Raw genomic sequence first — 220,892 nt, 5'->3', positions numbered from 1 at the left:
ACCGTGAAACGACTCTACGCCGATGATAGTGCGGATTCCCGTGTGAAAGTAGGTAATCGTCAGGCTCCCTAAGCCAGAAACCCCCGCCCGAAAGGCGGGGGTTTTTGCATTTCAGCGGCGGAAATGCACGGGGGCGCGGAGTGGTAGCCTGGCTGGAGTTTCCCCATCGCCTGTCCAAGTAGAAGCGCTCGCCGCTCCCGGCACGCCAATCAGCCAGTATCATCCGCGATCCCTTGGCCTATTGCTGCTATCTCCGATCAAGGCTGCAATTTCTCTCTCCCGCACCTCGGGCAGCACACTCGTAGGTGATTAGCTTGCCAAAGTCGACAACGAGCGTCGGGTCGCCATGCAAATACGCCGGGACGACGCACCGAACCACCGAAACTGAACCGATTCCCCCATCGCGTTTCGGCCAAATACCTCAGACACCGTACGAAATGAACGCTTTATTCGGCGTGTCCACGTAAAATTTGCGAATCCCCATCTCTGCACACAAAACGATGAACGCCGCCATTCAGGTAGCTAGGGCCGTTTGCCCGCATGATTGTCCGGACACGTGCGCAATGCGTGTGACTGTCGAAAACGGCAAGGCGATCAAGGTCACGGGCGATCCCGACCATCCGCCGACACAAGGCGTGTTGTGTACGAAAGTCAGCCGATACGCCGATCGCGTTCATCACCCCGACCGCCTCACCGTCCCGCTCAAGCGCGTCGGCGCCAAAGGGGAAGGGCATTTCGTACCCATCAGCTGGGACGAGGCGTTCGATGAGATCGGCCGTCGTCTCGGTGAAATCGCGGCGCGCGCGCCGGAAGCGATCATGCCGTACAGCTACGCAGGGACGATGGGGCTCGTGCAGGGGGAGGGCATCGCCCAGCGATTCTTCCACAAGCTCGGCGCCTCGCGGCTCGAACGCACGATCTGCGCGGCGGCCGGTGCAGCGGGGTTACGTTACACCTATGGCGGCAGTCTCGGCATGCACCTCGAGCATTTCGAGGAAAGCGAGCTGATTCTGATTTGGGGAGCAAACCCGATCGCGTCGAGCCTGCACTTCTGGACGCGCGCGCAGGAAGCGAAGCGCCGAGGCGCACGTCTTGTCGCCATCGATCCGTATCGTTCGCTGACAGCCGAGAAGTGTCATCAGCACATCGCGTTGAAGCCTGGTACCGACGGCGCGTTCGCACTCGGCATGATGCACGTGCTGATGACCGAAGACCTGCTCGATCACGATTACATCGCAAGCCATACGCTCGGCTTCGACGCGCTCAAGGAGCGGGCGATGTCCTATCCGCCGGAACGCGTTGCGCAGATCTGCGGGATCGACGCGTCGGAGCTGATCGACCTTGCACGTCGTTACGGTGCCACCCGCAAGGCATCGATCCGCCTCAACTACGGCATGCAGCGCGTTCGCGGCGGTGGCAACGCCGTACGCGCGATCGCAAGCCTGCCAGCGCTGACGGGCGCCTGGCGGGACCGCGCCGGCGGGCTGTTGCTCTCGTCGTCGGAATCCGCGCCGGTCAACCAGGCTGCGCTGCTTCGCCCGGATTTGATGCCGGGCTGGCCGCACAAACTGCCGCGCATCATTAACATGAACGCAATCGGCGACGCGCTACTGCATCCGGGCGATGCCACCTTCGGGCCGAAGGTCGAAGCGGTGATCGTATACAACTCGAATCCGGTGGCGGTCGCGCCGGATTCATCGAAGGTCGCGGCAGGGTTTGCGCGTGACGATCTGTTCACAGTTGTTCTCGAGCATTTCAAGACAGATACCGTCGATTTCGCCGATATTGTGTTGCCGGCTACCACCCAGCTCGAGCATCTGGACATCCACAAATCGTACGGTCACACCTACGTGATGGCGAACCTGCCGTCGATTCCTCCGGTGGGAGAGACACGGCCGAATACGGAGATCTTTCGTGGCATCGCGCGCAGCATGGGGCTCGACGAGCCGGCGCTTTATCACAGCGACGAAGAGGTCGCGCGCGCGGCGCTCCGCTGGGACGATCCGGTGCTCGATAGCGATTGGGACACGCTCAAGCGCGATGGCTGGTTGAAGCTCAAGCTGCCGGAGGCGCCGTTCGCGAACGGTGGTTTCCGCACGCCGTCCGGCAAGTGTGAGTTCTACAGCCCCCGACTCGAGCAGATGGGCGCGGATCCCGTGCCCGACTACCTGCCGCCATTCGAGTCGGCCGAGGCCGCGCCCGAGCTCGCCGCGCGCTATCCGCTCGCGATGATCTCGCCGCCGGCTCGCCACTTCCTGAACAGTACGTTCGTGAACGTCGACAGCCTGCGTCATACCGAAGGCGAGCCACATCTCGACATCCACCCGTCTGACGCCGACGCGCGCGGGATCGCGGAAGGTGACGTCGTTCGCATCTTCAACGACCGCGGATCGATGCAGGCGCTCGCGACAGTTACCGATCGCGCCCGCGCGGGGCTCGTCGTCGGGCTGTCGATCTGGTGGAAGAAGCTGTCGCCGGACGGCAGGAACGCGAACGAAGTGACGAGCCAGGCACTCACCGATCTCGGCAATTCGGCGACGTTCTACGACTGCCTTGTGGAAGTTGAGCGCATTTGATCGGATATCCCCGTATGATCAGACGAATTTCCATGGAAGTTCGAAGTGGACATCTAACCCTGTTGTCTCGGAACGAGCGAGCCGTTACGATGCGTTTTAGCACGACCATTCGAAAATCAGTGAGGAGACGCGCGGTATGGACAAAATTTGGCTGAAATCGTACCCACCCGGCGTTCCAGCCGAAATTGACGCGTCTCCTTATCCCTCTGTTCCCGACCTGCTCGACGAAAGCTTCCGGCAGTATCGCGACCGCACGGCATTCGTCTGCATGGGCAAGGGCATCACGTACGGCGAACTCGACAAGCTGTCGCGCCAGTTCGGCGCATGGCTGCAATCGCGCGGGCTTGCGCGCGGGGCGCGCGTCGCGATCATGATGCCGAACGTGCTGCAATACCCCGTGGCGATCGCCGCGGTACTGCGCGCGGGCTACACCGTCGTCAACGTCAACCCGCTCTATACGCCGCGCGAGCTCGAGCATCAACTGAAAGACAGCGGTGCGGAGGCGATCGTCATCCTCGAGAATTTTGCATCGACGCTGCAGGCCGTCATCGCGAATACGAGCGTCAAGCACGTCGTCGTCGCTTCGATGGGCGATCTGCTGGGCATCAAGGGATGGCTCGTCAACTACGTCGTGCGCAACGTGAAAAAGATGGTGCCTGCCTGGCAGCTGCCGTCGTTCACGCGCTTCAAGGCCGCGCTGTCGGAAGGTGCGCGCCAGGCATTCAAGGCGCAGAAGATCGGCCCCGATGACGTCGCGTTCCTGCAATACACGGGCGGTACGACCGGCGTGGCGAAGGGGGCGACGCTGCTGCACCGGAACATCGTGTCGAACGTGCTGCAGGCGGGCGCCTGGCATCATCCGGCTCACGAGAAGTTCCCGGACGTGAAACAGTTCGTGACCGTTGTCGCGCTGCCGCTGTATCACGTGTTCGCGCTGACCGTCTGCGGCTTCCTGACGATGCGTACCGGTGGCATGGGCATCCTGATCCCGAATCCGCGCGACATCGCCGGCATGATCAAGGAGCTGAAGGGCTACCAGATCTCGACGATCCCGGCGGTCAACACGCTGTACAACGCACTGCTGAACCACCCGGAATTCAATCAGCTCGACCTGTCGAAGCTCGTGATCGCCAACGGCGGCGGCATGGCGATCCAGGAAGGTGTCGCGAAACGCTGGTATGAAAAGACCCATACCGCGATTATCGAAGGTTACGGGCTGTCTGAAACGTCGCCGGTGGCGACCTGCAACCCCGTGACGGCGACCGAGTACAGCGGGACGATCGGCTTGCCGCTGCCGTCGACCGAGGTGGCGATTCGCGACGACGCGGGCAACGACGTCGCGCTCGGCGAACCGGGCGAGATCTGCATCCGCGGCCCGCAGGTGATGGCCGGTTACTGGAACCGGCCGGACGAGACCGCGAAGGTCATGTTCGCGGACGGCTTCTTCAAGACGGGCGACGTCGGCGTGATGGACGCGCGAGGTTACGTGAAGATCGTCGACCGGAAGAAGGACATGATCCTCGTGTCGGGCTTCAACGTGTACCCGAACGAAGTCGAGGACGTGGTGGCGTCGCATCCGGGCGTGTTCGAGGTGGCGGCGGTCGGGGTACCCGACGAGCATTCCGGCGAAGCCGTGAAGCTGTTCGTCGTGAAGAAGGATCCGGCGCTCACCGACAAGGACATCCTCGCTTACTGCAAGGAGCGGCTCACCGGCTACAAGCGGCCGAAGCTGGTCGAGTTCCGTACGGAGCTGCCGAAAACGAACGTCGGCAAGATCCTGCGGCGCGAACTGCGTGACGGACGCGCGTAACGGCGGCCGATCGGAACGAAAAAACCCGGCCTGTGCCGGGTTTTTTGTTTGCGACCGGAAGAGGCTGTTTCCGCGCGAGGCGGCTTCTGGGGGAGGTGTTCGATACGGCGGTAATGCGCTACGACGCGGCAAGGACGGCACGGTGCCTCCTCGACGAGCGCATCGTAGTCGATACGATTCGCTGCGCTCCGGCTTCGCGGCTGCACCGACCGGAAAAGAAAAAGGCGCCCGAAGGCGCCTTCAATATGCTGCGGCTTGTCAGGCAAGCTGATTAGAACTTGTGACGGATACCGACGCGTGCTGCGACCTGGTTGCTGGTGCTCGAACCTGCGAGACCGTTGATCGCTGCGGTTGCCTGGATCACGTTGCCGTTCGCGTCGAGCACGTTGCCCGATGCGTGCTGGTACACGCCGATCGCGTAGACGTCGGTGCGCTTCGACAGGAAGTAGTCGACACCCAGCGAGCCCTGGTGGTACTTGGCTGCCGAGCTGCCGTTGATCTTGCTGCCTTGCGTGTAGTCGTACGCTGCGCCGAGAATCAACGCCGGGGTCAGCTGATACTTGAAGTTGAGTTCGCCGTTGTTGAACGTCGCGGACTGGTTCACGAACGGGCCTGCCGAGAAGCCCTTGAACTTCGTGTTCGAGTACGTTGCACCGATCGTCGCTGCGCCGAACGTGTAGGCGCCGCCGGCACCGATGACCTGGTACGCGTTCGCGTTGTTCGCGTACGCGCCGTAGATCGGCGACGAGACCGACGAAGACGCCGAGCCGTTGTTGAACATGCCGCCGAACTGGTTCGGCGTGCGTGCGTTCAAGTAGCCGACGCCCAAGACCAGCGGGCCGTTGTTGTAGCCTGCGCCGAGCGACCAGACCTGGTTCTTCGAGAACTGGCCTGCCTGACCGCCGAAGCTGTACAAGCCGCCGAACGAGAAGCCGCCGTAGGTCTGGCTCGTGAACTTGACTGCGTTGTTCACGCGATACGCGTTGTTGAAGTTGTCGAGGTCACCCGGGTGAGCAGCGATGTAGCCACCCCATTGGTCGCCTGCCTCGAGCGGGCCGACGAAGTCGACGACGGAGTCGTATTGACGACCCAGCGTGACCGTACCGTACTGGCTCGACAGGCCGACGTAAGCCTGACGACCGAACATCAGGCCGCCCTGACCGAGCTTGCCGCTGTTCACGTCGAAACCGTTTTCGAGGGTGAAGATCGCCTTCAGGCCGCCACCGAGGTCTTCGGTGCCGCGCAGGCCGAAGCGGCTGCCTTGCATCACGCCGCTGGCCATGCTGTACAGGTGCTTGCCGCCCGCGTTGTTGTTGAAGAGCAGGCCTTCATCGATGATGCCGTAAAGCGTCACGCTGCTTTGCGCATGGGCAGCGCCAGCAAACGCGCCCAGCGCGACGAGCGCGAGAAGCGACTTTTTCATTAACGGATCTCCAAAATTCACTGAATTTTTTCTGGCGGGGCGGATAGTTATGTTCTGTTGACGGGCCCCATCAACTTCGCAAGAAGTCGCACGTAATGTAGCAAAACCGTTTTTTGCCACAAAGCGAAATGCCGCAGCTCAAGGTCGCCATGTTTCCTTTATGCAACAATGGTTAAAATCACGGGTTAACCGCAATTTCCGCTGAATAATCAAGTCGGTTACGCAGCGGACTCGTGCCCTTGCCGCTCGCGGCAGCACCTGCAGCCAGGAGAACAGGATGGTGTTGGATGAACTGATCAGCGAATTCGATCGCGGCCTGCGATCGCTGACCGGCATTAGCCGGATGAGCCGGCCGGTGCCCGCGCCGGCGGAGGCGCCGACCGTCGAGCTGACGCCTGCGGAGCGTACGCATGCCGCCGGGCTGATGCGCGTGAACCACGTCGGCGAGGTCTGCGCGCAGGCGCTGTACCAGGCGCAGAAACTCACCGCGCGCACGGCGTCGGCGAAGGCGATGTTCGAGGAGGCCGCACGCGAGGAGGAGGATCACCTCGCGTGGACCGCGCATCGCCTGAAAGAACTCGACTCGCGCCCGAGCCTGCTGAACCCGCTCTGGTATGCGGGTTCGCTCGCAATCGGCGTGGCGGCCGGCGCGCTCGGCGACAAGGTCAGCCTCGGCTTCATGGCCGAGACCGAACGGCAGGTCGAGAGCCATCTCGAAGGCCACATGTCCGAGTTGCCGGCGGCCGATACCGCGTCGCGCGCGATCGTCGACCAGATGCGTATCGACGAGGTGAAGCACGGCAAGGCCGCGGCCGACGCAGGCGGGATCGAGCTGCCGCTGCCCGCGCGGATGCTGATGCGCGCCGCGTCGAAAGTCATGACGAGCACTGCGTACTATCTGTGAGATTCCCACCGGGGCGATGCGTGACGTCGCCCCGGTTCCCCGCCGCTGATACCGCCCGTTTATTCCTCGTTTTCCCGCCCCCGAAAGCCCCGTCCGCACACCCGTCTGGCCTGTCTTTCTCACGTATCACCTTCACAAGTTGCACTAGCTCATTCATTTATAACGGTTTTTGGAATGAGGGGGCGCATGAGCATGTGCGCGTAAGTCCTTGTTCTAACTAACAAAATTCGTCAAAAAAGCGGGCCGCTCCCTTGACCGTGCCACACCCTTCCTCTAAAGTGGGAGACAGTGTGAGAAAGTGTATTTTTGTGTGATTTGGCGGGCTATTCCGGCTAAATTCTCAGCATGTAGCGGGTGCTTCGGTGCCCTGAACGGGAGAGCGGAAAGTGTTCCAAGGGGCGTCGGCGCTGACGCTCGATGCGAAAGGGCGGATGTCGGTGCCGGCTCGCTATCGCGAAGCGCTGCAAGGACAGGCAGAAGGACGGGTGACTGTGACCAAGCACCCGGACGGCTGCCTGTTGCTGTTTCCGCGCCCCGAATGGGAGGTATTCCGCGCCAAGATCGCCGCGCTGCCGATGGACGCGCACTGGTGGCGGCGCATTTTTCTCGGCAATGCGATGGATGTCGATCTCGACAGCGCGGGCCGGATTCTCGTATCGCCCGAGCTGCGCATGGCAGCCGGACTGGAAAAGGAAGTCATGTTGTTGGGAATGGGTAGTCACTTCGAGCTGTGGGATTCGCAAACCTACAACGCGAAGGAGCAGGCAGCGATGGCGCAGGGCATGCCCGACGCGCTGAAGAATTTCACGTTCTGATTGCGGTGACGGAGACGCCCGCGATGGGAAACGAATTGCAGCATCGGACCGTGTTGTTGGACGAAGCGGTCGAATCGCTCGTGACGCGACCGGATGGCGTTTATGTCGACGGTACGTTCGGGCGCGGCGGCCATAGCCGCGCGGTGCTCGCGCGGCTGGCGCCGGGCGGGCGGCTGATCGCGTTCGACAAGGATCCGAGGGCGATCGAGACGGCGCAGGGTATCGAGGATGCGCGCTTCTCGATCGTGCATGACAGCTTTGCATCGATGCGTGACGCGCTTGCGGCGCGCGGCGTCGAGAAGGTGTCGGGGGTGTTGCTCGACCTGGGCGTGTCCTCGCCGCAGGTGGACGATCCGGCGCGCGGCTTCAGCTTCCGCGCCGATGGTCCGCTGGACATGCGGATGGATCCGACGCGCGGCGAGTCGGCGGCGGAATGGCTCGCACGGGCTTCGGTGCAGGAATTGACGGAGGTGATACGGGATTATGGGGAAGAACGGTTTGCTTTTCAGATTGCAAAGGCGCTTGTTGCTCGCCGGGCAGAGTCCGACCGTCTTGGGCCTCTCGACACCACGGGCGAGCTTGCCCAAATCGTGGGTCACGTCGTCAAAACCCGTGAGAAGGGCAAGGATCCGGCAACCCGCACCTTTCAGGCTATACGGATTCACGTCAATCAAGAGCTTGCGGACCTGCAAGTCGTACTAGACGCGGCATTGTCGTTGCTGGAGCAAGGGGGGCGGCTGGTGGTCATCAGCTTTCATTCACTCGAGGACCGGATCGTCAAGCGATTCATGCAGGCGCACGCGAGTGCGCCTGCGGTCGATCGTCGCCTGCCGATCCGCGCCGTCGACCTCCCGAGCCCGCCGCTCAAGATCATCAGCCGCCAGTTTCCGAATGAAGCGGAAGTCGCTGCGAATCCGCGCGCCCGCTCCGCCGTGATGCGCATTGCGGAGCGCGTCACGCCATGAGCCGCTTCAACATCTTCCTGCTGATCATCGTGATGGGTTGCGCGCTATCGGTCGTCAATTCGACGAACCAGCAGCGCCAGATCTTCATCCAGCTGCAGCGTGCGCAGTCGCAGGAGCGTCAGCTCCAGCAGGACTACGCGCAGCTTCAATATCAGCAGAGCGCGCTGTCGAAGACGTCGCGCATCGAGCAGCTCGCGAACGATTCGCTGAAGATGCAGCCGATCACGACCGGCCGCACGCAATACCTGACGCTGCCGCCCGGCGCCGCGAAGGCGATCGATGCGCCGATCCCGGCTTCGGCGGACACGGTCGGCAAGGGCAAGGGAGGCGCGCGATGAAGCCGTCCCAGAAGCGCCAGAACGTGAAGTTCTCGTCGAGCCCCGTGCTGGGCGTGCATCTGCCGATGTGGCGCTCGAAGCTCGTCGTGTTCCTGCTGTTCATGGCGTTCGTCGCGCTGGCCGCGCGCGCGTTCTGGATCCAGGGGCCCGGCAACGCGTTCTATCGGAAGCAGGGCGAAAGCCGCTACCAGCGCACGATCGATCTGCCGGCGACGCGCGGCAAGATTCTCGACCGTAACGGGCTCGTGCTCGCGACGAGCCTGCCCGTGCGCGCGATCTGGGCGATTCCCGACGCGGTGCCGGACGATCTCGATGCCGACAAGGTCAACCAGCTCGGCAAGCTCCTCGGCATGACGTCGAAGGAACTGCGCGTGAAGCTGTCGGAAGACAAGGGTTTCGTCTACGTCAAGCGCCAGGTGCCGATCGACGTCGCGGACAAGGTCGCCGCGCTCGACATTCCCGGCATCTATCAGCGCAACGAATACAAGCGCTTCTATCCTGAAGGCGAGATCACCGCTCACCTGATCGGCTTCACGAACGTCGAGGACGAAGGGCAGGAGGGCGTCGAGCTGGGTGACCAGAAGATGCTGTCCGGTACGTCTGGCATGCGTCGCGTGATCAAGGACCGGATGGGGCACATCGTCGAGGACGTCGCCGAGCAGATCCCGCCGCACAACGGCACCGACGTCGACCTGTCGATCGACAGCAAGATCCAGTACATCGCGTACGCGAACCTGAAGGCCGCCGTCGAGAAGTTCAAGGCGAAGGCCGGCGCGGCGATGGTCGTCGACGTGCGCACCGGCGAGGTGCTCGCGCTCGTCAACTACCCGACGTACAACCCGAACGACCGCTCGCGTATGACGGGCGAGCAGTTGCGCAACCGGATCATGACCGACGTGTTCGAGCCCGGCTCGATCATGAAGCCGTTTACGGTGTCGCTCGCGCTCGACCTGCACCGCGTGACGCCGAACACGCTCGTCGAGACGGGCAACGGGCATTTCGTGCTCGATGGCGCGCCGATCACCGACGACGCGGGTTTCGGCACGTTGACGGTCGGCGGCGTGATCCAGAAGTCGAGCAACATCGGCGCGACGAAGATCGCGATGACGATGCGGCCCGAGGAAATGTGGAATATGTATACGAGCATCGGCCTCGGCCAGGCGCCGAAGGTCGGGTTCCCGGGTGCAGTGGCCGGCCGCCTGCGTCCGTGGAAGAGCTGGCGCCGCATCGAGCAGGCGACGATGTCGTACGGCTACGGCCTGTCGGTGTCGCTGTTCCAGCTCGCGCGCGCCTACACGGCGATCGCGCATGACGGCGAACTGATGCCCGTGACCATTTTCAAGACCGACCCCAACCAGCCGGTCGTCGGCACGCAGGTGTTCAACCCGACCACCGCGCGCGAAGTGCGCGCGATGCTCGAGACGGTGGTGGCGCCGGGCGGCACGTCGCCGGATGCGGCCGTGCCGGGCTATCGCGTCGGCGGCAAGAGCGGTACCGCGTACAAGCATGAAGGGCACGGCTACACGCGCAAGTACCGCGCGTCGTTCGTCGGGATGGCGCCGATGCCGAATCCGCGCATCGTCGTCGCGGTATCGGTCGACGAGCCGACCGCCGGCAGCCACTTCGGCGGCCAGGTGTCCGGCCCCGTATTCTCGGCGATCGCCGGCGACACGATGCGTGCGCTGAACGTGCCGCCGAACATGCCGATCAAGCAGCTCGTCGTGTCTGACGATTCGCCGGCAGCACCTTCTGCGACGGGGCCGCAAAAGCTGCCCGCGGGTGGCGGTGCGAAGCATATGATCGTGTCCAGCACGACGCGTAATTCACCAGGAGTTGTTCGATGAGCGCCGCTCGCAGTTCCCATCCGGCGCATCAGCAGATCGCAGCCGCGCTTGCGTGGCTGCGTCAGCATGTGGCCCCCGCAGCGCAACTGCATGCCGACACGCGCAGCCTCGAGGCGGGCGACGTGTTTTTTGCGTATGCAGTCGACGGGGCCGACAACCGCGCATTCATTGCCGAAGCCGTCGCGCGCGGTGCGGCCGCCGTGCTGTATCAGCCGGAAGGGCTGGCCGCTGCGCCGGCGGTGCCTGTCGCACTGGCCGTGCCGGCGCTCGACCAGCTCGCCGGCGAGATCGCCAGCGGCTGGTACGGCGATCCGAGCGACAACCTGCTCGCGGTGGGGGTGACCGGCACGAACGGCAAGACCTCGTGCACGCAGTGGATTGCCACCGCGCTGACGGCGCTGCACCAGCCGTGCGCGGTGATCGGCACGCTTGGCACCGGGATGCCCGGCCAGCTGGTGCCGACCGGTTTCACGACCCCCGACGCACCGCAACTGCAGCGCAGCCTGGCGCAATTGTGCGACGCGGGCGCGAAGGCCGTGGCGATGGAGGTGTCGTCGCACGCGCTGCACCAGGGGCGCGTGAACGGTACGGCTTTCGACATCGCGGTGTTTACGAACCTCACGCAGGATCACCTCGACTATCACGGCACGTTCGACGCGTACGAAGCCGCGAAGGCGAAGCTGTTCGCATGGCGGGGCTTGCGCGCGGCGGTCGTCAACCGCGACGACGCAGCAGGTCGGCGCCTGCTCGAGAAACTGGCCGGTCGCGTGCGTACGATCGCGTACGGGATCGGCGATGCACCGGTGCCGGACGCCGATCGCGAACTGGTCGCGCTCGACGTGCGCGCCACCGCGACCGGCACGGCGTTCCGCCTGCGTTCGTCGTGGGGCGACGCGGACGTCGAGGTCGGCACGCTCGGCACGTTCAACGTCAGCAACCTGCTCGCGGTGCTCGGTTCGCTGCTCGCGGCCGATGTGCCGTTCGACGCGGTGCTCGCCGAGATCGCACGGCTCGAGTCCGTCAACGGCCGGATGCAGCGGCTCGGCGGCCGGCTGCAGAACGACGAACCGCTGGTCGTGATCGACTACGCACACACGCCCGACGCGCTCGAAAAGACGCTCGACGCGCTGCGCCCGATCGCTACGGCACGCGGCGGGCGGCTCGTCTGCATGTTCGGCTGCGGCGGCGATCGCGATGCGACGAAGCGCCCGCTGATGGGCGCGATCGCGGAGCGGCTCGCCGATGAAACCGTCGTCACGAGCGACAACCCGCGCAGCGAGGATCCGCAGCGCATCATCGACCAGATCGTCGCAGGCATGACCGCGCCCGATCACGCACGCCGTATCGAGGATCGCGCGAGCGCGATCCTGCAGGCCGTGCGCGGCGCAGCACGCGAGGATGTCGTCGTGCTGGCCGGCAAGGGCCACGAGGCCACGCAGGAAATCATGGGCAAGAAGCGCACGTTCTCCGACCAGGATCACGCGCGGCTCGCGCTGGCAGCACGCGCGACGCACGGCAAGGGAGGCGCCGAATGACGATGCTCAGTCTCGGCGAAGCCGCTCGCCTGATCCCCGGCGCAACTGTTCACGGCGACGCGGGCGTCACGTTCGACCGCGTGTCGACGGACAGCCGCACGGCCGGCCCCGGCGACCTGTTCGTTGCATTGAAAGGCGAGCGCTTCGATGCGCACGACTTCCTCGGCGATGTCGCCGCGCGCGGGGCTGCCGCGGCGCTGGTCGCGCACGTGCCGGCGGGCGTCACGATGCCAGTGATCGAAGGTGGTGAAACGCGTGCTGCGCTCGGCGCGCTTGCGCATGGCTGGCGCCAACGATTCGCACTGCCGCTCGTCGCGGTGACGGGCAGCAACGGCAAGACGACCGTCAAGGAAATGATCGCGTCGATCTTCGCGGCGGCGGTCGGCGCCGATGCGCGGCTCGCGACGGCCGGCAACCTGAACAACGATGTCGGCCTGCCGCTGACGCTGCTGCGCCTGTCGGCCGCGCATCGTCTCGCGGTGATCGAGATCGGGATGAATCACCCGGGCGAGACGGAGGTCCTTGCGCGCCTTACCGCCCCGACGGTCGCGCTCGTCAACAACGCGCAGCGCGAGCACCAGGAGTTCATGGCGACGGTCGAAGCCGTCGCACTCGAGCACGCGGCCGTGATTCACGCGCTGCCGCCGGACGGCATCGCGGTGTTCCCGGCCGATGACGCATACGCGGGCATCTGGCGCGTTGCGGCAACCGGCAACCGGATCCTCGATTTCGCGCTGCACGATGCCGAACGGCAAAGCGACGCGCAGGTCACGGGCCGCCTGCACGGCGGCGAACTCGCGATCGACACGCCCGCGGGCGCCGTCACGGTGCGGCTGCGTGCGCTCGGCGAGCACAACGCGCGCAACGCGCTGGCCGCTACGGCCGCGGCGCTGGGCGCCGGCGTCGCGCTGTCGGCGATCAAGCAGGGCCTCGAATCGTTCGAACCGGTCAAGGGCCGGCTGCAGGTGAAACAGGCGATCGCAGGCAGCCTCGCGGGCGCAACGGTCGTCGACGATACGTACAACGCGAATCCCGATTCGATGCGTGCCGCGATCGACGTGCTCGCCGCGCAACCGGCGCCGCGCGTGCTGGTGATCGGCGACATGGGCGAGGTCGGCGACGAAGGCCCGGCCTTCCATCGCGAGGTCGGTGCCTACGCGCGCGAGCGCGGAATCGACGCGCTGTTCGCGCTCGGCGACGCGTCGCGCGATGCCTGCACCGCGTACGGCGACACGGCCCGCCATTTCGGCGACGTCGGCGCGCTGGTCGGCGCATTGCTCGGGGCGGGTTACGGCGCGCAGGCGACGCTGCTCGTGAAGGGCTCGCGGTACATGAAGATGGAGCGCGTGGTCGACGCGCTGACGAACCAACCCGCGGCGGGCACGACGCCCGCTGCACACTGAGTAGAAGGAAGGAAGCATGCTGCTGGCGCTGGCGCAATGGCTGCAAGGAGACGCAAGCTTTTTGCGCTTGTTCACGTACCTCACGTTCCGTGCGGTGATGGCCACCATCACCGCGCTCGGGATCGGGCTCGTGTGCGGACCGTGGGTGATCCGCAAGCTGACGCAAATGAAGGTCGGTCAGGCCGTGCGCAAGGACGGCCCGCAGACGCACCTGGTCAAGTCCGGCACGCCGACGATGGGCGGCGTGCTGATCCTGATCGGCATCGCGGTCGCGACGCTGCTGTGGGGCGACCTGACGAACCGTTTCATCTGGATCGTGATGCTCGTGACGTTCGGTTTCGGCGTGATCGGCTGGGTCGACGATTACCGCAAGGTCGTCCACAAGGACCCGCGCGGGATGTCGTCGCGCGAGAAGTATTTCTGGCAATCGGTGATCGGGCTGTTCGCGGCCGTCTACCTCGCCTTCAGCGTGTCCGAGGCGAACAACGTGCGCGTGTTCGACCTGTTCATGGCATGGGTGAGGAGCGGCCTGTCGATGGGGCTGCCGGCACGTGCCGACCTGATGCTGCCGTTCCTGAAGTCGATCAGCTACCCGCTCGGCGTGTGGGGCTTCATCGTGCTGACGTACTTCGTGATCGTCGGCGCGAGCAACGCGGTGAACCTGACCGACGGCCTCGACGGCCTCGTGATCATGCCGGTCGTGCTGGTCGGTGCGTCGCTGGGTGTGTTCGCGTACGTGATGGGCAGCGCGGTCTATTCAAAATACCTGCTGTTCCCGCACATTCCGGGCGCGGGCGAATTGCTGATCTTCTGTTCGGCGATGGGAGGGGCAGGGCTCGCGTTCCTCTGGTACAACACGCACCCCGCGCAGGTGTTCATGGGTGACGTCGGCGCGCTGGCGCTCGGCGGCGCGCTCGGCACGGTCGCGGTGATCGTACGCCAGGAAATCGTGCTGTTCATCATGGGCGGCATCTTCGTCGCGGAAACGCTGTCGGTGATGCTGCAGGTTTCGTGGTTCAAGTACACGAAGAAGCGCTACGGCGAAGGGCGGCGCCTGCTGAAGATGGCGCCGCTGCATCACCATTTCGAATTGTCCGGCTGGAAGGAGACGCAGGTGGTCGTGCGTTTCTGGATCATCACACTGATGCTGTGCCTGTTCGGTCTGACCACCCTCAAGCTGCGGTAAAGGAAAGGTAACAAGGATGTCTGGCGAGATGTTTGGAGATCGGCAACGGCCGATGGTGCTCGTACTGGGGCTCGGGGAATCGGGTCTCGCGATCGCGCGATGGTGCGCGAGGCACGGGTGCCGGCTGCGTATTGCCGATACCCGCGAGGCGCCGCCGAACCTTGCCGCGCTGCAGGCCGAAGGCATCGATGCGGAATTCGTCGGCGGGGCATTCACGCCTGCGCTGCTCGACGGCGGCGTCGAGCTCGTCGGGCTGAGCCCCGGGCTGTCGCCGCTCGAACCGGCACTCGCGTCGCTGGTCGCGGCCGCGAACGAACAGGGCGTCGCGGTGTGGGGCGAGCTGGAATTCTTCGCGCAGGCACTGCGTGCGCTCGGCACGAGCGGCTACCAGCCGAAGGTGCTCGCGATCACGGGCACCAACGGCAAGACCACGACGACGAGCCTCACCGGCCTGCTGTGCCAGCGCTCGGGCAAGAAGGTCGCCGTCGCAGGCAATATCAGTCCTGCGATGCTCGACCGGCTCGCCAGTGCGATCGACGAGACCGCGCTGCCCGACGTGTGGGTGCTCGAACTTTCGAGCTTCCAGCTCGAGACCGCGCGCACGTTCGCGCCCGATGCGGCCGCGATCCTCAACATCACGCAGGACCACCTCGACTGGCACGGCAGCTTCGACGCGTACGCGCAGGCAAAGGGCCGGATCTTCGGCGCGACGACCACGCGCGTGCTGAACCGCGACGATGCGACGGTGATGAGGTTCGCCCCGGCAGCCGGCGCGGCCGACGCGCCGCGCACGGTCACGTTCGGCCTGAGCGAACCGGTGCAGGACGGCGACTACGGGCTGTCGCGCGATAACGGTATCGCGTGGCTGGTCGAAGCGGTCGATCGCGACGCCCCGGATGAAACCGCGACGACGACCCGTCGGCGCAAGCGCGATGCTGCGCATACGCCCGACATCGCGCAGAAGCGCCTGATGCCGGCCGACGCGCTGCGCATCCGCGGGCTGCACAACGCGGCGAACGCACTGGCCGCATTCGCGCTCGCACGCGCGATCGACCTGCCGGCCGCGCCGCTGCTGCACGCGCTGCGCGAGTACCGCGGCGAAGCGCATCGCGTCGAAGTGATCGCGACGATCGACGACGTGGACTACGTCGACGACAGCAAGGGCACGAACGTCGGCGCGACGGTTGCCGCACTCGACGGGCTGGCGCAGAAGATCGTGCTGATCGCGGGCGGCGACGGCAAGGGGCAGGATTTCGCACCGCTGGTTGCGCCGGTCGCGCGCTGGTGCCGTGCGGTGATGCTGATCGGCCGCGACGCACCGGCGATCCGCGACACGCTCGCCGAAACAGGCGTGCCGCTCGCCGACCACACGACGCTCGAAGGTGCGGTGCACGCGGCAGCCGACCTCGCGGAGCCCGGCGATGCGGTGCTGCTGTCGCCTGCCTGCGCGAGCCTCGACATGTTCAGGAACTACGCCCATCGCGCGGATGTGTTCCGCGCGGCGGTCGACGAAATCGCCATCGACAAAGGAGCGACGCCATGAGCTGGTCCGATCGCCTCGTCTCCCGTTTCAACGATCGTCGCGACACCGGCGGCAATGCCGCGGGCGGCCGCGTCGCGTCGGCCACGCGCGCCGCGACGGGCGGCCTCGCGAGCGTCGTCAACGGCGTGCGCCCGAGCCGTTCGCGGATGCTCGACTTCGACTACTCGCTGCTGTGGGTCGCGATCGCGCTGCTCGGGCTCGGCGTCGTGATGGTGTATTCGGCGTCGATCGCGATGCCCGATTCGCCGAAATACGCGTCGTATCACGACTACGCGTTCCTGATGCGCCACTGCATCTCGCTCGCCGTCGCGTTCGTCGCGGCGGTGGTCGCGTTCCGCGTGCCGGTGTCGACGTGGGACAAATACGCGCCGCAACTCTTCCTGATCGCGCTCGTCGGCCTCGTGATCGTGCTGATCCCGCACGTCGGCAAGGGTGTGAACGGTGCGCGCCGCTGGATTCCGCTCGGCATCACGAACATGCAGCCGTCGGAAATCATGAAGCTCGCGGTGACGATCTACGCGGCGAACTACACGGTGCGCAAGCAGGAATACATGCAGAGCTTCGCCAAGGGCTTCCTGCCGATGGCGTTCGCGGTCGGCTTGGTCGGTGCGCTGCTGCTCCTCGAGCCGGACATGGGCGCGTTCATGGTGGTCGCGGCGATCGCGATGGGTGTGCTGTTCCTCGGCGGTGTGAACGGCAAGTTGTTCGGCGGCCTCGTCGCGACCGCGATCGGCACCTTCACGATGCTGGTGTGGCTGTCGCCGTGGCGTCGCGAGCGGATCTTCGCGTACCTCGATCCGTGGGACGAGCGCTACGCGCAGGGCAAGGCGTACCAGCTCACGCATTCGCTGATCGCGTTCGGCCGCGGCGAGTGGTTCGGCGTCGGCCTCGGCGGCAGCGTCGAGAAGCTGAACTACCTGCCGGAAGCGCATACCGACTTCATCCTCGCGGTGATCGGCGAGGAGCTCGGTTTCGTCGGCGTGCTGGTCGTGATCCTGCTGTTTTACTGGATCGTGCGCCGCGCGTTCGAGATCGGCCGCCAGGCGCTCGCGCTCGATCGCACGTTCGCGGGCCTGATGGCGAAGGGTATCGGCATCTGGTTCGGCGCGCAGACCTTCATCAACATGGGCGTGAACCTCGGGCTGCTGCCGACCAAGGGCCTGACGCTGCCGCTCGTGAGCTACGGCGGCTCGGGCATTTTGCTGAACTGCGTCGCGCTCGCGGTGCTGCTGCGGGTGGACTATGAAAATCGCGTACTGATGCGGGGAGGGAAGGTATGACCTCCCCGCGTCAGTACGCGATTTCGGTGAAGGCTAACTTCGTGCGCGGAGCGCGCGAAGTTAAGCGAAGCGGCCGTAGCCAAAACATTCGTTCATTCTTGCTGATGCGGGGAGGGAAGGTATGACCGCGTCGCAACGCACGCTGATGGTGATGGCAGGCGGCACCGGCGGCCACGTGTTCCCGGGGCTCGCGGTCGCGCACCGGATGGAAGCGGCGGGCTGGCGCGTCGTGTGGCTCGGCAATCCGGCCGGAATGGAAGCGACGCTCGTGCCGAAGCACGGCATTCCGATGGAATACGTGCGGTTCGGCGGGCTGCGCGGCAAGGGCCTGAAGACCAAGCTGACGCTGCCGTTCAACCTGCTGCGCGCATGCGGGCAGAGCCTCGCCGCGCTGCGGCGCGTGCGGCCCGACGTCGTGCTCGGGATGGGCGGCTACATCACGTTCCCGGCGGGCGTGATGACCGCGCTGTCGGGCCGTCCGCTCGTGCTGCATGAACAGAATTCGATCGCGGGCCTGACGAACAAGGTGCTCGCGAAATTCGCGAAACGCGTGCTCGTCGCGTTCCCCGGCGCGCTGCCGCACGCGGAATGGACGGGTAACCCGATTCGCGCGGAACTTGCCGGCACGCAAGCGCCCAAAGCACGCTATGCATCGCGCAGCGGCCCGCTGAACGTGCTGGTCGTCGGCGGCAGCCTCGGGGCGGCCGCGCTGAATGAAGTCGTGCCGCGCGCGCTGGCGATGCTGGCGCCGGGCGAACGCCCGCGCATCGTGCACCAGGCCGGCGCGAAGCACATCGAAGCATTGAAGGCGAATTACGAAGCGGCCGGTTTCGCGGCCGGCGAGGACGTGCGGCTCGTGCCCTTCATCGACGACATGGCGGCCGCGTATGCGGCGGCGGATCTCGTGATCTGCCGGTCAGGGGCGATGACGGTGTCGGAGATCGCGGCGGTGGGCGTGGCGGCGCTGTTCGTGCCGTTCCCGTACGCGGTCGACGATCACCAGACGAGCAACGCCGCGTTCCTTGCCGATGCGGGCGCGGCCGTGCTGGTGCAACAACGCGACCTGTCGGCGGAATTGCTTGCCGACTGGCTGCGCGGCCAGTCGCGGGCATCGCTCGCGGACATGGCGGAACGTTCGCGCTCGCTGGCGAAGCCCGAGGCCACCGACGAAGTCGCGCGCGTGTGCGCGAAGGCGGCCGGCGCGAACCTGGAACAACTTAAATGAAACAACCCCCACGCTCACTTCGTTCGCTTGGGGGGGCGCAGCCCCCCCATAAAGCCTGTCCATCGGGATTTGGGGCGGCCCGGCGGAGGCTGACATGAAACACATCGTCAAACACATTCATTTCGTCGGGATCGGCGGCGCGGGCATGAGCGGCATCGCCGAAGTGCTCGTCAACCTCGGTTACGAGGTCAGCGGCTCGGACCTGTCGCGCAACGCGGTGACCGATCGTCTCCAGGCGCTCGGCGCGCGGATCGCGATCGGCCACGACGCGGCGAACATCGAGGGTGCGAACGCGGTCGTCGTGTCGACGGCCGTGCGTTCGGACAACCCGGAAGTGCTGGCCGCGCGCGCGAAGCGCGTGCCGATCGTGCAGCGTGCGGTGATGCTGGCGGAGCTGATGCGCCTGAAGCAGGGCATCGCGATTGCCGGCACCCACGGCAAGACCACGACGACGAGCCTCGTCGCGAGCGTGCTCGCGGCGGGCGGGCTCGATCCAACCTTCGTGATCGGCGGGCGCCTGATCAGCGCCGGCGCGAACGCGCGGCTCGGCACGGGCGACTTCATCGTCGCCGAGGCCGACGAGTCGGACGCATCGTTCCTGAACCTGTATCCGGTGATCGAAGTCATCACGAACATCGACGCCGACCACATGGACACCTACGGCCACGATTTCGCGCGGCTCAAGCAGGCGTTCATCGAATTCACGCAGCGCCTGCCGTTCTACGGCAGCGCGGTCGTGTGCGTCGACGATCCGAACGTGCGGCAGATCATCCCGTTCATTTCGAAGCCGGTCGTGCGCTACGGGCTGTCGCCGGACGCACAAGTGCGCGCCGAAGACATCGATGCACGCGACGGCCGCATGCATTTCACGGCGATCCGCGAAGGGCGCGCGCCGCTCGCGGTCGTGCTGAACATGCCGGGCCTGCACAACGTGCAGAACGCGCTCGCGGCGATCGCGATCGCGACCGATCTCGGCGTGTCGGACGACGCGATCCAGCTGGCGCTGGCGGAATTCAACGGCGTCGGCCGGCGCTTCCAGCGTTACGGCGAGGTGCCGACCGCGGACGGCGGCCAGTACACGCTGATCGACGACTACGGCCATCACCCGGTCGAGATGGCCGCGACGATCGCGGCCGCGCGCGGCGCGTTCCCGGGGCGCCGCCTCGTGCTGGCGTTCCAGCCGCACCGTTACACGCGCACCCGCGACTGCTTCGACGATTTCGTCAACGTGCTGTCGACGGTCGACGCGCTGGTGCTGACCGAAGTCTACGCGGCGGGCGAGGCGGCGATCTCGACCGCCAATGGCGACGCGCTGTCGCGTGCGCTGCGCGCGGTGGGGAAGGTTGACCCGGTGTTCGTCGCGACGGTCGACGACGTGCCGGACGCATTGGCGAAGGTCGCGCAGAACGGCGACGTGGTGATCACGATGGGCGCGGGTTCGATCGGCGGCGTGCCGGCGAAGGTTGCGCAGCACACTCAACAGAAGGCATGACATGAGCGGGATTGATCCGAAACGTTTCGGCAAGGTGGCGGTGTTGTTCGGCGGCGAGTCCTCGGAGCGCGAGGTGTCGCTCACGTCGGGCAAGCTCGTGCTGCAGGGCCTGCGCGACGCGGGCATCGACGCGCACCCGTTCGACCCGGCCGAGCGCCCGCTGGCGGCGCTGAAGGATGAAGGGTTCGTGCGCGCGTTCAACGCACTCCACGGCGGCTACGGCGAGAACGGCCAGATCCAGGGCGCGCTCGATTTCTACGGCATTCGCTACACGGGCAGCGGCGTGCTCGGGTCGGCGCTCGGCCTCGACAAGTTCCGCACGAAGCTCGTGTGGCAGCAGACGGGCGTGCCGACGCCGCCGTTCGAGACGGTGCTGCGCGGCGACGACCTCGCGGCGCGCGCGACGGACATCGTCGCGAAACTCGGCCTGCCGCTGTTCGTGAAGCCGGCGAGCGAGGGCTCGAGCGTGGCGGTGCTGAAGGTGAAGACGGCCGACGCGCTGCCGGCCGCACTCGCGGAAGCCGCCAAGCATGACCCGATCGTGATCGTTGAGAAGAGCATCGAGGGCGGCGGCGAGTACACCGCCTGCATCGCCGGCGATCTCGACCTGCCGGTGATCAAGATCGTGCCGGCCGGCGAGTTCTACGACTATCACGCGAAGTACGTCGCCGACGACACGCAATACCTGATTCCGTGCGGGCTGCCCGCCGACAAGGAAGCGGAGCTCAAGCGCGTCGCGCGCCGGGCGTTCGACGTGCTCGGCTGCACCGACTGGGGTCGCGCGGATTTCATGCTCGACGCCGACGGCAACGCGTACTTCCTGGAAGTGAACACCGCGCCGGGCATGACCGACCACTCGCTGCCGCCGAAGGCCGCGCGCGCGGTCGGCATCAGCTATTCGGAGCTGGTCGTGAAGGTGCTGTCGCTCACGCTCAACGACTGACGCAGGAACGGAACGACGTATGTGGAACAACGTTCGCCAACTCAACCTTGCCGCCAGCGCGCTGTATGCGCTGCTGCTGCTCGTGTTGGCGGCGGCCGGTTGCTACTGGCTGATCCAGCGCCCGACGTTCGCGCTGCGGGAAATCCGGATCGACGGCGACACCGAGCACATCAATTCACCGACGGTGCGCGCGGGCGTGGTCGGCCGGCTGAAGGGCAATTTCTTCACGGTCGATCTCGACGCCGCACGCGCCGCGTTCGAGCAGATGCCCTGGGTGCGCCATGCGAGCGTGCGCCGGGTGTGGCCGAATGCACTGGCTGTCACGCTCGAGGAGTACAAACCGCTCGGGACCTGGGGCAGCGACCAGCTCGTGAGCGTCGATGGCGAGCTGTTCACCGCGAACCAGGGCGAGCTGGAGCAGGAACTGCCGGCGTTTGACGGTCCGGAGGGCAGTGCGAAGGAAGTCGTCACGCGGTATCGCGACTTCGGGAAATGGTTTGCGCCGCTGAAGGCGGCGCCGGAAGAAGTGACGCTGTCGGCGCGGTACGCGTGGACGGTGAAGCTGTCGAACGGCATGCAGGTCGAGCTGGGCAAGGAACGCAACAGCGAGTCGCTGCATGACCGGAGCCAGCGCCTGGTCGCCGCATGGCCGGCCGTCACGGAACGCTGGGGCAACGACATCGAGTACGCGGACCTGCGCTATCCGAACGGATTCGCGATTCGCGCGGCAGGCATGCGGTTCCTGACCGATACCGACAAGCGCAAGAAGTAACGAGAGATCACACGCAAGAGCACTTTATGAGCAAAGACTACAAGGATCTGCTGGTTTCCCTCGACATCGGCACGTCGAAGGTGGTGGCCATCGTCGCCGAGCTGAAGGGCGAAGGCCACTACGAGGTGATCGGCCTCGGCCAGAGCGAGTCGAAGGGTCTGAAGAAAGGTGTGGTGGTCAACATCGAGGCCACCGTGCAGTCGATCCAGCGCGCGCTCGAGGAAGCCGAGCTGATGGCCGACTGCAAGATCACCAACGTGTTCACGGGGATCGCGGGCAGCCACATCCGCAGCTTCAACTCGAGCGGGATGGTCGCGATCAAGGACAAGGAAGTCACGCAGACCGACGTCGCGCGCGTGATCGAGACCGCGAAGGCGATCAACATCCCGACCGACCAGCAGGTGCTGCACATCCTCACGCAGGAATTCATCATCGACGGCCAGGAAGACGTGCGCGAGCCGATCGGCATGAGCGGCATCCGGCTGGAAGTGAAGGTGCACATCGTGACGGGCGCGGTGAGTGCCGCGCAGAACATCGTCAAGTGCGTGCGCCGCTGCGGGCTCGAAGTGAACGACCTGATCCTGCAGCCGCTCGCGTCGTCGCTGGCCGTGCTGACGGAAGACGAGAAGGATCTCGGCGTGGTGCTGGTCGACATCGGCGGCGGCACGACGGACATCGCGATCTTCGCCGAAGGCGCGATCCGCCACACCGCGGTGATTCCGATCGCCGGCGACCAGATCACGAGCGACATCGCGATGGCGCTGCGCACGCCGACGCCGGATGCGGAAGACATCAAGGTCGGCTACGGGATCGCGAAGCAGGCGCTGGCCGATCCGGACGAAATGGTCGAAGTGCCGGGCCTCGGCGAACGCGGCCCGCGCACGCTGTCGCGCCAGGCGCTGGCAGCCGTGATCGAGCCGCGCGTCGAGGAGCTGTTCTCGCTCGTGCAGCAGGTCGTGCGCGAATCCGGTTACGAAGAACTCCTGAGCTCCGGCGTGGTCATTACCGGCGGTGCGTCGATGATGCCCGGCATGGTCGAGCTCGGCGAAGACATTTTCCTGAAACCGGTGCGCATCGGCGCGCCGGAGTATGCAGGCGGCCTTTCCGACGTCGTGCGCAATCCGCGCTACTCGACGGCGATGGGGCTGCTCGTCGAAGGCAGTGCCCAGCGCATGCGCGGCCGCAAGGTCGCCGTGCAGTCCGGCAACGCGGGACAGGTGTTCTCGCGGATGAAGGAATGGTTCCTGAGCAACTTCTGACATACCGAATCGAAATTCGCGCTGGTGCCGGCGGCTGGCGCGCGACAGGGGGTTGCCCGATCTCCTGCCGAATAACGGCCGAGTAGCAGTCATTCTCTTGACGGAGGCAACAATGGAATTCGAAATGCTGGAAACCGAGACCAACGGCACCATCATCAAGGTGGTCGGCGTTGGCGGCGCTGGCGGCAATGCCGTCCAGCACATGATCAACCGCGGCGTGCAGGGCGTCGACTTCATCGTGATGAACACGGATGCGCAGGCGCTGTCGCGTTCGCGCGCGTCGTCGGTGATCCAGCTCGGCAACACGGGCCTGGGCGCCGGTGCGAAGCCGGAAATGGGTCGTGCGGCAGCGGAAGAAGCGCGTGAGCGCATCGCCGACGCACTGCGCGGCGCGCACATGGTGTTCATCACGGCCGGCATGGGTGGCGGCACGGGCACGGGCGCGGCACCGGTGGTCGCGCAGATCGCGAAGGAGATGGGCATCCTGACGGTGGGTGTCGTCAGCAAGCCGTTCGAATTCGAAGGCGGCAAGCGCATGCGCGTCGCTGAAGCCGGTTCGCAGCAACTGGAGGATCACGTCGACTCGCTGATCGTCGTGCTGAACGACAAGCTGTTCGACGTGATGGGCGACGACGCCGAGATGGACAAGTGCTTCCAGTGCGCGGACGACGTGTTGAACAACGCGGTCGCAGGCATCGCTGAAATCATCAATGTCGATGGCCTCGTGAACGTCGACTTCGAAGACGTGAAGACGGTGATGGGTGAGCAGGGCAAGGCGATGATGGGCACGGCGACGGTCGCCGGCGTCGATCGCGCACGCCTCGCGGCGGAACAGGCCGTGGCGAGCCCGCTGCTCGAAGGCGTCGATCTGTCGGGCGCGCGCGGCGTGCTGGTCAACATCACGTCGAGCCGTTCGCTGCGTCTGTCGGAAACGCGCGAAGTGATGAACACGATCAAGAGCTACGCGGCGGAAGATGCGACGGTGATCTTCGGTGCGGTGTACGACGACGCGATGGGCGATGCACTGCGCGTGACGGTCGTGGCGACGGGTCTGGGCCGTGCGGCGAAGAAGCAGCAGTCGGCACCGATGACGCTGCTGCGCACGGGTACGGACAACCAGCCGGTCAGCGCGGTGTCGCATGGCTATGCACCGACGCATCACGTCAGCACGGCAGACTACGGCGCGCTCGACACGCCGGCGGTGTGGCGCAATTCGCGCGAAACCGCGGCATCGCACGTGCAGGCGCTGCAGGAGAAGGGTGTCGACACGTACGACATCCCGGCTTTCCTGCGCAAGCAGGCTGACTGACGCACACACAGGCGAAGCCGCGGCGAATCTGCCGCGGTAACGCCGGCGTGACGGATGCTACGGACCACGACAGGCCGCGTCGGCTGCGACGCCGGGCCGGGAAACGTGCCCTCTCCGCTCAAGCGGGGCGGGATGGACCGTGCTGTCCGCGACACGCTGAAAAACCGTATCGCTATGAGGGACCAGCCATGATTCAAGTGGGCGACGCGCTGCCCGACGCGCAATTGTTCGAGTACATCGACGACGCGCGCGAAGGGTGCACGCTGGGGCCGAATGCCTACAGCGTGCGCGACCAGGTTGCGGGAAAGCGGGTGGTGATCTTCGGATTGCCGGGCGCTTTCACGCCGACCTGCTCGGCGCAGCATGTGCCGGGCTATGTCGAACACGCCGAGCAATTGCGCGCGGCGGGCATCGACGAGATCTGGTGCGTGTCCGTCAACGACGCATTCGTGATGGGCGCATGGGGACGTGATCTGCACACCGCGGGCAAGGTGCGCATGATGGCGGACGGTAGCGCGGCTTTCACTCATGCGCTGGGGCTGACGCAGGATCTGTCCGCGCGTGGCATGGGAATTCGTTCCCTGCGCTACGCGATGGTGATTGACGGCGGTGTGGTCAAGACGCTGGCCGTCGAGGCGCCGGGCAAATTCGAAGTGAGCGATGCGGCGAGTGTTCTCGCGACGTTGACGTCCTGATCGTGCGGTGCGCCGTTGCCTTCCGGCAACGCTGCTCACCGGCCTCAGGGCAGTTGTAACACGGGCTGATGACCGGAAACGCCTCCGTTCCGGGCATCGGCCCGTCCCGTATCGGCGCGGGTAAACAGTCGAAACAGATTGATACGCAGTTTCAAACGACGCTGAATAGGGAATTACGCTATAATCCCCCCTATCGAATATAACTCCTGATTGATATCTTCAATCACGACGAAGAACATCATGCTGAAGCAGCGCACCATCAAATCCATCGTGAAGACCGTGGGTATCGGTGTCCACTCGGGCCGCAAGATCGAGCTGACGCTCCGTCCTGCCGCACCCGGCACGGGCATCGTCTTCTCGCGCGTCGACCTTCCCACGCCCGTCGACATTCCCGCCGCGGCGACGTCGATCGGCGATACGCGGCTTGCGTCGGTGTTGCAGAAGGATGGCGTGCGCGTGTCGACCGTCGAGCACCTGATGTCGGCATGTGCCGGCCTCGGTATCGACAACCTCTATGTCGACGTGACAGCCGAGGAAATCCCGATCATGGACGGCAGCGCGGCGACCTTCGTGTTCCTGATCCAGTCCGCCGGGATCGAGGAGCAGAACGCGCCGAAGCGCTTCGTCAAGGTGAAGAAGACGGTCGAAATCCGTGATGGCGACAAGTTCGCGCGTCTCGATCCGTACTTCGGTTTCAAGCTGAAATTCTCGATCGACTTCCGTCACCCGGCCGTCGACAAGACCGGCCAGGAGCTCGAGGTCGATTTCGCGAATACGTCGTACGTGCGCGAGATTGCGCGTGCACGCACGTTCGGCTTCGCACATGAAGCCGAGATGCTGCGCGAGATGGGTCTCGCCCGTGGCGGCAGCATGGAAAACGCGATCGTGCTCGACGAGTACCGCATCCTGAACAACGACGGGTTGCGCTACGACGACGAGTTCGTGAAGCACAAGATGCTCGACGCGATCGGCGACCTGTACGTGATCGGCCATCCGCTGCTGGCGTCGTATACGGCGTACAAGTCGGGCCACGGGCTGAACAACGCGCTGCTCCGCGAACTGCTCGCGAACGAAGATGCGTACGAGATCGTCACGTTCGACGATCCGCAAGCCGCACCGAAAGGCTTCGCGTTCGACATGCAGACGGCCTTCGCCTGATCTGCGTTCGACGCAAGCAATAAAAAAGCAGCCTTCGGGCTGCTTTTTTATTGGCCGGCTGCGGGGCGTGCCGTCAGCGTGGTTTAGCGCCATGCCGGGCCGCCATCCGCGCGAGCGCGTCCTGCAGCGGTGACGGTTCGAGATGATCTGCCAGGTCGCGCAACGCGGCCGCGCCGACCGACGTCATCCGCGCCTGCTTCACGTGGGGCGGCTCCGGCGCATCCTTCGGGCGTACGCGTACGCGTAGCGTCGAGACCGGCCAGCCGCGTTTTTGCAGATCGCCGAGCAACCGCGGTTCGACCTGTCGCAGACGAGCGGCCAACGCGTTGTGCGCAGCAAAGAGGGTCAGGGTGCCATCCTTCACGAAGCCGGGCTCGATATGGTTCGCCAGATAGTCGGGCAGGAGCGCGGCAAGATCGCGCTGCAGCGATGCGATCTGTTCGACGCCGGCGCGCAGCGCCGCGAACGCGTCGGTGCGGCCGAGCACTTCGGACACGGGTTGCGGGCGATACGGGGCGAGCGGGCCGAAACGCTTGGAAAATCGGTTCATCGAGACATTCTTCGGGCGCGCACGCGCGCGGACGTTGACGCCGATTGTACCCGTGCGGGCCCGTGCACGGGCGGCTTTCGCCCCGACGGCCCGGCGGTCTGCGCGCAGTGTCCGTCCGGCCGAGACACGGGCGCACGCTTCCCCGCGTGCTAAAATTCATCGTTTGAGTCCACTAATTCGCTAAGCCGCCGAGGCTCGGGCGCCGGGGCGCGCAACACGCGCCGGGCGCCGGTGCTGCGACGCAGGATCCGATCCGATGACAACCGGTTTTCTCCAGAAAATTTTTGGCAGCCGCAACCAGCGGCTCGTCAAGCAATACCAAAAGACCGTCACGACGATCAATGCGCTCGAAACGCAGATCGAGAAGCTGACGGACGACCAGTTGCGCGGCAAGACGGACGAATTCCGCCAGCGGGTCGCGGCCGGCGAGTCGCTCGACAAGCTGCTGCCCGAGGCCTTCGCGGTCTGCCGCGAGGCCAGCCGTCGCGTGCTGAAGATGCGGCACTTCGACGTGCAGATGATCGGCGGCATGGTGCTCCACTACGGCAAGATCGCGGAAATGCGCACCGGCGAGGGCAAGACGCTCGTCGCGACGCTGCCCGTGTACCTGAACGCGCTGGCAGGCCGCGGCGTGCACGTGGTGACCGTCAACGATTACCTCGCACAGCGCGACGCCGAATGGATGGCGCGCCTCTACAACTTCCTCGGTCTGTCGGTCGGCATCAACCTGTCCGGCATGGAGCACGACCAGAAGCAGCAGGCCTACGCGGCGGACATCACGTACGGCACGAACAACGAATTCGGCTTCGACTACCTGCGCGACAACATGGTCTACGAGACCGACGCGCGCGTGCAGCGGGCCCTGAATTTCGCGGTCGTCGACGAAGTGGACTCGATCCTGATCGACGAGGCGCGTACGCCGCTGATCATTTCGGGCCAGGCCGAGGATCACACCGAGCTGTACGTGCGGATGAACGCACTGCCGCCGCTGCTCGAGCGCCAGATCGGCGAAGAGAAGGCCGACGGCACGGGCGTCGAGAAGCCGGGCGACTACACGCTCGACGAGAAGGCGCGCCAGGTGTTCCTGACGGAATCGGGCCACGAGAAGGCCGAGCGCCTGCTCGCAGAATGGGGCCTGATCGGCGAGGGCGAGAGCCTGTACGCACCGCAGAACATCACGCTGATGCACCACGTGTACGCGGCGCTGCGCGCGCACACGCTGTTCCACAAGGATCAGCACTACGTCGTGCAGAACGGCGAAGTGGTCATCGTCGACGAATTCACGGGCCGCCTGATGGCCGGCCGCCGCTGGTCCGACGGCCTGCACCAGGCGGTCGAGGCGAAGGAGCACGTGAAGATCCAGAGCGAGAACCAGACGCTCGCGTCGATCACGTTCCAGAACTACTTCCGGATGTACGCGAAGCTGGCCGGCATGACCGGTACCGCCGACACCGAAGCGTACGAATTCAACGAGATCTACGGCCTCGAGACGGTCGTGATCCCGACCAACCGTCCGCCGAAGCGGATCGACAAGCAGGACCAGATCTACAAGACGGCCAAGGAGCGCTATGACGCGGTGATCCGCGACATCCGCGAATGCTACGAACGCGGTCAGCCGGTGCTGGTCGGCACGACGTCGATCGAGAACTCGGAGCTGCTGTCGCACCTGCTGAAGCAGGCGGGGTTGCCGCACGAGGTGCTGAACGCGAAGCAGCACGAGCGCGAAGCGGCGATCGTCGCGGAAGCCGGCCGCCCGAAGCGCGTCACGATCGCAACCAACATGGCCGGCCGCGGTACCGACATCGTGCTCGGCGGCAATGCCGAGAAGCAGGCCGCATTCATCGAGGCCGACGAAGCGATCCCGGCCGACGAGAAGGCGCGCCGCATCCAGCAGCTGCACGACGAATGGGAAACGCTGCACGAGCAGGTGAAGGCCGCGGGCGGCCTGCACATCATCGGCACCGAGCGCCACGAATCGCGCCGGATCGACAACCAGTTGCGCGGCCGTGCGGGCCGCCAGGGCGATCCGGGCTCGTCGCGCTTCTACCTGTCGCTCGACGATCCGCTGCTGCGCATCTTCGCGGGCGACCGCGTGCGTTCGATCATGGACCGCCTGAAGATGCCGGAAGGCGAGGCGATCGAGGCGGGCATCGTCACGCGCTCGATCGAGTCCGCGCAGCGCAAGGTCGAAGCGCGCAACTTCGACATCCGCAAGCAGCTGCTCGAATACGACGACGTGTCGAACGACCAGCGCAAGGTGATCTACCAGCAGCGTAACGAGTTGCTCGAAGCGCACGACATCACCGAGACGATCACCGCGATGCGTCACGGCGTCGTTACCGAAGTCGTCCGCCAGTTCGTGCCGGAAGGCAGCATCGAAGAGCAGTGGGACGTGCCCGAGCTCGAGGAAGCGCTGCGCAACGACTGGCAGCTCGACCTCGCGATCCAGGAAATGGTGAACGAGTCCTCGTCGATCACGGCCGAGGAGATCCTCGACGCGGTGATGACGGCCGCCGACGAGCAGTACGAGGCGAAGGTCGCGATGGTCGGCCGCGAATCGTTCAGTGCGTTCGAGCGCTCGGTGATGCTGCAGACGGTCGACCGCCTGTGGCGCGAGCATCTCGCGGCGCTCGACCACCTGCGCCAGGGCATCCATCTGCGCGGCTATGCGCAGAAGAATCCGAAGCAGGAATACAAGCGCGAAGCGTTCGAACTGTTCGCCGCGATGCTCGAAGCGATCAAGCAGGAAGTCACGCGCGTCGTGATGAACGTGCAGATCCAGTCGCCGGAACAGCTCGAGCAGGCCGCCGAGCAGATCGAAGAGCGTGGCGGTCATCTCGAGAACGTCGAGTACCAGCACGCCGATTACGCGGAAGCCGGTGCGCCGGTGGCCAACGTCGCGGCTGCCGTGGCGGCCACGGCGACAGCCGACATGGTCGGTAGCGCGATGACGCACAGCGGCCCCGGCGGCGAAATGCCGAGGGTCGGCCGCAACGACCCGTGCCCGTGCGGCAGCGGCAAGAAGTACAAGCAATGTCACGGGAAGCTGTCATGATCGACGGCGGCGCGCATCGCGCGTGCCGCGTCATTCGCAGCTTCGCGTGAGTGATGTGAGTTGCGGCGGCCCGCGCGTGCGGCCGCTGGTTCTTCCAATCGATGCCGGCGCATGCCGGCATTTTCCATCCGGCAGGTGTGCCCCATGGCTGTCAATTTTCCGTCGATCGATCCCGCCCAACTGCATCCCGTCGCCGGCGTCACGCTCGGCTGGGCGGAAGCGAACATCCGCAAGCCGAATCGCAAGGACGTGCTGGTCATCTCCGTCGACGAAGGCGCGACGGTCGCGGGCGTGTTCACCGAAAACCGTTTCTGCGCAGCGCCGGTCACCGTCTGCCGCGAGCATCTGGCGAAGGTGCGCGCGGGCGGCGCGGGCATTCGCGCGCTCGTGGTGAATACGGGCAATGCGAATGCGGGCACCGGCGAGCCGGGCCTCGTGAACGCACGCGAAACCTGCACGGAACTCGCGCGCCTCGCGGGCATCGAGCCGGCGCAGGTGTTGCCGTTCTCGACCGGCGTGATCCTCGAGCCGCTGCCGATCGATCGCCTGAAGGCCGGCCTGCCGGCCGCGCTTGCGAACCGCAAGGCCGCGAACTGGTTCGACGCCGCGCAGGCGATCATGACGACGGACACGCTGCCGAAGGCCACGTCGCGCCAGGTGACGATCGACGGCCATACGGTCACGTTGACGGGCATCAGCAAGGGCGCGGGCATGATCAAGCCGAACATGGCGACGATGCTCGGCTTCCTCGCGTTCGACGCGAACGTCGCGCAGCCGGTGCTCGACACGCTCGTAAAGGAAGTCGCGGATCGCTCGTTCAACTGCATCACGATCGACGGCGACACGTCGACGAACGACTCGTTCATCCTGATCGCGTCGGGCAAGAGCACGCTGCCGGCGATCACGTCGACCGATTCGCCGGCCTACGCGGCGCTGCGCGATGCGGTGACGGAAGTTGCGCAGGTGCTGTCGCAATTGATCGTGCGCGATGGCGAAGGCGCGACGAAATTCATGACGGTGCACGTCGAAGGCGGCAAGAACGTCGCGGAATGCCGCCAGATCGCTTATGCGATCGGCCATTCGCCGCTCGTGAAGACGGCGTTCTATGCATCCGACCCCAACCTCGGCCGGATTCTCGCGGCGATCGGCTACGCAGGTGTCGCGGATCTGGACGTCGACAAGATCGACCTCTATCTCGACGACGTGCTCGTCGCGAAGGCGGGCGGCCGCAACCCGGCTTACCAGGAAGAAGACGGCCAGCGCGTGATGAAGCAGAGCGAAATCACGATTCGCGTGCTGCTCGGCCGCGGCGACGCGCAGGCCACCATCTGGACGTGCGACCTGTCGCATGACTACGTGAGCATCAACGCGGATTACCGCTCCTGATCGGGAGCGTTCGAACGACATGGACAAGCTTGAACAGTTTCTGACGCGCGCCGAAGCGCTGCTCGGCCGTCTCGAGGGGATGCTGCCGCCCGCGCCGGCCGCGGTCGACTGGAATGCCGCGCATGCGTTCCGCTGGCGCAAGCGCCAGGGGCGCGGCTATCTGCAGCCGGTGCCGGCCGTGTCGTCGATCACGCTCGGTGACCTGCACAACATCGATCGCCAGAAAGGGCTGATCGAACAGAACACGCGGCAGTTCGTGCAGCAGAAGCCGGCCAACAACGTGCTGCTGACCGGCGCGCGCGGTACCGGCAAATCGTCGCTGATCAAGGCGTGCCTGAACGCGTATGCGAACGACGGCCTGCGCCTGATCGAAGTCGACAAGGACGACCTGCACGATCTCGGCGACATCGTCGACCTGATCTCGCAGCGTCCCGAGCGCTTCATCGTGTTTTGCGACGACCTGTCGTTCGAGGAGGGCGAGTCGGGCTACAAGGCGCTGAAGGTCGCGCTCGACGGCTCGATCGCCGCGCAGTCGGACAACGTGCTGATCTACGCGACGTCGAACCGCCGCCATCTGCTGCCCGAGTACATGAGCGACAACGAGTCGTACAAGCATCTTCCGGATGGCGAGATTCACCCCGGCGAAGTCGTCGAGGAAAAGATCTCGCTGTCGGAGCGTTTCGGCCTGTGGGTCAGCTTCTATCCGTTCAAGCAGGACGACTACCTCGACATCGTCGGGCACTGGCTGCGTCATTTCGGCTGCCCGGATGCGGAAATCGAATCCGCACGCGGCGATGCGCTCGTGTGGGCGCTCGAGCGCGGTTCGCGGTCGGGACGCGTCGCGTGGCAGTTTGCGCGTGACTGGTCGGGCCGCAAGGAGCAGGCATGAGCGCGGATCTCGCACAAGGCGCGGTGCGCGCGCCCGATGGCCGCAAGGTGACGGAAGTCGCGGTCGGCGTGATGGTGCAGCCGGACGGAAGCTACCTGCTCGCGCAGCGGCTGCAAGGTAAGCCGTATGAAGGCTACTGGGAGTTTCCGGGCGGCAAGCTGGAGGCCGGTGAAAGCGTCGAGGACGCGCTTGCGCGCGAACTGCACGAGGAGCTCGGCATCGAAGTCACGGCCAGCCACCGCTGGCACACGCTCGAGCACGATTATCCGCATGCGTACGTGCGGCTGTATTTCTGCAAGGTGACGAGCTGGACGGGCGAGCCGCACAGCAAGGAAGGGCAGGCGTTCGTGTGGCAGCAACTGCCGGTCGCCGTCGCGCCGCTGTTGCCGGCCGCGCTGCCGGTGCTCGAACTGCTCGAGAAGGAAGCCGCGTCGAACTGACGCCATGATGGCCTGCCGGAAAGGCGGGCCATATCATTGGCAGGCGGTGCTGTGCGCCGCTCAGCTGTCGCGGCGGCCGTCCGTGCCGTCTTCTTCCGACGAGGGGCCCTCGTCGGAGGATCCACCGATCCGGTACTTTTCCGCGGCCCATGCGCCGAGGTCGAGCTGCTTGCAGCGGGCCGAGCAGAACGGGCGGAACTGATTTTCGGGCGTCCAGCGCACTTCGGCGCCGCACGACGGGCATTTCACAACGGTAGTCATACGAAAGCGATCCGGCCCGCGGCCGTTACAGATTGCACAATGTCAGATGGAACGGCACGTCGATATCCACCGCGCGCGGACGCACATCGCCGTCCTGCATGGTGAACCGTACCCACAGCATGTATTTGTTCGCGCTCGCTTCGGGAATGACGCGCAACTCCGGCGGCACGCGCACCTGCATCAGCTGGTAGGTGCGGCCGGACAGCATCTGCTGGTAGCTGCCCTGCATCGCCATGACCTTCGACGCCTGGCCCGATTCGCGCGCGAGCCGCAGCACGATCGTCACCGCGTCGCGCAGCGGCAGCATCGGCAGGATCCACTTCGCGATGTCCTGGCGCCGCTGCTCGGCGGGCCACTGCTGCCATGCGTAGTACGACGGCAGGTCGAACTTGCACGTGCCGCCGGGAATCACCGCACGGCTGCGGATGCTGGCGAGCCACTCGTTGTCGACGAGGTGCTGCCCGGTCTTGCCCTGCATCTGCGCGAGGTTCGCGAGCGTCTGCTCGATTTCGCCGAGCACGGCTTCGAGCGCGTTCTGCTCGATGCCCGGATTGCCGCGAAAGGGGGCGAGCGTCTGGCGCTGACGTTCGAGCTCCTTCATCAGATCCGATTTCAGGTCCGCGCGGCCCGTTACCTCGGCGATTTCGAACAGCGTCGTCAGCGCGACGTGGTGTTCACGCGGGTCCTCCTGAGCCAAAAAGAACGCGAAGCGCTCGAAGAGATCTTCGAGGCGCAACAGCGTGCGAATTCGCTCGTTGAACGGATACTCGTAAAGAATCAAGCGCGCTCGCCTCTTGGGTAGGGATTGAAACAATGCAGGACATTCTAATGCTCACTCTCTACCCTAGCAACGCGCCAATTTCGTACACCATCACGATTGGGCACGAGGTTCAGCGCGCGGCGGCCGCAAACCCGAGATAGCGTTGGTGCAGTGCATCGACCTGTGCGGCGAGCGTATCGGGTGTCGTCGCGTCGTTGACGATCACGTCGTCGGCCGCCGCGAGACGGGCTTCGCGCGTGGCCTGTTTCGCGATGATCGCTTCGACCTGCTCGCGCGTGAAGCCGTTGCGCCGCATCACGCGTGCGATCTGCGTGTCGACCGGGCAATCGACGACGAGCACGCGGTCGCTGCGCGCCTTCCAGTTGCCTGACTCGACGAGCAGCGGCACCACGAACATCACGTACGGGCCCTGCGCTTCGCGGGCTTCGCGATCGGTTTCCGCGCGGATCAGCGGATGCGTGATCGCTTCAAGGCGCCGGAGCGCGGCGTCGTCGCTGAAGATCAGTGCGCGCATCTTCGCACGGTCGAGCGAGCCGTCGGCGGCAACGAAGGCCCGGCCGAATGCCTGTTCGATCGCCGGCATCGCGAGACCGCCCGGTGCGGTGATGCGATGGGCAATCAGATCGGTATCGACCAGTGACGCGCCGCGGGCGCCGAACAGGTCGGCGACGGTCGTCTTGCCGCTGCCGATGCCGCCGGTGAGTCCAATGGCGAACATGTCAGCCTCCGAGCGCCGAATAGAACGGGGTGCCGAAAAACAGCGTCGCGGCGCCGCCTGCCGCGAGGAACGGGCCGAACGGAATCGGCTCCTCGAAGCGCATGCGGCCGCGCCAGGTCGCGATGAGCCCGACGATCGCGCCCGTCACCGCGGCGAACAGCACGACCTGCGGCAATGCGGCCCAGCCCATCCATGCGCCGAGCGCGGCGAGCAGCTTCAGGTCGCCAAAACCGATGCCCTCGATGCCGCGCAGCCATTTGAACAGCCAGTAGATTGCCCACAGGAACAGGTAGCCGGCCATGGCCCCGATCACCGCCGAGCGCAGCGACGTGAACGTGCCGCCGAGGTTCAGCACGAGCCCGGCCCAGAGGAGCGGTAGCGTCATCGAGTCGGGGAGGTAGCCCGTCCGGATATCGATCGCGCTCATCGCGAGCAGTGCGGCGCACAGCGCGAACGCGGCAAGCGCGGCGACGGTCGGGCCGAATACCGCGAGTGAGCCGGCGGCGAGCAGCGCGCACGCGAGCTCGACGAGCGGATATACGATGCCGATCCCGTGGCCGCAGCGCCGGCAGCGCCCGCGCAGCATCAGAAAGCTGACGAGCGGGATGTTTTCCCATGCGCGCAGCACGTGGCCGCAATGCGGGCAGGCGCTGCGCGGGCGCCACAAATCGTAGCGCGGCGGGTAGCCGTCGTCGGGCGGGGCGCTCGCGTTGCCGGTCGCTTCATCGATCTCGGCCTGCCACGCACGCTGCATCATCACGGGCAGCCGGTGGACGACCACGTTCAGGAAGCTGCCGACGCACAGGCCGACGACGATCGCGAACGCATACTGCAGCGCGGGCGGCAGCATCGCCAGCGCGAGCAGCGTGCTCTCGGGCGAATCGGTAACGGAGTACAGGGGCGCTGGCGTCATGAGGCTCAAGGTTCGGACTAAAAGGCGACAGAATCGGTTGCGATGCTACACCACGTTGCCGAGCTGAAGGATGGGCAGGTACATCGCGATCACGAGGCCGCCGACGAGTGCGCCCAGTACGATCACGATCAGCGGTTCGCCGAGCGCGGCGAGTGCATCGAGACGCGCGTCGAGCTGGCGTTCGCACAGCGCCGCGATGTCGGCGAGCATCGCGTCGAGCGCACCCGTCTCCTCGGCGACGGCGATCGGCTGCACGACGTCGTCCGGAAAGCATCCGGCCGACTGCATGGCGTCCGCCAGGCGTGCGCCGCGCAGCACGCGGGCTGCGATGTGCGCAGTGGCGTGCTCGAACACCGGATGGCCGGCAGTGCGCTCGAGCGTGGCGAAGGCGTCGGCGAGCGGCACACCGGCGCCGAGCAGCGTCGCCAGCGAGCGGCACCAGCGTGCGGCCGCGTACCGGCTGAGCGCGCTACCCGCGAGCGGCGCGTGCAATAGTTGCCGCGCGACAGCGTGGCGCAGCGGTGCCGAGCGCCGCAGCGCGTGATGTGCGGCCAGCCCGGCTGCCGCGGCAATGGCGAGCAGCCCACCGCCCCATGCCGACAGCGCGGAGGACAGCGCGAGCAGCGCGCGGGTTGGCGCCGGCAGTGCGGCGCCGAAACCGTCGAAGATCTGGCGGAACGTCGGTACCACCCACACCATCAGCGCGGCCGAGATCGCGAGCCCGAACAGGATGACGGCCGCCGGGTACGCGAGCGCGGCCCGCAGCTTGCGCCACTGAGCGTCGGTGCGCTCGCGGTGTGCCGCGACCCGCGTCAGCACGATGCCGAGCGAGCCGGACGCTTCGCCGACCTCGATCAGCTGGCGATACAGCGTGCCGAACCGGGATGGATAGCGTGCGAGTGCATCGGCGAAGCGCCGGCCGCCGACGATCTCGCGGGCGAGCCCGGCTGCGATGCGTGGCAGACCGTCGTGTGGCCGCGTACGCGCGAGCATCTCGAGCGACGGCGCGAGCGGCAACCCGGCCTGCAGCAGGCTCGCGAGCTGGCGCGTGAAGCGCGTGACGTCCCGCGCGCTGGCCGTGGGCGGCCGGGCCGCCCCGCGGACATCGAGCGACAGTACGGCGATGCCGTCGCGTGCGAGCGCGGCACGTGCGCCCGCGGCGTCGAATGCAATGACGGTCCCGCGGCGCGATGTGCCGTCGCGACGGCGGCCGCGCCACGCGAAGCGGGTTTCGCGCGGCGGCGTGTGCATGCTCATGCGGCAGGTGTCGCGGCGAGGGCTTCCGCGATGCTCGTCGTGCCGTCACGGACGCGCGCAAGCGCCGCGTCGCGCAGACTGCGCACGCCTTCGGCCGCCACGCATTGCGCGAGCTCGCCAACACTCGCCCGTGCGACGATGCGTTCCGCCAGCCCGGACGACACCGGCATCGTCTGATGCAGGCCGACGCGGCCGCGATAGCCGATGCCGTGACAGGCCGGACAGCCTCGCGCAACGAACGGCCGCCATCCGGTTGCGAGGGCGGCCGGGTCGCAGCCGGCTTCGCGCAGGACGGGCGCCGGTGCGTCCGAGTGCACGCGGCAGGCGGTGCACAGCCTCCGGACGAGGCGTTGCGCGGTGACGAGGTGCAGCGCGGCCGCGAGGTTGTACGGTGCGACGCCGATGTCGAGCAGCCGCGCGACGGCGGCCGGTGCGTCGTTCGTATGCAGCGTCGACAGCACGAGATGGCCGGTCTGCGCGGCCTTGATCGCGACGTCGGCCGTCTCCGCATCGCGAATCTCGCCGACCATGATGATGTCCGGATCCTGCCGCAAGAGCGCGCGCAGTGCCGTCGCGAACGTGAGCCCGGCCTTTTCGGCGACACCGACCTGGCTGATGCCGTCGAGCTGGATCTCGGCGGGATCCTCGACCGTGCAGACGTTGTGCGCGTCGCGATCGAGCATCTGCAGCGCGCAGTAGAGCGACAGCGTCTTGCCGCTGCCGGTCGGACCCGTGACGAGTACGAGGCCATGCGGGGCGCGTATCGCGGCCTCCATCGCGGCCGCCTGCTGCGCGTCGAAGCCGAGGCGGGCGAGTGTGAGGTCGGTCGGCATGGTTTCGAGCCGCCGCAGCACCAGCTTTTCACCGAACAACGTGGGCAGCGAGCTGACCCGGTAGTCGCCGCGTGTACCGCCGTCGATCACGATGCGCAGCCTGCCGTCCTGCGGGAGCCGCCGCTCGGCGATGTCCATGCGCGCGAGCACCTTGATCCGTGTGACGAGCGCGTCGCGCAGATGAAGGGGCGGCCGTGCATGTTCGTGCAGCACGCCGTCGATGCGCAGGCGGATGCGCCAGCTGGCTTCGAATGGTTCGACGTGGATGTCGGATGCATCGCGTACGCGCGCCGCGTGAAGCGTGTCCGTCAGCAGCCGCACGGCCGGCGCATCGTCGAGCTGGGCCGCGTCGAGCGCGCGCGGTGCGGTGGCGGGCGACGTATCGGAGTGGGCGGGCGGCTGCGTGCGCAGCGGCGCCCCGGGAGGAGGGAAATGCATGTGAGCCGGCTCGCTGGCCGCCTGTTGACCGTGACCAGCAGATGGTCGCGCGTCGCGGGCGGCGCCGGCAGTCAGCCGTTCGGCTAGCGCGACGTGGCGCGTGCGGTGCGCGAGCTGCGCGGCTTGAAGAGCTTGACGGTGCGCACGGCCTGATCGTCGCTGCGCATCACCTCGAGCATCACGTCGCCGATTTTCAGGCACACGTCGTCTTCCGGAATTTCCTCGAGGATTTCGAGCACCAGGCCGTTCAGCGTCTTCGGCCCGTCGGTCGGCAGCTTCAGATGCAACCAGCGATTCAGTTCGCGCAGCGGCATGCTCGCCGAGACGATGCATTCGCCGTTCTCGTCCCAGCCGCCCTTGCGCTCGCTGCGCGGCATCGACGTCGTGAATTCGCCGATCAGCTCCTCGATGATGTCTTCGGGCGTGACGAGCCCTTCGAGTTCGCCGTACTCGTTGACGACGAGCGCGGTCCGCTGGCGGGTTTCCTGGAAAAACTGGAGCTGCTGGACCACCGGTGTGCCGGACGGCACGTAGTACGGCTCGGCGAGCAGCGCGCGCAGCGTCTCGCGGTCGAATTCCTGGTTGTGCAGCGCGGTCAGCGTCTTGCGGACGTGCAACACGCCGAGCACCTTGTCGATGTCGCCTTCGTAGACGACGAGCCGGTTGTGATAGCAGGTTTCGAGCTGGTGCAGGACGTCGTCGAGCGGCGCGTAGAAATTGAGCGACTCGATCTGGCGGCGCGGCACCATCACGTCGTCGACCGTGATGTTCTCGAGATCGAACAGGTTGAGCAGGATGCTGCGGTGCTTGGTCGGCATGAAACTGCTCGACTCGAGCACGATGGCCCGCAGCTCGTCGGCCGACATTCGCTGGTCGCGACCCTTCTTCGTGTTGATGCGCAGCACCCACAGCACGCCGTTCGCGAGGGCGTTGACGAACCAGACGACGGGCTTGAACACGCGCATCAGCGGCGCGATCACGAGGCTCGCGGGCAGCGCGATGCGTTCGGGGAACGTCGCGCCGACGATCTTCGGCGCGATTTCGGCGAACACGATGATCAGGAACGCGACGATGCCGGTCGCGATCGACAGCGCGAGGTTGTTGCGGCCGAACGTATGCAGCGCGAGCGACGTCGTCAGGACCGGGATGATCGTGTTGAACAGGTTGTTGCCGATCAGGATCACGCTGAGCAGCAGGTCAGTGCGCGTGAGCAGGCCTTGCGTGGTTTTCGCGCCGAGTGCGCCCTGGCTGGCGAGATGCTTCAGCCGATGACGGTTGAGCGCCATCATCGCGGTTTCGGAAATCGAAAAGAAGCTGGAACAGAGGAGAAGCAGGAAGACGGCGCCGATTTGCGCCCATAAGGGAATTTGGTCCACGCGTTGGAAGGGCAGTGAAGGACTGGGATGGGAGAAATATAGCAGAGGCCGGCGACCGCGATGTGTCGTGCGCGACACGAGGAGCTAGCGGCGGCCGGGTAAAAAAAAACCGTGCACGAAGTGCACGGTTTTTTAAAATCTGGTCGGGGTGAGAGGATTCGAACCTCCGGCCTCTACGTCCCGAACGTAGCGCTCTACCAGGCTAAGCTACACCCCGATTTTTGCTCTTTGGACTTCGCCGTCTTCGTTAAGAATCGCTGCGTCGTCACAAGCAAGAACGTAACTATAACGATGTTTTTTCTAAAAGGGAATACTTTGATGAAGAAAATTTTCGAGACAAGGCATCGCGTCGCGTTCGCGGCGTGTTTACGATTGCCGCGACGTCGAGTATGAGCACAGCCCGAGCAGGCTTTCCTTATAGATCGAGTCCGGGAACGCGGCAATCGCCGCGGCTGCCGCCTGCGCTTCCTGGCGTGCGCATTCGAGCGTGTGATCCAGTGCGCCCGAGCGCGTGATTGCTTCGAAGATCGTGTCGAAGCGATCGGTGCCGCCCTGTTCGATCGCTTCGCGTGCCAGCGCCGACTGTTCGGGCGTGCCGCGTTCGATCAGATAGATGAGCGGCAGCGTCGGCTTGCCTTCGCGAAGGTCGTCGCCGGCATTCTTGCCCATTGCCTCGGCGGTGCCCGCGTAGTCGAGCCAGTCGTCCATGATCTGGAATGCAGTGCCGATCCGGCGGCCGTATTCGGCGGCGGCCGCCTCGGTCGGCGCATCGGCGCCCGCGAGTACCGCGCCCAGACGTGCCGAGGCCTCGAACAGCTTGGCCGTCTTGTAACGGATCACCTGCATGTAGCGCGTTTCGTCGACGTCCGCGTCGTGCATGTTGAGGAGCTGCAGCACCTCGCCTTCGGAAATGATCGTCGTCGCTTCCGACAGGATCTCCATCACGCGCATCTTGCCGACGCCGACCATCATCTCGAACGAGCGCGAATAGAGGTAGTCGCCTACCAGCACGCTCGCCGCGTTGCCGAACAGCGCATTGGCGGTCTGGCGGCCGCGGCGCAGCTCGGATTCGTCGACGACGTCGTCATGCAGCAGCGTGGCCGTGTGGATGAACTCGACGACGGCGGCCAGCACGTGCCGCTGGTGCGACGTCTCGCCGAGCGCGCCGGCGACGAGCAGCAGCAATGCCGGCCGCAGCCGCTTGCCGCCCGCGCCGATGATGTACTCGGCGATCTGGTTGATCAGCAGCACATCGGACGCGAGGCTTTGCCGGATAACGCGATTCACCTGCTCCATGTCAGTGGTGATCGGAGCGAGCAGATGGGCGGCGCTGAGGGTGGGGGAGGCGGTGGACGACGACATGATGATGGAATTGGGTGATGCCGCGGATTATAAGTCGAATCCGCGATATGCCGGTCTGTCAGACGTACCAGCGGCGCGATTTTGGCCGTCCGGTAGAGGCCCGCGCGCGGCAATCGGCGATCGGCTTTGACTTAGGCGCTAAGCCCATGTATAATCACGTGTTTTCCGCGCGTGGTGTGCGGAAAAATTGGATCCAGAGTGAGGTTCTCAATGTACGCGGTCATAAAAACCGGCGGCAAGCAGTACAAGGTTGCCGTTGGCGAAAAACTCAAAGTAGAACAGATACCGGCTGACATTGACGCTGAAATCACGCTCGACCAGGTTCTCGCAGTGGGCGAAGGCGAATCGATTAAGTTCGGTACGCCGCTGGTCAGTGGGGCTTCCGTCAAGGCCACCGTTGTGTCGCACGGTCGTCATGCCAAGGTCACCATCTTCAAGATGCGTCGCCGGAAGCACTACCAAAAGCACGGCGGCCACCGCCAGAACTACACTGAGCTGCGCATCGACGCGATCAACGCGTAAGCGCCTCGGTAAAGGAGCAATCAGATGGCACACAAAAAGGCAGGCGGCTCTTCCCGGAACGGCCGCGACTCCGAGTCGAAACGTCTCGGCGTGAAAGTGTACGGCGGCCAGGCAATCAATGCCGGCGGCATCATCGTGCGTCAGCGCGGTACGCGCATGCACGCAGGCGAGAACGTCGGCATGGGCAAGGATCACACCCTGTTCGCGCTGGTCGACGGTCACGTCAAGTTCGCGACGAAGGGCGCGGACAAGAAGCATCTGGTCATCGTTGTCCCGGCGGCTGCCTAAGTTCAGGCACCCACGGGCTTCGTAGCCGAAAGGCCCCGCAGTCTTCGCGGGGCCTTTTTTTATTTGGCCGCCGGGCGCGTGTGCGTTCGGGCGGCCATCGCGCAACCGGCGTACGATCGGCCGAACGGCAGATTGTTCAAGCGCGCCGGCGCGCGGCACAATAGCGGAAATACTGGGCGGAGTGACGAATGAAGTTCATTGACGAAGCACGAATCGAAGTCATCGCCGGAGACGGAGGCGATGGCAGTGCGTCGATGCGCCGCGAGAAATTCGTCCCGTTCGGCGGGCCGGACGGCGGCGACGGCGGCCGGGGCGGTAGCGTATACGCGATCGCCGACCGCAACATCAACACGCTGATCGACTACCGTTACGCGAAGAAGCACCTGGCGCGCAACGGCGAAAACGGGCGCGGATCGGATTGCTACGGCAAGGGCGGCGACGATGTCACGCTGCGCATGCCGGTCGGCACGATGATCAGCGACATGGATACCGGCGAGCTGATCGCCGACCTGACCGAGCACGACCAGCAGGTCATGCTTGCACAGGGCGGCGCCGGCGGGCTCGGCAACCTGCATTTCAAGTCGAGCACGAACCGCGCGCCGCGCCAGAAGACGGACGGCAAGCCCGGCGAGCGTCGCATGCTGAAGCTCGAGCTGAAGGTGCTCGCCGATGTCGGCCTGCTCGGCATGCCGAACGCAGGCAAGTCGACGTTCATCTCGTCGGTGTCGAACGCGCGGCCGAAGATTGCCGACTATCCGTTCACGACGCTTGCGCCGAATCTCGGCGTGGTGCGCGTCGGTCCGAGCAAGAGCTTCGTGATCGCCGACATCCCGGGGCTGATCGAGGGCGCCGCCGAAGGCGCGGGCCTCGGCCATCAGTTCCTGCGCCACCTGCAGCGCACCGGCGTGCTGCTGCATCTGGTCGATCTCGCGCCGTTCGACGAAAGCGTCGATCCGGTGGCGGAAGCGACGGCGATCGTCGGCGAGCTGCGCAAGTACGACGAGGCGCTCTACGAGAAGCCGCGCTGGCTCGTGCTCAACAAGCTCGACATGGTGCCGGAAGACGAGCGCAAGGCGCGGGTCGCGGATTTCCTCGAGCGCTTCGAGTGGGACGGTCCCGTGTTCGAGATCTCGGCACTGACGGGCCAGGGGTGTGAAGCGCTGTGCTACGCGATTTACGACTACCTCTCCGAACATTCGGACGCGCATCGCGCCGCGGAGGCGGAAGATCTCGCGGCAGACGTGCGTTTCCGCGATGCGCCGCCTGCCAAGGGCGATGCAGCGCCGGGCGACGACGCCTGAGCGATTCCGGAACGCGCCGGGCGTGCCGCCCGGCGCCGGCGTTCAATCGCGCCCGGTCGGAAAGGCAGCAGATACAGGAGACAGTGCAGGATGCGTTCGATCATCGCGGATTCGAAGCGATTGGTGGTGAAGGTGGGCTCCAGCCTCGTGACCAACGACGGCAAGGGGCTCGATCATGCGGCAATCGGCCGTTGGGCGGCCCAGATCGCCGCACTGCGCGCGCAGGGCAAGGAAGTCGTGCTCGTCAGTTCGGGCGCGATTGCCGAAGGGATGCAGCGGCTCGGCTGGAGCAAGCGACCACGGGAAATCGACGAGTTGCAGGCCGCCGCCGCAGTCGGCCAGATGGGGCTCGCGCAGGTCTATGAAAGCCGCTTCACCGAGCACGACATCCGCACCGCGCAGATCCTGCTGACGCATGCCGACCTGGCGGACCGCGAGCGTTACCTGAATGCGCGTTCGACGATGCTGACGCTGTTGCGGCTTGGCGTCGTGCCGATCATCAACGAGAACGACACGGTCGTCACCGACGAAATCAAGTTCGGCGACAACGATACGCTCGGCGCGCTCGTTGCAAACCTGATCGAAGGCGATGCTCTGATCATCCTGACCGACCAGTCGGGGCTGTTCACGGCCGATCCGCGCAAGGATCCGAACGCGACGCTCGTTGCGGAAGCCAATGCAGGCGCGCCGGAACTCGAGGCGATGGCCGGCGGCGCCGGCTCCAGCCTGGGTCGTGGCGGGATGCTGACGAAGATCCTCGCGGCGAAGCGCGCGGCGCACAGCGGCGCGAACACCGTGATCGCGAGCGGCCGGGAGGCCGACGTGCTCGTGCGTCTGGCGGCCGGTGAGGCGATCGGCACGCAACTGATCGCACGTACCGCGCGGATGGCGGCGCGCAAGCAGTGGATGGCCGACCATCTTCAGGTGCGCGGCCATGTCGTGATCGACGCAGGCGCGGTCGAGAAGCTGACGGCCGGCGGCAAGAGCCTGCTGCCGATCGGCGTGATCGACGTGCAGGGCGCGTTCGCGCGCGGCGAAGTCATCGCGTGTGTCGGCCCCGACGGGCGCGAAGTGGCGCGTGGGCTCACGAACTACAGCAGCGCGGAGACGAAACTGATTCACCGCAAGCCGAGCGGCGAGATCGAATCCGTGCTCGGCTACATGCTGGAGCCCGAATTGATCCATCGCGACAACCTGGTGCTCGTGTGACCATTCGTGCCGGTTCCGGCCGTCAAACGAAAAAGCCCGCGTGATGCGGGCTTTTTTCATGCGACGAACAGGGGCGCGGTGGGCGCCGCGCGCCGTCAGCGCAACTGGCTCATCGCGGTGCGGTGAAACCGGATGTTCTCCAGGATCTGCTGGGTCGAGCCCTGCGGCATCTTGTTCGCGCAGAAGTAGTCCTGATAGAGCGCCGAGTGGTAGGCATTCAGTTCGCCGTTCTCGATGCGCCGCCAGTCGTTCTCGACGGTGCGGTCCCAGCCGTCGTGTTCCGAATTCAGGCCGGCGTACTGACGCCATTCGTAGGTGTCGCAACGGATGCCTTCGTAGTTCACGTTGCGCGCACCGGCCGGGCTCGTGATGACGACCGCGTAGCGCACGACGCCATCGGTGCCGACCGCCAGCGACTTCGCATCGACGAAGAACTTGAGCGGCGTGTTCTGCGATACGTTGAACGGCAGCAGGTCGCCCGTCTGCGGCAGCGGCGGCAGCGAGTCGACCGTGTTTTCCTTCCACGTGCCCTGGCGGTCCAGCAGATACACGAACTCGCTGTCATCCTTGTTGGTGGGCGTCTTCGAATTCGCGCAACCTGCCAGCGTGGCCACCGCGGTAATCGATGCGAGCGCGAGAGCAATCGCTTTCAATATGCATTCCTCGTAAAAAAGGGCGCGACACCAAGGTCGCGCCCGGTCATGCAGTTCGATTCGTCATTTGCCGACGATCACGTGGGGCGGCATTTCGTCGAGCGTGCCCGCTTCCACTTCGATCTCCGAACAGACTACCGATGTGTCGACAATCGTCAGCGTCTGCTGGGCCTCTACGCCAATGACGCGCGGATAGCGCGACAGACGCGGCCCACGCGGCTTCTCGGCTCGCTGCGCCGGGCGGCGCAGGAAGCGCGACAGTTCCGTCAGCGCCAACTGATAGACATCCCGCTTGAACTCGATCACCGCATCGAGCGGCACCCAGTACTCGTTCCAGCGCCACGCATCGAACTCCGGGTGGTCGGTCGCGCGCAAGCAAATGTCGCAATCGCGTCCAACCATCCGCAGCAGGAACCAGATCTGCTTCTGGCCGCGGTAATGACCGCGTACTTCGCGTTTAATGAACTTGTCAGGCACCTCATAACGCAACCAGTCGCGTGTGCGGCCGATTATCTTGACGTGTTCCGGGTGCAGGCCCGTTTCCTCGTGCAGTTCCCGGTACATCGCCTGCATGGGGGTCTCGCCGTACTTGATCCCACCTTGAGGAAACTGCCAGGAATGCTCGCGGAGCCGCTTGCCCCAAAACACCTCGTTGCGCGCGTTCAAGAGGATGATGCCGACGTTCGGGCGAAAGCCTTCACGATCCAGCATACAACCACCTTCGAATCCTTTAAAATTGCTTTGATTATAAACAGATAACGGGCGCTGCGCACCGTGACGGAGCGAATCCGCGCGGGGCACACCGGCTGAATTGTCCCTGATTAGTCTGCTACGTCATCTGCGCCATCGCTGTTCGTCGCGCGCAGCTTTTTCACCTTGAAACTTTTTCGGGCGCCCCGCCTGGGGGCGCCGTTTTTGGAACCGTCCGCATGAAAGCTTCCCGTTTCTTTATCGGCACCCTGAAAGAAGCACCCGCCGACGCAGAGATCGTCAGCCACAAGCTGATGGTGCGCGCCGGCATGATCCGTCGCGTCGCCGGCGGCATCTATAACTACCTGCCGGTCGGCCTGCGTTCGATTCGCAAGGTCGAGGCGATCGTGCGCGAGGAAATGAACCGGGCGGGCGCCATCGAGTTGCTGATGCCGGCCGTGCAACCGGCCGAACTGTGGCAGGAATCGGGCCGCTGGGAGCAGTACGGCCCCGAGCTGCTGCGCTTCAAGGACCGCAAGGACAACGACTTCGTGATCGGGCCGACGCACGAGGAAGTCATCACCGACATCGCGCGCAACCAGATCAAGAGCTACCGGCAGATGCCGGTGAACTTCTACCAGATCCAGACGAAGTTCCGCGACGAGATCCGTCCGCGCTTCGGCGTGATGCGCGGCCGCGAATTCATCATGAAGGACGCGTACTCGTTCGACAAGGACGCGGCCGGCCTGAACGAGTCGTATCGCAAGATGTACGACGCGTATGTGCGCATCTTCACGCGCCTCGGCCTCGAGTTCCGCGCGGTCGCGGCCGACAGCGGCTCGATCGGCGGCAACTTCTCGCACGAATTCCACGTGATCGCCGACACCGGTGAAGACGCGATCGCGTACTGCCCGACGTCCGAATTCGCGGCGAACATCGAGGCGGCCGAAGCGCTGCCGCTGATCGTCGAACGCGCGGCGCCGGCCGAAGCGATGGAGAAGGTCGCGACGCCCGGCAAGGCGAAGTGCGAAGCCGTCGCCGAGCTGCTGGCCATCCCGCTCGAGCGCACGATCAAGTCGATCGTGCTCGCGACCGACAACGAAGGCGCCGAGCCGACCATCTGGCTCGTGATGCTGCGCGGCGATCACGACCTGAACGAGATCAAGGTGTCGAAGCTGCCGGGCCTGAAGAACCACCGCTTCGCGACCGAGCAGGAAATCGTCGAGTGGTTCGGCACGCCGCCGGGCTATCTCGGCCCGGTCGGCACGAAGAAACCCGTGAAGGTGATCGCGGACCGCACGGTCGCGAACATGAGCGACTTCGTCGTCGGCGCGAACGAGGTCGACTACCACATCGCTGGCGTGAACTGGGGCCGCGACCTGCCCGAGCCGGACGTCGCCGACGTGCGCAACGTGAAGAAGGGCGACCCGTCGCCGGACGGCAAGGGTGTGATCGACATCTGCCGCGGCATCGAAGTCGGCCACGTGTTCCAGCTCGGCACCAAGTATTCGGAAGCGATGGGTGCGACGTTCCTCGACGAGTCGGGCAAGCCGCAGCCGATGCTGATGGGCTGCTACGGCGTCGGCGTCACGCGCATTCTCGGCGCGGCGATCGAACAGAACTTCGACGACCGCGGCATCATCTGGCCCGAGTCGATCGCGCCGTTCGAAGTCGTGCTGTGCCCGATGGGCTATGACCGCAGCGACATGGTGCGCGAGACCGCCGACAAGCTGTACGCGGAACTCGTCGCAGCCGGCATCGACGTGATCCTCGACGATCGCGGCGAGCGCCCGGGCGTGATGTTCGCCGACTGGGAACTGGTCGGCGTGCCGCATCGCCTCGTGATCGGCGAGCGCGGCCTGAAGGAAGGCAAGATCGAGTATCAGGGCCGCCGCGACGCCGAAGCGACGCTGCTGCCGGCCGACGCGGCTGCGGCGACGGTCGCGGAGAAGATCCGCGCCGCGCTCGCGCGCTAAGCGCACCGACCGGGGAACGCGGTGGAATACACCTTCCTGTCGGCCACCGTGCTCCTGGTGCTGATCACCGATCCGCTCGGCAATATCCCGCTGTTCATTTCGGCGATGCGGGATGTGCCGCGCGAGCGGCGCGTGAAGCTGATCCTGCGTGAAGTGGGGATCGCGTTCGTGATCCTGCTGTTCTTCATGCTGGTCGGCGACCGTTTCCTGCGGATGATGAGCCTCACCGACCTGTCGCTGCGGCTCGGCGGCGGGATCGTGCTGTTCCTGATCGCGCTGCGGATGATCTTCCCGCATCCGGACGGCGCGCTCGGCAACGATCCGCGTGCGGGCGGCGAGCCGTTCATCGTGCCGCTCGCGATTCCGGCGCTCGCCGGGCCGTCCGCGCTCGCGACGGTGATGCTGCTGACGTCGCAGGGGCCCGGCAAGATGCTCGAGTGGGTCGGCGCGCTGACGGTCACGATGATCGTCTGCGCGGTGACGCTGGTGCTGGCCGAGCGGATCCAGCAATGGATCGGCGAGCGGACCGTCGCGGCGTTCGAGCGGCTGATGGGCCTCGTGCTCGTCGCGATTTCGGTCGAGATGATGCTGGGCGGAGTCCGCGCGTTCGTGCACCAGCTGTAGGGCGGGGCGGCGCACACCCAAGACGCCGAAAAAAAGCGGCGCTCCGGGAAACCGGAGCGCCGCTTTCTATTTATATAGTGCGGAGCGGGGTGCTCAGACGTTCGTGGTCAGCGCACGGATCGTCGGCAGGTTGCGCCAGTAGCCCTTCGCATCCATCCCGCAGCCGAACACGTAGCGGTCCGGCACCGCGAAGCCGCAGAAGTCGGGGTGCAGCGGCTTGGCCTTCGCGAGCGTCTTCTCGCACAGCACGGCCGACATGAAGCGCTTGGCGCCCATGTCGAGAATGCGGTCGCGGATCGCGGCCATCGTCTCGCCTTCGTCGAGGATGTCGTCGAGCACGAGCACGATCCGGTCCTTTACCGATTCGCGCGGCGCGACGCGCCAGTGCATCTCCGGGCTGCCCTGCGTCGTGTTGCGGTAGCGGGTCAGGTGGATGTAGTCGAATTCCAGCGGGAAATCGAGATGCGGCAGCAGCATCCCGGTAAACACCGCGGCGCCGCCCATCACCGAGAGAACGAGCGGGAACGCGTCGCCGATCTCGGCGCGGATCGCGTCGGCCATCTTGGAGATCGACGCGTTGACGGCGTCCGCCGAGACGATCTCTTCGGAGTGGTTGAAAATGTGGAGGGCTTCTTCGCGGTTCATGTGTTCTGGCGGGCAGTCGGTATACAAATAAGAATGAAGCAGAACGGCCGCCGCGCGCTACAGCAAAAACCCGCGCGCCGGCCGATGGGCGGAATCAGCGCATGCCGGGCATCATGCCCTTCAGGCCGCGCATCATCTTCTGCATGTTGCCGCCCTTCAGCTTCTTCATCATCGTACGCATCTGGTCGTACTGGTTCAGCATCCGGTTGACTTCCTGCACCGGCACGCCCGCGCCGGCTGCAATGCGGCGCTTGCGCGTCGCCTTGATGATCTCGGGTTTCGCGCGCTCGGCCGGCGTCATCGAGCTGATGATGCCTTCCATCCGGCGGATCGACTTCTCGGCCTGGCCCATGTCGGCGCCGGCCGCCGCCTGCTGGAACTGCGCAGGGAGCTTATCCATCAGCGACGACAGGCCGCCCATGTTCTTCATCTGCGAGATCTGCGCGCGGAAATCGTTCAGGTCGAAGTCGCCGCCTTTCTTGACCTTGTCGGCGAGCTTCTGCGCGGCCTGCACGTCGACGCCGCGCTGCGCCTCCTCGACGAGCGCGAGGATGTCGCCCATGCCGAGGATCCGGTTCGCCATCCGGTCGGGGTGGAACACCTCGAGGCCGTCGAGCTTCTCGGCGACACCGACGAACTTGATCGGCTTGCCCGTGACGTGACGCACCGACAGCGCGGCGCCGCCGCGCGAGTCGCCGTCGAGCTTGGTCAGCACGACGCCGGTGAGCGGCAGCGTGTCGTTGAACGCCTTCGCGGTGTTGACCGCGTCCTGGCCGAGCATCGCGTCGACGACGAACAGCGTTTCGGCCGGCTTCAGCGTGCCGTGCAGCGCGGCGATTTCCTGCATCATCGCCTCGTCGATGCCGAGGCGGCCGGCCGTATCGACGATCAGCACGTCGTGGTAGTGGCGCTTCGCCCAGTCGACGGCCGCGATCGCGATGTCGACGGGCTTCTGGTCCGGCGTGGACGGGAAGAAGTCGGCGCCGACCTGTTCGCTCACCGTTTTCAGCTGCATGATCGCGGCCGGGCGATACACGTCGCACGACACGGTCAGCACCTTCTTCTTGTACTTCTCGCGCAGCAGCTTCGCGAGCTTGCCGGCGGTCGTGGTCTTGCCCGCGCCCTGCAGGCCGGCCATCAGGATCACGGCGGGCGGCGTGACCGCGAGGTTCAGCTCGGCGGCCTTGCCTTCGTAGTCGCCGCCGATCACGGCGGTCAGTTCCTTCTGGACCACGCCGACCAGCGCCTGACCCGGCGACAGGCTGCTGATCACTTCTTCGCCGAGCGCCTTTTCCTTGACCTTGGCGATGAATTCGCGGACGACCGGCAGCGAAACGTCGGCCTCCAGCAGGGCGAGACGCACCTCGCGGAGCATCTCCTGGGTGTTCGCCTCGGTAAGCCGGGCCTCGCCGCGCAGCGTCTTGACGACGCGCGCCATCCGTTGAGTGAGATTGTCGAGCATGGGGAGCGATGGACAGTGGGGCCCGAAGGCGCGGCGGAACCGAACAAAGGGAGCCGTCGCGGGAAGGGGGCCTAGTGTAAACTTCGAACATGGATATTGTACTGTATGCCCTCACCGCATTCCTGTACGGCGGCCTCGCCGTCGCAGGCTGGCGCACGCACCGCCAGGGCGCGACGCCGCTCGTCGCGAGCGTGCCGGCCGTGCCGGTTCCCGCGTCCGCCGCGTCCGGGATGAGCGGGGCCGGCCGCGCGCTGCTGTTCGCCGCGCTGGTCGCGCACGGCGTGCTGCTCCACATGACGATCTTTCCGAACGACGCGATGGTGTTCGGCTTCGCATTCGCGCTGTCCGCGATGTTCTGGCTCGGCGCCGGCATCTACTGGATCGAGAGCTTCTTCTTCCCGCTCGACAGCCTGCGCCTGCTGGTACTGCCGCTCGCGTGCGGCGCGTCGCTGCTGCCGCTCGTGTTCGGCGGCGTGCGGGTGCTTCCTTATGCCGCAGCGCCGCTGTTCAAGCTGCATTTCCTGATCGCGAACATCGCATACGGCCTGTTCGCGATCGCGGCGCTGCACGCGGTCCTGATGCTGATGGTCGAGCGGCGCCTGCAGTCGCTGAGGAGCGGCGGGCGCGACGGCTCGACGGGCTGGATCGCGAGCTGGCTCGAGACGCTGCCGCCGCTGCTCACGCTCGAGAAGCTGCTGTTCCGCCTGATCGGCGCCGGCTTCGTGCTGCTCACGCTGACGCTCGCGTCGGGCATCCTGTTCAGCGAGCAGGTCGACGCGCGCGCGCTGCGCCTCGACCACAAGACGGTATTCGCGATCCTGTCGTGGCTGATGTTCGGCGGCCTGCTGATCGCCCGCAAGACGTCGGGCTGGCGTGGCCGCGGTGCCGCGCGCTGGGTGCTCGTGTCGTTCGCCGCGCTGCTGCTCGCGTATGTCGGCAGCCGGTTCGTTTTCGAGGTGCTGCTGCACCGTTCCGTGGTTTGAACGCAGGTTTCCGATGCGACAGATTCTTCTCCTGATTCTTCTCTTCTTCGCGGGCTCGTGGATCGCGCGCAAGCTGCGCCAGGCCCAGGAGCACGCGCAGGCGCGCACCGGCCGCGGCGCCGGTTACGACGGCATGCCCGGCGCCGGCGGCGCGGGTTCGGGGCGCCCGAACGGCGACGCGCGGGCGCTGCCCGAGCCGATGGTGCGCTGCGCCGAATGCGGCGTGCATGCGCCGAAGGGCGACGCCGTCGCCGCGGGCGGTGAATACTTCTGCAGTGCCGAGCACGCGCAGCGCCACGCCGCGCGGTCGAGCGGTCGCGACGCACGATGAGCGACGCGCAGGTGCTGTCGGTCGACACGCACGGCTGGGTGCGCGAAGCGCGCCATGCGCCGTCGCCGAACTTCGAGGTGCGGCCCGCGGGCGCGGTGCCGACCCTCGTGGTCGTCCACAACATCAGCCTGCCGCCCGGCGAATTCGGCGGTGACGCGATCGAGGCGCTGTTCCTGAATCGTCTCGACTGCGATGCGCACCCCTATTACCAGAGCCACCTGCGCGACGTGCGCGTGTCCGCGCACTTCCTGATCCGCCGCAACGGCGAACTCGTGCAGTTCGTGTCGTGCGACGAGCGTGCGTGGCATGCGGGCTCGTCCGAGTTCTTCGGCCGGGCGCGCTGCAATGATTTCTCGATCGGCATCGAACTCGAGGGCGCGGACGACGTGCCGTTCGACGACGCGCAGTACGCCATGCTCGCCGCGCTCTCCCGCGCGCTCGCGGCACGCTACCCGGTCGACGCATTCGCGGGGCACTCGGACGTCGCGCCGGGCCGCAAGACCGACCCTGGCCCGCATTTCGATTGGCAACGCTTTGCGAGCGATGCCGGTTTTTCCGCCGAATACTTTCCTTTCCGTCAGCACTGATCGCAGGGTTTTTGAGGGCGCGAAATTTTTTTTCCCGACCAATGCCTTGTCGCGTCTGAGCCTGCGCGGGGTGGGGGTGATGTCAATACCTCCATCGCAAATTATCCATTTTGATGTGCTCCGAATGTCCACTATACTTGGTGCCAGTTGAGCATTTCTGCACTAGATATAGTGTGTGTCGCAGGGGAAACCCGAGCGGCACCGGCCGGCGGGCAACGCCGGCGGACAGGGTTCTCAGGGCGGCGCGTCAGGCCGGGCGGTCCGGGCGTCGCGATCAGCGCAGCGAACATCGACGGGGCAGGGTACACATGACGAAGCACACGACCGGATCGGTTGTCGCGCATCGACCGAACCGGCTTCCCCGGCGCATCGCTCGCCTCTTACCGCTCGCGCACCGCGTTGCGCAGCGTTCGTTTTAATCCGCGGTTCTCTCCGCACCATCCAACACCAGGAGCTTTGCACATGCAAACCACCGACAACGCGACGTCCCAGTACGAGAGCGCCTCGAGCCGTCCGCTCGGCGGGACCGAACAGGGCGCGAAGGCGCTCGCGCCGCAGGCCACGTTCGCCGACTACAAGGTGATCCGCCGCAACGGCAGCGTCGTCTCGTTCGAACCTTCGAAGATCGCGATTGCGGTGACCAAGGCTTTCCTGGCCGTCAATGGCGGGCAGGGTGCGGCATCGGCGCGCGTGCGCGAGCAGGTCGAGCAACTGACGCACAACGTCGTGCGCGCGCTCGTGCGCAGCCGCCCGAACGGCGGTACGTTCCATATCGAAGACATCCAGGACCAGGTCGAACTCGCGCTGATGCGCGGCGGCGAGCACAACGTCGCGCGTGCGTACGTGTTGTATCGCGAGAAGCGTCACCTCGAGCGCCAGCACGCGGGCGAGGACGTAGCGGCAGCCGGCGGCGAGGCGAGCACCGGCATCAACGTCGTCGACAACGGCGTCACGCGCCCGCTCGACCTGAACGCGCTGCGCGCGCTGATCGTGTCGGCATGCGACGGCCTCGGCGCTGCGGTTAACCCTGACCCGATCGTCGCCGAAACGGTGAAGAACCTGTACGACGGCGTGCCGATGAGCCAGGTCTACGACTCGGCGATCCTGGCTGCGCGCACGATGATCGAGAAGGATCCGGCATACAGCCAGGTCACGTCGCGCATCCTGCTGCACACGATCCGTCGCGAGATCCTCGGTGAGGAAGTGGTCCAGGCCGAGATGTCGACCCGTTACGCGGAATACTTCCCGCAGTTCCTGAAGCGCGGCGTCGACGCCGGCCTGCTCGACGACAAGCTGCTGCAGTTCGACCTGAAGCGCCTCGGCGAAGCGCTCGACGCGAACCGCGACCTGCAGTTCGGCTACCTCGGCCTGCAGACGCTGTACGACCGCTACTTCCTGCACGTCGAAGGCACCCGCATCGAAATGCCGCAGGCCTTCTTCATGCGCGTCGCGATGGGCCTGTCGCTGAACGAGATCGACCGCGAAACGCGCGCGATCGAGTTCTACAACGTGCTGTCCAGCTTCGACTTCATGAGCTCGACGCCGACGCTGTTCAACTCGGGCACGCACCGCTCGCAGTTGTCGTCGTGCTACCTGACGACCGTCGCGGACGATCTCGACGGCATCTATGAAGCGCTGAAGGAAAACGCGCTGCTGTCGAAGTTCGCCGGCGGCCTGGGCAACGACTGGACGCGCGTGCGTGCACTCGGCTCGCATATCAAGGGCACGAACGGCAAGTCGCAAGGCGTGGTTCCGTTCCTGAAGGTCGTCAACGACACGGCCGTCGCGGTCAACCAGGGCGGCAAGCGCAAGGGCGCGGTCTGCGCGTACCTCGAATCGTGGCACCTCGACATCGAGGAGTTCCTGGAGCTGCGCAAGAACACGGGCGACGATCGCCGCCGGACGCACGACATGAACACGGCGAACTGGATTCCCGACCTGTTCATGAAGCGCGTGATGGAAGGTGCGGACTGGACGCTGTTCTCGCCGTCGACCTGCCCGGACCTGCACGACAAGTTCGGCGCGGAATTCGAGAAGGCTTACACGGCTTACGAAGACAAGGTCGCGCGCGGCGAGATCAAGCTGTTCAAGAAGATCCCGGCGCAGCAACTCTGGCGCAAGATGCTCGGCATGCTGTTCGAGACGGGCCACCCGTGGATCACGTTCAAGGATCCGTGCAACGTGCGCTCGCCGCAGCAGCACGTCGGCGTCGTCCACTCGTCGAACCTGTGCACGGAAATCACGCTGAACACGAGCGACACCGAAATCGCGGTGTGCAACCTCGGCTCGGTGAACCTCGTCGCCCACCTGGTGAAGCAGGCCGACGGCAGCTACGCGCTCGACCACGACAAGCTGAAGCGCACGATCAGCGTCGCGATGCGCATGCTCGACAACGTGATCGACATCAACTACTACGCGGTGCCGAAGGCACGTAACTCGAACCTGAAGCACCGCCCGGTCGGCATGGGCATCATGGGCTTCCAGGACTGCCTGCACCTGCTGCGCACGCCGTACGCGTCGGAAGCGGCGGTCGAGTTCGCCGATCGTTCGATGGAAGCGGTCTGCTACTACGCGTACTACGCGTCGACCGAGCTGGCCGAAGAGCGCGGCCGCTACTCGAGCTACCGCGGCTCGCTGTGGGATCGCGGCATCCTCCCGCAGGACACGCTGAAGCTGCTGACGGAAGCACGCGGCGGCTACGTCGAGGTCGACACCTCCGAATCGCTCGACTGGACGTCGCTGCGTTCACGGATCGCCGCGCACGGCATGCGCAACTCGAACTGCGTCGCGATCGCGCCGACGGCGACGATCTCGAACATCATCGGCGTGTCGGCCTGTATCGAGCCGACCTTCCAGAACCTGTACGTGAAGTCGAACCTGTCGGGCGAATTCACGGTGGTGAACGAGTACCTGGTGCGCGACCTGAAGGAACGCGGCCTGTGGGACGAAGTGATGGTCGCCGACCTGAAGTACTTCGACGGCATGCTGTCGCGCATCGACCGCATCCCGGCCGACCTGCGCGCGATCTACGCGACCGCGTTCGAAGTCGACCCGACGTGGCTGGTCGAAGCGGCATCGCGTCGCCAGAAGTGGATCGACCAGGCGCAGTCGCTGAACATCTACATGGGCGGCGCGTCGGGCAAGAAGCTCGACGAGGTCTACAAGCTCGCATGGCTGCGTGGCCTGAAGACGACCTACTACCTCCGCACGATGGCGGCGACGCACGTCGAGAAGTCGACGGTCGCACACGGCGCGCTGAACGCCGTGCCGACGGGCGGCGGCTCGAGCAGCGGCGGCGCGCAAGGCGCAGCCGGCGGCTTCGGTGCGGCAGGTGGCGACGCGTCGTCGGGCGCGGTCAACGCGGCACCGGCACTCGCACCGGTCGAGGCAGATGGTCCGGTGTGCACGATGCGTCCGGGCGATCCTGGCTTCGACGAATGCGAAGCGTGCCAGTAACGCAGTGCGCCTGACCTGGGAAGCAGGTCAGCGCGGCGCACACGACGACCGATCGAGGTTGAAGTGTGCGCCGCTCTCAACTAAAAAAATGATAAGGAATCTGTAACGCGACACCTGCGTTGCAGGCAGTGACAAGCGATCGAAACATCCCCGACGACGTCGCGTTTCGATCAGCGTTCGATGCGTCGAGCGCACCTCGCGATACACGCGCGACGCACATCGCGCGCTGCATGAACGACGATGCGTTGCTCAAAGTGTTGTATCGAGGTCGCAACGCGAATCGAAAAAAGGATTTTTCGTGAGCGAACCCTTTTATCGCTCAGGAAAAGATGGTACAAACCGTTCTAAATTGATGGTGAGAATTTATGCTCAACTGGGATGAAGAGAAGACTGCCGTAACTCCCGCGAGCGGAGCGCAGCAAAACGCGATGCGCACCTCCGCAGGAACGGCTGTCGGACTGCAGGCTGCAACGCCTGCCGCCCATCAGGTCCGCGACATTTTCGAAGGCGATCTTGCGGTGCCCCCGCAAGCATCGGCTGTTCCCGCCGGCGGTTCGGAAGCGCGGGTCAATGTCGCCGACAAGCGCATCATCAACGGCCAGACTGACGTCAATCAGCTGGTGCCGTTCAAGTACAAGTGGGCGTGGGAAAAGTATCTGGCCGGTTGCGCGAACCACTGGATGCCGCAGGAAATCAACATGTCCCGCGACATCGCTCTGTGGAAGGACCCGAACGGTCTGACCGAGGACGAGCGCCGCATCGTGAAGCGCAACCTCGGCTTCTTCGTGACGGCCGATTCGCTCGCGGCGAACAACATCGTGCTCGGCACGTACCGCCACATCACGGCGCCCGAGTGCCGGCAGTTCCTGCTGCGTCAGGCGTTCGAAGAGGCGATCCACACGCACGCGTACCAATACATTGTCGAATCGCTCGGCCTCGACGAAGGCGAGATCTTCAACGCGTACCACGAGGTCACGTCGATCCGCGCGAAGGACGAATTCCTGATCCCGTTCATCCACACGCTGACGGATCCGGCCTTCAAGACCGGCACGCTCGAAGCGGATCAGAAGCTGCTGAAGTCGCTGATCGTGTTCGCCTGCATCATGGAAGGCCTGTTCTTCTATGTCGGGTTTACGCAGATCCTCGCGCTCGGCCGCCAGAACAAGATGACGGGTGCTGCAGAGCAATATCAGTACATCCTGCGCGACGAGTCGATGCACTGCAACTTCGGCATCGACCTGATCAACCAGATCAAGCTCGAGAATCCGCATCTCTGGACCGCCGAATTCCGCGCCGAGATCCGCGAGCTGTTCAAGCAGGCTGTCGAACTCGAATACCGCTACGCCGAGGACACGATGCCGCGCGGCGTGCTGGGTCTGAATGCGTCGATGTTCAAGAGCTATCTGCGCTTCATCAGCAACCGTCGTTGCCAGCAGATCGGCCTCGATCCGCTGTACCCGAACGAGGAAAACCCGTTCCCGTGGATGAGCGAGATGATCGACCTGAAGAAGGAACGCAACTTCTTCGAGACGCGTGTGATCGAGTATCAGACGGGCGGCGCGCTGTCCTGGGAATAACCCGCAGCAGCGAACCCGTCACATGATGGAACAGCCGGCGGCCTCTCGGCCCCGGCTCAAGGTTTAGGAGCAAGAACGCCTGATGCAAAGCATGCCCGGTGCCTTAACGGCACGACGACACGACAGGCACTTTGCGAACCCTTCAGTGGGATGGGCAAACTTCCCTCCGGAAAAAGCGGACGGCCGTGTGGCGGTCCGCTTGATCAAGCGATTAGGGGTAGCGGCGCGAGGTGCGCCGGCTACCGACTTGATTTGGCGCGCGAGGCCGAGTGGCCACGCGCGCCATACCGTATTCATTAGCGTAAGCGCGTGGTATCCGCGTACGCCGATGAATAGCCCGCTTCGAAGCGCACGTCCTGAACAGCGTCCGCGGGAAGCGGGTTTTGACGAAGGGTGTAGTTTGAACTGACTCTCATCTGAACCTGAAGGAGAACAACATGGCACTTGCCAAGAAGAAACCGGCTGCAAAGAAGGCCGCAGTGAAGAAGGTCGCTGCGAAGAAGGCTGCTGCTCCGGCGAAGAAGGCCGCTGCAGTGAAGAAGGTTGCTGCGAAGAAGGTCGCGGTGAAGAAGGTTGCCGCGAAGAAGGCAGCACCGGCGAAGAAGGCAGCAGTGAAGAAGGTTGCTGCGAAGAAGGTCGCAACGAAGAAGGTTGCAGCCAAGAAGGTCGCAGTGAAGAAGGTTGCCGCGAAGAAGGCAGCACCGGCGAAGAAGGCCGCAGCGAAGAAGGTTGCCGCCAAGAAAGTCGCAGTGAAGAAGGTTGCTGCGAAGAAGGCCGCACCGGCTAAGAAGGCTGCTGCGAAGAAGGCCGCGCCGGCGAAGAAGGCTGCTGCGAAGAAGGCTGCGCCTGCGAAGAAGGCTGCCGCGAAGAAGGCTGCGCCTGCTGCGAAGAAGGCTGCCCCTGCGAAGAAGGCCGCTGCTCCGGCGAAGAAGGCTGCCGCTGCTGCTCCGGCTGCCGCTCCGGCTCCGGCGAAGAAGGCCGCGGCTCCGAAGAAGGCTGCTGCTCCGAAGAAGGCCGTCGTGAAGAAGGCTGCGCCGGCAACGACCGCGTCGACCGCATCGGTTGCGCCGGCATCGGGCGTGAAGACCGCGCTCAACCCGGCAGCGGCATGGCCGTTCCCGACCGGCAGCCGTCCGTAATCGAGGCTGACCTGCACCACCCGGACACTCACGTGGTGTCCGTGGGTTGAGTAGCGCTACTCAATCAGTCCCGCCATCTGGCTCAGGTGGCGGGATTTTTTTTGTCCGTCGTTGCCGATGTGCCCGCATCCCGGACACCCACAAGCCGGCTGCGGCGAGCACGGACGAAAAAAAACGCATGTGCAGCTTCGCACATGCGTTCGACCGCGGCTTGCGCCGCGTGCTGAGGTACCTGTTAGTGCGTGACGCGCGTGACGCCGCCGCTCGACAACAGTCGCACGCGTTCGCCGGCGCGGAACGCTTCGCCGCTTGCAGCCTGCGTGATCGAGCGCAGATCGCCGTTGTCGAGGCGCACGGTGATTTCGACACCGTTCGCCGTGCTGAGGTTTTCGCCAACCGCGTTGCCCGCGACCGCGCCGACGAGGCCGCCGGCGATCGCGGTCAGGATCGACCCCTTGCCGCCGCCGATCGCGCTGCCTGCCACTGCGCCGAGCGCGCCGCCGCCGAGTGTGCCGATCGCGCTGCCGCCGCCGTCGGACTGGATGCGCACCGCGCGGACGCTTTCGACGGTGCCCATGCGGACCGTCTGTTCGCGCTGCGCCTGGCCGACGCTATAGACATCCGCCGAACCGGGTGCGGTGAAGCAACCGGTGAGCGTCAGCGAGGCCGTCAGCATGGCCGCGAGCGTGAGGGTCTTTTTCGTCAACATCTTTGCTCTCCCACAAAATTCATTTGAGACTGTAACCGAATGCAGTCTCGAAGCGTGCGTCGATTTCGGCGCGCGTCAGTACGTAAGTCTGGGGCCCCTGGTGGGCGATTTTGATCGAGCCCATCAGGCTCGCGAGGCGGCCCGTGGTTGCCCAGTCGAGGCCATGCTCGATGCCGTACAGCAAGCCACCCCGGAAGGCGTCGCCGCAGCCGGTCGGATCGGAGATCTGCTCGGCCGGCACGACAGGAATCTGCTCCGTGCCCTGTTTGTGGCGGATGGTCGCGCCGTGCTCGCCGCGCGTAATGACGAGGGCATCGACCCGGCTGGCGATTTCATCTTCGGACCATCCCGTCTTGTCGCTCACCAGCTTGGCCTCGTAGTCGTTGACCGCTACAAAGGTCGCAAGTTCAATGCTGCGGCGCAGCGTCGCACCGTCGAACAGCGGCAGGCCTTGGCCCGGATCGAACACGAACGGCACGCCGGCCTTGGCGAGTTCTTCCACGTGCTGCACCATCCCGTCGAAGCCGTCGGGGCCGACGATCGCGAGCTTGATGTCCGGCGCGTCGCCCGCGTGGTTCAGGTGCGACTGCATCATCGCGCCCGGGTGGAACGCCGTGATCTGGTTGTTGTCGAGATCGGTCGTGATCATCGCCTGCGCGGTATACGTGTCGGGCAGCACGCGAACGTGGTCGCGGCGCAGGCCGAGCTGGTCGAGCCGGTCGAGATACGGCTGCGCGTCGAGCGCGCCGATCGTCCCCATGATGCGCGCATCGCCGCCGAGCAGGTGCAGCGCGTACGCGATGTTGCCCGCGCAGCCGCCGAATTCGCGGCGCATCGTCGGCACCAGGAAGCTCAGGTTGATGAGGTGCACCTGGTCGGGCAGGATGTGCTCGCGGAACCGCCCCTCGAAGGTCATGATGGAATCGTAGGCGATCGAGCCGCAAATCAACGTAGCCAAGGTGTGCGTTCCTGTAGAAATGAGGGACCCTGCGCGACAACGCCGCGCGAAAGGCGCGGCGCGGCAGGGGAAAGCGGAAGAAAGCTTACTTCAGTGCGGCGAGCGCGGCATCGTAGTTCGGCTCGTCCTTGATTTCGCCGACGAGTTCCGCGTGGATCACCTTGTCCTGCGCGTCGAGCACGACGACCGCACGTGCGGTCAGGCCGTTCAGCGGGCCGCTCGTCACGTCGACGCCGTACGCGTTCGCGAACGCGCGGCCGGTGCGGAACGTCGAAGCCGTCACGACATTCTCGAGGCCTTCGGTCGTGCAGAAGCGCGTCGCAGCGAACGGCAGGTCGGCGGACACGACGACGACGACCGTGTTGTCGAGCGACGATGCGGCTTCGTTGAACTTGCGGGTCGACGTCGCGCAGGTCGGCGTGTCGAGGCTCGGGACGATGTTCAGCACCTTGCGCTTGCCCGCGAAGCTGGCGAGCGACAGGTCGGCGAGGTCCTTGCCGACCAGCTTGAAGTCGGCGGCTTGTGCGCCGACGGCCGGGAACGTGCCGGCGAGATCGATCGGGTTGCCACCCAGCGTAACTTTGCTCATGTTCGTGCTCCGAAATAGCGCGCCGCTCGGGCGCGCGGGTTGAGACGGGCGCGCAGGCGCGCGCCGCGGCGCGTCACGGATAGAAAATCTGGACGCGGAAATTCGAGGCGGGCGCACCGTTCGTGTCGACGCGGACGACCATCGTCTGCGTCGTGCCGGGCGGCAGCCCGGCGTCGATCGGCGTGCCCGGGCGCACGTAGTCGCGCGGCGCGAGTACGCGGCGCACGGTCACGTGGTTGGTGTCGTCGAGCAGCGTCAGCTCGAGCGACGGGTAGGCGAGTGCGACGCGGTAGCGGTTCGTCAGCGGCACCTTCAGCTCGAGCTCGCGCGGGCCGTCGAGCTGGCGCAGGTCGGTCGCGTCGAGCCGCAGGCCGTCGATCGCGCGCGGCGGCGCAACCGTGCAGCCGAGCGGCGCGCAGGCCTGCCGGAACCAGCCCTGCGTGACGGGCCAGTAGATCATCAGCGTTTCGCGCTGCCACCATGCGAGTTGCCCGACGAGCAGCACGGCGAGCACGGCAGCGACGAGGCCACCGAAAAAGCCGCCGAGCATGCCGCGCCGCTGCGGCGCGCGGGTTTCCCGCGTGACGGCGAAATGCGGACGATCGTCGTCGGTCAGCGCAGCGGGGAAGGGGGCGGCCGGCGCGTGGGTCGTGGCGGCGGGCGTCTCGTCGTGCCGCGTGGTGCCGGAGTCGGGCTCGGGCGCGGCTTCGGTGACGGCTGGCGCAGGCGCGAACGCAAAGCGCGGTTCGCGCGGCGCGCGCTCGTCGTCCTGCACGGCGAAGTGCGTGGTTCCGACGGGTTCGGCGGCGTCGCGAGCGGTCTCTGCGTCCGACGGAAGGTGCGCGACGAAGCGGGGCTCACGCGGGTCGCGTTCGACAGGCGCGGCCGATGGTTCGGCATCCGGCGGCGATTGCGTTTGCGTTTGCGTCTGCAGCGATTCGGCCGGTTGTTCGACGGCAGCGGAGGCGGGTAGCTCGGCCGGGGAGGGCGCGAACGGTGCGGGCGTACCCGACAGATGCACGACGCCGGCTTCGATGGACGGAAGGGCAAGCGGGATCAGCGGCTCGGTGCGCACGGTCCGCACGTTGTGCTGCAGCGACGGGTCGACGCCGGCATCGAGCCACGGCGCCCACATGTCCCAGCCTTCGGGCTTGTAATCGGTGTCGGAAGGTGACCCGGCCGGCGCTTCGGCGGCGAACAGCCGAGGCGGGGCCGGATGACGCGCATCACCGTCATCCTGCGCGGCAGCCGGTTCGGTCAGGACCGGCTCGGGCTGCTGCGCGTGCTCGGGAACGAGCGACTCGGACGCGTTGAAGACTTCGTGGCAATGCCCGCAGCGCACGAGCCCTTGATGCAGCGAGAGCTGTTCCTGCTGCAGCCGGAAGACGGTTTCGCAATGAGGGCAGCGCGTCGCAAGAAGCATGTCGAGCCGGGCGGCCTGCTGGCCAGAGTGAAGGACAGCGCTATTCTAATGGCTTTCGCGTCGGGTTCCGGCGAGGCATACCCAACCTTCGTGCTCACGCCAGACCGAGATGTCGACATAGCGTGCGTAGACGGCCGCCACTTCGTCCGCCTGGCGCGCGAGCACGCCCGACAGCGCGATGCGCCCGCCCGGCTTGACCTTCGATGCGAGCATCGACGCCATCAGCTTCAGCGGATTCGACAGGATGTTTGCGACGACGATGTCGAATTCACCGTCCGGGCACGCATCGGGCAGCCCGTACGTGACTTCCGCATGGTTGCGTTCGCTGTTCTGCCGCGCCGATTCGACCGCTTGCGGATCGATGTCGATGCCGATCACGGGGTTCGCCCCGCATTTCTTCGCGAGGATCGCGAGAATGCCCGAGCCGCAGCCGTAGTCGAGCACCGACTGGCCGGGCTGCACCGACTGCTCGAGCCATTCCATGCACAGGCGCGTGGTCGGGTGGCTGCCGGTGCCGAAGGCGAGGCCCGGATCGAGTTCGAGGATGAGCGCGTCGGGATCGGGCGCATCGTGCCACGACGGCACGACCCAGATCCGCTCGCCGATCGGGATCGGCTCGAACTGCGATTGCGTGAGACGCACCCAGTCCTGCTCTTCGACTTCGCGGACGGTGAATGCCGGTGTCTCGGCGACGCCGATCTCGTTCGCGGCCGCCGCGAGCAGCACGGCCGGCTCATGGTCGGCCGCGAGCAGCGCGACCACGCGCGAGTGCTGCCACGCGGTGCGGTCGGGCACGAGGCCCGGCTCGCCGAAGAGCGGCTGTTCGTCGGGCGTGTCGGCGTCGGCATCTTCGACCGACACCGACAGCGCGCCGAGTTCGAGCAGCGCGTCGGACAGCGCCTCCGCATGCTCACGGGCCAGTTCGACGACGAGTTCGCGATAGCTCATGCTTACGCTTCTTCCGGTGCGACCTGCTGCTTCTGGGCGAGCCGGTTTTCGAGGTAATGGATGCTGGTGCCGCCTTCGACGAACTTCGAATCGATCATCAGCTCGCGGTGCAGCGGGATGTTGGTCTGGATGCCTTCGACGACCATTTCCGACAGCGCGATGCGCATCCGGCTGATCGCCTGCTCGCGCGTTGCGCCGTAGGTGATCAGCTTGCCGATCATCGAATCATAGTTCGGCGGCACGAAATAGCCATTGTAGGCGTGCGAATCGACGCGCACGCCGGGGCCGCCCGGCGTATGCCACGACGTGATCCGGCCCGGCGACGGCGTGAACTTGAACGGATCTTCCGCGTTGATCCGGCATTCGATCGCGTGCCCGCGGAACTGGATGTCGCGCTGGCGCAGCGTGAGCTTCTCGCCGGCCGCGATGCGGATCTGTTCCTGCACGATGTCGACGCCCGTGATCAGCTCCGATACCGGGTGCTCGACCTGCACGCGCGTGTTCATCTCGATGAAGTAGAACTCGCCGTTTTCGTACAGGAATTCGAACGTGCCCGCACCGAGATAGCCCATCTTCTTGCAGGCGTCCGCGCAGCGGTCGCCGATGCGGTCGATCAGGCGGCGCGGAATGCCGGGTGCCGGCGCTTCCTCGATCACCTTCTGGTGGCGGCGCTGCATCGAGCAATCGCGCTCGCCGAGCCAGATCGCGTTCTTGTACGCGTCGGACAGCACCTGGATTTCGATGTGGCGCGGGTTCTCGAGGAACTTCTCCATGTACACCTGCGGGTTGCCGAACGCACGGCCGGCTTCCTCGCGGGTCATGTTGACCGCGTTGACGAGCGCGGCCTCGGTGTGCACGACGCGCATCCCGCGCCCGCCACCGCCGCCTGCCGCCTTGATGATGACCGGATAGCCGATCGCGCGCGCAATCTTGACGATCTCCTTCGGATCGTCCGGCAATGCGCCTTCCGAGCCCGGCACGCACGGCACGCCGGTCTTGATCATCGTCTGCTTCGCGGTGACCTTGTCACCCATCATGCGGATCGTTTCGGGGCGCGGGCCGATGAACGTGAAGCCCGACTGCTCGACACGTTCCGCGAAATCGGCGTTCTCCGACAGGAAGCCGTAGCCGGGGTGGATCGCCTCGGCATCGGTGACTTCCGCGGCGCTGATCAGCGCCGGCATGTTCAGGTAGCTCAGGTTCGACGGGGCCGGGCCGATACAGACGGCTTCGTCCGCGAGGCGCACGTACTTGGCTTCCTTGTCGGCTTCCGAGTAGACGACCACCGTCTTGACGCCGAGCTCACGGCACGCACGCTGGATGCGCAGCGCGATTTCACCGCGGTTGGCAATGAGGATTTTTTCAAACATAGCGAGTATTCGTCTCTTCGAGGGGCGCGCGAACGGCGCCTGGCGGGCATCGGCGGCGCGCGGCCCGCAGGCCGCGCGGCGGACTTAGCCGATCACGAAAAGCGGCTGGCCGTATTCGACGGCCTGGCCGTTCTCGACGAGGATTTCCTTGATCACGCCGGCTTTGTCCGACTCGATCTCGTTGAGCAGCTTCATCGCTTCGATGATGCAGATCGTCTGGCCTTCCTTGACCGTATCGCCCACCTGGACGAACGGGTCCGCGCCCGGCGACGGTGCGCGATAGAACGTGCCGACCATCGGCGACGTCACGACGTGGCCCTGCGGGACAGCCGGAGCGGCAGCGCCGCCCGCGGCCGGCGCGGCAGCGCCTTCGGTCGGCAGCGCGGCCGACGGAGCGGGCGCGCTGACTTGCGGGGCATACCCAGCCGTCGGCTGCACGTAGACCGGGGGCGCGTTCTTGACGATGCGCACCTTGCCTTCGCCTTCCGTCACTTCCAGCTCGGAGATGCCGGATTCGGAAACGAGGTCGATCAGAGTTTTCAGCTTACGAAGATCCATCGGGAATTCCCCTTTCAATACGTGAAAGCGCCGGTTAGGGGCCGGCGCTGAATCTAGATCGCGAAATCAGCCGCGCGACGTGCCTTGCAGCTTGTCCAGCGCGTACTCGAGCGCGTACAGATAACCTTTCCAGCCGAGCCCGCAGATCACGCCTTCGGCCTGGTCGGAAAAGTAGGAGTGGTGCCTGAACGCTTCGCGGCGATGCACGTTCGACAAGTGAACCTCGACGAACGGGATGCCAACGCCGGCGATCGCGTCCCGGATCGCGACACTCGTGTGTGTGTACGCGGCCGGATTGATCAGGATGAAATCGGTCTGTTCCTCCCGCGCGGCCTGGATGCGGTCGACCAGCGCGCCTTCATGGTTGCTCTGGAACGACGACAGTTCGGCGCCGGCTTCCCGGGCACGCGCGGCAAGCGCCTGATCGATCTGTGCGAGCGTGACGCGGCCGTACACCTCCGGTTCCCGGGTGCCGAGAAGGTTCAGGTTAGGGCCGTGCAGCACCAGCAATCGTGTCATGGTCGCTTCTATTTCTGCGGAATTGCGCGAACTTTAGCGCTATTTAGAGAAATTTGTCTAGTTTTGCCGAACGGCCGAGCGCGCGCGACCTGCAAGAATTACCGGCGCGCATCCAAAGTGTCGGCGAATTCACGCGAAATTGCGGCGATCGACGGGCAAATTGCCGCCAACGTGCGGGCCGCTGTTCGGGCAGGTTACAGCGCGTCGAGCGTCTTTTTGAGCTCCGCCGGCTGGATTTGTCCCAATTTTGTCTCGCGGATCTTGCCGGTTTCGTCGATGACGACCGTAAACGGCAGTGCGCCGGCCGTATTTCCGAAATTACGGGCCAGATCGGCGCCCGCATATCCGCTGACGAATACCGGGTAATCGACCTTCACCTTCTGCAGAAAGTTCTTCACGTTCTGTTCGGAATCGACGCCGATTCCGATGAAACGGATGCCCTTCTGCTTGTATTGGTGCGACAGCGCGACGAGCTCGGGCATCTCCTCGACGCACGGGCCGCACCATGACGCCCAGAAATTGACGACGACCTTCTGGCCCTTGAACGCGGACAACGTGGCCGGCTTGCCGTCGGTGCCCGTCAGCGACGCCGCCCACAACTGTTCGACGGGGCTGCCGTGCGCGGCGGGCGCGGCGACGGCGACACCGTCGTCGGCCGTGCCGCGGAACCAATGGCCGGCGGCGAGCCCGCCGGCAACGGCGGCGGCCGCGACCACCGCGAGCGCCAACATGCGTTTCATCATCATCGTTGAATCATTCCGGTTCGGAAGGGGTCTTGCCTGCTTCGACGAGCGCGCGCAGCGCGGCGGCATCGGCACGGGCGACCCGGCCGCGCGCGTCGGCCTTGACCGCGCCGCGCAGGTCGTCGCTCGCATAGAGCGCGAGGTGGATGCCGATTGCATCGACGTCGCGCCGCGGGCGCCACAGGAAACTGAGCGTCTCGACGTCGGCGCGGCCCGCGAAGTGCCGCGTCTCGGAGACGTCGTACTGGACATTCTGGTTCAGCAGGTAGATCGCGACGTCCTTCGGGTTGTCGGTGAATGCCTGCAAATGGATATCCGAATGCGCGTTCGCGGTGCCGTTCAGCACGGCGCCCGTTACATAAGGATGGAATTCGGCGAGCCGGCGCATCCAGTCGAGCGCGATTTCGCGCAGGCGGCGCAGTTCGTCCGGCTGCGTGTCGCTCTGGAACAGGGCCAGGTACTCGCGCAGTTCTTCCTCGATCTGGTCGTTATCCGGCAGCCATTCGCCGGCAACGCGCGTATCGCCCAGCAACTGGCGCGCGGCCTTGCGCTTTGCGCCGGCATAGTCCAGGCCGTCCTCCGCGATCAGGCGCGCGGCGGACTGGGCGATTTCCTCGCGGACGCGCCGCGGGTCGAGAAGGGTTTTACGAGACATGATCCGGCAATCATACTCGATCGCCGCAGGGCCCGAGCGCGGGTGCGGCGGCCTGCCGCCCGGCGTGCCGGCACCGTCCGCGCGCAGCGTTCGGGCCGCCGGGCACGGCAGGCCGTCAGTTACAATACTGTTCTTTGTGTCGCGGCAAAAGCCGTTGGCCGGTCGCCGGCCGCACGGCCTGTCCGCCGCGCCGCACACGCATCCTTTCCGAATCGACGGCGCCCGGCGGCGCGAAAGCATTCATCTATGCACATCCACATTCTTGGCATCTGTGGCACCTTCATGGGCGGTCTCGCCGTACTCGCGCGCGAGGCGGGCCACACGGTGACGGGTTGCGACGCGGGCGTCTATCCGCCGATGAGCACGCAGCTCGAGGCGCAGGGCATCACGCTGATCGAGGGCTACGGCGCCGAGCAGATCGACCTGAAGCCGGACCTGTTCGTGATCGGCAACGTCGTCACGCGCGGCAATCCGCTGATGGAGGCGATCCTGGATCGCGGCCTGCCGTACGTGTCGGGCCCGCAGTGGCTCGGCGAGCACGTGCTGGCCGGCAAATGGGTGCTCGCGGTGGCGGGCACGCACGGCAAGACGACCACGTCGTCGATGCTCGCATGGCTGCTGGAAGACGCGGGCCTGAATCCGGGCTTCCTGATCGGCGGCGTGCCGCTGAACTTCGGCGTGTCGGCGCGGCTCACCGATTCGAGCTTCTTCGTGATCGAGGCCGACGAATACGACACGGCGTTCTTCGACAAGCGCTCGAAGTTCGTCCACTACCGGCCGCGCACTGCGGTGCTGAACAACCTCGAATTCGATCACGCTGACATCTTCCCGGATCTCGCTGCGATCGAGACGCAATTCCACCATCTCGTGCGTACCGTACCCGGTGTCGGCCGGATCGTCACGAACGGCCGCTCGGACGCGCTCGAGCGCGTGCTGGCGCGCGGCTGCTGGAGCGAGGTCGAGCGCTTCGGCGTCGACGGCGGCTGGCAGGCGCTGCCGGCCGAGGACGGCGTGCCGGTCGACGAGCGCTTCGCGGTGTATTCGCACGCGGAACGCGTCGGCGAAGTCGCGTGGCAGGTGCAGGGCGATCACAACCGGATGAACGCGCTCGCTGCGATCGCGGCCGCGCGCCACGTCGGCGTGCCGCCCGCGCAGGCGGCCGAATCCCTCGCGTCGTTCCGCAACGTGAAGCGCCGGATGGAAGTGCGCGGCAGCGTGGACGGCGTGACCGTCTACGACGACTTCGCGCACCATCCGACCGCGATCGGCACCACGATCGCCGGCCTTCGTGCCCGCATCGGCCGTCAGAATGCCCGCATCCTCGCGGTGCTCGAGCCGCGCTCGAACACGATGAAGCTGGGCGTGATGAAGTCGCAATTGCCGGCGAGCCTGGCCGACGCCGATCTCATATTCGGCTACGGCGCGCCGACCGGGCGCGACGCGCTCGGCTGGAACCTGGCCGAAGCGCTGGCGCCGCTCGGCGAGAAGGCGCACGCATTCGACGATCTGCACCTGCTGGTGAAGTCCGTCGTCGCAGCCGCCCGCCCGGGCGACCACGTGCTCGTGATGAGCAACGGCGGCTTCGGCGGCGTGCACCAGAAGTTGCTCGATGCGCTCGGGAGCCGCACGTGATCCTGTACCTGCACGGCTTCCGGTCGTCGCCGGAATCGCAGAAGTCGCGCCAGCTCGCCGCGCGCATGGCCGAACTCGGCCGGATTGACGAGTGGCGGTGCCCGTCACTGTCGGTGTCACCGCTCGAAGCAATTGCAGTCGCGGAAGCCGAGGTGGCCGGTGCGCGCGACGTGACCGTCATCGGCAGCTCGCTCGGCGGCTATTACGCGACGTGGCTAGCCGAAAAGCATGGCTGGAAGGCCGTGCTGCTGAATCCGGCCATCGTGCCGCAGCGCGATCTCGAGCAGCATCTGGGCGAACAGCCGCTGTATCACGGCGGCGGCACGATCGTCGTCGAGCGCCGTCACCTGCATGAGCTCGATGCGCTGCGCGTGCCGGCGATCACGCGTGCCGAACGCTACTATCTGTTCGCGGCGACCGGCGACGAAGTGCTCGATTACCGCGAGATGCTTGCGCATTACCCGGGCGCGAAGACGCGCGTGATCGAAGGCAGCGATCACGGGATCAGCGAATTTGCCGACTATGTCGACGACGTTCTCGCCTTTTGCGACGGAAAGACGTCTTAAACCGGCCATGTGCCGATCGAATTCCCATCATCATGCGGCGCCGCCGATGCGGCGCCCGGCAGTCTGAACGAGAGTACTGAGTGAACGTTTTCTTCGAGGAATCGGGCAGTTTCAAGGCGGGCAGCGTGCTGTCGCGCCAGGGCGACGCGTTTCAGGTCGAGTTGCCCGGCGGGCGGCGGGCGAAGGTGCGCGCGAAAGACGTGCTGATCGAATTCGACAAGCCGGCCGCAAGCGAACTGATGCAGGAGGCCGACACGGCCGCGCAGCAGATCGATCTGGATTTCCTGTGGGAATGCGCGCCGGCCGACGAGTTTGCCTATACGGCGCTGGCCGCGGAATATTTCGGCGCGTCGTACGGCCCGGTCGAGCGCGCGGCGCTCGTGTTGCGCCTGCACGGTTCGCCCGTCTACTTCCGCCGCAAGGGGCGCGGCCAGTACCAGCGCGCGCCGGAAGAGCAGCTCAAGATGGCGCTCGCATCGCTCGAGCGCAAGCGCCAGCAGGCGCTCGTCCAGGTGCAGTACGAAGAGGAACTGAAGGCCGGCAAGCTGCCGGAGGCGTTCGCGGGCAAGGTGCTCGGGCTGCTGACGCGGCCGGACAAGAACTCGATCGAATACAAGGCGATGGAAGCGGCGGCCGGTGCGCGCGGCGTGTCGCCGGCGCGGTTGATGCTCGACTGCGGCGGTATCGCGTCGCCGCGTGCGCTGCACGAGGCGCGCTTCCTCGCGGAATTCTTCCCGCACGGCACGGGCTTCCCGGCCGTCACGGTCGGACCGCTGCCGGACGACCTGCCGCGTGCGGACGTCCAGGCGTTCTCGATCGACGACATCACGACGACCGAAATCGACGACGCGTTCTCGGTCGAGCACCTCGCCGACGGCCGCGTGCGGATCGGCGTGCACATCGCGGCGCCGGCGCTCGGCATCGTGCGCGGCGACCCGGTCGACGCGATCGCGCGCACGCGCCTGTCGACCGTCTACATGCCGGGCGACAAGATCACGATGCTGCCGGACGACGTCGTCGACGTGTTCACGCTGAAGGAAGGCGATTACCGTCCGGCGCTGTCGCTGTACATCATCGTCAATCGCGAAACCCAGGAGATCGTCGCGAATGAAACGCGCGCCGAGCTCGTGTTCGTGAAGAGCAACCTGCGGCACAACCACCTCGACGAGCTCGTCAACGAAGAGACGCTCGCCGCCGGCACCGGCGAGTATCCGCACAAGGACGACATCGCCGTGCTGTGGCCGCTCGCGCAGGCGCTGTTCGAGAAGCGTCAGGTCGCGCGCGCGGGCTACGGCCTGAAGCGCGAGGTGCAGCGCAACACCGATTACAACTTCTATGTCGACGGCGAGCACGTGTCGATCACGCCGCGCCGCCGCGGGTCGCCGCTCGACCTGATCGTGTCGGAGCTTGCGATCCTCGCGAACTCGACCTGGGGCGCCTTCCTGCACGACCACACGGTGCCGGGCATCTACCGCTCGCAGCGCGGCTTCGGCGCGCCGGGCCCGAAGCGCACGCGGATGCAGACGACGGCCGCGCCGCACGAAGGCCTCGGCGTGGCGCAGTACGCGTGGAGCACGTCGCCGCTGCGGCGCTACGTCGACCTCGTGAACCAGTGGCAGCTGCTCGCGTGCGTGCAGCATGGCGTCACCGCGAAGCTCGCCGCGCCGTTCAAGCCGAAGGACGCCGACCTGTACGCGGTCGTGCAGGGCTTCGACGATACCTACACGGCCTACGCCGACTACCAGCGCCGGATGGAGTATTTCTGGTGCCTGCGCTGGCTCGCGCAGGAACAGAAGAAGCAGGTCGTCGCGAGCGTCGTGAAGGGCGACCTCGTGCGCCTCGAGGAAATTCCGCTGCTGCTGCACGTGCCGGGGCTCGGCGTGCATGCGCGCGGTACGCGCGTGCTGCTCGACGTGATGGCGCTCGATGAGCTGACGATCGAGGCGTCGGTGCGGTTGCTGAACGTGCTCGACGCGCCGACCGTGACGAGCGGCGACGCGGCCGAGGAAGAGGATGACGCCGAAGGCGGCGACGACACGCTGATCGACACCGAAGACGCAACCGCCGAAACCGAAGCCGAAGCACTGGCGGAAGCGGATGGCGCGGCGGCCGGTGAAGGCGGCGAAGCCGCGAACGGCAACGTCGGCGAAGAGGGGCGCGCATCATGACCGCGACTGCGTCGACGAGCGGCGCCGACCGCTATGTGGTGTTCGGCAACCCGGTGGCGCACAGCAAGTCGCCGTTCATCCACGCGCAATTCGCCGCGCAAACGGGCGAGCCGGTCGAATACACGCACCGGCTCGCGCCGCTCGACGGTTTCGACGCGGCCGTGCGCGCCTTCGTCGCCGAAGGCGGTCGCGGCGCGAACGTGACGGTGCCGTTCAAGCTCGAAGCGCATGCGCTCGCCGACACGCTGTCGCCGCGCGCGGCGGCGGCGGGTGCCGTGAATACGCTGCGCATCGACGCCGACGGCCGCATCCACGGCGACAACACCGACGGTGTCGGCCTCGTGCGCGACATCGAAGCGAATCTCGGCGTGTCGCTGGCGGGCGCACGCATCCTGCTGCTCGGCGCGGGTGGCGCGGCGCGCGGTGTCGTGCTGCCGCTGCTCGACCGAGCACCGCTGTCGATCGGAATCGTGAACCGCACCGCGAGCAAGGCCGAAGCGCTCGTCGGCCAGTTCATGCAGGCCGCGCACGATGCGGGCTGCACGCTCGCGGGCGGCGGCCCCGACGTCGTGCGCGCGGAGCCGTACGACGTGGTGATCAACGCGACGGCCGGCAGCCTCGATGCCGCGCTGCCGGAGTGCGATGCGGCCGCGTTCGGCGCGGGCACGCTCGCGTACGACATGATGTACGGCGCGCAGCCGACGGTGTTCATGCAGCATGCGGCGTCGCTCGGCGCGCGCACGGCCGACGGCCTCGGCATGCTCGTCGAGCAGGCGGCCGAATCGTTCTTCATCTGGCGCGGTGTGCGGCCGGACGGCGCGCCGGTGCTGGCCGCGCTGCGCCAGGCGCTCGCGGCGAGCTGAACGGAGCGCGGCACGTGGTGGCGGTGAGCGGCACGCAGCCCACGCGCACGGTGAGCCCGACGCGCTGGTTCGTCTATGCGGGATCGGTGTTCGCGGGGGCGTGGCTCGCGACGCAACTGTTCTATCTCGCGCAGATCGCGCTGTGGTCGTTCGTGAACCCGGGCTCGACCGCGTTCATGCGCACCGACGCGTGGTGGCTGTCGCGCGACAAGCCGCCTGCGCAGATCCAGCATCAATGGGTGCCGTACGACCAGATCTCGCGCAACCTGAAGCGCGCGCTGATCGCATCGGAAGACTCGACCTTCGCGACCAACAACGGCTACGACGTCGACGCGATCCTGCAGGCGTGGGAGAAGAACAAGGCGCGCGGCCGGATCGTCGCGGGCGGCTCGACGATCACGCAGCAGCTCGCACGCAACCTGTTCCTGTCGCGCGAGAAGAGCTACATCCGCAAGGGGCAGGAGCTCATCATCACGTGGATGCTCGAAACGGTGCTCGACAAGGAGCGGATCTTCGAGATCTACCTGAATTCCGTCGAGTGGGGGCGCGGCGTGTACGGCGCCGAAGCGGCCGCCCGCTATTACTACAAGATTCCCGCAAGCCGGCTCGGCGCGTGGCAATCGGCGCGTCTCGCGGTGATGCTGCCGAAGCCGCGCTGGTTCGACGCGCATCGCGGCTCGGCGTACCAGGCGCAGCGCGCGGCGATCATCGCTCGCCGGATGGGGGCGGCCGCGCTGCCGCAATCGGAGTGAACGGCGCGCTCGCGCCGTCGCATTGACCGTTTCGTCGCCCGTGCGCCCGCAACGGGCCGGTTGTGCGCTGCAGCGCATTCATGTCGCGATCATTTCGGGTCACATCCTTTAGACGAATCCGTCTATTTCGTTTTGCTGAGCAATACCGGGCGTCGTGTGATTTTGTTGCCCGATATGGCGCGAAATTCGGAGATTTTTAGTCTCCCCGGATAAACACGAAAGTCCGTGAAAGGCGGGTGAAATGTAATGTTTCGCAAACCGAAGCATTCCTGAAAGGTGTGCGCCGCACCGGCTGCTCGCCAAATATTTCAAAATTTTTCAAAGCTGACGGCCTCGCGTATATTGGCCAGCGCCTCGGCCTATCGGCCCCAATCGAGGCGGGGGGTGGCTTACCCGGCTGCTCGACACAAAAAACATCCGAGAGAAGGAAAGCAACGATGCCAGCAAGCAAAGCGAAGCTGTTGTTGGGAGTGGTGTTTTCTTCGCTGATCCTGACGGCCTGCAACGACGACGTGACATCGTCTTCTGCTGCGAGCGCCGACAATTCAGCCGATCCCGCCAGTCAGGTGGACAGGGCGTACAACGATCCGAACAGTTATTCGTCGAGCCCGAACGCGTCGCTCGACGCCTCCGCCGCGGTCGAAAAGGCCGCCGTCACGCATCACCAGATCACCCTCAACGGCAAGACGATCCGCTACACGGCCACGGCCGGCCACCTCGTCGCGCGCAATCCGCAGACCGGCGCGCCCGAAGCATCGTTCTTCTATGTCGCCTATACGGCCGACAACCAGCCCGCGGCGAAGCGGCCCGTCACGTTCTTGTATAACGGCGGCCCCGGCTCGGCATCGGTGTGGCTGCACCTCGGCTCGTTCGGCCCGCGCCGGATCCAGACGGGCGACCCGAACGCGAATACGTCGACGTTCCCGTTCGTCGACAACCAGGAAAGCCTGCTCGACACGACCGACCTCGTGTTCGTCGATGCGATCGGCACCGGCTTCTCGGAAGCGATCGCGCCGAACACGAACCAGACGTTCTGGGGCGTCGACCAGGACGGCGGCGCGTTCCGCGATTTCGTGACGCGCTACCTCACCGTGAACCAGCGCAACGATTCGCCGAAATACCTGTTCGGCGAGTCGTACGGCACGCCGCGCACCGACGTGCTCGCGAACCTGCTCGAGACGGCCGGCGTGAAGCTCGACGGCATCGTGCTGCAGTCGTCGATCCTGAACTACAACGTGAACTGCGACATGGCGAGCGACTACATCGGCAACTCGAACAACGGGTCGAGCCCGGTGAGTTGCGCGGGTTTCGTACCGTCGTACGGCACGGTCGGCGCGTACTACCAGCTCGACAACCCGAACCCGTCGAGCCTGCCGCAGTATGCGGACCAGATGCGCCTGCTGACGGCCGGCAGCTACGCGCCGGCCGTGAACGCGTACCTGGCGAGCCATACGCCGCCGCCGCCGACCCTCGTCACGACGATGGTGAATTCGACCGGCGTGAAGCAGTCGCTGTGGAATGCGGACTTCAACGTGATCCCGACTTTCTTCGACAACAGCTTCCAGCTGTCGCTGATCCCGGGCACGCTGATCGGCCGCTACGACGCGCGCGTGAACGTGCCGGTGTCGAGCCCGCTGGCATCCGGCGGCGACCCGTCGAGCACGTTCATCACGAAGCCGTTCACCGACACGATCGGCAGCTACCTGCCGAACGAGCTGAAGTACACCGCGCAGTCGGCCTACTCGGTGAGCAGCAATGCGATCAACACGTGGGACTGGACGCACGACGGCCTCGCGATGCCGGACACGATCCCCGATCTCGCCGCGGCGCTGTCGCTGAATCCGCAGCTGAAGGTGTTGTCGCTGAACGGGTATCACGACATCGCGACGCCGTTCTACCAGACCGAGCTCGACCTCGCGCGGCTCGGGACGCAACCGAACCTGACGATCAAGGACTATCAGGGCGGGCACATGGTCTATCTCGACGACACGTCGCGTCCGCAGGAGAAAGCCGACCTCGTGACCTTCTACAACGCGGCCGCGCACTGATGCTGCGCCTGGCAGGCGACGCGCGCCAGCGGTGGCGCCGCGCCTGCCGTCGACGACCTCATTCCAGACTGGAGCCTGATATGAAGAATCGTTTCATCGTCGTTGCCGCGGCGCTCGCCTGTGTCGGCGCCGCAGCATCCGTATCCGCGTTCGCGCAGGCGAGCGATGCCACCGCGCCGGTGCGTGCGCGCCAGGCGCAGCTCGGCGATCCGTACGTACCGCCGGCCGCGCGCAAGCCGACCGCCGGCACGCAGACGACGGGCGCCGCGCTGCATGCGCAGGTGGTGCGCAAGCTCGCGCGGCAGTTCAGCGCGGCCGACGCGCAGAACACGGGTTCGATCACCGAGTCGCAGGCACGCGCGGCCGGCCTCGGCTATGTCGCGAACCACTTCCGGCAGATCGACTCGGGCGGCAACGGCCGCGTGTCGTTCGCGGACGTCCAGCGCTACATGCAGGCACGCAGCACGAGCAGCCAGCAGTAAGCGCGGCGCGCGGTGAACAAATGGGGGCGGAACCTGCTGCGCGGCGGGTTCCGCCCCCGTGCACATGAAGCCGCCATGACGTCGAAGACGGGCGGATTCGCGCCGAATTCTCATTATCTGGGCAACGCACTCAAATATTGGAGACGAGTGCGTGCGCTCCTACAATCCGAAGCACATCACAGCTTCGGACCCACGCATCGCGCGGCGCCCGACGCACACGGAGACACCTTCCATGAAGTTCGCCGGGCGCTTTATTCGGTGCATCGACCGCCGCCTCGTCGCGACGCCGGACGCCATGCCGGCATCGTGCGAACGGCTTCACCGGTTCCGTTGAAGAAGCCCGCCCCATGACCAAGATGCCCGACACCCTAGCCCTCGACGCCCGGCGTGCGACGCCGGACGATGCGTCGCTGACCGACAGCATCGGTGCGACCAGCACGCCGCTCGATCTCGCCGCGCAGCAGGCCGGTACGCAGACGCTACTGCGCGGCCTTGCGATCCTCGAGGCGATCGCGAACGGCGCGCGCGACATGCGCGCGATCGGCGCGGCGCTCGGCACGACGCGCAGCACCACGCACCGCCTCGTCAGCAGCCTCGTGCAGGCGCGCTACCTGCGCCAGGTGCAAGGCGGTTACCTGCTCGGCCCGAAGCTGATCGAACTCGGCACGATCGCGCTCGAGCAGATGCCGCTCACCGCGGTGGCGCGCCCGCACCTCGAAGCGCTCGCGGAAGCGACGCTCGACACGATCCATCTCGGCGTGCGCGATGGCGACGACGTGCTGTACATCGACAAGATTCCCGGCACGCGCGGCCTCGAGATGCGCTCGCGCGTCGGCCACCGCATGCCGCTCGCGTCGACCGGCATCGGCAAGGCGATGATGCTCGACACGGATCCCGACACGTGGCGCGCGCTGTTCGAGGCCGCCCGGCGGGCGCTTGCCGGCGTCAATTTCAAGCCGGACAACCGGCCCGAGACGAGCGCGTTCCTGCAGCGCATGGCGCATTACGCGGCCGGCGGCTATACGTTCGATCTCGAGGAGAACGAGGCGTCGATCCGCTGCGTGGCCGCGCCGATCCGCGATGCCTCGGGCGCGATCGTCGCGGCCGTGTCGGTCGCGAGCACGATTCCGTACATGCCGCACGACCGGATGGACGAACTGATTCCGCTCGTGCAGCGCGAAGCGCGAGCCATTTCCGCGGAACTGGGCTGGAGCCCGCCGCAGGGTACCCGCAGGATCAAACGATGACGACTTCGACCCGGCCCGTTCCGGATGCCAGTTTCGCCACCCCGTCGCTGATCGCGCTCGACTGGGGCACGACGTCGCTGCGCGCTTACCTGTACGACGCGCGCGGCGCGCTCATCGACACGCGCAGCCGTGCGGCGGGCGTGATGCATGTGCCGGGCGGCGGCGCGCGCGCGTTCGACGCGGTGTTCGAGGAAGCGTGCGGCGACTGGCTCGACCGCACGCCGGGCCTGCCGGTGCTCGCCGCCGGAATGGTCGGCAGCGCGCAGGGCTGGCGCGAGGCGCCGTACGTCGCGGTGCCGGCCGGCGCCGACGCGCTCGTCGCGGGCCTCATCACGGTGACGACGGCGCGCGGCACGACGATCTCGATCGTGCCGGGCGTCATCTCCACGGGCGAGCTGCCCGACGTGATGCGCGGTGAAGAGACGCAGATATTCGGTGCGCTCGCGAGCGATCCCACGCTTGGCACCGATCGTTCAGGGGTACTGATCGGCTTGCCGGGCACCCATGCGAAATGGGCGTGGGTGAGGGACGGGCTGATCGAGCGCTTCCAGACCTTCATGACGGGTGAGCTGTTCGCGGTGCTGCGCGACCACACGATCCTCGGCCGCACGATGCGCGCCGGCGCGTCGCCCGATCGCGCGGCGTTCGTGCGCGGCGTCTCGGTCGCGCGCGGCGCGCAGCGCACCGGGCTGCTCGCGACGATCTTCAGCACGCGCACGCTCGGCCTGACCGACCGGCTCGCGCCCGATGCGCAGGGCGACTACCTGTCCGGGCTGCTGATCGGCCATGAGCTCAACGCGCTCGACGCGATGCTCGCGGAGCGCGGCATCGCGCTCGCGGACCAGCCGCTGCTGCTGATCGGTGATGACGGCCTATGCGCGCGCTACGCCGACGCGCTCCAGGAATTCGGCCACCCGCCCGCCCGCGTCGTCGCACACGCGACCGACCGCGGCCTGTGGCGGATCGCGTCGCGCGCCGGGCTCGTGCGCGCGGATGGCGAGCCCGTTTGCGCCGACCAATGAACTGATTGCCGAGGAACCTTCGATGCCGTCCGACCTGACCTTGCCCGCACCCTACGCGCCCCACGCCGCGTTGATGCGCGCGTTCGACGCGTGCCCGCTGATCGCGATCATGCGCGGGATCACGCCCGCCGAAGCGGCCGACCACGGCCGTGCGCTCCATGAAGCCGGCTTCCGGATCATCGAGGTGCCGCTCAACTCGCCCGATCCGTTCGACAGCATCGCGGCGCTGCGGCGTGCGCTGCCGGACGACGCGATCGTCGGCGCGGGGACCGTGCTGCGCGCCGAGTATGTCGACCGCGTGCAGGACGCGGGCGGCGCGCTGATCGTGATGCCGCACAGCGACGCGGCCGTGATCCGCCGCGCCCGCGAGCGCGGCCTCGCGAGCGCGCCGGGCGTGGCGACGCCGACCGAAGCGTTTGCGGCACTCGCGAACGGCGCCGACGTGCTGAAGATGTTCCCGGCCGAGCAGCTCGGCGTGCCGGTCGTGAAGGCGTGGCGCGCGGTGATCGACCGCGCGGTGCCGCTGATCCCGGTCGGCGGCATCTCGCCCGACAACATGGCGCCGTTCCTCAATGCCGGCGCGAACGGTTTCGGGCTCGGCTCGGCGCTGTACCGCCCCGGCCAGTCGGCCGACGCGACCGCGGCGAACGCGCGCGCGTTCCAGGCCGGCTTGCGCGTCGCGCGCGGCGGAGCCGCATGATGGGCCGCCTCGCGGACAAGGTCGCGATGGTCACGGGCGCGGGCCGGGGCATCGGCGCCGCGATCGCCCGCGCGTTCGTTCGCGAGGGGGCGGCCGTCGCGCTCGTCGATCTCGACTTCCCGCAGGCGCAGCGCACGGCCGCCGGGATTGCGCACGAGGTCGCCGGTGCGCGCGTGCTGCCGCTGCAGGCGGACGTCGCGCGGCAGGACGCGGTGCGCGACGCACTGGCACGGACCGAGGCGGCGTTCGGCCCGCTCGACGTGCTGGTGAATAACGCGGGCATCAACGTGTTCGCCGATCCGTTGACGATGACCGACGACGACTGGCGGCGCTGCTTCGCGGTCGACCTCGACGGCGTGTGGCACGGCTGCCGCGCGGCGCTGGAGGGGATGGTCGAACGCGGCCGCGGCAGCATCGTGAACATCGCGTCGACGCACGCGTTCAGGATCATCCCGGGCTGCTTTCCGTACCCGGTCGCGAAGCATGGCGTGCTGGGCCTCACGCGCGCGCTCGGCATCGAATACGCGGCGCGCAACGTGCGCGTGAACGCGATCGCGCCGGGCTACATCGAGACGCAGCTCACGCGCGACTGGTGGGACGCACAACCCGACCCGGCTGCCGCGCGCGCCGACACGCTCGCGCTGCAGCCGATGAAGCGGATCGGCCAGCCGGAGGAGGTCGCGATGACGGCCGTGTTCCTGGCGTCCGACGAGGCGCCGTTCATCAATGCCGCGTGCATCACCGTCGATGGCGGGCGCGCGGCGCTGTATCACGACTGACGCGATTGACGTAACGATTCGAAAGACCGCACGTGCGACGGCCGCGCGCACGCAGTGTCGAAACCAACAAGCGGCTGCATCCTGTTCGATGAAAACAAGGAGACACTGGAGATGAAACGCAGAACGTTCGTAACGCTGGCGGCCGCGGCCGCGGTGGTGATGGGCAGCCCGGTCGCGCACGCGGCCGATCCGGTCAAGATCGGCTTCCTCGTGAAGCAGCCGGAAGAGCCGTGGTTCCAGGACGAGTGGAAGTTCGCCGAAATCGCGGCGAAGCAGAAGGGCTTCACGCTCGTGAAGATCGGCGCGCCGTCCGGCGAAAAGGTGATGAGCGCGATCGACAACCTGTCCGCGCAGAAGGCGCAGGGCTTCATCATCTGCACGCCCGACGTGAAGCTCGGGCCGGGCATCGTCGCGAAGGCGAAGTCGCACAACCTGAAGATGATGACGGTGGACGACCGCCTCGTCGACGGCGCGGGCAAGCCGATCGAGGCGGTCCCGCACATGGGGATCTCCGCGTACAACATCGGCAAGCAGGTCGGCGACGGCATCGCGGCCGAGATCAAGAAGCGCGGCTGGGACATGAAGGACGTCGGCGCGATCGACATCACCTACGAGCAGCTGCCGACCGCGCATGACCGCACCAGCGGCGCGACCGACGCGCTGGTGGCCGCCGGCTTCCCGAAGGCGAACGTGATCGCGGCGCCGCAGGCGAAGACCGACACCGAGAACGCCTTCAATGCGGCGAACATCGCGCTCACGAAAAACCCGCAGTTCAAGCACTGGGTGGCGTACGGCCTGAACGACGAAGCCGTGCTCGGCGCGGTGCGCGCGGCCGAAGGGCGCGGCTTCAAGGCGGACAACATGATCGGCATCGGCATCGGCGGCTCCGATTCTGCGCTGAACGAGTTCAAGAAGCCGCAGCCGACGGGCTTCTACGGCACCGTGATCATCAGCCCGAAGCGTCACGGCGAGGAGACCTCGGACCTGATGTACACGTGGATCACGCAGGGCAAGGCGCCGCCGGCACTGACGCTGACGACCGGCATGCTCGCGACGCGCGACAACGTGTCGAAGGTGCGCGACGAGATGGGGCTCGCGTCGAAGTAAGCGGCTTGCCGGCTGCGGCGGCCACGCGGCAGCCGGCGATCGATGGATCTGCAAGAGTAGGGAGACGACGTGTCAGCGGCACTGCGTTTTGACAATATCGGCAAGGTCTTTCCCGGCGTGCGCGCACTCGACGGCATCTCGTTCGACGTGCATGCGGGCGAGGTGCATGGCCTGATGGGCGAGAACGGCGCGGGCAAGTCGACGCTGCTGAAGATTCTCGGCGGCGAATACCAGCCCGATGCGGGCAGCGTGCTGGTCGACGGCCGGCCCGTGCAGTTCGCGAGTGCGGCCGCGTCGATCGCGGCCGGCATCGCGGTGATTCACCAGGAGCTGCAGTACGTGCCCGACCTGACGGTCGCGGAAAACCTGCTGCTCGGCCGCCTGCCGAATGCGTTCGGCTGGGTGAGGAAGCGCGAGGCGAAGCGTTTCGTGCGCGAACGGCTCGCCGCGATGGGCGTCGACCTCGATCCCGATGCGCGGCTCGGGCGGCTGTCGATCGCGCAGCGGCAGATGGTCGAGATCTGCAAGGCGCTGATGCGCAATGCGCGCGTGATCGCGCTCGACGAACCGACCAGCTCGCTGTCGCATCGCGAGACCGAAGTGCTGTTCAAGCTCGTCGACGACCTGCGTGCGCAGGGCCGCGCGCTGATCTACATCTCGCACCGGATGGACGAGATCTACCGGCTGTGCGACGCCTGCACGATCTTCCGCGACGGGCGCAAGATCGCGTCGCACGAATCGCTCGCCGACGTGCCGCGCGAACGGCTCGTCGCCGAGATGGTCGGGCGCGAGATTTCGGATATCTATCATTACGCGCCGCGTGCGCTCGGCGACGTGCGCTTCGCGGCCGAAGGCATCGACGGCCCGGCATTGCGCGAACCCGCGAGCTTCTCGGTGCGCGCGGGCGAGATCGTCGGTTTCTTCGGGCTCGTCGGCGCGGGCCGCAGCGAGCTGATGCGGCTCGTGTACGGCGCGGATCACCGGCGTGCGGGCGTGCTGACGCTCGACGGCGCGCGCATCGACGTGAAGCGCACCGGCGACGCGATCCGCCACGGCATCGTGCTGTGTCCCGAGGACCGCAAGGAAGAGGGGATCATCGCGATCGCGTCGGTCGCGGAGAACATCAACATCAGCTGCCGCCGCCATTCGCTGCGCGCGGGGCTCTTCATCAACCGCAAGGCCGAAAGCGAAACGGCCGACCGTTTCATCCAGCGGCTCAAGATCAAGACGCCGAACCGGCGCCAGAAGATCCGTTTCCTGTCGGGCGGCAACCAGCAGAAGGCGATCCTGTCGCGCTGGCTCGCGGAGCCCGACCTGAAGGTCGTGATCCTCGACGAGCCGACGCGCGGGATCGACGTCGGCGCGAAGCACGAGATCTACGACGTGATCTACCGGCTCGCGGAACGCGGCTGCGCGATCGTGATGGTGTCGTCGGAGCTGCCGGAAGTGCTCGGCGTGTCCGACCGCATCGTCGTGATGCGCGAAGGCCGGATCGCGGGCGAACTGCCGCGCGAGCAGGCGAATGAACACGCGGTGCTGAACCTGGCGCTGCCGCAGACGAGCGCCGTCGAGGCGGCCTGACGCAGCACACGACAATCGAATCGGACAGGCACGGCGCGGGCCGTGCGATGCAGGAGCAGGAGACTCAATCATGCAAGTCAACGAAAACCTTGGCAGCGCCGCCGTGAAGCCGTCGGCCGACGCGCTGGTGCCGCAGCAGAGCGACCGCCAGAAGTGGTGGCAGCATCTGACCGAATACAGCCTGATCGCGATCTTCGCGGTGATGTTCATCACGATGTCGCTGACCGTCGATCACTTCTTCTCGATCGACAACATGCTCGGCCTCGCGTTGTCGATCTCGCAGATCGGCATGGTCGCGTGCACGATGATGTTCTGTCTCGCGTCGCGCGACTTCGACCTGTCGATCGGCTCGACCGTCGCGTTCTCGGGCGTGCTGTGCGCGATGGTGCTGAACGCGACCGACAACACGTTCGTCGCGATCGTCGCGGCGGTCGCGGCCGGCGCCGCGATCGGCTTCGTGAACGGCGCGGTGATCGCGTACCTGCGCATCAACGCGCTGATCACGACGCTCGCGACGATGGAGATCGTGCGCGGGCTCGGCTTCATCGTGTCGAAGGGGCAGGCGGTCGGCGTGTCGTCGGATACGTTCATCGCGCTCGGCGGGCTCACGCTCTTCGGCGTGTCGCTGCCGATCTGGGTCACGCTGCTGTGCTTCATCGCGTTCGGCGTGCTGCTGAACCAGACGGTCTATGGCCGCAACACGCTCGCGATCGGCGGCAACCCGGAAGCCTCGCGGCTCGCGGGGATCAACGTCGAACGCACGCGCGTGTACATCTTCCTGATCCAGGGCGCGGTGACGGCGCTCGCGGGCGTGATCCTCGCCTCGCGCATCACGTCGGGCCAGCCGAACGCCGCGCAGGGCTTCGAGCTGAACGTGATCTCCGCGTGCGTGCTTGGCGGCGTGTCGCTGATGGGCGGCCGCGCGACGATCTCGGGCGTCGTGATCGGCGTGCTGATCATGGGCACCGTCGAGAACGTGATGAACCTGCTGAACATCGACGCGTTCTACCAGTACCTCGTGCGCGGCGCGATCCTGCTCGCGGCCGTGCTGCTCGACCAGCTGAAGAACCGCGGCGTCCGCGACTGACCCGATCCGCTCTCACGGAGACGAACCGCATGACCATCGACACTTCCGCGCATGACCCGCACACCGCGAGCCACGCGCGCTTTGCACGCTACCCGAGCCTCGAGGATCGCGCGGTGCTGATCACGGGCGGCGCGACCGGCATCGGCGCGGCGTTCGTCGAGCACTTTGCCGAACAGGGGGCGCGCGTCGCGTTCGTCGACCTCGACGCGGCGGCCGGCGCCGCGCTCGCGGAACGCCTCGCGCACGTACGCCATGCGCCGCTGTTCCTCCCGTGCGACCTGACCGACATCGACGCGCTGCGCCATGCGATCGACGCGATCCGCGCGCGCATCGGCGCGATCGCGGTGCTCGTGAACAACGCGGCGAACGACACGCGCCATGCGATCGGCGACGTGACGCCCGCATCGTTCGACGCGGGCATCGCGGTGAACCTGCGCCACCAGTTCTTCGCCGCGCAGGCGGTGATCGACGACATGAAGCGGCAGGGCGGCGGCGCGATCGTCAATCTCGGCTCGATCAGCTGGATGCTGAAGAACGGCGGCTATCCCGTCTACGTGATGGCGAAGGCGGCCGTGCAGGGGCTGACGCGCGGCCTCGCGCGCGACCTCGGCCCGTTCGGCATCCGCGTGAATTCGCTGGTGCCCGGCTGGGTGATGACCGACAAGCAGCGCCGGCTGTGGCTCGACGACGCGGGCCGCGCGGCGATCAAGGCCGGCCAGTGCCTCGATGCCGAACTGCTGCCCGCCGATCTCGCGCGGATGGCGCTGTTCCTCGCGGCCGACGACAGCCGGATGATCACCGCGCAGGACGTGATCGTCGACGGCGGCTGGGCCTGACCGTCCGCACGACCCGCATCGATTCTTCGACGAAGGAAAGGAGTTCACCATGACCGCCACGTCCTCGAGCGCATCGTCGTCCACCAGCCAGTCGCGCCGTGCGCGCCTGGCCGCCGCCGCGCAGCCGGTCAGCGCCGGCCCGCAGACAGCAGCCTTCGCGCAGGGCGTCGGCGCCGCGCATGCGGCGGCCGTCACGCTGTCGAACGCGTTGCTGCGGCTCGACGTGCTGCCGCATCTCGGCGGCGGCATCGCGCGCTTCGACTGGCGTGGCGACAACGGCGCGCTGATGCCGGTGTTCCGCCGCTGCGAGCACCCGGAGACGGCGACGGACCCGAACGAGCTCGCGTGCTATCCGCTGCTGCCGTACTCGAACCGGATCGGCGACGGGCGGTTCGAGTGCGACGGGCGCAAGGTCGCGGTGCCGCGCAATCGCCGCGACGAGCCGCTGCCGATCCACGGCGACGGCTGGCTCGCGCGGTGGCAGGTGGACGATGCGACCGGCACGTCGCTGCAACTGTCGCTCGATCGCACCGCCGGCGCGCCGTATGCGTTCCGCGCGATCCAGTCGTTCGAGCTCGACGACGCGACGCTGTCGATCGCGCTGACGATCGAGAACGCGGGGCGTGCGCGGCTGCCGTTCGGGCTCGGCGTGCATCCGTTCCTCGTGCGCGATACCGCGACCGAACTGGCCGCGGCTGCCGGCGGGCTGTGGCTGTCGGGCGCGGATTTCCTGCCGGTGCGGCACGTGAGCGTGCCGCCGGCCTGGCAGTTCGGCGTCGCGTATCCGCTGCCGGCCGCGCTCGTCAATCATGCGTTCACCGGCTGGGGCGGCCACGCGACGGTGAGCTGGCCGCGCCGCGGGCTGTCGCTGACGGTGGCGGCCGATGCCGACGCGTACGTGCTCTATACGCCGCCCGGCGAGGATTTCTTCTGCTTCGAGCCGGTCGATCATCCGATCAACGCGGTGAACCTGCCGGGCGGCGCGACCGCGCACGGGATGACGCTGCTCGCGCCCGGCGAGCGGCTCACGCGGCGTTTCGCGTTCACCGTCGAGCGCGCCGATGCGCGCGGCAATGCGGCTTCGCGCGAGGCGCGCCGGCGACGCGGGTAAAATACGCGGTCTACCAACGGTTTGCCGCGAGTACCCGCCATGTCTTCCCCGCTTACTTTCATCGAATCGCTGCGCGCCGCGTGGCAGCGCACCAATTCGCTGCTGTGCGTCGGCCTCGATCCCGAGCCGTCGCGCTTTCCCGTGCAGTTCGACGGCCAGCCCGATGCGATCTTCGAATTCTGCCGGCAGATCGTCGACGCGACCGCGCAATACGCGAGCGCGTTCAAGCCGCAGATCGCCTACTTCGCCGCGCATCGCGCGGAAGACCAGCTCGAGCGGCTGATCGCGCACATCCACCTCCAGCATCCGGGCCTGCCGGTGATCCTCGACGCGAAGCGCGGCGATATCGGCAGCACGGCCGAGCAGTACGCACGCGAAGCGTTCGAGCGCTACCGCGCGGACGCCGTCACGGTGAATCCGTACATGGGCTACGACTCGGTCGAGCCGTACTTCGAGCACGAAGGCAAGGGCGTGATCGTGCTGTGCCGCACGTCGAACCCGGGCGGCTCCGACCTGCAGTTCCTCGACACCAACGGCCGGCCGCTGTACCAGGTCGTCGCCGATCTCGCGGCGAACAAGTGGAACGCGAAGAACGGCCAGCTCGGCCTTGTGGTCGGCGCGACGTTCCCGAAGGAAATCGAGATCGTGCGCGGGATCGTCGGCGACATGCCGCTGCTGATTCCCGGCATCGGCGCGCAGGGCGGCGACGTGCAGGCGACCGTCAACGCGGGCCGCACGGCCGACGGCACCGGCATGATGATCAACTCGTCGCGCGCGATCCTGTACGCGAGCAAGGGCGAGGATTTCGCCGAAGCCGCGGCGCTCGCCGCGCAGAAGACGCGCGACACGATCAACGCGCATCGTTGATCGGTTGCACCGGTTGCCCGTCCGGGCAGCCGGTTCCGGCGGGCTCCCACGCGCGAGCCCGGCGCTTTCCTCCCGCTTTTCCGCTCCTCCGCCCGCCCGGCCCGCGCTGGCGCACGCGGACAACTTCCCGTCGCTTCCGCACCGCATCCCCGTGCGCCAATCGCGCGATGCTGCCGCTTGTCATCGATCCGTCACGAAAATGTCAAGAAAGGAGCGACGCCATGCCCAAGCTGTCCCGACGTCTTCTGAGCGCGCTAGCCGCGTCGTTGTGCATGAGCTTCGCCCATGCGGCGGATCTCTCGCACTGGCCGGCCGACAGCGCGAAGGCGCTGAACGCGATGATCGCCGCGCACGCGCACCGCGGCGACTACGCGGTGTTCGACGCCGACAACACGACCTACCGCTACGACCTCGAGGAGTCGCTGCTGCCGTACCTCGAGAACCGCGGCGTGCTGACGCGCGACACGCTCGACCCGTCGCTGAAGCTGATCCCGTTCAAGGATTCCGCCGACTACCGGGAATCGCTGACAAGCTATTACTACCGGCTGTGCGAGATCGACGACCTGGTCTGCTACCCGTGGATCGCGCAGGCGTTCTCCGGGCTGTCGCTGGCCGACCTGAAGCGCCACGTCGACGCGATGCTCGCCGACGGCAAGCCGATCCCGATCCGCTACTGGCAGGGCGACAAGGTGGTCGACGGCACGGTGAACCCGCCGCGTTTCTTCCGCGGGATGCAGGAGCTGTACAACGCGCTGCGCGAGAACGGGATCGAGGTCTACGTGATGACGGCCGCCCATGAGGAGCTCGCGCGGCTCGTGCTGTCCGACCCGAAGTACGGCTACAACGTGAAGCCGCAGAACGTGATCGGCGTGACGACGCTGCTGCGCAACCCGGCGACCGGCGCGCTGACCACCTCGCGGCTGCAGATCAAGGCCGGCAAGTACGACGAGGCCGCGAACCGCAGCCTGGTGATCACGCCGTTCCTGATGAACCCGATGACGTGGTACGAAGGCAAGCTCGGCTCGATCGTCGGCTGGATCGACCAGTGGAAGAAGCCGGTGCTCGTCGCGGGCGACACGCCGACGTCCGACGGCTACATGCTGCTGAACGCGACCGACGTCGCGCGCGGCGGCGTGCGCGTGTGGGTGAACAAAAAGGACAAGCAGATGGCGCAGATCCGCGCGTGGTCGGATGAATCGGCCGCGCGGCAGAAGTCGCTTGGCCTGCCGGTGACGGCGGACAAGAACTGGATCGTCGTGAAGCCCGACGCGATCCAGTAAGCGGGCAGGCGGGGGCGCGGCGCGCGCTCCCGGCCCGATCAGCCCTCGCGCTCGTCGAGCAGCTTCAGCAGCCCGCGCAGCGCATGCGCGGCCGCCTGCGTGCGGATCTGTTCGCGGTCGCCCTTGAACACGAGCGTTTCGACGTCGGTATGCAGCCGGTTGCTCCAGCCGAACGACACGGTGCCGACCGGCTTCTTCTCGCTGCCGCCCGCGGGGCCCGCGATGCCGGTGACGGACAGCGCGACCTGCGCGCGGCTGTTGCGCAGCGCGCCTTCGGCCATCGCGCGCGCGACGGGCTCGCTGACGGCGCCGTGCTTGTCGATCAGGTCGGGCGGCACGCCGATCATCTCGATCTTGGCCTGGTTCGAGTACGTGACGAAGCCGCGCTCGAACCACTGGCTGCTGCCGGAGATGTCGGTGATCGCCGCGGCGATCATGCCGCCGGTGCAGGATTCGGCGGTGGCGAGCGTCAGGTGCTCGTCACGCAGCTTGTTGCCTGCGCGGATCGCAAGCTGATGGACGACGGAATCGGTTGGCATGCGCGTCGGGAAACGGGAGTCGGAAAATCGGTCAGCCGACGACGGAGCGCCACAGGGCGATCACGAGCAGCGTCATGAACGCGGCGACCAGGTCGTCGACCATGATGCCGAGCCCGCCTTTCAGGCGGCGCTCGACATAGCGGATCGGCGGCGGCTTGAGCATGTCGAAGAAGCGGAACGCGACGAACGCCCACAACTGGCCGACGAAGGTCGCGGGCGTGACGAACAGCATCACGAGCCAGATCGCGACGATCTCGTCCCAGACGACGGCGCCCGGATCGGCCGAGCCCATCTTCCTCGCGGTGAAACCGGTCAGCCACGTGCCGGCCACGAAGCCGGCCGCGATCAGCGCCCACCATTCGGGCACCGTCAGGTAGCGGTTGAGCACGACGAACGTCAGCCAGCCGAACAGCGAGCCGAACGTGCCGGGCATGATCGGCGCGAGCCCGCTGCCGAAGCCGAGCGACACGATGTGCGCCGGGTGCGACAGCATGAAGCGCGCGGTCGCGCGCCGCGGCGCGTTGCCGCCGGATGCGGCGCCGGGCTCGGCCGCGGCGTGCGCGGGCGTCGGGTCAGTCTGCATGGAAGTGGTCGAAGCCGTGCAACGTGAGAGCGAGGGGCGCGCCGGCAGCGTCGCGCCAAGTGATCGCGGGCTGCTCCGACGGCGCGGACAACGCGCGTATTGTACCGATTCGGGTAACCGCCACGCCGGCCGTCACGCCCGCCGCCTCGACCGCCGCGCGGGCCGCCGCCGGCGCGGTGAAGCACAGTTCGTAATCGTCGCCGCCGGCCAGCGTGCAGCGGCGCTGCACGTCGGGCGCCAGCGTCGCGAGCGCGGCCGAGCGCGGCACCGCGTCGGCATCGATCTCGGCGCGCACGTTCGAGCGGGCCAGGATGTGCTGCAGGTCGCCGGCGAGGCCGTCCGAGAGATCGAGCGCCGCGTGCGCGACGCCCGCGAGCGCGAGGCCGAGCGCGATGCGCGGTTCGGGGTACTCGAGCGCGCGCCGGAACGCGGCTGATTCGTTTGCGCCGGCCGTCCATTCGCCGCGCGCGACGCCGAGGCCGGCGCGCGCATCGCCGAGCGTGCCGGATACCCAGACATCGTCGCCGTCGCGCGCGGCGTCACGCCGCAGCGCCGCGTCGGGCGCGACTTCGCCGAACACGGTCACGCACAGGTTCAGCGGGCCGCTCGTCGTGTCGCCGCCGATCAGCTCGCAGCGGTAGCGCTCGGCGAGCGCGAACAGCCCGTTGCTGAACGCTTCCAGCCACGCGGCGTCGGCCCGCGGCAGCGCGCACGCGAGCGTGAACGCGCGGGGCTCGGCGCCCATCGCCGCGAGGTCGGACAGGTTGACCGCGAGTGTCTTGTGGCCGAGCGCGTCGGGTGCGACGTCGGGGAAGAAGTGGCGGCCTTCCACCAGCATGTCCGTCGAAATGGCCAGCAATTTCCCGGATCGGGGCGTGATCAACGCGCAGTCGTCGCCGATGCCGAGCGTCGACGCACGGGCGCCCTGCGCGGCGCGGCGCGTGAAGAAGCGTTCGATCAGCGAAAATTCGGAGAGGGCGGCTGGCACGGCGGATGGATCCGAAACGATGGAAGGAACGGCATTGTACGAGGCGAGCGGCGGCGTTCCTGCACCGTTCAGTACAATTTTGTCGCGGCTGTTGCACCCGAATCGCCGGTCTGGCGGCCGATGATTGGCGCTACAATGCCGTCGAAGAGTCATTCTAATCCGCCCGCCAAGAGACACATGTCTACCCAAGCCTCCTCCAAAGCCAAACTTCGCGAAGCCGCGCTCGACTATCACGAATTCCCGACCCCCGGGAAAATCGCGATCGCCCCGACCAAGCAGATGATCAACCAGCGCGACCTCGCGCTCGCGTACTCGCCGGGTGTGGCGTACGCGTGCGAGGAGATCGTCGAGAATCCGCTCAACGCGGCACGCTTCACCGCGCGCAGCAACTTGGTCGGCGTCGTCACGAACGGCACGGCGGTGCTCGGTCTCGGCAACATCGGCCCGCTCGCATCGAAGCCGGTGATGGAAGGCAAGGCGGTGCTGTTCAAGAAGTTCGCGGGCATCGACGTGTTCGACATCGAGCTGAACGAGTCGGACCCGCACAAGCTGGTGGACGTGATCGCCGCGCTGGAGCCGACCTTCGGCGGGATCAACTTGGAAGACATCAAGGCGCCGGACTGCTTCATCGTCGAGCGCGAAGCGCGCAAGCGGATGAAGATTCCGGTGTTCCACGACGACCAGCACGGCACCGCGATCGTGGTGGCCGCGGCCGTCACGAACGGGCTGAAGGTCGTCAACAAGGACATCAAGAAGGTCAAGCTCGTCGCGTCCGGCGCAGGTGCGGCCGCGCTCGCGTGTCTCGACCTGCTGGTCGACATCGGCCTGCCGCTCGAGAACATCATCGTGACCGACCTGGCGGGCGTGGTCTACAAAGGCCGCACCGAGCTGATGGATCCGGACAAGGAGCGTTTCGCGCGCGAAACGGAAGCGCGGACGCTGGCCGAAGTGATCGACGGCGCGGACATCTTCCTCGGCCTGTCGGCCGCCGGCGTGCTGAAGCAGGAGATGGTGAAGGGCATGGCCGAGCGTCCGCTGATCCTCGCGCTCGCGAACCCGACGCCGGAAATCCTGCCGGAAGCGGCGCTCGAAGTGCGCCCCGACGCGATTCTCGCGACCGGCCGCACCGACTATCCGAACCAGGTCAACAACGTCCTGTGCTTCCCGTTCATCTTCCGCGGCGCGCTCGACGTCGGCGCGACGACGATCACGCGTGAAATGGAGATTGCGGCCGTCAACGCGATCGCCGAGCTCGCGCAGCACGAGCAGAGCGACATCGTCGCGACCGCGTACGGCATCCAGGACCTGTCGTTCGGGCCCGAATACCTGATTCCGAAGCCGTTCGATCCGCGCCTGATCGTGAAGATCGCGCCGGCCGTCGCGCAGGCCGCGATGGACGGCGGCGTCGCGACGCGCCCGATCGAGGACATGGACGCGTACAAGCAGCACCTGCAGCAGTTCGTGTACCACAGCGGCACGACGATGAAGCCGATCTTCCAGATTGCGCGCGCCGCGCCGGAAGAGAAGAAGCGCGTCGTGTTCGCGGAAGGCGAAGAAGAGCGCGTGTTGCGCGCCGTACAGATCATCGTCGACGAAAAACTCGCGAAGCCGATCCTGATCGGCCGCCCGTCGGTGATCGAGCACCGTATCCAGCGCTACGGCCTGCGCCTGACGCCGGGCACCGATTTCACGGTCGTCAACACCGAGCACGACGAGCGCTACCGCGATTTCTGGCAGACGTACTACAAGATGATGGCGCGCAAGGGCATCAGCGAGCAGCTTGCGCGCGTCGAGATGCGCCGCCGCACGACGCTGATCGGCTCGATGCTGGTGAAGAAGGGCGAAGCGGACGGGATGATCTGCGGCACGATCAGCACCACGCACCGCCACCTGCACTTCATCGACCAGGTGATCGGCAAGCGCCCGGGCTGCAGCGTGTACGCGGCGATGAACGGGCTCGTGCTCCCGGGCCGCCAGATTTTCCTCGTCGACACCCACGTGAACGTCGACCCGACCCCGGAAGAGCTGGCCGAGATCACGATCATGGCGGCGGAAGAAGTGCGCCGCTTCGGCATCGAGCCGAAGGTCGCGCTGCTGTCGCACTCGAATTTCGGCACGAGCAACGCCCCTTCGGCGAAGAAGATGCGCGATACGCTCACGATCCTGCAGGAACGTGCGCCGGAGCTGAAGGTGGACGGCGAGATGCACGGCGACGTCGCGCTCGACGCGGCGCTGCGCAAGGAAATCCTGCCGGAGTCGACACTGGAAGGCGAAGCGAACCTGCTGATCCTGCCGAACATCGACGCCGCGAACATCGCGTACAACCTGCTGAAGACGGCCGCGGGCAACAACATCGCGATCGGGCCGATCCTGCTGGGCGCGGCGCAGCCGGTGCACGTGCTGACCGAGTCGGCGACCGTTCGCCGCATCGTCAACATGGCGGCGCTGCTGGTCGCCGACGTGAACGCCACGCGCTAACGCCAAAACGAACGCGCCAGGCCGGTCGAACCGGCGTGGCGCGTCGGGAAAATTGTAAACAAAAGCAAAAAGAGGCGTGCCCACAATGGGCACGCCGCCGGGCAGGGCGCGTACGCGCTTCCCGCAAGCAACAAGCAGCATCTCTCCACTCCAGACAGCGAGCAAGGCAGGGAGGCAGTTCCCACCATTGGCGAGATGCCGTCCGGATTTTATCCTATGTAAGATAAATGTAGTGTAATTTCGGTAAGAAATGCGCGATTCCGGATATCACGACGCTTTCGATTCCCAAACGGACATTGATTCGCGCGGCCAATAACGCTACGCTAACGCCTTTGTTGGTCGTCAACTACTTGATTTAACAGCGGGAACCCTGGTTCATGGCACGCAAGTGGCTCCGCAACGGCGCGCTCGCGTCCGTCTTCGCGATGTTCGCGATGGGTATCGTCGGCACGCCGACGGGCAGTCTGGTTTCCGCCGCTTACGCACGGGAGGCCGTTCCGGCCGACGTGGCGGCGAGCGGGCTCGATACGATTCCGACCGCCCGTCTTCCGCGCGAGGCCGTGACCACGCTGGGCCTGATCGGCGCTGGCGGTCCCTATCCGTACGAGAAAGACGGCGTCGTGTTTGGCAACCGCGAGCGGATCCTGCCAAAAGCGAAGCGCGGCTACTACCATGAGTACACGGTGCCGACGCCGCGTGCCCGCAATCGCGGTGCGCGCCGGATCGTCTGCGGCGGGCCACTGCGCCGGATCGACAACTGTTATTACACGGGCGACCACTACAACAGTTTTAAACGTATTGTTGAATGACTTCGGGACGAATGGCATGAGCGACTCCATCTACGCGCACGAAACGGCGGCGGCGGAACTGTTCGCGGCCGGCGACGGCAATCTGTTTCAGCGCGTGATCCAACTGCACGCGGCGGCGCAGGCTGGCGGCACGCCGGAGCAACAGGAAGCCGAGCCCGGGCTTTCATCGAACGAGGAGCCTATGAGCCTTTTCACGACCGTGCGACCCAATCTCGTGCAGTCGATCCGCGCGTTCCGCGTGCAGGATCTTGCCGACGAAGCCGGCCGGCTCGGCCAGCATTTCCTGTATGCGTTTTGCGGCGCCGCGCAGTCGAAGCAGGAAGTGATGGAAACGATCGCGACGTCGTTCCTGTTCCCGAAGCATTTCGGGAAGAACTACGACGCGCTGTACGACTCCCTGACCGACCTCGTCGCGAAGGCCGGCGCGCAGCCCGGTTTCGTGATCGTCCTCGAAGGGCTGCCGATCGCGCAGAAGTTCGACAAGGAAGGGCGCGAGACGCTGCTCGACGTGTTCCGCGAGGCGGCCGAATTCTGGGCCGAGCGCAAGGTCGCGTTCCGCGTGTTCTATTCGTTCGCGTAAGCGCACGTCGGCCCGCGGCCGATTCGGCGAATCATCCTTCGGAAGCCCGCTTCGAGCGGGCTTTTTTGCGCCTGCGTGATGCGGACGGGCCGGAACGGCGCGTGGCCCGCTGACATTGCCCTTTCATCCGGCACCTTTTTTCGAGACAATCTCGATGGGCCCGGTCGCGGCAGCGGCCGCATCGGGCGCATACAACAAACCATCGAGAGAGGGCTGTCTTCCCATGAGTATTTCCCGTTCCGCACGCGCCGTCGTGCTGCCCCTGCTGGTCGTGGCGGGCGCCGCGCATGCGGCGCCGCTCACGCCCGAGCAGACCGTCGACCTTTACATCGGCGCATTCGTCAACGGTGATGTGTCGAAAGCCCGCGAATTCAACGATGCGGTGCGCACGAGTTACGGCGGCAAGGACGCGCTCAACGTCGACGTTCTGTCGAAGATGGGCGATTCGATGCGCAAGGACATGGCCGAAGACTTGCTGGCGCCGATGCCGCCGAAGGCGAGTGCCGCATTGCGTCCGTCGGTGGAGAGCATGGCCGCGGCCTATCAGCGTGCGATCAATCGCTCGGAGTGCAAGCCAACCGGGTCGTCGCAGCAACCGAACTCGGCTCGCGAGGGCGAGACGATCGCGACGGTTGAATTTGCGTGCCGCGTCCCGGATGTGGGGCCCGGCGCGAAGGCGCTGGAGGCGAAGCTCGGCAACGGCCGCCTGAAGAATGATGCGGCCCGGATTGTCGCGTTCAATGCGATCTTCTCCGGCATGGCGAAGGTGCTGGACGCAGCGCCGGTCACGTACCCCGTGACGGGCAAGATCGATATCTACAGCCTCGGCGGCGGCTGGACGACCGGTAGCCCGCAAGACGTGCTGACGCCGGTGCTCGATGCGTTGTCAGAAGCGATGCCGCATGGCTCGTCGAGCGACAAGTAAGTTGCGATAGACCGCCGCATCGCCACGGGCCGCATTCCCGCGGCGATGCCGGGCCGCTTGTCGTGCGGCGGCAGGGTGGCGTGCGGTCAGGGCGTGTCGCGCCGTCTTGTGCGGGCACGACTTCCGATCACCATCCCCCCCAGCGCGCCGCAAGCGCCGCAAGCACGGCCGCGCCGGCCGTCTCGGTTCGCAGCACGCGTGGCCCGAGCGACAGCGCGGTGAACCCGCGTGCGCGGGCCGCGTGTTCCTCGTCGGGCGACAGCCCGCCTTCCGGCCCGATCAGCAGCGTGACGGTTGCAGCGGGCGGCGTGTCGGGCAGCGACGCGAACGGGATGCTCGCGCGCGGCGACAGCAGCAGCCGCAGTTCGCCGTCGACCGGTGCCGCCGGCAGCGTATCGAGCCAGGTGTTGAAGCCGGCGACCGGCGCGACGTCGGGCACGCGGTTGCGCCCGCATTGCTCGCACGATGCACGCACGACGCCGCGCCAGTGCGCGACGCGCTTGTCCGCGCGCTCGCCGGCGAGCTTCACGACGCCGCGCGCGGTCGACAGCGGCACGACCGCCGTCACGCCGAGCTCGACGGCCTTCTCGATCACCCAGTCCATCTTGTCGCCGCCGGCGATGCCTTGCGCGAGCGTCACGCGATAGGGCGGCTCGGCCTCGGCCGGATCGAATGTGTCGACCTGCGCGAGCGCGCTGCGCTTGTCGATCTCGACGAGCCGCGCGCGGTACTGGCCGCCGGTGCCGTCGAACAGCGCGAGCACGTCACCGGGCTGCAGGCGCAGCACCTGTGCGTGGCGCGCGACCTCGGCCGGCAATGCGAGCGTGGCGTCGGCGCGCAGGGCCGCGTCGACGAAAAAGCGCGGCACGGCCGCGGTGGTGGTGGCTTCGTTCATGCGTGTAACGGTTGGGGTCATGCGTCGAGACGGCGCCCGAGCGCCCATCGGTAGCCGTCGAGATCCTCGATCTGCGCGAACCGGTCGCCCCAGAACTGATCCTGCGGCGCGCTCAGCGACTTCGCGCCCGCGTCGAGCGCGCGCTGCCAGGTGGCGTCGACGTCGTCGACATACAGGTAGAACGATTGCGGCGCAGTGGCGTTCGCACTTTTCGGCGTGCGCGCGGTCGAGCCGAACGCGCCTTCGGGCGCGAACATCACGATCAGCTGGCCGCGGTAGGCCATCTCGACGTGCATGATCGCGCCGTTTTCGTCGTGCACGTCGCGCAGTTCGAAGCCGAATGCGGCCTTGAAGAAATCGATGGCCGCGCGCGCGTTGCGTACGGCCAGGTAGGGCGTCAACCAAGGCACGTTGGCCGGACGTGGATCGGTCATGAAAATCTCCTGTGGGGGCGCTTGGGCACGTGTTCTGATTCCATGCCCGGGCGTTCGTTCAGGGGGGCGGCACGGCGTCCAGGACATTCCGCCCCGGTGCGATGCATCGCGAATCCTGCAGGGACGCGATGGAAAACGGAAGCGGGGCGGCCGCGCGGACGCTCAGCGGCGAACGCCCAGTGTATCGCGCAGCGCGCGCGGCAGGGCAAAGAGGGACGCATGCAGCCGCGCATCGTAGTAGCGCAAGCCCTGGACGCGGCGGGCCGCGAGCCGTTCGTCGATGTCGTGCGCGAACAGCGCGGCCGCGTCGAGCGTGTCGCTCGCGATCGCCATCAGCCACTGCGAGCCATACAGCGGCACGTGCGCGGACAGCGGATCGACGACCGCGAAGCTCGCGCGCAGGTCGTCGAGCAGCGCGGCGATGCGCGCCGCGTGGAACACCGGCGAGCCGAGGTGCATCGAGATCGCGCCGCACGGCGTCAGGATCCGCTTGAGCCGCGCATAGAACGCGCGGGTATAGAGGCCGGCCGCCGGCGAATCGGGCGGCGTGAGGTCGAACACGACGAGATCGAAATGCTCGACGGTCGACTCGACGAAATGCGCGGCGTCGCCGATCACGACCTCGACGCGCGGGTCGTCGAGCGCGCCCTGGTGCACGTCGTCGAGATACCGGCGCGCCATTCCGACCACCTCGTCGTCGAGTTCCGCGATCACGATCCGCGCGATGCACGCATGCTTGAGCAGCTGGCGCGCCGCACCGCCGTCGCCGCCGCCGAGCACGAGCGCCTTGCGCGGCGACGGATGCGCGAGCGCGGCCGGGTGCGTCATGCACTCGTGATAGACGTACTCGTCGCCGACCGACGTCATCGGTCGGCCGTCCAGCGTGAACAGGCGGCCGAGCTGGGGCGTTTCCCAGACCTCGATCTGCTGGTGCGGCGACGCGACGTGCGCGAGCCGCCGGGCGTTCGGGAAGCCGTAGGCGGAGTCGGGCGTAGGGTGGAAAAGTAGAGTCGTGCTCACGGGCGGGCCACTCAGGGCTGGCAGTTCCGACGTCTGAATTATAGGAGGCGGGCGGTTTGACGGAAAACCGTGCCGGAACACTACTCGCCGACAAGGGAAATGTCAGCCCATCTGTTAAAATGACGAGCTTTGCAGCCCCGTCCGTAGGCTCCGTCCGCTTCGCGTCCGTCAGGCGCCGCACCGCGCGCCGGGAACGATTGACGCTCGAGCTTCCGGATGCCGCCGTGCCCCCGTTTCCTCGACTCGTTCTCCGGACTCGACATGACGACTTCGTCTCCCGCCTCCACCACCCTGATGGCCAATGCGATCCGTGCGCTCGCAATGGACGCCGTCCAGCAAGCGAACTCCGGCCACCCCGGCATGCCGATGGGCATGGCCGAAATCGGCGTCGCGCTCTGGTCGCGCCATCTGAAGCACAACCCGACGAACCCGCACTGGGCCGACCGCGACCGCTTCGTGCTGTCGAACGGACATGGCTCGATGCTGCTGTACTCGCTGCTGCACCTGACCGGTTACGACCTGCCGATCGAAGAGCTGAAGAACTTCCGCCAGCTGCACTCGAAGACGCCGGGCCACCCGGAATACGGCATCACGCCGGGCGTCGAGACGACCACCGGCCCGCTCGGCCAGGGCCTCGCGAACGCGGTCGGCATGGCGCTCGGCGAAGCGCTGATGGCCGACGAGTTCAACCGTGACGGCGCGAAGATCGTCGATCACCATACGTACGTGTTCCTCGGCGACGGCTGCCTGATGGAAGGCATCTCGCACGAAGCCTGCTCGCTCGCCGGCACGCTGAAGCTGAACAAGCTGATCGCGCTGTACGACGACAACGGCATCTCGATCGACGGCGACGTCGTGAACTGGTTCCACGACGATACCCCGAAGCGTTTCGAAGCCTACGGCTGGAACGTGATCCCGAACGTGAACGGCCATGACGTCGACGCGGTCGACGCAGCCATCGCGAAGGCGAAGCTGTCGGACAAGCCGACGCTGATCTGCTGCAAGACGGTGATCGGCCAGGGCGCGGCGACCAAGGCCGGCGGCCACGACGTGCACGGCGCGGCGCTCGGCGCGGAAGAAATCGCGAAGACGCGCGCGGCGCTCGGCTGGACCTGGGAGCCGTTCGTGATTCCGCAGGAAGTCTACGCGGCATGGGACGCGAAGGAAGCCGGCAAGCGCGCGGAAACCGAATGGGATGCGACGTTCGCGGCCTATCGCGCGAAGTTCCCGGCAGAAGCCGCCGAATTCGAGCGCCGGATGGCCAACCAGCTGCCGGCCGACTGGGCCGAAAAGGCTGCGGCGATCATCGCCGGCGCGAACGAGCGCGGCGAGACGGTGGCGACCCGCAAGGCGTCGCAGCAGGCGATCGAAGGCCTGGCTGCCGCGCTGCCCGAACTGCTCGGCGGCTCGGCCGACCTGACCGGCTCGAACCTGACCAACTGGAAGGCATCGAAGGCCGTCCGCGCGAATCCGGAAGGCCCGGGCGTCCAGCTGGGCAACCACATCAACTACGGCGTGCGCGAATTCGGCATGAGCGCCGCGATCAACGGCCTCGCGCTGCACGGCGGCCACAAGCCGTTCGGCGGCACGTTCCTGACGTTCTCCGACTACAGCCGCAACGCGCTGCGCGTGGCCGCGCTGATGAAGGTGCCGTCGATCTTCGTGTTCACGCACGACTCGATCGGCCTCGGCGAAGACGGCCCGACGCACCAGTCGATCGAGCACGTGTCGAGCCTGCGCCTGATCCCGAACCACGACGTATGGCGTCCGGCCGACACGGTCGAGACGGCCGTCGCATGGACCCACGCGGTCGCCGCCGACCGTCCGTCGAGCCTGATCTTCAGCCGCCAGAACCTGGCGTTCAACCCGCGTACCGATGCGCAGATCGCGAACATCGAGAAGGGCGGCTACGTGCTGAAGGACTGGGACGAAGAGATCGTCGCGCGCAAGATCATCCTGATCGCGACGGGCTCGGAAGTCGAACTCGCGATGAAGGCCGTCGAGCCGCTCGCGCAGCAAGGCATCGCGGCACGCGTCGTGTCGATGCCGTCGACCAACGTGTTCGACCGCCAGGACGCCGAATACCGTGAGCGCGTGCTGCCGCACGGCGTGCGCCGCGTCGCGATCGAAGCGGGCGTGACGAGCTTCTGGCACAAGTACGTCGGCCTCGAAGGCGGCGTCGTCGGGATCGACACGTTCGGCGAATCGGCGCCGGCCGGCGTGCTGTTCAAGTACTTCGGCTTCACCGTCGAGCACGTCGTCGAGACCGCCAAGGCCGTGCTGGCCTAAAGAGACAGACGCGACGCGCGCCACCCCTCGCGCGCGTCGCACCGTGAAGCTGCACGAAACGAATTTTTTCAGCCATCAGGAGATAGACCATGACGATTCGCGTCGCAATCAACGGCTACGGCCGCATCGGCCGCAACACGCTGCGCGCGTTCTACGAGAACGGCAAGAAGCATGACATCGAGATCGTCGCGATCAACGATCTGGGCGATGCGAAGACCAACGCGCACCTGACCCAGTACGACACCGCGCACGGCAAGTTCCCGGGTGAAGTGTCGGTCGACGGCGACTACCTCGTCGTGAACGGCGACAAGATCCGCGTGCTGGCGAACCGCAACCCGGCCGAACTGCCGTGGGGCGAGCTGGGCGTCGACGTCGTGATGGAATGCACGGGCTTCTTCACGACGAAGGAAAAGGCGAGCGCGCACCTGAAGGGCGGCGCGAAGAAGGTGATCATCTCGGCACCGGGCGGCAAGGATGTCGACGCCACGATCGTCTACGGCGTGAACCACGACGTGCTGAAGGCCGAGCACACCGTCATCTCGAACGCATCGTGCACGACGAACTGCCTCGCGCCGCTCGTCAAGCCGCTGAACGACAAGATCGGCCTCGAAACCGGCCTGATGACGACGATCCACGCGTACACGAACGACCAGGTGCTGACGGACGTCTATCACGAAGACCTGCGCCGCGCGCGTTCGGCCACGCACAGCCAGATCCCGACGAAGACGGGCGCTGCTTCGGCCGTCGGCCTCGTGCTGCCGGAACTGAACGGCAAGCTCGACGGCTACGCGATCCGCGTCCCGACGATCAACGTGTCGATCGTCGACCTGTCGTTCATCGCGAAGCGCGACACGACGGTCGAGGAAGTCAACGCGATCATGAAGGAAGCTTCGGAAGGCGCGCTGAAGGGCATCCTCGGCTACAACGACGCACCGCTGGTGTCGATCGACTTCAACCACAACCCGGCTTCGTCGACGTTCGACGCCACGCTGACCAAGGTGTCGGGCCGCCTCGTGAAGGTGTCGAGCTGGTACGACAACGAGTGGGGTTTCTCGAACCGCATGCTGGATACGGCTGTCGCATTCGCGAACGCGAAGTAATCCTGCACGTTGCGCGACCGCCGCAAGGCGGCCTGCGCGGCGAACGAGCCCGGCCCGGTTTTTCCGGCCGGGCTTTTTTATTGCCCGCCGTTATGGCTCGATGCGGCCGTCACCTGCTCGAGCGCGGCGACGAACGCGCGCTTCAGCGGGCTGTCGAGATCGGTCCACGCGAGGCCGATGCCCGTACGATGCCCGGCCAGGTCGAGCGGCCGCGCGAGCACGTTCGGCGGCAGCGCGCTGGCGGCCTCCGCCGGAATCAGCCCGATGCCCATGCCCGCTGCGACGAGCGCGAGCATCGTCGTGAATTCCCCGAACTCCTGCGCGATCTCGAGCGTCGTGCCCGCGCGGCTCAGCGCGAGCAGCATGTCGTCGTGAAAACCCGGCGCGTAGCGGCGCGCGAGCACGAACGCGGGCTGGCCGCGCAGCGCGGCCGGCGCGATCGCATCGTGTGCGGCGAGCGGATGGTCGAGCGGCAGCGCGACGACGAAACCTTCCTCCAGCACCACGCGCGTGTCGATGCCCGCATACGCGGCCGGCAGCCGGATCATCCCGAAATCGATCCGCCGGTCGCGCAGCGCGGCGATCTGGTCGGGTGTCGGCAGGTCCTTCAGTTCGAGCGTGATCAGCGGATAGCGCTCGCGCATCGTGCGCAGCACGGCCGGCAGCAGCGCGGGCAGCACCGACGACACGAACGCGATCCGCAGCGTGCCGATCTCGCCGCGGCTCGACAGCCGAGCCATCTGTTCCGCGCGTGCGGCCTGCTGCAGCGTGGCGCGCGCCTCGGGCAGGAACACGCGCCCCGTATCGCTCAGTTCGACCTTGTGCCGGTCGCGCTCGAACAGGCGCGCGCCGAGTGCTTCCTCGAGCGCCTTGATCTGCATGCTCAGCGCCGGCTGCACTATGAACAGGCGCTGCGCGGCGCGCCCGAAATGCAGCTCTTCCGCGAGCGTGACGAAGGCGCGCAATTGCTTGAGTTCCATGGGCGGCGGGCAGGCGAGGGCGGTGATCAAGTTTCATGATAACCGGATCAAAAAATACCATTGGCGCGGCGCCCGGCCGATAGCCGAAGATACCGTCGACGCGAGACCGGCCGCGATGGGCCGCCGGCTCGACTGGCACGAGGAGACACGCATGACCCACGCGCTTGACCGGTTCCGCCTCGACGGCCGCCGCGCACTGATTACCGGTTCCGGACGCGGGATCGGGCTGACGCTCGCTCGCGGGCTGGCCGAAGCGGGGGCGGCGATCGTCATCAACGATCGCAATGAGGAGAAGGCCGCGACGCTCGTGCAGCGTCTGCGCGAGGAAGGCTTCACGGCCGACTACGCGGTATTCGACGTCGCCGAGCACGCACAGGTGCGCGCGGCGATCGACGATTTCGAGGCGCGCGTCGGCGCGATCGACATCCTCGTGAACAACGCGGGCATCCAGCGTCGCGCACCGCTCGATGCGTTCGAACCCGACGACTGGCATGCGCTGATGCGCGTGAACCTCGACGGCGTGTTCAACGTCGCGCAGGCCGTCGCGCGGCACATGATCGCGCGCGGCCGCGGCAAGATCATCAATATCTGCTCGGTGCAGAGCGAGCTCGCACGGCCGACGATCGCACCGTATGCGGCGACCAAGGGCGCGGTGCGGATGCTGACGAAAGGGATGTGCGCCGACTGGGCGCGCCACGGCATCCAGGCGAACGGCCTCGCGCCCGGCTATTTCGAAACCGAACTCAACCGCGCGCTGGTCGACGACGCGGCGTTCTCGGACTGGCTGTGCAAGCGCACGCCGGCCGGCCGCTGGGGGCGCGTCGACGAGCTGTGCGGCGCGGCGATCTTCCTCGCGTCGGCCGCATCCGATTTCGTGAACGGCCAGACGCTGTTCGTCGACGGCGGGCTGACCAGTGCCGTCTGACAAGGAGGCTGTCATGCGTATGCGTTGCATGTGTGTCGTGATCCACGGGCCGAACGACCTGCGGGTCGAAGAGCAGGACGCGGGCGAGATCGGCCCGGGCCAGGTGCGCGTCGATGTCGCGATGGGCGGCATCTGCGGCTCCGATCTCCATTATTTCCGGCACGGCGGCTTCGGCGCGATCCGGCTGCAGCAGCCGATGGTGCTTGGCCACGAGGTGGCCGGCACGGTCGCGGAAGTCGCGCCGGACGTGACCTCGGTGAAGGTCGGCGATCGCGTCGCGGTCAATCCGAGCCGGCCGTGCGGCGCGTGCCGCTATTGCCTCGAAGGGCTGCCGAACCAGTGTCTCGACATGCGCTTCTATGGCAGCGCGATGCGGATGCCGCACGTGCAGGGCGCGTTCCGCAATGCGCTCGTGTGCGACGCGGTGCAGTGCGTGAAGGTCGCCGATCACGTGCCGCTGTCGCTCGCGGCGCTCGCCGAACCGTTCGCGGTCGGGCTGCATGCGGTGTCGCGCGCGGGCCCGCTGATCGGCAAGCGCGTGCTGGTGTCGGGCTGCGGGCCGATCGGCGTGCTGGCGGTGGCGGCGGCGCGCGTGCATGGCGCGGCGGAGATCGTCGCGACCGACGTCGTCGAGGCGCCGCTGGCCGTGGCGAGCGCGCTCGGCGCCGACCGCACGATCAATGCGGTGGTCGATGCCGGCTGGGTCGAGCGCTACGGCGCCGACAAGGGCACGTTCGACGTGATGATCGAGTGTTCGGGCAATGCGCGCGCGCTGCGTGACGGGCTGGACGTGATGCGTCCACGTGGGGTCGTCGTGCAGCTCGGGCTCGGCGGCGATGTCAGCCTGCCGCAGAACGTCGTGGTCGCGAAGGAGCTGTCGATCTGCGGGTCGTTCCGTTTTCATGCGGAATTCGCGCTCGCGGTGCAGTTGATCAACGCGGGGCGCGTCGACCTGCGTCCGGCCGTCACGCGCGTGTTCCCGATGCGCGATGCGAACCTCGCATTCGAACTGGCCGGTGACCGGCAGCGCGCGATGAAAGTGCTGATCGATTTCGCGGACGTGGCGGCGTGACGATCACGCGCTAGCGCGCGACGGACGGACTCGACGTCATCAAAAAGGCACGCCCGCGATTCGCGCGGCGTGCCTTTTTTGTCGTGCTGCGAAAGCGCGCTACTGCATTACTGCGTGACCTGCCGCACGCCGACGCGCTGCGACGCGAGCCACAGCGCGATCAGCACGCCGGCAAGCGCAGCGCCCGCGATGCACACGCCGCGCCAGCCGTCGATCCCGTACGCGACGCTCGCCGCGAACGACCCGAATGCGCCGCCGATGAAGTAGCTCGTCAGGTAGATCGTCGTCACGCGACTGCGCGCGTTGCCGGCCAGCGCATAGATCACGCTCTGGTTCGAGATGTGCATGCCTTGCACGCCGACGTCGAGCAGCAGGATGCCCGCGATCAGCGCCGCGAGCGAATGCGCGCCGGCGGCGATCAGCGCGAACGACGCGAGCACGGCCGCCGCGAACAGCCCCGTTGCCGCATTGCCGTGGCCGCGATCGACGAGCCGGCCGGCCGACGTGGCCGCGAGCGCGCCCACCGCGCCGACGATGCCGAACAGGCCGATCTGCCCTTCGGAATAGCTGTACGGCGGCTGGCTGAGCAGGAACGTGAGGCCCGTCCACAGCAGGCTGAAGCACGCGAACACGAGCGCGCCGTAGGTCGAGCGCAGTGCGATCAGCGGTTGTGCGCGCACCAGCGCGACGAGCGACTTCATCAGCGCCGCATAGTCGAGGCGCGCATCGCGGCGATCCTTCGGCAGCTTCACGGCGAGCACGACGGTCAGCGCCGCCACCATCACCGCCGCGATGCCGTATACCGCACGCCAGCCGAACCCGTCGGCGATCGCACCGGCCGCGACGCGCGCGAGCAGGATGCCGAGCAGCAGCCCGCTCATCACGGTGCCGACCGCGCGGCCGCGCGAGCGCGCATCGGCGAGTGACGCGGCGAACGGCACGAGCAGCTGCGTCGAACAGGTGACGAAGCCGACCGCGACGTTCGCGACGACGAACATCGTGAAGTTCGTGCTGAACGTGACCGCGACCAGCGCGACGACGTTGAGCATCAGCAGCCGCACGATCAGCGTATGACGGTTGACCGCGTCGCCGAGCGGGACGATCAGCAGCAGGCTCGCCGCGTAACCAAGCTGCGTCAGCGTGACGAGATAGCCGAGCTCGGTCGGCGCGCGCCCGAAGCTGCGCGCGATCGCAGCGAGCAGCGGCTGCGCGTAATAGATGTTGCCGATGACGATGCCGCACGCGCAGGCGAACAGCAGCGTCATGGCGCGGGTCAGGGGAGGATGGGTGTCGTGATGCGGTTCCATGGTCGCGAAAAACAGCGGCGCCGGCCGGCGGCACGGAGCCGCCGGATGCGCGGGGTGACGGAAATCGGGGCCGGCGTCGACGGATCGGCGGTGAGCCGATGCGCGCCGGGCGGATCGCGGCCGGGCCCGGATCGGGCGGGCGGCGGATCGTCGTGCGGCGGGCGGAGGCGGGGCGGGCCCGGGCGAGCCGTTCCGGTGCGCTGGCAGCGGCCATGCACGGGAGCGGATGTGCGTATGATGCGGGAATCGAACCATAGCGTCCAAGACTGGATCGTTATGCGCTTCATTGGTAGAACCAATACCTCGGCCGCCATGCTCCTCCGCCACATCCGCTATTTCCTGGCCGTCGCCGAGCAGCGCAGTTTCACGCGCGCGGCCGACGCGCTGCACGTCTCGCAGCCGACGCTGTCGCAGCAGGTGCGCCAGCTCGAGGACACGCTCGGCGTGCCGTTGTTCGACCGCTCGGGCCGCACGGTGCAGCTCACCGAGTTCGGCGAAGTCTATGCGCGCCATGCGCGCGCCGCGCTGCACGAGCTCGATGCGGGGCAGCGCGCGCTGCACGACGTCGCCGATCTCGGCAGCGGGTCGCTGCGGCTCGCGATGATGCCGACCTTCGCGGCCTACCTGAGCGGCTCGCTGATCGACGCGTTCCATGCCGACTATCCGAACGTCGCGCTGACGATCGATGCGATGCCGCAGGCGCGCATCGAGGCGCTGCTCGCCGACGACCGGCTCGACGCCGGCTTCGCGTTCATGCCGCCGCGCGCGCCGGACATCGACGCGCTGCCGCTGTGGGACGAGCCGCTCGCGCTCGTGACGGGCCGCACGCACCGTCTCGCGCGGCGCCGTCGCGCGCTGACGCCGGCCGAGCTCGGCGGCGAGCCGCTGGTGCTGCTGAGCCGCGCGTTCGCGACGCGCGAGCGCATCGACCGGTATTTCATCGAGCACGGCGCGCAGCCGAAGATCGCGATCGAGACGAATACGGTCAGCGCGGTGCTGGAACTCGTGCGGTGCGGCCGGCTCGCGACGGTGCTGCCCGACGCGGTCGCGCGCGAGAGCGCCGACCTGTGCGCGCTGGAGATCGATCCGCCGCTGCCCGCGCGCACGGCCGCGCTGCTCACGCGCAAGGGCGCGTACCGCAGCGTTGCGGCGCGTGCCTTCATCGCGCGTGCGCTCGCGTATCGGGATCCGTCGGGAGGTTGACCGGCAAGACCGGGCGGCGCGCGGGACGGGCGGCCGCCCGGGCCGTCATGTGCGGGGTGTCGGGAAGAAGATGCCCGCGCGCTGCGCGGCGTTCGCGATGTGCGTTTCGATCGCGATGCCGGCGGCGCCCGCATCGCGCGCGATCAGCGCGTCGACGATCGCGCGGTGCTCCTGCCACGTCGACAGCAGTAGCTCGCGCCGGTAGAACGGCATGCGCTGGCTTTCCTTCATGATGTCCGCGCTGCTGCGCAGCACCGATTCGATCGCCGCGTTGCCGGCGAGATGGATGATCCGCATGTGGAAGTCGAAGTCGAGCTGCGACGCCGCGTCGAGTGCGCTTTCGGTGAGCGCGACGTGCAGGTCGGCGAGGTTGTCCTCGAACCATGCGATGTCGTCGTCGCTGACGACGTGCGCGGCCATCCGCGCGGCGAACCCTTCGAGCGCATAGCGCATCTGGTACGTGTCAGGCGGCGACGACTGCTCGGCGAAGCGCCATGCATGCGCGGCCGTGGCCTGCGCGCTTTCGACATACACGCCCTTGCCGGCGCGGATGCGCAGCATCCCGAGCGCCTCGAGCGTCGACAGCGCCTCGCGCAGCGACGCGCGGCTGATCTCCAGCTCCTCGGAGAGCTGGCGCTGGGCCGGCAGCAGGCTGCCGACCGGATAAACGCCTGCCTCGATCCGGTCGCGGATCGTCGCGATGGCGGCGTCGGTCACGGTATGCGGAACGTTTTTCATGATGTGAACTTGGGCCGGTCTGACCGGCATTGTAATCCGCACGCAGGCGGTGCATGGCCGACCTACGGGAAAGCCACGATCCGCCCCTCACGGTGCATCGAAACCAGGGCAAGCAGGGGCGGGAAATCCCTATTTTGTCCGTCCTTGACGTGACTATATCGGCTTCCTACTATCCACCATAACATCACTGGTCTTACCAGTATGAACAGACGAAACTGCAACCGTTGGATCGGGAGAGCGCCGTGTCGAAATTCCTCAATTCGCTGTTTGGCCGGGTAGTCGTCGCATTGATTCTAGGGATCGCGCTCGGCGCGTTCTTCCCGCATTTCGCCGAGTCGTTGCGACCGCTCGGCGACGGCTTCCTGAAGCTGATCAAGATGGTGATCGGGCCGATCGTGTTCTGCGTGGTGGTCAGCGGGATGGCCAACGCGGGCGACCTGAAGAAGGTCGGCCGGGTCGGCCTGAAGGCCGTCATCTACTTCGAGATCATGACGACGCTCGCGCTCGGCATCGGCCTCGTGCTCGCGTGGCTCACGCGCCCGGGCGTCGGGATGAACATCGACCTGCGCTCGCTCGACGCGTCGTCGCTCGCGTCGTACGCGAAGAACGCCGAAAGCCTGAAGGACACGGCCGGCTACCTGATGAAGATCATCCCCGAGACCGCGATCGACGCGTTCGCGAAGGGCGACATCCTGCAGATCCTCGTGTTCGCGGTGCTGTTCGGCTCCGCGCTGTCGCTGCTCGGCGACAAGGCGCAGCGCGTCAACTCGCTGATCGAGGAACTGTCGCACGTGTTCTTCCGGATCATCGGCTTCATCATCAAGCTCGCGCCGCTCGGCGTGCTCGGCGCGATCGCGTTCACGACCGGCAAGTACGGCGTCGCGTCGCTCAAGCAGCTCGGCTACCTGGTCGCGGTGTTCTACCTGAGCTGCTTCGTGTTCGTCACGGTCGTGCTCGGCGCGGTGATGCGGCTCGCGGGCTTCTCGGTGTTCAAGCTGATCCGCTACCTGCGCGAGGAACTGTCGATCGTGCTCGGCACGGCGTCGTCGGACGCGGTGCTGCCGCAGGTGATGCGCAAGCTCGAATACATGGGCGTGAAGGATTCGACGGTCGGCCTCGTGATTCCGACCGGCTATTCGTTCAACCTCGACGGCTTCTCGATCTACCTGACGCTCGCGGTGCTGTTCATCGCACAGGCCACCAACACGCCGCTGTCGACGCATGACCTGATCGTCGTGCTGCTCGTGTCGCTCGTCACGTCGAAGGGCGCGCACGGGATCCCGGGCTCGGCGATCGTGATCCTCGCGGCGACGCTGTCGGCGATCCCCGCGATTCCGGTACTCGGCCTCGTGCTGATCCTGCCGGTCGACTGGTTCGTCGGCATCGCCCGCGCGCTGACCAACCTGATCGGCAACTGCGTCGCGACGGTGGTCGTCGCGGTGTGGGAGAACGACATCGATCGTGCCCGCGCGACCCGCGTGCTGAATCGCGAGCTGCGCTACGTGCCGGCCGAAGAGGAAGGCCGCGCGGCGCCGGTCGCCGGCGACCAGGCTCACGCGCTCTGAGCGCACCCCCGCGCGGGGCGGCTTCCCCTGGTCGTCCCGCGCACCCGAATTCATGCGGCCGGCGCCTCGATGCGCCGGCACGCGATCCAACATCAGGAGACGACATGGCAGCCCCCATCCTCGATCCGAATGCGCCGGCCTTCACGCGGCGTTACATGAACCTCGCCGACCCGCGCCTCGGGGCGCAGGCGCTCTTTGCCAGCGACGAATTCTTCGCGCCGAAGGAGCGCATGCTGAATCCCGAGCCGGCCGTGTTCATCCCCGGCAAGTACGACGACCACGGCAAGTGGATGGACGGCTGGGAAACGCGCCGCAAGCGCACGACCGGCCACGACTTCTGCGTGGTGCGGCTCGCGCGGCCGGGCGTGATCCACGGCATCGACCTCGATACGAGCCACTTCACCGGCAACTTCCCGCCGGCCGCGTCGATCGACGCGTGCGTCGCCGAAGGTGACACGCCGCCTGATGACGCGCAATGGCGCCCGATCATCCCGGCGACGACGCTGCAGGGCAATTCGCATCACTACGTGAGTGTCGACGATGCGCAGCCCTATACGCACCTGCGCGTGAACCTGTACCCGGACGGCGGCCTCGCGCGGCTGCGCGTGTACGGCCAGCCGCAGCGTGACTGGCGCCAGGTGCCGGCCGGCGAGCTCGTCGATCTCGCGGCGATCGAGAACGGCGGCTACCTGGTGGCGGCGAACAACCAGCACTTCGGCCCGGCGTCGCAGATGCTGATGCCGGGGCGCGGCGTGAACATGGGCGACGGCTGGGAAACGCGGCGGCGCCGCGAGCCCGGCAACGACTGGGCGATCGTCGCGCTCGCGCGGCCGGGCATCATCCGGCGCGTCGAGGTCGATACCGCGTTCTTCAAGGGCAATTTCCCCGACCGCTGCTCGCTGCAGGCCGCGCGGGTCGCGGGCGGCACCGACGATTCGCTCGTCACGCAGGCGATGTTCTGGGCCGAACTGCTCGGCGAGCAGAAGCTGCAGATGGACCACGTTCACACGTTCGACCAGCTTGCCGCGCTCGGCCCCGTCACGCACGTGCGTTTCAACATCTTCCCGGACGGCGGCGTGTCGCGCCTGCGTCTGTGGGGCGAGCCGGCTTGAAGGAGGGCAACGGCATGAGCGAATCCCGGATCCTGCGCGTCGAGCGCCTGACGCGCGAAGCGTTCGCGCCGTTCGGCGACGTGATCGCGCTCGAAGGCGCGCGGCATTTTCCGATCAACGGCGGCACGACCGAGCGCTTCCACGATCTCGCGACGATCGACGTATGCGCGGACGGCGGCCGCCCGCTCGTCAGCGTGTTCCGCGCGCAGCCGCGCGCGCTGCCGGTCGCGGTCACGCTGATGGAGCGCCATCCGCACGGCAGCCAGGCATTCATCCCGCTCGCGGCCGTGTCGCGCTACGCGATCGTCGTCGCGCCGGCTGGCGCATTCCGGCCGGACGCGATGCGCGCGTTCCTCGCGGAAGGCTGGCAGGGCGTGAATTATGCGAAGGGCGTCTGGCACCATCCGCTGCTCGCGCTCGACGCGGTCAGCGATTTCGTGATCGTCGATCGCGGCGGGCCGCAGCCGAACTGCGACGAGATCCCGCTCGAGCGTGCGTGGGCGCTCGAGTTCGAGCCGGCCTGCGCGGCCTGACGCAAGGGCAACGTCCGGCTCCGGCTGCCTGACGGCCGCCCGGGCGGGCGTGTCGAAGGGTTGCCGAAAGCCTGGGGCGCACGACCCACGCGACGGTGCGTCGCCGTTATCCCGAAAAGAACACGGCCCGGGCGGCAAGATGCCGGCACGGGCCGTGCTGCGTGCGCGAGGCGCGCGAATCAGTGCTTGCGGTGCGGGCAGTTCTCGGTCGTGCACGAACCGTACATCGCGAGCGAGTGCTCCTGGAGCCGGAAGCCGCGCTCCTTCGCGATCGCCTGCTGGCGGCCTTCGATCTCGGCGTCGAAGAATTCCTCGACACGGCCGCAATCGAGGCACACGAGGTGATCGTGGTGCGAGCCTTCGTTCAGTTCGAACACGGCCTTGCCGGATTCGAAGTTGCTGCGCGTGAGCAGGCCGGCCTGCTCGAACTGCGTCAGCACGCGGTAGACGGTGGCCAGCCCGATGTCGAGCTGCTCGTTGAGCAGGTTCCGGTAGACGTCTTCTGCCGTCAGGTGGCGCACCGGGCTTTGCTGGAAGATCTCGAGAATCTTGAGGCGCGGTAGGGTGGCCTTTAGCCCGATATTCTTGAGATCCGTCGGATTGGTCATGGCTAGGCATCCCTAGAGTACAATGCAGGGCTTCAATGTTACCGGCTTTTCGCCGTTCCAGAAACACGCGCGGCCTGCACACGGGCCTGCACGGTGAGGGAAATGATTCCAGAATCTCTTTCGCACTTTCAGAGGAGCCGCATGCGGAGTGTCATCATCGCTGCCGCCGCCGTTGCCGCGCTGGCTGGTTGTTCGTCGTACGACAGCGTGACGCAGCGCATCGCGCAGAGCATCACCCCCTACCGGATCACCGTCGTGCAAGGCAACTTCGTGTCGCAGGAGAAGGCCGCGCAGCTGCAGGTCGGCATGTCGCGCGAGCAGGTGCGCGCGTTGCTCGGCACCCCGTTGCTGGCCGACATGTTCCACGCCGACCGTTGGGACTACCTCTTTTACTTCAAGCGCGGCTCGACGGCAGTCGTCCAGCAGCGCGATCTCGTCGTGACGTTCTCGGGCGATCGCCTGGCGAGCTGGACGGGGGCGGACAACCTGCCTTCGGAACTCGACCTGCTGGCCGATATCGACGGCGACCGCGGCGGCAAGAAGGCGAAGGCGGCCGCAGCGGCGAAGAAGGCCGCCGAGGCCGCCGCCGCCGCGAGCGCCGCGCAAGCGGCCGCGAGCGCGCCGGCGCCGGACGCTGTCGCCAGCCCGTCCACCGTGCCGGCGTCCGCCGCGGTGGTCGACCAGGATGCGAACGCGCAGGCCGCCCGCGCGGCGAACCGCGCGACCAACCAGGTGTCGGGGCAGGGTTCGGGTTCGCGCCGGTTCACGCCGGCCGCGAAAGCCTCGGCCGGCGCGCCGGTGCCGGGCGGCCAGCCGCCGGGCGCCGCGCCGGCGATCCAGCCGCAGTTCCAGTTCCATCGGCCGCCGCAGCCGAACGCGTCGAACGAGGCTGCGCCGCCGGTCGGCCCGCAAGGCTCGGACAACCTGCAGAACCAGCCGCTCACCGCGCCGGCGCAGTAAGCAGCCGGCGTGCGGAAACAGGGCGGCATGCGCCGCCCGCTTTTATACCTGTCGTGTAGAAAGCCATGAAGATTGCGATTGCCGGGGCATCGGGCCGAATGGGCCGGATGCTGATCGAAGCCGTTCTCAACGATGCCGACGCGCAGCTCGTCGGTGCGCTCGACCGCGCCGATTCGCCGTTCCTCGGCCAGGACGCCGGCGCGTTCCTCGGCAAGGAAACCGGGGTCAAGCTCACCGCCGACCTCGACGCCGTGTTCGCGCAGGCCGACACCCTGATCGATTTCACGCGTCCGGAAGGCACGATGGCCCATATCGAGGCCGCGCTGCGCCACGACGTGAAGCTCGTGATCGGCACGACCGGCTTCACCGCCGAGCAGAAGGCCGAGTTGCAAGCGGCGGCGGGCAAGATCGGCATCGTGTTCGCGGCGAACATGAGCGTCGGCGTGAACGTCACGCTGAAGCTGCTCGAATTCGCGGCGAAGCATTTCTCGCATGGCTACGACATCGAGATCATCGAGGCGCATCACCGCCACAAGGTCGACGCGCCGTCGGGCACCGCGCTGATGATGGGCGAAGCCGTCGCCGGCGCGCTCGGGCGCTCGCTCGACGATTGCGCGGTGTACGGCCGCCACGGCGTGACGGGCGAGCGCGATCCGTCGTCGATCGGCTTTGCCGCGGTGCGCGGCGGCGACATCGTCGGCGATCACACCGTGCTGTTCGCCGGGATCGGCGAGCGCATCGAGATCACGCACAAGTCGTCGAGCCGCGTGTCGTACGCGCAGGGCGCGTTGCGCGCGGTCCACTTCCTGTCGGCGCGCGGCGCCGGCCTGTTCGACATGCAGGACGTGCTCGGCCTGCGCTGACACCACGGGGAAACTCCGATGGCGATACCCACCGGCGTTGTCCACTACCTCGAAAGCGGCGATGCGATCACGCATGCCGTCGCCTATGTGCTGCTGGCGATGTCCGTCGCCAGCTGGTGCTTCCTCCTCATGAAAGCCTGGCTCCTGGTTCGCGCGAAGCGGCAGGGGCCGCGCGCGCTCGCCGCGTTCTGGCGCGCGCCGTCGCTCGACGCGGGCATCGCCGCGCTCGCCGGCGCCGATCGCGAGCGCGTGTTCGTGCCGCTCGCCGAAGCCGCGCGCGATGCGGCCGACGACCACGACCCGGCTGCCCTGGCCGCTCGGGTCGAGCGCAACGAACGCGTGCTGCGCGCGTTGCGGCACGCGATGCTGCGCTCGCAGCGGCGCCTCGAATTCGGCCAGGTGCTGCTCGCGTCGATCGGCAGCACCGCACCGTTCGTCGGGCTGCTCGGCACCGTGTGGGGCATCTACCACGCGCTCGGCAGCATCGCCGCGAGCGGGCAGGCGCAGATCGAGAACGTCGCGGGGCCGGTCGGCGAGGCGCTGATCATGACCGCGTTCGGGCTCGTCGTCGCGATTCCCGCGGTGCTGGCCTACAACATCCTCGGGCGGCTCGTGCGGCAGCTCGCCGAGGAACTCGACGGCTTCGCGCGCGACCTGCACGTGTTCGTGTGCGCGCAGGAAGCCTGACGCGTCCATTCCGGAGGAGCGACCATGGCATTCGGCGGACTCGAGCACCACAAGACGTCCGCGCCGATGGCGGAGATCAACATGACCCCGCTGATCGACGTGATGCTGGTGCTGCTCGTCATCTTCATCATCACCGCGCCGCTGATGACGCACGCGATCCGGCTCGACTTGCCGAAGGTCGCGGCCAGCGTCGCGCGCGACACGCCGCAATCCGTCACCTTGTCGATCGACGACGCGGGCAAGCTGTACTGGGACGACGCACCGGTCACGCTCGACGCGCTGCCCGCGCGCTTCCGGGCCGCCGCCGCGGGCGGCGCGCCGCCCGAGCTGCGGCTGCGCGCATCGCGGGCGACCCGCTACGACGTGATCGCGCAGGTGATGGGCGCCGCGCAGGCCGCCGGCCTCACGCGGATCGGCTTCGTGACCGACGTGCCGCCGCAGGCGGGCGGTTCCGCGGCGGCGCCCGCCGTGCCGGCCAACCGCTGAGCGGAGCCGGCGGGCCTGTCCCGGCCGCGGGATCGGGCCGCCCCGCCGCAAGACCGGTCGAATGGGCCGGCGCGGGCGGTATAATCAACGTTTTTCCCGGTTGGCAGGCTTTTTTCAGGTAACCCGGAATTTTCCAGGCTACCCGGGCATGCTGCGGGTTACCCGGAAAATGCCCGGAAACCGCGAACAGGTCCGGCAACAGCGAACCTGCAGGTCCGCCGGGCAAGCACGATTTTCGATCCACTCCTGCGCGCGCGCCGTCGCGTCGCTTAAAGCCTAGTCCGAACCACACCATGCACGAGAGATACGTACCCGCCGACGTCGAAGCCGCCGCCCAGGGCGACTGGCGCGCAGCCGATGCCTACAAGACGAAGGAAGATTCGCAGAAGCCGAAGTTCTACTGCGTGTCGATGCTGCCGTACCCGTCCGGCAAGCTGCACATGGGTCACGTGCGCAACTACACGATCAACGACGTGATGTACCGCTATCTGCGGATGAACGGCTACAACACGCTGATGCCGATGGGCTGGGACGCGTTCGGGATGCCGGCCGAGAACGCCGCGATGGCGAACGGCGTGCCGCCCGCGAAGTGGACCTACGACAACATCGACTACATGAAGCGCCAGATGCAGTCGATGGGCCTCGCGATCGACTGGTCGCGCGAAATCGCGACGTGCAAGCCCGACTACTACAAGTGGAACCAGTGGCTGTTCCTGAAGATGCTCGAAAAGGGCATCGCGTACAAGAAGACGGGCACCGTGAACTGGGACCCGGTCGACCAGACCGTGCTCGCGAACGAGCAGGTGATCGACGGCCGCGGCTGGCGCTCGGGCGCGCTCGTCGAGAAGCGCGAGATCCCGATGTACTACCTGCGCATCACGCAGTACGCGGATGAGCTGCTGAACGACCTCGACGGCCTCGGCTGGCCCGAGCGCGTGAAGATCATGCAGCAGAACTGGATCGGCAAGAGCTTCGGCGTGAACTTCGGCTTCCCGTACGAACTCGACGGCGAGAAGAAGCTGCTGCGCGTGTTCACGACGCGCGCCGACACGATCATGGGCGTCACCTTCTGCGCGATCGCGGCCGAGCATCCGCTCGCCACGCGCCTCGCGCAGGACAAGCCCGAACTGCTCGCGTTCATCGACGAATGCAAGCGCGGCGGCGTCGCCGAGGCCGACGTCGCGACGATGGAGAAGAAGGGCGTCGCGACGGGCTTCTCGGTCACGCACCCGCTCACCGGCGAGCCGGTCGAGGTGTGGATCGGCAACTATGTGCTGATGAGCTATGGCGAAGGCGCGGTGATGGGCGTGCCGGGCCACGACGAGCGCGATTTTGCGTTCGCGAAGAAATACGACCTGCCGATCAAGCAGGTGATCTCGGCCGAAGGCCAGCAATACTCGCTCGACGCCTGGCAGGAGTGGTACGGCGACAAGGAAATCGCGGTCTGCGTGAACAGCGGCAAGTACGACGGCCTGCGCTACGCGGAAGCGGTCGACGCGGTCGCGGCCGACCTGAACGCCGGCGGCTTCGGCGACAAGCAGGTCACGTGGCGCCTGCGCGACTGGGGCGTGTCGCGCCAGCGCTACTGGGGCACGCCGATCCCGATCATCCACTGCCCGTCGTGCGGCGACGTGCCGGTGCCCGAGCAGGATCTCCCCGTCGTGCTGCCGGAAGACCTCGTGCCGGACGGCTCGGGCAACCCGCTCGCGAAGTCGGAAGCGTTCCTGAACTGCACGTGCCCGAAGTGCGGCGCGGCGGCCAAGCGCGAAACCGACACGATGGACACCTTCGTCGATTCGTCGTGGTACTTCTCGCGCTACACGGCGCCGGACGCCGAGACGATGGTCGACGCGCGCACCGACTACTGGATGCCGATGGACCAGTACATCGGCGGCATCGAGCACGCGATCCTGCACCTGCTGTACTCGCGCTTCTGGACCAAGGTGATGCGCGACCTCGGCCTCGTGAAGTTCGGCGAGCCGGCGAAGAACCTGCTCACGCAGGGCATGGTGCTGAACGAGACGTACTACCGCGAGGACGCATCGGGCAAGAAGACCTGGTACAACCCGCTCGACGTGACGGTCACGCACGACGACAAGGGCCGCCCGGTCGGCGCGACGCTGAACGCGGACGGCCAGCCGGTCGTGCTCGGCGGCATCGAGAAGATGTCGAAGTCGAAGAACAACGGTGTCGATCCGCAGCTGTTGATCGACCAGTACGGCGCCGATACCGCGCGCCTGTTCACGATGTTCGCCGCGCCGCCCGAGCAGCAGCTCGAGTGGTCGGGTGCGGGCGTCGAGGGCGCGAGCCGCTTCCTGCGCCGCGTGTGGAGCTTCGGCGCGACGAACCGCGAAGCGCTCGCCGCGCGCGCGGGCTTCGATGCGGCCGCGCTCGGCGAAGCCGACAAGGCGCTGCGCCGCGAGATCTACAGCGTGCTGAAGCAGGCCGATTTCGACTACCAGCGCCTGCAGTACAACACGGTCGTGTCGGCCGCGATGAAGATGCTGAACGCGATCGACGGTGCGAAGGGCGCGACGCCCGGCGTGCTGCGTGAAACGTACGGCGTGCTGCTGCGCGTGCTGTACCCGGTCGTGCCGCACGTCACGTTCGAGCTGTGGAAGGCGCTCGGCTACGCGGACGAATTCGGCCCGCTGCTCGACGCACCGTGGCCGAAGGTCGACGAGGCCGCGCTCGAGCAGGCCGAGATCGAACTCGTGCTGCAGGTAAACGGCAAGGTGCGCGGCGCGCTGAAGGTGGCGAAGGACGCGAGCCGCGAGGCGATCGAAGCCGCGGCAGTGGCCGACGACGCGTTCGCGAAGTTCAGCGACGGCAAGCCGGCGAAGAAGATCGTCGTCGTACCGGGCCGCCTCGTGAACATCGTCGTTTGACGGCCGCCGGCCATCGGACGTACCCAGAAGGAGCGAAGGTGATCCGCAGATCGTTTTTGATGCTCGCTGTCGGCAGCGCGGTTGCGCTGTCGGCATGCGGCTTCCAGTTGCGCGGCCAGCAGGACTACGCGTTCAAGCACCTGCTGATCGCCGGCGCGCCGGCGCCGGTCGAGGCGCGCCTCGTGCGCCTCGTCGAGGCCGGCAGCGACACGAAGATCGTCAAGTCGGCGGACGACGCCGACGCCGTGCTGACCATGTGGGAATCGCGTGGCCAGAACACGCTGACGCTCAACAAGTACGGTTCGGCGCAGGAATACGCGCTCTTCTATACGTTGCGTTATCAGTTGACGAGCAAGGACGGCACCGTGCTGATCCCGCCGAGCGTGATCGCGCTGAACCGTGCGATGACGTACAGCGATCAGTACACGAACGCGAAGGCGCAGGAAGCGGACCTCCTGTACGCCGACATGCAGAGCGACGCGGTCGACCAACTGATGCGGCGTCTCGCGATCGTCCATTCGCTGACGCCGGCGCCGGAAGACGTGGTGCCGGGCGTCGCACCGCGCGCGCCGCTGCCGCCGCCGCCGCTCTGATCGACGGCGCACGTATCGATGCAACTGCGACTTGATGCGCTGGAGCCGCACCTCGCGAAGGGGTTGGCCGGGCTCTATACCGTCTACGGCGACGAGCCGCTGCTCGCGCAGGAGGCGTGCGACCGCATTCGTGCGGCCGCGCGCGCGGCCGGCTTCACCGAGCGTTCGGTGCATACGGTCGAGCGCGGCTTCGACTGGAGCGTGCTGCTCGGCGCGACCCAGGCGATGTCGCTGTTCGGCGAGCGCCAGCTGATCGAGCTGCGCATTCCGTCGGGCAAGCCCGGCAAGGAAGGCGCCGATGCGCTGAAGACGCTCGCGGCCACGCCGAACCCGGACGCGCTGATGCTCGTCACGCTGCCGCGCCTCGACGCGGCCACGCAGAAATCCGCGTGGTTCACCGCGCTGCAGAACGGCGGCGTCGCGCTGAAGATCGATCCGGTCGACCGCGCGCAGCTGCCGAACTGGATCGGCCAGCGCCTCGCGCTGCAGGGCCAGCGCGCCGCGCCCGGCGAGGACGGGCGGCGCGCGCTGCAGTTCATCGCCGAGCGCGTCGAAGGCAACCTGCTCGCCGCGCACCAGGAAATCCAGAAGCTCGGGCTGCTGTATCCGCAGGGTGCGCTGTCGTTCGAGCAGGTGCACGACGCGGTGCTGAACGTTGCGCGTTACGACGTCTTCAAGCTGAACGAAGCCATGCTCGCCGGCGATGCCGCGCGGCTCGCGCGGATGATCGACGGGTTGAAGGGCGAGGGCGAGGCGATCGTGCTCGTGATGTGGGCCGTCGTCGAGGAATTGCGCACGCTGCTGCGGATCAAGCGCGGCACGACGGCCGGCAAGCCGCTCGCGACGCTGCTGCGCGAGAACCGCGTGTGGGGGCCGCGCGAGCGGCTGATCGGTCCCGCGCTGAATCGCGTGTCCGAAGCCGTGCTCGAGAAGGCGCTCGCGTTTGCCGCGAAGCTCGACCGTCAGGTCAAGGGGCTCACGGCCGTCGCGCCGGGCCGCCGTACGCAGGACGAACCGCCGCCCGATCCGTGGGACGGGCTGTTCCAGCTCGCGATGACGGTGGCCGGTGCCCGCGGCGAGCGACCGCCGACCGCGGGGCGCGTGCGACGCTAAGTCCCGTTCGGGCCTTCAGCGCGCGCTGCGCAACCCGCTTACAATGTTTCGATGGCTGGCGCGGCCTTCCGGCCGCCGCCGCTCACGCTTCCCCACGAATTCATGCCGCCCCGCGCGGCGCGCTTCTCGAGTCACACGATGGATATCGATCAGTACATGACCGACCTGGGCCGTCGCGCCCGGCACGCTTCCCGCGCGATGGCGCGCGCCAGCACGGCGGCGAAGAACGCGGCGCTCGACGCCGTGGCGCGCGCGATCGAACGCGACGCACAGGTGCTGAAGGACGCGAATGCGCGCGATGTCGCCCGTGCCCGTGAAAAGGGTCTCGATGCGGCGTTCGTCGATCGCCTGACGCTGTCGGACAAGGCACTGAAGACGATGGTCGAAGGCTTGCGCCAGGTGGCGTCGCTGGCCGATCCGATCGGCGAGATCAGCAACCTCAAGTACCGCCCGAGCGGCATCCAGGTCGGCCAGATGCGGGTGCCGCTCGGCGTGATCGGCATCATCTACGAATCGCGCCCGAACGTGACGATCGACGCGGCCGCGCTGTGCCTGAAGTCGGGCAACGCGACGATCCTGCGCGGCGGCTCCGAAGCGCTCGAATCGAACGCGGCGCTCGCGAAGCTGATCGGCGAAGGGCTCGAGGCAGCCGGCCTGCCGCAGGACGCGGTACAGGTCGTCGCGACGGCCGATCGCGCGGCGGTCGGCAAGCTGATCACGATGACCGAATACGTCGACGTGATCGTGCCGCGCGGCGGCAAGAGCCTGATCGAGCGCCTGATCAACGAGGCGCGCGTGCCGATGATCAAGCACCTCGACGGCATCTGCCACGTGTACGTCGACGATCGCGCGGATCTCGCCAAGGCGCTGACCGTCTGCGACAACGCGAAGACGCACCGCTACGGCACCTGCAACACGATGGAGACGCTGCTCGTCGCGAGCGGTGTCGCGGCAACGCTGCTGCCGCCGCTCGGCAAGCTGTATCGCGACAAGCAGGTCGAGCTGCGCGTCGATGCGGCCGCGCGCGCGGTGCTCGCCGATGCGGGCGTCGGTCCGCTCGTCGACGCCACCGAGGAAGACTGGCACACCGAGTATCTCGCGCCGGTGCTCGCGATCAAGGTCGTCGACGGCCTCGACGCCGCGATCGAGCACATCAATCACTACGGCTCGCACCACACGGATGCGATCGTCACCGAGGATCACGACCGCGCGATGCGGTTCCTGCGCGAGGTCGATTCGGCGAGCGTGATGGTCAACGCATCGACGCGCTTCGCGGACGGCTTCGAATTCGGCCTCGGCGCGGAAATCGGCATCTCGAACGACAAGCTGCACGCACGCGGCCCCGTCGGCCTGGAAGGCTTGACGTCGCTGAAGTACGTCGTGCTCGGACACGGCGAAGGCCGCCAATAAACAGCGAGGCGCACAATCGATGGCGATGCTCTGGGTCAAGACGTTCCATATCGTTCTGATCGCCGCGTGGTTTGCAGGGTTGTTCTACCTGCCGCGCATCTACGTAAACCTGGCCATGGAAACCGATCCGGCCGCCGTGCGTCGCCTGCTGCTGATGGCGCGCAAGCTGTTCCGCTTCATGACGATGATTGCGGTGCCGGCGCTGGCCTGCGGGCTGTGGCTCTGGCTGTCGATCGGCATCGGGCAGGGGCAGGGCTGGATTCACGCGAAGGTGACGGTCGTGCTGCTGCTGATCGTCTATCACGCGTATTGCGGGCACCTGCTGCGAGTGTTCGAGCGCGGCGAGAACCGCCGCACCGACAAGTGGTATCGCGTGTTCAACGAGCTGCCGGTGCTCGGCATGCTCGCGGCGGTCGCGCTGGTCGTGATCAAGCCGTTCTGAGCGGCATGGCCGGCGAGGTTGCCGGCGCTGCCTGACACGCAACGGCGCCCCGCGGGGCGCCGTTTGTCGTTTACGGTTCATGCGCGCGGTCGGCGCGGCGTCTGCTCAATCCTTCGTGCCGTCGTCGATCCGGCGGCGCGTGATCGCCTCCTTCGCACGGCCGACCCGTTCCATCAGTGCGGGGCCGCGTGACAGCGCGACGCCGACCGCGAGGATGTCGCCGATCGCGAGATGCGACATCCGCGACGTCATCGGCGAGAACACGTCGGTTTCCTCCGCGACGTTCGACGCGAGACTCACCGTCGCAAGCTTCGCGAGCGGCGAATGGCTCTGCGTGATCGCGACGACCTTCGCGCCGCACGCGAGCGCGGAGCGTGCGGCGTCGACGATGTCGCGCGTGCGGCCGGTGTTCGAGATCGCGACGACGACGTCGTGCGGGCCGAGCAGCGCCGACGACATCGAGAACGTGTGCGGATCCGAATACGCGACGCTCGGCACGCCGAGCCGGAAGAACTTGTGCTGGATGTCCTGCGCGGCGATACCGGAGCCGCCGGCGCCGTAGAACTCGATCCGCGACGCGTTCGACAGCAACCCGATCGCCTCGGCGACGCTGCCGGCGGACAGGCTGTTGCGCACCTCGATCAGTGCGCCGATCGTGCGGTCGAACACCTTGCCGATGATGCCGGGCGCCGGTTCGTCGGGCTCGACGTCGCGATAGACCGACGACACGCCCGGAGCGACGCTCTGCGCGAGCCGGATCTTGAATTCGCGAAAGCCGCTGCAGCCGAGCGCCTGGCAGAAACGGGCGATCGTCGGCTGGCTGACGCCCGCGCGCGTCGACAGCTCGGTCATCGCGAGGTCGAGCACCTCGCGCGGCGCGGCGAGGATGTAGTCGGCGAGCTTGCGCTCGGACGGGCGCAACTCGGTGCGGATCGCTTCAATGCGGGGCAGCATGGGACGGCAGGCGGAAATCGGGTTCGGATGAGCGAGTGTATCGCAATCGAATTGTAGAAAATCTACAGGAAAATACTAGCGCGTACGTAATGCTTTCATTGCGGAGAATTAGGGTTTTCACTAGGTGACGCCTTGCTGGTGGCGGGAATGAGGGTTGCGGGGCGATGAATCCGCATTGCATGCTTGTAGTTTTTCTACTAGACTGGCTTCGTTCTGTCGATGCATTCGACCGTCCCCACGATTCCAACCGCCGGTGTCGGCCGGCATACAGGAGCGCCCAGCATGACGTCGCTGCACCCCACTCTGGCGAAGGTCACCGAACGCGTGATCGCCCGCAGCCAATCGACCCGTTCCGCCTATCTGCAGCGCATCGACGGCGCGCAGGGCAAGTTCCCGGCACGCGGCGCGCTATCGTGCGCGAACCTCGCGCACGGCTTCGCCGGCCTCGAGGGTAACGACAAGTTCTCGATCAAGGCGATCCGCGAGCCGAACATCGGCATCGTGTCCTCGTACAACGAGATGCTGTCCGCGCACGCGCCGTACAAGGATTTCCCCGAGATCATCAAGGCGGCCGCGCGCGAGAACGGCGGGGTCGCGCAGTTCGCGGGCGGCGTGCCGGCGATGTGCGACGGCGTCACGCAGGGCAACCCGGGGATGGAGCTGTCGCTGTTCTCGCGCGAGGCGATCGCGATGGGCACGGCGATCGCGCTCACGCACAACATGTTCGACGCCGCGCTCTGCCTCGGCATCTGCGACAAGATCGTGCCGGGCCTGCTGATCGGCGCGCTGCAGTTCGGCCACCTGCCGACGATCTTCGTGCCGGCCGGCCCGATGACGAGCGGCCTGTCGAACGACGACAAGGCGAAGATCCGCCAGCAGTTCGCGACCGGCCAGGTCGGCCGCGACGCGCTGCTCGAAGCCGAATCCGCCGCCTATCACGGCCACGGCACCTGCACGTTCTACGGCACCGCGAACAGCAACCAGATGCTGATGGAGCTGATGGGGCTGCACCTGCCGGGCTCGGCATTCGTCCACCCGCACACGCCGCTGCGCACCGCGCTCACCGCCGAGGCTGCGCGCCGCGTGCTCGACCTGACCGTCGAGCGCGGCCACTACACGCCGATCGGCCACGTGATCGACGAGAAGGCGATCGTCAACGGGATCGTCGCGCTGCTCGCGACGGGCGGCTCGACCAACCACACGCTGCACCTCGTCGCGATCGCGCGCGCGGCCGGCATCCTGATCGACTGGAACGATTTCGACGAACTGTCGGCGGTCGTGCCGCTGCTCGCGAAGATCTACCCGAACGGCAAGGCCGACGTGAACCATTTCCACGCGGCGGGCGGGGTGGCCTTCCTGGTACGCAACCTGCTCGAAGGCGGGCTGCTGCACGAGGACGTGACGACGGTCGCCGGCAAGGGTCTGTCGCACTACACGAAGGAGCCGAAGCTGATCGACGGCAAGCTGACGTGGGTCGACGGCGCGGCCGAGAGCCACGACACGAAGGTGCTGCGCGGCATCCGCGACCCGTTCCAGCCGGACGGTGGCCTGCGCCTGATGCAGGGCCGCCTCGGCCGCGGCGTGATCAAGATTTCGGCGGTCGCGCCCGAGCACCGCAAGGTGACCGCGCCCGCGATCGTGTTCGATTCGCAGGAAGCCGTGCAGGAAGCATTCGATCGCGGCGAGCTGAAGCGCGATTTCGTCGCGGTGGTGCGCTTCCAGGGCGCGCGCGCGAACGGGATGCCCGAGCTGCACCGTTTGACGCCGCTGCTCGGCGTGCTGCAGGATCAGGGCTTCCACGTCGCGCTGGTCACCGACGGCCGCATGTCGGGCGCGTCGGGCAAGGTGCCGGCCGTGATCCACGTGTCGCCGGAAGCGCTGCTGGCCGGCCCGCTCGGCAAGGTGAAGACGGGCGATACGCTCGTGATCGACGCGGAAGCCGGTGTACTCGACATCGAGGTCGACGCCGCCGAGTGGCAGGCGCGCCCGGTCGCGCAGCCGCTGCACCAGGCCGAGAACGAGGTCGGTTTCGGGCGTGAACTGTTCGGCGTGTTCCGTGCGGCCGCCGCGCCGGCCGAGCAGGGCGCATCGGTTTTCGGCGCGCTGGTCGGCGAAACGGCCGCCCACGTCGCCGCATGAATTTCAAGGAGCCAATTCAATGAAGACGATTGCTGAAATCGTGAAGCTGGGCCCGGTCATCCCGGTGCTCGCATTCGACTCGGTCGAGCAGGGCGAACACGTGTCGCGTGCACTGCACGCAGGCGGCGTGAAGGTGCTCGAGATCACACTGCGCACGCCGGCCGGCCTGGAGGCGATCCAGCGCGCCAGCCAGCTCGCGGACGACATCGTCGTCGGCGTCGGCACGATCACGAAGCCCGAGCATTGCGAGCAGGCCAAGCGCGCGGGGGCGAAGTTCGGCGTGTCGCCGGGCCTGACGAAGGAGCTGCACCTCGCGTCGCTCGACGCGGGCCTGCCGCTGCTGCCCGGCGTGATGACGCCGAGCGACATCATCCAGGCGCTCGAATTCGGCTACGAGATCGTGAAGTTCTTCCCCGCGCAGCAAGCGGGCGGCGTGCCGATGCTGCAGGCGTTCCACGGCCCGTTCCCGGCGCTTAAGTTCTGCCCGACCGGCGGCATCACCGTCGAAACCGCGCCGAATTTCCTGAAACTGCCGAACGTCGTGTGCGTCGGCGGCTCGTGGCTCACGCCGAAAGCCGCGCTCGCCGCGCAGGACTGGGCCGAAGTCACGCGCCTCGCGCAAGCCGCGAGCCAGCTTCCCCGATAAGACTTGTACGAGATGACGGTTCAGCCCTCGGAAAGCGAGCCTTAGTGCTTGTTTTACCGAGGGTTTTTGCTGATGGAACCGGTTCTATCCGTGGACCGTAAAGATAAGTAAAATTCAGCGTCCTGACGGGGTGGGTACCCCCCGTGTTTCGGAGACCTGCATAGCCGGGCATACTCGCAACAACTCGCCCGGTTCGAACAATTCTAGGAGGAGTGCCACATGGGGGCTGTCCAAGGCAGCATGCTGCTCGTATTCACGCTGATCGCGATTGCCGCGCTGATCCTGATGATCGCGCGCTACAAGATCTACCCGTTCCTGGTGCTGATCATCGTTTCGCTCGGCCTCGGCCTGGTCGTCGGCATGCCGATGGACAAGATCGTCAAGTCGTTCGAGACGGGCACCGGCGGTACGCTCGGCCACATCGCGATCGTCGTCGGCCTCGGCACGATGCTCGGCAAGATGATGGCCGAATCGGGCGGCGCCGAACGGATCGCGACCACGCTGATCGACTGGTTCGGTGAAAAGAACATCCACTGGGCGATGATGTTCGTCGCGATCATCGTCGGCCTGCCGGTGTTCTTCGAAGTCGGCTTCGTGCTGCTGATCCCGATCGCGTTCAACGTCGCGAAGCGCACCGGCAAGTCGCTGCTCGTCGTCGGCCTGCCGATGGTGGCCGGCCTGTCCGTCGTGCACGGCCTGATCCCGCCGCACCCGGCCGCGCTGCTGGCCGTTCAGCAATACGGCGCCGATATCGGCAAGACGATCGCGTTCGGCCTGATCGTCGGCGTGCCGACCGCGATCATCGCGGGCCCGCTGTTCGCGCTGACGATCTCGAAGTTCGTGAAGCTGCCTGAGAACAACCCGCTCGCCGCGCAGTTCGTCGACTCGCGCGCGAACGGTGAAAAGCGCGAACTGCCGAGCTTCGGCATCACGCTGTTCACGATCCTGCTGCCCGTCGTGCTGATGCTCGTCGGCAGCTGGGCCGACCTGGTGTTCACGCCGAAGTCGCTGCCGAACAACCTGCTGCGCTTTGCCGGCAACTCGGACGTCGCGCTGCTGATCGCCGTGCTCGTGAGCTTCTTCACGTTCGGCAAGCTGCAGGGCTTCAACCGCGACCAGATCCAGAAGTTCTGCGGCGAGTGCCTGGCACCGATCGCGGGCATCACGCTGATCGTCGGCGCGGGCGGCGGCTTCGGCGGCGTCCTGCGCGACAGCGGGATTTCGCAGCAGATCGTCGAAACCGCGAAGCACGCGCACCTGTCGCCGCTGCTGCTCGGCTGGTTCGTCGCCGCGCTGATGCGTCTCGCGACGGGTTCGGCGACGGTCGCGATGACGACGGCCTGCGGCATCGTCGCGCCTATCGCGGCGGCATCCGGCGCGGCGGTCAGCCCGGAACTGCTGGTGCTCGCCACCGGCTCGGGCTCGCTGATCTTCTCGCACGTGAACGACGGCGGCTTCTGGCTGATCAAGGAATACTTCGGGATGACGGTCGGTCAGACGTTCAAGACCTGGTCGTTGCTCGAAACGATCATCTCGGTGCTCGGCCTCGGCTTTACACTGCTGCTGAGCATGGTTCTGTAACAAGGGGTAGTCAATGATTCTGATCGCAATGGGCGTGTCGGGCGCCGGCAAGTCGCTGATCGGCGAAATGCTGGCGGAACGCCTGTCGTGCAGCTATACCGATGGCGACGCGTTTCACAGCGCGGCGAACAAGGAGAAGATGCACAACGGCATTCCGCTGACCGACGACGACCGCTGGCCGTGGCTGCGCACGATCCGCGCGGCCATCGAGGAAAAGCAGCGGGCCGGTGAGACGGCCGTGTTCACGTGCTCGTCGCTGAAGCGGTCGTACCGCGACGTGCTGCGCGGCACCGACACCGACGTGCGGTTCGTGTATCTGAAGGGTTCGTTCGAGGTGTTGCACGAGCGCCTGAAGAGCCGCACCGGCCATTTCTTCGATCCGTCGCTGCTGAAGAGCCAGCTCGACACGCTCGAGGAGCCGGGCCCGGACGAAGCGATCGAGGTCAGCATCGAGCTGACGCCCGAGCAGATCGTCGATCAGGTCATGCTGAAGATCGGTATCGCGCAGCAGCACTGAGCGCGGTTCGCGGCAATCGTCATGAAAAAGGCGCCTTCGGGCGCCTTTTTCGTTGGCGGCGCGTCGTCGCGGGCCGGTCAGGCCGCGGGCGCCTGCTTCGCGATGCCGTCGAGCAGCACGTCGAGCATCGTGTCGTGCACGGCGGCCGGATCGAGCTGCGCATAGAGCGGGGCGGCCGCCTTGACGAGCGGATGCGCGGCGTCGGACAGCGCTGCCATTTCCGCGAGCTCGACATCGTTCGCGGCGCGCGTGAGGCCGCCGGCTTCGGCCGCGGCCAGCCCGATCACGCTCGCATACCAGCCGACGCACACCGACGGCAGCGCCGCGCGCGGGATGCCGGCGTCGGCCAGCGCGCGATGCACGGCCTCGATGTGCGCGAGATCGGCCGGCCCGGTGCTCATGTGCCGCTGCAGCAGCGCGAACGCCGCCGGGTAGCGCAGCGCGAGCGCGCGGTACTGGCGTGCGAGGTCGCGCAGCCGTTCGCGCCACGGCAGCGCGGCGTCGACCGGCACGAGCGAGCGCGACAGCGCGTTCGCGATCGCGCGGCTCAGGCCTTCCTTCGACTTGAAGTGGTACAGCACGCTCATCGGGTCGCAGCCGACCGACTGCGCGAGCTTGCGCACGCTGAACGCGGCTTCGCCGACGTCTTCGAGCAGCGCGAGCGCGGCCGCGACGATCGCATCCTTGTCGAGGCCGCGCGGGCCTTGGGCGGGTTTGTCTTTCATCGATGCGGGCTGGCGTGCCGGTACGGCACCGGCTGTAAACTTGACGAAAGCTTATTCTACACTGTAGAATTATTTCTGCGGTGTAGAAATTGGGTGTCCCGGCACCTTTCAATACGTGCTTTCGCACAGTCCGGGATCCAGGCGGCACGAGCGTGCTGCCGTCAACACGGGCCATCACGCCCCTTTATCTCGTTGACACCCATGTGGAACCGGCTGCCCCACCCGCGAAGCCTCGAAGCAACGAGGCCCTTCGACAGGCGGCCCAAGACCATGCAAGTGCAATCATGACTTCCAGCAACACCCCCCTGATCCAGGGCGAAGCGCGTTTCGAGCAAACGCAACTGAACATCGAAAAAGACAACTGGAACTGGTGCGACCCGGCCCGCTACGACGGCGAGCGCCCGGCGAACTGGTATGAAGCGTCGCTGTCGCGCCATGCGAACAGCGCGCCGCTCGCGCACGATGCCGTCTGCGACGTGCTCGTGATCGGCGCGGGCCTGCTCGGCGCATCGGCCGCGCTGCATCTCGCGGAAGCGGGCGTCGACACGATCCTCGTCGACAAGCATCACGTCGGCTCGGCCGCGTCGGGCCGCAACGGCGGGCAACTGACGCCCGGCCTCGCGCGCTGGGAAGCCGCCGACATGATCGACTACCTGTCGCACGACGACGCGAAGCGGCTGTGGCGCTTCGCGTCGGCCGAATCGATGGACCTGATCGATGCGATCGGCGCACGTTACGCGCTCGAGCTCGACCGCAAGCGCGGCCACATCACCGCGGCGGTCCACCCGGGCCACATGAGCGCGCTGCTGGACGGCGCGGATGCGCGCCGTCACCTCGGCGACGCGGGCGTGACGCTCGTCGGCCGCCATCAGTTGCATGACGACTACGTGCGCTCGGGGCTGTATCACGGCGCGGCGATCGACGCGATAGGCGGGCAGATTCATCCGCTCGCGCTGGTGCGCGGCCTCGTGCACGGCTTCCGGCTGAACGGCGGCGCGCTGTTCGAGGGCACCGAGGTGCTCGAGCTCGACGAGACGCCGGAGGGCGTCGTCGCGACGACGCCGGGCGGCACGATCACCGCGCGCCGCGGCGTCGTGCTCGCGCTGCACAACACGACGTTCCGGCTGCTCGACGACGGCGCGGCGACCACGGTGCCGTTCTTTACGTACGTGAGCGTGACGGCGCCGCTCGAGGTCGACGTCGCGACGCTGATGCCGGCCGGCATGCCCGTGTACGACACGCAGTTCCAGATCGACTATTACCGGCCGGTCCGCGGCAACCGCCTGCTGTTCGGCGGGCAGGGCACCGGCAGTTGCTGGGCGCAGCCGGACGTGAACGCGTACCTGCTGACGCGGTTGAACACGGTGTTCCCGCAGCATGACGGCGGGTTCGCGCTCGACTACTGCTGGAGCGGTGTCAGCGACTTCACGCTGAACGGCGCGACCGACAGCCGCAAGACCGACGGCCGTGTGCCGATGTACATGGTGCAGGGCTGGAGCGGCCACGGCGTCGCGCAGACGGTGCGGATCGGCAAGGCGATCTGCGACGATTTCGTCGGACGCAACGACGATTTCTCGATGCTGACCGGCATCGACCATCGCGCGATTCCGCTCGGCCGCCAGTTGTCGCCGATCGCGATTCCCGCCGCGAAGGCCGCGATGAGCGTGATGAGCGCGCTCAACCCGGGGCGAATGATCTCGTTCTGATACTGCCGCGCAGGCAACGAAAAAGCCCGATGCGATTGCTCGCATCGGGCTTTTTTACGTGCGCAGACGGCGGCGCTTATGCGATCCGCTTCGCGAGTTCGACGGCCTTGCCGATATACGACGCCGGCGTCATCGCGAGCAGGAGATCCTTCGCCTCTTGCGGGATCGCGAGCGTGCCGACGAACTCCTGCAGCGCTTCGCGCGTGATGCCCTTGCCGCGCGTCAGTTCCTTCAGCTGCTCGTACGGGTTCTCGATGCCGTAGCGGCGCATCACCGTCTGCACCGGCTCGGCGAGCACTTCCCAGCAGTTGTCGAGGTCTTCGTTCAGGCGCTGCGGGTTCACTTCGAGCTTGTCGAGGCCGCGGATCAGAGAGTCGTACGCGAGCAGCGAGTAGCCGAGCGCGACGCCCATGTTGCGCAGCACCGTCGAGTCGGTCAGGTCGCGCTGCCAGCGCGACACCGGCAGCTTGTCGGCGAGGTGGCGCAGCGTCGCGTTCGCGAGACCGAGGTTGCCTTCCGAGTTCTCGAAGTCGATCGGGTTGACCTTGTGCGGCATCGTCGACGAGCCGATTTCACCGGCCTTCGTCTTCTGCTTGAAGTAGCCGACCGAGATATAGCCCCACACGTCGCGGTCGAGGTCGAGCAGGATCGTGTTCGCGCGCGCCACTGCGTCGAACAGCTCGGCCATGTAGTCGTGCGGCTCGATCTGGATCGTGTACGGGTTGAACGTGAGCTTCAGGCGGTTCTCGATCACGTCGCGCGAGAACGCTTCCCAGTCGAATTCCGGATACGCCGACAGGTGCGCGTTGAAGTTGCCGACCGCGCCGTTCATCTTGCCGAGGATCTCGACCTTCTCGATGCGCGTGATCGCACGGGCGAGGCGGGCCGCGACGTTCGCGAGTTCCTTGCCGAGCGTCGTCGGGCTGGCCGGCTGGCCGTGCGTGCGCGACAGCATCGGCTGCTCGGCGTGCGCGTGCGCGAGTGCGACGAGGCGCTGGTAGACCGTGCGCAGCGCCGGCAGGATCACGTGTTCGCGCGCGCCGGCGAGCATCATGCCGTGCGACGTGTTGTTGATGTCTTCCGACGTGCACGCGAAGTGGATGAATTCGCTGGCCTTTTCGAGTTCTTCCTGGCCCTTCACCGATTCCTTCAGCCAGTATTCGACGGCCTTCACGTCGTGGTTCGTCACGCGCTCGATGTCCTTGATGCGGGCGGCGTCGTGCGCGGTGAAGCGCTCGGCGAGCTGCAGCAGGAACTGTTCGGACGCATCGGAGAAGCGCGGGACTTCCGCGAAGCCGGCGCGCGACAGCGCGATCAGCCAGTGCACCTCGACGGTGACGCGGTGGCGCATGAAGGCGGCTTCGGAGAGCCAATCGCGCAGCGCTTCGGTCTTGCTGGCGTAGCGGCCGTCGATGGGCGAAAGCGCGGTGAGGGCAAAAAGCGTATCGGGACGAGTGTCGGACATGATCGGGCGGGCCTTGGGGCCGGGTCGAGCGAGGGGAGGGAGAATCCGGCATTTTACCATCGGCGCGGGACGATCCCGGCCGCGCGCGGCCGGCGGGCGCTGCCGCGTGCCGATACCGCGCCGGCGCCCGTTCGCGGCGGGGCGCCGGGCCGCTCGCCGCACCGCCGGCCGGGGCCGCCCGCCGGTAGAATGCAGGCTTCTTCCCGACCGCCGCCCGCCGCGCCCGCCTGCATGGAACTGAAATGGCTCGAAGACTTCGTCTCGCTCGCGGAAACGCGCAGCTTTAGCCGGTCCGCCGAGCTGCGGCACGTGTCGCAGCCGGCGTTTTCGCGGCGCATCCAGGCGCTCGAGGCATGGCTCGCGACCGAACTGATCGATCGTTCGGTCTATCCGACGCGGCTCACGCAGGCCGGGCAGATCTTCTACGAGCAGGCGCTGACGATGCTGTCGCAGGCGCACGAGGCGCGCACGCTGCTGCGCGGCCACGTCGGCGCGCCGGTGCCGACGATCGAGTTCGCGGTGCCGCATACGCTGTCGCTCACGTATTTCCCGCGCTGGCTGCAGCGGATCGAGGCGAAGATGGGCCAGGTCCACACGCGGCTGCGCGCGCTGAACGTGCACGACGCGGTGTTGTCGCTCGTCGAGGGCGGCTGCGATCTCGTGATGGGCTACCACCATCCGAGCCATCCGGTCGCGCTCGACCCGGCGCGCTACGACATGCTGATCCTCGGCAGCGAGCCGATCAGCCCGTTCTCGGCGCCGGGCCGCGCGGGGCGGCCGCGCTATACGCTGCCCGGCACCGCCGACGCGCGCGTGCCGTACCTGTCCTATACGCCGAACGCGTATCTCGGCCGGATGACGGAAGTCATCGTCGCGAATGCGACGACACCGCTGTTCCTCGATCGCGTTTACGAGACCGACATGGCCGAAGGGCTGAAGGCGATGGCGCTCGCGGGCCACGGGGTCGCGTTCCTGCCGCACAGTGCGGTCGAGGATGCGGTCGCGGGCGGCCGCCTGATCCGGCTCGACCGGTCGGTGCGCGGCGGCGCGCACCCGTTCACGCTGACGATGGAGATCCGGCTGTACTGCGACAAGCTCGCGCTGCAGGGCGACGATCCCCGCCAGAAGCTCGTGCGTGCGCTGTGGGACGTCGTGCGCGACGAATTGCGCGAAACCGCGGGTTAACCGTGGGCGGTTAACCGCCAGCCTGCTGTCGTCGAGCTTGCGAAGCCTGTCGGACGGCTGTCCGGCGGCCGTCCCGCCACCAGGAAACACGATTTTTCACGCACGCGATGCACGATCGATCGCGTGCGTTCTTGCGCAAATCGACCGCAGATTTGCGAAAAATCGCGATCATGCAAGTAACGCATAATCGAATAAGCAAACGGCATTGGATAAAAAAAACGGGTTTTTCGACAATGTGCGCACCTGTTGACCGTTGGAGCATCCATGTCTTCGCAATTGCAGTCCATCCCGTCCTACCTGCACGCCGACGATCTCGGCCCGTGGGGCAACTATCTTCAGCAAGTCGATCGCGTCGCGCCGTACCTCGGCTCGCTGTCGCGCTGGCTCGAAACGCTGAAGCGCCCGAAGCGCATCCTGATCGTCGACTGCCCGATCGAGCTCGATAACGGTACCGTCGCGCACTTCGAAGGCTATCGCGTGCAGCACAACGTGTCGCGCGGCCCGGGCAAGGGCGGCGTGCGTTACCACCAGGACGTGACGCTGTCGGAAGTGATGGCACTGTCCGCATGGATGTCGGTCAAGAACGCGGCCGTGAACGTGCCGTACGGCGGCGCGAAGGGCGGTATCCGCGTCGACCCGCGCAAGCTGTCGCGTGGTGAGCTCGAGCGCGTGACGCGCCGCTACACCAGCGAAATCGGCATCATCATCGGCCCGAACACCGATATTCCGGCGCCGGACGTCAACACCAACGAACAGGTGATGGCGTGGATGATGGACACGTACTCGATGAACCAAGGCCAGACGTCGACCGGCGTCGTGACCGGCAAGCCGATCGCACTCGGCGGTTCGCTCGGCCGCAAGGAAGCAACGGGCCGCGGCGTGTTCGTCGTCGGCAGCGAAGCGGCGAAGAAGAAGGGCCTCGAGATCGAAGGCGCACGCATCGCGGTGCAGGGCTTCGGCAACGTCGGCGGCATCGCGGCGAAGCTGTTCCAGGAAGCCGGTGCGAAGGTGATCGCGGTGCAGGATCACACGGGCACGATCTACCAGCCGGCCGGTCTGGATTCGAACAAGCTGCTCGACCACGTCGCACGCACGGGCGGCGTCGCGGGCTTCGAAGGCGCCGAGCCGATGCCGAATGACGAGTTCTGGACCGTCGAAACCGACATCCTGATCCCGGCGGCACTGGAAAACCAGATCACCGAGAAGAACGCAGGGAAGATCCGCACGAAGATCATCGTCGAAGGCGCGAACGGCCCGACGACGACGGCGGCGGACGACATCCTGACCGCGAACGGCGTGCTGGTGATCCCGGACGTGATCGCGAACGCGGGTGGCGTGACCGTGTCGTACTTCGAATGGGTGCAGGATTTCTCGAGCTTCTTCTGGACGGAAGACGAGATCAACCACCGTCTCGAACGCGTGATGCGCGAAGCGTTCTCCGGCGTGTGGGCGGTCGCGGAAGAGCACAAGGTGTCGGTGCGTACCGCGGCGTTCATCGTTGCGTGCAAGCGCATCCTGATGGCGCGCGAAATGCGCGGCCTCTACCCCTGATCGGCGGTTGCCGATTTCAGATCGGTTGACTACGATCAATCCATGACGCAATCCATCCGGTTGCGTGCATGAACCCTCGCGGGCGGTGCCGAATCCGGCATCGCCCGCGCGCGCATTCGGGCGCCGGAAGGGGCGCGCGAAGCCGGGAGGAAGGCTTCGCGCGGCGCGATGCGCAGTGCGGTAAACAACCAGTACTTTCAAAAATATTACTTTGATACACTGGCGCGGGTTTTAGCCAAGGAGATGACCAAAATGAAATACCAAAAGGCAGTCCTGATGTTCGCGGCGCTTTGCGCGTTCGCAAGCGGCGCGCATGCTCAGGAGACGGGCACGCTGAAGAAGATCAAGGACACGGGCGTGATCGCGCTGGGGCACCGCGAATCGTCGATTCCGTTCTCCTACTACGACCAGAACCAGCAGGTGGTCGGCTATTCGCGCGAATTCCAGCTGAAGGTGGTCGATGCGGTGAAGAAGAAGCTGAACCTGCCGAACCTGCAGGTGAAGAACATTCCGGTCACGTCGCAGAACCGCATCCCGCTCGTGCAGAACGGCACGGTCGACATCGAGTGCGGCTCGACCACCAACAACGTCGAGCGCCAGCAACAGGCTGCGTTCTCCGACACGATCTTCGTGATCGGCACGCGCCTGATGACGAAGAAGGATTCGGGCGTCAAGGATTTCGCCGACCTGAAGGGCAAGACGGTCGTGACCACCGCCGGCACGACGTCGGAGCGCCTGCTGCGCAAGATGAACAACGACAAGCAGCTCGGCATGAACATCATCAGCGCGAAGGATCACGGCGATTCGTTCAATACGCTGGAATCGGGCCGCGCGGTCGCGTTCATGATGGATGACGCGCTGCTCGCGGGCGAACGCGCGAAGGCGAAGCAGCCGGGCGAGTGGGTGATCGTCGGCACGCCGCAATCGGAAGAAGCGTACGGCTGCATGATGCGCAAGGGCGATGCGGACTTCAAGAAGGTCGTCGACGACGCGATCTCGCAAGTCGAGAAGTCGGGCGAAGCCGCGAAGATCTACGCGAAGTGGTTCGAGAACCCGATCCCGCCGAAGGGGCTGAACCTGAACTTCCCGCTGTCCGATTCGATGAAGAAGCTGTACGCGAACCCGAACGACAAGGCGCTCGACTGACCGCACGGCCGTTGATGCAGAAATGACGCTAATGAGACGGAAGAGGCCCCGCTTCTTCCGTCTCTTTTTGCTGGAGTCTTGCCCATGTCTTACCACTGGAACTGGGGCATCTTCCTGAGCCCCGTATCGACCGGCGAGCCGACGACTTATTTCGGATGGCTGATGTCCGGCTTCTGGGTGACCATCGAAGTGTCGCTCGTCGCCTGGGTCATCGCGCTGATCGTCGGTTCGCTGTTCGGCGTGCTGCGCACCGTGCCGAACAAATGGCTGTCCGCGATCGGCACCCTGTACGTGTCGATCTTCCGGAACATTCCGCTGATCGTGCAGTTCTTCGTCTGGTATCTCGTGATACCGGAGCTGCTGCCCGCGTCGATCGGCACCTGGATCAAGCAGTTGCCGCCCGCCACGCAGTTCTTTACCGCGTCGATCATCTGTCTCGGCCTGTTCACGGGCGCGCGCGTGTGCGAACAGGTGCGCTCGGGGATCAACGCGCTGCCGAAGGGCCAGCGCGCCGCCGGTCTTGCGATGGGTTTCACGCAATGGCAGACGTACCGCTACGTGCTGCTGCCCGTTGCGTACCGGATCATCGTGCCGCCGCTCACGTCGGAATTCCTGAACATCTTCAAGAACTCCGCCGTCGCGTCGACGATCGGCCTGCTCGACCTGTCCGCGCAGGCGCGCCAGCTCGTCGACTACACCGCGCAGACGTATGAGTCGTTCATCGCGGTGACGCTCGCCTACGTGATCATCAACCTCGTCGTGATGGCGTTCATGCGCTGGATCGAAGGCCGTACGCGGCTGCCCGGCTATATCGGAGGCAAGTGATGCATCAGTTCGACTGGAGTAGTATTCCCGGCGCGCTGCCGACGCTGTGGACGGGGGCGGTCGTCACGTTCCAGATCACGCTGATCGCGATCGTGGTCGGGATCGTCTGGGGCACGCTGCTCGCGCTGATGCGGCTGTCGGGCGTGACGCCGCTCGCGTGGTTCGCGAAAGCGTACGTGACGGTGTTCCGCTCGATCCCGCTCGTGATGGTGCTGCTGTGGTTCTTCCTGATCGTGCCGCAGCTGCTGCAGGGCGTACTCGGGTTGTCGCCGACGATCGACATCCGTCTCGCGTCGGCGATGGTCGCGTTCTCGCTGTTCGAAGCCGCGTATTATTCCGAGATCATCCGCGCCGGCATCCAGGCGGTGCCGCGCGGGCAGGTGAACGCCGCGTTCGCGCTCGGCATGAACTACGCGCAGGCGATGCGCCTCGTGATCCTGCCGCAGGCGTTCCGCGCGATGGTGCCGCTGCTGCTCACGCAGGCGATCGTCCTGTTCCAGGATACGTCGCTCGTGTACGTGATCAGTCTCGCGGACTTCTTCCGCACGGCGGCCAACATCGGCGATCGCGACGGCACGACCGTCGAGATGGTCCTGTTCGCCGGTGCATGCTATTTCGTGATTTGCTCGTTGGCGTCTGCTCTCGTCAAGGGTCTCCAGAAAAAGGTCACAAGATGATTTCCATCAAGAACGTTTCGAAGTGGTACGGCCAGTTTCAGGTCCTCACCGACTGCACGACCGAGGTCAAGAAAGGCGAAGTGGTCGTCGTGTGCGGCCCGTCGGGCTCGGGTAAATCCACGCTGATCAAGACCGTGAACGGCCTCGAGCCGTTCCAGCAGGGCGAGATCCTCGTGAACGGCCAGTCGGTCGGCGACAAGAAGACGAACCTGTCGAAGCTGCGCTCGAAGGTCGGGATGGTGTTTCAGCATTTCGAGCTGTTCCCGCACCTGTCGATCACCGAGAACCTGACGCTCGCGCAGATCAAGGTGCTCGGTCGCGGCAAGGACGAGGCGAACGAGAAGGGCATGAAGCTGCTCGAGCGCGTCGGCCTGAAGGCGCATGCGCACAAGTTCCCGGGCCAGCTGTCGGGCGGCCAGCAGCAGCGTGTCGCGATCGCGCGTGCGTTGTCGATGGACCCGATCGCAATGCTGTTCGACGAGCCGACGTCCGCGCTCGACCCGGAGATGATCAACGAAGTGCTCGACGTGATGGTCGAACTCGCGCAGGAAGGGATGACGATGATGGTCGTCACGCACGAGATGGGCTTCGCGAAGAAGGTCGCCCATCGCGTGATCTTCATGGACAAGGGCGCGATCGTCGAGGACGACCGCAAGGACGATTTCTTCTCGAATCCGAAATCGGAGCGCGCGAAGGACTTCCTCGCGAAGATCCTGCACTGAGCGTTCGCGCGCATCGGCGCTGCCGATGCGCCGATACGAAAAAACCGCCCGGCCGAGCGCCGGGCGGTTTTTTTTCGTCCGCGCGTGACGCGGGTGAGCGCCGTTACCAGCTGTAGCGGTAGCCGACCTGCCCGACGATGCCGCGCCGGTAGTCGCCGCCGATGTTGCGCGCGATCTTCGCGTTCGCGTACAGCTCGCCCGACTTGCCGAAGCCCGCGGTCACGCCGACGCCGAGTTCGTACCACGTGCGGCCGAGATGCGTCGCGAACGGCGTGCCGCCGACGACGGTCTGGCCCGGCGACAGGAAGTCGTGCAGCACGTCGGCCGTGAAGTACGGCGTGGCAGCGCCGCCGCCCGAATCCGACTGGAGGTTCGGTCGGAAGATGCGCACGCCGACGCGGCCGCGTAGCGCGTTCGTCGTCGTACCCGATACCGCCGAGACGTTGTCGTTGAACCCGTTCAGCTTCAGGTACTGGTACATCAGCTGCGCCTGCGGCTCGACCGCGACCGGCAGCGCACCGATCGCGAACGGCTTGCCGACTTCCTGCGACAGCGCGATGCCGAAGCCGTTCTGCGACGCCTCGTTGCCATAGCTGTCGCGGTAGCGGTTGCCGTAGTGCGTGACCTGCCCGACGCTGTCGAAGTACGTGCCGTCGGACAGGTACTTCGTCCAGTAGCCGCCGATGCTCTGCGCATGCATCTCGACCGACCCCGTCGACGTCGACAGGTTGGCCGTGTCGGCGCGCGCCATGTCGCTGAAGCTCGCGTTCGACACGCCGACGCTGGCCGTCACGCCCGCATGCGTGCTGCCGCCGCCGTTCGGTGCCTGGTCGAGCGTCCAGTCCTTGCCGAACTGCGCGAAGAACGTCCGCTCGTCGGCCGCGAAGCGTCCCGCGTTCGCGTCGAGGCTCTGGCCGCCGATCCGTCCCCACACGCCGTCGCGATTGCCCGGCTGCTGCTTTTCGAGGTTGTAGATGTCGCCGACGCGCTCGTGCAGCTTGCCGAGCGTGGAGAAGCCGTAGTCGGCGTTGAGCAGCGGCGTGAGGGCATAGCCCGAGACCCCGGGGCGATACGCGAGCGTGCCGCCGTTGCCATTCCCGTTGTTGCCGCCGTCACCGCCGCCGGACGGGTGGATCGGGTCGCCGGGGTCCGACGGATCGAGTTGCGACCGCAGGTACCAGCCGTTCGCGTCGGCTTGCCCGCCGCGATAGAGCCGGTATTCGTACGCGCCCGCCTGCACGGGGCCCGCGAGCTGGAACGCCGATGCGGTGGTCGTGCCGCCGTTGGCCGTGACGACCACCGGAATCCCGTCGCCCTTCGTCTGCGCGCCGGTGCCGGCCGTGTTGGCGATCTTCAGGCCCGTCGTGCCGCTCGCGGCGCCGCCGTTCACGATCACCCGATCGGTCGGCGAGGCGTCGGCGCCGAGGAACGTGTTGAGCGCGATCGTGCCGCCGTTGCCGACGTAGCTGCCGGTCGTCAGCGTCTTGTAGCTGCCCGCGAGCGTCGGCGAACCGGTCGGTGCGGAGAATGCGACGAGGCCCGCGTTGTTCAGGCTGCTCAGCACCGAGCTGCCCGTCATGCGCCACGTGCTGGTGTTGTCGACGGTCAGTGCGACCGGATCGATCTTGCCGGTCAGCGTCGTGCCGTTCGCGAGGAACACGTTGCCGGTGCTCGACGTGTCGGAGACGATGTCGCCGGCCAGATTCACGGCCGATGCGGTGAAGGTGGCGTGGCTGCCGTTCGACAGGTCGAGCAGCGTGCCGTTGCCGGCCGTCACGACCGTGCCGTTGCGCACGGCGATGTCGGCCGTGCCGCCGCGCACGGCGAAGGCCGGCCCGGTGGCGGACGTGACGCTGCCGCCATCGACGAGCACCGAGCTCGTCGCGCCGTTTGCGAGCGTATCGGACGTCAGCACGCCGGCCGTCGCACCTTTGAGCGTCGTGCCGGTCAACGCGAGCACGCCGCCGCTGTCGGCGGTGGCGCCGGTGCCGGCGGTGCTGGCGATCGTCGAGCCCGTATCGCCGATGCGGCCGCCGTTTTGCGCGACGAGGCCGTCGGACGTCGCGCCCGACGCGGTGATCTTCGCGCCCGACAGCAGCGCGGTCGCGCCGCCGGTCGTCACGATCGCGGCCGAACCCGCGCCGGTCGTCGCGACGGTCGTACCGTTGGCCGCCAGCGTCGAATCCGCCCCCGACACGAAGAAGCCACGCGCGTTGTCGCCGGTGGTCCGGACGACGGTCGCCGCATCGGTCGCGATGTGCGCGCCGGCCCCCGTCGACGACAGGCCGTCGGCGCCACTGCCGGTCGTGCCGATCTGCGTGCCGGCCAGCGCGACCGTCGCGTTCGTCCCCTGGTTGTCGATCCCCTTGCCCGAGCCGCCGACCGCGATCGATGTCGCGCCGGCCGCGAGCCCGCCGCCCGTGACGGTCGAGTCGATCAGCACGCCGTCGGCGCTGCCGTTCGAGATCACGGTGCCGGCGCCCGACAGCGCGACCGATGCGCCGGTGCCCGTCAGGTGGACGCCCGCGATGCCGTCGTCGGCTTCGATCGAACCGGCGTTGGCGAGCGTCGCCGATGCACCCTGCACGAGCGCGCCGGTGCCGTTGGATACGCGGATCGTCGACGCGTTGTTCACCGTGCCGAGCGCGCCGATCACGACGCCGGTCGAGCCGGCGCCCGTCAGCAGCACCGTGTCGCGGTTCTCGAGCGTGCCGAGGTTCTGCGCGACGAAGCCGGTCACGCCGGCCGTCGATGACGTGACGGCGGCGTGGTTGGTGAGCGTCGTCGCGACCGGTGCGCCGGCATTGGCGCCGGCGAGATCGTGCGCCTGGCCGTCGACGACGCCGGCGATCGCACCGGCCGCGTTCAGGTTGATCGTCGCGCCCGCGTCGATCGTGCCTTGCGCACCGCCTTCGACCGCGATCGCGATGCCGTTCGCGCCGTTGACGTTGTAGATCGCGTTGCCGGTCGACAGCACGGTGCCGGCGTCGGTCGCGAGCACGCCGTGCGCACGCTGGCCGTTGACGTCGGTCGTCAGCGCGCCGGCCGTCGACGTGCCCGTGTAGGCTGCGCCGCCCGCGACGCGGAACAGCGTCGAATCGTCGGTGTCGACGCTGAGGTGCTGCGCGGCGACGTTGATCTTCGAGCCCGCGCCATACGCGTAGAAGCCGATCTGGTTGGTGCCCGACATGAAGGCCGGCACGGCGTTTGCGCCGACGTTGATCGTCGCGCCCGAGCGTGCATGCACGCCGATCGCGCCGGCGCCCGTCAGGTTGAGCGCGCCGTTGAGCGTGGCCGTGGCGCTCGGCCCTTCGGCCCACACGCCGTAGTTGCGCGTGCCGGAGGCCGGATCGAGGCCGCCCGCGACGTCGATCGTGCCGCTCGACAGCGCGGACGTTGCCTGCGCACCGGTGCCGACCACCATGATGCCGATGCCGTTGACGCCGTTCAGCGTGATGGTGCCGGTGTTGGTCACGGTCGCCGCCGTGTCGGCCGCGAGCATGCCGACGTTGGCGAGCGGCGTGCCGGACGCCGCGCCGTTGACGACGATCGCGCCCGCGTTGGTCAGCGTGCCGGACGCCGAGCCGATGCTCGCCAGCGCGGCGCCGTTCTGCGTCTGCGAGCCGATCACGATCGTGCCGAGGTTGCTCGCGGTGCCGGAATTGCCGAGCAGGATGCCGTAAGCGTGCGCGGCGAGTGCGACGTCGCTTGCCGTTCCGCCGGGCGTGTACTGCGCCGAGCGGCCGAGGGTGATCGTGCCGCCCGCTTCGTTCGTGAAGCTGCCGCCATCGACGAGGCCGCCGATCACCTGGCTGTCGAGCGTCGTCGCATTGACGCCGACGTTGATCGTGCCGGCGTTCGATGCCGTCGCACCGCCTGTTACGGCGACCGCGTAGTTCTGCAGGTCCGGCCGGTTGCCGTCGAGCGTCCATGCGCCGACGTTCATCACGCCGTGGTTGACGAACGACGTGCCCGTGCCGTTCGCAAATACGCCGTTGCCTTCGGTGTACGCGTGGTAGTTGAAGTTGTTCGGCGGCGTGCTGCCGCTCGTGTCGAAGTCGTCGCCGGACGCGTACCCGGACGAGATCACGCCGTTGTTGACGCCGCTTGCGCCGCTCAGCAGGCGCACCAGCGTGAAGTCGCCCGACAGGCGCCCGTCGTTGATGAAGTGCGCGCCGTTTTCCGCGAGGACGGCCGAGCTCGAGTCGATCGTGTTGACGCCGCGGAAGTCGATCTGGCCGTCCTTGCCGATCTGCAGTGTCGCGTTCGCGCCCGTACCGTGCATCGCCGACAGGAAACCGATCGGCAGCGTGTTCTTGTCGCCCGGGGACACGTTGTTCTGATACTGGAAGGATTGCTGCGAGAACGTGACGGCCTGGCTGAACGCACTGTCGTAGGCGGCCTGCGAACCGAGCGCGCCGCTTTGCACCGAGCGCACGAGAAAGTCGTTGTACGCGGCGAGCGATGCGGCGTCGGTGACCTTCCACGTGCTGCCGTCGAATGCGGTGAAGGTGCCCGCGTAGGCCGGCACGTCGAGCTGACGGCTGCCGATGGCGCCGCCGTCCGCCAGGTAGTCGCCGGTGGTGAACCGGATCTGGTTGCGTGAGTTCCAGGTGACGGTGCTTTTCGCGGCGCCCGTGCCGTCCGCGAAGGTCAGGTCGGTCTGCTTCGCGGCCATCTCGATCGCGTTGCCGGCTGCATCGGGCGCGTTCGCCGCATTGCCGATCGACACGTTGAGCGTGCCGCCGGTGGCGGCGACGGTGCCGATGCGCGCGTTCACATACTGATCGCCGTTCACGTCGTGGTAGACGGGTACCGCGGTCGTGCCGGCCGTCGACGCGGCGAACGCGGACGAGTCGTAGGTCGCGACCGACGTGTGGGTGCCGGTGATCGAGTCGGGTGTGCTGACGCTGCGCGTCTTGCCGCCGAGCGACAGCAGCGGCTGGTTCGGGTTGCCCGACACGATGGTCGTGCTGCCGATCGGCGTAAGCGTGTAGCCCGGGTCGCCGCCGGCGCCGGTCCATGCGCCCGACACGCCGACGGTGTCGCCACCCGAGACGGTGGCGGAGCCTGCCAGGTTGTCGTTGACGATCGGGCTGAAACTGCCGGGCGCGCAGGTGCCGCCGCTCGCGACGGCCGCGCCGCTGCCGCACGTCGATGCATACGCGGAGCCGGCCGACAGCGCGGCCAGCGCGGCGCCGACTGCCGCGATGCGAAGCGATGCCCGGTGCGTCGCCGCGGGCGCGGCGCGGCGGCTCGTGCCGGATGCGCCGCCCGAACGCTTGCCGCGCGCCCGTGCGGTTTCCGCGGCCGCAATCCAGCAGCCGGTGGCCTCGTTCCATATCGATCGAAATGAATGATTCACGACAAGCCCCTATCTCTTGTTTTGATGTGGTTTTCACCATGGCGCAGTGAAATCGCAATCCGCGGTGGAGAATGGCGTGTAATGGGGGCGGCGGCCGTGGCCGTTTCTCCGCGAATCGCAATTCGTTACACCGAGGATGGGGCGGAGTCTATTGGCCGTGCGGGCGATGGATTGTCGGGAAGCTAACAAATGCGGCAATCATGTCGATTTCATCCGGTATTTCAGGATTGTGTGATGAATCGAACTGAAAGCCTTATCGGGTAAGGGGCGGGTGGATTCTGGCGATGTGAGTCAGCGATTGCCGGCTCGGTAAGGTGGCGCACGTTTTACGCCAGACCGGTGCGTTAAAATGCCTCCGCCCGGATTATATGCTTGCCCGAAGTATATTATTTCTCGCCTTTTAATTTCTTTCGTTTGAAAATAAATTAAATCAAACGAATATGGTATGGCGGCGCTTCGATATGCCGGACTTTAGTCCCGATGAAGGGAGATCGGTGCGGGGAGGGCCATTTACGCCGATAGCGAACGTCGCCGGATCGCGTGCGTACCAAGTCACCGCCGCGATCCGACGCGGCGCGCCGCCGACTTGCCGCACAGCGGCGAAAACGTGAAGGGAAGAGGGCGCGGGCGCCGGGCTCAGAAGTCGATCGCGTCGTCGGAATCGACTTCGGCGGCGGCGGCGAGCACCTCGCGCGTGTCGCGCGGCGCCGATGCCGACGCGTCGAGCGACGGATTGCGCAACTTCTCGAGCACGCGTTCCGGCACCGGGATCCGCATCCGCGCGGCGACGTCGCCGCACTGGAACATGATCAGCTCGCCCGGCTCGAACGCGGTCCAGACTTCGTTGTCGGTGAGCGGCTGCGTCGCGATCACCGCGACGCGATCCTCGGGCGTCGTGTATTTCGCGAAGTCGATCGACAGATCTTCGTCGACGAGGTGCGCGGTCGAGAACGGCCAGCGCCGTACGAGGTAGTGCAGCCGCGTCGAGCAATGCGCGAACAGCGCCTGGCCGTTCGACATCAGGAAGTTGAACACGCCGTGATCGGTGATGCCGCGCGTCAGCTCGCCGACGCGCTCGAACAGTTCGGGCAACGGCGGCTGCGCGCCGGGGAACGCTTCACGCAGCCCCTGCATCAGCACGCAGAACGCCTGTTCGCTGTCGGTCGTGCCGACCGGATGGTAGACGCTGCCGTCCATGTCCGGTGCGTAGTCCTGCAGGTCGCCGTTGTGCGCGAAGATCCAGTGGCGGCCCCACAGCTCGCGCATGAACGGATGGCTGTTCTCGAGCAGGATGTGGCCTTGCGTCGCCTTGCGGATGTGCGCGATCGTGTTCTTGGACTTGATCGGGTAGCGCTTCACCATTTCGGCGATCGGCGACGTGGCCGAGGCTTGGTGATCGATGAACAGGCGGCAGGCCTTGTCTTCGAAGAACGCGATGCCCCAGCCGTCGGCATGGTGATCGGTGAGCCCGCCCCGGGCCGCGAAACCTGTGAAGGAGAATGTGACGTCCGTCGGCGCGGCGCAGTTCATTCCTAAGAGTTGGCACATTTTACTTGGGGCGGCAGGCTGAGGCGGGGGGTAACGAACCGGGCGAACCCCGGTACAATGCGGCTTCTAGCATATCACCGAGCCCTGAGCGGTAAAAAGCGGATTCCGCCGGCCGAAGGCCCCGTGTTGCGGTTTGCCGTCAGTCGGCCCGCGCACGCGCGTTCCGGCCCCGCCGATGGCCAGCCCGTTCCTCACGACGCCTCCTATGACTGCCTCGAACGCTTCCTCCCCGGCGACGCTCTCGCTCGCCCGTCCCGACGACTGGCACCTTCACCTGCGCGACGGCGACATGCTGGCCGCCGTGCTGCCGCACACCGCGCGTCAGTTCGGCCGCGCGATCGTCATGCCGAACCTGAAGCCGCCGGTGACGACCACCGCGCAGGCGCAGGCCTATCGCGAGCGCATCCTGGCCGCGCTGCCGGCCGGAATGACGTTCGAACCGCTGATGACGCTGTACCTGACCGACAACACGCCGCCCGACGAGATCCGCCGCGCACGCGAAAGCGGCTTCGTGCACGGCGTGAAGCTGTATCCGGCGGGCGCGACGACGAATTCCGACCACGGCGTCACCGATCTCGCGAAATGCGCGAAGACGCTCGAGGCGATGCAGGAAACCGGCATGCCGCTGCTCGTGCACGGCGAGGTGACCGATGCGTCGATCGACCTGTTCGACCGCGAGAAGGTCTTCATCGACCGCGTGATGACGCCGCTGCGCCGCGATTTCCCGGGCCTGAAGGTCGTGTTCGAGCACATCACGACGAAGGACGCGGCAGACTACGTGCGCGACGCCGACGCGGCGCCCGGCCTGCTCGGCGCGACGATCACCGCGCATCACCTGCTGTACAACCGCAACGCGCTGTTCGTCGGCGGGATTCGCCCGCATTACTACTGCCTGCCGGTGCTGAAACGCGAGACGCATCGCGTCGCGCTGGTCGAGGCCGCGACGTCGGGCAACCCGCGCTTTTTCCTCGGCACCGACAGCGCACCGCACGCGCGCGACGCGAAGGAAACCGCGTGCGGCTGCGCGGGCTGCTACACGGCGCTGCACGCGCTCGAACTGTATGCGGAAGCGTTCGACACCGCCGGCGCGCTCGACAAGCTGGAAGGCTTCGCGAGCTTCTTCGGCGCCGATTTCTACGGGCTGCCGCGCAGCGCCGAGACGGTCACGCTGCGTCGCGAGGCATGGGAACTGCCGCGCGAGATCTTCGCGGGCGATACGCCCGTCGTGCCGCTGCGCGGCGGCGAGACGATCGGCTGGAAGCTGGCGTAAGCTACCGCGCCGTCGCGCGAACCCGGCCCCATGCGCCCCGCGGCGCGCAGTGCTAGAATGCGCGTCGCAAAGCAGGCCAGGCAGTCGCGGCCTCGCCGCCTTCGGGCGCGCGGGGGCGAGGAAAGTCCGGACTCCACAGGGCAGGGTGATGGCTAACGGCCATCCGTGGCGACACGCGGAACAGGGCAACAGAAAGCAAACCGCCGATGGCCCGGCGCAAGTCGGGATCAGGTAAGGGTGAAACGGTGCGGTAAGAGCGCACCGCGGCGACGGCGACGTTCGCCGGCACGGTAACCTCCACCCGGAGCAATTCCAAGTAGGCAGGCGCGCATTTTCGGATGCAGGACGGGGCCCCCGTCTCGTCTGCGGGTAGGAAGCTTGAGCGCGTCAGCAATGGCGCGCCTAGAGGAATGGCTGCCACGCGTTGCGTGCTTCGGCGCGCAGCGTGCACAGAATCCGGCTTATCGGCCTGCTTTGCGGTTCGAATGCGAAAGGGCCGGCGTCTCCCCGCGGAGCGCCGGCCCTTTTTTCATGCGCGCTCGCCGTGCGTTCAGCCGGCGACGATGTCGAACGAATGCGTGAGTTCGGCCGTCTTCGCGATCATGATCGACGCGGAGCAATACTTGTCGTGCGACAGGTTGATCGCGCGTTCGACCGTGGACGGGTTCAGGTTGCGCCCGGTGACGGTGAAGTGGAAGTGCACCTTCGTGAACACCTTCGGATCTTCGCTCGCGCGCTCGGCCTTCAGCGTGACCGAGCAGCCGCTCACTTCCTGGCGGCTCTTCTTCAAGATCAGCACGACGTCATAGGCCGTGCAGCCGCCGGTGCCGAGCAGCACCATTTCCATCGGGCGCGGCGCGAGGTTGTGGCCGCCGCCTTCGGGCGCGCCATCCATCGTGACGAGGTGGCCGCTGCCGGTCTCTGCGGAAAACGCCATGCCGTCCTGGCCCATCCAGCTTACTTTGCATTCCATGCTTGCACTCCAGCGTTGCCTGATTCGGATTCGATCCGGCATTGTAGCCCGCTGCGCAACGGACGGCTGATGCGCTGCACGACGCGCAATGCCGGCGCCACGCGAGCGGCCCGCCCGACGGCCACTTCCCGGTCGGATTTAGGGGTTTCGCTCTAGAAGCGGGGCGTTTTCGAGCCTGCCAGACAGGATCAGGTGATTGATTTCAAAGGGGAAAATGGAATTTTCAAACGCGACATGAAATATTCCGCATTATGGTGTTTGATTTCGTAATGCAAATTTTCTTGTGAAGTCGGCGACGCGTTCGTATAATGAGCCTCATTGGTTGTCGCGCTGCGGCAACCTCCGAATGTCTCCTCCACCCTCCTCCTATGGTGGATTAAGCCCGAACCAGCCGTTCGGGCTTTTTTTCGTCCCATGCAAACATCGGCGCGCGGCTTGCGCGCCCCGGCATCCCGGCATCCCGGCATCCCGGCATCGTTACGCAGGCTGCTTTGCGTCCGACTGTGACGTCGCGCCGCCGGACGGCGTGCCGGGTGAGCGTGCATCAGGTGCCGGCACGTGGACGGCCGACGCGTGGCCGTGCCCGCGTGCGCAGAAGTGGCGGACGCGTTCGCGCACCGCGCGCAGGCGGGCGACGCGATCCTCGGCATGGGCGGCGCGGGCTTCGGTAATGCGGGTATCGAGTGCGTCGAGCTTGGCTTCGCAGTCGGTGCGGGCGGCGACGGCAGGCGCCGCGGCGGCCAGCAGTGCGGCCGCAAGGAAGGGCGTAAGTCGTTGATTCATCATGCTTGTTTGTTGTTTTCCAGATTCGGCCGGTCTGGCGCGGGATGGTCATGTGCCGCGCGTCGATGGGTGCCTCCCCGGGCGCTCGGTTCGCCTGGCTTGTCGGGGCACGAACGGATTTTGGCCCATTTCGGCCGCCGTGGACACGGGGAGTGGATTCCCTTTGACCGCGTTGCCGTATTTCCTTTATAATTCAGGGCTTTTCCGCATTCATGCCCACGGAAAAAGAACAGGGAGAGCCTGCACCGCGCCTCGAAGCGCACACAGACAAGCAGGAAGAACACATCGGGCTAAGCAATTTTTTTGGATCGATCATGAAGACGTTTTCCGCAAAAGCCCATGAGGTGACGCGCGAATGGTACGTGATTGACGCGACGGATAAGGTTCTCGGCCGTGTTGCCAGCGAAGTGGCACGCCGTCTGCGCGGCAAGCACAAGCCTGAGTTCACCCCGCACGTCGACACTGGTGATTTCATCATCATCATCAACGCAAGCAAGTTGAAGGTCACGGGCAACAAGACTCTGGACAAGAAGTACTACCGTCACTCGGGCTACCCGGGCGGTATCTATGAAACGACGTTCGGCAAGATGCAAGAACGCTTCCCGGGCCGCGCGCTCGAGAAAGCGGTCAAGGGCATGCTGCCGAAGGGCCCGCTCGGCTACGCGATGATCAAGAAGCTGAAGGTCTACGCTGAAGCTACGCATCCGCATTCGGCGCAACAGCCGAAGGCGCTCGAGATCTAAGGGGAGCCCACATGATCGGTAACTGGAACTACGGTACGGGCCGCCGCAAGAGCGCAGTCGCACGTGTCTTCATCAAGGCTGGCAAGGGCGACATCATCGTCAACGGCAAGCCCATCGCTGACTACTTCTCGCGCGAAACGTCGCTGATGATCGTGCGTCAACCGCTGGAACTCACGAACCACGGCCAGACGTTCGACATCAAGGTCAACGTCAACGGCGGCGGCGAAACGGGTCAGGCAGGTGCAGTGCGCCACGGCATCACCCGTGCACTGATCGACTACGATGCGACGCTGAAGCCGTCGCTGTCGAACGCAGGCTTCGTCACGCGCGATGCACGTGAAGTCGAGCGTAAGAAGGTTGGTCTGCGCAAGGCACGTCGCGCAAAGCAGTTCTCGAAGCGTTAATTCCGCTTCATGGCCTCGCCGCCCCCGGGCGGCGTCCGCCGGAAAAACCGCCAGCGTTCGCGCTGGCGGTTTTTTTATGTCCGCTTCCAGGCGCGTGCTGCCGCGGCCCGCGCGGGCGAGTTTGATGAAATCGACAAGAACCTATTGATTTCATGGACTTCAGCACGATCTTCTGATCGGCCCTACAATAGCGGCTAAAGCTTTTTGGAGAGTTCGCAATGAACGCTGTTACCGAATCCGCAGCAACGACGGCCGAAATGCCGGTTCCGTTCGTCTTCACCGACGCCGCAGCCGACAAGGTCAAGCAACTGATCGACGAAGAGGGCAATCCCGACCTGAAGCTGCGCGTGTTCGTGCAGGGCGGCGGCTGCTCCGGCTTCCAGTATGGCTTCACGTTCGACGAGGAAGTCAACGAGGACGACACCGTGATGAACAAGAACGGCGTCCAGCTCCTGATCGACTCGATGAGCTACCAGTACCTGGTCGGCGCCGAGATCGACTATAAGGACGACCTCAACGGCGCCCAGTTCGTGATCAAGAACCCGAACGCGAGCACCACCTGCGGGTGCGGCTCGTCGTTCTCGGTCTGAGCACACGGCAGATCCGATCCGGTTCGCCGGAATAAAAAACGGGGCTTCATGCCCCGTTTTTTTATACCCGTTCGCATTGGCGATGCGGCGCGCGCCGTGCGGCAGGCGCCGCGTCAGCGCGGATAGAGCGCGCCCAGCACGCGATTGCCGGCTGAGCCCGTGACCGTCGCGAGATTGCCGGGCTGGCGCGCGGTGAAGCGGTACGCGAGCCACGCGAAGGCGAGCGCCTCGACCTGCTGCGGCGGCACGCCGAGCGCGGCCGTCGTATCGACCGTGGCCGGCACGCCGGCCTCGCGCAGTGCGTTCCGGAGCGCGTCGAGCAGCACCGGATTGCGTGCGCCGCCGCCGCAGACGAACACGGCCTTGCAGCCCGCTGCGTGCTGCGCGATCTCGCGCGCGACCGACACGGCCGTGAGCGCGGTAAGGGTCGCTTGCACGTCCTCCGGCGTGACCTGCGCGAACGCGATGAGCTTCGCGTCGAGCCATGCGGGATTGAACAGGTCGCGCCCGGTGCTTTTCGGCGGCGGTGCGGCGAAATACGGCTCGTCGAGCAGCGCATCGAGCAGCGGCGCGTGGACGGTGCCGCGCGCGGCGAACTTGCCGCCCTCGTCGTACGGCTTGCCTAGATGGCGGGTCGCCCATTCGTCGAGCAGCGCATTCGCAGGGCCGCAGTCGAAGCCGCGCACGTCGCCGCCTTCGCCGGGCAGGATCGTGATGTTGCTGATCCCGCCGAGATTGCAGACGACGCGCGTTTCGCCCGGCGCGCCGAACACCGTCGCATGGAAGGCCGGCGCGAGCGGCGCGCCATGGCCGCCCGCGGCGACGTCGCGGCTGCGGAAATCGGCGATCACGTCGAGCTGGGTCAGCTCGGCCAGCAGCGCCGGGTTGTTGATCTGCCGCGTATAGCCGCGCTCGGGGCGATGGCGCACGGTCTGGCCGTGCACGCCGATCGCGCGGATCTCGTCGCGCGACAGCCCGGCCGTGCGCTGCAATTCATGGCAGCACACCGCATAGCGCGCGACCAGCGCGTTCGCCGCGAGCGATTCGCGGTCGATTTCATTGTCGCCGGGCTGCTGCAGCGCGAACAGCGCGTCGCGCAGCGATTGCGCGAAGCCGACGAACGCTTCCGCGAGCACGACCGGCGCACGGCCGGCCTCGAAACGCACGGCGACGCCATCGACGCCGTCCATGCTGGTTCCCGACATCAGCCCGAAGTAGATGCCGTCGGCCGGATGGGCATTTTGCGGCTGTCGTTGCGGCACGTTGGGTTCTCCTGGATCGTGCGGCGCGGGCCGGTGCCGCGCGCCTTGCGCCCGATTATCCGCGCAACGTGACGCGCCGTTAAGCGATGGGCGCGCAAGTTATGGGAAAATCCCTGTTTTTGCGACATTTCCTCCTGGCACCGATGAGCACCGAACCCAGTTCCAAGCCTGTTTTCCCGATCACCGACGAAGTCCGGCATGCGCTCGCCGTCACGAAGCGCGGCGTCGACGAGCTGCTGGTCGAGGAAGAGTTCGCGCAGAAGCTCGCGCGCAGCGCGGCGACGGGCACGCCGCTTCGCATCAAGCTCGGCCTCGACCCGACCGCGCCTGACATCCACATCGGCCATACGGTCGTGCTGAACAAGATGCGTCAGCTGCAGGACCTCGGCCACACGGTCATCTTCCTGATCGGCGATTTCACGTCGCTGATCGGCGACCCGTCGGGCCGCAACGCGACGCGCCCGCCGCTCACGCGCGAACAGATCGAATCGAACGCGAAGACCTACTTCGAGCAGGCCGCGCTCGTGCTCGACCGCGACAAGACCGAAATCCGCTACAACAGCGAATGGTCGATGCCGCTCGGCGCGGACGGGATGATCAAGCTCGCGTCGCGCTACACGGTCGCGCGGATCCTCGAGCGCGAGGATTTCACGAAGCGCTTCCAGGGCGGCGTGCCGATCTCGATCCACGAATTCCTGTACCCGCTGATGCAGGGCTACGACTCGGTCGCGCTGAACGCCGACCTCGAGCTCGGCGGCACCGACCAGAAATTCAACCTGCTGGTCGGCCGGGAACTGCAGAAGCAGTACGGCCAGGAACAGCAGTGCATTCTCACGATGCCGCTGCTCGAAGGCCTCGACGGCGTCGAGAAGATGTCGAAGTCGAAGGGCAACTACGTCGGCATCAGCGAGCAGCCGAACGACATGTTCGGCAAGCTGATGAGCATCTCGGACACGCTGATGTGGCGTTACTTCGAGCTGCTGTCGTTCCGTCCGATGGACGAGATCGACGGCTTCAAGCGCGAGATCGAAGGCGGCCGCAACCCGCGCGACTTCAAGGTGCTGCTCGCGCAGGAAATCGTCGCGCGCTTCCACTCGCAGGCCGACGCCGAGCGTGCGCTCGAGGACTTCAACCACCGCGCGAAGGGCGGTGTGCCGGACGACATTCCGTCGGTCACGCTCGCGGGCGCGCCGCTCGCGATCGGCCAGCTGCTGAAGCAGGCCGGCCTCGTGCCGTCGACGAGCGAGGCGCTGCGCAACATCGAGCAGGGCGGCGTGAAGATCGATGGCGCGACCGTGTCGGACAAGGGCCTGAAGGTCGACGCCGGCGAGTTCGTCGTGCAGGTCGGCAAGCGCCGCTTCGCACGCGTCACGCTGACCGCATGATCGCGCTGATCCAGCGCGTGAAGCGCGCCGACGTGCGCGTCGGCGACCGCACGACGGGCGAGATCGGCGCGGGGCTGCTCGCGCTGGTCTGCGCGGAGCGCGGCGACACCGACGCAGCGGCCGACAAGCTGCTCGCGAAGATGCTCGGCTACCGCGTGTTCAGCGACGCCGCCGGCAAGATGAACCTGCCGGTGTCGAATATCGACGGTGAGGGCCGCGCAGGTGGCCTGCTGCTCGTGTCGCAGTTCACGCTGGCGGCCGATACCAACAGCGGGCTGCGTCCGAGCTTCACGCCGGCCGCGCCGCCCGACGAAGGCGCGCGGCTGTTCAACTATTTCGTGGCGGCCGCGCGGGTGCGCCATCCGGTCGTCGAGACGGGCGAGTTCGGCGCCGACATGCAGGTGTCGCTCGTCAACGACGGCCCCGTGACCTTCTGGCTGCAAGTGCGGCCCTGATTCTTCCCCGGAGACACGCCGCGATGGCCACCACGCAGATTCTTTTCATCCGCCATGGCGAGACGGCCTGGAATCGCATCAAGCGCATCCAGGGTCATATCGACATCCCGCTGGCCGAAACGGGCCTCGAGCAGGCACAAAAGCTGGCCGCACGGCTCGCGCGCGACGCGCGTGACGGTGCACGGCTCGACGCGATCTATTCGAGCGACCTGATGCGTGCGCGGCAGACCGCGCAGCCGTTCGCCGACGCGCTCGGGCTTGCGCCGCGGCTGCGGGAAGGGCTGCGCGAACGCTCGTACGGCCAGTTTCAGGGGCACGACAGCGCCGAGATCGAGACGCTGTTCCCCGACGCGTACGCGGCCTGGCAGACGCGCGACCCCGGCTTCGCGCCGGAGGGCGGCGAGTCGCAGCGCGAGTTCTATCATCGCGTGCTGCATGCGCTCGAACCGATCGTCGCCGAGCATCCGGGTGGCCGGATCGCGTGCGTCGCGCATGGCGGCGTGCTCGACTGCGTCTATCGTTTCGCGAACGGCATCGAGCTGTCGGCGCCGCGCAATTATCAGTTGCTCAACACGAGCATCAACGTCGTCGATTACGTCGATGGCCGCGCGCAGGTCGTGCAGTGGGCCGACGTGTCGCACCTGGACGCCACGAGCGACGACGACGGGTACCGCAAGGTGCTCTGAGCCAGCAGGCCCACCCGGCATCGCCGGCCGGGACTTCCTTCCTGCGTGGTGCCGGCTGCTTACTGCGGCAGCGCGTGGCGCGTCTTGTAGTCGAGCGCGTACGCGATCTTGCCGGGCTTGTCCGCCGTGATCGGCTGGCGCAGCTTGTCGAATTCCCCCTTGTTGTATTTCTTCCCGCCGTTGATCGTGTCCGCGCGCCCGAGGTCGGCGCCCGTCTTGCCGTCGATCACCGGGTCCGTGGCCGCGACCATGCGCGTCGACGCATTCCAGACCGCGTTCAGATAGCCGGTGTCGGCCTTTGCCGGATCCGGGTCGGTCGTGCCGGCGCGCGTCAGGTCATAGCCGGCGAGCGCGAACGTGCCCGGTTGCGCGCGCAGCCAGTCGGCCCAGTAGAACTCGAGATAGTCGGTGGCTTGTGCGGGCTTGCTGTAGCCGATGTCGCGCGTGAAATAGACGAGCGAGCGGTAGCGGTCGTTCGTCATCCCGAGTTTCAGGCCGAGCCCGGTCGGCAGTTGCGCGGTCGTGATCGCCTTGCCTTCTCCGTTCTTGAGGCGCAGATAGCCGCGGCTCTGCATCTGCTGCCAGAACGCGTCGCCCGAGTAGTCGCTGAGGTTGTCCTTGACGACGACGTGCACGTGCAGCGCCGGGCCACCGTCGGGCGTCTCGTAGTAGGCCGACAGGCCGTGGTGGCCGTCGGTCAGGTACAGCGCATCGCCGTTCGGGCCGATCACGACCGGGTTCAGCACCGAGCGGTCGCGGGCGTTCGCGTCGGTCGTCGTGCATGTGTAGCTCGCGGGTTCGCGCAGCGTCGACTTGGCCGTGTAGCCGCTCGACGCGACGCCGCCGAGGCCTTCGTCCGCGCAGAAGTCGTCGAATTTCTTGTCGGGCTGCAGTTCGTAGCGGCCCAGCTTGTAATAGATCTGGTCGTAGCCGATCGCGCCTTGCGTCGGATGGAGGTCGCCGAGCGTCACGTCGATCAGGTCGCCCGCGCGCGCGGCCTTCCACTTGCCCGGTCGCGGCGTGACGGTGGCGGGCGGCGTGGGGGCAGGCGTGGTCGGGGTGCCTCCGGACGGCGTTTGCGCGTCCGAACGAGCGATGGCAGTGACATCGTCGCCCCCGCAGGCGGTGAGGGCGAAGACGGTGGACAGGCTGGCGGCAAGGGCGAAACGGATCGGCAGGCGTGGCATCGCGGGCATCGGGTGTCGGTCGGGTGGGCGGGACACCGCGCGGGTCACGGCAAGCGGGACGTACGGCACGTGCGACCGTGCGCGGGTGCAAGCCCGTCAGCTTGTCACAGATATTTGACAGTAAATTGAAATGATAAGAAGAAGCGAATCGTCAGGCAGGCGGGGTGCCGTCGGGCGGCGTCGCTGTGGCGCGGCGGCGCGCACGTTTTGATGCGCCGTTCACGAGCGCCCAGCGCAGCACGGGCGCGACGACCCGGATACCCGGCCGGACCAGCGCACGGCGCAGCGGCGCGAACGCCGACACGCCGAGCATGCGTTGCGCCCACGGCGGCAGCAGGTCGATGCCTGCATGCATCACCAGCGACGCGGCCGGCCGCAGCGCGGGCTTCGCGACCGGCACGTTCAGCAGGATGGACATCACGTCGAACGTGCGCGGCCCGGCCTCGAGCTCGGGCTGCATGCGCGCGAGATAGGCGGCCACCTCGGCACGCGAACGGGGCACCTCGTGTGCGCCGAGCAGCTCGGCGACCAATGCCGTTTCGGCGTAGTAGCGGTCCTGCAACGCGCCCGGCAGCGCGGGATTCACATAGCGCAGGTGCGCGGCGAGGAAACTCGACACTTCCGCGACATGCACCCAGGTCAGCAACGCCGGATCGTCGGCGCGGTATGGGCGGCCGTCCGGCGCGGTGCCCGAGATGTGCGCGTGGATCGATTTCACGCGTTCGATCAGCGCAAGTGCGTCCGCGCGACTGCCGAACGTCGTACCGGTGATGAACGTGGCGGTGCGTCGCAAGCGGCCGAGGATGTCGGTGCGGAACGACGAGTGATCCCAGACGCCTGCGAGCGCGAGCGGGTGGAGCGCCTGCAGCAGCAGCGCCGCGATGCCGCCCGTCATCATCGACGTGAAGTCGGCATGCACACGCCAGCAGACGGCCTCGGGACCGAACAGCCCCGGGTCTCCCGGCGGTGAAGAGAGGTCGAGTGACGGGCCGCCGCCGCCCACGGTCAGGTGCGTGACGCCGGCCACGAGCCGCTTGCGGATCGGCTCGGCCCAGCGCGGGCCCGGTGCGGGGGCGGCGGGGCGGGAGCTGGGTGGCGTCGTCATGGCGGGGCGGCTCGGGCGACGGGTTACTTCCCGTCGGGGATATCCCACTCGCCGCGTTCGGTGCGGCCGGTGTCGGGCACGGAAAGCCCGAAGTGGCGATACGTGAGCAGCGTCGCGACGCGCCCGCGCGGCGTGCGCTGCAGGAAGCCCTGCTGGATCAGGTACGGCTCGAGTACGTCCTCGATCGTGTCGCGCTCTTCGCCGATCGCCGCCGCGAGGTTGTCGATGCCGACCGGGCCGCCGTCGAACTTGTACAGGATCGCCTCGAGCAGCTTGCGGTCCATCAGGTCGAAGCCGACCGGATCGACGTCGAGCATCGCGAGCGCGGCATCGGCGACGGCCGCGGTGATCTGGCCGTCGGCCTTCACTTCCGCGAAGTCACGCACGCGGCGCAGGAGCCGGTTCGCGATCCGCGGCGTGCCGCGCGAACGCTTCGCGATTTCGAGCGCGCCGTTCGGATCGATCTGCGCGTTCAGCAGCGATGCCGAACGCCGCACGATGCGCGACAGTTGATCGGCATCGTAGAACTCGAGGCGTGCGACGATCCCGAAACGATCGCGCAGCGGGTTGGTCAGCATCCCGGCGCGGGTGGTGGCGCCGACCAGCGTGAACGGCTGCAGGTCGAGCTTCACGCTGCGCGCGGCCGGGCCTTCGCCGATCATGATGTCGATCTGGTAATCCTCGAGTGCCGGATACAGGATTTCCTCGACGACCGGCGACAGCCGGTGGATCTCGTCGATGAACAGCACGTCGTTCGCTTCGAGGTTCGTCAGCAGCGCGGCGAGATCGCCCGCGCGCTCGAGCACGGGGCCCGACGTCTGGCGCAGGTTCACGCCCATCTCCCGCGCGATGATGTGCGCGAGCGTCGTCTTGCCGAGGCCCGGCGGCCCGAACAGCAGCACGTGGTCGAGCGGCTCGGAGCGGCGCTTGGCGGCTTCGATGAAGATCTCGAGCTGGCCGCGCACCTTTTCCTGGCCGACGTAGTCGTCGAGCTGGCGCGGCCGCAGCGCACGTTCGAACACCTCCTCGTGCGACGAGGCGGGCGTGGCGGCGATGATCCGCTGCTCGGTGGCGAGTTTGTCGGTTTCAATCATGCGGCCATTGTACCGCGCGCCGCGGTCCCGCCCACCTGGCCGAACGGCCGACTGGCGAGCGTCGCGCGGCTGCGCGACACTGGCTTCAACGCACCGCTCGGCAGCGCGTCACGCGGGCGTTAGACCTTCGACAGCGCCTTCAACGCGAGCTTGATGCCTTCGGATACGCCGGTGCCGGCCGGCACGTTCTTGATCGCGGCGAGGCCTTCCTTTTCGGAATAGCCGAGCGCGAGCAGCGCGTTGAGGATGTCGGTCGCGTGGTCGGACGGCGACGCAGCGCCGGCGAGCGCGCCGAGATCGGCACCGAGCTTGCCCTTCAGTTCGAGCAGCAGGCGTTCGGCCGTCTTCTTGCCGATGCCGGGCAGGCGCGTGAGGCGCGCGGCGTCCTGCATCGTCACGGCCTGCGCGAGCTCCTGCACGCTCATGCCGGACAGCACGGCGAGCGCCATGCGCGCGCCGATGCCGGTGATCTTCAGCAGCTCGCGGAAGGTCGTGCGCTCCTGCGGCGTCAGGAAGCCGTACAGCAGGTGCGCGTCCTCGCGGACGATCTGCTGCGTGAGCAGCACGACGCGCTCGCCCGTTTGCGGCAGGTTGTAGAAGGTGCTCATCGGCACGTCGATCTCGTAGCCGACGCCGTTGCAGTCGACGAGCAGGTGGGGCGGGTTCTTTTCGAGCAGGATGCCGGCGATGCGACCGATCATGGATGGCTTGATGCGAGGAAGAAAGCGCGAGTGTAGCGCACGTGCGGCGCGATGCCGACGGGATCGGCCATCAGGCCGGGGCGGCGCGTGTCGCGGGCGCGTCGGGCGCGGGTAAAGCGATCAAGGTGGTCAGCGCAGCCAAGGTGGCCAACGCAGTCGAGCCGACGTGCCGGGCCGCGATGCGCGCCGCCGTCAGCCGACCAGCCGCCCGCGCCGCACGCGCAGCCCTTTCTTCGCGAGTGCCGGCGCGAGGCCGCCGAGCGTGCTGAGCGTATCGCCGCCGTGCGCGTGGCAGATCGCCATGCCGAGCGCGTCGGCCGCGTCGGAGCCCGGTTGGCCGGAGAGGTTGAGCAGCCGCGTGACCATTTCCTGCATCTGCGTCTTGGTCGCGCGGCCGTAGCCGACCACGGCCTGCTTGAGCTGCAGCGCCGTGTATTCGGCGACGGGCAGGCCGCCCGCGACGAGGCCGCAGATCGCGGCGCCGCGCGCCTGGCCGAGCAGCAGCGTCGACTGCGGGTTCACGTTGACGAACACCTTTTCGATCGCGGCCTGGTCGGGGGCGTGCTCGCGCACGATGGTCGAGACGCCCTGGAAGATCGTGCCGAGCCGGGTGGCCAGGTCGGCCGTCGGCGTGCGGATCACGCCGCTCGTGACATAGGCGAGCCGGTGGCCGCTGACGTCGATGACGCCGAAGCCGGTGACGCGCAGGCCGGGGTCGATGCCGAGAATTCGCATGAGTGAGGAGAGTGGCGTGATGCAGCGATACTACAACGATTGGTGCGGCAAGCCGGTCGCCAGGTCGTGCGCGAGGGCGCCGTGCAATAAAAAACCCGGCGGGTGCGATGCCGCCGGGTCGTCGTGCTGCGGCCGCGCGGGCCGCATGCGATCAGTGACGGAAGTGGCGCACGCCCGTCAGGACCATCGCGATACCGTGCTCGTCGGCCGCCGCGATCACTTCGTCGTCGCGCATCGAGCCGCCCGGCTGGATCACGCAGGTCGCGCCGGCTGCCACGACGACGTCGAGGCCGTCGCGGAACGGGAAGAACGCATCCGATGCGACTGCCGAACCCGCCAGCGTCAGGCCGGCGTTCTGCGCCTTGATGCTCGCGATGCGCGCCGAGTCGACGCGGCTCATCTGGCCTGCGCCGACGCCGAGCGTCATGCCGTTGCCGCAGAACACGATCGCGTTCGACTTCACGTACTTCGCGACGCGCCATGCGAACAGCAGGTCGTCCATTTCCTTGGCGGTGGGCTGGCGCTTCGTGACGACACGCAGCTCGCTCGGTTGCACGTTGCGCGAATCGAGCGACTGCACGAGCAGGCCGCCGCCCACGCGTTTCAGGTCGAATGCGTTATGGCCGTCGCCGAGCGCGATCTCGAGCAGGCGCACGTTCTGCTTCGCGGCGAACACCTGCTTCGCGGCGTCGGAGAACGACGGGGCGATCAGCACTTCGACGAACTGCTTCGCGACGGCCTGGGCAGCCGCTTCGTCGACTTCGCGGTTGAACGCGATGATGCCGCCGAATGCCGACGTCGGGTCGGTCTGGAATGCCTTCGCGTATGCGTCGGCCGAATCGTTGCCGACTGCGACGCCGCACGGGTTCGCGTGCTTGATGATCACGCAGGCCGGTGCGTCGAACGTCTTCACGCATTCCCACGCTGCGTCGGAATCGGCGATGTTGTTGTACGACAGTTCCTTGCCCTGCAGCTGGCGGTAGTTCGCCAGCGCGCCGGCCGGCGTCGCGAGGTCGCGGTAGAACGCGGCGCTCTGGTGCGGGTTCTCGCCGTAGCGCAGGTCCTGCACCTTGTCGAACGCCAGGTTCAGCGTGGCCGGGTACGCGTTGCGCGACGCGTGCTTCAGCTCGTCGGTCAGGCTCGTCAGGTAGTTCGTGATCGCGCCGTCGTATTGCGCGGTGTGCGCGAACACCTTCGTCGCGAGGCGGAAGTTGGTCGCGTAGCCGACCGCATTGCCGTTCGCCTTCATTTCATCGAGCACGACCGCGTAGTCGGCCGGATCGACGACGACCGTCACGTCGCGGTGGTTCTTCGCGGCCGAGCGCAGCATCGTCGGGCCGCCGATGTCGATGTTCTCGATCGCGTCGGCGAGCGTGCAGTCGTCCTTCGCGATCGTCGCGACGAACGGGTACAGGTTCACGACGAGCAGGTCGATCGTCGGGATGCCGTGCTGCTCCAGCGCCTGCATGTGCTCGGGCAGGTCGCGGCGGGCGAGGATGCCGCCGTGCACCTTCGGGTGGAGCGTCTTCACGCGCCCATCGAGCATTTCCGGGAAGCCCGTGTAATCGGCCACTTCGGTCACGGGCAGGCCGGCGTCGGCGAGGAGTTTCGCGGTGCCGCCCGTCGACAGCAGCTTGACGCCGAGGTCGGACAGCGACTTCGCGAAGTCGACGATGCCGGTCTTGTCGGAAACGGAAATGAGCGCTTGCTTGATCATGATGGAACCACCAATAGCCAGGGAAACGGGGACGGGACGGCCGCCTACAGCAGGCCGTGCTGCTGCAGCTTCTTGCGCAGCGTATTGCGATTGATGCCGAGGTACTCCGCGGCGAGCGACTGGTTGCCGCCGGCCTGTACGAGCACGACCTCGAGCATCGGCTTTTCGACGCAGGACATCACCATTTCATAGACGTCGTGCGGATTGGAGCCGTCTAGATCCCGGAAATACACGTCCAGGCTCTCGCGGACACATTGTTCGATGTTGTGCTTGCTCATGCTGCTAACTGGTTATGGTCGTCCGACTCGCCCTGGCCGTTTTCCTCTTCGTCATCGACGTAGACGAGGTGGTCCGACAGCGCCTTTTGCGCCTCGAAGAAGGCATTGACGGCGGCGAGCTGCTCGCGGGTGGAATCGAGCGTGTTCATCCTGTGCCGGAACCCGTTGGCACCGGAAAGGCCGCGAGTGTACCAGCCGATGTGCTTGCGCGCAGTACGGACTCCCGTGAATTCACCATAGAAAGCGTAGTGGTCTTCCAGGTGTTCGTTCATCACGTGCTGGATCTCGTCGATCCGCGGCGGGGGCAGCAGCTCGCCGGTTTGCAGGAAATGATCGATTTCGCGGAACAGCCACGGCCGACCTTGCGCGGCACGACCGATCATCAGCGCGTCGGCGCCGGTGGCGTCGAGCACGGCCTTCGCCTTCGCGGGCGACGTGATGTCGCCGTTCGCGACCACCGGAATCCGCACCGCCGCCTTCACGGCGGCGATGGTGTCGTATTCGGCGTCGCCGCGGTACAGGTCGGCGCGCGTGCGGCCGTGCACGGTGAGCATCGAGATGCCGGCGGCTTCGGCCAGGCGCGCAACCGTGATCGCGTTCTTGTGCTCGCGATCCCAGCCGGTGCGGATCTTCAGCGTGACGGGCACCGCATCGGGCCCCGTGCCGACCGCCGCGACGACGGCCTCGACGATGCGCTGCACGAGCGGCTCGTTCTGTAGCAGCGCGGAGCCGGCCGCGACGTTGCAGACCTTCTTCGCCGGGCAGCCCATGTTGATGTCGATGATCTGCGCGCCGTTGTCGACGTTGTAGCGGGCCGCTTCGGCCATCATCGCCGGATCGGCGCCGGCGATCTGGACCGCAATCGGTTCCACCTCGCCTTCGTGGTTCGCGCGCCGCATCGTCTTCGCGCTTTTCCACAGCTGCGCGTTGGACGCGACCATCTCGGACACGGCGTAACCGGCGCCCAGCCGCTTGCAGAGCTGGCGGAACGGACGATCCGTCACGCCGGCCATCGGGGCGACGAACAGGTTGTTACGCAATACGTGAGGGCCGATAACGGGCATCGCAATGGCACCGCCCGCGGCGGGCGCGGGCAGGGAAAGGGCAGACGGAAACGCGCATTTTACCGTATTCCCATGCCCCGCCGATTTGACCCGGTTTGAGCGGCGCGACTGTGCGCGCCGCGGGTCAGTTGCGCTGGCCGAACATCATCTGTCGCGCGATCACCTTCTTGAGCGGCGGTACGAACTCGAGCGCGGTGAGCGCCGCACCGCGCAGCAGCGGGAGCGGGCCCGAGTCGATCGTGAACAGGCGTGCCAGCGTGTCGGTCGCGCCGATCGTGAAGCGCCGGTCGAGTGCGCGGCGCGCGTTGAAGGTGGCGAGCGCGGTGGCTTCGAAGCCTTGCGCGGACAGCGTGTCGACGAGCGTATGCGCATCGCGCAGCCCGAGGTTGAGTCCCTGGCCCGCGACGGGGTGCAGGGTCTGCGCGGCATTGCCGACGATCGCGACGCGGCCGTTGACGAGCGTTTGCGCGGCGGTCAGGCCGAGCGGGAACGAGGCGCGGCCCGCGATCGCGACGAAGTCGCCCATGCGTTCGCCGAATGCGCGGCCGAGCTCGCGCAGGAACGCATCGTCGGGCAGCGCGGCGCGGCGCGCCGCTTCGTCGGGCGTGCAGCACCAGACGAGCGCGTACTCGGCCTGGCGCGGCCCGCCGAGCGGCAGCAGCGCGAGCGGGCCTTCGTGCGTGAAGCGTTCCCACGCGACGTTCGGGCGCGGCGCCGATACCGTGACCGTGCCGACGAGCGCGGTCTGCCCGTAGTCGCGGCGATGTTTGCCGGCGTCGGCCTGCTGTTCATGGAACAGCCCGCCTTCCGCATTGATGACGACGCGTGCGCGCAGCGTGCGCTCGCCCTGCGGGCCGTCGAGCGTCAGCGTAACGCCGTCGGCATCCTGCTGCGGCGCGCGCGCGGTGGTCGACGTGAGCCAGTCGACGCGCGTGCCGCGCACGGCGCCCGCGAGCGCCTGCACGAGCGAGCCGTAACGCACGACATAGCCGAGCGCGGCGACGTCGTGTTCGTCGCGGTCGATCAGCGTGCGGCCGAAATGGCCGCGCTGCGAGACGTGGATATGTTCGATCGGCGTCGCGTCGGCGGGCCACGCGAGCGTGTCGAGCAGCACGCGGCTGCCGTGCGACACGGCGATCGCGCGCGGATCGTTCGCGCTCGCGGCCGGTTCGCGTGCATCGATCAGTGCGATCGATGCGTGCTGCGTGGCGCTGCGGCGCGCGAGCCAGCCGGCGAGCGCGAGCCCGACGGGGCCCGCGCCGACGATGGCGAGATCGTAGTCCGGCGTGGCCGGGGAGGAGGCGGTCGTCATCTTGATTCGTGAAACGGAGGTAACGGTCGGCGGCAGCCGGTCATGCGCCCGCGCGCATCAGCGCTTCGATCTCGTCCGCCGCGACGGGCACGCCGCGCGTGATCAGCTCGCAGCCGTGCTCGCGCACGATCGCGTCGTCCTCGATGCGGATGCCGATGTTCCAGTACTCGGGCGGCACGTCGTCGGCGGCGCGCACGTACAGGCCGGGCTCGATCGTCAGCGTCATGCCGGCTTTCAGCGTGCGCCACGGCAGCGCGCCGTTGCCGTCACGCTCGGCGAGCCGCTCGCGGTAGTCGCCGCAATCGTGCACGTCCATGCCGATCCAGTGGCCGGTGCGATGCATGTAGAAGCGTGCGTAGGCGCGCTCGGCGATCACGTCGTCGACGTTCGAGAAGCGCGTTTTCGGGAGGATACCGGTGTCGAGCAGCCCCTGCGCGAGCACGCGCACGGCGGCGTCGTGCGGCGCCTCGAACGGCACGCCGGCGCGCGTCGCGTCGATCGCGGCCTGCTGCGCGGCGAGCACGATGTCGTACAGCGTGCGCTGCGCGGGCGAGAAGCGCCCGTTGGCCGGGAACGTGCGCGTGATGTCCGACGCGTAGCCGTCGAGTTCGCACGCGGCGTCGATCAAGATCAGGTCGCCATCTTGCGCGGCCGCGTTGCCGGCCGGGTAGTGCAGCACGCACGCGTTCGCGCCGGCCGCGACGATCGAGCCGTACGCGGGCGACTGCGCGCCGTGCTTGCGGAACACATACAACAATTCGGCTTCGAGTTCGTATTCGCGGATACCGGGGCGGCACGCCTGCATCGCGCGGCGGTGCGCAAGGGCGGAGATGTGCGCGGCGCGCATCATGATCGCGAGCTCGTGCTCGTCCTTCACGAGCCGCATGTCGTCGAGCAGCGGCGTGAGGTCGAGCAGCGCGTCCGGTGCAGCGACGCCCGTGCGCGCCAGCGCGCGCACCGCGTCGAGCCAGCCCGCGAGCCGGCGCTCGAAGTCGGCCGATGCGCCGAACCGGTAGTGCACGGTGCCCGCGTCGGCGAGCAGGCGCGGCATCTCGGTATCGATCACGTCGACCGCGAACGCCGCGTCGAAGCCGAACGCATCGCGCGCGGCTTCGGGCCCGTAATGGAAGCCTTCCCAGATCTCGCGGTCGGCGTTCTTGGCGCGGCAGAACAGGATCGACTCCGGCCCGCCGTGCGGCGCGGCCGCGTTCAGCACGAGCACGGCATCCGGCTCGCTGAAGCCCGTCAGGTAGTGGAAGTAGCTGTCGAACCGGTACGGATAGTCCGTATCGCGATTGCGCGGCACTTCGGGCGCGGTGGGGACGATGGCGACGCCGCCGCCGGCGGCACGCAGTGCGGCAAGCACGCGTTCACGGCGCTGGCGGTAGACGTCGACGGCGATGGCGGTATCGAGGGGCGCGTTCATTCGTGCGATTGTAGCGCCGCGGGACGCCGTGCGTGAGAGAGGGGGCGGGAAGCCGCCCTGGAAGGCCCGCGCGGCGGTTGTTGCAAACCATCCACAGGCCGTCCGGGCGATTTTCTGTCGCGCGACGCTGGCCGGTTATGATCGGCGACAACGTATACTCTCGGCGGTTCCCTTAAAAAGGCAGATGATGAAATTAATCGGTTCGCTCAGCAGCCCGTACGTCCGCAAGGCGCGGATCGTGCTGGCTGAAAAGAAGATCGACTACAAGCTGGAGCTCGAGAACGTGTGGGCGCCGGAGACGGATATTCATGCCTCGAATCCGCTCGGCAAGGTCCCGTGCCTCGTGATGGAGGATGGTGCCGCGGTGTTCGATTCCCGCGTGATCTGCGAATACGTCGATACGCTGTCGCCGGTCGGCAAGCTGATTCCGCCGTCGGGCCGCGAGCGCCTCGAGGTGCGGTGCTGGGAAGCGCTGGGCGACGGCGTGATCGACGCGGCGGTTACGATTCGCGTCGAACATACGATGCGCGACGAGGCGCAGCGCAGCGCGAGCTGGATCGCGCGCCAGCAACGCAAGATCGACGACGGCCTCGTCGCGATGTCGCAGGGTCTCGGCGGCAAGACGTGGTGCGTCGGTAATCATTACACGCTCGCCGACATCGCACTCGGCTGCGCGCTCGGCTATCTCGACTTCCGGATGCCCGAGCTCAACTGGCGCGATCGCCACCCGAACCTCGACAAGCACTTCGCGAAGCTGCTGCAGCGGCCGTCGTTCGCCGACACGCTGCCGCAGAACTGAGCCGCACGCGACGCATTCACGCGTTTCACGCATTCGGCAGACAAAAGAAAAGCGCCCCGCGGGGCGCTTTTCTTTTTGCCGCGCCGCCCCGCGGCGGCCCGCGTCATTCGATCGACGCGTACACGGCTTCGCCGAGCGTGAACGAATCGCTGCGCGCAATCGGCCACCACTTGTCGTACAGCGTAAAGCCGCAGGTGTTGCCGTCGAGCAGCGCGCCGGGCTTCAGGTACTTCAGCAACTGCGACATCAGCCGCACTTCATGCGGCGCGACCCGCTGCACGATGTGATGCGCGCGCAGCTCGGACGGATGCGCGAGGCCAGCCGCCTGCACGAGTTCCTGCAACGCATGCAGCGTGTTGCGGTGGAAGTTGTACACGCGCTCGGCCTTGTCGGGCACGACGAGCGCGCGCTGGCGCACCGGGTCCTGGGTCGCGACGCCGGTCGGGCAGCGATCGGTGTGGCAGTGCTGCGCCTGGATACAGCCGACCGCGAACATGAAGCCGCGCGCCGAGTTCACCCAGTCCGCGCCGATCGCGAGCGTACGCGCGATGTCGAACGCGGTGATGATCTTGCCGCTCGCGCCGAGCTTCACGCGATCGCGCACGCCGATCCCGACGAGCGTGTTGTGCACGAGCAGCAGCCCTTCCTGCAGCGGTACGCCGACGTGGTCGGTGAATTCGAGCGGCGCCGCGCCCGTGCCGCCTTCCGCGCCGTCGACGACGATGAAGTCCGGCACGATGCCGGTTTCAAGCATCGCCTTCGCGATCCCGAAGAATTCCCACGGATGGCCGATGCACAGCTTGAAGCCGGTCGGCTTGCCGCCCGACAGCGTGCGCAGCCGTTCGACGAATTCGAGCAGCCCGCGCGGCGTCGAGAACTCCGAATGCGTCGCGGGCGAGATGCAGTCCTTGCCCATCGGCACGCCGCGCGTCTCGGCGATTTCCGGCGTGATCTTCGCGGCCGGCAGCACGCCGCCGTGGCCGGGCTTCGCGCCCTGCGACAGCTTCACCTCGATCATCTTGACCTGCGGATCGGCGGCCTGCTTCGCGAACTTGTCGGGGTTGAAGGTGCCGTCGTCGTTACGGCAGCCGAAGTAGCCGGACGCGATTTCCCAGATGATGTCGCCGCCGTTTTCGCGGTGGTACTTCGACAGCGAGCCTTCGCCGGTGTCGTGCGCGAATCCGCCTTTCTTCGCGCCGAGGTTCAGCGAGCGGATCGCGTTCGCGGACAGCGAGCCGAAGCTCATCGCCGAGATGTTGAAGATCGAAATGTCGTACGGTTGCGCGCGGTTCGCGCCGACGCGGATGCGGAAATCGTGGTTCGGCAGCTTCGTCGGCGCGAGCGAGTGGCTGATCCATTCGTGCGCGACGGCCTTCACGTTGAGCTCGGTGCCGTACGGGCGGTTGTCGGCGACGTTCTTCGCGCGCTGGTAGACGAGGCTGCGCTGCGCGCGCGAGAACGGCTTCTCGTCGGTGTCGTCCTCGACGAAATACTGGCGGATTTCAGGTCTGATGAATTCGAACAGGAAGCGGAAGTGGCCCCAGAGCGGGTAGTTGCGCAGGATCGCGTGGCGGTCCTGCTTCAGGTCGTACAGGCCGAGCGCGACGAGCGCGGCCGGGATCACGAGCCACAGCCACGCGATCGTGTGCCGGGCGGCGAGCGCCGCGACGGCCACGAACAGCAGGACCGCGCACCACATCGCGATATAGCGTCGGGAAAACATGGGGACTCCATCGTAATTGTCTGGATGGCCGTCACGTCGCCTGGATCGCGCGGCGGCCGGCAGGTCGGCGCCCGAGGCATCGCGCAGGCCCGGCGGGCATGCTGCCCGTGCCGTACCCGCCGCCGCCGGTGCCCACGATGGTCGAGAGTCTACTACGGGTGTCGTGAAGCTCGCGTTGCCGAGCCGGCGGCTACCGGCCGGCCTCGGCCGGGCGGATGAACGGGCTGTACGCCGGGGTGCCGGGCTTTAGCCTGGCGTCGTCGTCGAAGTCCTCGTCGCGGTTGAACGGCACGCGCGGCCACGCGGGCCAGTCGCGCAGCCGCGCGCGGTAGTCGGCGAGGCAGCGTGCGAGGCGCGCGTCCTGCCGCTGCGCGGCATCGGCCGCCAGGCCGCCGCGGACGTCGTGGATCAGGTGCGGTTCGAGCACGTCGAAGCCGACGTAGCGCAGCGCGTACATGATCGGCCACAGCAGCAGGCGGGTATCGCCTTCACGGCCATCGGGCGCGCAGGCGGTGGCCGACGAGCCGGTCGTGACGCTCAGCAACGCGCGCCGCCCTTGCAGCACGCCGCGATCGTGGCGCTGCCGGCTGCTGTAAAGGCCGCCGTAGACGAATACGCGATCCATCCAGCCCTTCAGGATCGCGGGCGCGCCGAACCACCACAGCGGGAACTGCAGGATCAGCGCATCGGCTTGCTTCAGCAGGCCGACGTGATGCGCGATCTCGGGCGCGAGCGTGCCGCGTTCCCAGTGATGGCGCTGCTCGCGCTGCGTGTCGAAGCGGGCGGTGTCGAGCCGGTCTGCGTAATGGTGCGGCGCTTCGCACGGGTCGAACGCGTCTGCGTACAGGTTCGCGACCGTCGCGGCGTGGCCGCCCGCGCGCCAGGCGTCGGCCGCCGCGCCGGCGAGGGTGGCGTTGAACGACTGCGGTTCGGGATGGGCAACGACGATCAGCGCATGCATGGCGGGCTCCGGGAGTGTGCGACGATGATGGCCGGCGGCGGTGGGGCCGCGCAATCACGCACCCGGAGGTAACCATGGCATTTCCCGGCGACGTCTACGCGGCGGACTGCTCGGCGCGCGATGCGCTCGCGCTGGTCGCCGGCAAGTGGTCGCTGCTGATCCTGCCGGCGCTGGCCGAACGGCCGCTGCGCAATGGCGAGCTGCTCAAGCGTATCGGCGGGATTTCCCAGAAGGTGTTGACGCAGACGCTGCGCGAGCTGGAGCGCAACGGGCTGATCGAACGCATCGCGGTGGCCGCGCGGCGCGCACACGTCGAGTACCGGTTGACGGCGGTGGCGGGGTCGCTCGTGGAGACGCTCGTGGCGCTCGACCGCTGGGCCGAGCGCCATTTTCCCGAGCTGGACGCGGCGCGCGAGCGCTACGACGCGTCGGTGCGGAACATGCGGTGAACGGCGCGGCCGCGTCCGGTCGGCCCCCGCTTGCGCGGCGCCGGCGGCAGCGCGTCAGCGGGCGAGTGCGAGGGCCGGTGCTTCGTTCGCCTGCGTGTTGCCGGACAGCGCGGATTCGATGATCCCGCCGCCGAGGCAGATCTCGCCGTCGTACAGCACGGCCGACTGGCCGGGCGTGACGGCCCACTGCGCGTCGTCGAACGCAAGCGAGAAGCGCGCCTCGCCAGCCGGGCCGGGCGTGGCGGCACCGAATGCGCACGCCGCGTCGGCCTGCCGGTAGCGCGTCTTCGCACCGCACGCGAAACCTTCGGCCGGCGGTTCGCCGGCGACCCAGCTCACGTTGCCCGCGACCAGCTCGCGCGCCAGCAGCCACGGATGATCGTGGCCCTGCACGACGTACAGCGTGTTCGACGCGATGTCCTTCGCGGCGACGAACCACGGATCGCCGTTGCCGGTCTTGCTGCCGCCGAGGCCGATGCCCTTGCGCTGGCCGAACGTATAGAACGCGAGGCCGATATGCTCGCCGACGACCTTGCCGTCCGGCGTCTTCATCGGGCCCGGTTTGGTCGGCAGATAGCGGTTCAGGAAATCGCGGAACGGCCGTTCGCCGATGAAGCAGATGCCGGTCGAATCCTTCTTCTTCGCGTTCGGCAGCCCGATCTGCGCGGCGATCTCGCGCACCTTCGTCTTCGAGATCTCGCCGAGCGGGAACATCGTCTTCGACAGCTGCGCCTGGTTCAGCCGGTGCAGGAAGTACGACTGGTCTTTCGTATGATCGAAGGCCTTCAGCAGTTCGAAACGCCCGTCACGCTCGCGCACGCGCGCATAGTGGCCGGTCGCGATCATTTCCGCGTCGAGCGACATCGCGTGATCGAGGAACGCCTTGAACTTGATCTCGGCGTTGCACAGCACGTCGGGATTCGGCGTGCGGCCGGCCGAGTATTCGCGCAGGAACTCGGCGAACACGCGGTCCTTGTATTCGGCCGCGAAGTTGACGGCTTCCACGTCGATGCCGATCAGGTCGGCCACCGACACGACGTCGATCCAGTCCTGGCGCGTCGAGCAGTATTCGCCGTCGTCGTCGTCTTCCCAGTTCTTCATGAACAGGCCGACCACGTCGTAACCCTGTTCCTTCAGCAGCCACGCGGTCACCGACGAATCGACGCCGCCCGACATGCCCACCACTACACGGCGCTTGCTCATTTGTTGACCACCTGACGTTCGAATGCTTCGGGGCGCGGCGCGACCGAATGCGTGTGCACGAAATCGAGCGGAATGCGCCGCCCGGCGAGGTAATCGTCGACGCAGCGCATCACCGCGGGCGAGCGATGGCGCTCGCCGCACGCGCGCAGTTCGTCGGCGGTCATCCACAGCGTGCGGACGATGCCGTCGTCGAGCGCGTGGCCCGCGATCGGCTCGCTGGCCGCGCCGCAGAACGTGAAGCGCAGGTAGGTTGCGCCGGCGGTGCCGGGACGGTCGTAGTGCGCGAGATAGACGCCGACGAGCGCGTCGGGCGTGAACGGGTGCGCGGTTTCCTCGAGCGTTTCTCGGATCACGGCGTCGGCCAGCGTTTCGCCGGCTTCGAGATGGCCTGCCGGCTGGTTGATGCGCAGGCCCGACGAGGTTTCTTCCTCGATCATGAGAAAGCGGCCGGCGTGCTCGACGAGCGCGGCGACCGTCACATGCGGGGTCCAGATTTCGGGTTTCATGGTTCGGCATTTTACCGGTTGCGCCCGAACGCTGCCGGTCGCTGCGCTAAACGAATCGGACCCTTTCAATTCGTCTGGGTTGCCGATACGCGGCGACACCGGACGGGCCGGCATCGGCTTCTCGCTGAACAATGCGACGCCGATCATCGCAGGCCCCGTCGTCGGTTCGTCGGGCGCGATCCTGTCGGACATCATGTGCCACGCGATGCACCGCTCGCTCTACAACGTGATCCTCGGCGGCTTCGGCGGCGATCATGGCGCGACGAGATGGGCGACGCACGCGGCGATCGTGTCGCGTACGCGCACGATCGCCGGGTCGCGCTGCGTGCTCGTGCGCCAGCCGATTTCGACCGGGTAGTGCGGCAAGTCGACCGGGCAGGCGAGCGCGCGCAGCGGGGTGGATTGCGCGATCGCGCGCGCCGCGTGCGCGGGAATCGTCGCGACGGCGTCGGAACCGGCGAGCAGGTACGGCAACGCGGCGAAATGCGTGGTCGACGCCGCGACGCGCCGCTTGTGGCCGAGCGTGGCCAGCGCCTCGTCGACGATCCCGATCACGCCGCCCGACGATACGAGCAGGTGGTCGCGCCGCAGGAAATCGGCGAGCGTCAGCGTGCGCGGTGGCCGCTCACGGGCGGCCGGATCGATCAGGCACGCATAGCCGCCCGTCGCGATCGCGCGCCGGCTGAGCCCGTTCGCCGAGAAGCCGCCCGACGTGATCGCAAGGTCGACGCCGTGTCGCAGCAGCGCGTCGCCGGCGATGCCGCTGTGCGTCTGCCGGAAGATCAGCCGGATGCCGGCGGCTTCCCGTGCGACGGCGTCGATCAGCGCGCGGCCGAGCGCGATCTCGAAGTCGTCCGACAGCCCGATCGAGATCGTGCGGCCGATGCGGTCGCCGCCGTCGGCCGCGATCGCGAGGCTTTCGCGGCAACGGTCGAGCGCGTCGGACAGGATTGGCTTCAGCTCGTCCGCGCGTGGCGTCGGTGCGAGCCCGCGGCCGGTGCGCACGAACAGCGGATCGGCATAGATCACGCGCAGCCGCGCGAGCGCCGCGCTCACCGCCGACTGCGTGAGGCCGAGCCGCAGCGCCGCGCGGCTCGCGCCGCCTTCCTCGTACAGCGCCTCGAACACTTTCAGCAGGTTCAGGTCGAGGCCGGCGATATCATCTGCATTCATGACACTTATCGTTCTATCGATTTGATCGATGACATCATATCGATAAAGATGGCGTTACCCCATTCACCGGAGACGCCTTCATGTCCACGTCAGTCATCGCCGCGCTGCAGATCGGCGCATCGCCCGCCGGCACGCGCGCCACGCTCGACACGATCCTCGGCTACGAAACCGCGATCCGCGACAGCGGCGCGTCGCTCGTCGTGCTGCCCGAGGCCGTGCTCGGCGGCTATCCGAAAGGCGAGATCTTCGGCACGCGGCTCGGCTACCGGCTGCCCGAAGGCCGCGACGCGTATGCGCGCTACGCCGCGCAGGCGATCGACGTGCCGGGGCCGGAAACCGACGAGCTGGCCGCGCTGTCGCAGCGCACGGGCGCGAGCCTCGTGGTCGGCGTGATCGAGCGCGGCGGCAGCACGCTGTACTGCACGGCGCTGTTCTTCGATCCGCGCGACGGGCTCGTCGCGAAGCACCGCAAGCTGATGCCGACCGGCACCGAGCGGCTGATCTGGGGGCAGGGCGACGGCTCGACGCTGCCCGTCGTCGACACGGCCGCGGGCCGCGCGGGCGCCGCGATCTGCTGGGAGAACCACATGCCGCTGCTGCGTTGCGCGATGTACGCGAAGGGCGTGCAGATCTGGTGCGCGCCGACCGTCGACGAGCGCGACGTCTGGCAGAGCTCGATGCGGCACATCGCGCACGAAGGGCGCTGTTTCGTCGTCAGCGCGTGCCAGGTGCAGCCTTCGCCGCGCGCGCTCGGCATCGACGTGCCGGGCTGGGATCCGGAGCGGCCGCTGATTCGCGGCGGCAGCGTGATCGTCGGGCCGCTCGGCGACCTGCTGACGGAGCCGCTGATCGGCGAAGCCGGGCTCGTGACCGCGCGCATCGATACCGACGAACTCGTGCGGGCGCGCTACGACTTCGACGTGGTCGGGCATTACGCGCGGCCCGACGTGTTCTCGCTGCACGTCGACGAGCGGCCGAAGCGGACGGTGGTGTTCGGCGGGTAGGGCGGGGCGGCCGGGCGCTGCACGGTGGCCCGGAAGATGAACGGCGGCGGCGCGCATCGCACCCGCCGTCGTGCCGCGTCAGCGCATCGGCGCTTCCGCGATCCGCATGTAGTCGGCGATCCGCCGCCCTTCCATGTCCGGAAACTGCTCGTGCACGGTGATGTCGCCCATCCGCGCGATGTCGAAGGTGCGGAAATCGTCGCGCAGCTCGCACCACGCGCCGATCGTCCAGCGCCCGCCCCAGTAGACGAGCCCGAGCGGCCACACGCGGCGTTGCGAATGCGCGCCGAGCCGGTCGCGGTAGTCGAAGCTGACGACGTGGCGCGTGTCGATGGCCTGGTGGATCGCGTCGACTTTCGCGCAAAACGTCTCGTCGATGTGGAACGACGGCGCGAACACCGGCAGGCGGTCGAGCGCCGTGCGCTTGTCGGCCGGCATCGCCGACGCAATCTTCGCGAGCGCCGAGCGCGCGCCGCTCGCGAAGCGCGCACCGCCCCAGGTTTCGAGCATGCGTGCGCCGGTGGCGAGCGCCGCCAGCTCCTCGGCCGTGAACGTGAGCGGCGGCAGGCTGGCGTTGCGGTTCAGCCGGTAGCCAATGCCGGCTTCGCCTTCGATCGGCACCCCTGACAGTTGCAGGTCGCGCACGTCGCGATAGACGGTGCGCGGCGACACCGACAGCCAGTCGGCCAGTTGCTGCGCGGTCGTGAGACGACGGCCGCGCAGCAGCTCGGCGATCTGGAACAGGCGGTCGGCACGGCGCGTCATGACGGCACCTCGAATCCAGCGGCAGTGGGGACTTCGCGATGATAGCGCCGCGCGGGCCCGACGGCCGCTGCGCTCAGTGGCATTTCGGCGCGTGCAGGCCGACGCGGTTGCCTTCGGTGTCGATCAGGTAGCCGACGTAGCCGTAGTTGTTCGGCAGCTCGACGACCGAGCCCTGCACGACGCCGCCCGCGCGCTTCGCGCGGTCGAGCGCCGCGACGACCGATTCGCCGGCGTTCAGGTAGACGAGCACGCCGTTCGCGCTCGGCTTCAGCTGCTGCGGATCGAACACGATGCTGCCGCCCGTGCTCGATGCGTCGCGGTCGAACGTGGCCATCGGCACGCCGCCGATGACTGCGCGCTGCAGCGTCGTCTGCAGCACGGTTTCGTAGAAGCGGATCGCCCGGTCGAAATCGAGGGACGGAATGTCGAACCACGCGATCGCGCGTTCCACGGTGGCGGTGGCAGTTGCGGACGTCATGACGAGCTCCTTGTTGCGTTGTTTGTTGTTCGGATTCGGTGCGGAAACCAGCCTTGCATTGCGCCGGGATTGCAGTGTGATCGCGGCCTGCTGACACCGTATTGTCAGTAGAGTTGTCACCCTTGACATGCAACTGATTGGTTGCATAATAAGGCCATTGACCCGGGAGTGGCATGGATCTCGTTTTCAAGGCGCTGGCCGACGCCACGCGCCGCCAGTTGCTCGATTTGCTGCACGCGAAAAGCGGGCAGACCCTGTCCGAGCTGTGCGACGGGCTCGCGATGAGCCGGCAGGCGGTGAGCAAGCATCTCGCGCTGCTCGAGGCCGCGAATCTCGTCGCGACGACGTGGCGCGGCCGGGAGAAGCTGCATTACCTGAATCCGGTGCCGATCCACGACATCGCGGAACGCTGGATCGGCAAGTTCGAGCGTCAGCGGCTGCAGGCGCTGGCGGACCTCAAGCGCGGGCTGGAAGCGGCCGGCGAATCTGGAGACAACGATGAGTAATCCCGCCTTTGTGTACGTGACGTTCATTGCATCGACGCCCGAGCGTGTGTTCGATGCGCTCACCAACGCCGAGCTGACGAAGGACTACTGGGTGCGGCACCGCAACGCGTCGCCCGACTGGCGGCCGGGCTCGCGCTGGGAACATCAGGACTACGACGATCCGTCGCGGGTCGACATCGTCGGCGAAGTGGTCGAAAACGATCCGCCGCATCGGCTGGTCGTCACGTGGCGCACGCCGTCAGTCGAGGGGGAGGTGTCGCGCGTGACCTATCTCGTCGAGCCGCACGAGGGCGTCGTAAAGCTGACGGTCACGCACGACGGGCTGGTGCCGGGTTCGGAGATGGATCGCGGGATTCGCGGCGGATGGCCGGTCGTGCTGTCGAGCCTCAAGACGCTGCTCGAGACGGGGCAGGCACTGCCGTTCACGATGGGGCGCTGGGCGTGCTCGAAGCACTGAAACGAAACGCCGCCGCTGCCGCGGGTGCGGTAACGGCGGCGTTCCGGTTGCCGTAGCGGGGCCGCACCGGCGGCCCCTTGGCGGTCATGATGCAGGTTACGCGTCGCCTTCCGGCGTGGCCGGGCGCGCCTTCACGCTGCCGGCGATCAGGTCGAAGCGGAACAGCCGGCATTCGAGCGCGCCGTTGAACAGCGGCGTCTTCGCCGATTCGCGCAGCCGCAGCTGGCCCGGCAGCGAACGGTCGGACGTCAGCAGGAACGCCTGCCAGCCCGTGAAGCGCTGCTTCAGCGCATCGCCGAGCGCGTTGAAGAACTCGCTGTCGGGGGCGTCGGTGTGGGTGCGGCGGAAGGCGTCGTCGTTGCCGCGGTTGCGGCCCGTCTCGCGCACCTCGCCGCGCGCGCTGCGGCCGCGCACCTCGATCCGCTCGCCGTACGGCGGGTTCGCGAGGATGATGCCCGGGCCGTCGCACGGCGGCGTCATTCCGCGCGCGTCGACCTGCTTGAGCCATACCGACGGCACGCCCGCACGCTCGAGGTTCGCGCGCGCCTTCTCGAGCATGTCGCCGGAGATGTCGCTGCCGTACACGCCGAGCGCTTCGCCGCGTTTGCCGCGCGCCGCGCGCTTCGCGTCCAGCGCCGGGACCTTCAGCCCCTGCCACGCGGTGATGTCGTACTGCTTGAGCTTCTCGAAGCCGAACCGGCGCTCGACGCCCGGCGCCACGCCGAGTGCGATCTGCGCGGCTTCCGCGAGGAACGTGCCGCTGCCGCACATCGGGTCGTACAGCGCCGTGCCGGGCGTCCAGCCCGTCAGGCGCAGGATGCCGGCCGCGAGGTTCTCGCGCAGCGGCGCCGCGCCCTTGTCGAGACGCCAGCCGCGCTTGAACAGCGGCTCGCCCGACGTGTCGAGATACAGCGTGCACTCGTTGACGGTCAGGAACGCGAATACGCGCACGTCCGGCGCACCGGTGTCGATGCTCGGGCGCGAGCCGGTTTTCTCGCGCATCCGGTCGCAGATCGCATCCTTCACGCGCAGCGTCGTGAATTCGAGGCTTTTCAGCGGCGACTTGATCGCGGTGATGTCGATGCGCAGTGTTTGCGTCGACGCGAACCAGCGTTCCCACGGCTGCTCGAGCGCGAGCGCGTAGACGTCCTGTTCGTTGCGGTACGGGCCGTGTGCGATCTTCAGCAGGATCCGGCTCGCGATCCGCGAATGGAGGTTCGCGGCCATGCCGGCGGCCCAGCCGCCGCTGAAGTGGACGCCGCCCGGCACCTGCGCGCCCGCGGTGAACGGCGCGCCGTTCAGGTGGCGGCCGGCGATTTCGGCCAGCTCGGCGGCAAGCGCCACTTCGAGGCCGCGCGGGCAGGGGGCGAAGAATTCGTACAGGGTGGGCGAGGACATAAGGCGGGTGAGGACGTGCAAAAGTCCACTATTGTACGCGGCGCGGGCGGCCGGGGCCGGCGTTGCGTCGCCTTTCGGTGCCGCGGCGCGGGCCGGGGGCGCCGCGCACGCGTGCCGGCAGGCCGCGCGGCGGCGCCCGGACGGGCACCGCCATGCCGCCGCGGGCTCAGTGCGAGCCCGGCTGGCCGGCGCGCGCGGCTGGGCTGCTGCCCGGCCAGAACAGCGCGAGCGGATTCGACAGCACCGTGCGGACGATCGCGGCGACGAGCGCGCGCACCTTGGTCCGGCGCAGGCTGCGCGAGCGCACGGCCATCGTGAACGCGAGCGCGAAGCTCACGAGCACGTTGAGGATTGCCATGCTGAGCACGCCGGCGCCGGCCCACCACAGCTCGGGCGTGCCGAGCGTGTCCTTGCCCAGCACGCCGAGCGCGATGCCGATCGAGCCGGCCGACAGCGTCACGTGCCGCACCTCGAACGGGAACATGAACACGGTGACGATCGCCGGAACGAGGCCGAGCATCAGGCCGAGCCCGACGTTCGCGACCACGCCGGCCACGTTCGACCGGCAGAAGTGCGCGAGCTTCGCGGCACCGGCCTGACCGAGCGTGAGGCGCAGCCGGCGGTTGTACGTGAGCGCGTCGCCGACCCGGTGCAGCACGAACCAGTTGTCGGCCCAGCCCGCGAGCAGGCTCGACGCCCACAGCAGCACGCCGGTCAGCGCCGCGTAGAGCGGTGTCGGGCCGAGCAGCGAGAACGAGTGCAGGGTCGCGTGCGCCTTCTCCGGCGAGATCAGGTTCGCGTGCATCACGTTGCTCGCGAACAGCTGCACCAGCAGGCACACGGGCAGCACGACGAGTACGTTGCCGGAAATCGCGGCGGCCTGCGTGCGGATCAGCGCGATCACCGACGCGACGAACGCCTTCACGCCTTCCTCGTGGCCGGTGTCGTCGAGCTCGCGCGCGAGGGTCGGCGCGGTCATCGCGGGCTGCTTGGTCGCGAGCGTGAAGTGCAGGAAGTGCATCAGCATGAAGCTGGCCGCGTAGTTGACGCCCGCGAGCAGCCCTTCGAGCATCGACTGCAGGTGCGCGCCCGTGATCGCGAACTTCACGCACACGGTCACGACCGTGACGAGCCCGCCGCCCGCGGCCATCCGCAGCATCTTCAGGTACTCGGCGCGGCCGCGCGAGATGTAGTGCTCGCCGGTGTCCGCGTTGGTCTCGACGAGCTTGCGCGCGAACAGCGAGAAGTTGCTGCGCACGAGGTGCGACACGCTCTGGCTGTTGTGGTTCGCGTCGACGAGCTCGGCCGTCAGGTGCGCCATGCCGTGCAGGTCGTCGCGCGCCATCCACGCGTTCAGCAGCATCTCGGCGCGCACGATGCGCATGCGCATCCGTTCGACCTGGAACACGATGTCGACCGACACGCCGTTGCGGTACAGGTGCGAGAACACGTCGTCGACGGCGATCCGGCATTCGTCGAGCAGCACGCGCAGGTAGTTCACCTCGTGCAGCAATTTGCTCGGGTCGCCGCCGTCCTCGACGGCCGCGTGCGCGGTCTCGACCGCGAGCATCGCGCGCGTGAGGCGGTAGAACGGCTGCGTTTCGAGCGGCTTGCGCGCATCGTCGTCGGAGAGCCGGCTGCGCACCGTCTGCGACAGGCCGGTCGAGCTGATCTGGCAGGTCAGGTTGTGCAGCGCGGCCAGCAGGTCGCGCGAGAACGAGCCCGGCTCATGGCGCTCTTCGTCGGTGACGTCGAACGAGATCAGCTCGGCGAGGCGCGTGAGGAGATCGTCGGGCAGCGCGTCGATCCATTGCGCGTCTTCCGGCGTCGGGAACATCAGCGTGAACAGCGCGGACAACTCGCGGCGGTTCGGCGCGGGCGGGATCAGCGACGCGTCGATCCGCTCGAACAGCGCGCCGAAGAAGCCCGAGTGCACGGGCATGCCGGCGTCGCACAGGAGCGAGATGCCGTCGCACTCGCGCAGGATGCCGCGCAGGATGCGCGCGGCGTGGGTTTTCCACGCGGGATTGCGATCGAGCACGTGGAACAGGTAGCGCAACCGCGCATGGGCCGGATACGCGCGCGCATCGGCGTCGCGATCGGCCGGCGCGTCGAGCGCGGCCTGCATCGTGCCGGTGCGGCGCAGCCAGTGCGCGAGCTCGATCAGCCATTCGCTGCGCTCGGCGTACGACGCATCGGCGTCGGCGTGCGCGAGCAGCGCATCGAGCTGGTGACCGGCATTGCGCGACGCGCGCCACTTCTTGATCAGGGTCGTCAGGGAACGAAACATAAACGGAATAACGAAAGCCCTCGGCGGGCGGGTTCGGGATGCCGGCCGGGGAAACGGCGCGGCGCCGGGGAGAACGGGTGAGACGGGGCCGGTTGCCGGACGATGCGCGGCGACCCGCGATGCGGCTGCCCCGCTGCGGTGCACGCCGATCGCGTGCAGGCGCCCGGAGGCACGGCGGTCGGGCCGAACGCGGCCCGGCGCCGCTGGCTGGCGCGCACGACGAACGGCGCGAGCCGGAAAGTGCGTAGGATCGTCAATCGGGCCGGAAAACGCAAGCCGACCGTATCGCATGGCGCCGGTTCCGGCCGACTTTGACAAACAATGCAAAGAGGCCGTTGGGCCGATGAGCGTGATGGGAGGCGGGCGGCGCCGCAACGCCGACGGCGGCCAGCGCGTCGTCGACGATCCCGGTCACGCCGCCCGAAACCGCGCTGGCGAGCACGCCGTCGAGCTCGCCAGCGCCCCGCCCGCTCAGGCGCCGGACTTGCCCGTCGCGCCGGCGTCGCCGCCGGAGGTCGGGTTGGCCGGGCACGGCACGACCGGCGCGGCGGCCGTCTTGTTGCCGGCAGCGGGCGCCGTGGCAGCCGCCGTGCCGCGGCGCGCGGCCATTGCGCGCACGCCGGCCGCGGCTTGCGTGGCAATCACGTCGAGCGCGCGCCGGTGGCCGGCGACGAGTGCGTCGTAACCGTCGGCGACCGGTTCCGCGACGCTCGTGCGGCAGGTCATCACGGCCTGTGTGGCGAGCGAGCGCACGCTCCATACGGCGTCGACCGCCGCGCGTTTGCCGGGCCACGACTCGAAGCGCTGCACGTTCACGCTGATCCGGTACACGGGCACGCCGGGCGGAGTCGCGGAATTCGCGACGTCGATCGTGCCGAGCTGCGCGGCGAGATCGTCCGACAGTGCGCGGCGGATCTCGTCGGCGGGCGGCGACGCCCAGCGTTCCTGCTCGAGCACGTCGACCTGCGCGGCGTTCTTCTGCACGACCAGCTGGTTCTTCGCGACCTGCTCGGGCACGCCGACGGCCGGCACCTCGATCAGGAACGCCGGGTTGGCCGGCGCGGTGCGCAGCGGCGCCGCGGCATCGGCGGGGCTGAGCGTGTAGAACCGCGCGGGCGGCGAGCTGCACGCGGCGAGCGCGAGGGCGGCGACAGCCGCCGCCGCGCCGCTCGCGAAACCGTTCACGCGTGTGGTCGTCATTGTTTATCTCCTGGCTTGCCCTTGAGCAGCGATTCGGGGTGGCGCTCCAGATAGTCGGCGAGCGCGTTCAGCGATTGCAGCGTGCGCGTGAGCTCCTTCAGCGCGCCGCGCACGTCGGACTGCAGCGGCGAATCCTGCTGCAGCGTCGCTTCGGCGGTCGAGAAGGTCTGCTTCGCGGCCGACAGCGTGTCGCGCGCTTCCGGCGCGACCTGCGTGTCGAGCTGCTTGAACAGCTTGTCGGCGTTCGCGAGCGCGCTGTTCAGGTTCGCGCCGATCTGGTCGAACGGCACCTTGTCGAGCTTCTTCGCGATGTCGGCGACCTGCAGCTGCAGCTCGTCGAGCGTGTTCGGCACGGTCGGCAGCTCGAGCGGCTGGCGCGTCGTGTCGATCTTCACGGCCGGCGCCTTCGGGAAGAAGTCGAGCGCGACGTACAGCTGGCTCGTCAGCAGGTTGCCGGTGCGCAGCTGGCCGCGCAGCCCGTGCTGGACGAGCCGCTCGACGATCTCGCGGCGGGCCGGTTCGCCCTTGCTCTCGATCGTTTCGCGGAAGCGGCGGCCGAGGCGTTCCGGATACACGTTGATCGTCACCGGCATCAGGAAGTTCTTCGTCTTCGGATCGAAGTCGATGCCGATGTTCGTCACTTCGCCGAGCACGATGCCGCGGAAGTCGACCGTCGCGCCGACCGCGAGCCCGCGCAGCGACTGGTTGAAGTTCATCACGACCTGCAGCGGCTGGCCGTCCGGGTCGCGCATCGCGTCGCCCTCGTCGGACGCGAGGCGGAACGTCGTGTTGTTCGGCGCGGTCGCGCCGGAGCCCTGGTTCGGCGGCGTCTGGAACGCGATGCCGCCGAGGATCACCGTCGCGAGCGACTGCGTGTTCAGCTTCAGGCCGCTCGAGTCGAGCCGCAGGTCCACGCCGCTTGCCTGCCACCAGCGCGAATTCACGCCGACGTACTGGTCGTACGGCGCATTGACGAACACGTTGAACGTGACGCCGGTGCCGTCCTTGTCGAGCGAGAAGCCGACCACCTGGCCGACCTGCACGCGGCGGTAGTAGACCGGCGAGCCGATGTCGACCGAGCCGAGCGAATCGCCGCGCAGCACGTACTGCGTGCCTTTCTGGTCGCCCGTGACGGCGGGCGGTGACTCGAGGCCGGTGAAGTCGGTCAGCGTATCCTCCGAGCGCCCGGCGTCCACGCCGATGTACGCACCCGACAGCAGCGTGCCGAGCCCCGACACGCCGGTCGCGCCGACGCGCGGCCGCACGATCCAGAAGCGCGAGCCCTTGACCGCGAAATCCTCCGCTTCCTTCTTGAGCTGCACCTGGACGAGCACGCGCGACAGGTCCTTCGACAGCTTGATCGTCTTGACCATGCCGATCTCGACGTCCTTGTACTTGACCTGGGTCTTGCCGGGCTCGAGCCCTTCGGCGCTGTGGAAGCTGATCGTGATTTCCGGGCCGCGTTCGCGCACGGACTTGATCACGAGGCCGATGCCGATCAGCGCGGCGATCAGCGGCACGAGCCAGACGAGCGACGGCAGCCAGCCGCTTTTCGTCGAGATCGTCGGATCGGGCGGCCGGGGCGCGTCGTGCTGCGGGCCTTGTGGACTATTCATGGTGATTCCCTGAGGTTTCGACTGGATCCCAGATCAGGCGGGGATCGAACTGCATCGATGCGAGCATCGTCAGGATCACGACGGAGCCGAACGCGAGCGCGCCGGGGCCGGCCGTGATGATGGCGAGCGAACGAAAATGGACGAGCGCGACGGTCAGCGTCACGACGAAGATGTCGAGCATCGACCAGCGGCCGATGCGTTCGACGATCCGGAACAGGCGCGTGCGCTGCAGCGGCCGCCAGGCGGCGCGGCGCTGCGCGCTGATCACGAGGATCAGCAGCACGCCGAGCTTGAGCATCGGCACGAGGATGCTCGCGACGAACACGACGACGGCAAGCGGCCAGTCGCCGGAAACCCAGAAATAGATCACGCCGCTCATGATCGTGTCTTCCTGCGAACCGACGATCGATGCGGTGCGCATGATCGGCAGCAGGTTCGCGGGAATGTAGAGGATCGCGGCGGCGAGCAGCAGCGCCCACGTGCGCATCACGCTGTTCGGCGTGCGGAAATGCAGCGCGCTGCCGCAGCGCGCGCAGTGTGCGTGCGGATGGTCGAGCGTCTGCACGAGGCCGCATGCGTGGCAGCTGGCATAGCCCTCGCGGGCGGCGGTCGGGATCGTCATCGGCGGGCGGCTTCCGGCAGCGGGGCGGCATCGTCGGGCTGCCCGGGCGAGCGGCCGGCGCGCAGGTCGTCGGCGATGTCCCACAGCGTGCGCGGATCGAACATCAGCACGACGGCGATCATCAGCGTGAGCGCGGCGAACGCGAACAGCGCGGCCTCGGGAACGACTCTTGCAAGACTCACCATCTTCACGATCGTGACGAGGATGCCGAGCATGAACACCTCGATCATGCCCCACGGCCGCACGAGCTCGATCGCGCGCAGCACCAGGTTGAAGCCGGGCGGTACGACGCCGCGCCGGATCGGCAGCAGCAGGTACAGCAGCGCGGCCATCTCGACGAGCGGGAACAGCACGGTCGAGCAGAACACCATCACGCCGACGATCGCCATGTCCTGGTGCCACAGCGAATCGATCGCGCCGATCAGCGTGGTCTGCACGCGGTTGCCGTTCACGTCCATTTCGAGGATCGGGAACGCCTGCGCGATCGAGAACGTGATCAGCGCCGCGAGCGCGAGCGCGCAGATCCGCTCGATCTGCGCGGTGCTGTTGCGATAGAGCAGCGCATCGCAGCGCGGGCAGCGCGCGATTTCACGTCCGCTCAGGCGCGGTTTGTGCAACAGTGCGTCGCACTCGTGGCAGGCAATCAGGTCGTTTCGTTGCATGGAAAAGGCAGTGGTGCGACGGCTGGGGAGACGCGTCGACGGGGCCGGAACCCGCGCCAATCTTACCAAAAGGCCTTTTTCGGCGTGTCGACGATCGCGGGTTCGGTGACCGATCGGTAACATGACAGGAAGCTGTCAGCCGGCTGGCGGGCCTGTCTTCAGAGTCCGCGCGCGTCAAAAGGTTGCGGTAGCATGGCGCCCTTGACAAGCGTCGGACGAATTTCCGACGCGGCCGTTCGCTGAACTGAGGAATCCAAGATGGCATCGAAATCGCTGCCGGCCACGCCGGTACGCTATACGCAGACGGCGATCGCGCTGCACTGGCTGATCGCGCTGCTGATCGTCTGCGCGTTCGCGCTGGGCTGGGTGATGACCGACATCCCCGGCTTCACGCCGACCAAGCTGAAGTACTTCTCGTGGCACAAGTGGATGGGCGTGACGATATTCGCGCTGGTCGTCGTCCGCGTGCTGTGGCGGGCGACCCACGTGCCGCCGGCGCTGCCGGGCGGCACGCCCGCGTGGCAGCGTGCGGCGTCGCACGGCGTGCACATCCTGCTGTACCTGCTGATGATCGTGATACCGGTGACGGGCTACCTGTACAGCTCGGCGGCGAACATCCCGGTCGTCTACCTCGGCATCGTGCCGCTGCCGCGGCTGATCGACCCCGATCCGGTGCTGAAGGAAACCTTCAAGACGCTTCACGTGTCATTGAATTACATTCTGCTTGCGCTCGTTTCGCTGCACGTGGTCGCGGCGCTCAAGCACCAGTTGTTGGACCGCGACGGCCTACTGTCGCGGATGCTCCCCTTTGCCAAATGAAGGATCCCATGAAAGTGTCTTTCTCCCGCTCCATGCTGACCGCGTTCGCCGCGGTGTCACTTGTCGCGTCGGGCGCGGCGCTCGCCGATGTCGATCTCGCGAAGAGCAAGGTGTCCGCCGTGTCGAAGCAGATGAACGTGCCGACCGAAGGCACGTTCAAGAAGTTTTCCGCGCAGGTGAAGTTCGACCCGGCGAAAGCCGCGCAGGGCAGCGCCCAGATGACGATCGACGTCGCCAGCTATGACCTCGGCGACAAGATGTACAACGACCAGGTCGCCGGCAAGGACTGGTTCGACGCGAAGGCGTATCCGCAGGCCACGTTCGTGTCGTCGGCGATCGCGCCGGCGGGCGGCAACAAGTACAACGTGACCGGCAAGCTGACGATCAAGGGCAAGTCCGAGAACGTCACGGTGCCCGTCACGGTCACGCAGAGCGGCGCGACGCAGACCTTCGACGGCGTGCTGCCGATCAAGCGCTCGGCGTTCAACGTCGGCACCGGCGAGTGGAAGGACACGTCGGTCGTCGCGGACGAAGTGCAGATCAAGTTCCATCTCGTCGCCACCAAGTAAGCGGCGGACTGTCGCCTCACCCGAATGCCGCGCGAGGGCGCGGCGCCGTTCCAAGGAGAAAAGGTTTGAAAAAGCAACTGATCATCGCCGCAGGCGCGCTGGCAGCGTCGCTGTCGTTCTCGGCATTCGCCGAAAGCGTCACGTACCAGTTCGACCCGAGCCACACGTACCCGAGCTTCGAGGCTGACCACATGGGCGGCCTGTCGGTCTGGCGCGGCAAGTTCGACAAGTCGAGCGGCACCGTGACGCTCGACCGCGCGGCGAAGACGGGGACGGTCGACGTGACGACCGACATCGCGTCGATCCACACCGGCAGCACGAAGCTCGACGAGCATCTGCAGACGGCCGAGTTCTTCGACGTCGCCAAGTTCCCGCAGGCGAACTACAAGGGCGCGATCAAGTTCGACGGCGACAAGCCGGTGTCGGTGGTCGGCAACCTGACGCTGCATGGCGTCACGAAGCCGGTGACGCTGAAGATCGATTCGTTCAAGTGCATGCCGCACCCGATGCTCAAGCGCGAAGTGTGCGGCGTGGACGCCGTCGGCGAATTCGACCGCAGCGATTTCGGCCTCGACTACGGCAAGCAGTACGGCTTCAAGATGAAGACGAAGCTGCTGATCACGGCCGAAGCGCTCAAGCAGCAGTAAGCCCGCCGATCGGGCCGGCCTTCGCGCCGGTCCGTCGCGAGCCCGCCGCCGCGTTCCCGTCAGGGGGCGCGGCGGTTTTTATTTGCGCGCCTATAATCGCCCGAGCGCCGTACCCGGCGCCGGGCAGGCCGACGGCGCGCGAGCGGCCGCCTCGAACAGAACGTACAACGACAAGGAGATCGCCGATGCATGCCGTCACGCCGTCCCGTTCCATTGCCTCGTCGCCGCGCGTGTGGCGCGCGGTGGTTGCCGCGTCGATCGGCAATGCGCTCGAGTGGTTCGACCTCGTCGTCTACGGCTTCTTCGCGGTGACGATCTCGAAGCTGTTCTTTCCGGCCGGCAACGACACCGTGTCGCTGCTGCTCACGCTCGGCACGTTCGGCGTGTCGTTCTTCATGCGCCCGCTCGGCGCGATCGTGCTCGGCGCGTATGCCGACCGCGCCGGCCGCAAGGCCGCCCTCACGCTGTCGATCCTGCTGATGATGGGCGGCACGCTGATCATCGCGGTGCTGCCGACCTACGAGACGATCGGCGTCGCGGCGCCGGTGATCCTCGTCGCCGCGCGGCTGATGCAGGGCTTCTCCGCCGGCGGCGAGTTCGGCAGCGCGACCGCGTTCCTCGCCGAGCACGTGCCGGGCCGGCGCGGCTTCTTCGCGAGCTGGCAGGTCGCGAGCCAGGGGCTCACGACGCTGCTCGCCGCCGGTTTCGGCACCGTGCTGAACGCGCAGCTAACGGCCGCGCAGATGGCGTCGTGGGGCTGGCGCGTGCCGTTCTTCTTCGGCCTGCTGCTCGGGCCGGTCGCGTACTACATCCGCACGAAGGTTGACGAGACCCCCGAATTCCTCGCGGCGGAAGGCACCGCGAACCCGCTGCGCGACACGTTCGCGTCGCACAAGGCGCGCCTCGTCGCCGCGATGGGTGTGGTCGTGCTCGGCACGGTCGCGACTTATCTCGTGCTGTTCATGCCGACCTACGGCGTGAAGCAGCTCGGCCTTGCGCCGTCGGCTGCATTCGCGGCGATCCTGGTGGTCGGCGTGATCCAGATGGCGTTCGCGCCGCTCGTCGGCCACTGGTCGGACACCTACGGCCGCGTGCGCGTGATGGTCGCGCCGGCCGTCGGCATCCTCGTGCTGATCTACCCGGCGTTCGCGTACCTGGTCGCCCATCCGGGCTTCGGCACGCTGATCGCGCTGCAGGTGCTGCTCGCGTTCCTGATGACGGGCTACTTCGCGGCGCTGCCGGGTTTGCTGTCCGAAGTGTTTCCGGTGCAGACGCGCACGACCGGGATGTCGCTCGCGTACAACGTCGCGGTGACGATCTTCGGCGGCTTCGGGCCGTTCATCATCGCGTGGCTGATCAAGGCGACCGGAATGAAGACCGCGCCGAGCTTCTACCTGATGTTCACGGCCGTGCTGAGCCTCGTGGCGCTGGTCGTGCTGCGCAAGCGGTTCGGGTTCCGGTAACGGGACGGGCGGCGCGCGTCAGTTGCCGGCGCGCTCGCACACGGGTTGGGCGGGCATCAACTGCGGCCTGGCTTCGACGGTTCGCACCGGGCGCCCGGCGAGCGCCGCCAGCGCCTGACCGAGCTGCCAGTCGGTGGCCGTGCCGAACTCGCGCTGCGGCAGCGCCGCGCTCTTCGCGGTATCGATCTTCGCGAGCGCTCGCTGCTCGCGCCGCTTCTGCCGTTCCTTGCGCACCTTCGCGAACGGATCGGGCGCCAGCCGGTCCGCATACGGCGCGCGGGCGAGATCGGCTTCCCGGTACCACAGCAGCACGCCGTCGACGTCCGAGTCGCGGCGCGGCGGCACGAGCCAGTCCGGCACGACGCCATAGCCGTCCATCGGGCAGCCGTTCGGCCGCAGGTTGCGCGCGTACGTGAAATTCAGGCGCGTGCCGTCGATCAGGTCGACGCCCGTCTGCGCAAGCCCCTTCCCGTAGGTCGGCATGCCGAGCAGCTTCGCGCGGCCGAGATCCTTCAGCGCCGCCGCGGTCGCTTCGGCGGCCGACGCGCTCTGTCCGTCGACGAGCACGACGAGCGGCACGGTGCGCCACCAGTCGTCCGCCTGCAACGGCGCGAGCGGATCCTGGCCGTGCATGACCGGTAATGCGTAATCGGGCCAGTTGGTCGTGTAGCGGCGGCGGTTGGCGTCGCCGCGCTCGACCGTCACCATCGCGGTGCGGTCGCGGCCCGCGAACAGCGCGGTGATGCCGATCGCCGCATTGAGCGCGCCGCCGCCGTTGATGCGCAGGTCGAGGATCACGCCTTTCACCGCCGGCCCCGTGCGGCGCGCGGCCTGCACCGCGTCGATGTAGTCGCCGATCGCCGGTTCGGGGAAGCTCGACAGCCGCGTGTACAGGATGTCGCCGTCGAGGCGCTTCGCGGTCGCCGGGTGGGGCTTGAGGATCGTCCGAACGGGCGCGAAGCTGAGCACCGCGTGCGACGGGCCACGCTGGACCGTGAGCTTCAGCGGCACGCCCGCATCGCCCTTGGCGAGTCTGGTCAGGTCGGCGGGGTCGATGCCGACGACGCTCGTATCGTTCATCGCGACGACGAGATCGTCGGGGCGCACGCCGGCCTTTTCCGCGGGCGCGTCGGGAATCACGTCGACGATGTGCAGCCCGTCGGGCCGCGTCTCGAACACGATACCGATGCCGGGCGTGCCGTCGCGCGCGCGCCGTTCGTCGTCGCGCCGCTCCTGCTCCTCCTTCGCGTCGAAGAAACGTGCGTACGGCAGCGTCTTGATTCCCGCGTGGGTCGTTGCGTCGAGCAGTGCGCCGATGTCGACGTCGGTCAGGTGCTGCCGCTTCAGGATTTCCACCGCTGCCTTGAGCTCGCAGATCTGCGGCTCCCAGTCGGGCGGGCAGGGCGAGGGCGGCTGGGCGGCGGCGGGCGAAGCGGCAGAAGCGGCAGAAGCGGCAGAAGGGGCAGAAGGGGCAGAAGCGAGCGGGGTGGACGCCGGCTGTTGCGCACCGACGGATGACGCGCACGGCAGGAGCGCGGCCGTGACGGCGGCGCAAACGGCAAGGCGAAGCACGACACGCGTGGGAGGCATCATCGGGACCGCACGTTTGAACGGAGGGCGAAGGCGCTGTCCCGCTGACGCACGGCCGGCGGGTGGGCGCGGCGGGACGGTCACGATTGTAGCCGACGTGCGTGACGGGGCAGGGCGAGCGGGCGGCGCGATGCGCGGCGGTGGCGCGGGCATGAAAAAGCCGGCCCAACCGGGCCGGCTTTTCGTCTGTGCCGAAGCAGCGTGGCGCTTAAACCTGCGCGCCTGCGTTCGGATCGTCCGGATCGTGCGCGGACTTCTTTTCCTTGATCAGGTCTTCGCGCTTGATGCCGAGCCACATCGCGAGCGAGCCCGCGACGAACACCGACGAGTAGATGCCGAACATGATGCCGACCGTCAGCGCGAGTGCGAAGTAGTGCAGCGTCGGGCCGCCGAAGAAGAACATCGACAGCACCATCATTTCGGTCGACGTGTGCGTGATGATCGTACGCGACATCGTGGTCGTGATCGCGTGGTTGATCACTTCCTGCACGCTCATCTTGCGTTCGCGGCGGAACGTTTCGCGGATCCGGTCGAAGATGACGACCGACTCGTTGACCGAGTAGCCGAGCACCGCGAGGATCGCCGCGAGCACCGCCAGCGAGAACTCCCACTGGAAGAACGCGAAGAAGCCGAGAATGATCACGATGTCGTGCAGGTTGGCGATGATGCCGGCCACCGCGTACTTCCACTCGAAGCGGAACGACAGGTAGATCACGATGCCGATCACGACGCACGCGAGCGCGAGCAGGCCGTCGGTCGCGAGTTCCCGGCCGACCTGCGGGCCGACGAACTCGACGCGCTGCAGCGTGACGTCCGGGTTCTGCGCCTTCAGCGCGCCCATCACCTGGTCGCTCTGCTGCGCGGACGTGAGGCCTTCCTTCAGCTGCAGGCGGATCAGCACGTTGCGCGACGTGCCGAAGTTCTGCACCTGCGCGTCGGCGTAGCCGAGCTTGCCGAGCGTCGCGCGCACCGGTTCGAGTTCAGCGGCCTGCTGGTACTGCACCTCGATCACCGTCCCGCCGGTGAATTCGACGGACAGGTGCAGCCCGCGGTGGAACAGGAAGAACACGGCGGCGAGGAACGTGACCAGCGAGATCACGTTGAACACCAGCGCGTGCCGCATGAACGGAATGTCTTTACGGATGCGGAAAAATTCCATGGTCTTCTCCGGGGCCTTATTGGGTCGAGCCCGGTTTCTTCGGCGACACGCCCTGCTGCGCGCGATTGCGCAGCTGCGGCTTGCCGGCGCGCGGCGCGTTGCCCTTCGCGGGGGCGGCGAGCTTCGCGGCGCGTGCGGTGTCGGTCGATTCGTCGGCGTCGGTGAACGACGCGGCGGCAGCGGCGCCTTCCGGCTTCCACACCTGGCCGATCGCGAGCGACTTCAGCTTCTTGCGGCCGCCGTACCAGAGGTTGACGATCCCGCGCGAGAAGAACACCGCGGAGAACATCGACGTCAGGATACCGAGGCAGTGCACGATCGCGAACGCGCGAACCGGGCCCGAGCCGAACGCGAGCAGCGCGAGGCCGGCGATCAGCGTCGTGACGTTCGAGTCGAGAATCGTCGCCCACGCATGCGCGTAGCCGGCCTGGATGGCGGTCTGCGGCGGCTGGCCGGCGCGCAGTTCTTCACGCACGCGCTCGTTGATCAGCACGTTCGCGTCGATCGCCATACCGAGCGCGAGCGCGATGGCGGCGATGCCGGGCAGCGTCAGCGTCGCCTGCATCAGCGACAGCACGGCGACGAGCAGCAGCAGGTTCACCGACAGGCCGATCACCGAGATCACGCCGAACAGCATGTAGTACGCGATCATGAACACGGCGATCGCGCAGAAGCCCCAGATCACCGAGTGGATGCCCATCTTGATGTTGTCGGCGCCGAGGCTCGGGCCGATCGTGCGTTCCTCGATGATGTCCATCGGCGCGGCGAGCGAACCGGCGCGCAGCAGCAGCGCGAGGTCGGCCGCGGCCTGCGGCGTCGGCTGGCCCGTGATCTGGAAGCGGTCGCCGAGTTCCGACTGGATCGTCGCGACCGTCAGCACTTCGCCCTTGCCCTTCTCGAACAGCACCATCGCCATCGGCTTGCCGATGTTCTCGCGCGAGACCGCGCGCACCGAGCGGCCACCCGCCGAATCGAGGCGGATGTTGACCGACGGACGCTGGTGATCGTCGAAGCCGGCCGATGCATCGATGATGCGGTCGCCCGTGAAGATCACGTCCTTCTTCAGCAGCACCGGCGCCTGGTTGCCCTGCGTGAACAGCTCTTCACCCGGCGGCACCGGGTCGTTCGGGTTCGGGTGCGTGTTGATCGGATCGGCGAGGCGCGCTTCGAGCGTCGCGGTGCGGCCGATGATGTCCTTCGCCTTCGCGGTGTCCTGCACGCCCGGCAGCTCGACGACGATGCGGTCGCTACCTTGCTGCTGCAGGATCGGCTCGGACACGCCGAGTTCGTTCACGCGGTTGTGGAGCGTCGTCAGGTTCTGCTTGAGCGCGGCGTCCTCGACGGACTTCTGCACGGCCGGCGTGAACGTGCCGACGACCTGCGTGCCGCCGCCGCCGGGCTGGGTCGCCCATTGCAGTTCGGCGATCGACAGCGCGAGCAGCTTGCGGGCGTCTTCCGCCGTCTGTGCATCGCTGAAGTTGACGACCACGGACTGGTCGACGCGGCTCACGCCGCCGTCGCGGATGTTCTTGTCGCGCAGCAGCGTGCGCGCGTCGGACGCGTCGGAATCGAGCTTCTTCGTCAGCGCGCCCGTCATGTCGACCTGGAGCAGGAAGTGGACGCCGCCACGCAGGTCGAGGCCGAGATACATCGGCAGCGCGTGCAGGGAGGTCAGCCAGCGCGGCGACGCGCTCTGCAGGTTCAGGGCGACGACGTACTGCGGATCGTTCGGGTCGGCGTTCAGCGATTTCTGCAGCAGGTCCTTGACGCGCAGCTGCGTATCGGTGTCCTTCAGGCGCACGCGGATGTTCGCGTTGGTCGCCGTGTTCTCGAAGGTGACGTCGTCCGGCGTGATCTGCGCGGAGGCGAGCGCCGATTCGACCTGGGTCAGCGTGGTCGAGTCGAGCTTGACCGTGGCCTTGCCGCTCGACACCTGCACCGCCGGCGATTCGCCGAAGAAGTTGGGCAATGTGTACAGAAGGCCGATGGCGAGCGCCACGACCATCACGACATATTTCCAGAGTGGATAACGATTCATGAGGGAGCCGAACGGGTGGTTGGCGTGAAAGCGTCGCGTCCGGCGCCGCGGCGGCCCGCTCTCTCAGGCGGGCACGGCGCGGGGAGCCGGACGCTCGGTGAAGGGCTTACAGCGACTTGATCGTGCCCTTCGGCAGAATGGTCGTGACCGCGGCCTTCTGCACGGTGATTTCGGTGCCTTCGGCGATTTCGACGCCGATGTAGCCTTCGGTGACCTTCGTCACCTTGCCCACGAGGCCGCCGCTCGTGACGACTTCGTCGCCCTTGGCCATGGCCGCGAGCATGTTGCGGTGCTCCTTCTGACGCTTCATCTGCGGACGGATCATGATGAAGTAGAGCACGGCAAACATCAGGATGAGCGGCAGGAAGCTCATCAGGCTCGATTCGGCGCCACCGGCACCTTGGGCGAACGCGTTGGAAATGAACGGCACGTTGGTCTCTCCGTAGGGGAAGATCGAAAAATAAGCCGGTTATTCTACCACCGGCCCCATGCGCAAACGGATCGGCAAATGCGCTTTCGGATCAAGCTGTTAAAGCGCGAACCGGTACCGTTGCGACTTGTATGGAAAGGCAATTGTAATGTTTGTCGGTTCCGAGCGGCAGTTGGGACGCGCTTGTTTAGGACGAGTCCCAACAGATTTTCGATCCGTTTAGTGCTTGTCTTATCAAGGGCGGCGCGACCGTCCGTCAGTCGACCCCTCTGGCGCGATCCTCCGCGAAGCGCTGGCGGAACGCGTCGAACGTGTGGGTCTCGATCGCTTCGCGGATCTCGCTCATGAGCTGCAGGTAGTAGTGCAGGTTGTGGATCGTGTTGAGCTGGGCACCGAGGATCTCGCCCACGCGGTGCAGGTGATGCAGGTAGCCGCGCGAGAAGTTCTGGCACGTGTAGCACGTGCAGCTTGCGTCGAGCGGCTTCAGCGAGTTCTTGTGCGTCGCGTTGCGGATCTTCACGTCGCCGAAGCGCGTGAACAGCCAGCCGTTGCGTGCGTTGCGGGTCGGCATTACGCAGTCGAACATGTCGACGCCGTTGGCGACGCCCTCGACCAGATCCTCCGGCGTGCCCACGCCCATCAGGTAGTGCGGCTTGTTGGCCGGCAGCTTCGGGCCGACGTGGCGCAGCACGCGCATCATGTCTTCCTTCGGCTCGCCCACCGACAGCCCGCCGATCGCGAGGCCGTGGAAGCCGAGTTCCGCGAGGCCCGCGAGCGATTCGTCGCGCAGGTCCTCGAACATCCCGCCCTGGACGATCCCGAACAGCGCGTTCGGGTTGCCGAGCCGGTTGAACTCGTCGAGCGAGCGCTTCGCCCAGCGCAGCGACATGCGCATCGAGTCGGCCGCTTCCTTGTGCGTGGTCGGCACGCCGTTGGTCGCATACGGCGTGCACTCGTCGAACTGCATCACGACGTCGGAGTTCAGCACCTTCTGGATCTGCATCGACACTTCCGGCGACAGGAACAGCTTGTCGCCGTTGATCGGCGACGCGAACGTGACGCCGTCCTCGGTGATCTTGCGCAGGTCGCCGAGCGAGAACACCTGGAAGCCGCCCGAGTCGGTCAGGATCGGCTTGTTCCAGCCCATGAAGGCGTGCAGGCCGCCGTGCGCGTCGATCGTGTCGAGGCCCGGGCGCAGCCACAGGTGGAACGTGTTGCCGAGGATGATCTGGGCCTTGATCTCGTGCAGCTCGCGCGGCTGGATCGCCTTCACGGTGCCGTACGTGCCGACCGGCATGAAGATCGGCGTCTCGACCACGCCGTGGTTGAGCTTCACGCGGCCGCGGCGCGCATGGCCGTCGGTCGTCAGCAGTTCGAATTCGAGCCCGTTCGCCGGGCGGTCCTGCACGGGGGCGTGCGTATCAGCGTGCGTATCGTGGGATGAACCTTCGGTCATCGCGTCATTCTCCTCGCTACCGGGCTGCTCTGCATGGGACCAGAGTAACCGCTAAAGCGCTAACTCTGGATCGCAAGTCCGGCGCATGTTGGAAACGCCGCCGGGAATCCGGCGGCGGGGAAAGCGGGTGCGTGCGAGCATCGCACGCACAACGTGAAAGCGGAACCTGGCCGTTCGGTACGGCGGCCGGCCTCCGTGCCGCGCTTACGCGCCCGCCGCCTCCGGCGTGTCGCGCCGCGTGAGCAGCATCGCATCGCCGTAGCTGAAGAAGCGGTAGCGCTCGTCGATCGCGTGCCGGTACGCGGCGCGGATCGTCTCCACGCCCGCGAACGCGGACACCAGCATCAGCAGCGTCGACTTCGGCAGGTGGAAGTTCGTGACGAGCCGGTCGACCACGCGGAAACGATAGCCGGGCGTGATGAAGATGTCGGTCTCGGCCTGCGTGGCCGCGAGCGGGCGGCCCGCTTCGTCGGCCGCGCGCGCCGCGGCTTCGAGCGCGCGCATCGACGTCGTGCCGACCGCGATCACGTTGCCGCCGCGCGCACGGGTCGCGGCGATCTTGTCGACGAGCGACTGCGGCAGGTCGTACCACTCGCTGTGCATCTTGTGCTCGGCGATGTTGTCGACGCGCACCGGCTGGAACGTGCCGGCGCCGACGTGCAGCGTCAGCGTCGCGCGCTCGACGCCCATCGCGTCGAGCCGGTCGAGCATCGGCTGGTCGAAGTGCAGCCCGGCCGTCGGCGCGGCGACCGCGCCCGGGTTGCTCGCGTAGACGGTCTGGTAGCGCGTCTCGTCGGTCGCATCCGGATCGTGCTCGATATAGGGCGGCAGCGGCAGGCGGCCGTACTGCTCGATCAGGTCGAGGCACGGCGCGGGGAAGTTCAGCGTGAAAAACGGATCGACGCGCTCGCCCACCGTCACGTCGAACGCATCGGCGAGCCGCAGCGTCGTGCCGGCGCCCGGCGACTTGCTCGCACGGATCTGCGCGAGCGCCGTGTGCGTGCCGGTCACGCGCTCGATCAGCACCTCGATCTTGCCGCCGCTGGCCTTCTGGCCGAAGAAACGCGCCTTCAGCACCTTGGTATCGTTGAAGACGAGCAGGTCGCCGGCCGCGATGCACGACGGCAGCGCGGTGAAATGGCGGTCGACCAGGCGGGCGGGCGCGACGGTGCCGTCGACCTCGAGCAGGCGGCTCGCGGTGCGATCGGGCAGCGCGGTTTGTGCAATCAGCTCGGGAGGCAGATTGAAATCGAAATCGGAAAGCGTGAACATGCGGGCTGGTTCGAAGCGGCCGGCGGGCGTCGCCGGCGGGGCGGAAACGCGTAAATCGGGCGCGCGAGCCGCTATGATGGCGGGATGCGCGGCCTGGCCGGCGTCGTTCGTTCGGACGACGTGAAAGCCGCTATTGTACTTGCCTTGCGAAGCACCCAGACGATCCGATGCCTGTGTCACCACGCCGTTCCCCCGCTGCCGTTGCCGATTCCGCCGATCCGTTCGACGCGGAAGATGTCGCGCCGCCCGCGCAACGCGCGGGCGAGCGTGATTCCGCGGAACGCGCCGCGCCGCGCCGCGCCGGCCCGAAGCGCGGCGCCGACGGCAGGCTCGCGCAGCCGGCCGCCGCCGCGCCCGATGCCGATGGCGCGGCTGACAGCGACCCGGAAGGCGCGGCCGGCGCGAAGCGCAAGAGGAAGCCCGCCGCCGATAAACCCGTGAAGACCGTCGACAAGCTCGCGAAGCTCGGTCTCACGCGCTCGATCGATCTCGTGCTGCATCTGCCGATGCGCTACGAGGACGAAACCACGCTCACGCCGATCGGCGAGCTGCTGCCGGGCGGCATCGCGCAGACCGAAGGCGTCGTGTTCGACAACGAGGTCGCGTACCGGCCGCGCCGCCAGCTGGTCGTGAAGATCCAGGACGACGACGGCGAGCATCTCGTGCTGCGCTTCCTGAATTTCTACGGCTCGCAGGTCAAGCAGATGGCCGTCGGCCAGCGGCTGCGCGTGCGCGGCGACGTGCGTGGCGGCTTCTTCGGGATGGAGATGGTGCATCCGGCGGTACGCGTGGTCGAACCGGATGCGCCGCTGCCGCAAGTGCTCACGCCCGTCTATCCGAGCACGGCCGGCGTGTCGCAGGCCTACCTGCGCAAGGCGATCGAGAACGCGGTCGAGCGCACGCCGCTGCCCGAGCTGCTGCCGCCCGAGATCCAGCGCGACTATCTGAAGCCGCTCGACGTGCCGACGCTCGAGCAGGCGGTGCGCATCCTGCACCACCCGCGCGTCGATTCCGACGAAGCCGCGCTGATGGACGGCTCGCATCCGGCGTGGACGCGCATCAAGTTCGAGGAGTTGCTCGCGCAGCAGTTGTCGCTCAAGCGCGCGCACGAGGAGCGCCGCACGCGTGCGGCGCCCGCGATGCCGCGCCGCGCCGCGAGCGATGCCGATGCGTTGACGACCCGGCTCTACGCCGCGCTGCCGTTCACGCTGACGGGCGCGCAGGCGCGCGTCGTGGATGAAATCGCGAACGATCTTACCCTTGCGCACCCGATGCAGCGCCTGCTGCAGGGCGACGTCGGCAGCGGCAAGACGGTCGTCGCGGCGCTGGCCGCCACGCAGGCGATCGACGCCGGCTACCAGGCCGCGCTGATGGCGCCCACCGAAATCCTCGCGGAACAGCACGCGCGCAAGCTGCGCGCGTGGCTCGAGCCGCTGGGCGTCACGGTCGCGTGGCTCGCGGGCAGCCTGAAGGCGAAGGAGAAGCGCGCGGCGATCGAGGCGGCCGCGCTCGGCACCGCGCAGCTCGTGATCGGCACGCACGCGATCATCCAGGACACGGTCGAATTCGCGCGGCTCGGCCTCGTGATCGTCGACGAACAGCACCGCTTCGGCGTCGAGCAACGGCTCGCGCTGCGTGCGAAGGCCGCGAACGCGGCCAACGGCGCGCGCGACTTCCAGCCGCACCAGCTGATGATGTCGGCCACGCCGATTCCGCGCACGCTTGCGATGACGTATTACGCCGATCTCGAAGTCTCGACGATCGACGAGCTGCCGCCGGGCCGCACGCCCGTGCTGACGCGCCTCGTCGGCGAGGCGCGGCGCGAGGAGGTGATCGCCCGCGTGCGCGAGGCCGCGCTGACCGGGCGCCAGGTGTACTGGGTGTGCCCGCTGATCGAGGAGAGCGAGACGCTGCAGTTGCAGACGGCCGTCGAGACATACGAGACGCTGGCCGCCGCGCTTCCGGAGCTGAAGGTCGGGCTCGTGCACGGCCGGCTGTCGCCGGCCGACAAGGCGGCCGTGATGGAAGCGTTCACGCGCAACGACGTGCAGCTGCTCGTCGCGACGACCGTGATCGAGGTCGGCGTCGACGTGCCGAACGCGTCGCTGATGGTGATCGAGCACGCCGAGCGCTTCGGCCTTGCGCAGCTGCACCAACTGCGCGGCCGGGTCGGGCGGGGCACCGCGGCGTCGGTGTGCGTGCTGCTGTACACGGGGCCGCTGTCGCTCACGGGCCGCGAGCGGCTGAAGACGATGCGCGAGACGACCGACGGCTTCGAGATTGCGCGGCGCGACCTCGAGATCCGCGGCCCCGGCGAATTCCTCGGTGCACGCCAGTCGGGCGCGGCGATGCTGCGCTTCGCGAACCTCGAGACCGACGGCTGGCTGATCGAGCCGGCCCGCGAAGCCGCGTCGCGGCTGATTGCCGCGTATCCGGAGGTCGTCACGCAGCATCTCGCGCGCTGGCTCGGTGCGCGGGAGCAGTATCTGAAGGCGTGATCCGCGGGTCCGGGCCGGATTTAAAACCGCCGTTTGAAGCATTCCGATGCAGAGAAACTTGGCGAACCGGTGTCACAGGGTGTATAAATTAAACCTATCGCTTGTATATCTCTGATTGACCCACAATGACGCTGACTGAATTGAAATACATCGTCGCGGTCGCGCGCGAACGGCATTTCGGCCGCGCGGCCGAAGCATGCTTCGTGAGCCAGCCGACGCTGTCGGTGGCGATCAAGAAGCTCGAAGACGAGCTCAACGTGCAGATTTTCGAACGCGGCGCGAGCGAAGTGAGCGTCACGCCGATCGGTGACCAGATCGTCACGCAGGCGCAGCGCGTGCTCGAGCAGACCTTCGCGATCAAGGAGATCGCGAAGCAGGGCAAGGATCCGTTGGTCGGCCCGTTCCGCCTCGGGGTGATCTACACGATCGGGCCCTATCTGCTGCCGACGCTCGTCAAGCAGATGATCCAGCGTGTCCCGCAGATGCCGCTGATGCTGCAGGAAAACTACACGCTGAAGCTGCTCGAACTGCTCAAGCAGGGCGAGATCGACGCCGCGATCATGGCGCTGCCGTTTCCGGAAACCGGCCTGATGGTGCGACCGCTATACGACGAACCGTTCGTCGTTGCGCTGCCCGCCGGCCATCCGTGGGAGAAGCGCGAGGAAATCGACGCCGAGGATCTCAAGCAGGAAACCATGCTGCTGCTCGGCAACGGCCACTGCTTCCGCGATCACGTGCTCGGCGTGTGCCCGGAGCTGATGCGCTTCTCGCAGACGGCCGACGGCATCCAGAAGACCTTCGAGGGCTCGTCGCTCGAGACGATCCGCCACATGGTCGCAAGCGGTGTCGGCATCACCGTGCTGCCGCGGATGTCGGTCGCCGAGGTCGGCCCGCGCGCGAACGGCCCCGATGCCGAACTGCTGTCGTACGTGCCGTTCAACGAGCCGGTGCCCGACCGCCGCGTGGTGCTCGTGTGGCGCAAGAGCTTCACGCGGATGCCCGCGATCGACGCGATCAGCGACGCGATTTCCGCGTGCGAGCTGCCGGGGGTCGCGAAGCTCGACATGCCGGCGACCATGAACTGAGCACGCTCCAGCATGCGCGTGTGGCGGCACGATGAACGGGGTCTTGCGACCCCGTTTATTTTTCTCTATCGAATAGATGAAATTTATCAAATTCAATCAATCGATAGATGTAGATAGAATCTTCTCCATGGATCGGCGTGATGTCGACGACCGATCGGCACGTTGAATGCAAGCGTCAAAGGAGGATGTCATGATGCGGTCGGTATTGCAGCACGCGCAGCGGAACATCCCGTCGCGCGACGCGGTCGTACATCGCGCCAGGGCGGCGGTTCGCAGCCTGCGTCCGATTGCGTTCGCGTACCTGGCGGATCGTGTGTATGGCGGATGAGTGCCGCCGCACGCCGGTCCTGTGTTCCCCCGACTAACTGCCGCCGAGCCATGAGGGAGCATTGCATGTCCGATACCCGAAAAGCCGACCGCCTCGCCGGCACGACGACTGCCGGCGGCCGCTTTCCCGAGCGCCCCGCCTGCGGCGCGTCGCAGCGGGAAAGCGGGTCGCAGGCCGCGCACGACGTCCCGTAGTACGACAGGAGGAACCGCCTGTTCCGTTTCATCCCCCCGCAATGCTCCACGAACCGCGCCTGGCACGTGGGGGCCTATGAGCAAGACAAGGAGAAAAAGCATGTCGAACGAAACGAAGTGCCCGTTCAACCACACCGCTGGTGGCGGCACGACGAACAAGGACTGGTGGCCGAATCAGCTGAACCTGAACGTCCTGCATCGGCATTCGGCGCTGTCCGATCCGATGGACCCGGATTTCGACTACGCCGCAGCGTTCAAGAAGCTTGACCTCGAGGCGGTGAAGAAGGACCTGCACGCACTGATGACGGCGTCGCAGGACTGGTGGCCGGCCGACTTCGGCCACTACGGCGGCCTGTTCGTCCGCATGGCCTGGCACAGCGCCGGCACGTACCGCACGGCCGACGGCCGCGGCGGCGCGGGCGGCGGGCAGCAGCGCTTCGCGCCGCTCAACAGCTGGCCGGACAACGTCAGCCTCGACAAGGCGCGCCGCCTGCTGTGGCCCATCAAGCAGAAGTACGGCCGCAACATCTCGTGGGCCGACCTGCTGATCCTGACCGGCAACGTCGCGCTCGAATCGATGGGCTTCAAGACCTTCGGCTACGCCGGCGGCCGCGTCGATACGTGGGAACCGGACGACGTGTACTGGGGTTCGGAAAAGATCTGGCTGGAACTGAGCGGCGGCCCGAACAGCCGCTACTCGGGCAAGCGCGAACTCGAAAGCCCGCTCGCCGCGGTGCAGATGGGCCTGATCTACGTGAACCCGGAAGGCCCGGACGGCAACCCCGACCCGGTCGCCGCCGCGCATGACATCCGCGAGACGTTCGCGCGCATGGCGATGAACGACGAAGAGACGGTCGCGCTGATCGCGGGCGGCCATACGTTCGGCAAGACGCACGGCGCCGGTCCGGCCTCGAACGTCGGCCCCGAGCCGGAAGCCGCGGGCCTCGAGGAGCAGGGGCTCGGCTGGAAGAGCACGTTCGGCACGGGCAAGGGCAAGGATGCCATCACGAGCGGCCTCGAAGTCACGTGGACGTCGACGCCGACGCAGTGGAGCAACGACTTCTTCAAGCACCTGTTCAGCTACGAGTGGGAGCTCACGAAGAGCCCGGCCGGCGCGCACCAGTGGGTCGCGAAGGACGCAGGCGAGGTGATTCCGGATGCATTCGACGCGTCGAAGAAGCATCGCCCGACGATGCTGACGACCGACCTGTCGCTGCGTTTCGATCCGGCCTACGAGAAGATTTCGCGCCGTTTCTACGAGAACCCGGCCGAGTTCGCCGACGCGTTCGCACGCGCGTGGTTCAAGCTCACCCACCGTGACATGGGCCCGCGTTCCCGCTATCTCGGCCCGGACGTGCCGGCGGAACACCTGCTGTGGCAGGACCCGATCCCGGCCGTCGATCACCCGCTGATCGACGCCGCCGACGTCGCCGAGCTGAAGGCGAAGGTGCTGGCTACGGGCCTGTCGGTGTCGCAGCTCGTGTCGACCGCATGGGCGTCGGCTGCGACGTTCCGCGGGTCGGACAAGCGCGGCGGCGCGAACGGTGCGCGTATCCGTCTGGCGCCGCAGAAGGACTGGGAAGTGAACCGTCCGGCTGAGCTCGCGAAGGTGCTCGAGACGCTCGAGGGCGTGCAGAAGGCGTTCAACGATGCGCAGACGGGCGGCAAGAAGGTGTCGCTGGCCGACCTGATCGTGCTGGCCGGTGCGGCCGGTGTCGAGCAGGCCGCGAAGAATGCGGGTATCGCCGTGACGGTGCCGTTCGCACCGGGCCGTGCGGATGCGTCGCAGGAGGAGACCGATGTCGAAGCGATGGCCGTGCTCGAGCCGGTGGCGGACGGGTTCCGCAACTACCTGAAGAGCGCATACAAGACGCCTGCCGAGGCGCTGCTGGTCGACAAGGCGCAACTGCTGACGCTGACCGCGCCCGAGATGACGGTGCTCGTCGGTGGCCTGCGCGTGCTGGGTGCGAACGCCGGCGATGCGAAGCGGGGCGTGTTTACCGACCGTCCGGAGGCGCTGACGAACGACTTCTTCGTGAACCTGCTCGACATGGGTACGGAATGGAAGCCGGTGTCGGCCGCGAACGACGTGTTCGAAGGGCGCGATCGGGCGACGGGCCAGGTCAAGTGGACGGGCTCGCGCGTCGACCTGATCTTCGGCTCGCATGCGCAACTGCGTGCGCTGGCCGAGGTGTACGGCAGCGCGGATGCGAAGGAGAAGTTCGCGCACGACTTCGTCGCGGCCTGGAACAAGGTGATGAACCTGGACCGCTTCGACCTCGCGTAAGCGTCGCCGCGCGGTAGTGCGGTGAGGCATTAACGGGAAACGGCCGGTTCGTCCAACCGGCCGTTTCTTCCTGACCCTGAGTGTTGTTGAAGGAGTGACGATCATGACGCAAATGATGTTGAAAACGCGCGCTGTACTGGCGTCGCCGGCAGAGGTCGCGCGATACGTCGTCGGATCCGCCATCGTCATCGGCGGGGCGGCCGAACTGGTGTCGCAGGCGCTGTATGCGATCGCGGCCGCCTGAGCGAGGCGTTTCGCTCGCCACGCGCGGGCGGCAGGTGTGGTATCAATAGGCAGGTAGTCCGATTCACTTTCATTGCTCTGTTTCATTGAATAAGGAGTACGGAACATGGCCAGGAAAACTCAAGCTGCCCAGATCAACATCGGCATCAGCGACAAGGACCGCAAGAAGATCGCGGAAGGCCTGTCGCGCCTGCTTGCCGATACGTTCACGCTGTACCTGAAGACCCACAATTTCCACTGGAACGTCACGGGCCCGATGTTCAACACGCTGCACCTGATGTTCGAGGAGCAGTACAACGAACTGTGGCTCGCGGTCGATTCGGTTGCCGAACGCATTCGCACGCTCGGCGTCGTCGCGCCGGGCACCTTCGGCGATTTCGCGAAACTGTCGTCGGTGCCGGAAGCGAACGGTGTGCCCGCTGCCGACGACATGATCCGCCAGCTCGTCGAAGGGCACGAGGCCGTCGTGCGTACCGCACGTGCGATCTTTCCGCTTGCCGATGCGGCGAGCGACGAGCCGACCGCCGACCTGCTGACGCAGCGCCTGCAGATTCATGAAAAAACCGCGTGGATGCTGCGGTCGTTGCTCGCGTAGGCGTGCAACGCGCGGCAGGCTGGCCGAAGCCTGCGCATCGTGACTCCGGCCCTGATTGATCCGCCCTAGTCGGGCCGAACCCAGTCGGGCGCTTTGCGCGGATCCGTGCGTGCGCTGGCTCTGTCCCTTGATTGATGCGCGTTGCAGCTCGGCCACGTGCAGCGGGCGCGGGCAGCGCGCCGGCGTCCGGCCGCGATTGCCCGCGGGCCTTGCCGACATGACGCGAAGCACCGCTCGGCTCTAAAATGCCGGGGTTATCTTCCCGGTGCTTCGCCATGCTTGCCCGCTTTCCCCTGTATCTGCGGCTCGTCCGGATGGACAAGCCGATCGGCAGCCTGCTGCTGCTGTGGCCGACGCTCAACGCGCTGTGGATCGCGTCCGACGGCCATCCGCGCTGGCCGCTGCTCGTGATCTTCTCGCTCGGCACGCTGCTGATGCGTTCGGCCGGCTGCGCGATGAACGATTACGCCGACCGCGACTTCGACCGCCACGTGAAGCGCACGGCCGACCGGCCGCTGACGTCGGGCAAGATCCGCGCATGGGAAGCCATCGCGATCGCGGTCGGGCTCGCCTTCATTTCGTTCCTGCTGATCCTGCCGCTCAACACGCTGACGAAGCAGCTGTCCGTCGTCGCGCTATTCGTCGCGGGCTCGTATCCGTTCATGAAGCGCTTCTTCGCGATTCCGCAGGCCTATCTGGGCATCGCGTTCGGCTTCGGCATCCCGATGGCGTTCGCGGCCGTGCAGGACACGGTGCCGACGATCGCGTGGGTGATGCTGATCGCGAACATTTTCTGGTCGGTCGCGTACGACACCGAATACGCGATGGTCGATCGCGACGACGACATCAAGATCGGCATCCGCACGTCCGCGCTGACGTTCGGCCGCTTCGACGTCGCGGCCGTGATGCTGTGCTACGCGGTGACGCTCGGCATCTACGTGTGGATCGGCGTGACGCTCGGCTTCGGCCTCGCATACTGGGCCGGCTGGGCGGCGGCGGCCGGCTGCGCGCTATATCACTACACGCTGATCAAGGACCGCGAGCGGATGCCGTGCTTTGCGGCGTTCCGGCACAACAACTGGCTCGGCGGCGTGCTGTTCGCCGGGATCGCCGTGCACTACCTGCTGGCGGGGAGCTGAATGTCGCGATCTCACCGCAGGCGGTAGGCGATGCGGGGCGCGGTACCAACAAAAAAGCGGCCTGGGCCGCTTTTTTGTTGGTCGTGCACATCAGTATGACGGGGCGGGGCGTCCAACGCATACAGCGAGCGCCGGGGCGGCACCGCCGGCGCGCTTACGCGCGGCCGAGCTCGTCGCCCATTTCCTTCGCGCGCGCTTCGGCCGCGAGTGCACCGCGCACGATCGCATCCTTCACGCCTTGCGCGTCGAACGACGCGAGCGCGGCGGCCGTCGTGCCGCCCTTCGACGTCACGCGCTCGCGCAGCACGCTCGCCGGCTCGCCCGATTGCGCGGCCAGTTGCGCGGCACCCGTGAACGTCGCGACCGCGAGCGCACGGCCTTGTTCGTCGTTCATGCCGAGCTGGCGCGCGGCTTCCTGCAGCGCTTCGATGAAATAGAACACGTACGCGGGGCCGCTGCCCGAAATGGCCGTGACGGCGTCGAGCTTCGACTCGTCATCGAACCACACGATTTCACCGACTGCACCCAGCACGTTCGACGCGAGTTCGCGGCCCGCCGCGTCGACGCCCGGCAGCGCCGCGAGGCCCGTCACGCCCATGCCGACGAGCGCCGGCGTGTTCGGCATTGTGCGCACGACGCGCGCGTAGTCGCCGAGCCAGCGTGCGAGATCGCTGCCGCGGATCCCGGCCGCGATGCTGATCACGAGTTGCGTCTTCAGGTGCGGTGCGAGTGCCTGCGCGACGTCCTTCAGCACCTGCGGCTTCACCGCGAGCACGACCGCGTCGTAGTCGGCGAGCGTCGCGTCGATGGCCGCGCCGGTGCGCACGCCGAACTGCTGGGCCGCGCGCGCGCGCACCTCTTCGTTGACGTCGATGGCATACAGGCCGTCAGCGGCAACGCCGCGCTTGATCAGGCCACCGATCAGGGCCGCGGCCATGTTGCCGCCGCCGATGAATGCGATTTTCATGATGTCGGATTGAGCGAGTGAGTGAACGGAAAGGCGTAAAAGGGCGTGGCGTTCAGTGCGAGTAATCGCGCGCGCCGAAGATCGCGGTGCCGACGCGCACGATCGTCGCGCCTTCGAGCACGGCCGCGTCGAGATCGGCGGACATGCCCATCGACAACGTGTCGAGCGGCAGGCCGTCGGCACGCAACGTGTCGAACAGCGCACGCAGCGCACGATGCGGCGCGCGTTGCGCGTCGGTGTCGCCGGCCGGTTCGGGAATCGCCATCAGCCCGCGCAGCCGCAGCGACGGCAGCGCGGCGACCGCGCACGCAACCTCGGCCACGTCGGCCGGCGCAACGCCGCTCTTCGACGCCTCGCCGCTGATGTTCACCTGCACGCAGATGTTGAGCGGCGGCAGGTGCGCTGGGCGCTGTTCCGACAGGCGCTGCGCGATCTTCAGCCGGTCGACCGAATGGACCCAGTCGAAGCGTTCGGCAACCGGGCGCGTCTTGTTCGATTGCAGCGGCCCGATGAAATGCCATTCGAGGTCCGCACGCAGGTCGGCGAGCGTGTCGATCTTGTCGATCGATTCCTGCACGTAGTTTTCGCCGAAGGCACGCTGCCCGGCCGCATGCGCGGCGCGCACGTCGTCGGCGGGAAACGTTTTGGACACGGCGAGCAGCGACACGGTGGCGGGATCGCGGCCGGCCGCGCGAGCGGCGTCGGCGATGCGGCGATGAACGGAGGCGAGACGGGCGGCGAGATCGGACATGACGGGCACGAAAGCAGGCACGGAAGCGGGCGTGGTGCGGATGCGCCGCGGCACGCGACGCATCGATTCGCCCATTATACGGACGCCGTGCGCGACGCCCAGCGTCCACCCGTCATTCGTATGCGCACGCGCTAGCCGTACAGCAGGTGCTCGACGAGCTGGATCCAGTGGGTGACCGGAATCTGCGTGCCGCTTTGCAGGTGCGCGATGCAGCCGATGTTGCCGGAGACGATCATCTGCGGTTCGAGCGCCTGCAGCTTCAGCAGCTTCTGCTTGCGCAACCGGTATGACAGCGACGGCTGCGTCAGCGAATAGGTGCCGGCCGACCCGCAGCACAGATGGCTGTCGGCCGGCAGCCGCACGTCGATGCCGAGCGTCTCGAGCAGGCGTTCGACCTTGCCGCGCGACTGCTGGCCGTGCTGCAGCGTGCACGGCGGGTGGTACGCGACCGTATGGATCGCGCGGCGCCGCGCGAGCGTCGCGAGCTCGGCCTCGAACGCGAGCAGCACGTCGGAGATGTCGCGCGTGAGCGACACGATGCGCTGCGCCTTCTCCGCGTAGGCCGGGTCGTCGCGCAGCAGGTGCGCGTATTCGAGCACCGTCGCGCCGCAGCCCGATGCGTTCATCACGATCGCCTCGATACCCTGTTCGACATGGGGCCACCACGCGTCGATGTTGCGGCGCGCGTCGTCGAGCGCTTCGTCGTGATAGTTCAGGTGCAGGCGGATCGCGCCGCAGCAGCCCGCGTCGGGCGAGACGACCGTCTCGATGCCGAGCGCGTCCAGCACGCGCGCGGTCGCGATGTTGATGTTCGGCAGCATCGACGGCTGCACGCAGCCGCCGAGCATCAGCATCTTGCGCGTATGCGTGAGGTGCGGCCATTCGAGCAGCCGCGTGCGCGGCGGCACCTTGTCGCGCAGCCGCTTCGGCAGCAGCGGCCGCACGTGCTGACCGAGCCGCATCACCGGCGAGAACAGCGCCTCGTTCGGCACCAGGCTCGCGAGCAGGCGGCGCACGAGACGCTGCTGCGCCGGGCGCTGCACCTGCGCCTCGACGTGCTTGCGGCCGATCTCGACGAGACGGCCGTACTGGACGCCGGACGGGCAGGTCGTCTCGCAGCTGCGGCACGTGAGGCAGCGGTCGAGGTGCTGCTGCGTGCTGCGCGTGACGGGTGCGCCTTCGACCATCTGCTTGATCAGGTAGATCCGGCCGCGCGGGCCGTCGAGTTCGTCGCCGAGCAACTGGTAGGTCGGGCAGGTCGCGGTGCAGAACCCGCAATGCACGCACTTGCGCAATATCGCGTCGGCTTCGTCGCCGTCGGGCGTATTGCGGATGAAATCGGCGAGGTTCGTTTGCATCGAGCTTAGGGTCTGTTTACCTATGGAACGCACATGCGTTGCCCCGAGAACGGCCGCTCGCGAGGCGCGCGACGCCGCGAATACTGACGTATTCGTAAGGAGCGCAACGCGGCGAGCGGCCGTTCTCGGGGCAACCCCAAATTAAAAAAAACATGTCACGGGAATGCCCGAAATCGCCCGTATGGCGGCGTCGCTCGTCGCTTGTTTGGCTCGGCCAAACGGCGCTCCTCACTTCTTGCCCTACGGGCGATTTCGGGCATTCGCATGTGCGTTCCATAGGTAAACAGACCCTAAAGATCGGGGTAGAGCCGGCCGCGGTTGAAGATGCGCGCGGGATCGAACGCGGCCTTCAGCCCGCGGTGGATTTTCATCATCGGGGCGGGGAGCGGCGTGAACACGCCCGCGCTGCGGTCGTACGCGTCGCCCGCACGGAACAGCGTCGCGTGGCCGCCGGCCTGCTTCGCGCTCATTCGCACGGTCTGCGCGTCGGCGTCGGTGATCCACCAGCGCTGCGCGCCGCCCCATTCCATCAGCTGGGTGCCGGGCAGGTGCATCGGTTCGGTGATCGACGGCAGCGCGAGGCGCCACAGCGCATAGCCGGGCGGGATGCCGTTGAAGAACGGGTCGGTATGCTCGCGCAGGCCGGCCCAGAAGCGTTCGGCCTCGACCGCGTCGACGACTTCGCCGCCGAGCAGCGTCTTCGCGGATTTCACGGCCGCTTCGGCGCCCGACAGGCGCAGCACGAGCGTGCCGTTGCGCCAGCCGCTCGCGCTGACGGGCAGCGGATGGCCGCCCCATTCGTTGAGCTTGCGCACCGCGTCGGTCGCGGTCATCTCGAACTTCAGCGTGACTTCGGCGACGGGCATCGGCAGCACCTTGATCGACAGGTCGAGCATCAGCCCGAGCGTGCCGAGCGCGCCGGCCATCAGCCGCGACACGTCGTAGCCGGCGACGTTCTTCACGACCTGACCGCCGAAACGCAGCATTTCGCCGCGGCCGTTCATCAGCGTGACGCCGAGCACGAAATCGCGCGGCGCGCCGCAGGTGGCGCGCCGCGGGCCCGCCAGGCCGGCCGCGACGCAGCCGCCGACGGTGGCCGCGCGGCCGAAGTGCGGCGGCTCGAACGGCAGCATCTGGCCGCACTCGGCGAGGACGGTTTCAAGCTGCGCGAGCGGCGTGCCCGCGCGGACCGTGACGACGAGTTCGGCCGGGTCGTACGACACGACGCCCTGAAACGCGCGCGTGTCGAGTATTTCGCCCTCGAGCGCCTGGCCGTACCAGTCCTTGGTGCCGCCGCCGCGAATCCGCAGCGGCCGGCCGTCGGCACTGGCGGCGCGGATACGCTCGGCCCATCCGGCGACGATGTCGTCCTCTTCCATGTTCTGTTGCTGCCTCGACTTGTTGTTCGGTCGATTGTACCGGGGTGGCGCGAATCCACATCGCGACTATCCCTAAGCCCCGTATTGCAGGCCGCAAGCTTGCGCCGTCGCTCGAACGGGCCGCGCGGGCGCGGCGCGCCGCCGCGACCCGCCCGCCGGCACGGGCCGCGTACCGGGGGTGAGGCTCAGAAGCGCGGCAGGTCGGGGTGCGGCAGCAGCCCGCCGCGCACGTGCTGGCGGCCGTACTCGGCGCAGCGCGCGCGGGTCGGGATGCCCTTGTCCGGGTTCAGCAGCCCCGCCGGATCGAACGCGCGCTTGACCGCGAAGAACGCATCGCGCTCCTGCGGCGAGAACTGTACGCACATCGAATTGAGCTTCTCGATGCCGACGCCGTGCTCGCCCGTCACGCTCCCGCCGAATTCCACGCAGCATTCGAGGATTTCCGCGCCGAACTGCTCGGCACGGTGCAGTTCGTCCGGATCGTTCGCGTTGTACAGGATCAGCGGATGCATGTTGCCGTCGCCCGCATGGAACACGTTGATGCAGCGCAGGCCGTAGCGCGTTTCGAGCTGTTCGATGCGCGCGAGCAGCGGGCCGATCGCGCGGCGCGGCACGGTGCCGTCCATGCAGTAATAGTCGGGCGAAATACGGCCGGCGGCCGGGAACGCGTTCTTGCGGCCCGACCAGTAGCGCAGCCGCTCGCTCTCGTTGCGCGATACCTGGATGCGCGTCGCGCCATGCTCGCGCAGCACGGCCGTCATCCGCACGATCTCTTCCGCGACTTCCTCCGGCGTGCCGTCCGATTCGCACAGCAGGATCGCCTTCGCGTCGAGGTCGTAGCCGGCATGCGTGAAGGACTCGACGGCCTGCGTGGCCGGCTTGTCCATCATTTCGAGCCCGGCCGGGATGATCCCCGACGCGATGATCGCCGCGACGGCCTCGCCGCCCTTGACGACGTCGTCGAAGCTCGCCATCACAAGCTGGGCCGTTTGCGGCTTCGGGATCAGTTTCACCGTGACCTCGGTGACGATCGCGAACATCCCTTCGCTGCCGATCATCACGGCGAGCAGGTCGAGGCCCGGCATGTCGAGCGCGAGCGAGCCGAATTCGACGATCTCGCCGTCGATCGTCACCGCACGCACGCGCATCACGTTGTGCACCGTCAGCCCGTATTTCAGGCAGTGGACGCCGCCGGAATTCTCCGCGACGTTGCCGCCGATCGTGCATGCGATCTGCGACGACGGATCGGGCGCGTAATACAGGCCGTACGGCGCGGCGGCTTCCGAGATGGCAAGATTGCGCACGCCGGGCTGCACGGTTGCCGTGCGGGCGTAAGGATCGACTTCGACGATGCGCGTGAAACGCGCCAGCGACAGCACGACGCCGAGCGCCATCGGCAACGCGCCGCCCGACAGGCTCGTGCCCGCGCCGCGCGGCACGATCGGCACCTCCATGCGGCGGCAGATCTGCACGATCCGCTGTACCTGCGATTCCGTTTCGGGCAGCGCGACCGCGAGCGGCAGGCGGCGGTACGCGGACAGGCCGTCGCATTCGTACGGCGCCGTGTCTTCGTCGCGGTACAGCAGGCAGTGTGTCGGCAGCACGGCCATCAGCGCCTGCACGACTTCACGCTGGCGCTGCGCGCGTGCCGCGCTCGACAGTTCGACGGGAGCGTTCATGGGGTCTCCTGCAGCAGGCGGCGCGGTGTCGCGCCACCGTGTCAGCACGTGAAAATCTTGCCCGGATTCATCAGGTTGCGCGGATCGAGCGCGAGCTTGATCGCCCGCATCGTGTCGATCGCGTTGTCGCCGTGCTCCTTCGGCAGGAAGCGCATCTTGTGCAGCCCGACGCCATGCTCGCCCGTGCAGGTGCCGCCGAGGCGCAACGCGCGCTCGACGATCCGGTCGTTGATGTGCTCGGCTTCGGCGATTTCCTCGGGCTTGTCGGGGTCGATCAGGATCGCGACGTGGAAATTGCCGTCGCCGACGTGGCCGACGATCGGGCAGGGCAGCGACGACGCGCGCAGGTCGACCTCGGTTTCCTCGACGCACGCGGCGAGCTGCGAGATCGGCACGCACACGTCGGTCGTCACCGCGCGGCAGCCGGGCTTCAACTGCAGCATCGCGAAATACGCGTTGTGGCGGGCGGCCCAGAGCCGGCTGCGATCCTCGGGACGGGTCGCCCATTCGAAGCCCTGGCCGTTGTTCTGGCCGGCGAGCGCCTGCACGAGCTCGGCCTGCTCCTTCACGCCGGCCTCGGTGCCGTGGAATTCGAAGAACAGCGTCGGCGCTTCGGTGAGCGTCAGGTTCGAATGGCGGTTGATCGAGCGCACGGCGAGCGCATCGACGAATTCGACGCGCGCGATCGGCACGCCGATCTGGATCGTCTCGATCACGGTGCGCACCGCGTCGCCCATGGACGGGAACGTGCAGATCGCGGCCGATACGGCTTCGGGCAGCGGATGCAGGCGCAGCGTGATCTCGGTGATCACGCCGAGCGTGCCTTCGGAGCCGACGAACAGGCGCGTGAGGTCGTAGCCGGCCGACGACTTGCGGGCGCGCGAGCCGGTTTTCACCACGCGGCCGTCGGCGAGCACGGCGGTCAGGCCGAGCACGTTCTCGCGCATCGTGCCGTAGCGCACGGCGTTGGTGCCCGACGCGCGGGTTGCGGTCATCCCGCCGATGCTCGCGTCGGCGCCCGGGTCGATCGGGAAGAACAGGCCGGTGTCGCGCAGCGCTTCGTTGAGCGCCTTGCGCGTGATGCCCGGCTCGACCGTCACGGTCAGGTCTTCGGCGTTGATCGACAGCACGCGGTTCATTTCCGACAGGTCGAGCGAGACGCCGCCGCGCACCGCGAGCAAATGGCCTTCGAGCGACGAGCCGGCGCCGTACGGGATCAGCGGGACGCTGTACAGCGAACACAGCGACACGACTTCGCGCACGTCGTCCGCGCTGTGCGCGAACACGACGGCGTCGGGCAGTTGCGGGTCGAACGGCGATTCGTCGCGGCCGTGGTGGGCGCGGACGGCGTCAGCGGTCGACACGCGCTCGCCGAAGGCGGCGCGCAGCGCATCGAGCATGGCAGGGGGAAGGGGGCGGCGCGTGGCGGCCGGCTGGGCAGGGTGATTCACGTACGTCTCCTTGTCGATCCGGGTGAGCGCGTTGGCGCCAGCCCGGCTCCCGTGCTGCAGGGTTTCGGCCCATTCTACGCTGTAACGCCCGCTGCGCCCGCTCCCGCGGGCTGCGATAATCGCGTTCGAACGCAACCGGGCCGCGTCGCGGCCACGCACGAGAGGACATTCGCATGGGCAACCGCTTGAGCAAGATCGCCACGCGCACGGGCGACGATGGCACCACCGGGCTCGGCGACGGCCGGCGCATCGGCAAGGACGACACGCGGATCGCCGCGATCGGCGACGTCGACGAACTGAACTCGAACCTCGGCGTGCTGCTCGCCGAAACGCTGCCGGACGAGATCCGCACGGCGCTCGTGACGATCCAGCACGACCTGTTCGATCTCGGCGGCGAACTGTGCATACCCGGCCATACCGTGCTCGACGACACGCATCTCGCGCGTCTCGACCGCTGGCTCGCCGACTACAACGCGACGCTGCCGCCGCTGAAGGAATTCATCCTGCCGGCCGGCTCGCGCGCGGCGTCGCTCGCGCACGTGTGCCGAACCGTATGCCGCCGCGCGGAGCGCTCGATCGTCGCGCTCGGGCGCACCGAGACGCTCAACGACGCGCCGCGGCGCTACGTGAACCGGCTGTCGGACCTGCTGTTCGTGCTGGCGCGCGTGCTGAACCGCACCGACGGCGGATCGGACGTGCTGTGGGAGCGCGGTCGCGTCCGCTGACGGTTTGCCCCTTTGACGCACTGCGACAATTTGCCCGAGGGGCGTCCATTTTTAAAGATGTATTGTGTGTGCATGTTTAACGGAGAACGAACATGACCCACATCACCGCTGACCAGATGGCTCGCGTGAAGGCCACTGCCCCTGTCCTCGCCGTGCACGGCGCGACGATCACGAAGCACTTCTACCAGCGCATGTTCGCGCGCCATCCGGAACTGAAGAACCTGTTCAACCAGACGCACCAGAAGACGGGCAGCCAGCCGGAAACGCTCGCGAAGGCGGTCTACGCGTATGCGGCGAACATCGACAACCTCGGCGCGCTGGGCGGCGCCGTGACCAGGATCGCGCACAAGCACGCGAGCCTGAACATCCGCCCCGAGCATTACCCGATCGTCGGCGAGAACCTGCTCGCGTCGATCGTCGAAGTGCTGGGCGACGCGGTCGATGCCGAGACGCTCGAGGCATGGCGCGTCGCGTACGGCCAACTCGCGCAGATCCTGATCGGCGTCGAGGCCGACCTGTACGCGGGCGCCGCGTGGAGCGGGTTCCGCCCGTTCAAGGTCGAGCGCAAGGTGCGCGAAAGCGACGAGATCACGTCGTTCTACCTGACGCCGGCCGACGGCGGCGCGGCGCCGACGTTCGCGCCCGGCCAGTACCTCACCGTGAAGCGTTTCGTCGGCGACCTCGGCGTCGACCAGCCGCGCCAGTACAGCCTGTCCGACGCGCCGCACGGCAAGTGGCTGCGCATCTCGGTGAAGCGTGAAGCCGGCAAGCCGGAAGTCATTCCGGCCGGCAAGGTATCGACGCTGATGCACGACGGCGTGGAAGAGGGCGCGATCGTCGAAGTGACCGCGCCGATGGGCGAATTCTCGCTGAAGCGTGGCGTCGAGACGCCGGTGGTGCTGATTTCCGGCGGCGTCGGCATCACGCCGATGATGTCGATGGCGTCGACGCTGATCGGCGAGGGCAGCCGGCGCGAAGTGCGGTTCGTCCATGCCTGCCGCTCGGGCGCGGTGCACGCGTTCCGCGACTGGCTGAACGATACGGTGCGCGACCATGCGAACGTCAAGCGCACGGTGGTGTACGAGCTGGTTGGCCCGAACGATCGCGCCGGCATCGATCACGACCTGGAAGGGCGCCTCACGCCGGAACGCGTGCAGCAATACGCGCTGGTGCCGGACGCCGACTACTACATCTGCGGCCCGATCGGGTTCATGAAGGCGCAGCGTGACGCGCTCGTCGCGCTGGGCGTCGCGCCGGAACGCGTGAATACCGAGATCTTCGGCTCGGGCGCGCTCGAGTGATGCACGGGCGGATCGCCTCCCGCCAATGAGAGTGCCCGGCGGGAGCCGGGCTTTTAGTTACGCGCAGCGTCTTTACGGTGGGAGTCGCGGCCCCGAGCTAGCCTCAAAGTCGGCGGCGATAGATCCATCGCTGGCGTTGAATGCCTCGACTGTCACCGAGATGTTCAGTCCGGCAAGCAACTGACGGGCTGCGCCGATTCGCCTTGGCGCTGCATAGGGAACGATCCGGGCGACTGGTCGGCCATTGCGAGTGATCACGACATCTGATTCGCGCCCAAATTCAAGAGATTCGACAAGGCTTGAGAGTTGCGATTTTGCATCGTGCATGTTGACGGTCGGCATGCCCACTTCCTGATTAGCTAGATAACGCTGGCTAACGGGTCAACGCAAAATGAATACTCGTACGCTGGCCGCATGGCCAACCCGCCACAGGCGGGGTCATGCGGCCAGCCTGTTTGCGTCCGTCAGTTGCCGCTGCCGCGTGCGACGCGGCGCGCCTTCACCGATTCCGCGAGGCCTTCGAGCACCTTCACGCTGTCGTCCCATGCGATGCACGCGTCGGTGATGCTCTGGCCGTAGGTCAGCTCGCAGCCTTCCTTCAGGTCCTGGCGCCCCTCGACGAGATGCGATTCGATCATCACGCCGACGATGCGCTCGTCGCCGGCCGCGATCTGGCGGCCGATGTCGGCACAGACGGGGATCTGGTTCTCGTGCTTCTTCGAGCTGTTCGCGTGGCTCGCGTCGATCATCAGGCGCGCGGCGAGGCCGGCCTTGCCGATGTCCGCGCACGCGGCGTTCACGCTGTCCGCGTCGTAGTTCGGCGCCTTGCCGCCGCGCAGGATCACGTGGCAGTCCTCGTTGCCCGCCGTCGACACGATCGCCGAATGGCCGCCCTTCGTCACCGACAGGAAATGGTGCGGCTGCGAGGCCGCCTTGATCGCGTCGACCGCGATCTTCACGTTGCCGTCGGTGCCGTTCTTGAAGCCGACCGGGCACGACAGCCCCGACGCGAGCTCGCGGTGCACCTGCGATTCCGTCGTGCGCGCGCCGATCGCACCCCACGAGATCAGGTCGGCGATGTACTGCGGGCTGATCATGTCGAGGTATTCGGTCGCGGCCGGCAGCCCCATTTCGTTGATCTGCAGCAGCAGCTCGCGCGCGGTGCGCAGCCCTTCGTTGATCTTGAAGCTGTTGTCGAGGTGCGGATCGTTGATGAGGCCCTTCCAGCCGACCGTCGTGCGCGGCTTCTCGAAGTACACGCGCATCACGATTTCCAGTTCCCCCTTGAAGCGCTCGCGCTCCTTCACCAGCCGGCCCGCGTATTCGATCGCCGCCTTCGTATCATGGATCGAGCACGGCCCGATCACGACGATCAGCCGGTCGTCCATCCCGTGCAGGATGCGGTGCATCGACTGGCGCGAGTTGTAGATCAGCTCCGACGCGGCTTCGGAGCACGCGAATTCGCGGATCAGGTGGGCGGGCGGCGTCAGTTCCTTGAGTTCGCGAATGCGGACGTCGTCGGTGTTGTGCGGGGGCATGCTGTTTCTCCTTGGTTCCGGGCGCGGTTCGGTCAGTGCGAATGCGCGTGCGGCAGATTCATCAATTCAAGCGATTCAGTGGTTTCGGTCGGGGCCGCGGGACCGCTGCGGCGGCGACCGGGTGGCGAAGGGCGAAAAAAAAACCGCCGGGTTCGCCGGCGGTTTTTTCGGGAATTTCGGTTGCGCTTTACGCGCCATCAACCCTCTCGATCCGCCAGCGGTCTGAGATACCAAAAAAAGTAAAAGTAAAACTTGGCGGACATGACGGAGATTCGGTTCGTCAAAAAAGTTGATTCGGAATTTATACCCCGTCGCCGGGCGGCTGGCAACCGGGAGACGTCGAAAATGCGGACATTCCGCGCGTTTTCTTCAAAATGCGCGGAATGTCTGCGCCGCGATGCGGTTATGCCGTACCGCCGACCGTCATCCTGTCGATCCGCAGGGTCGGCTGGCCGACGCCGACCGGCACGCTCTGGCCTTCCTTGCCGCACACGCCGACGCCCGAGTCGAGCGACATGTCGTTGCCGATCATGCTCACGTCCTTCAGCGATTCGGGGCCGCTGCCGATCAGCGTCGCGCCCTTCACCGGGTAGGTGATCTTGCCGTTCTCGATCATGTACGCCTCGGACGCCGAGAACACGAACTTGCCGTTCGTGATGTCGACCTGGCCGCCGCCGAAGTTCACCGCGTACAGGCCGTTCTTCACCGACGCGATGATTTCCTGCGGATCCTTGTCGCCGTTCAGCATGTACGTGTTGGTCATGCGCGGCATCGGCAGCGCCGCGTACGACTCGCGGCGCGCGTTGCCGGTAACCGGCATCTTCATCAGGCGCGCGTTCAGCGTGTCCTGGATGTAGCCCTTCAGGATGCCGTCCTCGATCAGCGTCGTGCACTGCGTCGGGTTGCCTTCGTCGTCGATGTTCAGCGAGCCGCGGCGGTTCGGCAGCGTGCCGTCGTCGACGACGGTCACGCCCTTCGCGGCAACCCGCTCGCCGATCCGGCCCGCGAATGCCGACGAGCCCTTGCGGTTGAAGTCGCCCTCGAGGCCGTGGCCGATCGCCTCGTGCAGCAGCACGCCCGGCCAGCCCGGCCCGAGCACGACCGTCATCGCGCCGGCCGGCGCGGGGCGGGCGTCGAGGTTCACGAGCGCCGCATGCACGGCGTCGTCGACGTAGCGCGACAGCACGTCGTCGGTGAAGTAGCCGTAGTCGAAGCGGCCGCCGCCGCCGCCGGAGCCGATCTCGCGGCGGCCGTTCTGCTCGGCGATCACCGTGACCGACACGCGCACGAGCGGGCGGATGTCGGCCGCGAGCGCGCCGTCGCTGCGGGCGACCAGCACGACGTCGTATTCGCCGGCCAGGCCTGCCATCACCTGCGTGATGCGCGGGTCGCGGCCGCGTGCCATCTGCTCGATGCGCTCGAGCAGCTTGACCTTGGCCGTCGCGTCGAGCGATGCGAGCGGATCGGACGGCAGGTACAGGTCGCGGCCCGAGATGCCCTTCAGCGACGATGCCGCCTTGATCTTCTGGCGGCCGCCGCCGGCCGCCGCGATTGCCTTGGTGGCGGCAGCGGCTTGCGCGATCGCTTCCGGCGACAGGTCGTCGGAATACGCGAACGCGGTGCGGTCGCCCGCGACCGCGCGCACGCCGACGCCCTGGTCGATGCTGAAGCTGCCCGATTTGACGATGCCTTCCTCGAGGCTCCACGCTTCGCTGCGGGTCGCCTGGAAGTACAGGTCCGCGTAGTCGACGCGATGCGTGAAGATGTCGGCGATCGTGCGCGTGAGCAGGCTTTCGTCGAGGCCGTACGGCGTGAGCAGGATGTCCTTCGCCAGCGCGAGGTTGCGGATGCCGGGTTCGATGATGTTCATGCGGATATCGGGGTTTCTCAAAAAGTTGTCGGGTGCTTCTGGGCAGATGGGTTGGCCGCGCGGCGTTTCAAGCGGCGCGGCGGATTCAGGTCAGCACGCGGTGCCGCCACGCGGGCAGGCTCTGGCGCACGTCGGCGATGCGCCGCGGATCGATCGCGCCGAGCACGACGCTGGCGCCCACGTCGCGGACCGCGACGATCTCGCCCCACGGGTCGATCAGCATGCTGTGGCCCCAGGTGCGCCGGCCGTTCTCGTGCTTGCCGCCTTGCGCGGCCGCGAGCACGTAGCACTGGTTCTCGACGGCCCGCGCGCGCAGCAGCGTTTCCCAGTGCGCGCGGCCCGTCGTATACGTAAACGCCGACGGGACGACGATCAGCGTGCAGTCGCCCATCCTGCGATACAGCTCCGGAAAGCGGAGATCGTAACAGACCGACAGGCCGACCCGCCCGAACGGCGCGTCGAACGCGACGACCGTATCGCCCGCGCGAATCGTGCGCGCCTCGTCGAACGACTCGTCGCCTTTCTCGAAGTTGAACAGGTGGATCTTGTCGTAGCGCGCGGCTTCGTTGCCCGACGGATCGAACACGAGCGTCGTGTTGAGCACGCGATCGGGTTCCGGCGCCTTCAGCGGCAGCGTGCCGCCGATCACCCAGACGCCGTGGCGACGCGCGGCGTCTGCGAGGAAGCGCTGGATCGGGCCGTCCTGGTACGGTTCGGCGAGCGCGAGCTTGTCGGTGTCGCGGTGGCCCATGAAGCAGAAATACTCGGGCAGCAGCACGAGCTGCGCGCCTTCGCCGGCGGCTTCCGCGATCAGGCGGCGGGCTTCGGCGAGATTGCGCGCGACGTCCGGCGTGCTCACCATCTGCAGCGCGGCGACCTGGAAGGGCGTGGCGGAACGGGTGTGGTCGGTCATCGCAGGATCGGTTGCGTCATAAATGGGGTGCGGCCCGGCACCGTGCGCGAATCGACGCGCGGCTCAATGATTCGCCGCATCGGCCGGACCGTGATTCATCTTACCCTGATCGCCCCGCACCCGCTCGATGTGCGGGTGCGCCCACGAGCCGGTGATCGCGTAGTCGAGCGCGAACGCGCGCGACAGCGTTTCTGACAGCGCGTAGTTGGCGGCCAGCACGCCGACGCCGAGCAGCGGGTTGATGATGGCCGCCCCGATCGCGGCGGCGCCCGCGCTGATCTTCGGTGCGACGTGCGCGTGCAGGTCCTGCGTCTCGGCGCCGAGATCGACCGCGCCGCGCACGGCGACGTTCGCGGGCCCCGTCATCATCGAGAAGTCGTCGGTGCGGGCGATCCCGTTCGAGATCTGGCCGGTGCCGGTGATCTTGTCGAACGGCAGTCCCTTGCCGATCACGTCGCGGAAATTCAGCGTCAGGAAGCGCGCGAGGCTCTGCAGGCTCAGCACGCCGAGCAGCTTCGCCGCGCCCGGGTCGACCTTCAGGATCTGGCCGTGTTCGAGATCGATCGCGATCTGGCCGCCGAGCGACGGGAAGTCGAGCCCGGTCGGGCCGCCGCGCCAGCCGACCTTGCCGGTCACCGAGCCGTGGCCGGCCGCCAGCGTGCGCGGCAGGCCGACGCGGTCGAGCAGCGCACCCGCGTTGCCGATGTCGAGCTTGAAGTCGAACACGGTGCGGCGCGGTGCGTCGCTCTCGTCGGCGCCGCGGGCGAGCGCGCGGCGCGACGTGCGCCAGTTGCCGGTCGCCGTCAGCTTCGCGTCCGGGTTCGACAGCTCCAGCTTGTCGAGCTGCCAGACCGGCGTGCCGGCTTCGTCGATGTTGCGTGCGTTGACGACGAGGCGGCCGATGTCGTGGTTGCGCGCGACGACCTGGTCGACGATCAGGTCGATGGACGGCATCGGGCGGTCGGTCGGCGTCGGCAGGTTCATCGCGCGGCCGACGAGATCGTGCTGTGCGCTGTCCGGGATCACGAGCTTCGCGAGCCGCGCGTTCAACACGCCCGCGCCGTTGTGGCCGCCGCCCGGCGCCCACGACAGGTAGCCCGACACCTGGTTCGACGCGATGTTCGCCTGCCACAGCTCGTCGACGTGAGACGCGCCGATGATCACGTTTTCCCAGTTGCGCTTGAGCAGCTTCAGCGTGCCGAAGTGGAGCGCGAAACGCTTCGGCGCGAAGCTTGCGAAATCGACGCGCGGCGCGGCCTGCGGCTCCGGCGCGCGCGGCGTGTCGGACTTCAGCGTATGGGCCAGCGCGAGCCACGCATCGGCGTCCAGTTCGTTGACGTCGACGGCCGCGCTCACGCCGTCCTGCGGCATGTCGGGCATCCGGTGGATGCCCATCGCGCCGCGCACCGCGCGCAGCGGCTGGCCGCGCGTCGCGTCGAGCAGGTAGGTCGCGGACACGGGGCCGAGCGTCAGGTCGGCGTGCTCGAGGCGCTTGCCGTCCGCCTGCGGCGCCGGCTGCAGCGTGAAGCTGAACGGCATCGGCGTGCCGGCCGCCTTGGCGAACGGCGCGGGGAAATTCAGCGCGACGCCGGTCAGGTCGGAATGCGCGCTGATGTCGGGCAGGCGGCCCGGCGCGCCGCGCACGGCGACCTTGTACGGTGCGTCGCCGACCACGTGCTCGAGCAGCGCGGCGGCCGGGCCGTGCAGGTTCAGGCCGCGCGCGGCGTCGAGTGCGAGCCGGCCGTCGACGTCCACCGTGTAGGGCCCGTGCGACTGGAAGTTGCCGTTCGCGCGCACCGGGCCGCCGAGGAAGCGCCCCGACAGGTCGTGCAGCGACGCGCCGGCCTCGGTGAACCGGACACTGCCGCGCAGTGCGGACAGCGGCGGCACGCCGCTGGTCGTCAGCGTGTTGCCGCCGAATGCGAGCGCGCCTTCGACGTGCGTGTGCGGATGCGCGACGTGCTGCGGAATCGTGATCTTGAGCCCGAGCGACGCGGGCCCCTGCGCATCGATCCGCTGGCCGATGTGCCCGCTCATCGTGCCGAGCGAGCTGTTGTCCGCGTAGTCGATCAGGTCGGCGAGCGGGCCCTGCGCGTGGCCGTCGATGATGAGCGGTGAGTGGGTCGGATTGCCGAGATCGTCGATGCGGCCGGCGACCTTCGTCAGCGCGACGCGCTTGTAGTGTGCGCGGTGGATGTCGAAGCGCAGCTTGTTCTGCGCGAGTTCGAATACGCCGTCGATCCCGTCGAGCGCCGGCCAGACGCTCGGCGTGCCGTTCGCGAGCTTGCGTGGCGGGTACGGCGTCGGCTCGAAGCGGCCGCCGGTGAACGGCGCGACGATGTGGAACACGCCGGCGTCCGGCTCATGTTCGAACGGAAATTTTTCGAGCGGGCCACGGGCGACGATCGACGCGCCCTTGGTCACCTGGCCGTCCTGCAGCGCGTGGCCGAGATAGTCGCGCAGGTGTTCGGACATTCCGGTCGGCAGGTAGCGCGGGATGCGCGCCACCGACGCGCGGGCGAAATCGGCGCGCAGGTCGAGCGAGCCGCGGCCGTGGCCGGGGTTCGTGTACGAGCCCGACACCGCGATTTCGGCATCGGGATTCGACACGAGCAGGTCGGGCAGCGATACGTCGACGCGCGCGTGCTTGTCGCCGGGCTCGGGCGTGATCGTCCATTTCACATTGCCGCGCAGCCGGTCGAACGTCAGGCGCGGCTCGTCGAATTCGCCGGGCACCGTGACGGCCGCATTGACCGTGTCGAAATGCGCGGAGCCGCCCGTCTCGTTCGCGTCGACGCGGCCCCACAGGTTCTCGACACCCGGCCAGCCGGCGCGCGGGTGACCGCGCGGCGAGAGCCCGGGCGGCGGTTCCTGCGCGGCGAAGCTGATGCCCTGGAGATCGCCGAGGAAGCGATAGCGCACGATCGGCGCGGCGCCCATGCGCCGCTCCTCGTCGGCGAGGTCCGCGTGCGCGGGTTTCGCGCGCTCGACCTCGATGTGATAGTTCGACACCATTCCGCGCGGGTCGATCTTGATCAGCTCGTTGCGCAGGCGGGCCGGCAGCGGCAGCCCGCGGATGAACTCGCTGAGGATGCCGAGATCGACGCGGTCGCCGACGACGCTCAACAACTGCCCCTGGTTCGCGGTCGGCACGCGGTAGCGGGCCGTCAGCGTCGACAGCGCGAGCGAGCGGGCGAGCGGCGTGCCGTCCGGCAGCGGCGGCTGGCCGAGCTCCGCGTTGAAGCGCGTCAGGTGCAGCGTGTAATCGTGGCCGGCGTCGAGCTGCATGTCCCAGCCGAAGCCGACCGTCGGCACGTCGAGCCGCGGTTGCGTCGGGCGCACGCGCAGCGCGACGTCCGCGCCTTGCAGATCGCCGCCCGCCGAATGCAGGTGGCCGTCACCGAAGGTGGCCCAGATCGCGTTGTCGATCCGGCCCGCGTGGATCGTGAGCGGCATGTCGAGGTAGCGCGCCAGCGTCTGCAGGTCGACCGGGCCCGTCGACAGGTACGCGTCGCCCGTCCAGTTCGACGGCTTGCCGACCGGCGCGAGCGGCTTGTGCTTGAAGCGTGCGCGGAAGTCGAGCGGGCCGAGCAGCAGCGTGCCGTTCGCGGGCGCCTGCAGCGCGGCCTTGTGCACGCGGCCGGCATTGAGCACCGCGAGCCGGATGCCCGACAGCACGAGCTCCGGCGCGTCATGCTGCGCGTCGCGCCAGCGCAGCGTGCCGCCGCGCAGCACGATCGCCTCCTGTTTCAGCAGCCACGTGCCGAACGTGTCGTTGCCGCCGTGGGTGGTCGCCACGCCGACGCCCGCGATGCTCAGCGAGCCGTCGGCCGCCCGCGCGACGACCAGGTCGGGCTGGTCGACGATCAGGCTCGACAGCGCGGGCGACAGCCGCAGCAGCGACATCCACGACAGCGCGGCCGTCGCATGCGGCACCGACAGTGCGACCTTGCCGTCATGGCCGCGGATCGTCAGGTTCGTGAGTTCGACGCCCGGCTGCATGCCGGACCAGTTCGGGGAAAGCTTGCCGATTGAAAGCTGCGCGTGGAGCTTGTCGGACACCGCGCGCTCGATACGCGGGCGGAATTCGTCGATGCGGGGCAGCACGACGTAGCGCAGCCCGAGGAAGGCGCCGGACGCGACGAAGTAGGTGCCGATCCCGACTGCCAGCGTCACCCTGAACACGCGACGCAAGACCGGATGATCGTGCTTCGGAGGTCCCGCTTCGGGCGCAGCTACGGCGGATTCCTGACGGTCGGACATGCGGCGGACGGGCGGCGATATGGTAGTTTTGCAGACTGACGTTGAAATGTATCACACGGGTTCGTGCCGGCGGCCGTTGCGGCAGCGCGGCACGGGCTTTCCGGCGCGCGGTTTCGCGACGGGCGCACCCGCCCCGCGACGCCGCGCCGAGTCCATGGAGCCGGTCGGGAGCGGGGCGCGCATGCGTTCCCGTGCCGGCCGGCCGTTCCGCCAGGCCCGCTTCTCGATGACCGACGCTTCCGCCCTGATCAGCACGTCCTATTCCCGTTACCTGGCCCGCGCGGCCGCCGCGCGACCCGCGCTCGCCGACCAGGTCGCCGCGTGGGCGGCCGCGCCGCTCGGTCGCGCACGGCTCGACGCGCGCCTCACCGACCTGCTGGCAACGCCGGCCGGCGCCGCCGCGCCGACCGAGGAACACCTGAAGCGCGCGCTGCGGCAACTGCGTGCCGAGGCATTCGGCGCGGTGGCGGAGCGCGACCTGCGCGGGCTGGCGGACGTCGCCGAGGTGACCGGCGCGATGACCGATCTCGCGGAAGTGGCCGTGCAGCGCTCGCTCGCGCTGCTGTCGGCCGAGCTCGAGGCGCTGTACGGCGAGCCGCGCGGCGCCGACGGCCAGCGCGTCGTGCTCGGCGTGGTCGGGATGGGCAAGCTTGGCGGCCGCGAGCTGAACGTATCGTCGGACATCGACCTGATCTTCGTCTACGAGGACGACGGTGAGACGACCGGCGGCGCGCGTTCGCCGCTGTCCACCCAGGAATATTTCACGCGGCTCGGCCGGCGGCTGATCGGCGTGTTGTCGGAAGTCACGGCCGACGGCTACGTGTTTCGCGTCGACATGCGGCTGCGTCCGAACGGGGATTCGGGGCCGCTCGTCTGCAGCCTCGGCATGCTCGAGGAGTATTTCTACGTGCAGGGGCGCGAGTGGGAGCGCTATGCGTGGATCAAGGGGCGGCTCGTGTCGGAAGGCGACAGCGACGCGGCGCAACGGCTGGCGTCGCAACTCGAGTCGCTCGTCAAGCCGTTCGTGTACCGCCGCTACCTCGACTTCGGCGTGATCGGCGCGATCCGCTCGCTGCACCAGCAGATCCGGCAGGAAGCCGCGCGCCGCGCGTCGATGCGGCCCGACAAGGCCGACGACATCAAGCTCGGGCGCGGCGGGATCCGCGAGATCGAATTCAGTGCCCAGGTGTTCCAGCTGATCCGCGGCGGCCAGGATGCGGAATTCCGCGTGCGGCCGACGCTTGCGGTGCTGCGCCATGCGCAGGCGCGCGGGCTGATCGGCGAGGATGTGCGTGCGCGCCTGACCGAGGCCTACAACTTCCTGCGCACGCTCGAGCACCGTCTGCAGTACCGCAACGACGCGCAGACGCACGCGATGCCGGTGGAGCCGGACGAGCGCGCGGCGCTGGCCGCGTCGCTGGGCTTCGCCGACTATGCGGCGCTGATGACGGTGCTGGACGGCCACCGCACGTTCGTCGAAGCGCAGTTCGACCAGATTTTTGCCGACAAGGCGAGCGGCGCGCCCTGCGCGGCCGGCGACGACACGGCCGCCGCGTGGATCTGGAGCGGCGCGCTGGCCGACGACGGCGAGGACGACGCGCTGGTCGCGCGTCTCGACGGCCTCGGTTTTACCGATCCGGCCACCGTGCTCGCCCGGCTGCGCGCGATCTGGCAGTCGTCGCGCTACACGGGCCTGCCGGAAAAGAGCCGGCAGCGCTTCGACAGCGTCGCGCAGCGGGCGCTCGACGCCGCGCCGAACATCGACGCGGCGCGCCGCGACGATACCATCGTGCGCCTGTTCGACCTGCTCGAGACGGTCAGCCGGCGCGGTGTCTATCTCGCGCTGCTGACCGAATATCCGGCCGCGCTCGACCGCGTGCTGTCGGTGCTCGGGGCGACGCGCTGGGGCGGCGGCTACCTGATTCGCCATCCGCAGCTGCTCGACGAACTGCTCGATGACGAGGCGATCGCGAGCCCGTTCGACTGGCCCGCGTTCAAGGACGCACTGCGCGCACGCCTCGCCGCGGCCGACGGCCCCGAGCAACAGATGGACCTGCTGCGGCACGCGCAGCACGCGGAGGTGTTCCGGATCCTGCTGATCGATCTGGCCGGGCAACTGTCGGTCGAGCACGTGAGCGACCGGCTGTCCGAGCTGGCCGACGCGGTGCTCGACGTGACGATCGAAGTCGTCTGGTCGCAGCTCGCGAAGCGCCATCGCGACGTGCCGAAGTTCGCGGTGATCGCGTACGGCAAGCTGGGCGGCAAGGAGCTCGGTTACGCGTCGGATCTCGACCTGATCTTCCTGTACGACGACGCCGACGAGCGCTCGGCGGACGTCTACACGACCTTCACGCGGCGCCTGATCACGTGGCTTACCACCGCGACCGGGGCGGGCGCGCTGTTCGACATCGACCTGCGGCTACGGCCGAACGGCGAGGCCGGGCTGCTCGTCACCGATCTCGACGCGTTCCGCCGCTACCAGCTGCGCGAGGGCGACGCCGCGAATACCGCGTGGGTCTGGGAGCATCAGGCGCTGACGCGGGCCCGCTACAGCGCGGGCGACGCGCAGATCGGCGCGGACTTCGAGGCGATCCGCCAGCAGGTGCTGACGACGCCACGCGACGGCGGCGTGCTCGCGAAGGAAATCGTCGACATGCGCGGCAAGGTGTTCGCCGGCCACCCGAACCAGACCGAGCTGTTCGACCTGAAGCACGATCGCGGCGGGATGGTCGACATCGAGTTCATCGTCCAGTACTGGGTGCTGCTGCACGCGTCGAGCGATGCCGAGCTGATCCGCAACACGGGCAACATCGCGCTGCTGCGCGAGGTCGCGCGCTTCGGGTTGATGGGCGAGGACGAGGCCGAGCGCGTCGGCGCGGCTTACCGCAAGTACCGGAAGCTGCAGCACAAGCTGCGGCTCGACGGGATGGAGAAGGCGCGGGTCGATCCGGCCGTGGTGGCCGACGAGCGGGCGGCCGTGACGGCGCTGTGGGAGCGCGTGTTCGGCGGAATCTGACCGCGGCACGCCGCGCGCGCCGCAGCGGCCGGCATTGAGATTCGTTTGAGATTGTTTGAGCGCAAGGGCGGGTATCGGAAGAATCCGGCTTTCCGTTCAACCGGTGCCATGTGCGCCATAAGCGATCTCGACTCATCTTGAAACCTATCCGCTACTCTCTTGCCACGACGGCGCTGTCCGCGGCCGTCGCTGGACTGTTCTCCGTTTCCGCTGGTGCAGCGGAAACGGCTTCCACCCCGCTGAAGAACCTGTCGCGTGGCGATGGCCAGTGCCTGGCCTGGCAGCCGGCCGACAACGCGGCCGTGTTCGCGGCATGCGACGGCAGCGCCGCGCAGGACTGGACCTTCGAGCCGCGCGACGGCTTCCAGCGCATCATCAACGCCGGCGCGAGCGCGGCGCGCGGCACGAAGATGTGCCTGCATTCGGCCACCGGCGACAACGGCATGGGGCGCGTGTCGGTCGGCGTCTGCAGCGAGGGCGACCAGACGATGCGCGACTGGCGAGCAGACATCGGCATCGACGGCCGCGTGTCGTTCGGCAACCGGTACCGGGTCAACACCGGCCGATCCAACGAAGTGCTGGCGCCGCGGGAAGGGAGCGCCGGCGTCGCGATGCAGAACCTGCGCAGCCAGCCGGCGTCGGTCTGGCGGTCGTCCGCATCGATTGCGCCGTCGCAGCGCCCGCTGCTCGGCGACAAATCGGCGTTGCTGATGGTGACGCACTTCAACGACTCCCAACCGGCCGATAGCGAAGTGGTGCGCAAGGCGGTGTTCGGCGACGGCGACGACTATTCGTCGCTGCGGCGTTATGTCGAGGTCGCGTCGCACGGCAAGCTGACGTTGCACGGTCAGACGCTCGACAGCGTCAACCTTGGCGACCGTCCGGCCAGTTGCGATTCCGGCGCGATTCGCGCGGCGGCGCGCAGCGCGGCGTTCGCCCGCGGTGTGAACCCGGACAAGTTCGACTACCTGTTCGTCGAACTGCCGAAAATGAGCAGCTGCAACTGGGCTGGCCTGGCGGCGATGCCCGGCAACTGGATCCTGTCGAACGCGAGCGGCCATGGTTACTGGATGTGGTCCCACGAGTTCGGTCACGGCCTCGGCGCGCGGCATCCGGGCTCGCTCGTCAACTGCCCGACGCCGGGCGGCACGGTCGAGGTAGGCAGCGCGTGTCGCGCGGGTGGAGTCGACGATCCGTCCGACACGATGGGCGGCGGTGGCCGGCGTTTGTATC

At 67.2% G+C, this 220,892-nt stretch carries 197 protein-coding genes, 1 tRNA gene, 1 other RNA gene and 1 pseudogene (1 of these 200 running past the window's edge); 117 read left to right on the top strand and 83 right to left on the bottom strand.

Annotated elements, in window-relative coordinates; translation table 11 throughout:
- Positions 1–500 precede the first annotated feature (500 nt).
- Positions 501–2,576, top strand: coding sequence for a molybdopterin-dependent oxidoreductase (locus tag LGM89_RS32020; RefSeq protein WP_226275082.1), 2,076 nt, complete (start codon positions 501–503; stop codon positions 2,574–2,576).
- A 136-nt stretch (positions 2,577–2,712) separates the two neighbouring features.
- Positions 2,713–4,386, top strand: coding sequence for a long-chain fatty acid--CoA ligase (locus LGM89_RS32015; protein WP_089494036.1), 1,674 nt, complete (start codon positions 2,713–2,715; stop codon positions 4,384–4,386).
- Between the two features lie 271 nt (positions 4,387–4,657).
- Here the strand turns inward: LGM89_RS32015 and LGM89_RS32010 are convergent, their stop codons facing one another.
- A complete protein-coding gene (locus tag LGM89_RS32010; protein WP_226275080.1) occupies positions 4,658–5,809 on the bottom strand; it encodes a porin in 1,152 nt (383 codons plus the stop codon).
- A 277-nt stretch (positions 5,810–6,086) separates the two neighbouring features.
- On the opposite strand from LGM89_RS32010, the gene coq7 reads away from it, so the two are divergent.
- From coq7 to lpxC, 18 genes are all read left to right on the top strand, one after another.
- Positions 6,087–6,713: a 2-polyprenyl-3-methyl-6-methoxy-1,4-benzoquinone monooxygenase gene (gene coq7, locus LGM89_RS32005; protein ID WP_226275078.1), complete on the top strand. Its 627-nt coding sequence runs from the start codon at positions 6,087–6,089 to the stop codon at positions 6,711–6,713.
- 386 nt (positions 6,714–7,099) lie between these two features.
- A complete protein-coding gene (gene mraZ / locus LGM89_RS32000) occupies positions 7,100–7,528 on the top strand; it encodes a division/cell wall cluster transcriptional repressor MraZ (RefSeq protein WP_006487094.1) in 429 nt (142 codons plus the stop codon).
- A 23-nt stretch (positions 7,529–7,551) separates the two neighbouring features.
- Positions 7,552–8,493, top strand: coding sequence for a 16S rRNA (cytosine(1402)-N(4))-methyltransferase RsmH (gene rsmH / locus LGM89_RS31995; RefSeq protein ID WP_226275075.1), 942 nt, complete (start codon positions 7,552–7,554; stop codon positions 8,491–8,493).
- Positions 8,490–8,831 (top strand): cell division protein FtsL, encoded by a 342-nt coding sequence (gene ftsL / locus LGM89_RS31990; RefSeq protein ID WP_069255674.1) that lies wholly within the window; start codon positions 8,490–8,492, stop codon positions 8,829–8,831. The genes rsmH and ftsL overlap by 4 nt, the downstream gene beginning before the upstream one ends.
- Positions 8,828–10,675 (top strand): peptidoglycan D,D-transpeptidase FtsI family protein, encoded by a 1,848-nt coding sequence (locus LGM89_RS31985; RefSeq protein WP_089494040.1) that lies wholly within the window; start codon positions 8,828–8,830, stop codon positions 10,673–10,675. Before ftsL ends, LGM89_RS31985 begins: the two co-directional genes overlap by 4 nt.
- Entirely contained in the window at positions 10,672–12,210 is a 1,539-nt protein-coding gene (locus LGM89_RS31980) for a UDP-N-acetylmuramoyl-L-alanyl-D-glutamate--2,6-diaminopimelate ligase (protein ID WP_089494041.1), read from the top strand. The genes LGM89_RS31985 and LGM89_RS31980 overlap by 4 nt, the downstream gene beginning before the upstream one ends.
- Positions 12,207–13,613, top strand: a complete 1,407-nt coding sequence (locus LGM89_RS31975; RefSeq protein WP_089494042.1) for a UDP-N-acetylmuramoyl-tripeptide--D-alanyl-D-alanine ligase — start codon at positions 12,207–12,209, stop codon at positions 13,611–13,613. The genes LGM89_RS31980 and LGM89_RS31975 overlap by 4 nt, the downstream gene beginning before the upstream one ends.
- A 16-nt stretch (positions 13,614–13,629) precedes the next feature.
- A complete protein-coding gene (gene mraY / locus LGM89_RS31970; RefSeq protein WP_006477019.1) occupies positions 13,630–14,799 on the top strand; it encodes a phospho-N-acetylmuramoyl-pentapeptide-transferase in 1,170 nt (389 codons plus the stop codon).
- A 28-nt stretch (positions 14,800–14,827) separates the two neighbouring features.
- Positions 14,828–16,342: a UDP-N-acetylmuramoyl-L-alanine--D-glutamate ligase gene (murD, locus tag LGM89_RS31965; RefSeq protein ID WP_226204256.1), complete on the top strand. Its 1,515-nt coding sequence runs from the start codon at positions 14,828–14,830 to the stop codon at positions 16,340–16,342.
- Entirely contained in the window at positions 16,339–17,622 is a 1,284-nt protein-coding gene (gene ftsW / locus LGM89_RS31960; protein WP_089439163.1) for a putative lipid II flippase FtsW, read from the top strand. The genes murD and ftsW overlap by 4 nt, the downstream gene beginning before the upstream one ends.
- A gap of 121 nt (positions 17,623–17,743) precedes the next feature.
- Positions 17,744–18,847 (top strand): undecaprenyldiphospho-muramoylpentapeptide beta-N-acetylglucosaminyltransferase, encoded by a 1,104-nt coding sequence (murG, locus tag LGM89_RS31955; RefSeq protein WP_089424422.1) that lies wholly within the window; start codon positions 17,744–17,746, stop codon positions 18,845–18,847.
- A 94-nt stretch (positions 18,848–18,941) separates the two neighbouring features.
- A complete protein-coding gene (murC, locus tag LGM89_RS31950; protein WP_226275073.1) occupies positions 18,942–20,339 on the top strand; it encodes a UDP-N-acetylmuramate--L-alanine ligase in 1,398 nt (465 codons plus the stop codon).
- 1 nt (position 20,340) lies between these two features.
- A complete protein-coding gene (locus LGM89_RS31945; RefSeq protein ID WP_089424424.1) occupies positions 20,341–21,282 on the top strand; it encodes a D-alanine--D-alanine ligase in 942 nt (313 codons plus the stop codon).
- A gap of 19 nt (positions 21,283–21,301) precedes the next feature.
- Complete coding sequence (locus tag LGM89_RS31940; protein WP_011350842.1) at positions 21,302–22,054, top strand: cell division protein FtsQ/DivIB; 753 nt, start codon at positions 21,302–21,304, stop codon at positions 22,052–22,054.
- A 26-nt stretch (positions 22,055–22,080) separates the two neighbouring features.
- Positions 22,081–23,313 carry a cell division protein FtsA gene (gene ftsA, locus LGM89_RS31935; protein ID WP_006487138.1) on the top strand — a complete coding sequence of 411 codons (1,233 nt, stop codon included), beginning with the start codon at positions 22,081–22,083 and terminating at the stop codon, positions 23,311–23,313.
- A 112-nt stretch (positions 23,314–23,425) separates the two neighbouring features.
- Positions 23,426–24,622: a cell division protein FtsZ gene (gene ftsZ, locus LGM89_RS31930; RefSeq protein ID WP_011350843.1), complete on the top strand. Its 1,197-nt coding sequence runs from the start codon at positions 23,426–23,428 to the stop codon at positions 24,620–24,622.
- A gap of 188 nt (positions 24,623–24,810) precedes the next feature.
- The gene (locus tag LGM89_RS31925; RefSeq protein ID WP_011350844.1) at positions 24,811–25,317 is read left to right on the top strand and encodes a peroxiredoxin; all 507 of its coding nucleotides are present in this window, start codon (positions 24,811–24,813) and stop codon (positions 25,315–25,317) included.
- A 240-nt stretch (positions 25,318–25,557) separates the two neighbouring features.
- Positions 25,558–26,475 (top strand): UDP-3-O-acyl-N-acetylglucosamine deacetylase, encoded by a 918-nt coding sequence (lpxC, locus tag LGM89_RS31920; RefSeq protein ID WP_011350845.1) that lies wholly within the window; start codon positions 25,558–25,560, stop codon positions 26,473–26,475.
- 73 nt (positions 26,476–26,548) lie between these two features.
- Here the strand turns inward: lpxC and LGM89_RS31915 are convergent, their stop codons facing one another.
- Complete coding sequence (locus LGM89_RS31915; protein ID WP_043191463.1) at positions 26,549–27,025, bottom strand: DUF721 domain-containing protein; 477 nt, start codon at positions 27,023–27,025, stop codon at positions 26,549–26,551.
- A gap of 256 nt (positions 27,026–27,281) precedes the next feature.
- Here LGM89_RS31915 and secA point away from each other — a divergent pair, with 256 nt between their 5' ends.
- From secA to LGM89_RS31895, 4 genes are all read left to right on the top strand, one after another.
- The gene (gene secA / locus LGM89_RS31910; protein WP_089494047.1) at positions 27,282–30,080 is read left to right on the top strand and encodes a preprotein translocase subunit SecA; all 2,799 of its coding nucleotides are present in this window, start codon (positions 27,282–27,284) and stop codon (positions 30,078–30,080) included.
- A gap of 144 nt (positions 30,081–30,224) precedes the next feature.
- A complete protein-coding gene (argJ, locus tag LGM89_RS31905; protein WP_089495228.1) occupies positions 30,225–31,466 on the top strand; it encodes a bifunctional glutamate N-acetyltransferase/amino-acid acetyltransferase ArgJ in 1,242 nt (413 codons plus the stop codon).
- Between the two features lie 19 nt (positions 31,467–31,485).
- The gene (locus LGM89_RS31900; RefSeq protein WP_089439171.1) at positions 31,486–32,355 is read left to right on the top strand and encodes an ATP-binding protein; all 870 of its coding nucleotides are present in this window, start codon (positions 31,486–31,488) and stop codon (positions 32,353–32,355) included.
- Positions 32,352–32,795: an NUDIX domain-containing protein gene (locus LGM89_RS31895; protein WP_089494048.1), complete on the top strand. Its 444-nt coding sequence runs from the start codon at positions 32,352–32,354 to the stop codon at positions 32,793–32,795. The genes LGM89_RS31900 and LGM89_RS31895 overlap by 4 nt, the downstream gene beginning before the upstream one ends.
- A gap of 60 nt (positions 32,796–32,855) precedes the next feature.
- Here the strand turns inward: LGM89_RS31895 and LGM89_RS31890 are convergent, their stop codons facing one another.
- From LGM89_RS31890 to LGM89_RS31850, 9 genes are all read right to left on the bottom strand, one after another.
- On the bottom strand, positions 32,856–33,056 hold the full coding sequence (locus LGM89_RS31890; protein WP_027788444.1) for a DNA gyrase inhibitor YacG: 201 nt from the start codon (positions 33,054–33,056) through the stop codon (positions 32,856–32,858).
- Between the two features lie 25 nt (positions 33,057–33,081).
- Positions 33,082–33,837: a cell division protein ZapD gene (gene zapD / locus LGM89_RS31885; RefSeq protein ID WP_039353119.1), complete on the bottom strand. Its 756-nt coding sequence runs from the start codon at positions 33,835–33,837 to the stop codon at positions 33,082–33,084.
- Positions 33,838–33,946: 109 nt separating this feature from the next.
- Entirely contained in the window at positions 33,947–34,555 is a 609-nt protein-coding gene (coaE, locus tag LGM89_RS31880) for a dephospho-CoA kinase (protein ID WP_089494049.1), read from the bottom strand.
- A 1-nt stretch (position 34,556) separates the two neighbouring features.
- Positions 34,557–35,468 carry a prepilin peptidase gene (locus LGM89_RS31875; protein WP_089494050.1) on the bottom strand — a complete coding sequence of 304 codons (912 nt, stop codon included), beginning with the start codon at positions 35,466–35,468 and terminating at the stop codon, positions 34,557–34,559.
- Positions 35,469–35,513: 45 nt separating this feature from the next.
- Entirely contained in the window at positions 35,514–36,725 is a 1,212-nt protein-coding gene (locus tag LGM89_RS31870; RefSeq protein WP_226275071.1) for a type II secretion system F family protein, read from the bottom strand.
- Positions 36,722–37,996 (bottom strand): GspE/PulE family protein, encoded by a 1,275-nt coding sequence (locus LGM89_RS31865; RefSeq protein ID WP_226275069.1) that lies wholly within the window; start codon positions 37,994–37,996, stop codon positions 36,722–36,724. The genes LGM89_RS31870 and LGM89_RS31865 overlap by 4 nt, the downstream gene beginning before the upstream one ends.
- 83 nt (positions 37,997–38,079) lie before the next feature.
- Positions 38,080–39,372 carry an HlyC/CorC family transporter gene (locus tag LGM89_RS31860; RefSeq protein WP_179254791.1) on the bottom strand — a complete coding sequence of 431 codons (1,293 nt, stop codon included), beginning with the start codon at positions 39,370–39,372 and terminating at the stop codon, positions 38,080–38,082.
- A 140-nt stretch (positions 39,373–39,512) separates the two neighbouring features.
- A tRNA-Pro gene (locus LGM89_RS31855) sits at positions 39,513–39,589 on the bottom strand.
- Positions 39,590–39,738: 149 nt separating this feature from the next.
- A complete protein-coding gene (locus LGM89_RS31850; protein WP_089424435.1) occupies positions 39,739–40,734 on the bottom strand; it encodes a polyprenyl synthetase family protein in 996 nt (331 codons plus the stop codon).
- A 210-nt stretch (positions 40,735–40,944) separates the two neighbouring features.
- Between LGM89_RS31850 and rplU the strand changes: the two genes are divergently transcribed.
- The 4 genes from rplU (at position 40,945) to proB (ending at position 44,054) form a co-directional block, all read left to right on the top strand.
- Positions 40,945–41,256, top strand: a complete 312-nt coding sequence (gene rplU / locus LGM89_RS31845) for a 50S ribosomal protein L21 (RefSeq protein WP_006025184.1) — start codon at positions 40,945–40,947, stop codon at positions 41,254–41,256.
- 24 nt (positions 41,257–41,280) lie between these two features.
- Complete coding sequence (gene rpmA, locus LGM89_RS31840) at positions 41,281–41,544, top strand: 50S ribosomal protein L27 (protein WP_006476999.1); 264 nt, start codon at positions 41,281–41,283, stop codon at positions 41,542–41,544.
- Between the two features lie 188 nt (positions 41,545–41,732).
- Positions 41,733–42,845 (top strand): GTPase ObgE, encoded by a 1,113-nt coding sequence (obgE, locus tag LGM89_RS31835; protein WP_089455548.1) that lies wholly within the window; start codon positions 41,733–41,735, stop codon positions 42,843–42,845.
- A gap of 90 nt (positions 42,846–42,935) precedes the next feature.
- Complete coding sequence (gene proB, locus LGM89_RS31830) at positions 42,936–44,054, top strand: glutamate 5-kinase (protein WP_039353092.1); 1,119 nt, start codon at positions 42,936–42,938, stop codon at positions 44,052–44,054.
- A 95-nt stretch (positions 44,055–44,149) separates the two neighbouring features.
- Here the strand turns inward: proB and LGM89_RS31825 are convergent, their stop codons facing one another.
- Together LGM89_RS31825 and LGM89_RS31820 are read right to left on the bottom strand one after the other, a co-directional pair.
- Complete coding sequence (locus tag LGM89_RS31825) at positions 44,150–44,707, bottom strand: CNP1-like family protein (protein ID WP_226275067.1); 558 nt, start codon at positions 44,705–44,707, stop codon at positions 44,150–44,152.
- A 63-nt stretch (positions 44,708–44,770) separates the two neighbouring features.
- A complete protein-coding gene (locus LGM89_RS31820; RefSeq protein WP_039353086.1) occupies positions 44,771–45,418 on the bottom strand; it encodes an RNA pyrophosphohydrolase in 648 nt (215 codons plus the stop codon).
- 218 nt (positions 45,419–45,636) lie between these two features.
- Here LGM89_RS31820 and LGM89_RS31815 point away from each other — a divergent pair, with 218 nt between their 5' ends.
- Positions 45,637–47,373 carry a proline--tRNA ligase gene (locus tag LGM89_RS31815; RefSeq protein WP_226275065.1) on the top strand — a complete coding sequence of 579 codons (1,737 nt, stop codon included), beginning with the start codon at positions 45,637–45,639 and terminating at the stop codon, positions 47,371–47,373.
- Between the two features lie 21 nt (positions 47,374–47,394).
- Positions 47,395–47,997, top strand: coding sequence for a MarC family protein (locus LGM89_RS31810; protein WP_011350864.1), 603 nt, complete (start codon positions 47,395–47,397; stop codon positions 47,995–47,997).
- Positions 47,998–48,090: 93 nt separating this feature from the next.
- Here LGM89_RS31810 and LGM89_RS31805 read toward each other — a convergent pair whose 3' ends face one another.
- Positions 48,091–48,642 carry a hypoxanthine-guanine phosphoribosyltransferase gene (locus tag LGM89_RS31805; protein WP_089424439.1) on the bottom strand — a complete coding sequence of 184 codons (552 nt, stop codon included), beginning with the start codon at positions 48,640–48,642 and terminating at the stop codon, positions 48,091–48,093.
- 94 nt (positions 48,643–48,736) lie between these two features.
- Complete coding sequence (ffh, locus tag LGM89_RS31800; RefSeq protein ID WP_089424440.1) at positions 48,737–50,104, bottom strand: signal recognition particle protein; 1,368 nt, start codon at positions 50,102–50,104, stop codon at positions 48,737–48,739.
- Between the two features lie 89 nt (positions 50,105–50,193).
- Between ffh and LGM89_RS31795 the strand changes: the two genes are divergently transcribed.
- The 7 genes from LGM89_RS31795 to LGM89_RS31765 all read left to right on the top strand — a co-directional run bounded on the left by LGM89_RS31795 (position 50,194) and on the right by LGM89_RS31765 (position 58,177).
- The gene (locus LGM89_RS31795; protein ID WP_089494055.1) at positions 50,194–51,087 is read left to right on the top strand and encodes an inner membrane protein YpjD; all 894 of its coding nucleotides are present in this window, start codon (positions 50,194–50,196) and stop codon (positions 51,085–51,087) included.
- Between the two features lie 13 nt (positions 51,088–51,100).
- A complete protein-coding gene (locus LGM89_RS31790) occupies positions 51,101–51,418 on the top strand; it encodes a PP0621 family protein (protein WP_089430577.1) in 318 nt (105 codons plus the stop codon).
- Complete coding sequence (gene ampD, locus LGM89_RS31785; protein WP_089494056.1) at positions 51,415–52,005, top strand: 1,6-anhydro-N-acetylmuramyl-L-alanine amidase AmpD; 591 nt, start codon at positions 51,415–51,417, stop codon at positions 52,003–52,005. Before LGM89_RS31790 ends, ampD begins: the two co-directional genes overlap by 4 nt.
- Before the next feature lie 462 nt (positions 52,006–52,467).
- On the top strand, positions 52,468–55,461 hold the full coding sequence (locus tag LGM89_RS31780) for a ribonucleoside-diphosphate reductase subunit alpha (RefSeq protein ID WP_226275062.1): 2,994 nt from the start codon (positions 52,468–52,470) through the stop codon (positions 55,459–55,461).
- Positions 55,462–55,826: 365 nt separating this feature from the next.
- Positions 55,827–57,038, top strand: coding sequence for a ribonucleotide-diphosphate reductase subunit beta (locus tag LGM89_RS31775; RefSeq protein ID WP_039353057.1), 1,212 nt, complete (start codon positions 55,827–55,829; stop codon positions 57,036–57,038).
- An 82-nt stretch (positions 57,039–57,120) separates the two neighbouring features.
- Complete coding sequence (locus tag LGM89_RS31770; RefSeq protein WP_089455555.1) at positions 57,121–57,447, top strand: hypothetical protein; 327 nt, start codon at positions 57,121–57,123, stop codon at positions 57,445–57,447.
- A 28-nt stretch (positions 57,448–57,475) separates the two neighbouring features.
- Entirely contained in the window at positions 57,476–58,177 is a 702-nt protein-coding gene (locus LGM89_RS31765; RefSeq protein ID WP_089439185.1) for a histone H1-like DNA-binding protein, read from the top strand.
- A 235-nt stretch (positions 58,178–58,412) separates the two neighbouring features.
- Here the strand turns inward: LGM89_RS31765 and LGM89_RS31760 are convergent, their stop codons facing one another.
- From LGM89_RS31760 to LGM89_RS31715, 10 genes are all read right to left on the bottom strand, one after another.
- A complete protein-coding gene (locus LGM89_RS31760) occupies positions 58,413–58,886 on the bottom strand; it encodes a glycine zipper 2TM domain-containing protein (RefSeq protein ID WP_021161893.1) in 474 nt (157 codons plus the stop codon).
- A 19-nt stretch (positions 58,887–58,905) separates the two neighbouring features.
- The gene (locus LGM89_RS31755) at positions 58,906–59,844 is read right to left on the bottom strand and encodes a carbohydrate kinase family protein (RefSeq protein WP_226275060.1); all 939 of its coding nucleotides are present in this window, start codon (positions 59,842–59,844) and stop codon (positions 58,906–58,908) included.
- Positions 59,845–59,929: 85 nt separating this feature from the next.
- Positions 59,930–60,433 (bottom strand): thiol peroxidase, encoded by a 504-nt coding sequence (gene tpx, locus LGM89_RS31750; RefSeq protein WP_027783488.1) that lies wholly within the window; start codon positions 60,431–60,433, stop codon positions 59,930–59,932.
- 73 nt (positions 60,434–60,506) lie between these two features.
- Positions 60,507–61,856 carry a zinc-ribbon and DUF3426 domain-containing protein gene (locus LGM89_RS31745; RefSeq protein ID WP_226275059.1) on the bottom strand — a complete coding sequence of 450 codons (1,350 nt, stop codon included), beginning with the start codon at positions 61,854–61,856 and terminating at the stop codon, positions 60,507–60,509.
- 45 nt (positions 61,857–61,901) lie between these two features.
- Positions 61,902–62,804, bottom strand: coding sequence for a 50S ribosomal protein L11 methyltransferase (gene prmA, locus LGM89_RS31740; protein ID WP_089455557.1), 903 nt, complete (start codon positions 62,802–62,804; stop codon positions 61,902–61,904).
- Positions 62,805–62,806: 2 nt separating this feature from the next.
- Positions 62,807–64,174, bottom strand: a complete 1,368-nt coding sequence (gene accC, locus LGM89_RS31735; protein ID WP_021161890.1) for an acetyl-CoA carboxylase biotin carboxylase subunit — start codon at positions 64,172–64,174, stop codon at positions 62,807–62,809.
- An 84-nt stretch (positions 64,175–64,258) separates the two neighbouring features.
- Positions 64,259–64,732: an acetyl-CoA carboxylase biotin carboxyl carrier protein gene (accB, locus tag LGM89_RS31730; protein WP_046544894.1), complete on the bottom strand. Its 474-nt coding sequence runs from the start codon at positions 64,730–64,732 to the stop codon at positions 64,259–64,261.
- A gap of 66 nt (positions 64,733–64,798) precedes the next feature.
- A complete protein-coding gene (gene aroQ, locus LGM89_RS31725; RefSeq protein WP_011350880.1) occupies positions 64,799–65,251 on the bottom strand; it encodes a type II 3-dehydroquinate dehydratase in 453 nt (150 codons plus the stop codon).
- Between the two features lie 194 nt (positions 65,252–65,445).
- Positions 65,446–65,997, bottom strand: a complete 552-nt coding sequence (locus LGM89_RS31720; protein WP_046544895.1) for a TlpA family protein disulfide reductase — start codon at positions 65,995–65,997, stop codon at positions 65,446–65,448.
- 7 nt (positions 65,998–66,004) lie between these two features.
- Positions 66,005–66,649: a hypothetical protein gene (locus LGM89_RS31715; protein WP_039353186.1), complete on the bottom strand. Its 645-nt coding sequence runs from the start codon at positions 66,647–66,649 to the stop codon at positions 66,005–66,007.
- 42 nt (positions 66,650–66,691) lie between these two features.
- Between LGM89_RS31715 and mpl the strand changes: the two genes are divergently transcribed.
- From mpl to LGM89_RS31625, 18 genes are all read left to right on the top strand, one after another.
- Entirely contained in the window at positions 66,692–68,281 is a 1,590-nt protein-coding gene (mpl, locus tag LGM89_RS31710; protein ID WP_413227490.1) for a UDP-N-acetylmuramate:L-alanyl-gamma-D-glutamyl-meso-diaminopimelate ligase, read from the top strand.
- Positions 68,278–68,847, top strand: coding sequence for a YqiA/YcfP family alpha/beta fold hydrolase (locus LGM89_RS31705; RefSeq protein ID WP_089424450.1), 570 nt, complete (start codon positions 68,278–68,280; stop codon positions 68,845–68,847). Before mpl ends, LGM89_RS31705 begins: the two co-directional genes overlap by 4 nt.
- A gap of 80 nt (positions 68,848–68,927) precedes the next feature.
- Complete coding sequence (locus LGM89_RS31700; protein ID WP_089494063.1) at positions 68,928–71,015, top strand: ribonuclease catalytic domain-containing protein; 2,088 nt, start codon at positions 68,928–68,930, stop codon at positions 71,013–71,015.
- Positions 71,012–71,878 (top strand): shikimate dehydrogenase, encoded by an 867-nt coding sequence (gene aroE / locus LGM89_RS31695; RefSeq protein WP_089494064.1) that lies wholly within the window; start codon positions 71,012–71,014, stop codon positions 71,876–71,878. The genes LGM89_RS31700 and aroE overlap by 4 nt, the downstream gene beginning before the upstream one ends.
- Positions 71,879–71,892: 14 nt before the next feature.
- Positions 71,893–72,630, top strand: a complete 738-nt coding sequence (gene mtgA, locus LGM89_RS31690) for a monofunctional biosynthetic peptidoglycan transglycosylase (RefSeq protein ID WP_089439193.1) — start codon at positions 71,893–71,895, stop codon at positions 72,628–72,630.
- A gap of 437 nt (positions 72,631–73,067) precedes the next feature.
- Entirely contained in the window at positions 73,068–74,678 is a 1,611-nt protein-coding gene (locus LGM89_RS31685; protein WP_226275055.1) for a S10 family peptidase, read from the top strand.
- Between the two features lie 80 nt (positions 74,679–74,758).
- The gene (locus tag LGM89_RS31680) at positions 74,759–75,160 is read left to right on the top strand and encodes an EF-hand domain-containing protein (RefSeq protein ID WP_226275053.1); all 402 of its coding nucleotides are present in this window, start codon (positions 74,759–74,761) and stop codon (positions 75,158–75,160) included.
- A gap of 347 nt (positions 75,161–75,507) precedes the next feature.
- The gene (locus tag LGM89_RS31675) at positions 75,508–76,407 is read left to right on the top strand and encodes an IclR family transcriptional regulator (RefSeq protein ID WP_089439195.1); all 900 of its coding nucleotides are present in this window, start codon (positions 75,508–75,510) and stop codon (positions 76,405–76,407) included.
- Positions 76,404–77,429 (top strand): 2-dehydro-3-deoxygalactonokinase, encoded by a 1,026-nt coding sequence (locus tag LGM89_RS31670; RefSeq protein ID WP_226275051.1) that lies wholly within the window; start codon positions 76,404–76,406, stop codon positions 77,427–77,429. The genes LGM89_RS31675 and LGM89_RS31670 overlap by 4 nt, the downstream gene beginning before the upstream one ends.
- A 22-nt stretch (positions 77,430–77,451) precedes the next feature.
- The gene (locus LGM89_RS31665) at positions 77,452–78,129 is read left to right on the top strand and encodes a 2-dehydro-3-deoxy-6-phosphogalactonate aldolase (RefSeq protein ID WP_089495230.1); all 678 of its coding nucleotides are present in this window, start codon (positions 77,452–77,454) and stop codon (positions 78,127–78,129) included.
- Complete coding sequence (locus LGM89_RS31660; RefSeq protein ID WP_226275086.1) at positions 78,129–78,908, top strand: SDR family oxidoreductase; 780 nt, start codon at positions 78,129–78,131, stop codon at positions 78,906–78,908. The genes LGM89_RS31665 and LGM89_RS31660 overlap by 1 nt, the downstream gene beginning before the upstream one ends.
- A 111-nt stretch (positions 78,909–79,019) precedes the next feature.
- Positions 79,020–80,015: an arabinose ABC transporter substrate-binding protein gene (locus tag LGM89_RS31655; protein WP_039353007.1), complete on the top strand. Its 996-nt coding sequence runs from the start codon at positions 79,020–79,022 to the stop codon at positions 80,013–80,015.
- 69 nt (positions 80,016–80,084) lie between these two features.
- A complete protein-coding gene (gene araG, locus LGM89_RS31650; RefSeq protein ID WP_226275048.1) occupies positions 80,085–81,596 on the top strand; it encodes an L-arabinose ABC transporter ATP-binding protein AraG in 1,512 nt (503 codons plus the stop codon).
- 70 nt (positions 81,597–81,666) lie between these two features.
- Positions 81,667–82,683 carry an L-arabinose ABC transporter permease AraH gene (araH, locus tag LGM89_RS31645; protein WP_039353002.1) on the top strand — a complete coding sequence of 339 codons (1,017 nt, stop codon included), beginning with the start codon at positions 81,667–81,669 and terminating at the stop codon, positions 82,681–82,683.
- Positions 82,684–82,712: 29 nt separating this feature from the next.
- The gene (locus LGM89_RS31640) at positions 82,713–83,519 is read left to right on the top strand and encodes an SDR family NAD(P)-dependent oxidoreductase (protein ID WP_089494073.1); all 807 of its coding nucleotides are present in this window, start codon (positions 82,713–82,715) and stop codon (positions 83,517–83,519) included.
- Between the two features lie 49 nt (positions 83,520–83,568).
- Entirely contained in the window at positions 83,569–84,630 is a 1,062-nt protein-coding gene (locus LGM89_RS31635; RefSeq protein ID WP_226275038.1) for an aldose 1-epimerase, read from the top strand.
- Positions 84,631–84,669: 39 nt separating this feature from the next.
- Positions 84,670–85,497, top strand: coding sequence for an orotidine-5'-phosphate decarboxylase (gene pyrF, locus LGM89_RS31630; RefSeq protein WP_011350899.1), 828 nt, complete (start codon positions 84,670–84,672; stop codon positions 85,495–85,497).
- Between the two features lie 221 nt (positions 85,498–85,718).
- Complete coding sequence (locus LGM89_RS31625; protein ID WP_226275037.1) at positions 85,719–86,777, top strand: haloacid dehalogenase-like hydrolase; 1,059 nt, start codon at positions 85,719–85,721, stop codon at positions 86,775–86,777.
- A 38-nt stretch (positions 86,778–86,815) separates the two neighbouring features.
- Here LGM89_RS31625 and LGM89_RS31620 read toward each other — a convergent pair whose 3' ends face one another.
- Genes LGM89_RS31620 through thiL form a run of 3 tightly spaced genes read right to left on the bottom strand, consistent with a single transcriptional unit; the run spans position 86,816 to position 88,887 of the window.
- Positions 86,816–87,316: a CinA family protein gene (locus tag LGM89_RS31620; protein ID WP_034186407.1), complete on the bottom strand. Its 501-nt coding sequence runs from the start codon at positions 87,314–87,316 to the stop codon at positions 86,816–86,818.
- Positions 87,317–87,347: 31 nt separating this feature from the next.
- Positions 87,348–87,899: a phosphatidylglycerophosphatase A gene (locus LGM89_RS31615; protein WP_226275036.1), complete on the bottom strand. Its 552-nt coding sequence runs from the start codon at positions 87,897–87,899 to the stop codon at positions 87,348–87,350.
- Positions 87,889–88,887, bottom strand: coding sequence for a thiamine-phosphate kinase (gene thiL, locus LGM89_RS31610; RefSeq protein WP_226275035.1), 999 nt, complete (start codon positions 88,885–88,887; stop codon positions 87,889–87,891). Before thiL ends, LGM89_RS31615 begins: the two co-directional genes overlap by 11 nt.
- Before the next feature lie 135 nt (positions 88,888–89,022).
- Between thiL and LGM89_RS31605 the strand changes: the two genes are divergently transcribed.
- From LGM89_RS31605 to LGM89_RS31590, 4 genes are all read left to right on the top strand, one after another.
- Positions 89,023–91,365 (top strand): NADP-dependent malic enzyme, encoded by a 2,343-nt coding sequence (locus LGM89_RS31605; RefSeq protein WP_306427099.1) that lies wholly within the window; start codon positions 89,023–89,025, stop codon positions 91,363–91,365.
- Between the two features lie 377 nt (positions 91,366–91,742).
- Complete coding sequence (locus LGM89_RS31600; RefSeq protein ID WP_031398890.1) at positions 91,743–92,174, top strand: ribonuclease domain-containing protein; 432 nt, start codon at positions 91,743–91,745, stop codon at positions 92,172–92,174.
- 16 nt (positions 92,175–92,190) lie between these two features.
- Positions 92,191–92,754, top strand: a complete 564-nt coding sequence (locus LGM89_RS31595) for a barstar family protein (protein ID WP_089439207.1) — start codon at positions 92,191–92,193, stop codon at positions 92,752–92,754.
- A gap of 223 nt (positions 92,755–92,977) precedes the next feature.
- Entirely contained in the window at positions 92,978–93,679 is a 702-nt protein-coding gene (locus tag LGM89_RS31590; RefSeq protein ID WP_226275034.1) for a hypothetical protein, read from the top strand.
- Between the two features lie 127 nt (positions 93,680–93,806).
- Here LGM89_RS31590 and LGM89_RS31585 read toward each other — a convergent pair whose 3' ends face one another.
- The 3 genes from LGM89_RS31585 to speE form a co-directional block, all read right to left on the bottom strand.
- Positions 93,807–94,574, bottom strand: a complete 768-nt coding sequence (locus LGM89_RS31585) for a 16S rRNA (uracil(1498)-N(3))-methyltransferase (protein WP_226275033.1) — start codon at positions 94,572–94,574, stop codon at positions 93,807–93,809.
- Between the two features lie 17 nt (positions 94,575–94,591).
- Positions 94,592–95,008, bottom strand: coding sequence for a VOC family protein (locus LGM89_RS31580; RefSeq protein ID WP_226275032.1), 417 nt, complete (start codon positions 95,006–95,008; stop codon positions 94,592–94,594).
- A 162-nt stretch (positions 95,009–95,170) separates the two neighbouring features.
- Positions 95,171–96,028: a polyamine aminopropyltransferase gene (gene speE, locus LGM89_RS31575; protein ID WP_089439211.1), complete on the bottom strand. Its 858-nt coding sequence runs from the start codon at positions 96,026–96,028 to the stop codon at positions 95,171–95,173.
- A 216-nt stretch (positions 96,029–96,244) separates the two neighbouring features.
- Here speE and tkt point away from each other — a divergent pair, with 216 nt between their 5' ends.
- Together tkt and gap are read left to right on the top strand one after the other, a co-directional pair.
- Complete coding sequence (tkt, locus tag LGM89_RS31570) at positions 96,245–98,317, top strand: transketolase (protein WP_206139524.1); 2,073 nt, start codon at positions 96,245–96,247, stop codon at positions 98,315–98,317.
- Positions 98,318–98,406: 89 nt separating this feature from the next.
- The gene (gene gap, locus LGM89_RS31565; RefSeq protein ID WP_059500962.1) at positions 98,407–99,417 is read left to right on the top strand and encodes a type I glyceraldehyde-3-phosphate dehydrogenase; all 1,011 of its coding nucleotides are present in this window, start codon (positions 98,407–98,409) and stop codon (positions 99,415–99,417) included.
- 77 nt (positions 99,418–99,494) lie between these two features.
- Here gap and LGM89_RS31560 read toward each other — a convergent pair whose 3' ends face one another.
- On the bottom strand, positions 99,495–100,397 hold the full coding sequence (locus LGM89_RS31560; RefSeq protein WP_226204319.1) for a LysR substrate-binding domain-containing protein: 903 nt from the start codon (positions 100,395–100,397) through the stop codon (positions 99,495–99,497).
- A gap of 151 nt (positions 100,398–100,548) precedes the next feature.
- Between LGM89_RS31560 and LGM89_RS31555 the strand changes: the two genes are divergently transcribed.
- Positions 100,549–101,322: an SDR family NAD(P)-dependent oxidoreductase gene (locus LGM89_RS31555; protein ID WP_226204321.1), complete on the top strand. Its 774-nt coding sequence runs from the start codon at positions 100,549–100,551 to the stop codon at positions 101,320–101,322.
- 13 nt (positions 101,323–101,335) lie between these two features.
- Complete coding sequence (locus LGM89_RS31550; protein ID WP_089494083.1) at positions 101,336–102,394, top strand: L-idonate 5-dehydrogenase; 1,059 nt, start codon at positions 101,336–101,338, stop codon at positions 102,392–102,394.
- 107 nt (positions 102,395–102,501) lie between these two features.
- Here LGM89_RS31550 and LGM89_RS31545 read toward each other — a convergent pair whose 3' ends face one another.
- A complete protein-coding gene (locus LGM89_RS31545; protein ID WP_226275031.1) occupies positions 102,502–103,701 on the bottom strand; it encodes an MFS transporter in 1,200 nt (399 codons plus the stop codon).
- Between the two features lie 312 nt (positions 103,702–104,013).
- On the opposite strand from LGM89_RS31545, the gene cynR reads away from it, so the two are divergent.
- Positions 104,014–104,904 (top strand): transcriptional regulator CynR, encoded by an 891-nt coding sequence (gene cynR, locus LGM89_RS31540; RefSeq protein ID WP_226275030.1) that lies wholly within the window; start codon positions 104,014–104,016, stop codon positions 104,902–104,904.
- Between the two features lie 45 nt (positions 104,905–104,949).
- Here cynR and LGM89_RS31535 read toward each other — a convergent pair whose 3' ends face one another.
- Positions 104,950–105,672, bottom strand: a complete 723-nt coding sequence (locus LGM89_RS31535) for a FadR/GntR family transcriptional regulator (protein WP_089439216.1) — start codon at positions 105,670–105,672, stop codon at positions 104,950–104,952.
- A 212-nt stretch (positions 105,673–105,884) separates the two neighbouring features.
- On the opposite strand from LGM89_RS31535, the gene LGM89_RS31530 reads away from it, so the two are divergent.
- The 3 genes from LGM89_RS31530 to LGM89_RS31520 all read left to right on the top strand — a co-directional run bounded on the left by LGM89_RS31530 (position 105,885) and on the right by LGM89_RS31520 (position 108,852).
- Positions 105,885–107,207: a C4-dicarboxylate transporter DctA gene (locus tag LGM89_RS31530; RefSeq protein ID WP_046546282.1), complete on the top strand. Its 1,323-nt coding sequence runs from the start codon at positions 105,885–105,887 to the stop codon at positions 107,205–107,207.
- Positions 107,208–107,311: 104 nt separating this feature from the next.
- The gene (alc, locus tag LGM89_RS31525) at positions 107,312–108,319 is read left to right on the top strand and encodes an allantoicase (RefSeq protein WP_226275028.1); all 1,008 of its coding nucleotides are present in this window, start codon (positions 107,312–107,314) and stop codon (positions 108,317–108,319) included.
- A 14-nt stretch (positions 108,320–108,333) separates the two neighbouring features.
- On the top strand, positions 108,334–108,852 hold the full coding sequence (locus LGM89_RS31520; RefSeq protein WP_089494087.1) for an ureidoglycolate lyase: 519 nt from the start codon (positions 108,334–108,336) through the stop codon (positions 108,850–108,852).
- Between the two features lie 179 nt (positions 108,853–109,031).
- Here the strand turns inward: LGM89_RS31520 and fur are convergent, their stop codons facing one another.
- Positions 109,032–109,460, bottom strand: a complete 429-nt coding sequence (gene fur, locus LGM89_RS31515; RefSeq protein ID WP_011350926.1) for a ferric iron uptake transcriptional regulator — start codon at positions 109,458–109,460, stop codon at positions 109,032–109,034.
- A 141-nt stretch (positions 109,461–109,601) separates the two neighbouring features.
- On the opposite strand from fur, the gene bamE reads away from it, so the two are divergent.
- The 9 genes from bamE to LGM89_RS31470 all read left to right on the top strand — a co-directional run bounded on the left by bamE (position 109,602) and on the right by LGM89_RS31470 (position 118,902).
- Entirely contained in the window at positions 109,602–110,420 is an 819-nt protein-coding gene (gene bamE / locus LGM89_RS31510) for an outer membrane protein assembly factor BamE (protein WP_089424478.1), read from the top strand.
- Between the two features lie 65 nt (positions 110,421–110,485).
- Positions 110,486–111,283 (top strand): 4-hydroxy-tetrahydrodipicolinate reductase, encoded by a 798-nt coding sequence (dapB, locus tag LGM89_RS31505; RefSeq protein WP_089424479.1) that lies wholly within the window; start codon positions 110,486–110,488, stop codon positions 111,281–111,283.
- 18 nt (positions 111,284–111,301) lie between these two features.
- Entirely contained in the window at positions 111,302–111,970 is a 669-nt protein-coding gene (locus LGM89_RS31500; RefSeq protein WP_226275026.1) for a MotA/TolQ/ExbB proton channel family protein, read from the top strand.
- Between the two features lie 24 nt (positions 111,971–111,994).
- Positions 111,995–112,456: an ExbD/TolR family protein gene (locus tag LGM89_RS31495; protein WP_089494089.1), complete on the top strand. Its 462-nt coding sequence runs from the start codon at positions 111,995–111,997 to the stop codon at positions 112,454–112,456.
- Positions 112,457–112,749: 293 nt separating this feature from the next.
- A complete protein-coding gene (gene leuS, locus LGM89_RS31490; protein WP_089494090.1) occupies positions 112,750–115,344 on the top strand; it encodes a leucine--tRNA ligase in 2,595 nt (864 codons plus the stop codon).
- Positions 115,345–115,382: 38 nt separating this feature from the next.
- Entirely contained in the window at positions 115,383–115,937 is a 555-nt protein-coding gene (gene lptE / locus LGM89_RS31485) for an LPS assembly lipoprotein LptE (protein ID WP_089494091.1), read from the top strand.
- An 18-nt stretch (positions 115,938–115,955) separates the two neighbouring features.
- A complete protein-coding gene (gene holA, locus LGM89_RS31480) occupies positions 115,956–117,050 on the top strand; it encodes a DNA polymerase III subunit delta (RefSeq protein ID WP_175238201.1) in 1,095 nt (364 codons plus the stop codon).
- Positions 117,051–117,188: 138 nt separating this feature from the next.
- Positions 117,189–118,460: a glutamate-5-semialdehyde dehydrogenase gene (locus tag LGM89_RS31475; protein WP_089472143.1), complete on the top strand. Its 1,272-nt coding sequence runs from the start codon at positions 117,189–117,191 to the stop codon at positions 118,458–118,460.
- Positions 118,461–118,479: 19 nt separating this feature from the next.
- Entirely contained in the window at positions 118,480–118,902 is a 423-nt protein-coding gene (locus LGM89_RS31470; protein ID WP_011350935.1) for a CopD family protein, read from the top strand.
- A 105-nt stretch (positions 118,903–119,007) separates the two neighbouring features.
- Here LGM89_RS31470 and LGM89_RS31465 read toward each other — a convergent pair whose 3' ends face one another.
- Positions 119,008–119,856 (bottom strand): MurR/RpiR family transcriptional regulator, encoded by an 849-nt coding sequence (locus LGM89_RS31465; protein WP_039361495.1) that lies wholly within the window; start codon positions 119,854–119,856, stop codon positions 119,008–119,010.
- Between the two features lie 282 nt (positions 119,857–120,138).
- Between LGM89_RS31465 and edd the strand changes: the two genes are divergently transcribed.
- From edd to LGM89_RS31445, 4 genes are all read left to right on the top strand, one after another.
- Positions 120,139–121,995, top strand: coding sequence for a phosphogluconate dehydratase (gene edd, locus LGM89_RS31460; protein WP_175238200.1), 1,857 nt, complete (start codon positions 120,139–120,141; stop codon positions 121,993–121,995).
- Positions 121,996–122,014: 19 nt separating this feature from the next.
- Entirely contained in the window at positions 122,015–122,641 is a 627-nt protein-coding gene (eda, locus tag LGM89_RS31455) for a bifunctional 4-hydroxy-2-oxoglutarate aldolase/2-dehydro-3-deoxy-phosphogluconate aldolase (RefSeq protein ID WP_011350938.1), read from the top strand.
- A 219-nt stretch (positions 122,642–122,860) separates the two neighbouring features.
- The gene (locus LGM89_RS31450; RefSeq protein ID WP_089472146.1) at positions 122,861–124,222 is read left to right on the top strand and encodes a GntP family permease; all 1,362 of its coding nucleotides are present in this window, start codon (positions 122,861–122,863) and stop codon (positions 124,220–124,222) included.
- Between the two features lie 13 nt (positions 124,223–124,235).
- Entirely contained in the window at positions 124,236–124,739 is a 504-nt protein-coding gene (locus LGM89_RS31445; protein ID WP_047851621.1) for a gluconokinase, read from the top strand.
- 77 nt (positions 124,740–124,816) lie between these two features.
- On the opposite strand, the gene LGM89_RS31440 is transcribed toward LGM89_RS31445, so the two are convergent.
- On the bottom strand, positions 124,817–125,464 hold the full coding sequence (locus LGM89_RS31440) for a TetR/AcrR family transcriptional regulator (RefSeq protein ID WP_089424490.1): 648 nt from the start codon (positions 125,462–125,464) through the stop codon (positions 124,817–124,819).
- A gap of 284 nt (positions 125,465–125,748) precedes the next feature.
- Here LGM89_RS31440 and LGM89_RS31435 point away from each other — a divergent pair, with 284 nt between their 5' ends.
- Entirely contained in the window at positions 125,749–127,170 is a 1,422-nt protein-coding gene (locus tag LGM89_RS31435) for an NAD(P)/FAD-dependent oxidoreductase (RefSeq protein WP_089494093.1), read from the top strand.
- A gap of 76 nt (positions 127,171–127,246) precedes the next feature.
- Here the strand turns inward: LGM89_RS31435 and purB are convergent, their stop codons facing one another.
- Positions 127,247–128,635, bottom strand: a complete 1,389-nt coding sequence (purB, locus tag LGM89_RS31430) for an adenylosuccinate lyase (RefSeq protein ID WP_089439230.1) — start codon at positions 128,633–128,635, stop codon at positions 127,247–127,249.
- 231 nt (positions 128,636–128,866) lie between these two features.
- On the opposite strand from purB, the gene LGM89_RS31425 reads away from it, so the two are divergent.
- From LGM89_RS31425 to LGM89_RS31400, 6 genes are all read left to right on the top strand, one after another.
- Positions 128,867–129,820 carry a LysR substrate-binding domain-containing protein gene (locus LGM89_RS31425; RefSeq protein ID WP_089424492.1) on the top strand — a complete coding sequence of 318 codons (954 nt, stop codon included), beginning with the start codon at positions 128,867–128,869 and terminating at the stop codon, positions 129,818–129,820.
- A gap of 264 nt (positions 129,821–130,084) precedes the next feature.
- Positions 130,085–131,371 (top strand): Glu/Leu/Phe/Val family dehydrogenase, encoded by a 1,287-nt coding sequence (locus LGM89_RS31420; RefSeq protein WP_011350945.1) that lies wholly within the window; start codon positions 130,085–130,087, stop codon positions 131,369–131,371.
- A gap of 252 nt (positions 131,372–131,623) precedes the next feature.
- Positions 131,624–132,517: a glutamate/aspartate ABC transporter substrate-binding protein gene (locus LGM89_RS31415; protein ID WP_179243611.1), complete on the top strand. Its 894-nt coding sequence runs from the start codon at positions 131,624–131,626 to the stop codon at positions 132,515–132,517.
- 84 nt (positions 132,518–132,601) lie between these two features.
- A complete protein-coding gene (locus LGM89_RS31410) occupies positions 132,602–133,342 on the top strand; it encodes an amino acid ABC transporter permease (protein WP_089494094.1) in 741 nt (246 codons plus the stop codon).
- Entirely contained in the window at positions 133,342–134,019 is a 678-nt protein-coding gene (gltK, locus tag LGM89_RS31405) for a glutamate/aspartate ABC transporter permease GltK (protein ID WP_089439233.1), read from the top strand. Before LGM89_RS31410 ends, gltK begins: the two co-directional genes overlap by 1 nt.
- The gene (locus tag LGM89_RS31400; protein ID WP_124576503.1) at positions 134,016–134,741 is read left to right on the top strand and encodes an amino acid ABC transporter ATP-binding protein; all 726 of its coding nucleotides are present in this window, start codon (positions 134,016–134,018) and stop codon (positions 134,739–134,741) included. Before gltK ends, LGM89_RS31400 begins: the two co-directional genes overlap by 4 nt.
- Positions 134,742–134,844: 103 nt before the next feature.
- Here the strand turns inward: LGM89_RS31400 and LGM89_RS31395 are convergent, their stop codons facing one another.
- Positions 134,845–140,106: an autotransporter outer membrane beta-barrel domain-containing protein gene (locus tag LGM89_RS31395; protein WP_226275025.1), complete on the bottom strand. Its 5,262-nt coding sequence runs from the start codon at positions 140,104–140,106 to the stop codon at positions 134,845–134,847.
- 636 nt (positions 140,107–140,742) lie between these two features.
- Positions 140,743–141,654 carry a class II glutamine amidotransferase gene (locus LGM89_RS31390; protein WP_089494096.1) on the bottom strand — a complete coding sequence of 304 codons (912 nt, stop codon included), beginning with the start codon at positions 141,652–141,654 and terminating at the stop codon, positions 140,743–140,745.
- Positions 141,655–141,859: 205 nt separating this feature from the next.
- Between LGM89_RS31390 and pyrC the strand changes: the two genes are divergently transcribed.
- Both pyrC and rnpB read left to right on the top strand, forming a co-directional pair.
- Complete coding sequence (gene pyrC, locus LGM89_RS31385) at positions 141,860–142,924, top strand: dihydroorotase (protein ID WP_011350953.1); 1,065 nt, start codon at positions 141,860–141,862, stop codon at positions 142,922–142,924.
- Positions 142,925–142,992: 68 nt separating this feature from the next.
- Positions 142,993–143,404: RNase P RNA component class A (gene rnpB, locus LGM89_RS31380), an RNA gene on the top strand.
- A gap of 70 nt (positions 143,405–143,474) precedes the next feature.
- Here the strand turns inward: rnpB and LGM89_RS31375 are convergent.
- Positions 143,475–143,939 carry an OsmC family protein gene (locus LGM89_RS31375; RefSeq protein ID WP_172625585.1) on the bottom strand — a complete coding sequence of 155 codons (465 nt, stop codon included), beginning with the start codon at positions 143,937–143,939 and terminating at the stop codon, positions 143,475–143,477.
- A gap of 435 nt (positions 143,940–144,374) precedes the next feature.
- The gene (locus tag LGM89_RS31370) at positions 144,375–144,683 is read right to left on the bottom strand and encodes a DUF1090 family protein (protein ID WP_089494097.1); all 309 of its coding nucleotides are present in this window, start codon (positions 144,681–144,683) and stop codon (positions 144,375–144,377) included.
- A gap of 311 nt (positions 144,684–144,994) precedes the next feature.
- Between LGM89_RS31370 and rplM the strand changes: the two genes are divergently transcribed.
- The 3 genes from rplM (at position 144,995) to erpA (ending at position 146,417) form a co-directional block, all read left to right on the top strand.
- The gene (gene rplM, locus LGM89_RS31365; RefSeq protein ID WP_009687896.1) at positions 144,995–145,423 is read left to right on the top strand and encodes a 50S ribosomal protein L13; all 429 of its coding nucleotides are present in this window, start codon (positions 144,995–144,997) and stop codon (positions 145,421–145,423) included.
- A gap of 11 nt (positions 145,424–145,434) precedes the next feature.
- Positions 145,435–145,827, top strand: a complete 393-nt coding sequence (rpsI, locus tag LGM89_RS31360) for a 30S ribosomal protein S9 (RefSeq protein WP_011883283.1) — start codon at positions 145,435–145,437, stop codon at positions 145,825–145,827.
- 218 nt (positions 145,828–146,045) lie between these two features.
- Positions 146,046–146,417, top strand: a complete 372-nt coding sequence (gene erpA, locus LGM89_RS31355; RefSeq protein ID WP_011350956.1) for an iron-sulfur cluster insertion protein ErpA — start codon at positions 146,046–146,048, stop codon at positions 146,415–146,417.
- Positions 146,418–146,530: 113 nt separating this feature from the next.
- Here the strand turns inward: erpA and LGM89_RS31350 are convergent, their stop codons facing one another.
- Positions 146,531–147,679: an anhydro-N-acetylmuramic acid kinase gene (locus LGM89_RS31350; RefSeq protein WP_226275018.1), complete on the bottom strand. Its 1,149-nt coding sequence runs from the start codon at positions 147,677–147,679 to the stop codon at positions 146,531–146,533.
- A gap of 143 nt (positions 147,680–147,822) precedes the next feature.
- Between LGM89_RS31350 and tyrS the strand changes: the two genes are divergently transcribed.
- Genes tyrS through LGM89_RS31335 form a run of 3 tightly spaced genes read left to right on the top strand, consistent with a single transcriptional unit; the run spans position 147,823 to position 150,205 of the window.
- A complete protein-coding gene (tyrS, locus tag LGM89_RS31345) occupies positions 147,823–149,064 on the top strand; it encodes a tyrosine--tRNA ligase (RefSeq protein WP_089424500.1) in 1,242 nt (413 codons plus the stop codon).
- The gene (dtd, locus tag LGM89_RS31340) at positions 149,061–149,519 is read left to right on the top strand and encodes a D-aminoacyl-tRNA deacylase (RefSeq protein ID WP_089494099.1); all 459 of its coding nucleotides are present in this window, start codon (positions 149,061–149,063) and stop codon (positions 149,517–149,519) included. The genes tyrS and dtd overlap by 4 nt, the downstream gene beginning before the upstream one ends.
- A gap of 23 nt (positions 149,520–149,542) precedes the next feature.
- The gene (locus tag LGM89_RS31335) at positions 149,543–150,205 is read left to right on the top strand and encodes a histidine phosphatase family protein (protein WP_089494100.1); all 663 of its coding nucleotides are present in this window, start codon (positions 149,543–149,545) and stop codon (positions 150,203–150,205) included.
- A 59-nt stretch (positions 150,206–150,264) separates the two neighbouring features.
- Here the strand turns inward: LGM89_RS31335 and LGM89_RS31330 are convergent, their stop codons facing one another.
- The 10 genes from LGM89_RS31330 to LGM89_RS31285 form a co-directional block, all read right to left on the bottom strand.
- On the bottom strand, positions 150,265–151,401 hold the full coding sequence (locus LGM89_RS31330; RefSeq protein ID WP_413227489.1) for a ParB/Srx family N-terminal domain-containing protein: 1,137 nt from the start codon (positions 151,399–151,401) through the stop codon (positions 150,265–150,267).
- 142 nt (positions 151,402–151,543) lie between these two features.
- Positions 151,544–152,497 carry an oxygenase MpaB family protein gene (locus LGM89_RS31325; RefSeq protein ID WP_089494101.1) on the bottom strand — a complete coding sequence of 318 codons (954 nt, stop codon included), beginning with the start codon at positions 152,495–152,497 and terminating at the stop codon, positions 151,544–151,546.
- Positions 152,498–152,520: 23 nt separating this feature from the next.
- The gene (gene ruvB / locus LGM89_RS31320; protein WP_089494102.1) at positions 152,521–153,591 is read right to left on the bottom strand and encodes a Holliday junction branch migration DNA helicase RuvB; all 1,071 of its coding nucleotides are present in this window, start codon (positions 153,589–153,591) and stop codon (positions 152,521–152,523) included.
- Positions 153,592–153,710: 119 nt separating this feature from the next.
- Positions 153,711–154,292, bottom strand: coding sequence for a Holliday junction branch migration protein RuvA (gene ruvA / locus LGM89_RS31315; RefSeq protein ID WP_014898064.1), 582 nt, complete (start codon positions 154,290–154,292; stop codon positions 153,711–153,713).
- Between the two features lie 192 nt (positions 154,293–154,484).
- On the bottom strand, positions 154,485–155,027 hold the full coding sequence (gene ruvC, locus LGM89_RS31310) for a crossover junction endodeoxyribonuclease RuvC (protein WP_039361444.1): 543 nt from the start codon (positions 155,025–155,027) through the stop codon (positions 154,485–154,487).
- Between the two features lie 151 nt (positions 155,028–155,178).
- A complete protein-coding gene (purH, locus tag LGM89_RS31305; RefSeq protein ID WP_089460424.1) occupies positions 155,179–156,744 on the bottom strand; it encodes a bifunctional phosphoribosylaminoimidazolecarboxamide formyltransferase/IMP cyclohydrolase in 1,566 nt (521 codons plus the stop codon).
- A gap of 44 nt (positions 156,745–156,788) precedes the next feature.
- A complete protein-coding gene (locus LGM89_RS31300) occupies positions 156,789–157,022 on the bottom strand; it encodes a Fis family transcriptional regulator (RefSeq protein ID WP_006476892.1) in 234 nt (77 codons plus the stop codon).
- Entirely contained in the window at positions 157,019–158,086 is a 1,068-nt protein-coding gene (gene dusB / locus LGM89_RS31295; RefSeq protein WP_006497523.1) for a tRNA dihydrouridine synthase DusB, read from the bottom strand. Before dusB ends, LGM89_RS31300 begins: the two co-directional genes overlap by 4 nt.
- A 124-nt stretch (positions 158,087–158,210) precedes the next feature.
- A complete protein-coding gene (locus LGM89_RS31290) occupies positions 158,211–159,398 on the bottom strand; it encodes a UbiH/UbiF/VisC/COQ6 family ubiquinone biosynthesis hydroxylase (protein WP_226275014.1) in 1,188 nt (395 codons plus the stop codon).
- A 40-nt stretch (positions 159,399–159,438) separates the two neighbouring features.
- Positions 159,439–160,824 carry an aminopeptidase P N-terminal domain-containing protein gene (locus LGM89_RS31285; RefSeq protein WP_226275012.1) on the bottom strand — a complete coding sequence of 462 codons (1,386 nt, stop codon included), beginning with the start codon at positions 160,822–160,824 and terminating at the stop codon, positions 159,439–159,441.
- A 184-nt stretch (positions 160,825–161,008) separates the two neighbouring features.
- Between LGM89_RS31285 and LGM89_RS31280 the strand changes: the two genes are divergently transcribed.
- Positions 161,009–161,623 carry a glutathione S-transferase family protein gene (locus LGM89_RS31280; protein WP_089455593.1) on the top strand — a complete coding sequence of 205 codons (615 nt, stop codon included), beginning with the start codon at positions 161,009–161,011 and terminating at the stop codon, positions 161,621–161,623.
- Positions 161,624–161,726: 103 nt separating this feature from the next.
- On the opposite strand, the gene LGM89_RS31275 is transcribed toward LGM89_RS31280, so the two are convergent.
- Positions 161,727–163,346 (bottom strand): FMN-binding glutamate synthase family protein, encoded by a 1,620-nt coding sequence (locus LGM89_RS31275; RefSeq protein ID WP_089494105.1) that lies wholly within the window; start codon positions 163,344–163,346, stop codon positions 161,727–161,729.
- Between the two features lie 190 nt (positions 163,347–163,536).
- A complete protein-coding gene (locus LGM89_RS31270; protein ID WP_089494106.1) occupies positions 163,537–164,307 on the bottom strand; it encodes an NAD(P)H-dependent oxidoreductase in 771 nt (256 codons plus the stop codon).
- A 74-nt stretch (positions 164,308–164,381) separates the two neighbouring features.
- Here LGM89_RS31270 and LGM89_RS31265 point away from each other — a divergent pair, with 74 nt between their 5' ends.
- A complete protein-coding gene (locus LGM89_RS31265; RefSeq protein ID WP_089424511.1) occupies positions 164,382–164,756 on the top strand; it encodes a winged helix-turn-helix transcriptional regulator in 375 nt (124 codons plus the stop codon).
- A 54-nt stretch (positions 164,757–164,810) separates the two neighbouring features.
- Here the strand turns inward: LGM89_RS31265 and mnmA are convergent, their stop codons facing one another.
- Entirely contained in the window at positions 164,811–165,959 is a 1,149-nt protein-coding gene (gene mnmA / locus LGM89_RS31260) for a tRNA 2-thiouridine(34) synthase MnmA (protein WP_226275010.1), read from the bottom strand.
- Positions 165,956–166,465: an NUDIX hydrolase gene (locus LGM89_RS31255; protein ID WP_226204359.1), complete on the bottom strand. Its 510-nt coding sequence runs from the start codon at positions 166,463–166,465 to the stop codon at positions 165,956–165,958. The genes mnmA and LGM89_RS31255 overlap by 4 nt, the downstream gene beginning before the upstream one ends.
- 106 nt (positions 166,466–166,571) lie before the next feature.
- On the opposite strand from LGM89_RS31255, the pseudogene LGM89_RS31250 reads away from it, so the two are divergent.
- Positions 166,572–166,727 (top strand): annotated as a pseudogene (locus tag LGM89_RS31250) (NAD(P)(+) transhydrogenase (Re/Si-specific) subunit beta); the annotation flags it as partial.
- On the opposite strand, the gene LGM89_RS31245 reads toward LGM89_RS31250, so the two are convergent.
- The gene (locus tag LGM89_RS31245) at positions 166,718–167,638 is read right to left on the bottom strand and encodes a LysR family transcriptional regulator (protein WP_089494109.1); all 921 of its coding nucleotides are present in this window, start codon (positions 167,636–167,638) and stop codon (positions 166,718–166,720) included. The pseudogene LGM89_RS31250 and the gene LGM89_RS31245 sit on opposite strands and share 10 nt — an antisense overlap.
- A gap of 80 nt (positions 167,639–167,718) precedes the next feature.
- On the opposite strand from LGM89_RS31245, the gene LGM89_RS31240 reads away from it, so the two are divergent.
- Positions 167,719–168,642: a carbon-nitrogen hydrolase family protein gene (locus LGM89_RS31240; RefSeq protein WP_046544957.1), complete on the top strand. Its 924-nt coding sequence runs from the start codon at positions 167,719–167,721 to the stop codon at positions 168,640–168,642.
- Positions 168,643–168,720: 78 nt separating this feature from the next.
- Here the strand turns inward: LGM89_RS31240 and LGM89_RS31235 are convergent, their stop codons facing one another.
- Entirely contained in the window at positions 168,721–169,407 is a 687-nt protein-coding gene (locus LGM89_RS31235) for a helix-turn-helix transcriptional regulator (protein ID WP_089494110.1), read from the bottom strand.
- A 73-nt stretch (positions 169,408–169,480) separates the two neighbouring features.
- Complete coding sequence (locus tag LGM89_RS31230) at positions 169,481–169,885, bottom strand: VOC family protein (protein ID WP_226275008.1); 405 nt, start codon at positions 169,883–169,885, stop codon at positions 169,481–169,483.
- 173 nt (positions 169,886–170,058) lie between these two features.
- Between LGM89_RS31230 and LGM89_RS31225 the strand changes: the two genes are divergently transcribed.
- Together LGM89_RS31225 and LGM89_RS31220 are read left to right on the top strand one after the other, a co-directional pair.
- Positions 170,059–170,391: an ArsR/SmtB family transcription factor gene (locus tag LGM89_RS31225; protein WP_089424519.1), complete on the top strand. Its 333-nt coding sequence runs from the start codon at positions 170,059–170,061 to the stop codon at positions 170,389–170,391.
- Positions 170,384–170,848, top strand: coding sequence for an SRPBCC family protein (locus LGM89_RS31220; RefSeq protein ID WP_226275006.1), 465 nt, complete (start codon positions 170,384–170,386; stop codon positions 170,846–170,848). The genes LGM89_RS31225 and LGM89_RS31220 overlap by 8 nt, the downstream gene beginning before the upstream one ends.
- Before the next feature lie 96 nt (positions 170,849–170,944).
- Here the strand turns inward: LGM89_RS31220 and LGM89_RS31215 are convergent, their stop codons facing one another.
- The 6 genes from LGM89_RS31215 to LGM89_RS31190 form a co-directional block, all read right to left on the bottom strand.
- Positions 170,945–172,246, bottom strand: coding sequence for a THUMP domain-containing class I SAM-dependent RNA methyltransferase (locus LGM89_RS31215; protein WP_226275004.1), 1,302 nt, complete (start codon positions 172,244–172,246; stop codon positions 170,945–170,947).
- Positions 172,247–172,412: 166 nt separating this feature from the next.
- Positions 172,413–174,536 carry a site-specific recombinase gene (locus tag LGM89_RS31210; protein ID WP_226275002.1) on the bottom strand — a complete coding sequence of 708 codons (2,124 nt, stop codon included), beginning with the start codon at positions 174,534–174,536 and terminating at the stop codon, positions 172,413–172,415.
- Positions 174,537–175,007: 471 nt separating this feature from the next.
- On the bottom strand, positions 175,008–175,736 hold the full coding sequence (locus LGM89_RS31205; RefSeq protein ID WP_226275000.1) for a membrane integrity-associated transporter subunit PqiC: 729 nt from the start codon (positions 175,734–175,736) through the stop codon (positions 175,008–175,010).
- Positions 175,733–177,352, bottom strand: coding sequence for an intermembrane transport protein PqiB (locus LGM89_RS31200; protein ID WP_226204367.1), 1,620 nt, complete (start codon positions 177,350–177,352; stop codon positions 175,733–175,735). Before LGM89_RS31200 ends, LGM89_RS31205 begins: the two co-directional genes overlap by 4 nt.
- A complete protein-coding gene (locus tag LGM89_RS31195; protein ID WP_089439255.1) occupies positions 177,345–177,974 on the bottom strand; it encodes a paraquat-inducible protein A in 630 nt (209 codons plus the stop codon). The genes LGM89_RS31200 and LGM89_RS31195 overlap by 8 nt, the downstream gene beginning before the upstream one ends.
- Positions 177,971–178,636, bottom strand: coding sequence for a paraquat-inducible protein A (locus tag LGM89_RS31190; RefSeq protein WP_089494116.1), 666 nt, complete (start codon positions 178,634–178,636; stop codon positions 177,971–177,973). Before LGM89_RS31190 ends, LGM89_RS31195 begins: the two co-directional genes overlap by 4 nt.
- 258 nt (positions 178,637–178,894) lie before the next feature.
- On the opposite strand from LGM89_RS31190, the gene LGM89_RS31185 reads away from it, so the two are divergent.
- From LGM89_RS31185 to LGM89_RS31170, 4 genes are all read left to right on the top strand, one after another.
- On the top strand, positions 178,895–179,455 hold the full coding sequence (locus LGM89_RS31185) for a cytochrome b (protein ID WP_089494117.1): 561 nt from the start codon (positions 178,895–178,897) through the stop codon (positions 179,453–179,455).
- 8 nt (positions 179,456–179,463) lie between these two features.
- Positions 179,464–180,024 carry a YceI family protein gene (locus tag LGM89_RS31180; RefSeq protein ID WP_089439258.1) on the top strand — a complete coding sequence of 187 codons (561 nt, stop codon included), beginning with the start codon at positions 179,464–179,466 and terminating at the stop codon, positions 180,022–180,024.
- Positions 180,025–180,089: 65 nt separating this feature from the next.
- Complete coding sequence (locus LGM89_RS31175; RefSeq protein WP_089439259.1) at positions 180,090–180,671, top strand: YceI family protein; 582 nt, start codon at positions 180,090–180,092, stop codon at positions 180,669–180,671.
- Positions 180,672–180,856: 185 nt separating this feature from the next.
- Entirely contained in the window at positions 180,857–182,134 is a 1,278-nt protein-coding gene (locus LGM89_RS31170) for an MFS transporter (RefSeq protein WP_226274998.1), read from the top strand.
- 18 nt (positions 182,135–182,152) lie between these two features.
- Here LGM89_RS31170 and LGM89_RS31165 read toward each other — a convergent pair whose 3' ends face one another.
- From LGM89_RS31165 to queA, 6 genes are all read right to left on the bottom strand, one after another.
- Entirely contained in the window at positions 182,153–183,727 is a 1,575-nt protein-coding gene (locus LGM89_RS31165; protein ID WP_226274997.1) for a S41 family peptidase, read from the bottom strand.
- Between the two features lie 205 nt (positions 183,728–183,932).
- Positions 183,933–184,883: a protein translocase subunit SecF gene (secF, locus tag LGM89_RS31160; protein ID WP_089424532.1), complete on the bottom strand. Its 951-nt coding sequence runs from the start codon at positions 184,881–184,883 to the stop codon at positions 183,933–183,935.
- 16 nt (positions 184,884–184,899) lie between these two features.
- Positions 184,900–186,921, bottom strand: coding sequence for a protein translocase subunit SecD (gene secD, locus LGM89_RS31155; protein ID WP_226274995.1), 2,022 nt, complete (start codon positions 186,919–186,921; stop codon positions 184,900–184,902).
- Positions 186,922–187,027: 106 nt separating this feature from the next.
- A complete protein-coding gene (yajC, locus tag LGM89_RS31150) occupies positions 187,028–187,351 on the bottom strand; it encodes a preprotein translocase subunit YajC (protein WP_006476868.1) in 324 nt (107 codons plus the stop codon).
- A gap of 256 nt (positions 187,352–187,607) precedes the next feature.
- Positions 187,608–188,807 carry a tRNA guanosine(34) transglycosylase Tgt gene (gene tgt, locus LGM89_RS31145; protein WP_089424534.1) on the bottom strand — a complete coding sequence of 400 codons (1,200 nt, stop codon included), beginning with the start codon at positions 188,805–188,807 and terminating at the stop codon, positions 187,608–187,610.
- A 204-nt stretch (positions 188,808–189,011) separates the two neighbouring features.
- On the bottom strand, positions 189,012–190,079 hold the full coding sequence (gene queA / locus LGM89_RS31140) for a tRNA preQ1(34) S-adenosylmethionine ribosyltransferase-isomerase QueA (RefSeq protein ID WP_226274989.1): 1,068 nt from the start codon (positions 190,077–190,079) through the stop codon (positions 189,012–189,014).
- 167 nt (positions 190,080–190,246) lie between these two features.
- Between queA and recG the strand changes: the two genes are divergently transcribed.
- The 7 genes from recG (at position 190,247) to ubiA (ending at position 198,448) form a co-directional block, all read left to right on the top strand.
- The gene (gene recG, locus LGM89_RS31135; protein WP_226274988.1) at positions 190,247–192,577 is read left to right on the top strand and encodes an ATP-dependent DNA helicase RecG; all 2,331 of its coding nucleotides are present in this window, start codon (positions 190,247–190,249) and stop codon (positions 192,575–192,577) included.
- A 125-nt stretch (positions 192,578–192,702) separates the two neighbouring features.
- Complete coding sequence (locus LGM89_RS31130; RefSeq protein WP_043189592.1) at positions 192,703–193,662, top strand: hydrogen peroxide-inducible genes activator; 960 nt, start codon at positions 192,703–192,705, stop codon at positions 193,660–193,662.
- Positions 193,663–194,055: 393 nt separating this feature from the next.
- On the top strand, positions 194,056–194,184 hold the full coding sequence (locus tag LGM89_RS37235; RefSeq protein WP_264172719.1) for a hypothetical protein: 129 nt from the start codon (positions 194,056–194,058) through the stop codon (positions 194,182–194,184).
- A 100-nt stretch (positions 194,185–194,284) separates the two neighbouring features.
- Positions 194,285–196,471: a catalase/peroxidase HPI gene (katG, locus tag LGM89_RS31125; RefSeq protein WP_089494122.1), complete on the top strand. Its 2,187-nt coding sequence runs from the start codon at positions 194,285–194,287 to the stop codon at positions 196,469–196,471.
- 103 nt (positions 196,472–196,574) lie between these two features.
- Positions 196,575–196,715, top strand: a complete 141-nt coding sequence (locus tag LGM89_RS31120; RefSeq protein WP_226274987.1) for a hypothetical protein — start codon at positions 196,575–196,577, stop codon at positions 196,713–196,715.
- A 105-nt stretch (positions 196,716–196,820) separates the two neighbouring features.
- On the top strand, positions 196,821–197,309 hold the full coding sequence (gene dpsA, locus LGM89_RS31115) for a Dps family protein (RefSeq protein WP_226274986.1): 489 nt from the start codon (positions 196,821–196,823) through the stop codon (positions 197,307–197,309).
- A 275-nt stretch (positions 197,310–197,584) separates the two neighbouring features.
- On the top strand, positions 197,585–198,448 hold the full coding sequence (gene ubiA, locus LGM89_RS31110) for a 4-hydroxybenzoate octaprenyltransferase (protein WP_226204381.1): 864 nt from the start codon (positions 197,585–197,587) through the stop codon (positions 198,446–198,448).
- Between the two features lie 154 nt (positions 198,449–198,602).
- Here ubiA and proC read toward each other — a convergent pair whose 3' ends face one another.
- The 6 genes from proC to LGM89_RS31080 form a co-directional block, all read right to left on the bottom strand.
- Positions 198,603–199,415, bottom strand: coding sequence for a pyrroline-5-carboxylate reductase (gene proC / locus LGM89_RS31105; protein ID WP_089430622.1), 813 nt, complete (start codon positions 199,413–199,415; stop codon positions 198,603–198,605).
- A 52-nt stretch (positions 199,416–199,467) separates the two neighbouring features.
- Positions 199,468–200,166 carry a YggS family pyridoxal phosphate-dependent enzyme gene (locus tag LGM89_RS31100; RefSeq protein ID WP_226274985.1) on the bottom strand — a complete coding sequence of 233 codons (699 nt, stop codon included), beginning with the start codon at positions 200,164–200,166 and terminating at the stop codon, positions 199,468–199,470.
- A gap of 131 nt (positions 200,167–200,297) precedes the next feature.
- Positions 200,298–201,524 (bottom strand): glycolate oxidase subunit GlcF, encoded by a 1,227-nt coding sequence (gene glcF, locus LGM89_RS31095; protein ID WP_226274983.1) that lies wholly within the window; start codon positions 201,522–201,524, stop codon positions 200,298–200,300.
- A gap of 290 nt (positions 201,525–201,814) precedes the next feature.
- A complete protein-coding gene (gene glcE / locus LGM89_RS31090; protein ID WP_166922464.1) occupies positions 201,815–202,903 on the bottom strand; it encodes a glycolate oxidase subunit GlcE in 1,089 nt (362 codons plus the stop codon).
- 185 nt (positions 202,904–203,088) lie between these two features.
- Positions 203,089–204,582, bottom strand: a complete 1,494-nt coding sequence (locus LGM89_RS31085; protein WP_089424543.1) for an FAD-linked oxidase C-terminal domain-containing protein — start codon at positions 204,580–204,582, stop codon at positions 203,089–203,091.
- 41 nt (positions 204,583–204,623) lie between these two features.
- Entirely contained in the window at positions 204,624–206,033 is a 1,410-nt protein-coding gene (locus LGM89_RS31080; RefSeq protein ID WP_089444963.1) for an FAD-binding oxidoreductase, read from the bottom strand.
- A 173-nt stretch (positions 206,034–206,206) separates the two neighbouring features.
- On the opposite strand from LGM89_RS31080, the gene LGM89_RS31075 reads away from it, so the two are divergent.
- Positions 206,207–206,758: a cob(I)yrinic acid a,c-diamide adenosyltransferase gene (locus LGM89_RS31075; RefSeq protein ID WP_039361370.1), complete on the top strand. Its 552-nt coding sequence runs from the start codon at positions 206,207–206,209 to the stop codon at positions 206,756–206,758.
- A gap of 92 nt (positions 206,759–206,850) precedes the next feature.
- Positions 206,851–208,059: an NO-inducible flavohemoprotein gene (gene hmpA, locus LGM89_RS31070; RefSeq protein ID WP_226204383.1), complete on the top strand. Its 1,209-nt coding sequence runs from the start codon at positions 206,851–206,853 to the stop codon at positions 208,057–208,059.
- A 72-nt stretch (positions 208,060–208,131) separates the two neighbouring features.
- Here the strand turns inward: hmpA and LGM89_RS31065 are convergent, their stop codons facing one another.
- Entirely contained in the window at positions 208,132–208,401 is a 270-nt protein-coding gene (locus LGM89_RS31065) for a type II toxin-antitoxin system Phd/YefM family antitoxin (RefSeq protein ID WP_226204385.1), read from the bottom strand.
- A 122-nt stretch (positions 208,402–208,523) separates the two neighbouring features.
- A complete protein-coding gene (gene aroG / locus LGM89_RS31060; RefSeq protein WP_226195401.1) occupies positions 208,524–209,597 on the bottom strand; it encodes a 3-deoxy-7-phosphoheptulonate synthase AroG in 1,074 nt (357 codons plus the stop codon).
- On the opposite strand from aroG, the gene LGM89_RS31055 reads away from it, so the two are divergent.
- Positions 209,596–209,823 carry a hypothetical protein gene (locus LGM89_RS31055; protein WP_226274982.1) on the top strand — a complete coding sequence of 76 codons (228 nt, stop codon included), beginning with the start codon at positions 209,596–209,598 and terminating at the stop codon, positions 209,821–209,823. The genes aroG and LGM89_RS31055 overlap by 2 nt on opposite strands.
- Before the next feature lie 177 nt (positions 209,824–210,000).
- Here LGM89_RS31055 and tldD read toward each other — a convergent pair whose 3' ends face one another.
- The 3 genes from tldD to LGM89_RS31040 all read right to left on the bottom strand — a co-directional run bounded on the left by tldD (position 210,001) and on the right by LGM89_RS31040 (position 216,643).
- The gene (gene tldD / locus LGM89_RS31050) at positions 210,001–211,467 is read right to left on the bottom strand and encodes a metalloprotease TldD (RefSeq protein WP_039361365.1); all 1,467 of its coding nucleotides are present in this window, start codon (positions 211,465–211,467) and stop codon (positions 210,001–210,003) included.
- An 85-nt stretch (positions 211,468–211,552) separates the two neighbouring features.
- Positions 211,553–212,380 (bottom strand): carbon-nitrogen hydrolase family protein, encoded by an 828-nt coding sequence (locus tag LGM89_RS31045; RefSeq protein ID WP_089494130.1) that lies wholly within the window; start codon positions 212,378–212,380, stop codon positions 211,553–211,555.
- A 63-nt stretch (positions 212,381–212,443) separates the two neighbouring features.
- Complete coding sequence (locus tag LGM89_RS31040; RefSeq protein WP_226274979.1) at positions 212,444–216,643, bottom strand: YhdP family protein; 4,200 nt, start codon at positions 216,641–216,643, stop codon at positions 212,444–212,446.
- A gap of 226 nt (positions 216,644–216,869) precedes the next feature.
- On the opposite strand from LGM89_RS31040, the gene glnE reads away from it, so the two are divergent.
- A complete protein-coding gene (glnE, locus tag LGM89_RS31035; protein ID WP_226275084.1) occupies positions 216,870–219,659 on the top strand; it encodes a bifunctional [glutamate--ammonia ligase]-adenylyl-L-tyrosine phosphorylase/[glutamate--ammonia-ligase] adenylyltransferase in 2,790 nt (929 codons plus the stop codon).
- A 137-nt stretch (positions 219,660–219,796) separates the two neighbouring features.
- On the top strand, positions 219,797–220,892 hold the 5' end (the start) of the coding sequence (locus LGM89_RS31030) for a putative Ig domain-containing protein (RefSeq protein ID WP_226274977.1). 1,148 nt of this gene lie beyond the right edge of the window; only the first 1,096 of its 2,244 coding nucleotides appear in the window; it begins with the start codon at positions 219,797–219,799; its stop codon lies off the right edge, out of view.

Source organism: Burkholderia sp. AU31624 (assembly GCF_020420065.1).
In the GTDB taxonomy this organism is placed as follows: Bacteria; Pseudomonadota; Gammaproteobacteria; order Burkholderiales; family Burkholderiaceae; genus Burkholderia.
This window is presented reverse-complemented; position numbering and strand designations above follow the sequence as displayed.

What these genes read in the sequence shown, in the direction of transcription:
- LGM89_RS31555 (WP_226204321.1), top strand. Translation starts at nt 100,549, where the DNA reads ATGACCCACGCGCTTGACCGGTTCCGCCTCGACGGCCGCCGCGCACTG.
- LGM89_RS31520 (WP_089494087.1), top strand. Translation starts at nt 108,334, where the DNA reads ATGAGCGAATCCCGGATCCTGCGCGTCGAGCGCCTGACGCGCGAAGCG.
- LGM89_RS31045 (WP_089494130.1), bottom strand. Translation starts at nt 212,380, where the DNA reads ATGACCGACCACACCCGTTCCGCCACGCCCTTCCAGGTCGCCGCGCTG.
- LGM89_RS31615 (WP_226275036.1), bottom strand. Translation starts at nt 87,899, where the DNA reads ATGCAGACTGACCCGACGCCCGCGCACGCCGCGGCCGAGCCCGGCGCC.
- LGM89_RS31925 (WP_011350844.1), top strand. Translation starts at nt 24,811, where the DNA reads ATGATTCAAGTGGGCGACGCGCTGCCCGACGCGCAATTGTTCGAGTAC.
- queA (WP_226274989.1), bottom strand. Translation starts at nt 190,079, where the DNA reads ATGTTCACGCTTTCCGATTTCGATTTCAATCTGCCTCCCGAGCTGATT.
- LGM89_RS31465 (WP_039361495.1), bottom strand. Translation starts at nt 119,856, where the DNA reads ATGCTGCCCCGCATTGAAGCGATCCGCACCGAGTTGCGCCCGTCCGAG.
- LGM89_RS31275 (WP_089494105.1), bottom strand. Translation starts at nt 163,346, where the DNA reads ATGTTTTCCCGACGCTATATCGCGATGTGGTGCGCGGTCCTGCTGTTC.
- rplU (WP_006025184.1), top strand. Translation starts at nt 40,945, where the DNA reads ATGTACGCGGTCATAAAAACCGGCGGCAAGCAGTACAAGGTTGCCGTT.
- accC (WP_021161890.1), bottom strand. Translation starts at nt 64,174, where the DNA reads ATGTTTGAAAAAATCCTCATTGCCAACCGCGGTGAAATCGCGCTGCGC.
- dapB (WP_089424479.1), top strand. Translation starts at nt 110,486, where the DNA reads ATGAAGATTGCGATTGCCGGGGCATCGGGCCGAATGGGCCGGATGCTG.
- LGM89_RS31335 (WP_089494100.1), top strand. Translation starts at nt 149,543, where the DNA reads ATGGCCACCACGCAGATTCTTTTCATCCGCCATGGCGAGACGGCCTGG.
- ampD (WP_089494056.1), top strand. Translation starts at nt 51,415, where the DNA reads ATGAGCGACGCGCAGGTGCTGTCGGTCGACACGCACGGCTGGGTGCGC.
- LGM89_RS31185 (WP_089494117.1), top strand. Translation starts at nt 178,895, where the DNA reads ATGGCATCGAAATCGCTGCCGGCCACGCCGGTACGCTATACGCAGACG.
- LGM89_RS31420 (WP_011350945.1), top strand. Translation starts at nt 130,085, where the DNA reads ATGTCTTCGCAATTGCAGTCCATCCCGTCCTACCTGCACGCCGACGAT.
- LGM89_RS31675 (WP_089439195.1), top strand. Translation starts at nt 75,508, where the DNA reads ATGACCAAGATGCCCGACACCCTAGCCCTCGACGCCCGGCGTGCGACG.
- LGM89_RS31815 (WP_226275065.1), top strand. Translation starts at nt 45,637, where the DNA reads ATGAAAGCTTCCCGTTTCTTTATCGGCACCCTGAAAGAAGCACCCGCC.
- obgE (WP_089455548.1), top strand. Translation starts at nt 41,733, where the DNA reads ATGAAGTTCATTGACGAAGCACGAATCGAAGTCATCGCCGGAGACGGA.
- ruvB (WP_089494102.1), bottom strand. Translation starts at nt 153,591, where the DNA reads ATGATTGAAACCGACAAACTCGCCACCGAGCAGCGGATCATCGCCGCC.
- aroG (WP_226195401.1), bottom strand. Translation starts at nt 209,597, where the DNA reads ATGCCCCCGCACAACACCGACGACGTCCGCATTCGCGAACTCAAGGAA.
- LGM89_RS31215 (WP_226275004.1), bottom strand. Translation starts at nt 172,246, where the DNA reads ATGTCCTCGCCCACCCTGTACGAATTCTTCGCCCCCTGCCCGCGCGGC.
- tkt (WP_206139524.1), top strand. Translation starts at nt 96,245, where the DNA reads ATGCCGCCGTGCCCCCGTTTCCTCGACTCGTTCTCCGGACTCGACATG.
- LGM89_RS31535 (WP_089439216.1), bottom strand. Translation starts at nt 105,672, where the DNA reads ATGCCGGTCAGACCGGCCCAAGTTCACATCATGAAAAACGTTCCGCAT.
- LGM89_RS31780 (WP_226275062.1), top strand. Translation starts at nt 52,468, where the DNA reads ATGCAAACCACCGACAACGCGACGTCCCAGTACGAGAGCGCCTCGAGC.
- LGM89_RS32010 (WP_226275080.1), bottom strand. Translation starts at nt 5,809, where the DNA reads ATGAAAAAGTCGCTTCTCGCGCTCGTCGCGCTGGGCGCGTTTGCTGGC.
- LGM89_RS31500 (WP_226275026.1), top strand. Translation starts at nt 111,302, where the DNA reads ATGGCGATACCCACCGGCGTTGTCCACTACCTCGAAAGCGGCGATGCG.
- glnE (WP_226275084.1), top strand. Translation starts at nt 216,870, where the DNA reads ATGACCGACGCTTCCGCCCTGATCAGCACGTCCTATTCCCGTTACCTG.
- rsmH (WP_226275075.1), top strand. Translation starts at nt 7,552, where the DNA reads ATGGGAAACGAATTGCAGCATCGGACCGTGTTGTTGGACGAAGCGGTC.
- LGM89_RS31330 (WP_413227489.1), bottom strand. Translation starts at nt 151,401, where the DNA reads ATGCCCGCGATGCCACGCCTGCCGATCCGTTTCGCCCTTGCCGCCAGC.
- LGM89_RS31765 (WP_089439185.1), top strand. Translation starts at nt 57,476, where the DNA reads ATGGCACTTGCCAAGAAGAAACCGGCTGCAAAGAAGGCCGCAGTGAAG.
- LGM89_RS31545 (WP_226275031.1), bottom strand. Translation starts at nt 103,701, where the DNA reads ATGGAACCGCATCACGACACCCATCCTCCCCTGACCCGCGCCATGACG.
- proB (WP_039353092.1), top strand. Translation starts at nt 42,936, where the DNA reads ATGCGTTCGATCATCGCGGATTCGAAGCGATTGGTGGTGAAGGTGGGC.
- glcE (WP_166922464.1), bottom strand. Translation starts at nt 202,903, where the DNA reads ATGGAAGAGGACGACATCGTCGCCGGATGGGCCGAGCGTATCCGCGCC.
- LGM89_RS31165 (WP_226274997.1), bottom strand. Translation starts at nt 183,727, where the DNA reads ATGATGCCTCCCACGCGTGTCGTGCTTCGCCTTGCCGTTTGCGCCGCC.
- leuS (WP_089494090.1), top strand. Translation starts at nt 112,750, where the DNA reads ATGCACGAGAGATACGTACCCGCCGACGTCGAAGCCGCCGCCCAGGGC.
- tyrS (WP_089424500.1), top strand. Translation starts at nt 147,823, where the DNA reads ATGAGCACCGAACCCAGTTCCAAGCCTGTTTTCCCGATCACCGACGAA.
- purB (WP_089439230.1), bottom strand. Translation starts at nt 128,635, where the DNA reads ATGTCCGACACTCGTCCCGATACGCTTTTTGCCCTCACCGCGCTTTCG.
- lpxC (WP_011350845.1), top strand. Translation starts at nt 25,558, where the DNA reads ATGCTGAAGCAGCGCACCATCAAATCCATCGTGAAGACCGTGGGTATC.
- LGM89_RS31265 (WP_089424511.1), top strand. Translation starts at nt 164,382, where the DNA reads ATGGCATTTCCCGGCGACGTCTACGCGGCGGACTGCTCGGCGCGCGAT.
- LGM89_RS31850 (WP_089424435.1), bottom strand. Translation starts at nt 40,734, where the DNA reads ATGTCGTCGTCCACCGCCTCCCCCACCCTCAGCGCCGCCCATCTGCTC.
- LGM89_RS31425 (WP_089424492.1), top strand. Translation starts at nt 128,867, where the DNA reads ATGGAACTGAAATGGCTCGAAGACTTCGTCTCGCTCGCGGAAACGCGC.
- murG (WP_089424422.1), top strand. Translation starts at nt 17,744, where the DNA reads ATGACCGCGTCGCAACGCACGCTGATGGTGATGGCAGGCGGCACCGGC.
- LGM89_RS31370 (WP_089494097.1), bottom strand. Translation starts at nt 144,683, where the DNA reads ATGATGAATCAACGACTTACGCCCTTCCTTGCGGCCGCACTGCTGGCC.
- ftsZ (WP_011350843.1), top strand. Translation starts at nt 23,426, where the DNA reads ATGGAATTCGAAATGCTGGAAACCGAGACCAACGGCACCATCATCAAG.
- ffh (WP_089424440.1), bottom strand. Translation starts at nt 50,104, where the DNA reads ATGCTCGACAATCTCACTCAACGGATGGCGCGCGTCGTCAAGACGCTG.
- LGM89_RS31100 (WP_226274985.1), bottom strand. Translation starts at nt 200,166, where the DNA reads ATGTCCGATCTCGCCGCCCGTCTCGCCTCCGTTCATCGCCGCATCGCC.
- LGM89_RS31120 (WP_226274987.1), top strand. Translation starts at nt 196,575, where the DNA reads ATGACGCAAATGATGTTGAAAACGCGCGCTGTACTGGCGTCGCCGGCA.
- LGM89_RS31655 (WP_039353007.1), top strand. Translation starts at nt 79,020, where the DNA reads ATGAAACGCAGAACGTTCGTAACGCTGGCGGCCGCGGCCGCGGTGGTG.
- tldD (WP_039361365.1), bottom strand. Translation starts at nt 211,467, where the DNA reads ATGAACATCATCGAACCCGGCATCCGCAACCTCGCGCTGGCGAAGGAC.
- LGM89_RS31820 (WP_039353086.1), bottom strand. Translation starts at nt 45,418, where the DNA reads ATGCTGGATCGTGAAGGCTTTCGCCCGAACGTCGGCATCATCCTCTTG.
- LGM89_RS31290 (WP_226275014.1), bottom strand. Translation starts at nt 159,398, where the DNA reads ATGACGACCGCCTCCTCCCCGGCCACGCCGGACTACGATCTCGCCATC.
- recG (WP_226274988.1), top strand. Translation starts at nt 190,247, where the DNA reads ATGCCTGTGTCACCACGCCGTTCCCCCGCTGCCGTTGCCGATTCCGCC.
- ubiA (WP_226204381.1), top strand. Translation starts at nt 197,585, where the DNA reads ATGCTTGCCCGCTTTCCCCTGTATCTGCGGCTCGTCCGGATGGACAAG.
- LGM89_RS31980 (WP_089494041.1), top strand. Translation starts at nt 10,672, where the DNA reads ATGAGCGCCGCTCGCAGTTCCCATCCGGCGCATCAGCAGATCGCAGCC.
- LGM89_RS31475 (WP_089472143.1), top strand. Translation starts at nt 117,189, where the DNA reads ATGGATATCGATCAGTACATGACCGACCTGGGCCGTCGCGCCCGGCAC.
- LGM89_RS31180 (WP_089439258.1), top strand. Translation starts at nt 179,464, where the DNA reads ATGAAAGTGTCTTTCTCCCGCTCCATGCTGACCGCGTTCGCCGCGGTG.
- LGM89_RS31635 (WP_226275038.1), top strand. Translation starts at nt 83,569, where the DNA reads ATGACCGCCACGTCCTCGAGCGCATCGTCGTCCACCAGCCAGTCGCGC.
- ftsW (WP_089439163.1), top strand. Translation starts at nt 16,339, where the DNA reads ATGAGCTGGTCCGATCGCCTCGTCTCCCGTTTCAACGATCGTCGCGAC.
- araH (WP_039353002.1), top strand. Translation starts at nt 81,667, where the DNA reads ATGCAAGTCAACGAAAACCTTGGCAGCGCCGCCGTGAAGCCGTCGGCC.
- ruvA (WP_014898064.1), bottom strand. Translation starts at nt 154,292, where the DNA reads ATGATCGGTCGCATCGCCGGCATCCTGCTCGAAAAGAACCCGCCCCAC.
- LGM89_RS31280 (WP_089455593.1), top strand. Translation starts at nt 161,009, where the DNA reads ATGATGAAATTAATCGGTTCGCTCAGCAGCCCGTACGTCCGCAAGGCG.
- prmA (WP_089455557.1), bottom strand. Translation starts at nt 62,804, where the DNA reads ATGAGCTATCGCGAACTCGTCGTCGAACTGGCCCGTGAGCATGCGGAG.
- LGM89_RS31745 (WP_226275059.1), bottom strand. Translation starts at nt 61,856, where the DNA reads ATGCTTCTTGCGACGCGCTGCCCTCATTGCGAAACCGTCTTCCGGCTG.
- LGM89_RS32015 (WP_089494036.1), top strand. Translation starts at nt 2,713, where the DNA reads ATGGACAAAATTTGGCTGAAATCGTACCCACCCGGCGTTCCAGCCGAA.
- dtd (WP_089494099.1), top strand. Translation starts at nt 149,061, where the DNA reads ATGATCGCGCTGATCCAGCGCGTGAAGCGCGCCGACGTGCGCGTCGGC.
- rpsI (WP_011883283.1), top strand. Translation starts at nt 145,435, where the DNA reads ATGATCGGTAACTGGAACTACGGTACGGGCCGCCGCAAGAGCGCAGTC.
- LGM89_RS31940 (WP_011350842.1), top strand. Translation starts at nt 21,302, where the DNA reads ATGTGGAACAACGTTCGCCAACTCAACCTTGCCGCCAGCGCGCTGTAT.
- LGM89_RS31055 (WP_226274982.1), top strand. Translation starts at nt 209,596, where the DNA reads ATGCTGTTTCTCCTTGGTTCCGGGCGCGGTTCGGTCAGTGCGAATGCG.
- LGM89_RS31065 (WP_226204385.1), bottom strand. Translation starts at nt 208,401, where the DNA reads ATGCCGACCGTCAACATGCACGATGCAAAATCGCAACTCTCAAGCCTT.
- LGM89_RS31550 (WP_089494083.1), top strand. Translation starts at nt 101,336, where the DNA reads ATGCGTATGCGTTGCATGTGTGTCGTGATCCACGGGCCGAACGACCTG.
- LGM89_RS31795 (WP_089494055.1), top strand. Translation starts at nt 50,194, where the DNA reads ATGGATATTGTACTGTATGCCCTCACCGCATTCCTGTACGGCGGCCTC.
- mnmA (WP_226275010.1), bottom strand. Translation starts at nt 165,959, where the DNA reads ATGAGCAAGCGCCGTGTAGTGGTGGGCATGTCGGGCGGCGTCGATTCG.
- LGM89_RS31225 (WP_089424519.1), top strand. Translation starts at nt 170,059, where the DNA reads ATGGATCTCGTTTTCAAGGCGCTGGCCGACGCCACGCGCCGCCAGTTG.
- LGM89_RS31300 (WP_006476892.1), bottom strand. Translation starts at nt 157,022, where the DNA reads ATGAGCAAGCACAACATCGAACAATGTGTCCGCGAGAGCCTGGACGTG.
- bamE (WP_089424478.1), top strand. Translation starts at nt 109,602, where the DNA reads ATGCGGAGTGTCATCATCGCTGCCGCCGCCGTTGCCGCGCTGGCTGGT.
- LGM89_RS31640 (WP_089494073.1), top strand. Translation starts at nt 82,713, where the DNA reads ATGACCATCGACACTTCCGCGCATGACCCGCACACCGCGAGCCACGCG.
- LGM89_RS31945 (WP_089424424.1), top strand. Translation starts at nt 20,341, where the DNA reads ATGAGCGGGATTGATCCGAAACGTTTCGGCAAGGTGGCGGTGTTGTTC.
- LGM89_RS31200 (WP_226204367.1), bottom strand. Translation starts at nt 177,352, where the DNA reads ATGAATAGTCCACAAGGCCCGCAGCACGACGCGCCCCGGCCGCCCGAT.
- secF (WP_089424532.1), bottom strand. Translation starts at nt 184,883, where the DNA reads ATGGAATTTTTCCGCATCCGTAAAGACATTCCGTTCATGCGGCACGCG.
- LGM89_RS31870 (WP_226275071.1), bottom strand. Translation starts at nt 36,725, where the DNA reads ATGAGCATGCACACGCCGCCGCGCGAAACCCGCTTCGCGTGGCGCGGC.
- rpmA (WP_006476999.1), top strand. Translation starts at nt 41,281, where the DNA reads ATGGCACACAAAAAGGCAGGCGGCTCTTCCCGGAACGGCCGCGACTCC.
- LGM89_RS31770 (WP_089455555.1), top strand. Translation starts at nt 57,121, where the DNA reads ATGCAAAGCATGCCCGGTGCCTTAACGGCACGACGACACGACAGGCAC.
- LGM89_RS31680 (WP_226275053.1), top strand. Translation starts at nt 74,759, where the DNA reads ATGAAGAATCGTTTCATCGTCGTTGCCGCGGCGCTCGCCTGTGTCGGC.
- tgt (WP_089424534.1), bottom strand. Translation starts at nt 188,807, where the DNA reads ATGACCGAAGGTTCATCCCACGATACGCACGCTGATACGCACGCCCCC.
- cynR (WP_226275030.1), top strand. Translation starts at nt 104,014, where the DNA reads ATGCTCCTCCGCCACATCCGCTATTTCCTGGCCGTCGCCGAGCAGCGC.
- LGM89_RS31605 (WP_306427099.1), top strand. Translation starts at nt 89,023, where the DNA reads ATGCCGTCGAAGAGTCATTCTAATCCGCCCGCCAAGAGACACATGTCT.
- LGM89_RS31580 (WP_226275032.1), bottom strand. Translation starts at nt 95,008, where the DNA reads ATGACCGATCCACGTCCGGCCAACGTGCCTTGGTTGACGCCCTACCTG.
- katG (WP_089494122.1), top strand. Translation starts at nt 194,285, where the DNA reads ATGTCGAACGAAACGAAGTGCCCGTTCAACCACACCGCTGGTGGCGGC.
- LGM89_RS31685 (WP_226275055.1), top strand. Translation starts at nt 73,068, where the DNA reads ATGCCAGCAAGCAAAGCGAAGCTGTTGTTGGGAGTGGTGTTTTCTTCG.
- gltK (WP_089439233.1), top strand. Translation starts at nt 133,342, where the DNA reads ATGCATCAGTTCGACTGGAGTAGTATTCCCGGCGCGCTGCCGACGCTG.
- holA (WP_175238201.1), top strand. Translation starts at nt 115,956, where the DNA reads ATGCAACTGCGACTTGATGCGCTGGAGCCGCACCTCGCGAAGGGGTTG.
- LGM89_RS31270 (WP_089494106.1), bottom strand. Translation starts at nt 164,307, where the DNA reads ATGCATGCGCTGATCGTCGTTGCCCATCCCGAACCGCAGTCGTTCAAC.
- LGM89_RS31585 (WP_226275033.1), bottom strand. Translation starts at nt 94,574, where the DNA reads ATGAACGAAGCCACCACCACCGCGGCCGTGCCGCGCTTTTTCGTCGAC.
- LGM89_RS31230 (WP_226275008.1), bottom strand. Translation starts at nt 169,885, where the DNA reads ATGACGTCCGCAACTGCCACCGCCACCGTGGAACGCGCGATCGCGTGG.
- LGM89_RS31240 (WP_046544957.1), top strand. Translation starts at nt 167,719, where the DNA reads ATGTCCACGTCAGTCATCGCCGCGCTGCAGATCGGCGCATCGCCCGCC.
- LGM89_RS31450 (WP_089472146.1), top strand. Translation starts at nt 122,861, where the DNA reads ATGGGGGCTGTCCAAGGCAGCATGCTGCTCGTATTCACGCTGATCGCG.
- hmpA (WP_226204383.1), top strand. Translation starts at nt 206,851, where the DNA reads ATGACCCACATCACCGCTGACCAGATGGCTCGCGTGAAGGCCACTGCC.
- pyrC (WP_011350953.1), top strand. Translation starts at nt 141,860, where the DNA reads ATGACTGCCTCGAACGCTTCCTCCCCGGCGACGCTCTCGCTCGCCCGT.
- coq7 (WP_226275078.1), top strand. Translation starts at nt 6,087, where the DNA reads ATGGTGTTGGATGAACTGATCAGCGAATTCGATCGCGGCCTGCGATCG.
- LGM89_RS31775 (WP_039353057.1), top strand. Translation starts at nt 55,827, where the DNA reads ATGCTCAACTGGGATGAAGAGAAGACTGCCGTAACTCCCGCGAGCGGA.
- LGM89_RS31410 (WP_089494094.1), top strand. Translation starts at nt 132,602, where the DNA reads ATGTCTTACCACTGGAACTGGGGCATCTTCCTGAGCCCCGTATCGACC.
- LGM89_RS31470 (WP_011350935.1), top strand. Translation starts at nt 118,480, where the DNA reads ATGGCGATGCTCTGGGTCAAGACGTTCCATATCGTTCTGATCGCCGCG.
- murD (WP_226204256.1), top strand. Translation starts at nt 14,828, where the DNA reads ATGTTTGGAGATCGGCAACGGCCGATGGTGCTCGTACTGGGGCTCGGG.
- alc (WP_226275028.1), top strand. Translation starts at nt 107,312, where the DNA reads ATGGCAGCCCCCATCCTCGATCCGAATGCGCCGGCCTTCACGCGGCGT.
- aroE (WP_089494064.1), top strand. Translation starts at nt 71,012, where the DNA reads ATGACCGCGACTGCGTCGACGAGCGGCGCCGACCGCTATGTGGTGTTC.
- LGM89_RS37235 (WP_264172719.1), top strand. Translation starts at nt 194,056, where the DNA reads ATGTCCGATACCCGAAAAGCCGACCGCCTCGCCGGCACGACGACTGCC.
- LGM89_RS31205 (WP_226275000.1), bottom strand. Translation starts at nt 175,736, where the DNA reads ATGACGACCACACGCGTGAACGGTTTCGCGAGCGGCGCGGCGGCGGCT.
- LGM89_RS31760 (WP_021161893.1), bottom strand. Translation starts at nt 58,886, where the DNA reads ATGTTGACGAAAAAGACCCTCACGCTCGCGGCCATGCTGACGGCCTCG.
- mraY (WP_006477019.1), top strand. Translation starts at nt 13,630, where the DNA reads ATGCTGCTGGCGCTGGCGCAATGGCTGCAAGGAGACGCAAGCTTTTTG.
- secD (WP_226274995.1), bottom strand. Translation starts at nt 186,921, where the DNA reads ATGAATCGTTATCCACTCTGGAAATATGTCGTGATGGTCGTGGCGCTC.
- LGM89_RS31325 (WP_089494101.1), bottom strand. Translation starts at nt 152,497, where the DNA reads ATGACGACGCCACCCAGCTCCCGCCCCGCCGCCCCCGCACCGGGCCCG.
- LGM89_RS31805 (WP_089424439.1), bottom strand. Translation starts at nt 48,642, where the DNA reads ATGAACCGCGAAGAAGCCCTCCACATTTTCAACCACTCCGAAGAGATC.
- LGM89_RS31390 (WP_089494096.1), bottom strand. Translation starts at nt 141,654, where the DNA reads ATGTGCCAACTCTTAGGAATGAACTGCGCCGCGCCGACGGACGTCACA.
- erpA (WP_011350956.1), top strand. Translation starts at nt 146,046, where the DNA reads ATGAACGCTGTTACCGAATCCGCAGCAACGACGGCCGAAATGCCGGTT.
- LGM89_RS31220 (WP_226275006.1), top strand. Translation starts at nt 170,384, where the DNA reads ATGAGTAATCCCGCCTTTGTGTACGTGACGTTCATTGCATCGACGCCC.
- LGM89_RS31975 (WP_089494042.1), top strand. Translation starts at nt 12,207, where the DNA reads ATGACGATGCTCAGTCTCGGCGAAGCCGCTCGCCTGATCCCCGGCGCA.
- LGM89_RS31670 (WP_226275051.1), top strand. Translation starts at nt 76,404, where the DNA reads ATGACGACTTCGACCCGGCCCGTTCCGGATGCCAGTTTCGCCACCCCG.
- LGM89_RS31210 (WP_226275002.1), bottom strand. Translation starts at nt 174,536, where the DNA reads ATGTTTCGTTCCCTGACGACCCTGATCAAGAAGTGGCGCGCGTCGCGC.
- LGM89_RS31595 (WP_089439207.1), top strand. Translation starts at nt 92,191, where the DNA reads ATGAGCGACTCCATCTACGCGCACGAAACGGCGGCGGCGGAACTGTTC.
- glcF (WP_226274983.1), bottom strand. Translation starts at nt 201,524, where the DNA reads ATGCAAACGAACCTCGCCGATTTCATCCGCAATACGCCCGACGGCGAC.
- argJ (WP_089495228.1), top strand. Translation starts at nt 30,225, where the DNA reads ATGGCTGTCAATTTTCCGTCGATCGATCCCGCCCAACTGCATCCCGTC.
- LGM89_RS31890 (WP_027788444.1), bottom strand. Translation starts at nt 33,056, where the DNA reads ATGACTACCGTTGTGAAATGCCCGTCGTGCGGCGCCGAAGTGCGCTGG.
- LGM89_RS31665 (WP_089495230.1), top strand. Translation starts at nt 77,452, where the DNA reads ATGCCGTCCGACCTGACCTTGCCCGCACCCTACGCGCCCCACGCCGCG.
- LGM89_RS31040 (WP_226274979.1), bottom strand. Translation starts at nt 216,643, where the DNA reads ATGTCCGACCGTCAGGAATCCGCCGTAGCTGCGCCCGAAGCGGGACCT.
- LGM89_RS31625 (WP_226275037.1), top strand. Translation starts at nt 85,719, where the DNA reads ATGCCCAAGCTGTCCCGACGTCTTCTGAGCGCGCTAGCCGCGTCGTTG.
- coaE (WP_089494049.1), bottom strand. Translation starts at nt 34,555, where the DNA reads ATGTTCGCCATTGGACTCACCGGCGGCATCGGCAGCGGCAAGACGACC.
- ftsA (WP_006487138.1), top strand. Translation starts at nt 22,081, where the DNA reads ATGAGCAAAGACTACAAGGATCTGCTGGTTTCCCTCGACATCGGCACG.
- murC (WP_226275073.1), top strand. Translation starts at nt 18,942, where the DNA reads ATGAAACACATCGTCAAACACATTCATTTCGTCGGGATCGGCGGCGCG.
- LGM89_RS31130 (WP_043189592.1), top strand. Translation starts at nt 192,703, where the DNA reads ATGACGCTGACTGAATTGAAATACATCGTCGCGGTCGCGCGCGAACGG.
- LGM89_RS31560 (WP_226204319.1), bottom strand. Translation starts at nt 100,397, where the DNA reads ATGGAACTCAAGCAATTGCGCGCCTTCGTCACGCTCGCGGAAGAGCTG.
- LGM89_RS31085 (WP_089424543.1), bottom strand. Translation starts at nt 204,582, where the DNA reads ATGAACGCTCCCGTCGAACTGTCGAGCGCGGCACGCGCGCAGCGCCAG.
- LGM89_RS31400 (WP_124576503.1), top strand. Translation starts at nt 134,016, where the DNA reads ATGATTTCCATCAAGAACGTTTCGAAGTGGTACGGCCAGTTTCAGGTC.
- pyrF (WP_011350899.1), top strand. Translation starts at nt 84,670, where the DNA reads ATGTCTTCCCCGCTTACTTTCATCGAATCGCTGCGCGCCGCGTGGCAG.
- edd (WP_175238200.1), top strand. Translation starts at nt 120,139, where the DNA reads ATGACGTCGCTGCACCCCACTCTGGCGAAGGTCACCGAACGCGTGATC.
- LGM89_RS31415 (WP_179243611.1), top strand. Translation starts at nt 131,624, where the DNA reads ATGAAATACCAAAAGGCAGTCCTGATGTTCGCGGCGCTTTGCGCGTTC.
- secA (WP_089494047.1), top strand. Translation starts at nt 27,282, where the DNA reads ATGACAACCGGTTTTCTCCAGAAAATTTTTGGCAGCCGCAACCAGCGG.
- LGM89_RS31435 (WP_089494093.1), top strand. Translation starts at nt 125,749, where the DNA reads ATGACTTCCAGCAACACCCCCCTGATCCAGGGCGAAGCGCGTTTCGAG.
- LGM89_RS31600 (WP_031398890.1), top strand. Translation starts at nt 91,743, where the DNA reads ATGGCACGCAAGTGGCTCCGCAACGGCGCGCTCGCGTCCGTCTTCGCG.
- ftsL (WP_069255674.1), top strand. Translation starts at nt 8,490, where the DNA reads ATGAGCCGCTTCAACATCTTCCTGCTGATCATCGTGATGGGTTGCGCG.
- LGM89_RS31915 (WP_043191463.1), bottom strand. Translation starts at nt 27,025, where the DNA reads ATGAACCGATTTTCCAAGCGTTTCGGCCCGCTCGCCCCGTATCGCCCG.
- rplM (WP_009687896.1), top strand. Translation starts at nt 144,995, where the DNA reads ATGAAGACGTTTTCCGCAAAAGCCCATGAGGTGACGCGCGAATGGTAC.
- LGM89_RS31900 (WP_089439171.1), top strand. Translation starts at nt 31,486, where the DNA reads ATGGACAAGCTTGAACAGTTTCTGACGCGCGCCGAAGCGCTGCTCGGC.
- LGM89_RS31895 (WP_089494048.1), top strand. Translation starts at nt 32,352, where the DNA reads ATGAGCGCGGATCTCGCACAAGGCGCGGTGCGCGCGCCCGATGGCCGC.
- fur (WP_011350926.1), bottom strand. Translation starts at nt 109,460, where the DNA reads ATGACCAATCCGACGGATCTCAAGAATATCGGGCTAAAGGCCACCCTA.
- LGM89_RS31170 (WP_226274998.1), top strand. Translation starts at nt 180,857, where the DNA reads ATGCATGCCGTCACGCCGTCCCGTTCCATTGCCTCGTCGCCGCGCGTG.
- LGM89_RS31075 (WP_039361370.1), top strand. Translation starts at nt 206,207, where the DNA reads ATGGGCAACCGCTTGAGCAAGATCGCCACGCGCACGGGCGACGATGGC.
- ruvC (WP_039361444.1), bottom strand. Translation starts at nt 155,027, where the DNA reads ATGCGAATTCTCGGCATCGACCCCGGCCTGCGCGTCACCGGCTTCGGC.
- aroQ (WP_011350880.1), bottom strand. Translation starts at nt 65,251, where the DNA reads ATGACACGATTGCTGGTGCTGCACGGCCCTAACCTGAACCTTCTCGGC.
- LGM89_RS31715 (WP_039353186.1), bottom strand. Translation starts at nt 66,649, where the DNA reads ATGTCTCGTAAAACCCTTCTCGACCCGCGGCGCGTCCGCGAGGAAATC.
- LGM89_RS31235 (WP_089494110.1), bottom strand. Translation starts at nt 169,407, where the DNA reads ATGACGCGCCGTGCCGACCGCCTGTTCCAGATCGCCGAGCTGCTGCGC.
- LGM89_RS31720 (WP_046544895.1), bottom strand. Translation starts at nt 65,997, where the DNA reads ATGATGATGAAACGCATGTTGGCGCTCGCGGTGGTCGCGGCCGCCGCC.
- LGM89_RS31875 (WP_089494050.1), bottom strand. Translation starts at nt 35,468, where the DNA reads ATGACGCCAGCGCCCCTGTACTCCGTTACCGATTCGCCCGAGAGCACG.
- LGM89_RS31985 (WP_089494040.1), top strand. Translation starts at nt 8,828, where the DNA reads ATGAAGCCGTCCCAGAAGCGCCAGAACGTGAAGTTCTCGTCGAGCCCC.
- LGM89_RS31195 (WP_089439255.1), bottom strand. Translation starts at nt 177,974, where the DNA reads ATGACGATCCCGACCGCCGCCCGCGAGGGCTATGCCAGCTGCCACGCA.
- LGM89_RS31245 (WP_089494109.1), bottom strand. Translation starts at nt 167,638, where the DNA reads ATGAATGCAGATGATATCGCCGGCCTCGACCTGAACCTGCTGAAAGTG.
- LGM89_RS31495 (WP_089494089.1), top strand. Translation starts at nt 111,995, where the DNA reads ATGGCATTCGGCGGACTCGAGCACCACAAGACGTCCGCGCCGATGGCG.
- eda (WP_011350938.1), top strand. Translation starts at nt 122,015, where the DNA reads ATGAAGACGATTGCTGAAATCGTGAAGCTGGGCCCGGTCATCCCGGTG.
- LGM89_RS31285 (WP_226275012.1), bottom strand. Translation starts at nt 160,824, where the DNA reads ATGAACGCGCCCCTCGATACCGCCATCGCCGTCGACGTCTACCGCCAG.
- LGM89_RS31790 (WP_089430577.1), top strand. Translation starts at nt 51,101, where the DNA reads ATGCGACAGATTCTTCTCCTGATTCTTCTCTTCTTCGCGGGCTCGTGG.
- LGM89_RS31660 (WP_226275086.1), top strand. Translation starts at nt 78,129, where the DNA reads ATGGGCCGCCTCGCGGACAAGGTCGCGATGGTCACGGGCGCGGGCCGG.
- tpx (WP_027783488.1), bottom strand. Translation starts at nt 60,433, where the DNA reads ATGAGCAAAGTTACGCTGGGTGGCAACCCGATCGATCTCGCCGGCACG.
- proC (WP_089430622.1), bottom strand. Translation starts at nt 199,415, where the DNA reads ATGAAAATCGCATTCATCGGCGGCGGCAACATGGCCGCGGCCCTGATC.
- LGM89_RS31865 (WP_226275069.1), bottom strand. Translation starts at nt 37,996, where the DNA reads ATGCATTTCCCTCCTCCCGGGGCGCCGCTGCGCACGCAGCCGCCCGCC.
- LGM89_RS31445 (WP_047851621.1), top strand. Translation starts at nt 124,236, where the DNA reads ATGATTCTGATCGCAATGGGCGTGTCGGGCGCCGGCAAGTCGCTGATC.
- LGM89_RS31590 (WP_226275034.1), top strand. Translation starts at nt 92,978, where the DNA reads ATGAGTATTTCCCGTTCCGCACGCGCCGTCGTGCTGCCCCTGCTGGTC.
- purH (WP_089460424.1), bottom strand. Translation starts at nt 156,744, where the DNA reads ATGATCAAGCAAGCGCTCATTTCCGTTTCCGACAAGACCGGCATCGTC.
- LGM89_RS31375 (WP_172625585.1), bottom strand. Translation starts at nt 143,939, where the DNA reads ATGCCGGATCGAATCCGAATCAGGCAACGCTGGAGTGCAAGCATGGAA.
- dpsA (WP_226274986.1), top strand. Translation starts at nt 196,821, where the DNA reads ATGGCCAGGAAAACTCAAGCTGCCCAGATCAACATCGGCATCAGCGAC.
- LGM89_RS31255 (WP_226204359.1), bottom strand. Translation starts at nt 166,465, where the DNA reads ATGAAACCCGAAATCTGGACCCCGCATGTGACGGTCGCCGCGCTCGTC.
- LGM89_RS32020 (WP_226275082.1), top strand. Translation starts at nt 501, where the DNA reads ATGAACGCCGCCATTCAGGTAGCTAGGGCCGTTTGCCCGCATGATTGT.
- LGM89_RS31190 (WP_089494116.1), bottom strand. Translation starts at nt 178,636, where the DNA reads ATGCAACGAAACGACCTGATTGCCTGCCACGAGTGCGACGCACTGTTG.
- LGM89_RS31620 (WP_034186407.1), bottom strand. Translation starts at nt 87,316, where the DNA reads ATGCCAACCGATTCCGTCGTCCATCAGCTTGCGATCCGCGCAGGCAAC.
- gap (WP_059500962.1), top strand. Translation starts at nt 98,407, where the DNA reads ATGACGATTCGCGTCGCAATCAACGGCTACGGCCGCATCGGCCGCAAC.
- LGM89_RS31440 (WP_089424490.1), bottom strand. Translation starts at nt 125,464, where the DNA reads ATGAAAGACAAACCCGCCCAAGGCCCGCGCGGCCTCGACAAGGATGCG.
- accB (WP_046544894.1), bottom strand. Translation starts at nt 64,732, where the DNA reads ATGGATCTTCGTAAGCTGAAAACTCTGATCGACCTCGTTTCCGAATCC.
- dusB (WP_006497523.1), bottom strand. Translation starts at nt 158,086, where the DNA reads ATGCCCGTTATCGGCCCTCACGTATTGCGTAACAACCTGTTCGTCGCC.